The 229,548-nt window shown below is 61.1% G+C and carries 205 protein-coding genes, 2 tRNA genes and 1 pseudogene (1 of these 208 cut by a window edge); 127 read left to right on the top strand and 81 right to left on the bottom strand.

The genetic code is table 11. The annotated features are described in order from the left end of the window. The 12 genes from AT959_RS04150 to AT959_RS04090 form a co-directional block, all read left to right on the top strand. Window positions 1-1,549, top strand: partial view of a PrkA family serine protein kinase gene (locus AT959_RS04150; RefSeq protein WP_066880897.1) — the 3' portion only. Its footprint begins 374 nt before the window's first position; the window shows 1,549 of its 1,923 coding nt (coding positions 375-1,923); its start codon lies off the left edge, out of view; the stop codon is at window positions 1,547-1,549. 50 nt (window positions 1,550-1,599) lie between these two features. Next, window positions 1,600-2,871: a YeaH/YhbH family protein gene (locus tag AT959_RS04145; protein ID WP_066880895.1), complete on the top strand. Its 1,272-nt coding sequence runs from the start codon at window positions 1,600-1,602 to the stop codon at window positions 2,869-2,871. Then, window positions 2,868-4,394: a SpoVR family protein gene (locus tag AT959_RS04140; protein ID WP_066880894.1), complete on the top strand. Its 1,527-nt coding sequence runs from the start codon at window positions 2,868-2,870 to the stop codon at window positions 4,392-4,394. The genes AT959_RS04145 and AT959_RS04140 overlap by 4 nt, the downstream gene beginning before the upstream one ends. A gap of 76 nt (window positions 4,395-4,470) precedes the next feature. After that, complete coding sequence (locus tag AT959_RS04135; protein WP_066880892.1) at window positions 4,471-5,196, top strand: YEATS-associated helix-containing protein; 726 nt, start codon at window positions 4,471-4,473, stop codon at window positions 5,194-5,196. A 44-nt stretch (window positions 5,197-5,240) separates the two neighbouring features. Beyond that, window positions 5,241-6,599 carry a bifunctional UDP-N-acetylglucosamine diphosphorylase/glucosamine-1-phosphate N-acetyltransferase GlmU gene (gene glmU, locus AT959_RS04130; protein ID WP_066880890.1) on the top strand — a complete coding sequence of 453 codons (1,359 nt, stop codon included), beginning with the start codon at window positions 5,241-5,243 and terminating at the stop codon, window positions 6,597-6,599. Next, complete coding sequence (locus AT959_RS04125) at window positions 6,599-6,904, top strand: hypothetical protein (RefSeq protein WP_066880888.1); 306 nt, start codon at window positions 6,599-6,601, stop codon at window positions 6,902-6,904. Before glmU ends, AT959_RS04125 begins: the two co-directional genes overlap by 1 nt. Before the next feature lie 36 nt (window positions 6,905-6,940). Further along, a complete protein-coding gene (gene fusA / locus AT959_RS04120) occupies window positions 6,941-8,992 on the top strand; it encodes an elongation factor G (protein ID WP_066880886.1) in 2,052 nt (683 codons plus the stop codon). 101 nt (window positions 8,993-9,093) lie between these two features. Next, window positions 9,094-10,568, top strand: a protein-coding gene (locus AT959_RS04115; protein ID WP_240481704.1) for an IS1182 family transposase whose coding sequence is annotated in 2 segments (ribosomal slippage) — window positions 9,094-10,239 and window positions 10,242-10,568 — 1,473 coding nt in all. Because the reading frame shifts where the segments join, the coding sequence is not laid out codon by codon here. 186 nt (window positions 10,569-10,754) lie between these two features. Beyond that, window positions 10,755-11,846, top strand: coding sequence for an acyltransferase family protein (locus AT959_RS04105; RefSeq protein WP_066880879.1), 1,092 nt, complete (start codon window positions 10,755-10,757; stop codon window positions 11,844-11,846). Window positions 11,847-11,959: 113 nt separating this feature from the next. Continuing rightward, the gene (gene icd, locus AT959_RS04100; protein ID WP_066880876.1) at window positions 11,960-13,201 is read left to right on the top strand and encodes an NADP-dependent isocitrate dehydrogenase; all 1,242 of its coding nucleotides are present in this window, start codon (window positions 11,960-11,962) and stop codon (window positions 13,199-13,201) included. A 58-nt stretch (window positions 13,202-13,259) separates the two neighbouring features. After that, a complete protein-coding gene (murI, locus tag AT959_RS04095; protein WP_066880874.1) occupies window positions 13,260-14,051 on the top strand; it encodes a glutamate racemase in 792 nt (263 codons plus the stop codon). 1 nt (window position 14,052) lies between these two features. Beyond that, window positions 14,053-15,252 carry a CaiB/BaiF CoA transferase family protein gene (locus AT959_RS04090; protein WP_066880872.1) on the top strand — a complete coding sequence of 400 codons (1,200 nt, stop codon included), beginning with the start codon at window positions 14,053-14,055 and terminating at the stop codon, window positions 15,250-15,252. A 32-nt stretch (window positions 15,253-15,284) separates the two neighbouring features. Here the strand turns inward: AT959_RS04090 and AT959_RS04085 are convergent, their stop codons facing one another. Together AT959_RS04085 and AT959_RS04080 are read right to left on the bottom strand one after the other, a co-directional pair. Next, complete coding sequence (locus AT959_RS04085; protein WP_066880870.1) at window positions 15,285-16,919, bottom strand: methyl-accepting chemotaxis protein; 1,635 nt, start codon at window positions 16,917-16,919, stop codon at window positions 15,285-15,287. Window positions 16,920-17,042: 123 nt separating this feature from the next. After that, window positions 17,043-17,681 (bottom strand): energy transducer TonB, encoded by a 639-nt coding sequence (locus AT959_RS04080; RefSeq protein WP_157651205.1) that lies wholly within the window; start codon window positions 17,679-17,681, stop codon window positions 17,043-17,045. Between AT959_RS04080 and AT959_RS04075 the strand changes: the two genes are divergently transcribed. Next, window positions 17,659-18,645: an ankyrin repeat domain-containing protein gene (locus tag AT959_RS04075; protein ID WP_157651204.1), complete on the top strand. Its 987-nt coding sequence runs from the start codon at window positions 17,659-17,661 to the stop codon at window positions 18,643-18,645. The genes AT959_RS04080 and AT959_RS04075 overlap by 23 nt on opposite strands. On the opposite strand, the gene AT959_RS04070 is transcribed toward AT959_RS04075, so the two are convergent. Continuing rightward, entirely contained in the window at window positions 18,639-19,955 is a 1,317-nt protein-coding gene (locus AT959_RS04070; RefSeq protein WP_066880864.1) for an MFS transporter, read from the bottom strand. The genes AT959_RS04075 and AT959_RS04070 overlap by 7 nt on opposite strands. Before the next feature lie 122 nt (window positions 19,956-20,077). Between AT959_RS04070 and AT959_RS04065 the strand changes: the two genes are divergently transcribed. Next, window positions 20,078-20,410 carry a hypothetical protein gene (locus AT959_RS04065; RefSeq protein ID WP_153131360.1) on the top strand — a complete coding sequence of 111 codons (333 nt, stop codon included), beginning with the start codon at window positions 20,078-20,080 and terminating at the stop codon, window positions 20,408-20,410. A 15-nt stretch (window positions 20,411-20,425) separates the two neighbouring features. Here AT959_RS04065 and AT959_RS04060 read toward each other — a convergent pair whose 3' ends face one another. From AT959_RS04060 to AT959_RS03970, 18 genes are all read right to left on the bottom strand, one after another. Beyond that, window positions 20,426-21,232, bottom strand: coding sequence for a M48 family metallopeptidase (locus tag AT959_RS04060; RefSeq protein ID WP_066880860.1), 807 nt, complete (start codon window positions 21,230-21,232; stop codon window positions 20,426-20,428). A 5-nt stretch (window positions 21,233-21,237) separates the two neighbouring features. Continuing rightward, on the bottom strand, window positions 21,238-21,798 hold the full coding sequence (locus tag AT959_RS04055) for a response regulator transcription factor (RefSeq protein WP_420806640.1): 561 nt from the start codon (window positions 21,796-21,798) through the stop codon (window positions 21,238-21,240). A 40-nt stretch (window positions 21,799-21,838) separates the two neighbouring features. After that, window positions 21,839-24,190 (bottom strand): PAS domain S-box protein, encoded by a 2,352-nt coding sequence (locus AT959_RS04050; protein ID WP_066880856.1) that lies wholly within the window; start codon window positions 24,188-24,190, stop codon window positions 21,839-21,841. Between the two features lie 135 nt (window positions 24,191-24,325). Continuing rightward, window positions 24,326-25,051 carry an LrgB family protein gene (locus AT959_RS04045; protein ID WP_066880854.1) on the bottom strand — a complete coding sequence of 242 codons (726 nt, stop codon included), beginning with the start codon at window positions 25,049-25,051 and terminating at the stop codon, window positions 24,326-24,328. Further along, on the bottom strand, window positions 25,048-25,407 hold the full coding sequence (locus AT959_RS04040) for a CidA/LrgA family protein (protein ID WP_066880852.1): 360 nt from the start codon (window positions 25,405-25,407) through the stop codon (window positions 25,048-25,050). The genes AT959_RS04045 and AT959_RS04040 overlap by 4 nt, the downstream gene beginning before the upstream one ends. 146 nt (window positions 25,408-25,553) lie before the next feature. Then, on the bottom strand, window positions 25,554-25,757 hold the full coding sequence (locus tag AT959_RS04035) for a hypothetical protein (RefSeq protein WP_066880850.1): 204 nt from the start codon (window positions 25,755-25,757) through the stop codon (window positions 25,554-25,556). A gap of 89 nt (window positions 25,758-25,846) precedes the next feature. Continuing rightward, window positions 25,847-26,785, bottom strand: coding sequence for a nucleoside recognition domain-containing protein (locus tag AT959_RS04030; protein WP_066880848.1), 939 nt, complete (start codon window positions 26,783-26,785; stop codon window positions 25,847-25,849). Between the two features lie 187 nt (window positions 26,786-26,972). Continuing rightward, complete coding sequence (locus AT959_RS04025; protein ID WP_066880935.1) at window positions 26,973-28,835, bottom strand: diguanylate cyclase; 1,863 nt, start codon at window positions 28,833-28,835, stop codon at window positions 26,973-26,975. A 236-nt stretch (window positions 28,836-29,071) separates the two neighbouring features. Continuing rightward, window positions 29,072-29,755, bottom strand: coding sequence for a DUF3334 family protein (locus AT959_RS04020; RefSeq protein ID WP_066880846.1), 684 nt, complete (start codon window positions 29,753-29,755; stop codon window positions 29,072-29,074). Window positions 29,756-29,866: 111 nt separating this feature from the next. Beyond that, window positions 29,867-31,981 carry a 4Fe-4S binding protein gene (locus AT959_RS04015; protein WP_088178936.1) on the bottom strand — a complete coding sequence of 705 codons (2,115 nt, stop codon included), beginning with the start codon at window positions 31,979-31,981 and terminating at the stop codon, window positions 29,867-29,869. Window positions 31,982-32,199: 218 nt separating this feature from the next. Continuing rightward, window positions 32,200-33,141 carry a COG2958 family protein gene (locus AT959_RS04010; protein WP_066880842.1) on the bottom strand — a complete coding sequence of 314 codons (942 nt, stop codon included), beginning with the start codon at window positions 33,139-33,141 and terminating at the stop codon, window positions 32,200-32,202. A gap of 3 nt (window positions 33,142-33,144) precedes the next feature. Beyond that, window positions 33,145-34,152 (bottom strand): virulence RhuM family protein, encoded by a 1,008-nt coding sequence (locus AT959_RS04005; RefSeq protein WP_205629823.1) that lies wholly within the window; start codon window positions 34,150-34,152, stop codon window positions 33,145-33,147. A gap of 87 nt (window positions 34,153-34,239) precedes the next feature. Beyond that, complete coding sequence (locus tag AT959_RS04000; protein ID WP_157651203.1) at window positions 34,240-35,574, bottom strand: MFS transporter; 1,335 nt, start codon at window positions 35,572-35,574, stop codon at window positions 34,240-34,242. Beyond that, a complete protein-coding gene (locus AT959_RS20990) occupies window positions 35,543-36,712 on the bottom strand; it encodes a restriction endonuclease subunit S domain-containing protein (RefSeq protein WP_157651202.1) in 1,170 nt (389 codons plus the stop codon). The genes AT959_RS04000 and AT959_RS20990 overlap by 32 nt, the downstream gene beginning before the upstream one ends. Window positions 36,713-36,978: 266 nt before the next feature. Further along, the gene (locus AT959_RS03985) at window positions 36,979-38,985 is read right to left on the bottom strand and encodes a type I restriction-modification system subunit M (protein ID WP_066880832.1); all 2,007 of its coding nucleotides are present in this window, start codon (window positions 38,983-38,985) and stop codon (window positions 36,979-36,981) included. A gap of 130 nt (window positions 38,986-39,115) precedes the next feature. Next, window positions 39,116-40,216: an ATP-binding protein gene (locus AT959_RS03980; protein ID WP_240481703.1), complete on the bottom strand. Its 1,101-nt coding sequence runs from the start codon at window positions 40,214-40,216 to the stop codon at window positions 39,116-39,118. Window positions 40,217-40,502: 286 nt separating this feature from the next. Beyond that, the gene (gene aceB, locus AT959_RS03975; RefSeq protein ID WP_066880828.1) at window positions 40,503-42,101 is read right to left on the bottom strand and encodes a malate synthase A; all 1,599 of its coding nucleotides are present in this window, start codon (window positions 42,099-42,101) and stop codon (window positions 40,503-40,505) included. A gap of 22 nt (window positions 42,102-42,123) precedes the next feature. After that, window positions 42,124-42,906 carry a sulfite exporter TauE/SafE family protein gene (locus AT959_RS03970; RefSeq protein WP_066880826.1) on the bottom strand — a complete coding sequence of 261 codons (783 nt, stop codon included), beginning with the start codon at window positions 42,904-42,906 and terminating at the stop codon, window positions 42,124-42,126. A 112-nt stretch (window positions 42,907-43,018) separates the two neighbouring features. On the opposite strand from AT959_RS03970, the gene AT959_RS03965 reads away from it, so the two are divergent. Both AT959_RS03965 and AT959_RS03960 read left to right on the top strand, forming a co-directional pair. Then, a complete protein-coding gene (locus AT959_RS03965) occupies window positions 43,019-43,921 on the top strand; it encodes a LysR family transcriptional regulator (RefSeq protein WP_066880824.1) in 903 nt (300 codons plus the stop codon). A gap of 10 nt (window positions 43,922-43,931) precedes the next feature. Further along, the gene (locus AT959_RS03960; protein WP_066880822.1) at window positions 43,932-44,285 is read left to right on the top strand and encodes a YbaN family protein; all 354 of its coding nucleotides are present in this window, start codon (window positions 43,932-43,934) and stop codon (window positions 44,283-44,285) included. Window positions 44,286-44,348: 63 nt separating this feature from the next. Here the strand turns inward: AT959_RS03960 and AT959_RS03955 are convergent, their stop codons facing one another. Then, complete coding sequence (locus AT959_RS03955; protein WP_066880820.1) at window positions 44,349-47,402, bottom strand: EAL domain-containing protein; 3,054 nt, start codon at window positions 47,400-47,402, stop codon at window positions 44,349-44,351. A gap of 343 nt (window positions 47,403-47,745) precedes the next feature. On the opposite strand from AT959_RS03955, the gene AT959_RS03950 reads away from it, so the two are divergent. Next, complete coding sequence (locus AT959_RS03950) at window positions 47,746-48,054, top strand: STAS domain-containing protein (protein WP_066880818.1); 309 nt, start codon at window positions 47,746-47,748, stop codon at window positions 48,052-48,054. Between the two features lie 127 nt (window positions 48,055-48,181). Here AT959_RS03950 and aceA read toward each other — a convergent pair whose 3' ends face one another. After that, the gene (gene aceA, locus AT959_RS03945; RefSeq protein ID WP_066880816.1) at window positions 48,182-49,480 is read right to left on the bottom strand and encodes an isocitrate lyase; all 1,299 of its coding nucleotides are present in this window, start codon (window positions 49,478-49,480) and stop codon (window positions 48,182-48,184) included. Window positions 49,481-49,806: 326 nt separating this feature from the next. On the opposite strand from aceA, the gene AT959_RS03940 reads away from it, so the two are divergent. Further along, window positions 49,807-51,603 carry a methyl-accepting chemotaxis protein gene (locus AT959_RS03940; RefSeq protein WP_066880813.1) on the top strand — a complete coding sequence of 599 codons (1,797 nt, stop codon included), beginning with the start codon at window positions 49,807-49,809 and terminating at the stop codon, window positions 51,601-51,603. Window positions 51,604-51,640: 37 nt separating this feature from the next. On the opposite strand, the gene rraA is transcribed toward AT959_RS03940, so the two are convergent. The 3 genes from rraA to clpS all read right to left on the bottom strand — a co-directional run bounded on the left by rraA (window position 51,641) and on the right by clpS (window position 54,762). Beyond that, window positions 51,641-52,132 (bottom strand): ribonuclease E activity regulator RraA, encoded by a 492-nt coding sequence (gene rraA, locus AT959_RS03935; RefSeq protein WP_066880811.1) that lies wholly within the window; start codon window positions 52,130-52,132, stop codon window positions 51,641-51,643. 63 nt (window positions 52,133-52,195) lie between these two features. Next, complete coding sequence (gene clpA / locus AT959_RS03930) at window positions 52,196-54,454, bottom strand: ATP-dependent Clp protease ATP-binding subunit ClpA (protein ID WP_066880808.1); 2,259 nt, start codon at window positions 54,452-54,454, stop codon at window positions 52,196-52,198. Continuing rightward, entirely contained in the window at window positions 54,454-54,762 is a 309-nt protein-coding gene (gene clpS, locus AT959_RS03925) for an ATP-dependent Clp protease adapter ClpS (protein ID WP_066880806.1), read from the bottom strand. Before clpS ends, clpA begins: the two co-directional genes overlap by 1 nt. A 271-nt stretch (window positions 54,763-55,033) precedes the next feature. On the opposite strand from clpS, the gene AT959_RS03920 reads away from it, so the two are divergent. Then, on the top strand, window positions 55,034-55,237 hold the full coding sequence (locus tag AT959_RS03920; protein WP_066880803.1) for a cold-shock protein: 204 nt from the start codon (window positions 55,034-55,036) through the stop codon (window positions 55,235-55,237). Between the two features lie 78 nt (window positions 55,238-55,315). On the opposite strand, the gene soxZ is transcribed toward AT959_RS03920, so the two are convergent. Genes soxZ through moaC form a run of 3 tightly spaced genes read right to left on the bottom strand, consistent with a single transcriptional unit; the run spans window position 55,316 to window position 56,605 of the window. Next, window positions 55,316-55,627 carry a thiosulfate oxidation carrier complex protein SoxZ gene (gene soxZ / locus AT959_RS03915; protein ID WP_066880801.1) on the bottom strand — a complete coding sequence of 104 codons (312 nt, stop codon included), beginning with the start codon at window positions 55,625-55,627 and terminating at the stop codon, window positions 55,316-55,318. A gap of 3 nt (window positions 55,628-55,630) precedes the next feature. Further along, window positions 55,631-56,101 carry a thiosulfate oxidation carrier protein SoxY gene (gene soxY, locus AT959_RS03910; protein WP_066880799.1) on the bottom strand — a complete coding sequence of 157 codons (471 nt, stop codon included), beginning with the start codon at window positions 56,099-56,101 and terminating at the stop codon, window positions 55,631-55,633. A 21-nt stretch (window positions 56,102-56,122) separates the two neighbouring features. After that, on the bottom strand, window positions 56,123-56,605 hold the full coding sequence (gene moaC / locus AT959_RS03905) for a cyclic pyranopterin monophosphate synthase MoaC (RefSeq protein ID WP_066880795.1): 483 nt from the start codon (window positions 56,603-56,605) through the stop codon (window positions 56,123-56,125). Between the two features lie 65 nt (window positions 56,606-56,670). Between moaC and AT959_RS03900 the strand changes: the two genes are divergently transcribed. The 3 genes from AT959_RS03900 (at window position 56,671) to pabB (ending at window position 60,121) form a co-directional block, all read left to right on the top strand. After that, entirely contained in the window at window positions 56,671-58,119 is a 1,449-nt protein-coding gene (locus AT959_RS03900; protein ID WP_066880793.1) for a M48 family metalloprotease, read from the top strand. A gap of 38 nt (window positions 58,120-58,157) precedes the next feature. Beyond that, window positions 58,158-58,385, top strand: a complete 228-nt coding sequence (locus AT959_RS03895) for a sulfurtransferase TusA family protein (protein ID WP_066880791.1) — start codon at window positions 58,158-58,160, stop codon at window positions 58,383-58,385. A 158-nt stretch (window positions 58,386-58,543) separates the two neighbouring features. Further along, window positions 58,544-60,121 (top strand): aminodeoxychorismate synthase component I, encoded by a 1,578-nt coding sequence (gene pabB, locus AT959_RS03890; RefSeq protein ID WP_066880789.1) that lies wholly within the window; start codon window positions 58,544-58,546, stop codon window positions 60,119-60,121. Window positions 60,122-60,263: 142 nt separating this feature from the next. On the opposite strand, the gene AT959_RS03885 is transcribed toward pabB, so the two are convergent. The 5 genes from AT959_RS03885 to AT959_RS03865 all read right to left on the bottom strand — a co-directional run bounded on the left by AT959_RS03885 (window position 60,264) and on the right by AT959_RS03865 (window position 65,943). Beyond that, on the bottom strand, window positions 60,264-60,743 hold the full coding sequence (locus tag AT959_RS03885) for a hypothetical protein (RefSeq protein ID WP_066880787.1): 480 nt from the start codon (window positions 60,741-60,743) through the stop codon (window positions 60,264-60,266). 12 nt (window positions 60,744-60,755) lie between these two features. Then, a complete protein-coding gene (locus AT959_RS03880) occupies window positions 60,756-63,581 on the bottom strand; it encodes a valine--tRNA ligase (RefSeq protein WP_066880785.1) in 2,826 nt (941 codons plus the stop codon). Window positions 63,582-63,646: 65 nt separating this feature from the next. After that, window positions 63,647-64,018, bottom strand: coding sequence for a hypothetical protein (locus AT959_RS03875; RefSeq protein WP_066880783.1), 372 nt, complete (start codon window positions 64,016-64,018; stop codon window positions 63,647-63,649). 9 nt (window positions 64,019-64,027) lie between these two features. Continuing rightward, window positions 64,028-64,450, bottom strand: a complete 423-nt coding sequence (locus AT959_RS03870; protein WP_066880781.1) for a DNA polymerase III subunit chi — start codon at window positions 64,448-64,450, stop codon at window positions 64,028-64,030. Beyond that, window positions 64,447-65,943 (bottom strand): leucyl aminopeptidase, encoded by a 1,497-nt coding sequence (locus AT959_RS03865; RefSeq protein ID WP_066880780.1) that lies wholly within the window; start codon window positions 65,941-65,943, stop codon window positions 64,447-64,449. The genes AT959_RS03870 and AT959_RS03865 overlap by 4 nt, the downstream gene beginning before the upstream one ends. A 71-nt stretch (window positions 65,944-66,014) precedes the next feature. Between AT959_RS03865 and lptF the strand changes: the two genes are divergently transcribed. Then, window positions 66,015-67,097: an LPS export ABC transporter permease LptF gene (gene lptF, locus AT959_RS03860; RefSeq protein ID WP_066880778.1), complete on the top strand. Its 1,083-nt coding sequence runs from the start codon at window positions 66,015-66,017 to the stop codon at window positions 67,095-67,097. Then, the gene (lptG, locus tag AT959_RS03855) at window positions 67,097-68,182 is read left to right on the top strand and encodes an LPS export ABC transporter permease LptG (protein ID WP_066880776.1); all 1,086 of its coding nucleotides are present in this window, start codon (window positions 67,097-67,099) and stop codon (window positions 68,180-68,182) included. The genes lptF and lptG overlap by 1 nt, the downstream gene beginning before the upstream one ends. On the opposite strand, the gene AT959_RS03850 is transcribed toward lptG, so the two are convergent. From AT959_RS03850 to AT959_RS03835, 4 genes are read right to left on the bottom strand one after another with little or no spacing between them, the layout of a single operon-like run. Further along, entirely contained in the window at window positions 68,183-68,599 is a 417-nt protein-coding gene (locus tag AT959_RS03850; protein WP_066880774.1) for an RDD family protein, read from the bottom strand. Further along, the gene (locus tag AT959_RS20315) at window positions 68,599-69,138 is read right to left on the bottom strand and encodes a DUF3106 domain-containing protein (protein WP_083518204.1); all 540 of its coding nucleotides are present in this window, start codon (window positions 69,136-69,138) and stop codon (window positions 68,599-68,601) included. The genes AT959_RS03850 and AT959_RS20315 overlap by 1 nt, the downstream gene beginning before the upstream one ends. Further along, window positions 69,108-69,491 (bottom strand): DUF3619 family protein, encoded by a 384-nt coding sequence (locus AT959_RS03840; protein ID WP_066880772.1) that lies wholly within the window; start codon window positions 69,489-69,491, stop codon window positions 69,108-69,110. Before AT959_RS03840 ends, AT959_RS20315 begins: the two co-directional genes overlap by 31 nt. After that, window positions 69,488-70,051, bottom strand: coding sequence for an RNA polymerase sigma factor (locus tag AT959_RS03835; RefSeq protein ID WP_066880770.1), 564 nt, complete (start codon window positions 70,049-70,051; stop codon window positions 69,488-69,490). Before AT959_RS03835 ends, AT959_RS03840 begins: the two co-directional genes overlap by 4 nt. 119 nt (window positions 70,052-70,170) lie before the next feature. Between AT959_RS03835 and ilvB the strand changes: the two genes are divergently transcribed. From ilvB to AT959_RS03810, 5 genes are all read left to right on the top strand, one after another. Next, complete coding sequence (ilvB, locus tag AT959_RS03830; RefSeq protein ID WP_066880768.1) at window positions 70,171-71,871, top strand: biosynthetic-type acetolactate synthase large subunit; 1,701 nt, start codon at window positions 70,171-70,173, stop codon at window positions 71,869-71,871. A gap of 18 nt (window positions 71,872-71,889) precedes the next feature. Then, window positions 71,890-72,381: an acetolactate synthase small subunit gene (ilvN, locus tag AT959_RS03825; RefSeq protein WP_066880766.1), complete on the top strand. Its 492-nt coding sequence runs from the start codon at window positions 71,890-71,892 to the stop codon at window positions 72,379-72,381. Between the two features lie 24 nt (window positions 72,382-72,405). Continuing rightward, window positions 72,406-73,422, top strand: a complete 1,017-nt coding sequence (ilvC, locus tag AT959_RS03820; protein WP_066880764.1) for a ketol-acid reductoisomerase — start codon at window positions 72,406-72,408, stop codon at window positions 73,420-73,422. A gap of 145 nt (window positions 73,423-73,567) precedes the next feature. Then, window positions 73,568-74,320, top strand: coding sequence for a CDP-diacylglycerol--serine O-phosphatidyltransferase (pssA, locus tag AT959_RS03815; protein ID WP_066880762.1), 753 nt, complete (start codon window positions 73,568-73,570; stop codon window positions 74,318-74,320). A gap of 16 nt (window positions 74,321-74,336) precedes the next feature. Beyond that, window positions 74,337-75,878 carry a 2-isopropylmalate synthase gene (locus AT959_RS03810; RefSeq protein WP_066880760.1) on the top strand — a complete coding sequence of 514 codons (1,542 nt, stop codon included), beginning with the start codon at window positions 74,337-74,339 and terminating at the stop codon, window positions 75,876-75,878. Between the two features lie 36 nt (window positions 75,879-75,914). Here AT959_RS03810 and AT959_RS03805 read toward each other — a convergent pair whose 3' ends face one another. Both AT959_RS03805 and wrbA read right to left on the bottom strand, forming a co-directional pair. Further along, on the bottom strand, window positions 75,915-76,283 hold the full coding sequence (locus tag AT959_RS03805) for a DUF2069 domain-containing protein (RefSeq protein WP_066880758.1): 369 nt from the start codon (window positions 76,281-76,283) through the stop codon (window positions 75,915-75,917). After that, window positions 76,280-76,876, bottom strand: coding sequence for an NAD(P)H:quinone oxidoreductase (gene wrbA, locus AT959_RS03800; RefSeq protein ID WP_066880755.1), 597 nt, complete (start codon window positions 76,874-76,876; stop codon window positions 76,280-76,282). Before wrbA ends, AT959_RS03805 begins: the two co-directional genes overlap by 4 nt. A gap of 105 nt (window positions 76,877-76,981) precedes the next feature. On the opposite strand from wrbA, the gene AT959_RS03795 reads away from it, so the two are divergent. Beyond that, entirely contained in the window at window positions 76,982-77,731 is a 750-nt protein-coding gene (locus AT959_RS03795) for a YhjD/YihY/BrkB family envelope integrity protein (RefSeq protein ID WP_066880753.1), read from the top strand. Here AT959_RS03795 and AT959_RS03790 read toward each other — a convergent pair. After that, window positions 77,703-79,217 (bottom strand): hypothetical protein, encoded by a 1,515-nt coding sequence (locus AT959_RS03790; protein ID WP_066880750.1) that lies wholly within the window; start codon window positions 79,215-79,217, stop codon window positions 77,703-77,705. The two genes, AT959_RS03795 and AT959_RS03790, sit on opposite strands and share 29 nt — an antisense overlap. A gap of 169 nt (window positions 79,218-79,386) precedes the next feature. Between AT959_RS03790 and rpsP the strand changes: the two genes are divergently transcribed. From rpsP to rplS, 4 genes are read left to right on the top strand one after another with little or no spacing between them, the layout of a single operon-like run. Next, a complete protein-coding gene (gene rpsP / locus AT959_RS20310) occupies window positions 79,387-79,641 on the top strand; it encodes a 30S ribosomal protein S16 (RefSeq protein WP_083518189.1) in 255 nt (84 codons plus the stop codon). A gap of 12 nt (window positions 79,642-79,653) precedes the next feature. Then, window positions 79,654-80,166 carry a ribosome maturation factor RimM gene (gene rimM, locus AT959_RS03780; RefSeq protein WP_066880746.1) on the top strand — a complete coding sequence of 171 codons (513 nt, stop codon included), beginning with the start codon at window positions 79,654-79,656 and terminating at the stop codon, window positions 80,164-80,166. Then, a complete protein-coding gene (trmD, locus tag AT959_RS03775; protein ID WP_205629822.1) occupies window positions 80,163-80,927 on the top strand; it encodes a tRNA (guanosine(37)-N1)-methyltransferase TrmD in 765 nt (254 codons plus the stop codon). Before rimM ends, trmD begins: the two co-directional genes overlap by 4 nt. 25 nt (window positions 80,928-80,952) lie before the next feature. Beyond that, window positions 80,953-81,324 carry a 50S ribosomal protein L19 gene (rplS, locus tag AT959_RS03770; protein ID WP_066880744.1) on the top strand — a complete coding sequence of 124 codons (372 nt, stop codon included), beginning with the start codon at window positions 80,953-80,955 and terminating at the stop codon, window positions 81,322-81,324. 45 nt (window positions 81,325-81,369) lie between these two features. On the opposite strand, the gene AT959_RS03765 is transcribed toward rplS, so the two are convergent. From AT959_RS03765 to xseB, 5 genes are all read right to left on the bottom strand, one after another. Beyond that, window positions 81,370-81,750, bottom strand: a complete 381-nt coding sequence (locus AT959_RS03765) for a YkgJ family cysteine cluster protein (RefSeq protein WP_066880742.1) — start codon at window positions 81,748-81,750, stop codon at window positions 81,370-81,372. A 61-nt stretch (window positions 81,751-81,811) separates the two neighbouring features. Then, window positions 81,812-82,612 carry a GTP cyclohydrolase FolE2 gene (folE2, locus tag AT959_RS03760; protein WP_066880739.1) on the bottom strand — a complete coding sequence of 267 codons (801 nt, stop codon included), beginning with the start codon at window positions 82,610-82,612 and terminating at the stop codon, window positions 81,812-81,814. Between the two features lie 22 nt (window positions 82,613-82,634). Beyond that, window positions 82,635-84,491: a 1-deoxy-D-xylulose-5-phosphate synthase gene (gene dxs / locus AT959_RS03755; protein WP_066880737.1), complete on the bottom strand. Its 1,857-nt coding sequence runs from the start codon at window positions 84,489-84,491 to the stop codon at window positions 82,635-82,637. Then, window positions 84,491-85,384, bottom strand: coding sequence for a polyprenyl synthetase family protein (locus AT959_RS03750; protein WP_066880735.1), 894 nt, complete (start codon window positions 85,382-85,384; stop codon window positions 84,491-84,493). Before AT959_RS03750 ends, dxs begins: the two co-directional genes overlap by 1 nt. Further along, entirely contained in the window at window positions 85,381-85,620 is a 240-nt protein-coding gene (gene xseB / locus AT959_RS03745) for an exodeoxyribonuclease VII small subunit (RefSeq protein ID WP_066880733.1), read from the bottom strand. Before xseB ends, AT959_RS03750 begins: the two co-directional genes overlap by 4 nt. A 105-nt stretch (window positions 85,621-85,725) precedes the next feature. Here xseB and AT959_RS03740 point away from each other — a divergent pair, with 105 nt between their 5' ends. The 5 genes from AT959_RS03740 to AT959_RS20985 all read left to right on the top strand — a co-directional run bounded on the left by AT959_RS03740 (window position 85,726) and on the right by AT959_RS20985 (window position 89,281). Continuing rightward, a complete protein-coding gene (locus tag AT959_RS03740) occupies window positions 85,726-86,859 on the top strand; it encodes an aromatic ring-hydroxylating oxygenase subunit alpha (RefSeq protein WP_066880731.1) in 1,134 nt (377 codons plus the stop codon). An 83-nt stretch (window positions 86,860-86,942) separates the two neighbouring features. Next, a complete protein-coding gene (locus AT959_RS03735; protein ID WP_066880729.1) occupies window positions 86,943-87,794 on the top strand; it encodes a DMT family transporter in 852 nt (283 codons plus the stop codon). 39 nt (window positions 87,795-87,833) lie between these two features. Continuing rightward, the gene (locus tag AT959_RS03730) at window positions 87,834-88,181 is read left to right on the top strand and encodes a SpoIIAA family protein (protein ID WP_066880727.1); all 348 of its coding nucleotides are present in this window, start codon (window positions 87,834-87,836) and stop codon (window positions 88,179-88,181) included. Then, complete coding sequence (locus AT959_RS03725; RefSeq protein WP_066880725.1) at window positions 88,178-89,023, top strand: sulfurtransferase; 846 nt, start codon at window positions 88,178-88,180, stop codon at window positions 89,021-89,023. The genes AT959_RS03730 and AT959_RS03725 overlap by 4 nt, the downstream gene beginning before the upstream one ends. 48 nt (window positions 89,024-89,071) lie before the next feature. Beyond that, on the top strand, window positions 89,072-89,281 hold the full coding sequence (locus tag AT959_RS20985; RefSeq protein ID WP_157651201.1) for a hypothetical protein: 210 nt from the start codon (window positions 89,072-89,074) through the stop codon (window positions 89,279-89,281). Here the strand turns inward: AT959_RS20985 and queG are convergent. Further along, window positions 89,278-90,330: a tRNA epoxyqueuosine(34) reductase QueG gene (gene queG / locus AT959_RS03720; protein WP_066880932.1), complete on the bottom strand. Its 1,053-nt coding sequence runs from the start codon at window positions 90,328-90,330 to the stop codon at window positions 89,278-89,280. The two genes, AT959_RS20985 and queG, sit on opposite strands and share 4 nt — an antisense overlap. On the opposite strand from queG, the gene tsaE reads away from it, so the two are divergent. Both tsaE and AT959_RS03715 read left to right on the top strand, forming a co-directional pair. Then, the gene (gene tsaE / locus AT959_RS20305) at window positions 90,325-90,840 is read left to right on the top strand and encodes a tRNA (adenosine(37)-N6)-threonylcarbamoyltransferase complex ATPase subunit type 1 TsaE (protein WP_088178934.1); all 516 of its coding nucleotides are present in this window, start codon (window positions 90,325-90,327) and stop codon (window positions 90,838-90,840) included. The two genes, queG and tsaE, sit on opposite strands and share 6 nt — an antisense overlap. Further along, window positions 90,774-92,111 carry an N-acetylmuramoyl-L-alanine amidase gene (locus AT959_RS03715; RefSeq protein ID WP_066880723.1) on the top strand — a complete coding sequence of 446 codons (1,338 nt, stop codon included), beginning with the start codon at window positions 90,774-90,776 and terminating at the stop codon, window positions 92,109-92,111. The genes tsaE and AT959_RS03715 overlap by 67 nt, the downstream gene beginning before the upstream one ends. Before the next feature lie 6 nt (window positions 92,112-92,117). Here the strand turns inward: AT959_RS03715 and AT959_RS03710 are convergent, their stop codons facing one another. Beyond that, window positions 92,118-93,170: a GGDEF domain-containing protein gene (locus AT959_RS03710; RefSeq protein WP_066880721.1), complete on the bottom strand. Its 1,053-nt coding sequence runs from the start codon at window positions 93,168-93,170 to the stop codon at window positions 92,118-92,120. Window positions 93,171-93,328: 158 nt separating this feature from the next. Between AT959_RS03710 and AT959_RS03705 the strand changes: the two genes are divergently transcribed. Genes AT959_RS03705 through ispH form a run of 5 tightly spaced genes read left to right on the top strand, consistent with a single transcriptional unit; the run spans window position 93,329 to window position 98,914 of the window. Next, entirely contained in the window at window positions 93,329-94,249 is a 921-nt protein-coding gene (locus tag AT959_RS03705; RefSeq protein WP_066880719.1) for a bifunctional riboflavin kinase/FAD synthetase, read from the top strand. A gap of 9 nt (window positions 94,250-94,258) precedes the next feature. Further along, on the top strand, window positions 94,259-97,057 hold the full coding sequence (gene ileS, locus AT959_RS03700; RefSeq protein ID WP_066880717.1) for an isoleucine--tRNA ligase: 2,799 nt from the start codon (window positions 94,259-94,261) through the stop codon (window positions 97,055-97,057). Continuing rightward, a complete protein-coding gene (gene lspA, locus AT959_RS03695) occupies window positions 97,050-97,565 on the top strand; it encodes a signal peptidase II (protein WP_083518187.1) in 516 nt (171 codons plus the stop codon). Before ileS ends, lspA begins: the two co-directional genes overlap by 8 nt. Next, the gene (locus AT959_RS03690; protein ID WP_066880712.1) at window positions 97,562-97,990 is read left to right on the top strand and encodes an FKBP-type peptidyl-prolyl cis-trans isomerase; all 429 of its coding nucleotides are present in this window, start codon (window positions 97,562-97,564) and stop codon (window positions 97,988-97,990) included. Before lspA ends, AT959_RS03690 begins: the two co-directional genes overlap by 4 nt. Then, window positions 97,991-98,914, top strand: a complete 924-nt coding sequence (gene ispH, locus AT959_RS03685; RefSeq protein WP_066880710.1) for a 4-hydroxy-3-methylbut-2-enyl diphosphate reductase — start codon at window positions 97,991-97,993, stop codon at window positions 98,912-98,914. It begins immediately after the preceding gene. A gap of 73 nt (window positions 98,915-98,987) precedes the next feature. On the opposite strand, the gene AT959_RS20300 is transcribed toward ispH, so the two are convergent. The 6 genes from AT959_RS20300 to AT959_RS20285 are packed head-to-tail and all read right to left on the bottom strand — an operon-like array spanning window position 98,988 to window position 107,514. Then, window positions 98,988-104,306 carry a pilus assembly protein gene (locus AT959_RS20300; RefSeq protein ID WP_083518186.1) on the bottom strand — a complete coding sequence of 1,773 codons (5,319 nt, stop codon included), beginning with the start codon at window positions 104,304-104,306 and terminating at the stop codon, window positions 98,988-98,990. 60 nt (window positions 104,307-104,366) lie between these two features. After that, window positions 104,367-104,978 (bottom strand): pilus assembly PilX family protein, encoded by a 612-nt coding sequence (locus AT959_RS03670; RefSeq protein ID WP_066880704.1) that lies wholly within the window; start codon window positions 104,976-104,978, stop codon window positions 104,367-104,369. Then, a complete protein-coding gene (locus tag AT959_RS20295) occupies window positions 104,972-106,051 on the bottom strand; it encodes a PilW family protein (protein WP_169795443.1) in 1,080 nt (359 codons plus the stop codon). The genes AT959_RS03670 and AT959_RS20295 overlap by 7 nt, the downstream gene beginning before the upstream one ends. An 11-nt stretch (window positions 106,052-106,062) precedes the next feature. Next, window positions 106,063-106,497, bottom strand: coding sequence for a type IV pilus modification protein PilV (gene pilV / locus AT959_RS03660; RefSeq protein WP_066880930.1), 435 nt, complete (start codon window positions 106,495-106,497; stop codon window positions 106,063-106,065). Between the two features lies 1 nt (window position 106,498). Further along, window positions 106,499-107,059 (bottom strand): GspH/FimT family pseudopilin, encoded by a 561-nt coding sequence (locus AT959_RS20290; protein ID WP_169795442.1) that lies wholly within the window; start codon window positions 107,057-107,059, stop codon window positions 106,499-106,501. 8 nt (window positions 107,060-107,067) lie between these two features. Further along, a complete protein-coding gene (locus AT959_RS20285; protein WP_083518182.1) occupies window positions 107,068-107,514 on the bottom strand; it encodes a type IV pilin protein in 447 nt (148 codons plus the stop codon). A gap of 196 nt (window positions 107,515-107,710) precedes the next feature. Here AT959_RS20285 and AT959_RS03650 point away from each other — a divergent pair, with 196 nt between their 5' ends. Both AT959_RS03650 and rpsT read left to right on the top strand, forming a co-directional pair. Continuing rightward, window positions 107,711-108,385, top strand: coding sequence for an energy transducer TonB (locus AT959_RS03650; RefSeq protein WP_157651200.1), 675 nt, complete (start codon window positions 107,711-107,713; stop codon window positions 108,383-108,385). A 131-nt stretch (window positions 108,386-108,516) separates the two neighbouring features. After that, the gene (gene rpsT / locus AT959_RS03645; protein ID WP_066880696.1) at window positions 108,517-108,786 is read left to right on the top strand and encodes a 30S ribosomal protein S20; all 270 of its coding nucleotides are present in this window, start codon (window positions 108,517-108,519) and stop codon (window positions 108,784-108,786) included. A gap of 70 nt (window positions 108,787-108,856) precedes the next feature. Here rpsT and AT959_RS03640 read toward each other — a convergent pair whose 3' ends face one another. Both AT959_RS03640 and AT959_RS03635 read right to left on the bottom strand, forming a co-directional pair. Further along, entirely contained in the window at window positions 108,857-109,156 is a 300-nt protein-coding gene (locus AT959_RS03640) for a DUF3579 domain-containing protein (RefSeq protein WP_066880694.1), read from the bottom strand. A gap of 145 nt (window positions 109,157-109,301) precedes the next feature. Further along, on the bottom strand, window positions 109,302-110,063 hold the full coding sequence (locus AT959_RS03635; protein WP_066880692.1) for a ParA family protein: 762 nt from the start codon (window positions 110,061-110,063) through the stop codon (window positions 109,302-109,304). Between the two features lie 138 nt (window positions 110,064-110,201). On the opposite strand from AT959_RS03635, the gene AT959_RS03630 reads away from it, so the two are divergent. The 6 genes from AT959_RS03630 to AT959_RS03605 all read left to right on the top strand — a co-directional run bounded on the left by AT959_RS03630 (window position 110,202) and on the right by AT959_RS03605 (window position 114,728). Then, the gene (locus tag AT959_RS03630) at window positions 110,202-111,374 is read left to right on the top strand and encodes an aspartate aminotransferase family protein (protein WP_066880691.1); all 1,173 of its coding nucleotides are present in this window, start codon (window positions 110,202-110,204) and stop codon (window positions 111,372-111,374) included. Window positions 111,375-111,377: 3 nt separating this feature from the next. Further along, window positions 111,378-112,298, top strand: a complete 921-nt coding sequence (argF, locus tag AT959_RS03625) for an ornithine carbamoyltransferase (protein WP_066880690.1) — start codon at window positions 111,378-111,380, stop codon at window positions 112,296-112,298. Window positions 112,299-112,330: 32 nt separating this feature from the next. Further along, window positions 112,331-113,566 (top strand): argininosuccinate synthase, encoded by a 1,236-nt coding sequence (locus tag AT959_RS03620; protein ID WP_066880688.1) that lies wholly within the window; start codon window positions 112,331-112,333, stop codon window positions 113,564-113,566. Between the two features lie 3 nt (window positions 113,567-113,569). Then, window positions 113,570-113,794: a DUF2788 domain-containing protein gene (locus tag AT959_RS03615; RefSeq protein WP_066880686.1), complete on the top strand. Its 225-nt coding sequence runs from the start codon at window positions 113,570-113,572 to the stop codon at window positions 113,792-113,794. Beyond that, window positions 113,795-114,112 (top strand): pyrimidine/purine nucleoside phosphorylase, encoded by a 318-nt coding sequence (gene ppnP, locus AT959_RS03610; RefSeq protein WP_066880684.1) that lies wholly within the window; start codon window positions 113,795-113,797, stop codon window positions 114,110-114,112. It abuts the gene before it with no gap. 121 nt (window positions 114,113-114,233) lie between these two features. After that, a complete protein-coding gene (locus AT959_RS03605) occupies window positions 114,234-114,728 on the top strand; it encodes a YajQ family cyclic di-GMP-binding protein (protein WP_066880682.1) in 495 nt (164 codons plus the stop codon). 92 nt (window positions 114,729-114,820) lie between these two features. Here the strand turns inward: AT959_RS03605 and AT959_RS03600 are convergent, their stop codons facing one another. Next, window positions 114,821-115,534, bottom strand: a complete 714-nt coding sequence (locus tag AT959_RS03600) for a type 1 glutamine amidotransferase (protein WP_066880680.1) — start codon at window positions 115,532-115,534, stop codon at window positions 114,821-114,823. Between AT959_RS03600 and AT959_RS03595 the strand changes: the two genes are divergently transcribed. The 12 genes from AT959_RS03595 (at window position 115,518) to AT959_RS03540 (ending at window position 131,365) form a co-directional block, all read left to right on the top strand. Continuing rightward, on the top strand, window positions 115,518-116,192 hold the full coding sequence (locus AT959_RS03595) for a retropepsin-like aspartic protease family protein (RefSeq protein WP_240481701.1): 675 nt from the start codon (window positions 115,518-115,520) through the stop codon (window positions 116,190-116,192). The two genes, AT959_RS03600 and AT959_RS03595, sit on opposite strands and share 17 nt — an antisense overlap. Before the next feature lie 10 nt (window positions 116,193-116,202). Then, complete coding sequence (locus tag AT959_RS03590; RefSeq protein ID WP_066880676.1) at window positions 116,203-116,460, top strand: hypothetical protein; 258 nt, start codon at window positions 116,203-116,205, stop codon at window positions 116,458-116,460. Then, window positions 116,457-117,050: a CoA pyrophosphatase gene (locus AT959_RS03585; protein ID WP_066880674.1), complete on the top strand. Its 594-nt coding sequence runs from the start codon at window positions 116,457-116,459 to the stop codon at window positions 117,048-117,050. The genes AT959_RS03590 and AT959_RS03585 overlap by 4 nt, the downstream gene beginning before the upstream one ends. A 64-nt stretch (window positions 117,051-117,114) precedes the next feature. Continuing rightward, the gene (locus tag AT959_RS03580) at window positions 117,115-118,038 is read left to right on the top strand and encodes a CobD/CbiB family protein (protein ID WP_066880672.1); all 924 of its coding nucleotides are present in this window, start codon (window positions 117,115-117,117) and stop codon (window positions 118,036-118,038) included. Window positions 118,039-118,062: 24 nt separating this feature from the next. Beyond that, entirely contained in the window at window positions 118,063-119,244 is a 1,182-nt protein-coding gene (locus AT959_RS03575; protein ID WP_066880670.1) for an acetyl-CoA C-acyltransferase family protein, read from the top strand. A gap of 204 nt (window positions 119,245-119,448) precedes the next feature. After that, window positions 119,449-120,861, top strand: a complete 1,413-nt coding sequence (locus AT959_RS03570) for a circularly permuted type 2 ATP-grasp protein (protein WP_088178933.1) — start codon at window positions 119,449-119,451, stop codon at window positions 120,859-120,861. Between the two features lie 3 nt (window positions 120,862-120,864). Beyond that, entirely contained in the window at window positions 120,865-121,812 is a 948-nt protein-coding gene (locus tag AT959_RS03565; protein WP_066880668.1) for an alpha-E domain-containing protein, read from the top strand. A 114-nt stretch (window positions 121,813-121,926) separates the two neighbouring features. Continuing rightward, window positions 121,927-123,057: an aminotransferase class V-fold PLP-dependent enzyme gene (locus AT959_RS03560; RefSeq protein WP_066880666.1), complete on the top strand. Its 1,131-nt coding sequence runs from the start codon at window positions 121,927-121,929 to the stop codon at window positions 123,055-123,057. Between the two features lie 160 nt (window positions 123,058-123,217). Continuing rightward, window positions 123,218-126,580, top strand: coding sequence for a transglutaminase family protein (locus tag AT959_RS03555; RefSeq protein ID WP_066880664.1), 3,363 nt, complete (start codon window positions 123,218-123,220; stop codon window positions 126,578-126,580). An 80-nt stretch (window positions 126,581-126,660) separates the two neighbouring features. After that, complete coding sequence (locus AT959_RS03550) at window positions 126,661-129,180, top strand: circularly permuted type 2 ATP-grasp protein (protein ID WP_066880662.1); 2,520 nt, start codon at window positions 126,661-126,663, stop codon at window positions 129,178-129,180. 2 nt (window positions 129,181-129,182) lie between these two features. After that, window positions 129,183-130,148: a transglutaminase family protein gene (locus AT959_RS03545; RefSeq protein WP_066880660.1), complete on the top strand. Its 966-nt coding sequence runs from the start codon at window positions 129,183-129,185 to the stop codon at window positions 130,146-130,148. Next, a complete protein-coding gene (locus AT959_RS03540) occupies window positions 130,148-131,365 on the top strand; it encodes a TIGR03862 family flavoprotein (protein WP_066880658.1) in 1,218 nt (405 codons plus the stop codon). The genes AT959_RS03545 and AT959_RS03540 overlap by 1 nt, the downstream gene beginning before the upstream one ends. A gap of 9 nt (window positions 131,366-131,374) precedes the next feature. Here the strand turns inward: AT959_RS03540 and AT959_RS03535 are convergent, their stop codons facing one another. Then, window positions 131,375-132,217, bottom strand: coding sequence for a DNA-binding transcriptional regulator (locus tag AT959_RS03535; protein WP_066880656.1), 843 nt, complete (start codon window positions 132,215-132,217; stop codon window positions 131,375-131,377). Between the two features lie 296 nt (window positions 132,218-132,513). Between AT959_RS03535 and AT959_RS03530 the strand changes: the two genes are divergently transcribed. From AT959_RS03530 to AT959_RS03475, 13 genes and pseudogenes are all read left to right on the top strand, one after another. Then, window positions 132,514-133,455 carry a 3-carboxyethylcatechol 2,3-dioxygenase gene (locus AT959_RS03530; RefSeq protein ID WP_066880654.1) on the top strand — a complete coding sequence of 314 codons (942 nt, stop codon included), beginning with the start codon at window positions 132,514-132,516 and terminating at the stop codon, window positions 133,453-133,455. Window positions 133,456-133,488: 33 nt separating this feature from the next. Further along, entirely contained in the window at window positions 133,489-134,715 is a 1,227-nt protein-coding gene (locus tag AT959_RS03525) for an acyl-CoA dehydrogenase family protein (RefSeq protein ID WP_066880651.1), read from the top strand. A gap of 16 nt (window positions 134,716-134,731) precedes the next feature. After that, a complete protein-coding gene (locus AT959_RS03520) occupies window positions 134,732-135,283 on the top strand; it encodes a flavin reductase family protein (RefSeq protein WP_066880649.1) in 552 nt (183 codons plus the stop codon). Between the two features lie 45 nt (window positions 135,284-135,328). Next, window positions 135,329-136,462 (top strand): ABC transporter substrate-binding protein, encoded by a 1,134-nt coding sequence (locus AT959_RS03515; protein ID WP_066880647.1) that lies wholly within the window; start codon window positions 135,329-135,331, stop codon window positions 136,460-136,462. Then, window positions 136,462-137,253: a 2-keto-4-pentenoate hydratase gene (gene mhpD, locus AT959_RS03510; protein WP_066880645.1), complete on the top strand. Its 792-nt coding sequence runs from the start codon at window positions 136,462-136,464 to the stop codon at window positions 137,251-137,253. The genes AT959_RS03515 and mhpD overlap by 1 nt, the downstream gene beginning before the upstream one ends. Window positions 137,254-137,290: 37 nt before the next feature. Further along, window positions 137,291-138,202, top strand: a complete 912-nt coding sequence (locus tag AT959_RS03505) for an acetaldehyde dehydrogenase (acetylating) (RefSeq protein WP_066880926.1) — start codon at window positions 137,291-137,293, stop codon at window positions 138,200-138,202. Between the two features lie 10 nt (window positions 138,203-138,212). Next, on the top strand, window positions 138,213-139,244 hold the full coding sequence (gene dmpG / locus AT959_RS03500) for a 4-hydroxy-2-oxovalerate aldolase (RefSeq protein WP_066880643.1): 1,032 nt from the start codon (window positions 138,213-138,215) through the stop codon (window positions 139,242-139,244). Between the two features lie 84 nt (window positions 139,245-139,328). Next, window positions 139,329-140,357: pseudogene (locus tag AT959_RS21725) on the top strand (branched-chain amino acid ABC transporter permease); the annotation flags it as partial. Window positions 140,358-140,396: 39 nt separating this feature from the next. Continuing rightward, window positions 140,397-142,190, top strand: coding sequence for a branched-chain amino acid ABC transporter ATP-binding protein/permease (locus AT959_RS21720; protein WP_240481706.1), 1,794 nt, complete (start codon window positions 140,397-140,399; stop codon window positions 142,188-142,190). Further along, window positions 142,187-142,936 (top strand): ABC transporter ATP-binding protein, encoded by a 750-nt coding sequence (locus AT959_RS03490; protein WP_066880640.1) that lies wholly within the window; start codon window positions 142,187-142,189, stop codon window positions 142,934-142,936. The genes AT959_RS21720 and AT959_RS03490 overlap by 4 nt, the downstream gene beginning before the upstream one ends. A 19-nt stretch (window positions 142,937-142,955) precedes the next feature. Continuing rightward, window positions 142,956-143,540 carry a hemerythrin domain-containing protein gene (locus AT959_RS03485; protein ID WP_066880638.1) on the top strand — a complete coding sequence of 195 codons (585 nt, stop codon included), beginning with the start codon at window positions 142,956-142,958 and terminating at the stop codon, window positions 143,538-143,540. Window positions 143,541-143,573: 33 nt separating this feature from the next. Beyond that, window positions 143,574-144,437: an alpha/beta fold hydrolase gene (locus AT959_RS03480; RefSeq protein ID WP_066880636.1), complete on the top strand. Its 864-nt coding sequence runs from the start codon at window positions 143,574-143,576 to the stop codon at window positions 144,435-144,437. A gap of 235 nt (window positions 144,438-144,672) precedes the next feature. Beyond that, the gene (locus AT959_RS03475) at window positions 144,673-145,572 is read left to right on the top strand and encodes a response regulator (protein ID WP_066880635.1); all 900 of its coding nucleotides are present in this window, start codon (window positions 144,673-144,675) and stop codon (window positions 145,570-145,572) included. Window positions 145,573-145,602: 30 nt separating this feature from the next. Here AT959_RS03475 and AT959_RS03470 read toward each other — a convergent pair whose 3' ends face one another. The 6 genes from AT959_RS03470 to AT959_RS03445 all read right to left on the bottom strand — a co-directional run bounded on the left by AT959_RS03470 (window position 145,603) and on the right by AT959_RS03445 (window position 159,710). Next, complete coding sequence (locus AT959_RS03470; RefSeq protein WP_066880634.1) at window positions 145,603-148,890, bottom strand: ATP-binding protein; 3,288 nt, start codon at window positions 148,888-148,890, stop codon at window positions 145,603-145,605. After that, complete coding sequence (locus AT959_RS03465) at window positions 148,883-153,250, bottom strand: CBS domain-containing protein (protein WP_066880633.1); 4,368 nt, start codon at window positions 153,248-153,250, stop codon at window positions 148,883-148,885. Before AT959_RS03465 ends, AT959_RS03470 begins: the two co-directional genes overlap by 8 nt. After that, window positions 153,247-156,354 carry a PAS domain-containing hybrid sensor histidine kinase/response regulator gene (locus AT959_RS03460; RefSeq protein WP_066880631.1) on the bottom strand — a complete coding sequence of 1,036 codons (3,108 nt, stop codon included), beginning with the start codon at window positions 156,352-156,354 and terminating at the stop codon, window positions 153,247-153,249. The genes AT959_RS03465 and AT959_RS03460 overlap by 4 nt, the downstream gene beginning before the upstream one ends. A 34-nt stretch (window positions 156,355-156,388) precedes the next feature. Then, complete coding sequence (locus AT959_RS03455) at window positions 156,389-157,474, bottom strand: response regulator (protein ID WP_066880630.1); 1,086 nt, start codon at window positions 157,472-157,474, stop codon at window positions 156,389-156,391. A 110-nt stretch (window positions 157,475-157,584) separates the two neighbouring features. After that, on the bottom strand, window positions 157,585-158,451 hold the full coding sequence (rsgA, locus tag AT959_RS03450; RefSeq protein WP_066880628.1) for a ribosome small subunit-dependent GTPase A: 867 nt from the start codon (window positions 158,449-158,451) through the stop codon (window positions 157,585-157,587). Then, window positions 158,451-159,710: a M48 family metallopeptidase gene (locus tag AT959_RS03445; protein WP_240481700.1), complete on the bottom strand. Its 1,260-nt coding sequence runs from the start codon at window positions 159,708-159,710 to the stop codon at window positions 158,451-158,453. Before AT959_RS03445 ends, rsgA begins: the two co-directional genes overlap by 1 nt. A 41-nt stretch (window positions 159,711-159,751) precedes the next feature. Between AT959_RS03445 and orn the strand changes: the two genes are divergently transcribed. Continuing rightward, a complete protein-coding gene (gene orn, locus AT959_RS03440; protein WP_066880624.1) occupies window positions 159,752-160,297 on the top strand; it encodes an oligoribonuclease in 546 nt (181 codons plus the stop codon). Window positions 160,298-160,357: 60 nt separating this feature from the next. Here orn and AT959_RS03435 read toward each other — a convergent pair whose 3' ends face one another. The 6 genes from AT959_RS03435 to AT959_RS03410 all read right to left on the bottom strand — a co-directional run bounded on the left by AT959_RS03435 (window position 160,358) and on the right by AT959_RS03410 (window position 166,784). Next, the gene (locus tag AT959_RS03435) at window positions 160,358-161,980 is read right to left on the bottom strand and encodes an ArnT family glycosyltransferase (RefSeq protein WP_066880622.1); all 1,623 of its coding nucleotides are present in this window, start codon (window positions 161,978-161,980) and stop codon (window positions 160,358-160,360) included. 60 nt (window positions 161,981-162,040) lie between these two features. Further along, a complete protein-coding gene (gene rpmE / locus AT959_RS03430; RefSeq protein ID WP_066880620.1) occupies window positions 162,041-162,265 on the bottom strand; it encodes a 50S ribosomal protein L31 in 225 nt (74 codons plus the stop codon). 91 nt (window positions 162,266-162,356) lie between these two features. Further along, window positions 162,357-163,616, bottom strand: coding sequence for a transcription termination factor Rho (gene rho, locus AT959_RS03425; protein WP_066880618.1), 1,260 nt, complete (start codon window positions 163,614-163,616; stop codon window positions 162,357-162,359). A 158-nt stretch (window positions 163,617-163,774) separates the two neighbouring features. Continuing rightward, entirely contained in the window at window positions 163,775-164,101 is a 327-nt protein-coding gene (gene trxA / locus AT959_RS03420) for a thioredoxin TrxA (protein ID WP_066880616.1), read from the bottom strand. Window positions 164,102-164,208: 107 nt separating this feature from the next. Then, entirely contained in the window at window positions 164,209-164,811 is a 603-nt protein-coding gene (locus tag AT959_RS03415) for a response regulator transcription factor (RefSeq protein WP_066880615.1), read from the bottom strand. Next, window positions 164,808-166,784: a PAS domain S-box protein gene (locus AT959_RS03410; protein ID WP_420806639.1), complete on the bottom strand. Its 1,977-nt coding sequence runs from the start codon at window positions 166,782-166,784 to the stop codon at window positions 164,808-164,810. Before AT959_RS03410 ends, AT959_RS03415 begins: the two co-directional genes overlap by 4 nt. A 163-nt stretch (window positions 166,785-166,947) precedes the next feature. Here AT959_RS03410 and AT959_RS03405 point away from each other — a divergent pair, with 163 nt between their 5' ends. From AT959_RS03405 to AT959_RS03305, 21 genes are all read left to right on the top strand, one after another. Beyond that, the gene (locus AT959_RS03405) at window positions 166,948-168,297 is read left to right on the top strand and encodes a dicarboxylate/amino acid:cation symporter (protein ID WP_066880611.1); all 1,350 of its coding nucleotides are present in this window, start codon (window positions 166,948-166,950) and stop codon (window positions 168,295-168,297) included. Between the two features lie 184 nt (window positions 168,298-168,481). Beyond that, window positions 168,482-169,486, top strand: coding sequence for a TRAP transporter substrate-binding protein (locus AT959_RS03400; protein WP_066880609.1), 1,005 nt, complete (start codon window positions 168,482-168,484; stop codon window positions 169,484-169,486). Window positions 169,487-169,550: 64 nt separating this feature from the next. Then, window positions 169,551-170,327: a TRAP transporter small permease gene (locus AT959_RS03395; RefSeq protein WP_083518200.1), complete on the top strand. Its 777-nt coding sequence runs from the start codon at window positions 169,551-169,553 to the stop codon at window positions 170,325-170,327. Then, window positions 170,324-171,607: a TRAP transporter large permease gene (locus AT959_RS03390; protein WP_066880605.1), complete on the top strand. Its 1,284-nt coding sequence runs from the start codon at window positions 170,324-170,326 to the stop codon at window positions 171,605-171,607. Before AT959_RS03395 ends, AT959_RS03390 begins: the two co-directional genes overlap by 4 nt. A 111-nt stretch (window positions 171,608-171,718) precedes the next feature. Beyond that, window positions 171,719-172,405, top strand: coding sequence for a hypothetical protein (locus AT959_RS03385; protein WP_157651198.1), 687 nt, complete (start codon window positions 171,719-171,721; stop codon window positions 172,403-172,405). A gap of 72 nt (window positions 172,406-172,477) precedes the next feature. After that, window positions 172,478-172,906 (top strand): nucleoside-diphosphate kinase, encoded by a 429-nt coding sequence (gene ndk, locus AT959_RS03380; protein WP_066880602.1) that lies wholly within the window; start codon window positions 172,478-172,480, stop codon window positions 172,904-172,906. Window positions 172,907-172,990: 84 nt separating this feature from the next. Then, window positions 172,991-174,082 carry a dual-specificity RNA methyltransferase RlmN gene (rlmN, locus tag AT959_RS03375; RefSeq protein ID WP_066880924.1) on the top strand — a complete coding sequence of 364 codons (1,092 nt, stop codon included), beginning with the start codon at window positions 172,991-172,993 and terminating at the stop codon, window positions 174,080-174,082. Next, on the top strand, window positions 174,079-174,879 hold the full coding sequence (pilW, locus tag AT959_RS03370; protein WP_066880600.1) for a type IV pilus biogenesis/stability protein PilW: 801 nt from the start codon (window positions 174,079-174,081) through the stop codon (window positions 174,877-174,879). Before rlmN ends, pilW begins: the two co-directional genes overlap by 4 nt. Then, window positions 174,879-175,805, top strand: a complete 927-nt coding sequence (locus AT959_RS21555) for a RodZ domain-containing protein (protein WP_066880598.1) — start codon at window positions 174,879-174,881, stop codon at window positions 175,803-175,805. Before pilW ends, AT959_RS21555 begins: the two co-directional genes overlap by 1 nt. 3 nt (window positions 175,806-175,808) lie before the next feature. Beyond that, on the top strand, window positions 175,809-177,038 hold the full coding sequence (gene ispG / locus AT959_RS20280) for a flavodoxin-dependent (E)-4-hydroxy-3-methylbut-2-enyl-diphosphate synthase (RefSeq protein WP_066880596.1): 1,230 nt from the start codon (window positions 175,809-175,811) through the stop codon (window positions 177,036-177,038). Further along, window positions 177,035-178,333, top strand: a complete 1,299-nt coding sequence (gene hisS, locus AT959_RS03355; protein WP_066880594.1) for a histidine--tRNA ligase — start codon at window positions 177,035-177,037, stop codon at window positions 178,331-178,333. The genes ispG and hisS overlap by 4 nt, the downstream gene beginning before the upstream one ends. A gap of 4 nt (window positions 178,334-178,337) precedes the next feature. Further along, window positions 178,338-178,976, top strand: coding sequence for a YfgM family protein (locus AT959_RS03350; protein WP_066880592.1), 639 nt, complete (start codon window positions 178,338-178,340; stop codon window positions 178,974-178,976). Continuing rightward, a complete protein-coding gene (bamB, locus tag AT959_RS03345) occupies window positions 178,976-180,136 on the top strand; it encodes an outer membrane protein assembly factor BamB (protein ID WP_066880590.1) in 1,161 nt (386 codons plus the stop codon). The genes AT959_RS03350 and bamB overlap by 1 nt, the downstream gene beginning before the upstream one ends. Continuing rightward, entirely contained in the window at window positions 180,133-181,464 is a 1,332-nt protein-coding gene (der, locus tag AT959_RS03340) for a ribosome biogenesis GTPase Der (RefSeq protein WP_066880588.1), read from the top strand. Before bamB ends, der begins: the two co-directional genes overlap by 4 nt. Before the next feature lie 72 nt (window positions 181,465-181,536). After that, entirely contained in the window at window positions 181,537-181,773 is a 237-nt protein-coding gene (gene hfq / locus AT959_RS03335; RefSeq protein ID WP_011288708.1) for an RNA chaperone Hfq, read from the top strand. A gap of 60 nt (window positions 181,774-181,833) precedes the next feature. Then, window positions 181,834-182,988 carry a GTPase HflX gene (hflX, locus tag AT959_RS03330; RefSeq protein WP_066880586.1) on the top strand — a complete coding sequence of 385 codons (1,155 nt, stop codon included), beginning with the start codon at window positions 181,834-181,836 and terminating at the stop codon, window positions 182,986-182,988. A gap of 36 nt (window positions 182,989-183,024) precedes the next feature. Next, window positions 183,025-184,317: an FtsH protease activity modulator HflK gene (hflK, locus tag AT959_RS03325; protein WP_066880584.1), complete on the top strand. Its 1,293-nt coding sequence runs from the start codon at window positions 183,025-183,027 to the stop codon at window positions 184,315-184,317. Further along, a complete protein-coding gene (gene hflC, locus AT959_RS03320) occupies window positions 184,317-185,204 on the top strand; it encodes a protease modulator HflC (RefSeq protein ID WP_066880582.1) in 888 nt (295 codons plus the stop codon). The genes hflK and hflC overlap by 1 nt, the downstream gene beginning before the upstream one ends. Then, the gene (locus tag AT959_RS03315) at window positions 185,201-185,386 is read left to right on the top strand and encodes a DUF2065 domain-containing protein (RefSeq protein WP_066880580.1); all 186 of its coding nucleotides are present in this window, start codon (window positions 185,201-185,203) and stop codon (window positions 185,384-185,386) included. Before hflC ends, AT959_RS03315 begins: the two co-directional genes overlap by 4 nt. Continuing rightward, the gene (locus tag AT959_RS03310; RefSeq protein ID WP_066880578.1) at window positions 185,383-186,537 is read left to right on the top strand and encodes an ATP phosphoribosyltransferase regulatory subunit; all 1,155 of its coding nucleotides are present in this window, start codon (window positions 185,383-185,385) and stop codon (window positions 186,535-186,537) included. Before AT959_RS03315 ends, AT959_RS03310 begins: the two co-directional genes overlap by 4 nt. 3 nt (window positions 186,538-186,540) lie before the next feature. After that, complete coding sequence (locus tag AT959_RS03305; RefSeq protein ID WP_066880576.1) at window positions 186,541-187,848, top strand: adenylosuccinate synthase; 1,308 nt, start codon at window positions 186,541-186,543, stop codon at window positions 187,846-187,848. Window positions 187,849-187,898: 50 nt separating this feature from the next. On the opposite strand, the gene AT959_RS20275 is transcribed toward AT959_RS03305, so the two are convergent. From AT959_RS20275 to AT959_RS03295, 3 genes are all read right to left on the bottom strand, one after another. Next, complete coding sequence (locus tag AT959_RS20275; RefSeq protein WP_083518179.1) at window positions 187,899-188,279, bottom strand: hypothetical protein; 381 nt, start codon at window positions 188,277-188,279, stop codon at window positions 187,899-187,901. Between the two features lie 203 nt (window positions 188,280-188,482). Further along, window positions 188,483-188,567, bottom strand: a tRNA-Leu gene (locus AT959_RS03300). Between the two features lie 193 nt (window positions 188,568-188,760). Then, a tRNA-Leu gene (locus AT959_RS03295) sits at window positions 188,761-188,845 on the bottom strand. Window positions 188,846-188,885: 40 nt separating this feature from the next. Here AT959_RS03295 and rnr point away from each other — a divergent pair. Beyond that, on the top strand, window positions 188,886-191,360 hold the full coding sequence (gene rnr / locus AT959_RS03290; protein WP_083518178.1) for a ribonuclease R: 2,475 nt from the start codon (window positions 188,886-188,888) through the stop codon (window positions 191,358-191,360). Between the two features lie 34 nt (window positions 191,361-191,394). Here the strand turns inward: rnr and AT959_RS03285 are convergent, their stop codons facing one another. After that, window positions 191,395-192,261: an HDOD domain-containing protein gene (locus AT959_RS03285; RefSeq protein ID WP_157651197.1), complete on the bottom strand. Its 867-nt coding sequence runs from the start codon at window positions 192,259-192,261 to the stop codon at window positions 191,395-191,397. A 127-nt stretch (window positions 192,262-192,388) separates the two neighbouring features. On the opposite strand from AT959_RS03285, the gene AT959_RS03280 reads away from it, so the two are divergent. The 3 genes from AT959_RS03280 (at window position 192,389) to AT959_RS03270 (ending at window position 194,653) form a co-directional block, all read left to right on the top strand. Continuing rightward, window positions 192,389-192,967 carry a bacteriohemerythrin gene (locus AT959_RS03280; RefSeq protein WP_066880571.1) on the top strand — a complete coding sequence of 193 codons (579 nt, stop codon included), beginning with the start codon at window positions 192,389-192,391 and terminating at the stop codon, window positions 192,965-192,967. Window positions 192,968-193,032: 65 nt separating this feature from the next. After that, entirely contained in the window at window positions 193,033-193,764 is a 732-nt protein-coding gene (rlmB, locus tag AT959_RS03275) for a 23S rRNA (guanosine(2251)-2'-O)-methyltransferase RlmB (RefSeq protein WP_066880569.1), read from the top strand. A gap of 7 nt (window positions 193,765-193,771) precedes the next feature. Continuing rightward, complete coding sequence (locus AT959_RS03270; RefSeq protein ID WP_066880567.1) at window positions 193,772-194,653, top strand: DMT family transporter; 882 nt, start codon at window positions 193,772-193,774, stop codon at window positions 194,651-194,653. A gap of 18 nt (window positions 194,654-194,671) precedes the next feature. Here AT959_RS03270 and AT959_RS03265 read toward each other — a convergent pair whose 3' ends face one another. Then, window positions 194,672-196,015, bottom strand: coding sequence for a fused MFS/spermidine synthase (locus AT959_RS03265; RefSeq protein WP_066880565.1), 1,344 nt, complete (start codon window positions 196,013-196,015; stop codon window positions 194,672-194,674). Between the two features lie 148 nt (window positions 196,016-196,163). Between AT959_RS03265 and AT959_RS03260 the strand changes: the two genes are divergently transcribed. Continuing rightward, window positions 196,164-199,553 (top strand): bifunctional diguanylate cyclase/phosphodiesterase, encoded by a 3,390-nt coding sequence (locus AT959_RS03260; RefSeq protein WP_083518177.1) that lies wholly within the window; start codon window positions 196,164-196,166, stop codon window positions 199,551-199,553. A 3-nt stretch (window positions 199,554-199,556) separates the two neighbouring features. On the opposite strand, the gene rarD is transcribed toward AT959_RS03260, so the two are convergent. Further along, entirely contained in the window at window positions 199,557-200,441 is an 885-nt protein-coding gene (gene rarD / locus AT959_RS03255; protein ID WP_066880561.1) for an EamA family transporter RarD, read from the bottom strand. A 5-nt stretch (window positions 200,442-200,446) separates the two neighbouring features. After that, window positions 200,447-201,139: a DUF599 domain-containing protein gene (locus tag AT959_RS03250; protein WP_066880922.1), complete on the bottom strand. Its 693-nt coding sequence runs from the start codon at window positions 201,137-201,139 to the stop codon at window positions 200,447-200,449. Window positions 201,140-201,286: 147 nt separating this feature from the next. Between AT959_RS03250 and AT959_RS21965 the strand changes: the two genes are divergently transcribed. Further along, window positions 201,287-202,435: a diguanylate cyclase domain-containing protein gene (locus tag AT959_RS21965; RefSeq protein WP_088178931.1), complete on the top strand. Its 1,149-nt coding sequence runs from the start codon at window positions 201,287-201,289 to the stop codon at window positions 202,433-202,435. A 9-nt stretch (window positions 202,436-202,444) separates the two neighbouring features. On the opposite strand, the gene pbpC is transcribed toward AT959_RS21965, so the two are convergent. Next, window positions 202,445-204,661 carry a penicillin-binding protein 1C gene (gene pbpC, locus AT959_RS03240; RefSeq protein WP_240481696.1) on the bottom strand — a complete coding sequence of 739 codons (2,217 nt, stop codon included), beginning with the start codon at window positions 204,659-204,661 and terminating at the stop codon, window positions 202,445-202,447. A gap of 165 nt (window positions 204,662-204,826) precedes the next feature. Between pbpC and AT959_RS03235 the strand changes: the two genes are divergently transcribed. Together AT959_RS03235 and AT959_RS03230 are read left to right on the top strand one after the other, a co-directional pair. Beyond that, entirely contained in the window at window positions 204,827-205,558 is a 732-nt protein-coding gene (locus AT959_RS03235) for a S1 family peptidase (protein WP_066880555.1), read from the top strand. Window positions 205,559-205,662: 104 nt separating this feature from the next. After that, complete coding sequence (locus AT959_RS03230; RefSeq protein WP_066880553.1) at window positions 205,663-206,205, top strand: phasin family protein; 543 nt, start codon at window positions 205,663-205,665, stop codon at window positions 206,203-206,205. 118 nt (window positions 206,206-206,323) lie between these two features. Here AT959_RS03230 and AT959_RS03225 read toward each other — a convergent pair whose 3' ends face one another. Beyond that, window positions 206,324-207,853, bottom strand: coding sequence for a sigma-54-dependent transcriptional regulator (locus tag AT959_RS03225; protein WP_066880920.1), 1,530 nt, complete (start codon window positions 207,851-207,853; stop codon window positions 206,324-206,326). 162 nt (window positions 207,854-208,015) lie between these two features. Between AT959_RS03225 and AT959_RS03220 the strand changes: the two genes are divergently transcribed. The 5 genes from AT959_RS03220 to AT959_RS21960 all read left to right on the top strand — a co-directional run bounded on the left by AT959_RS03220 (window position 208,016) and on the right by AT959_RS21960 (window position 212,720). After that, window positions 208,016-209,362 carry a D-amino acid dehydrogenase gene (locus tag AT959_RS03220; protein ID WP_338032490.1) on the top strand — a complete coding sequence of 449 codons (1,347 nt, stop codon included), beginning with the start codon at window positions 208,016-208,018 and terminating at the stop codon, window positions 209,360-209,362. A 44-nt stretch (window positions 209,363-209,406) separates the two neighbouring features. After that, window positions 209,407-209,784, top strand: a complete 378-nt coding sequence (locus AT959_RS03215; RefSeq protein ID WP_066880549.1) for a RidA family protein — start codon at window positions 209,407-209,409, stop codon at window positions 209,782-209,784. A gap of 26 nt (window positions 209,785-209,810) precedes the next feature. Then, complete coding sequence (locus tag AT959_RS03210) at window positions 209,811-211,175, top strand: alanine/glycine:cation symporter family protein (RefSeq protein ID WP_066880547.1); 1,365 nt, start codon at window positions 209,811-209,813, stop codon at window positions 211,173-211,175. 76 nt (window positions 211,176-211,251) lie between these two features. Then, window positions 211,252-212,370 (top strand): alanine racemase, encoded by a 1,119-nt coding sequence (gene alr, locus AT959_RS03205; protein ID WP_066880545.1) that lies wholly within the window; start codon window positions 211,252-211,254, stop codon window positions 212,368-212,370. A gap of 224 nt (window positions 212,371-212,594) precedes the next feature. Continuing rightward, complete coding sequence (locus AT959_RS21960; RefSeq protein ID WP_276203660.1) at window positions 212,595-212,720, top strand: hypothetical protein; 126 nt, start codon at window positions 212,595-212,597, stop codon at window positions 212,718-212,720. Between the two features lie 112 nt (window positions 212,721-212,832). Here AT959_RS21960 and AT959_RS03200 read toward each other — a convergent pair whose 3' ends face one another. Continuing rightward, window positions 212,833-214,464 (bottom strand): NAD(P)/FAD-dependent oxidoreductase, encoded by a 1,632-nt coding sequence (locus AT959_RS03200; RefSeq protein WP_066880543.1) that lies wholly within the window; start codon window positions 214,462-214,464, stop codon window positions 212,833-212,835. A gap of 126 nt (window positions 214,465-214,590) precedes the next feature. Between AT959_RS03200 and AT959_RS03195 the strand changes: the two genes are divergently transcribed. Continuing rightward, window positions 214,591-215,805 carry an MFS transporter gene (locus AT959_RS03195; protein ID WP_066880541.1) on the top strand — a complete coding sequence of 405 codons (1,215 nt, stop codon included), beginning with the start codon at window positions 214,591-214,593 and terminating at the stop codon, window positions 215,803-215,805. A gap of 12 nt (window positions 215,806-215,817) precedes the next feature. Here the strand turns inward: AT959_RS03195 and AT959_RS03190 are convergent, their stop codons facing one another. Beyond that, the gene (locus AT959_RS03190) at window positions 215,818-216,582 is read right to left on the bottom strand and encodes a TSUP family transporter (protein WP_066880539.1); all 765 of its coding nucleotides are present in this window, start codon (window positions 216,580-216,582) and stop codon (window positions 215,818-215,820) included. Window positions 216,583-216,676: 94 nt separating this feature from the next. Between AT959_RS03190 and AT959_RS03185 the strand changes: the two genes are divergently transcribed. The 12 genes from AT959_RS03185 to AT959_RS03135 form a co-directional block, all read left to right on the top strand. Further along, complete coding sequence (locus tag AT959_RS03185) at window positions 216,677-217,570, top strand: LysR substrate-binding domain-containing protein (protein WP_066880537.1); 894 nt, start codon at window positions 216,677-216,679, stop codon at window positions 217,568-217,570. Between the two features lie 64 nt (window positions 217,571-217,634). Further along, a complete protein-coding gene (locus tag AT959_RS03180; protein WP_066880535.1) occupies window positions 217,635-218,516 on the top strand; it encodes a pirin family protein in 882 nt (293 codons plus the stop codon). Window positions 218,517-218,752: 236 nt separating this feature from the next. Further along, entirely contained in the window at window positions 218,753-219,244 is a 492-nt protein-coding gene (locus tag AT959_RS03175; protein ID WP_066880533.1) for a phasin family protein, read from the top strand. A gap of 527 nt (window positions 219,245-219,771) precedes the next feature. After that, window positions 219,772-219,864 (top strand): K(+)-transporting ATPase subunit F, encoded by a 93-nt coding sequence (gene kdpF, locus AT959_RS20975; RefSeq protein ID WP_157651195.1) that lies wholly within the window; start codon window positions 219,772-219,774, stop codon window positions 219,862-219,864. Beyond that, window positions 219,861-221,639, top strand: coding sequence for a potassium-transporting ATPase subunit KdpA (gene kdpA, locus AT959_RS03170; protein ID WP_066880531.1), 1,779 nt, complete (start codon window positions 219,861-219,863; stop codon window positions 221,637-221,639). Before kdpF ends, kdpA begins: the two co-directional genes overlap by 4 nt. 18 nt (window positions 221,640-221,657) lie before the next feature. After that, on the top strand, window positions 221,658-223,736 hold the full coding sequence (gene kdpB, locus AT959_RS03165; RefSeq protein ID WP_066880529.1) for a potassium-transporting ATPase subunit KdpB: 2,079 nt from the start codon (window positions 221,658-221,660) through the stop codon (window positions 223,734-223,736). Window positions 223,737-223,747: 11 nt separating this feature from the next. Beyond that, window positions 223,748-224,320: a potassium-transporting ATPase subunit KdpC gene (kdpC, locus tag AT959_RS03160; RefSeq protein ID WP_066880528.1), complete on the top strand. Its 573-nt coding sequence runs from the start codon at window positions 223,748-223,750 to the stop codon at window positions 224,318-224,320. A gap of 18 nt (window positions 224,321-224,338) precedes the next feature. Continuing rightward, window positions 224,339-225,199, top strand: coding sequence for a TorF family putative porin (locus AT959_RS03155; RefSeq protein WP_066880526.1), 861 nt, complete (start codon window positions 224,339-224,341; stop codon window positions 225,197-225,199). Between the two features lie 113 nt (window positions 225,200-225,312). Beyond that, window positions 225,313-225,774, top strand: a complete 462-nt coding sequence (locus tag AT959_RS03150; protein WP_240481694.1) for a PTS sugar transporter subunit IIA — start codon at window positions 225,313-225,315, stop codon at window positions 225,772-225,774. 208 nt (window positions 225,775-225,982) lie between these two features. Next, window positions 225,983-226,282, top strand: coding sequence for a hypothetical protein (locus AT959_RS03145; protein ID WP_157651194.1), 300 nt, complete (start codon window positions 225,983-225,985; stop codon window positions 226,280-226,282). A gap of 203 nt (window positions 226,283-226,485) precedes the next feature. Then, entirely contained in the window at window positions 226,486-227,451 is a 966-nt protein-coding gene (gene corA / locus AT959_RS03140) for a magnesium/cobalt transporter CorA (protein WP_066880520.1), read from the top strand. 10 nt (window positions 227,452-227,461) lie between these two features. Continuing rightward, window positions 227,462-229,548, top strand: a 2,087-nt coding sequence (locus tag AT959_RS03135) for a DUF4118 domain-containing protein (protein WP_066880918.1), incomplete at its 3' end; no start/stop codon positions are given.

Here is a 229,548-nt window from a genome sequence, read left to right as displayed (position 1 = left end):
CCTGATCGAGAAAGTGCCCTTCTATGCGATCAAGGGCTCGCCGGTTCACGAGTCGCCGCTCGGCCTTTTCAACCTGCATGAAGACGGGCCGATCCTCGAAGAGGATTACGGCATTCCGCGCCGTTATCTCGGCACCATCATGAGCCCTTGGGCGGTCAAGCGGCTGCGCGAATTCGGTGGCGACATCGCGCGCTTCCGGGTAGTCAAGCTGCACCCGTCGGTGCTGTCGCAGATTGCCGTGTCGAAGACCGAGCCAGGCGACGAGAACAACCAGGATATTTCCTCGCTGGTCGGCAAGATCGATATCCGCAAGCTGGAAACCTACTCGCAGAACGATCCCGATGCCTATTCCTACTCCGGCGGGCTGTGCCTGGCCAACCGCGGCGTGCTCGAATTCGTCGAAATGTTCAAGGCGCCGATCAAGGTCCTGCACCCGCTGCTGACCGCGACCCAGGAACAAAACTACAAGGGCACCGAAGGTTTCGGCGCCATCCCGTTCGACGGCATGGTGCTCGCCCACTCGAACGAGGCCGAGTGGCTGACTTTCAAGAACAACCGCAACAACGAGGCTTTCCTCGACCGCATCTACATCGTCAAGGTGCCGTACTGCCTGCGCGTCACCGACGAGATGCACATCTACGAAAAGCTGATGTTCAATTCGTCGCTCTCCAACTCGCCCTGCGCGCCCGACACTTTACGGATGATGGCCCAGTTCTCGGTGCTGTCGCGCCTCAAGGAGCCGGAAAACTCCAGCATCTACAGCAAGATGCGGGTCTATGACGGCGAAAACCTCAAGGATACCGACCCGAAGGCCAAGAGCTATCAGGAATACCGCGATTTCGCCGGGGTCGACGAGGGCATGAACGGCTTGTCCACCCGCTTCTCGTTCAAGATCCTGTCCAAGGTGTTCAACTTCGATCATCGCGAGGTGGCGGCCAACCCGGTGCACCTGATGTACGTGCTCGAACAGCAGATCGAGCAGGAACAGTTTCCGCCGGAAATCGAGGATCGTTACCTGCGCCACCTGAAGGAATTCCTCAGCCCGCGCTACGCCGAGTTCATCGGCAAGGAAATCCAAACCGCCTACCTGGAAAGCTATTCGGAGTATGGCCAGAATATTTTCGACCGCTACGTCACCTACGCCGATTTCTGGATCCAGGATCAGGAATTCCGCGATCCGAACACCGGCGAGATGCTCGATCGCAGCGCCCTGAACGATGAACTGGAAAAGATCGAAAAGCCGGCCGGCATAAGCAATCCGAAGGATTTCCGCAACGAGGTGGTGAACTTCGTGTTGCGGGCACGCGCCAAGCATGATGGCAAGAATCCGTCCTGGACGAGTTACGAGAAGCTGCGCGCGGTGATCGAGAAGAAGATGTTCTCCAATACCGAGGAACTGCTGCCGGTCATCTCGTTCAACACCAAGGCCAGTGCCGACGAGCAAAAGAAGCATCAGGACTTCGTCGACCGCATGATTACCAAGGGCTACACCGAAAAGCAGGTCCGCCTGCTCTGCGAATGGTATCTGCGGGTCCGCAAGTCATCTTGACAGGGTAGGGGGCGGAGAGCTTCTCTCTGCTTCCTCAAGGGAGCTTCAGCATGACGGTACGCATTGTCGACCGGCGGCAGGACAGCAGAAACAAGAGTTCCATCAACCGGAGCCGGTTCATCCGCCGCTTCAAGGGACAGATTCGCAAGGCGGTGGCCGACGCCATCACCAAACGCGGCATTCGCGATCTGGAGAATGGCGAGAAGATCGGCATCCCGAGCAAGGATATCTCCGAGCCGCAATTCCACCATGGCAAGGGGGGCGTGCGGGAATCGGTGCATCCGGGCAACGACCGCTTCCAGCAAGGCGACCAGATGGACCGGCCGCCGGCCGGCGGGCAAGGGCAGGGCAGCGGCCAGGCCAGTCCGGACGGCGAGGGGATCGACGACTTCGTCTTCACCCTGACCCGCGACGAATTTCTCGACATCTTCTTCGATGAACTGGCCCTGCCCAACCTGATCAAGCGGCAACTGGCGCGCATCGACGAATACAAGCGGGTGCGGGCCGGCTATACGCAGAGCGGCGTGCCGACCAACATCAATCTGGTGCGCACCATGCGCGGCGCCGCCGGGCGCCGGGTCGCCATCGGCGGGCCATACGCCGCCCGCTTGCGTGGCCTGCTCGCCGAGCTGGAGCAGGTGCTCGATGAAATGCCGGTCGACGAGGCAGAGGTTGAGCGCCTGCAGCGCGAAATCGCCTGCCTGCGGGCGCGCGCCGAGGCCATTCCCTTTATCGATCCGTTCGACCTGCGTTACAGTAATCGCATCCGCATCCCCGAACCGTCGACGCAGGCTGTGATGTTCTGTCTGATGGACGTTTCCGGTTCGATGGATGAAGCCAAGAAGCAGATGGCAAAGCGCTTCTTCATGCTGCTCTACCTTTTTCTCAATCGCAATTACGAGCACATCGAGGTTGTTTTTATCCGTCACCACACGGCGGCCGAAGAGGTCGACGAGGATGGCTTCTTCCACTCGCGCGAAACCGGCGGCACCATCGTTTCCAGCGCCCTGAAGCTGATGCAGCAGATCATCACCGAGCGCTATGCCAGCAGCACCTGGAACATCTACGGTGCCCAGGCTTCCGATGGCGACAACTGGAACGACGATTCGCCGCTCTGTCGCGAAATCCTGGCCGACTCGATCCTGCCCATGGTCCAGTACTTCGCCTATATCGAAATCACCGATGGCGAAGCGCAAAACCTCTGGCAGGAATACGAACAACTGGCCGTCACTCATGCCGGCGTTTTCGCGCTGCAGCGCATCGGCGCCGCCAGCGATATTTACCCGGTCTTCCGCGAATTGTTCAGAAAGCGTCTGGCATGACCAAAAAACGCTCCCGCCTGATTGCCGAAGGTTCGGACTGGACGCTGGAGTCGATTGCCCAGTACGACACCGAGATCGGCCGCCTCGCCCGCCAGTTCGGCCTCGATTGCTATCGTCACCAACTTGAGGTGATCACCGCCGAGCAGATGATGGATGCCTACGCAGCGATCGGCATGCCGGTCTATTACCACCACTGGTCCTTCGGTAAACACTTCCTGGAGACCGAAAACCGCTACAAGCGCGGGCAGATGGGGCTGGCCTACGAGATCGTCATCAACTCCGACCCCTGCATCGCCTACCTGATGGAGGAGAACACGCTGACCATGCAGGCGCTGGTCATTGCCCACGCCGCCTACGGCCACAACTCCTTCTTCAAGGGCAACCACATGTTCAAGCAATGGACCAGCGCCGACGCCATCGTCGACTACCTGGTCTTTGCCCGGAACTACATTGCCGAGTGCGAGGAGCGCCACGGCCTCGATGCCGTCGAGCAACTGATCGATGCCTGCCATGCCCTGTCCAATCTCGGCGTCGATCGCTACAAGCGCTCGCCGCCGCTGTCGCTGGAGAAGGAGAAATCGCGGCAGCGTGAACGCGAGGCCTACCTGCAGGCGCAGGTCAACGATCTGTGGCGGACGCTGCCGCGCCACGATGCGCCGTTTGCCGAGGCCGAGGAAAGGCGCTTCCCGGAGGAGCCGGAGGAAAACCTGCTCTATTTCGTCGAGAAGAACGCGCCGCTGCTCGAACCCTGGCAGCGTGAGATCGTTCGCATCATGCGCAAGATCGGCCAGTATTTCTATCCGCAGCGCCAGACCCAGGTCATGAACGAAGGCTGGGCCTGCTTCTGGCATTACACCCTGCTCAACACGCTGTACGACGAGGGGCGGGTGAACGACGGCTTCATGCTCGAATTCCTGCAGTCGCATACCAATGTCGTCTACCAGCCGCCCTACAGCAGCAAATGGTATTCCGGCATCAATCCCTACGCTCTCGGTTTTGCCATGTGGCAGGACATACGCCGCATCTGCGAGCGGCCGGACGATGAGGACCGCGAGTGGTTTCCCGATATCGCCGGCTCCAACTGGCGCGAAACCTTCGAATTCGCGATGCGCAACTTCAAGGACGAAAGCTTCATCGCCCAATACCTGTCTCCCCGGCTGATGCGCGAATTCCGGCTGTTTTCAGTGCTTGACGACGACAGCCAGGCCAAGCTGAAAGTCGATGCTATCCACAACGAACAAGGCTACCGTGCCTTGCGCCGGAATCTGGCCGAACAGTACAACCTGGGCAGCAGCGATCCGAACATCCAGGTCTGGAATGTAGACCTGCGCGGCGACCGTTCGCTGACCCTGCGCCATTTCGCCCACCAGCGTCGGCCGCTGTCCTCGGCCAGCCTGGTCGTTCTCGAACACCTGGCCACCCTGTGGGGCTTCACGGTCCGTCTCGAGCACCAGCAGGCCAACGGCGAATGGGCGCTGCTGGCCGAACGCAAGAGCGACCGGCGCAAGCAGGGCGGGGGCTGAATCAGGACATATTCCACCCGACTTCGACAGCCCGCGGCAATCGTGTGAGAATGGCGAAAAAACACGGGGGAACACAATGTCGGGCGAATTGCAAACAGCTTTTCAGGTCACCGCACCCAATAGCGGTATCGATACGCATATGCTGCTCATTCTGCTCATCATGCTGCTGGCCGGCATGCTGGGCGGCGCGGCCAACTACTTCCTGGCCGATCGCCAGGGCGAACCCGGGCGCCGGGACTGGATCAAGTATCCGGTTTTAGGGGTGGTGGCGGCGTTGACCGTACCGCTCTTCCTGAACATGATTTCCAGCACCCTGCTCGAAGGGGCGCGCACCAAACCCGTCGATTTCTACGCTTTCGCCGGCTTTTGCCTGATTTACGTGATCGCTTCGCGCCGCCTGCTCGAAAACGTCGCCCAGCGCCTGATGGGGCAACTCGATCAGGTCAAGCGCGAGGTCGGCCATCTCAAGCAGCGGCGGGACGAGCCGGTGATCGTGCCGGCCAAGGTCGAGAGCGAAAAGCCGGCCGAGCCGGAAGCGCGTGAAGTCCTCTCCTACAACGATGTCGAGATCCTGCGCGCGCTGGCCGAAGAGAGCTTTGTCTATGGCAATCTTGCCGCGATTTGCGAACGGACCGGCCTGGCCCGCGATTTCGTCAGCCATCGCCTGACGGTGATGAAATCGATGGGCGTCATCGAAACCCGCATCAATGACAAGAACGTTCTGCACTGGGGGGTTTCGGGGCGCGGCAAGGCCGTGCTCGGCGAAATCATGGCCGGTCAGGACGACAAGAAATCCGCATGAACCCGGCCGGCCCCGGGCCGGCCCCAGACTGAAACCCAGAAACCATGAATATCGTCATTCTCGCTGCTGGCCAAGGCAAGCGCATGCATTCCAATCTGCCAAAGGTGCTGCATCCGGTTGCCGGCAAGGCGCTGGCCCAGCACGTCATCGATACCGCGCGCACGCTGGCGCCGGAAAAGCTGATTGTTGTCTACGGCCATGGCGGTGACACCGTCCGCGCCACGCTGGCCGCCGCCGATGTCGCCTGGGCCGAGCAGGCGCAGCAACTGGGCACCGGCCACGCCGTCGCTCAGGCACTGCCCGAACTGGGGGCGGCGGCACAGACCCTGGTCCTCTACGGCGATGTGCCGCTGACCACGGCGGCGACCCTGAAGCGCCTGCTCCAAGCCGGCAAGGATGGCCTGTCCATCCTCACTGTCGATCTCGCCAATCCGTCCGGCTACGGCCGCATCGTGCGCGATGCCGCTGGCAGCGTGCAGTGCATCGTCGAGGAAAAGGATGCGACGGCCGAGCAAAAGGGTATCCGCGAAGTCAATACCGGCATCATGGCGATCCCGACCGCTCGCCTCGCCGAGTGGCTGGGCAAGCTGAAGAATGACAACGCCCAGGGCGAGTATTACCTGACCGACATCGTCGCTCTCGCCGTCGCCGAAGGCCTGCCGGTGCGCACCGCGCAGCCGGAAGGCGAATGGGAAGTGCTCGGCGTCAACAGCAAAGTCCAACTGGCCGAACTGGAGCGCCAGCACCAGCGCAACATCGCCGACCAGTTGCTGGTCGCCGGTGTCCGGCTGGCTGATCCAGCGCGCATCGATATCCGTGGCGAATTGACCTACGGCCGGGACGTTGCCATCGACGTCGGCTGCGTTTTCGAAGGCAAGGTCGAACTGGCTGATGCGGTCGAGGTCGGTCCGTATTGCGTGCTGAAGAACGTCAAGGTCGGCGCCGGTACGCGGATCGCCGCCTTCTGCCATTTCGAGGATGCGGTGATCGGCCCGGATGGCGTGCTCGGCCCCTACGCCCGGCTGCGTCCGGGGACCGAGCTCGGTCCGGAAGTACATATTGGCAACTTCGTCGAGGTCAAGAAGAGCACCATCGGCGCCCAGTCCAAGGCCAATCACCTGGCCTACATTGGCGATGCCGAGATCGGCCAGCGCGTCAATGTCGGGGCCGGCACCATCACCTGCAACTACGACGGCGCCAACAAGTTCAAGACCATCATCGAGGACGATGTCTTCATCGGCTCCGATACCCAGTTGGTGGCGCCGGTCACCGTCGGTCGCGGGGCTACGCTGGGGGCCGGGACGACGCTGACCAAAAATGCCCCGCCCGACGCCTTGACCGTGTCGCGTGCCAAGCAGATCACCTTGACCGGCTGGGAACGGCCGCAGAAGGTCAAGAAATAATGGATGCCGGATTCACCGCCTTCGTCTTTCTGATCGCCATCCTGGTCGCGGTCGGCGGTTCGCTGCTGCTGGTCGGTTACGTCGGCACCTTGCCGGCTTCCTTTACTTTCGGCTGGCGCAACTGGCTGCCGACCCTGCTGCTGCCGGTGGTCGGTCCGCTCTGGTTTGCCTGGCGGCACTGGAAGGATTTCTCGCGCCCGGGCAAGCAGCTGTTCGTCGGTCTGGCGTTGATCCTGCTCGCCATTCTGATCCTCTACAAAGGCGGTCCGTACATCGTCAACCGCATGGCGGCAGGCGTAATATGATTTAGCGGTAAACCCAATAAGTTCAGGGAGAACAAGATGTCCAAGTACAGCACCGAAACTCTTCGTTCCATCGCGCTGGTTGGTCACGGCGCCGCAGGCAAGACGACTCTGGCCGAAGCCCTGTTGTTCGCGACTGGCGTCATTACGGCCAAAGGCAGTGTCGAAAAAGGCAGCACCGTTTGCGATTTCGATAGCCAGGAAAAGGAAGCCGGCCACTCCCTGAACTCGGCCATCGTCAATTTTGGCTACGAAAACACCCATATTCACCTGATCGACACCCCGGGCTACCCGGATTTCGCCGGCCCGTCGATCGCCGCACTGGCCGGGGTCGATACCGCACTGGTTGTCGTCAACGCGCAGACCGGCGTCGAACTGATGACCGAGCGCATGATGCGCCACGCCGCCGAGCGCAAGCTTTGCCGGATGATCGTCATCAACAAGATCGATGCCGACAACCTCGATTTGCCGAGTCTGGTCGCCGATATCCGCGAGCGCTTTGGCAAACAGTGCATGCTGCTCGACCTACCGGCCCATGGCGCGGCGGAAGTTGTCCAAGTGCTTGAGCAGGCCTCTGGCGATGCTGACTTCGAGTCGGTCGCCGCCGCCCATCGCGCCCTGATCGACCAGATCGTCGAGGAAGACGAAGACCTGCTGGCGCAATATCTCGAAGACGGTGCCGATCCGAGTGTCGCCGATCTGCATGCGCCGTTCGAAAAGGCGCTGCGCGCCGGCAATTTGATACCCATCCTGTTCGTCTCGGCCAAGACCGGCGCCGGCATCAAGGAACTGCTGCATGTGCTGGCCTCGCTGGCACCCAACCCGGCCGAAGGCAACCCGCCGTCTTTCTACAAGGGCGAACCGGGCGGCGAAACTACCGCCTTCCAGGCCGAGCCGGTGGCCGACCAGCATGTGCTGGCCCACGTCTTCAAGGTGGTGGCCGACCCCTATATGGGTAAGATCGGCATCTTCCGCGTTCATCAGGGGACGCTGAAAAAGGACATGCAACTGTTCGTCGGCGACGGCAAGCGGCCGTTCAAGGTCGCCCATCTCTACCAGTTGCAGGGCAAGGACAGCGTCGAGGTCGACGAACTGCTGCCGGGTGATATCGGCGCCATCGCCAAGGTCGATGAAATCGACTTTGACTGTGTGCTGCACGACTCGCACGACGAAGATCATATCCACCTGGTACCGCTCGAATTTCCGCAGCCGATGGCCGGTCTGGCCGTCGAAACCCGCAAGAAGGGCGACGAGCAGCGGCTGTTCGATATTCTCGGCAAGCTGGCGATGGAAGATCCGACTTTCGTCGTCGAGCGCCATCCGAGCAGCAATGAAACGGTGATCCGCGGCCTCGGCGAAATCCATCTGAAGGCCAAGCTGGAAAAGATGGCCAGCCAGTACAAGCTGGAAGTCGATACCAAGCCGCCGCGCATTCCCTACCGCGAAACGATTACCGGCCCGGCCGAGGGCATGCATCGCCACAAGAAACAGAGCGGCGGTGCCGGCCAGTTTGGCGAAGTGCATCTGCGCATCGAGCCGAAGGAGCGCGGCGAGGGCTTCGAGTTCGTCGATGCCGTCAAGGGCGGCGTCATTCCCGGTGTCTTCATGGCGGCGGTCGAGAAGGGCATCCGGCAGGGGCTGGAAGGCGGCGTGGTTGCCGGTTATGCGGTCGACGACCTGAAAGTGACGGTTTTCGACGGCAAGACCCATGCCGTCGATGGCAAGGAAGTCGCCTTCGTGACGGCCGGCCGCAAGGCGGTCATCGAGGCGATCCGCGCGGCCCGGCCGATCGTGCTGGAGCCGATCGTCAATATCGAGATCGTCGTCCCGGAAACGGCGATCGGCGATCTGAGCGGCGATCTGTCCGGCCGCCGCGGCCACATCACCGGGACCGATGGCCGTGGCCACGGCATGGCGGCGATCAGTGGCGAAGTGCCGCTCGCCGAACTGAACGACTACCAGTCCCGCCTGAAGTCACTGACCGGCGGCCAGGGCAGCTATACCATCGAGTTCGCCCGTTACGCCGCAGTGCCGCCAACCATCCAGCAGCAACTGGCCAGCAAGTTCCAGTTGCACGACGAAGACGAATAAGGCAAAGGTGTTCGAGAGAAAAGGGGGCTGATTTTCAGCCCCCTCAGATTGCTGACAAAGCCTCCAATCGTTTGGGGGCTTTGTTTTTTTATAATGTTGGCATGCTCAAGCCTGCCTCCCCTGCCCAGACGGAACTGGAGATGGTGACGTTGGAGCAACTGGTCCCGAAAGACCACTTGCTCCGACTGCTCGACCAGCACATCCGGTTTGATTTCATCCGCGAAGCGACCCAGCACCTTTACTGCGAGAACAATGGCCGACCGGCCGTTGATCCGGTGGTGTTGTTCAAAATGCTATTCATCGGCTATCTGTTCGGGATTCGCTCCGAGCGGCGACTGGTCAAGGAAATCGAAGTCAATGTTGCCTACCGCTGGTTTCTCGGCTTTCGCCTGACGGACAAGGTCCCGGATGCCTCAACGCTGTCGCAGAACCGTCGTCGCCGGTTTGTCGGCACGGACATCGAGCAACGCATCTTCGACGGTATTGTCGAGCAAGCCATCGAGCACAAGCTGATTGGTGGGCGTGTGCTCTACACCGACAGCACCCACCTGAAGGCCAACGCCAACAAACGGCACTTTGAAATCCATCAGCTTGAACAAACCCCGGCGGCCTACCTGGCCGAACTCGATGCGGCGATCGAGGCTGATCGGGTCGCTGCCGGCAAGAAGCCGCTCAAGCGCGATGACGATGACTCGGCCCCGCCGACCAAGGAAATTAAGGTCAGTACGGTCGATCCCGACGCAGGCTTCATGGCCCGCGACAACAAGCCGACCGGCTTCTTCTATCTGGATCACCGCACCGTCGATGGCGTGCATGCCCTGATCGTCGATACCCATGTCACGCCGGGCAATGTCCACGACAGCCAACCGTACCTTGCCCGCCTGGATCGGGCCAAGGAACGCTTTGAGTTGGCTGTGGGTGCCGTCGGTCTGGATGCCGGGTATTTCACTCCCCAAGTCTGCAAGGGCATCCTTGACCGGGAACTGTTCGGGGTGATGGGCTACAAGCGACCGAGCCACCGCGATGGCTATTTCTACAAGCGGGACTATCTCTACGATGCGGTACAGGATTGCTACCGCTGCCCGACCGGTGAAGTCCTGCCGTACCGGACGACCAACCGGCTGGGCTATCGGGAATATGCCTCAAATCCCAAACATTGCGCCGATTGTGCCCAACGAGCGCAATGTACGCAGAGCAGGAGTCACCAGAAGCTCGTCACCCGGCATCTCTGGGAAGCGTGCAAGGAAGCGCGATCAACGCCAATCGCCTGACCGACCTGGGCAAACGGCTGTACGCCCGACGCAAGGAAACCGTGGAGCGCAGCTTTGCCGATGCCAAGGAGTTGCACGGCCACCGTTACGCCCGTTTCCGGGGGCTGGCCAAGGTGCAGGCGCAGTGCCTGCTCTCGGCTGCCTGTCAGAACATGAAGAAGATGGCCCTGTTGCTGGCCAGGAAGGCCGCCGCCTTACTGCTCAAAATCCTTGCCCGAACCCAGTTTTCCGCCCAATCCGCCCGCTATCGCTGGCAGGTCGGGTTTCTCCAGGCAAACTTCACAATCCGCCTCGTTTCGTCTTGAATCCGGAAATCAGCCTGATTTCCAAACAGAAAAACAAAACCCCCGAAAAATCGGGGGTTCGTCAGCAGTCTGAGGAGGTCTTCGGACCTCCTTTTTTTATGGTGAGTGGCCCGATAAGCCGATCGACGCCGCAATGGCGGGGTGGATATGCGAAAATGGCGGGTTTTGTTCGCTGGCTTCCCTGTCATGGCTTCTGCTGTTCGGCCTTCATTTATTCTGGCATTGCGCGCCTTTGCGGCACTGACCATCGTCTGGCATCACTTTGCCCTTTATGCCCCGTTGACCGACTGGGCGGCACCGCTTTTGGGTGGTTTCCTGGCTTGGCTGGCTCAATATGCCCGTGCAACACAAGTGTTCTTTGTGGTCAGCGGCTTTGTCGCTGCCCAGACAATCGGTACCCGGGTCTGGAGCGTTAATCAGCTAGGACGTTTTGCGATCCAGCGTTATTGCCGCCTGGGGCTGCCTTACCTGGCGATTGTCGTAGCCATCCTGCCTATTTACGAATTCGCCCGCGGCTGGGTGCCTGATGACGTGCTGGGGCAGCCGGTCTCGCTGGCCCAATTCCTGGCCCATCTGTTTTTTCTGCAGGATATTCTGGGCTACGAGGCCCTGTCGGCCGGCTTGTGGTTTGTTTGCATCAACTTCCAGCTTGGGTTTGGTTACGCCTTCGGGATGGTCCTGCAGCAGCGTTTCGGCCGAGGGAAGGAAGGCATCTTTACGCTGCTCGGCTGGGGCAGTTCGATCTACTCGCTGTTCCACTTCAATCTTGATCCGGGCGGAGAATGCTGGGCGATGTATTTCTTCCCCTATTTTTTCATGGGCGTCCTTGTACATAAGGCACTGGTACGCCGTTCGCCGATCGAGTTTGTTGCCTTTCTGGGCTTGATGGTCCTGGCCATCCTTTACGAATGGCGCTGGCGGCTGGTTATCGCGATGCTGTTCGGGATGATGCTGTTTGTTGCCGAACGTTCCGGCTTGGGCCAACGCTGGCCGCGCAGCCGGCTGATTGCGGCACTTGGCAAGATATCGTTCAGCCTGTTTTTGGTCCATTTCCCTGTTCTGGTGCTGGTTGGCGCGCTATGGGCGCGCATGGAATGGAACTCGCCAGAGGCCGCCGTGCTCGGGTTGCTGTTTGCATTTCTGCTTAGCCTGGCGAGTGCCTGGGCATTCCACCGCTGGGTGGAAACGCCATCCGCCTTGCTGTCGAAGCGCTTTCGTGCACCTGATCCGGTGGATGGCCAGGATGTTGCTGGGCGGCGGCTGCTTTTGGAGCGCTGACATCAGCGCTGATTTTGTTCCATAATTGGCGCTGGTTGCCCGTTGGAGGAGAGGCGGCTTCCCGAGAGTTCGCGACCGCTCGAGGCAACCCAATAACAACGCTAGGAGTGACTATGGCATCTCACATCAAGGTTCCGCCAGGTGGTCAGAAAATCGTTCCGGGCCAGGCGATTCCGGACAATCCGATCATTCCGTTCATCGAAGGCGACGGTATTGGCATCGACATCACCCCGGTCATGATCAAGGTGATCGATGCTGCGGTCGACAAGGCCTACGGCGGCAAAAAGAAGATCCACTGGATGGAGGTCTATGCCGGTGAGAAATCCACCCGCCTCTACGGCCCGGACGAGTGGTTCCCGAAGGAAACCTTCGATGCGCTGAAGGAATACTCGGTCTCCATCAAGGGGCCGATGACGACCCCGGTCGGCGGCGGTATCCGCTCGCTGAATGTCGCCCTGCGCCAGGAACTCGATCTTTACCAGTGCGTCCGTCCGGTGCAGTACTTCAAGGGCGTGCCGTCGCCGCTGAAGCATCCGGAACTGACCAACATGGTCATCTTCCGCGAGAACACCGAAGACATCTATGCCGGTATCGAATGGGCGGCCGAATCCGAAGGTGCGAAGAAAGTCATCGCGTTTCTGCAGCAGGAAATGGGTGTCAACAAGATCCGTTTTCCGCTGACTTCCGGCATCGGCATCAAGCCGATCTCCATCGAAGGTACGACCCGCCTGGTCCGTGCCGCGCTCAAGTACGTCATCGCCAACGACCGCAAGTCGCTGACTATCGTGCACAAGGGCAACATCATGAAGTTCACCGAAGGGCTGTTCCGCGACATCGCCTACAAGGTCGCTCAGGAAGAGTTCGGTGCCCAGTTGATCGACGGTGGCCCGTGGTGTCATTTCACCAACCCGAACACCGGCCGCGAAGTCACCGTCAAGGACTCCATTGCTGATGCCTTCCTGCAGCAGATCCTGTTGCGACCGGCCGAGTACGACACCATTGTCACCACCAACCTGAACGGCGACTACATTTCCGACGCGCTGGCCGCTCAGGTGGGCGGCATCGGTATCGCGCCGGGCGCCAACATCTCCGATAACTATGCCTGTTTCGAGGCGACGCACGGCACGGCGCCGAAGTATGCCGGGCTGGACAAGGTCAATCCGGGCTCGCTGATCCTTTCCGCCGAAATGATGCTGCGCCATCTCGGCTGGATCGAAGCGGCCAATCTGGTCATCAAGGCCATGGAGGCGGCCATTGGCGACAAACAGGTGACCTATGACTTCGCCCGCCTGATGGATGGGGCCGAAGAGTTGTCCTGCTCGGCCTTTGGCGACGCGATGATCGCCCGCATGTAATTCGGGCGCGATTGTGGTTGAATAAAGCCCCCGCCAGGGGGCTTCTTCTTTTCCGGGCATGCCATTGAACAACCAACCCATTGCCGTTTTCGACTCCGGCCTCGGCGGCCTGACTGTGTTGCGCGCCCTGCGGGACCGTCTGCCGCAGGAAGATTTCTTCTATTTTGCCGATACCCGCTTTTTGCCCTACGGCGACCGCCCGGAGACTTTCCTCAAGGAGCGCGGCGTCCTGATCGCCGAGGCACTCGCCCGGCGCGGCGCCAAGGCGCTGGTCATCGCCTGCAACACGGCGACGGCAGCGGCGGCAGAGGCTATCCGGGCGGCCAGCAGCTTGCCCATCGTCGCCCTGGAGCCCGGCGTCAAGCCGGCCGCCAGCCTGACCCGGAGCGGTGTGATCGGCGTCCTGGCGACGACCCGGACCTTGCAGAGCGAACGTTTCCAGCGCCTGGTCGGCAATCACGCCAATCATCTGCGTGTCGTCGCACAGGCCTGCCCGGGCTTGGCCGAGACGATCGAGGAGCAGGGGCCGCACAGTGCGCAGGTCCTGGCCCTGCTCGATGGTTTTGTCGCGCCACTGGCAGCAGCCGGGGCCGATGTCGTGGTGCTCGGTTGCACGCATTACCCGTGGGTGGCCGAGGCGATTGCGGCCCGGATGCCGGCCGGCGTCAGCCTGCTCGATACCGGCGAGCCGGTGGCCCGCCAACTCGAACGTTTGCTGGGGGTGCAGAATCTGCTCGGCGGCGGCCATGGCCATTTGCGCATTGCGACCAGCGGCGCCCCGGCCCGGGTGATTGCTACGGTCGACCGCCTGTGGGGGCAAAAAATGCCGGTTGAACACTGGGAACCCTGAGATGAGCGAAATACAAAAGCCGCTGGCCGGCCTGAAAGTGGTGGAACTGGGGACGCTGATCGCCGGTCCGTTCTGCACCCGCATCATGGCGGAATTCGGGGCCGAGGTGATCAAGGTCGAGGCGCCCGATGGCGGCGATCCGCTGCGTAAATGGCGCAAGCTGTACGAAGGCACCTCGTTGTGGTGGTACGTCCAGGCGCGCAACAAGAAGTCGGTGACCGCCAACCTAAAGCACCCGGAAGGCCGCGAGTTCGTCCGCAAGCTGATCGCCGAGGCCGATATCCTGGTCGAGAATTTCCGCCCCGGCGTGCTGGAAAAACTCGGCCTGGGCTGGGAGGTATTGAAGGAAGCCAATCCCGGCCTGGTCATGGTCCGTCTTTCCGGCTTTGGGCAGACCGGGCCGTACAAGGATCAGCCAGGCTTTGGCGCGGTCGGCGAGTCGATGGGCGGTTTGCGCTACATCACCGGCTTTCCGGATCGGCCGCCGGTCCGTACCGGCATTTCCATCGGTGATTCGATTGCCGCGCTGTGGGGCGCCATCGGTGCGCTGATGGCCCTGCGCCACAAGGAAGTCAATGGTGGGGCCGGGCAGGTGGTCGATGTTGCGCTCTACGAAGCGGTCTTCGCGATGATGGAATCGCTGGTGCCGGAATTCGATGTCTTCGGCTTCGTTCGCGAGCGGACCGGCAACATCATGCCGGGCATTACCCCGTCCAATACCCATACGACGCGCGATGGCAAGCACGTCACCATCGGTGCCAATGGCGACGCCATCTTCAAGCGCCTGATGCACGCCATGGAGCGCCGCGATCTGGCCGATGATCCCGGCCTGGCCGACAACGCTGGGCGCGATGCCCGTCGCGACGAGATTTATGCCCTGATCGACACCTGGTGCGGCGCGCGCGATGAGGCCGAGGTGCTGGCCATCCTGGCCGCGGCAGAAGTGCCATCGTCACGCGTCTATGCGGCGGTCGACATGTTTTCCGACCCCCAATTCATTGCTCGGCAAATGCTGGAGACGGCAAAGCTGCCCGATGGGCGGTCGTTCCGCATTCCCGGCATCGTGCCCAAGCTGTCGGCGACGCCGGGCAGTACCGAATGGCTCGGCCCCGAACTGGGGGCGCATACCGAGGAGGTCTTGTCGGCGTTGGGCTATTCGCCGGCGCAAATTGCTGCCCTGAAAGAAAACGGGGCGGTTTGAGGCCGCCCCGGAGTGTGCTTTGACTGAATCGGTCAGCCCGAGATTCTGAATTTTCCGATCTGCTGTTTCAGGTTGTTGGCAATATTTTCCAGCTCATGCGCGGTTGCCGCCGTGCCGCGGATGGTTTCGGTGGTTTCCTCGACCATGTTGGCAATCTGCTCGACGCGCTGGGCAATCGACGTGCTGGCCGAGCTTTGTTCCAGCGTTGCGTCGGCTACTTCGCCAACCCGTTCGAGCGTCCGGCGAGCCCCGTCCTCGATGGCCTGCAGTGACTCGGAGGCCGAGTTGGCCAGTTCGACGCCTTCCTGAACTTCGGGCAGGGCGGCGCTCATCGCCTCGACGGCACCGACCGTGTCGTTCTGGATGCCGCTGATCATCTGCTCGATTTCCAGTGTCGCCGAGGAGGTACGTTCGGCCAGCTTGCGCACCTCATCGGCAACCACGGCAAAACCGCGACCCTGTTCACCGGCACGGGCGGCCTCGATGGCGGCGTTCAGGGCCAGCAAATTGGTCTGCCCGGCAATGTCCTTGATCACGTTGGCAATCGAGGAAACCTGCTTGGCCCGTTCTTCCAGCGCGCGAATACGGCCGGAGGCGTCGGATACCGTGTCGGAAATCTTCTGGATGGCCTGCGAAGCCTGGTTGACCCGGCTGCTACCCTGGCCGGCCAGTTGGACTGCATCGGTGGTCTCGCGGGCCGTTTCCCGGGCGCTGTCGGAAATGTGGTTCGAGCTGACGGTCAGTTGCTCGATTGCGGCTGCCATCGCCGACGTCGAGTCAGCCTGATGTTCGGCCGCCTTGGCCACTTCATCCGAGGCGCGGGCGATATGCTCGGCATTGTTGACCAGCGTATTGGCATCGGTATGGATGACGCTGACCAGCTGCCGCAGCGAGGAAACCATGCCACCCAGCGCGTGCAGCAGGCTGCCGGCCGGGGCGTTGTCCAGTTTGGCCGTCAGGTCGCCATCGGCGACGCGTTGCATGATTTCCGTTGCCGTCTTCGGTTCGCCGCCCAATTGACGCAGGATGCTGGAACTGACCTGCCAGCCAACCAGGCTGAGCAGGGCGAGCAGGACGAACGAGATGCCGCCGAGCAGCAGGGTGCCTTCCTTGTATTGGCGATCGATATCGTCGATATAGATGCCGGTGCCGAGCACCCAGCCCCAGGGGGCAAACGGTGCGGCGTAGGAAAGTTTCGGTTCCGGCGTCTGTTGTCCGGCGCGTGGGAACCAATAATCGACAAAGCCGCCACCGCTCTGGCCGGCGCTGATCAGTTCCTTGATGATCAGCTTGCCGTTGGTGTCTTTCAGGTCGATCTTGTTTTGCCCTTCTGCCGCCGGGTTGCCGCCGTGCACGACATAGGTACCCGTCGTGTCGAAGGCGAAATAGTAGTCGTCCTTGTCGTAACGCAGGCCGCGCAGGCTGTCGCGGGCGGCTTTCTTGGCATCTTCGTCCGAGAGCTTGCCCTCGGTGACCAATTTTTGGTGGTGGGCAAGAATGCCGACGCCCACTTCGACCAGATTGCGGGTTTTCTGTTTGCGGTCGTCCAGCATGGTCGACTTGAGCTGGAACAAGGAGGTCAGGCAGAGCGCGAGCAGGCCGATCAGGGTCAGCCCAACCAGCAACTGCATGCGTGTCGAAACGCGTAGCGAACTCAGACTATTCATGGCAATTTCCCCTCAAAAAAACGACGGCCTCTAGCGGGCGGTTCAGCGATTGTTAATATTCTTTACCGATCATACACCGGTAAAAAATGTAAAAACTAGCAGACGTCTGTCGCTGCCAGAAAATTATTTCAGCCGGAAACGAATCGGCAACAGCGTTTCGCGCGGCGTGTCGGCCGGCAGGGCGCGTAGCGCCCGCGCCGCTTGCAACGCCCCGTCGTCGAGCAGGCGGGAGCCGCTGCTTTCCTCGACGCGCGCCCCAACGACCTGGCCATCTGGGTTGAGAACGATCAAGACCAAAACATCGCCTTCAAGGCCTTTGGCGATGGCTTCGGCGGGGTAGAAAATTCCCTGTTTCTGCTGCTTGAGAAATTGCCGCTGAATTTCCTGTGCCCACGATTTTATAACTTTTGTATTATTTTTGGGGCTTTGCGGCGGTGGTAGGGTTTTGGGCGCAGCGGCACTGGGTTCCGGCAAGCTCAGTGGCACCTGTGCCGGCATGGCCGGTGGCGCGCGCAGAGTGGCCTGCAAGGGCGGTGCTTGAGGGGGGGGCGCCGGCAGGGCGAGCAGTGCCTCGATAAAAGGCAGCAAATGCAACAGCAAGGAGACTGCCAGAGCCAGCAGTAGCCGGTAATTGGTCCGGGTCATGAGAAAATGCAGGCTGGCCTGAGGGATGAGAGCGTTGATGAAACCAGCAATGAAGCGGTCGGTCAGTAAGAAACTGGCCGCAATGATAATCGGGATGAGCCTGTTTTTACCGGTCATGGCTGAACCGGCCGTCAGTCTGCCGACGCCGGTCACCTTCGCCAACAACATGGAGCTGGGCGATCTCCGACAGGCCGAAGCCTGGCTCGATGCCGGCCTGCCGGTCGACTTCATGGGCAGCCGGATTGGTTCCGGCCTGATGATCGGTGCCTGGGAAGGTAACCTCGAGCTGATGCGCCTGTTCATTTCACGTGGTGCCGATATCAACCGGCTCAATGCCAACGGCGAGACGGCGATTGCGCTGGCCGCCTGGCGTGGCAATCAGGAAGCGGTCAAGTGGCTGCTCGAGCGCGGGGCGCGGATCAATGCGCCGGAACGGCAATGGTCGGCCCTGCATTACGCGGTCTTTGCCGGCCATGCCCAGGTGACGGATTACCTGATCGAACAGGGGGCCGATATCGACGCGCGCAGCACCAACGGCTCCAGCGTGCTAATGATGGCAATCTACGAGGGGCGGGAAGACCTTGCCCGCAAACTGATCGAAAAGGGCGCCGACCGGACGCCGCGCAACGACTGGGGCGATGGCGCCCTGGAATGGGCGATGCGCTACAACCATTTGAATATCGCCCGGATGGTCAGCAACCCGGAAGAATTCAATATTGCGGTCAGCCAACCCAAGGAAAAATGGGGCGAGCCGAAGCGTTCGATGCGCAGTTCGAAGGAACTGGAGAACCTGCTCGGCATGCGCGAGAAATTGACCGAGCGCGGCATGTCCACCGAAGCAATCGACAAGCGCATCGCCGCGGAGCGGGTCCGCATCGTGCGCAGTGAACTGGACCGCCAGGCACCGGTGCCGGCCCGGGCGGCGACGCTGGAAATCTCGGCCAGCCGCAAGAAACCCGAACAGCAGTCGGCCCAGATTATCTACGACAACAAGGGCAAGGCGGTCGGCTACAAGGCGCCGGCGGCGACCTATTTCGGGACGCCGAAAATGCCGCCCAAGGGCGCCGTCAAGAACTACTGATCGAGCGGCCGGTTACGTACTTCCGGCAGGAAAAAGACGCCGACCAGGCTGGCCACGATGAGCAGGCCGGTCGGATACCACAGGCCGGCCAGCGGGCTGCCATAATGTACGCCGAGCCAGGTGACCATCAATGGCGACATGCCGCCGATCCAGCCGGCCGAGAGGTTATGCGGCAGGGCGACGGCAGTGTAGCGGGTGCGGGCCGGAAACAGCTCGGGCAAGGTTGCCGTTTGCGGGCCGGTGATACAGGCTAGCGGGATGACCAGGATCAGGAGGAGCAGCGTGATCATCATCAGGTCGGGCGTCGGCAGCGTGCCGTAGTGGAGCAAGCCCTGGAAGACCGGAAAGATGGCGACAGTGCCGCTGATCAGGCCGGCGAGCAGGACCGGTCGACGGCCGATCCGGTCTGACAGCCAGCCGCAGAATAGCGTCGCCGGGAACAGCGCCAGCGTGGAAATCATGACCAGGCCACCAGCCTGGGCGGCCGGCAGCATGACCACGGTTTTCAGAAAGACGCTGGTATAGACCTGGGCCGAGAAGAAGAGCAGGGAGCCGCCGGCCGAAACACAGAAGAACAACAGGGCCATGCGGCCCAGCGTGTGGCGGTCGCGGAAGCAGTCGCGTAGCGGCGCCTTGGCCAGCGCGTTTTTCTGGCGCAGATGGCTGAAGACCGGTGATTCGTGCAGGTTCATCCGGCTCCGGATCGAAATGGCGAGCAGCAGGGCCGAGAGCAGGAAGGGGATGCGCCAGCCCCAGGCCTTGAAATCCGCATCGCTGAGCAGGTATTGCAGGGTCACGATCTGCAGCGTCGAGGCCATCATGCCGAGCGGCCCCATCAATTGCAGCACGCTGGTATAGAGGCCGCGTTTGCCCTCGGGGGCGTGTTCGGTCAGATAGACGGCGGCGCCGCCGATTTCGCCGCCGACCGACAAGCCTTGCAGCATGCGCAGTATGAGCAGCAGGGCCGGGGCAAGCAGGCCGACCTGCTCGTAAGTCGGCAGCAGGCCAACCAGGACGGTCGACACGCCCATCAGCACGATAGTGACCAGGAAAATGGTGCGCCGGCCGTGGCGGTCGCCGAGTGAGCCGAACAGCGCGGCGCCGAGCGGGCGGACGATCATGCCGACGCCGAAGGTGCCAAGGCTGGCCAGCAGCGCGGCGACCGGGTCGTCGGATGGGAAGAAAAGAATGCTGAAGTAGGTGGCCAGCGAGGCGAAGGTCAGGAAGTCGTACCACTCGAGAAAGGTGCCGAAACAGGCGGCGATGACCACTTTTTTCTGGATTGTCTTTTGTGCTTCTGGGGAATTCATGGGTGGTCGCCGGTCGGGTAAGGCACGAAAGGGCGCATTATCGCCTGCCTCGAACTTTGGTCCAATTGCCAAGCGGGCCTGCCTGATGCAGACTTGATGACAAACAATGATGAGGAATCGATATGCTTTACGTGGCCAGAGATAGTGCAGGTTGTATCCGCGAATTGCATCCGATGCCGCTGGGTAATGCCCAGGAAGCCTTGCCGGCTGATAATCCGGAAGTGCTGCAGTTCATTCACGAACGCTGGAGGCAGAACGAACTCAGTCAGCTCGACCGCGATTTCGTGCGCGTCATCGAAGACACCATCGAGTTGCTGATCAGCAAGGATCTGATTCTCTTTACCGATTTGCCGGCCAAGGTCCAGGAGAAGCTGTTGCGTCGCAAGGAGGTGCGCCAGCAAACTCACTACGCCGGAAATTTCGGCTCCGGCGGCGACGACATCATTCCGCTTTAAGGCCTTGCATTTGTTTCAGCGCTGCTTGCGCGCCGCTTCGTAAAGCGGCATCACCGCCGGCAGGTTGCGTTCGATTTCGGCGATGCGCGCCTCGCCTCCCGGGTGGGTCGACAGCCAGGCCGGCGGTGCCCCGTTGCCGGCGGCATCCATTTTTTGCCACAGGGTGATCCCGGCACGCGGGTCGTAACCGGCGCGTGCCGCGAGGTCGAGACCGACTAGATCGGCTTCGCTTTCATCGTCGCGCGAGAACTTCAGGGTCATCAGGTTGCCGCCGAGGCGGAACAGTTCGCCACCGCCGACCAGGGCGCCGAGGATGGCGGCACCGGTCTGCGTCAGCTTGTTCTTGGCCATCTGTTCGCGGGCGTGTTCGCGCAGGGCATGGGCGATTTCATGGCCCATGACGATGGCGATCTCGTCGTCGCTCAATGTCAGATTGTCGATGATGCCGCTATAGAAGGCGATCTTGCCGCCCGGCATGCAGAAGGCGTTCAGCTGCTTGGAAATGATCAGGTTCACTTCCCATTGCCAGTTCCTGGCCTCGGGATTGAAGCGTGCGGCATTGGGCAGGATGCGCTTGGCGATGCCACGCAGGCGAATGACCTGAGGATGGTTGTCCGGGGCCAGCAGATCCTTGTCGGCGGCGGCGCGTTTGAGCTGGCCGTATTGCAGCGAGGCCGCCTTTTCCAGTTCCGCGGCCGGGATCAGGGTACGCAGGGAGGAGGCTTCGCCGACGTCGACGCCATCGCCCTGGCGCTGCGGCGTGCCGGCACAGGCGGTGAGGAGCAGGGCGGCGGCGAGCGCCGCAAGGTATCCGGGGTGCATGCGGTTTACCTCAAAGTCATGACGGCCTTGACGAGTTCGGCCAGGGTGCGGACGCCCATCTTTTCCATGACCCGGGCGCGGTGGGCCTCGACGGTTTTCATGCTGATTTCGAGTTCGTCGGCGATCTGTTTGTTCAGCTTGCCGGCGACGACCAGTTGCATGACCTCGTGTTCGCGCTGGGTCAGTTGTCCTAGACGGTTGGAAATCGCGTTGTCGCGCTGGCGACGCTGGGCGATTTCGCTGTCCAGTTCGAGGGCGCGCTGGATGCGGTCGAGCAGGTCCTGGTTGTGGAAGGGCTTTTCGATGAAGTCGCAGGCGCCGCGTTGCAGGGCTGCCACAGCCATCGGTACGTCGCCATGGCCGGTAACGAAAATGATCGGTAACTGCGAGCCGAGGCTATCCAGTTTTTCGTGCAGTTCGAGACCGCTCATTTCCGGCATCCGGACATCGAGCACGATACAGCCGCGCATCTCGTCGCGGCGGGCACGGAGAAAGCTCTCGGCCGAATCGAAACAGGTCACCCGGTAGCCTTCGCCTTCGAGCAGCCAGCTCATCGAGTCGCGCATGGCCTCGTCGTCATCGACGACGTAAATGCTTGGCGTCACCTCACTCATCTTCTTCCTCTATCGGTACGGTGAAACGGAACACGGTACCGCCCTCGCGCCGGGGCTCGACCCACAGCCGGCCCTGGTGAAATTCGATGATCGAACGGCAGATGGCCAGGCCGATCCCCATGCCTTCCGGCTTGGTCGTGTAGAAGGGCGCGAAAATGCGTTCGACGTCCTCTTCGGCCAGGCCGTGACCCTGATCGGCGACGGCGACTTCAAGCATCCGTTCGTCGGTCTGCCGGGCCTGGATGAACAGGCGCCGACGGTCGAAAGGCACGCTGTTCATCGCCTCGATCCCGTTTTTCACCAGGTTGAGCAGCACCTGTTCGATCATGATGCGGTCGACAACGATTCGAGGCAAGTTTTCAGGCAGTTCGACAACGATCTGGGTGCCGGTGCGCTGCGCCTCGATATCGGCAAACGCCCGTGCTTCGTCGACCAGTTCGGCCAGCGAAATCGGTTCGCGCTTGGGGTCGCTCTTCTTCACCATGTCGCGCATGCGGCGGATGATCTTGCCGGCCCGCTCGGCCTGGTCGGCCGCTTTCTGCATGGCGGCTAGCAGGTCTTCGAAGCGGTAGTTGCCGGCCTGCATGCGCTTGATGCAGCCGGCGCAGTAGTTGGCGATCGCCGACAGCGGCTGGTTCAGTTCGTGGGCCAGCGAGGAGGCCATTTCGCCCATGGTGATCAGCCGCGAGGTTTGCTCGAGGCGCTTTTGCTGCTGCTGATTCACTTCGTCGATGTGCTTGCGGTCGGTGATGTCGGCAGCAATCTGGACGCGCACGGTGCGGCCGTCCACCCAGCGGATGGCACGCTCGTGCAGGTGGTACCAATGGCCGGACAGGGCGTGCTGGATTTCGCCGTCGAAGATTTCGCAGGGCAACTCTTCCGCCGAGAGTTCGGTCGGGTCGCAGAAGTAGGCTTCCTGGGCCGGTCGGCAGGCGGCGGTGACCATCGCCGAATCGCGACCGACGGTGTCGAAGCCGAAGATGTTCTGGAAGGCGCGGTTGGCGAACAGGATTTCGCCGGTCTGGACATCGGCGACGTGCACGGCGGTGTCGAGGCCGTCGATGACCGTGACGAAACGCTCGTGCGCCCGTTCCAGTTCGACGCGGATGCGTTTCGGTTCGGTGATGTCGTTCATCGAGGCCATCCAGCCGATCTGCTGGCCGTTGGTATCGATCAGCGGCGAGAAATAGAGGCGGACATCGAAGCGCTCGCCGCTCTTGCGCATGATGCGCATCTCGAAGCCGCTGGCCGGGGCCTGGCCGACCAGTGCGCTATCGATGTTGTGCTGCAGTTTGGTGAACTCTTCCGGCGGCCAGTACGGGTAGGGCGGGGCGACGCCGAGCAGTTCCGATTCGTCGAAACCGGTCATCCGGCAAAAGGCGGCATTGACGAAGGTGATGCGGCCAGAGGGATCGATGGCGCGCAGGCCGGTGACCATCGATTGCGCCATCGCCTGGCGGAAGGCGTAGGCATCGCGCAGCTTTTCCTCGGTCTCGGCCCGGTGCTGGGCATGGCGGCGCAACTGGACCAGCGTGCCGGTGGCGATCAGGGTCAGTGTGACGATCAGCATGGCCGGCACGAACGGCAGCCAGGCACCGCCGCCGCGATAGGCGACGATGTTCAGGCCGAGCTTGTTGTTCGGCAGGTCGAGGCTGATGGTGCCGGAGATCTGGCGGTCGGTCGGTTTGACCGAGGAGTTGGCGAACACTTCGCGGTTCTGTGCATCGATTACGCTCAGGCTGTAACGGGCCGTGAAGACTGCTGGCAGGGTCGCCCGCAGCAGGGTTTCCAGCGACTGCAGCGCGATAAAGGCGCCGAGGTCGCTGCTGCCGCGCTGCACCGGCAGGATCAGGTCGTGGGCGCGGCGTTGCGTCGGGTCGGCATAGTCGGGCGAGAACAAGGCACGGCGGATGCGCAGCGCCTCCTGCAGCGCAGCCAGTCGGATATCGGTCAGTTGTTCGCCGACAAAGGTGACGTTCGATTCGTTGGGTGAGACCCATTCGACCTTGCCGTCTGTGTCGACCCAGACGATGGCCGAGATTTCCGGATTGTCGCGGACATAGCGCGAGGCCTTGACCTGGAAGGACTCGTAGGTCAGTTGCTTGAATTCCTGCTCGCGGCCGAGTTCGGCCAGGAAATCCTGGTGCGTGTGCAGGCGGTTCTCGATGGTGCGCTCGGCCCAGTGCATGTCGCCTTCGAGAGCGGAGCGGGCGGTGTCCTGTTCGCGCCACTGGAGCAGCGCGGTAACGATCAGCATGGCCATGGCAAAAATGCCGATGGCCACGTAGGGGGCGAGCCAGAGCCAGGTTTGTTTGGGCTGGGTGGACGGGGTTTTGATGAACATTGGCTGATTTTCCCCGCTGGCGGAGCGGCGACCATTGGTACTTACCCTAGGTTGCCTTGTGGCCGCCTTTGAGCGGGGTGGGCAAGTCGCTCGAGCCCCGCGCCGCAGCGATCGGCGCGGGAATTAACCGGCATCTCAGCCGAAGTGCAGCCAGGCCACCATCAAGGGTAGCAGCAGGGCGGTCAGCGCGCCGTTCAGGCCCATCGCCAGGGCAGCGAAAGCGCCGCTCTGTTCATTGACCTGGAAGGCGCGGGCGGTGCCGATGCCGTGCGAGGCGACGCCGATTGCAAAGCCGCGGATCGCCGGGTCGCGCAGCTTCATCGCGTCGAACACGTAGCGGGCACCGACGGCACCGAGAATGCCGGTGACGATGACGAGCACGGCGGTCAGCGATGGAATGCCACCAATGCGCTCGGCGACGCCCATAGCGATCGGCGTCGTCACCGACTTGGGGGCCAGCGAGAGCTGGGTCGGCAGGCTGGCGCCGAACAGGCGGCCGATGGCGACGGCCGAGATGATCGCCGTCAGGCTGCCGGCGAAGAGGCCGACGATGACCGGCAGCAGCATGGCCCTGACCCGCTTGAACTGGGTGTACAGCGGAATGGCCAGGGCGACCGTGGCCGGGCCGAGCAGGAAGTGCACGAACTGGGCGCCAGCGAAGTAGGTTTCGTAACTGGTCCCGGTCACGGTCAGGAACAGGACCAGTACCGTGACCGCGATCAGCACCGGATTGGCCAGCGGGTGGCTGCCCGATTTGCGGAAGAGCCAGAAGGCGCCCTGGTAGGCGAGCAGCGTGACGGTCAGGCCGAGCAGTGGCGAGGCGGCCAGGTACACCCAGATTTCACTGATCCGTGGCGTCATGGCGTTTCTCCTTGCGGTGGTGTCGGGTGCTGGCAGAGCTTCATGGCCAGCGCGGTGACGACCAGCGTGGCGAAGGTGCTGACCAGCAGCGAGAGAAGCAGGGCGACCCACTCGTCGGCGACGCGGTGCAAATGCACCATGATGCCGGTGCCGGCCGGCACGAAGAGCAAGGAGAGGTGCTGCAGCAGATTCTGGCTGGTCGTTTGCAGTTCATGGCCGGGGCCGCCGCGTATGGCGAGGGCAAGAAAGAGCAGCAGCATGCCGAGTACCGGGCCGGGCAGCGGCAGGTTCAGGCCGCGGGCGATGACTTCGCCGGCGAGCTGGAAAATGAGCAGTTGGGTCAGGGCAGAGAGCATGGCGCAATCCGGAGTGAACGAGGATTGCAGTCTATTTGTTCTTTAATGGCTTTAATAGCCGGCGAATCGTCTATTGATTTGTGCGAAAAAGTATCGATTAGGCCGGTGCTACGCCCGTATGTACCACCGGCCGGTCACGGACGGCATCAGTGTGGTGTGTCGGACGGTTCATCCTTGGCCGCCGGCGGCGGGGCGGTTGGCGCGCCGACGGTGACGCCGATCAGCAAAAGCTGCATCAGGCCGAGGCTGATGGCGAATACCTCGAAGCTGTCGAGGCCGAAGCCGAGGGTAGCCGGCAGCACCAATAAACCGCAGGCCAGGAATTCGGTCAGTTTGGTCCAGATATCCATGATGTTCTCCTGTCGTATATCGAACATTCGGGGGCTTGCCCTTTGTGCGGTGCACAAACCATGCCGGCGAACGACAGGAGAACGCGCGATCAGCCGAGCAGGATGTGGCCGACGGTGCGCAGTGCGATGCCGACGCAGGCGCCGAGCGCGGCCGGCTTCCAGACGGCGGCAATACGCTTGCCGGCCGAGATCAGGACGGCCACACCAGGAATGTCAAAGGGTGAGATCAGGAAACCGGCACTGGCGTTCAGTAAATCGACACTGACCTGGCCGCTGCGCCGCATGTCGTCCATGACGCCCATCATCGCGGTGCCGCCGGCCAGGTATTTGGTCAGTGTCGGCAGGATCAGCACCGGGTCGATGGCAAGCAGGCGCAGGACCGGCGAAAGCAGTACGGTGAGCAGGTCGATGCCGCCGGAAACGCGCAGCGCGGTGACGACGACCAGCGACAGGACGAGCATCGGGATGGCGCCGACGGCGATCCGGAAGGCTTCCGCGCCGGCCCGGTTGATGACGTCGAGCACGCCTTTGGCGCTTTCGGCACTGGGATGGTGCAGGGTTTCGTCGACCACCGCCTCTTCGGCCGACAACTGGCGGCCGAAAAAGTAGTAAGTGGCCGCTGCTGCGGTCAACCCGCCTAAAAGCGAAAAAACCAGGGTGGTGCCAAAGTGCAGGCCCATGGTCATCATCGGGAAGGCGGCGTTGGCCTGCGACATGGCGAAGACCATGGCCAGCGTCGCGGCGATGTGGCGGTCGGAGGTGCCGCGCTGATCCATCATGCTCAGCGTTGCCATCGGTGCCGCGAAGCTGACGAAGTTGATCTGCAGCGCCGCGAAGACGCCGAGGCCGTTGAGGCCGAAGGGGCGGAGTAGCGGAGCGATCCGGGCAACCAGGCGATCGAGGATGCCGCGCGCTTCGAGCAGGCGCATCAGCGACAGCATGACCACCATCACCGGCAGCAGCACGAACAGCGAAAGCTCAACCGCCGAGCGGCCAGCCTTGAGAATGATGTCGATCAGAATGTCCATGGGGTCCCGGTTCTTGTCGTCAGGCGCGCATTATGCCGCGGTCAAGGCCGAGCTTGGCGCGAATGCCGAGCCCGGGCAATCATGGATTTCCCCAGTCCGGGCCGGCCTGGCTTTTTGCCCGGGGCGGGCGTCGACCGCCGGGGTCGGCACGCCCGCCGTCGGCCGGGCGCCAGTTAGCCGGCGTCGCTCAGTATTCCTTGGTGTCGGACCACATGTCCGGCGTGAAGCGGATGATCCGGTTGCGGCCGCGTTCCTTGGCCTGGTAGAGCGCGACGTCGGCGAACTTGACGGCCTGCCAGAAGGTTTCGCTGTCGGTCGGGAAGTCGGAAATACCGATCGAGATCGTCTTTTGCAGAACGATCCCGGCGACCTGCACCTTGAGGTTCTCGACGGCGACGCGGATGTTGTCGGCGACGCGCTCGGCCGCTTCGCCGACGGTGTCGATCAGGATGATCAGGAATTCCTCGCCGCCGTAGCGGATGACCAGGTCGGAGGCGCGCACCGATTGCTTGAGAACGGTGGACAGCGCCTTGAGTACGGCGTCGCCGGCGTCGTGGCCGTAGGTGTCGTTGACCATCTTGAAGTAGTCGAGGTCGAGCATCAGGATCGCGGCATGCGAGCGCTTGCGCTGGACGCTGGCGACCAGGGTTTCGACGTATTCCTCAAGGAAGCGGCGGTTGTTGAGGCCGGTCATCGGGTCGGTCAGCGTCGAGTCGCGCAGGCTTTCCATCTGGCGCTTGGTTTCGAGGACCGGTGCCGCTTCGCGCAGGTAAACATTGATGAAGGGAATGCGGCTTTCCAGCTTGTCCTGCTCGGCCGGGGTGACCAGCAACTGGACGACGCTGCCGACGGCACCGGACTGGATGACCGGGAAGCAGACATGGCGGCGTTCGCCGACTTCGGCCGGCGGCCGGAAGGAGTAGCAGATTTCCGGATGGCCGATGCCATCGACGATATGGCCGGTGCGCCGGACGCGGCAGGCTTCCGGCCGGACCAGGATCTGCGGATCGCACCAGCGGCAGGTGTCGGCGATTTCGCCATCGACGATGATGCCTTTCATCTGCTTCTTGTTATTGCTGATTTCATAGAGCGAGAACTCGGCCAGCTCGAATTCGTGTTGCAGCGTGCGCGACAGGCGCTGGTAAATCTCCGCCTTGGTCTCGTCTTCCTCGATCGCCTGTTTGAAGTGGGCGGCATTGGTCAGCCCTTCGACCATGTCGATGGTCGCCGTCAGCAGGTTTTCGCCGGGGGCCGGGGTGCGCTCGGTGAGGCGGGCGACATTGCTGCCGATCCGGTTCAGGCCATCGTCGAGGAAAGTCAGCAGGCGGTTCATGTCGCCGGCAATCTGGCCGATTTCGTCGGTCGTCCGTTGCTGGACCTGGGCCTTGAAGTCGCCGCGCAGCGCCCGTTGGACGGCCTCCTCGACGGCATTGGCGGTATCTGAAATCGGCCGCAGCAGGCGGCGCAGCAAAAGGATCAGCAGCACGGCGAAGAGCGTGACGACGCCGGCGATGCCGGCTACCGTGAACAAGGCCTTTTCCTTCAGCGCATCGATCGACATGCTCATGCTGACTGCGCCGAGCACCGTGCCTTCGGCCACCTGGTGGCACTGCAGGCAGTTCGGGCTGCCGCTGGATGTCGCGATATAGGGAATGGTGCCGCGGAAGACGGTTTCGTCGCCGACCGTCGTCAGTTCGAAATGCGCCTTGCCTTCGCTCAGCACGCGGCGCTCGATGTCGTCGGCTGCCGACTCGACGCTCAGGCCCTTGCCGAACTGCTTTTCAACGTCGGGCGAACGCATGACCCGGGCCGATTTGAGGCCTTGCACCTCCACCAGGCGCTGCAGGAAGCGTTCCCGTTTGTCGATGACGCCGTTGATCATCGATTCGGTCAGATGCACCCGGACGATTTCACTGGCCGTGCGGATGTGTTCGGTCGCCGAGGCGATCGAAAAGCTGCGAAAGGCGTAGAGGCTGATGGCGATCAGCACCGCCAGCAGGACGGCGGTGATGCTGACAAAAAAGAGGGTGACCTTGACATTCAGATTCACGGCGGCGCCTTCCGAAGACACTATTTGCAAAGTGGGTAATTATCACCACAGCCGCAATCTTGACCAAGTCAATACGACGAAAGTACGGGGTAATACGAAGACCTTTTGATTAGGGTCAACGTTTGCCGGTCGTCCGGGAATGTTGGGCAGCGCTTGCCGCGCCAGTTTTTGCTTTTTGCCTGTTTTGGGCCGTTGACCGGCGGCGGGCTAGCCGCCACCGGTACCGGGTACCGGGCTTACATGCCCAGCGACTTGAGCAGGTCGTCGTGCTCGTCCGAGTTGACGGCGGGCGGTGGCGTCACGGCTTGCGCATTGACCTGGGCCATCAGTTCGTCGGGGTCCGGCGCCTCGCCGTGCTCGAAGTCGTTGAGCTTGATGAACTCGGTCCGGTCCATCGCCAGTTCAAGATAGAAAATGTTGTTGCGGCCGGTAAAAAAGGTGACGCGGCGGGCTTCCGGCTTGTCGAGATTGGTATCGACGCTGAGCATGACCTGCTTGTTGAGAACCAGCATCTTCGGCTGATTCTGCGTGATGTGGGTTTGCAACTCGCGCGCCACCTTGCCGGTGAAGTCGCCGACGATCTGGTTCATCAACTCGCCCATCACGTTGCTGACTTCGTCGGCCGTATGGGAGCTGGCCAGTTCGTCCTTGGCCATGCCCATGCTCAGCATGTAGCTTTCATACAGTTCCATGGCCGCCTGGGCGGAAAAGTTGATGACGACCAGGCCGGAGAAACCACCGTCGAACAAGACGAAACAGCCGATATCCGGTTTCAGGCAGGTCTTGGTAATGCGCTGGACCATGCCGGAATAATGAATCTGGCTCTGGGTGGCAATGCTCAGGACCTTGGTCACTGAATTGCACAGGCTGCGCAGGATGTCTTCGGTGCCGAATACGGCGGGCGTTTCTTGCATATTCATGATTCCGTAACGGTTATGCCATAAATGAATGGCCGTATGTATAACATAGTCACGCATTGGGCATGGCTTTCGACCGGTTAAGGCACTAAAAATCGAAGCAAAAGTCCTGTTTCAATGCGCTTTATGCGTGCCATCTGCTCGCGGCAGCGGAAAATCCCGTCCTTTGCGGGCGTGGAAAATCAACGGGGCGCAGCGCTGCGCGTCGTGATAAATGCCGACACAGTCGAGGCACTGAAAGCAGCGGTCGTAGATGATGTGGCCGTCGCGGGCGATGGCGTCGTACTCGCAGCGCGACCTGCAGGTTTGGCAAGGTTGGCCGCATTCCTTGCGGCGGGGCAGCCAGTCCCAGCGGCGCAAACGGCCGCCGAGGGTGATGGCGGCGCCGAGCGGACAGATGAAGCGGCAGAAGAATTTGTAATAGAGCGCGCTGAGCAGCAGCAGAAATGCCGCCCAGGCGACGAACGGCCAACTACGCTCGAAACCCAGCGTAATGCTGGTCTTGAACGGTTCGACTTCGACCAGTGATTCGGCCACTTGCGGGGCAAAGGCGGCGGCTAGCAGCAGGACACCGAGTAGGAGGTAACGGCCGCGTTCCATGGCCACTTCAAGGCCGGGCGGCAGGTGTTTCACCTTGAGGTGCAGGCGCTGGGCAAGCAGGGCGAGAAATTCCTGCAGGGCGCCGAACGGGCACAGCCAGCCGCAGAAGGTGCCGCGCCCCCAGACAAAGAAACTGAGTAGCGTGAAGGCGATCAGCAGCAGGGAAACGGGGTCGTAGAGGAAACTGCCCAGGTTCTGGCCGGCGGACAGGGTTTTGACCGCGCCGGTGAGCTGGACGATGGAAAGTTGCCCCTGGGCGTGCCAGCCGATGAAGAGCAGCGTGAAGGCGAGGAAGCCGCGGCGGAAGATCGCCAGCCGGCGCGGGGCGATGGAAATCCAGCGCGGCCGGGCCAGTACGACGCTGAGCAGGACGAGGGCGAGGCCGATCGCCGCCAGTTCCGGCCAGCGCGCGCCCCAGGCGACCAGCCAGGCCGGTAGCGGCGTTGGTGGGTAGGTGAAATAGCGGCCTGGGGCGCGGTAGTCCAGCGTCAGTGTCTGGCGGATGCGGGTCGGATAGACCTGGCCTTTTTCGCGGACGATGTCGAGGCCGATGCTGATCGGTCGGCCGGGGTCGACTCCGGACAGCTCCGGGGTTTTCAGGATCAGGGCCGAGGCCAGGGCGGGGGCGCCGGCCGGTGACGCAAGTTCGAGATCGGCATCGCGGGCGGCCAGCGGCACCTGGTCCTGGCTCAGGGTCAGGCGGGCCGGAACGCTGCCCCGGACAAAATCCTCGTCATAGAGCAGCAGGCGCCCGGCCGTGGCGACCCAGTAGGCCGATTGGCCGGGGCTCAGGCGCTCCATCAGCTTTTGGTAACCAGCGTCGCCCAACAGCGCCCGGCCGATGGTCGGGGCATTGAGATAGGCGACATAGAGGTCGACAAAGCGGGCATCAGGTTCGCGCAAGGCAAGCGGGTCGAGCCCGCTGCCTTCGCTGCCCGAAAACAGCGCCTCGACCTCGGCGTTGCGCCATTGCCGATAGCCGATCTCGCCCGCCTTGAGCAGCGTTGCAAAATCCTTTTTCTCGAAGGTATCGGCCCGCACTTCGGCCGGGATGTGTTCGCCGGGTGTCGCCAGTCCCAGGCGAACCCGGGCTACCGCTAGCGCCGAGGCGAGCACGGTCTGATTGACGACGTGGATGGAAGCGGTGGCCTTGGTCACGCCATCCAGCACAACCTTACCGCTGTCGGTGTTGGCGCGATTGCGCTCGCCATAGACGTTGGCAATGGTGATCCGCTGTTTGAGGTTCTTGCCGGCATATTGCGCGACGAACTCATTGAGCGGACCAATACCCAGGCCGGACAGGAACACCGGTTCGTGCTGGCGCAGGACTTCGACCGACATGAAATTGCCCTGGGCGTCGATGGCGATCAGCAGATTGAACGGCGTGCCTTCAAAACCGGGAATGGGGGCGAGGTCGATCGACTCAAAAACATAGCCAACCGGCCCGCCGGCCGGCGTCAGTTCGCTGTTCAGCGGCCAGGCCGGCACCTCCGTCAGCTTCGCCGCAACCCGCAACGGGGGCGGAAAACGGCGGGCGATGTCGGCTTGCTCAAGATCACCGGCCTGGGCGCCGAGACTCAGTGTTAGCAGAATGCAAATCCACAGAGGCCAAGCCGGCCAGCCAAGCATGCTGCATTGCTTCATATCCTGCCCCCAGAAAACATGCTCTGCACCAATATGGCAAAGCTATATCGGCGTGCGTCAGTCGATAGCCTGAATGCGCTTTAAATTCCGAGCAGGCAGGTAGGAGGCAATGCGCATGCCATGGGGGGCAGACTGCCAGGGGGCGAGGGCCGCTTCAGTTTTTGCCATTTTCCGGGCGTCCACCGTAGCAATTGGCGGCGGAGCTAGTCGACTGCTTCCGGCAAGTCCCAGTTGCCCACCTTGGCGTTGTCCGTCTGGTGGAACTGGCGCACCCAACTAATGAAGTCACGGAAGTCGGCGTTCTCTATCGCCAGCCGGTTGCAGGCGTCCCAATCGATGTCTGGACGTTCGCGGGCCGGGATGAGAATTTCGCTTTCGCTCGGATCTTCGGTATTCAGTCGGATCAAGCCGATGCCATAGGAGGCGGCGAGCAGACGCAGTTCCTTCATGGCCGATTCCTGGATGTCGGCAGCGACCAGATAGCCGAAGTTAGCCCACGACGAATTGGACACCGCCTGGAACCAGACTTCCCGCACATTGGAGCGATTGACCAGCAACTTGACCTCGAAAGACCAGAGCCGGGCGCGCTGGGCGCCGGCCTGCTGGACGCAGGCGCGGATTTCTCGGTCCCACTCGGCACCGATGTCCTCCATGGCGACCAGATCTGGGTAGAGCCACTTGTTGCCATTCGGGCCGTGGCGGTTGGTCGAGCGTTTCTCGTCGATACGTTTCGGGTAGAGGCCTTGCTCGACATGGAGAAAGCGGCAGAGCAATGGATAGAGGTCATGCTCGCTCAGTGCGCTATCGGTTAACTTGCCCTGAACGATCGGTGCCAGCCCTTCCACTTTGGCTACTTCCGCCGCCTCGCTGGCGGTTGTCCAGTAATAACGACGGGGACGCGTTTCGGTTGTACGTACCTGCGGCCAGCGTTTCTGGATTTCAGGCCGGTTGGCTCCGATTTCGGCTACCAATTGCTGCAGCAGCGCCGCATCGTCGGAAAGATCCTGCTGGCTGTTACGTCGCTTCTCCTCACAAGCCTCGCGTAGATTTTCAAACATCCAGCAAGCCAGTTCGCGGGCGGTAAAGCGCTCCTCTGGGTTGATCTTGAGGAAATCGGTCACGGTTTGGCGGAGATTCAGCGCCATGGATCAGTCTCCAGTTTTCTTGTTCGGTCGCCCATCGCGGATTTCCTCCAGGGAGCGCAGGTCGTCACTATCGGCAATCAGCCGTGCAGCCTCCCGGCGCCCTGCATCGAATTCGCCATAACGCTCCAGCACCAGCTTTTCCGCCACTTCGGCGCGCAGTTTGCCGGCGTGGGTGAGCACTTCGCGCTCGTTGAAGCTGAGAAAGGCATCCAGCCGGTTGGCCCAGTCAGCCATGGTCATCGTCTTGCGGCGGCGTGCTTGATCCTCGGCGAACTCCAGGTACATCGTGACGATGCGGTTGAGTTCGTCCATCTCGTCTGGTCCAAGGTAATTCTTGGCGACAGTGACGTCCTTTTGCAGAACTCTGTTGCCGCTCCATGTGGTCAAGCCCATATTCGGGCGGGCGGCGTCGGCCCGTTCGGCAATCAGTTCTGCCGCTGTGTGGCCGGTGACTGCCCACAACATCTTGTTTTGCACCTTCTTGAAAAAAAGCTGCGCGGCATCGCTGTTGCCGTCGTAATCCACCGCAGTGGCGTAAATATCCCGAACCTTCTGGTAAAAGCGCTTTTCCGATGAACGAATGTCCCGGATGCGTTGCAGCAGTTCGTCGAAATAATCCCAACCGGCCGGGTCCTTCAGGCGGGCATCGTCCATGACGAAACCCTTGACCAGAAACTCGTTCAGGTGCCGGGTCGCCCACTGACGAAATTGCGTGCCTCGCGCCGAGCGCACCCGGTAGCCGACAGCCAGGATCAGTGGCAGGCTGTAGACCATGGTTTTGCGGCGAACGCTTCTGCTGCCTTCGTTTTGAACTGTCAAATATTCTTTGACAGTTGCCTCAGCCTGCTCGCCGTCGGCCAGAATGGCGCGCACATGGTGGCTGATGTTCTGCTTGCTCGAAGCGAAGAGTTCGGCCATTTCCTGCTGCGACAGCCAGACCGTACCGTCTTCGGCGCGTAGCTTGATGTTGGTCTGGCCGTCGTCGGAGGTGTAAAGGATTAGTTCGGGCATGGGCATCGGTACTGTGCGCGTTGGATTGAATTTAAAAATTGGCCAATTTTTCCGGTTGACCGTAGCGGTCATCAAAATGCCGGGTACTCATTGGACTTCCTTCGACGTAACCGCTGGCGGCATTGATACAGCCTCAACGGTCACGCAAGCCGGCAGCGTTGCCGGTGTTGACGGTAGCTCTTCCTTGCTTTGTGCCGAGTAGGAAATGCTGATGACTTCCGGTGAACGTAGCAGGAAGCGGGTTTCCTGCTGCTCTTTCTGGAACGCCAGCAAATGCTCTTCGCCAACGCGGGAGAGAATTTTTAGACCCTGGATACGGAAGACTGGGGTTTTTTCGCCATTTGACGATGCACAGCGCCCACAGCCGAGCGTGCCGGTGATGACTTGGCAACCGGCAGATGAAACCAGGAGCGTCGTGTTTTCGAGATTGCCAAGCTTGAGCGTTTTCATGACGGCATCGGAAACTTTAACAAGGCCGTCAAACAGAAAAATTAGAAGGAAAACACCGGCACCGAGGGATAGGGCTGCCGATTTCCAACTGTGGCGGATGGCTATGCCGATTGCTGCGCTTAGCGAAATGGCTAGACCAAAATTGATCAGGCTGATTAAGTCGCTCTCTTGCCTAAAGAAAGGAAAAATCTGTAGAAGGAAAGCACAGACCAAGACTTGGAGCAGCGTCAGGAACCCCAGAATCCAAAGGCCGTGGGTGTGACCACAATTTTTACGGAAGCGAATCCGGGCAAGTCGTTTAACCGGGCCTCCGTTGCGGTGTCGAATTACAAGTGCCGCGACGCAAAGCAAAAAAATGACGCTAATGCCGACAATAACTGATCCCACCGGCCAAGCGAAAAAGGTTTCTGTGGCGTCGAAGTAATAGGGGCCAAGGAGCAAAGAAAGCGCAATGGCGACGCTGGCGTAAATGTGAAGCAAGAAATTGACGCGGCCATTACCTTTGCGGTTTTTCCGCTCTTTGCTTCCTTGCTCCTTTTTCAGGTCTTCGGTTCCCGGATTGAGTACCTTGTAGTGCACGCATAACTGCATCAAGGCGCCGGGGATGCCAAGCAGAATCGCCACCGAGCCAATGGTCAGGGCGCCAGACATTGCTACGCCGAGCAGGATTCCCGTTGCTGATTTCAGATCGATGGTCGGCAGATATTTGATGTGGACGAAATGGGTCAGCATCAAAACTCCACCGACTGCAAAGGCCAGTGACAGAAGTGAGCTGCCCGGATGGTCGAGAAAACGTTGCTTTGCCCAGCGCCAAAGCGGATGGCTGTAGAGTTTTCCTCCCGTCTCTTTTCGTGGTGGCTGCCGATGCGGGTGGCGGGGCGAATAGCCCGCCCCAGCGCTGATCGATTGTGCTCGAAAAGAGGACTTGTCCCGCATTGCCTTAGTGCCCCCCCGCGCCTTGAATAATTTCATTCAGATAGTTCAGCGCGGCGGCTTCGGAATCCTCGATGGCGATTTCGACGGCGCGTTTGGCGGCTTCGAGGAGTTCGGCGGCGCGCTGGCGGCTGGCTTGGGAGGATTTGACGGCTGCGCAAATTGCGTCGCTGGTTGTTGCGTCGATCAGCGGCATGGGCAAAGACAACAAGTCCTGTTCTGAAATCGCCGGGTAAAGGCTGGCGCTGGTGTGTAAGTCCATCAATTCGCACACTACAGGCAGGCGAAGGTAGGTCAGCAGAACCTCCGGCGCTACATGCTTGGGTTGCAGCACGACAAAACCGGAGGAGCAGACAAAACCATCCTGTTCCGGGGCGATCAGTGCCGACAGGCGGCGAATGGGCCGCACGGTGGAGGTGATGACATCGCCCGAGTGAACGTGGCTTGTGGCACGGCTGGGGGCTTCCTTGTGAAGAACCGACTCGGCCTGAGCCGTGCCATCCATGCGCAAACCACCAATTTCCAGATACTCAAAGCTGCCGCTGCTGGCGGGGATGAAGCGTTCGCTACGGGCCGGGGCAAGGTCGCCGATGCTGTGTCCGTCGCCGCCGAGAATGGCGAGAAGCTCGTGGACTCGGGGGCGGAAATATTCGGCATCCAGCCGCCCGACGGCAAAGGCCTCCGTGCTGGGACGTGTGTAGGTTAAGGGTTTCGAGGGTAGCCAGTTTTCTACGCCAAGAGTGCGTAACAGGGATTGTTCAGCATTCGTCAAGTGCTCATTGGCAATTTCGAATGATTTGTATGCAGCCTTTATTAATTGCTCATTTGTGACCTGTAGGGCATGACTGAACACAGGCACCGAATACTGTCGGAGGTCAGGGAGATTCAGCCCAAGTTGAACTGATCCACGAGCGCAACGAAGGAGCAGAGATTTTCCTGGCTCTGAATTGAGATAAGAGACCAGATAATAAGGATTGACTTCCGGTTTTCGGATGATCGTGCTTTTACAGCTAAAAATGGCGGGCGTGTCGCTCTCAGTGACAATGCACGAGTTTCCCAGGGTTCCGACGACGGAGATCAGCACATCACCTACCTTGATGGAGTGATCACCTAAGCGGTTGAAATCTGACTCGGGCAAATAGACGTTGTCGTTGTTCTCAATGAAAAACGATTTCACGTCTTTTCCTCGGACGTAACGGTAGGGAGATTGCTCATCGTAGTTGTCGACGCAAAATTCTGAGCCGAATGGCCCTGCAACAAAGTGCGACTTTGCCCCCAGCGTTGTGTGAGGAAGCGCCTCAATTCTCCTCTGAAGGCTGATTAGAGCTGGACGGAAATACTCGGAATCGAACCGAGTTACATCCAACGCTTCACTGAGATTTACTTCGCTAGCTTCCAGCCCCTCCAACAAGCCCTGGTAACGGGCTTCATCGAAGGGGCGACTCAGAAAAAAACCAGCTTCTCCTTGGCGGCAAATTCTGTAAAGGCTTCGGCGATGCCGTCTGCGGTCAACCCGTCGTGATTGAATAAATCGTGCTGGATGACCCAGTGGCCATGGCTGTCACGCAGTAGCTTGCCGTCGGCGTCGGTGGCAATCAGTTTGTCGCCGCTGTTGTCCTTGGAGGCTTTTTGCTGGGTGGCGAAGAAAATCGGGTAATCATCGACCTTGGGGCAGTGGTAGCGCGGCTCGCTGGCGTCGTCGTTCCACTTTTGCACGAAGAGCACGCTGGTTTTGGTGCCGGTGTGCGGCTTGAAGGTATTGGGGTGCAGGCCGACGACGGCGAGGATACGGCAGCGTTCGGCAATGTATTCGCGCACGCGCTTGTCGCTGGCGTTGTTGAAACGGCCTTGCGGCAGCACGACGGCCATGCGCCCGCCGGGGCGGAGAAAATCAAGGTTGCGTTCGATGAAGAGCAGGTCGCGGCCGACCTTGCTTTCCAGCTTGCCGTTGTTTTTGTGGCCCAGTTCGTAGGGGCTGAGCATGTCGCTTTGCTTGATGTCACCGGCAAAGGGCGGGTTGGCCATGAGTACGTCGAACTGAAAGTTGCGGTTGTCGCTTTTTTGGGCGCGCAACTTTTTGAGTTTTGTCCAGCCGGGGCCGTAGGTTTCCTGCCAGTCCTCGTCGTCCTTGATGCGCTTGTCCCAGCGCGGGTAGTCGAGGGTGTTGAGGTGCAGCACGTTGGTCTGGCCGTCGCCGGCAATTAGGTTGAGGCAGCGGGCGACGCGCACCGATTTTTCATCGAAGTCGATGGCGAAGACTTTGTCGGCGACGTAATCCTTGCAGCGTTGCGGCTTGTCTTCCATGGTGAACAGGTGGGAAACCGGCAGTCCTTCGGCTTCGAGGATCTGCTTCCAGACGTGGAAGATGGCGTGCACGGTGAAGCCGGCCGAGCCACAGGCGGTGTCGATAACGGTTTCGGACTCTTGCGGGTTCATCATCTTGACGCACATGTCGATGACCCAGCGCGGCGTGAAGTATTGGCCTTTTTCGCCCTTTGAGGATTTGTTGACGAGGTATTCGAAGGCTTCGTCCACCACGTCCAGATTGGAGTTGAAGAGTTTCCATTCTTCGAGCGAGCCGACGCAGACTTGCAGGTGCTCGGGGCTGAGTTTGATCTTGTCGTCGTCCTGAAAGACGCCACCCCATTGTTTCTTGGCATCGTCGAATAGGTTCTGGATGTTGGCCTTGAGTTGGGCGGCGGTGTTGCTATTGCGGAAGCGCAGGTATTTGTGGCGACCCCGGAAGCAATACATCTCGTCGTAGAGCTTGGTGAAGATTAGCTTGAAGACTTCCTCAAAGGCGTCGACGCCAGCGTTGGCGAGGACTTCGTCTTCCATGTCCTCGATCAATTGCTTGAGGCTGCGCGCGCCTTTGCCTTCGGCCATGCGCTTGTTTTCGATGTCGATCAGGACGTCTACCGTCCACGGCTGGCCGGCGATGTCGTCAATGGTTTGCGTGACCTTGGGCAGGTCGGGGATTTCGACGAAGTAATTGGGGTTCTTGCGGTGCCAGATGACGGCCAGCGCGCCATTGCTCCACAGGGCGAGCGGCGCGCCTTTGGCGTGGGTGTAGGAGCGCAGTTGTTCCTTGCCATCCTTGAGCTTGGCGGCTTTGACCTCGACGATGATGTAGGGCGTGTCGGCGTGGTCTGCATCCATGACCACGATGTCGGCACGCTTGGAAGTGTCGCGGCCGAAGGTGATCGGGTATTCGATCTGGATGCGGCTGAGTGGGTAGCCGTAGGTTTCCGTAAGTTCGAGCAACCAAAGTTGACGGACGATCTCTTCGGGCTTCGCTAGTTTTTCCTTGCCGGTGACCAGGCACTTCAGCGCCGGCTTGCCGTTTTTGTCGAAGAGGCTGGTTTCCAGCCGGTCGAGATGGGCATCCGTAAATTGAATAAGGCTGTTACGGATGTTAGCGTCTTTGAAGATGGTGCTGAAGGTGGTCATTGAGTGCTTTTTATGTTTTACGGGTTATTTGCTGAAGGCGAGATTTTGGCACGGGCTGGCTTGATTGGAGTTTGGCTTTTTGTTGTGTTTTTCTGGTTGACCGCGGCACTCAAGCTGCGGGCTTTCATGGCTACAAAATAGCCGCCGGAAAGTCCCGCCAGCCAAAGATTTTCACGCCGCTGCGTTCGTGGCTTTCGTCGCCGCCATAGATCAACCAGGGGGTCAGCGCTTCGTCTTCGGCCATGCGGGTGGCCCGTTGTCCGGCGCGGATGGTGTCGCTGGTGATGGTTTGCCCGGACTTGATTTCGACCATTTGCAGGCGGTTGTCCTGCTCGAAAATCAGATCGGCTTCCAAACCATTGTTGTCGCGCCAGAAGTAGAGGTCGCTAGGCTGGCCCTGGTTGTAGCGAGCTTTAATGAATTCACTGACCACCCAATTTTCGAACAGTGCGCCGCGCAGCGGGTGCAGGGCGAGTACCTCTTCGCTGCGGATGCCGAGTAGCCAGCAGGCGAGGCCGGTGTCGAGAAAATACAGTTTCGGCATTTTGACCAGGCGCTTGCCGAAATTGCGGAAATACGGGGGCAACAGGTGGATGAGGTCGCTGGATTCGAGTACGGCGAGCCAGCTTTTTGCAGTGTGGGCTGTGATGCCGGCTTCGCTGGCGAGGGCGCTGATATTGAGGAGTTGTCCGGTACGACCGGCGCACAGGCGCAGGAAGCGCTGGAAAGTGGGCAGGCTCTGGACGTTCAGTACTTGCCGGACATCGCGCTCGACGTAGGTGGCAATGTAACTGGCGAACCAGTCGGCAGGTTCGACGGGCTGGGTATGCAGCGCCGGGTAGCCGCCCTTGAGCATCAGGCCATCGAGCGAGAGTTGGCGGTCGGCGACGGCCGGGATTTCTGAGGCGGCGAGCGGCAGCAGGCGGGTCATGCCGACCCGGCCGGCAAGCGACTGGGTGACCCCGGCGAGCAGGCCGAATTGTTGTGAGCCGGTGAGGATAAAGCGGCCGGGCCGGCGATCGGCATCGACCATACCTTGCAGGTGTGAGAAGAGATCTGGCCAACGCTGGGCTTCGTCGAAGACTGCGCCTTGGGTGAAGCGAGCCAGAAAACCACGCGGGTCTTCGTTGGCAAAGGCTCGCTCAATGGGGTCTTCCAGGCTGACATAAGGTTTGTCGGCAAACTGGTGGCGAGCTAAGGTGGTCTTGCCCGACTGTCGTGGCCCGGTCATTGCCAGTACCGGAAAGCTAGCAGCCAGACGTTGGAGCGTCGGGGTAATTGAGCGAGTTAGCATTTATACAAATTAATCAATTGATTGGTTGAATTGTATAAATTTTCCCGGCGAGGTGTAGATGTTTTTTCAAAGTCTGCTGGATTTTCAATTTGGGCCGAAAAATCCGGTTGACCGCAAAAGTTGGTAATTCCGAGCGGGGAACCTGCCCCTAGAGTTTCAGTGGTCAACAAAAAACGCCGGGTTGCCCCGGCGCTTCGGTCCCTCTCCGCTTCCTCTCCGGGAATCAGGCCATCGCTTCGTACAATGGCAGGGTCAGGAATTCCGGGTAATCCGGGGTCAGCGACATCTTGTCGAAGATGACGGCGGCCTGGTCGTAGGTGGCGGTGTCTTCGCCCTGGGCGGAAACGGTGACCTTAACCTTGGCCAGTTCCTCGGCGATCATCGGGCGGACCATCTCTTCGGTGACCTTGCGGCCGTCGTCGAGGATACCCTTCGGCGAAACCACCCACTGCCAGACTTGCGAGCGGGAAATTTCGGCGGTGGCCGCATCTTCCATCAGGTTGTGGATCGGCACGCAGCCGTTGCCGGCCAGCCAGGAGCCGAGGTAGTGGATGCCGACGTTGATGTTGTTGCGCAGGCCGGCTTCGGTGATCGGGGTTTCCGGCTTGAAGTCGAGCCACTGGGCCGGGCCGAAATTGCCATCGACCTGCTTCTCGAACTGGTTTTTCTTGTCGCCGAGAACCTTGACGAACTCTTCCATGGCGATCGGCACCAGGCCCGGGTGGGCCACCCAGCCGCCGTCGTAGCCGTCGTTGGCGTCGCGGGTCTTGTCGTGGCGGATGCCGGCCAGCGCCTTTTCATTGGCCACCGGGTCGTTCTTGATCGGGATCAGGGCCGACATGCCACCCATCGCCGGGGCGCCGCGCTTGTGACAGGCCTGGACCAGGGCCAGGGCGTAGGAGCGCATGAAGGGCACTTCCATGGTGATGGCGCTGCGCTGGGCCAGACAGAAGTTCTTGTTCTTCTTGAACTTCTTGATGCAGGAGAAGATGTAGTCCCAGCGCCCGGCGTTCAAGCCAGCGGAGTGGTTGCGCAGTTCGTAGAGGATTTCTTCCATCTCGAAGGTGGCGAGGATGGTTTCAACCAGCACGGTGGCCTTGATGGTGCCTTGCGGCAGGCCGATGTGGTCCTGGGCCATGACGAAGATGTCGTTCCACAGGCGGGCTTCGAGGTGGCTTTCCATCTTCGGCAGGTAGAAGAAGGGGCCGGCGCCGCGGGCAATCTGTTCCTTGGCGTTGTGGAAGAAGACGACGGCGAAGTCGAAAATGCCGCCGCCGACGCGCTGACCGTCGACCAGCACGTGCTTTTCGTCGAGGTGCCAGCCGCGCGGACGGATCTGCAGGGTGGCGATCTTGTCGTTCAGCTTGTATTCCTTGCCGTTCTCGCCCTTGAACGAGAGTTCGCGGCGGATCGCCTTGTACAGGTTGATCTGGCCCTGGATCTGGTTGTCCCAGTTCGGGGAATTGGAGTCCTCGAAGTCGGTCATGTAGGAATCGGCGCCCGAATTGAAGGCGTTGATGATCATCTTGGCTTCGACCGGCCCGGTGATTTCGACACGACGGCAGTGCAGGGCCGGCGGGATCGGTGCGACCTTCCAGTCGCCTTCGCGGATGTGCTTGGTTTCCGGCAGGAAGTCCGGCATTTCGCCGGCATCGATGCGGGCCTGGCGGACGACGCGGGCCTTGAGCAGTTCCTGGCGGCGGGCTTCGAAGGCGCGGTGCAGCTTGGCGACCAGTTCGAGCGCTTCGAAGGTGAGGACGGATTCGTAACCCGGCTTGATGTCGCCGGTGATTTGCACGCCTTGCGGAAGGTTGAGGCTCATGGAAAGCTCCTTAGGTTGAAGGTTAAGCGTAGGTCTTGATGAAATAGATGACGGTCAGGCTGGCGCCGACGGCGATCACCAGCCGCTTCAGCCAGATGGCGGGCAGGCGGCGGGCGACCGAGGCGCCGGCATAGCCGCCGGCCATCGCGGTGATCAGCATGACCGTGGTGTGCGGCCAGCTGACTGCACCGGCGATGATGAAGGTGGTCGATGAAACGAAATAGTTGATGCCGGAGGTCAGGTTCTTCAGCGCATTGATTTCCTGAATGTCCTCGAAGCCCTGGATGGACAGCGCGGCCAGCGTCAGGATGCCCATCCCGGCGCCGAAGAAGCCGCCATAGATGGCGACCACGAGCTGGAACAGGGCGCCGCCCGGGCCGCCCGGGTTGCGCACGCTGACGTCACCGCCCAGCCGGCCCTTGGCCCATTTGATCAGGCGCGAGAACTGGCCGCTGAAGGCGAACAGGGCGGTGGCGATCAGCAGCAGCCAGGGAATCAGGCGCGAGAAGGATTCGTTACTGGTGGCGAGCAGCAACAGGCCGCCGGCGATGCCGCCGAGTAGCGAGACGGCGACCAGCAGCAGGGCCCATTTGCCATGGCGCAAGGCTTCGCGACGATAGGCCCAGGCGCTGACCAGGCTGGCCGGACAGAGGCCGACGGTGTTGCTGGCGTTGGCCATGACCGGTGGTACGCCGGCGGCGAGCAGGGCGGGAAAGGAGAAAAAGGTACCGCCGCCGGCCATGGCGTTCATGCCGCCGGCGAGGAAAGCGCCGGCACCGACGAGGAGCATTTCGGTGGTTTGCATTGTGGATGGCCTGAAGGGCGTGGTTAGCGGATGAATTGGATTCTATTGTTACTTGAGAGATAAAATAAGCCGGCGTTTTGGCGAAGATTCTTTTACCTGAGGTATAAAGCGAATGTCCTCCTTCAAGCAGATCACGGCCTTTGTCAATGTCGCGACACGCGGCAGTCTGTCGGCCGCAGCCCGCCAGGAAGGGGTGACGCCGGCGATCATTGGCCGCCGGCTGGATGCCCTGGAGGCCAGGCTGGGCGTGCGCCTGATGGTGCGGACAACGCGCAAGCTGACGCTGACTTTCGAAGGCCAGGCCTTTCTCGAGGATTGCCAGAAAGTGCTCAACGATCTGGCCAATGCCGAGGCTGCCGTCTCGCTGGGCAGCGTGCGGGCCAGCGGCCAGTTGCGTATTTCGGCGCCCTCCGGCTTCGGTCGGCGGCACGTGGCACCGCTGGTCGGCGATTTCATGCTGGCCAACCCGGAGGTTCGGGTCAATCTGAACCTCAGCGATCGCCTGGTCGACCTGGTCAATGAAAACATCGACTGCGCCATCCGCATCGGCGAATTGACCGATTCCAGCCTGGTCAGCGTCCGCCTCGGCGAAATGCGCCGCATGGTGGTGGCCAGCCCGGCCTATCTGGTCGCCCATGGCGTGCCGCGCGAGCCGGCCGACCTCGCCGGCCACAACTGCCTGTCGCTCGGCCAGCAGCGCGGCTGGCTGTTTCGCAACCCGGTCAGCGGCGAGGTCGAAACGCTGAAGGTGAACGGGGCTTTCGAATGCAACGACGGCGCGGTGCTGCATGAATGGGCGCTGGCCGGGCGCGGCCTGGCCTGGCGTTCGCTGTGGGAGGTCGGGCAGGACCTGAAGGAGGGGCGGCTGACCTCGGTGCTCGATGCCTGGCAGGCGCCACCGCTCGGCATCTACGCCGTCTTCCCGCAACGCCGGCATCTGCCGCTGCGCGTCCGGCTGTTCATCGACCTGCTGAAGGAAACCTACGGCCGGCCGAGCTACTGGGAATTGCGCTAGGCTGCACCCGATGAAAACACCGGTCTATCGTGCTCTCGGTCTGCTGTCGGTCGCCCTGGGCGTGGTCGGCGCGGTGCTGCCACTCTTGCCGACGACACCTTTCCTGCTGCTCGCCGCCTATTTCTTCGCCCGTTCGCATCCGGAGTGGGAGGCCAGGTTGCTGGCGCACCCGACCGCCGGGCCGGCAATCCGCGCCTGGCGCGATCACCGGGCGATCCCGAAAGTGGCGAAATACGCTGCCAGCGGGATGCTGGCGATCAGTGCCGTGAGCGGCTGGTTCGGCTTGCCCGAGCCGTGGCGCTGGTTGCCCGGCGCGGTCGGTGCCGGCGTGCTGGCCTGGATGTGGACGCGGCCCTCGGTGTAGGGGCCGGCCGGCAAGCGGGCGCTGAAAATTGCCCTTTTCAGGCAGTCGACCGCCGGCCTTGCCTTAACGGCCGCTCTGGCCGACCGGGAATTCGGCGATCGGCCCCGGCCGGCCGAAGAGAAAGCCCTGGAAGGCATGGCAGCCGCGGGCCAGCAACGCTGCGCGTTGCTCATCGGTTTCGACGCCTTCGGCAATGACGCTGATCGCAAAGGAGCGGCCGAGGGCAATGACGGCTTCGGCAATTGCCGCATCGTTCGGGTTGCGGTCGATGTCGCTGACGAAACTGCGGTCGAGCTTGATCTGGTCGAGCGGCAGTTGCTTCAGATAGCTCAGCGACGAGTAGCCGGTGCCGAAGTCATCGAGCGACAGGCCGACGCCGAGTTCGCTTTTCAGGGTCTGCATGCGCGTGATGGTGCCGTCGATGTCTTCGAGCAGCAGCGATTCGGTGATCTCCAGCTTCAGCTGGCTGGCCGGCGCGCCGGCTTCGCCAATGGCGCGCGCCACGTCGTCGATGAAGGCGCTGTTGCGGAATTGCAGGGCGCTGACATTGATCGCCAGCGTCAGTGATGCGGTCGCGGCCTGGTTTTTCCAGCGGGCGAGCTGGCGGCAGGCTTCTTCGAGTACCCACTGGCCGATCGGCAGGATCAGGCCGGTTTCCTCGGCCACCTGGATGAACTCGGCCGGCGCAATCAGGCCGCGTTTCGGGTGCTGCCAGCGGATCAGCGCTTCGGCGCCGAGCACTTGGGCAAACTGATCGACCTGCGGCTGCAGGTAGAGGACGAATTGCTGTTCGAGCAGGGCCTGGCGCAAATCCCGTTCGAGGGCGGCGCGGGTTTCGACTTCGGTCTGCATCGCCGGATCGAAGAAGAACAGGCGATTCTTGCCGGCCGCCTTGGCCTTGTACATCGCCATGTCGGCCGACTTGAGCAGGCTTTCGATGGTTTCGCCGGCGTCCATGAAAGGAATCGCCCCGATGCTGGCCGTGCAATGGTGGGAGAACTCGCCGAACTTGTAGGGCCGGCCGAGCGCGTCCAGCATCTTCTGGGCGATGTGCTCGATCTGGGCCGTTGCCTCGTGGATCTTCGGGCTCAGTTCTTCGAGCAGGATGACGAACTCGTCGCCGCCGAGGCGGGCTACCGTATCGTTGCTGCGCACCGAGTCGCGCAGGCGCAGCGCGACCTGGCGCAGCAGCAGGTCGCCGATGTCGTGACCCATCGAGTCGTTGATCATCTTGAAATTGTCGAGATCGATGAACAGCAGCGCGGCATGGCGGCGCTGGCGGCCGCTGGCGGCCACCGCCTTGGCCAGGCGCTCGTTGAGCAGGCGACGGTTGGGCAGGTGGGTCAGCGGGTCGTAGAGGGCGAGGAACTGGATCTGCTCCTCGGCTTCCTTGCGTTGTGTGATGTCGAGGAAGGAGGAGACATAATGCGTCACGTCGCCCTGCGCGCCGCGAACGGCCGAGATGGTCAGCCATTCCGGGTAGATCTCGCCGTTTTTCCGGCGATTCCAGATCTCGCCGCGCCAGAAGCCCTGTTCCTTCAGCGTCGCCCACATCTCCTGGTAAAAACTGTCCTCGTGGTAGCCGGACTTGAGCAGCGCAGGCGTCTGGCCGATCGCTTCGGCCGGGCTGTAGCCGGTCACTTCGCTGAAAGCGCGGTTGACCCGCAGGATCTGGCTGCGGGCGTCGGTGACGACCATCGCCTCCTGCGTTTCAAAGGCGATGGCGGCGATGCGCATCAACTCGTCGGCCTTGCGGGCCTCTGAAATGTCGCGGAAGGTGATCACCGCACCGTCATGGCCGGCCTGCTCGGCGATCGGCGTCACCGAGTATTGCACCGGGAAGCCTTGGCCGTCCTTGCGGAAAAACCACTCTTCGCCCTGGCGCCGCTTGCCGTCGTGCAAGGTCTGGTACATCGGGCAGTCGGCATGCGGGTAAGGCGAGCCGTCCGGCTTGGAATGGTGAAACAGCCGGTGCTGGTCGAAGCCGATGATCTCCTCGCTCGTCCAGCCGAGCATTTCCAGCCCTTTCGGATTGATGAAGGTGCAGCGGCCGGCCGGATCGATGCCATAGACCCCTTCGCCGAGGCTGTCGAGCAGGCTGGCCCGTTCGCGCAACGCGATCCCGATCTGGCGCCGCGACCGGGTCAGCTTGAACAGGGCGAGCAGCGCCAGGCCGAGCAGGGCGCTCAAGCCGCCGGCAACCTGCAGCGAGTATTTTTCGACAATGTCGCGAGCATCGAAATGTTCCAGGCGATCCGGGTGGGCGCGCAAGGCCAGCATTACCGATTCGAGTCGGCTGTAGTCGGCGGGCGGCGAAAAGCCGTAGAACTTGCCGCTGACCGCGGTCGGGTGTTGCGGTGTGATCTTCAGCAGGGCCAGCGTCACTGCCTTGATCAGCGGTTCCGGCACATCGTGGGCGGCCGAGAACGGCCATTCCGGGAAAAGCTCGGTCGATAGCAGCAAAGGGAAGCCGCTGACCGTTTGCCGGTTCAGCACCTTGATCGCGGCCAGATCCAGCCGCCCTTCGTGCGCCATGGATTCGAGCAGGCCGCTGCGAATGAAACCGACATCGACTTGCCCGCGCAGCACCTGTTCGACCACCTGGTCCTGCGGTGCACCGGTAAAAACGACGTTTTTCAGATCGGCGGGGAGTCGCAGGCCGGCCTCCAGCAAGGTCCATTGCTGGATGCGATAGCTGCCGAACGAGTTCTGGTGGGTCGAGGCGACCGTCTTGCCCTTCACATCGCTCAGGCTGTTGATATCCGGACGCCCGGCCCGGGTGAAGATCACGCCGCCGAATTGCGCTACCGGCTGCTCGCCGACCATCGACATCAAGGTGGACACGGCCGCCAGGCCATGGCGGGCGCGCAACAACACGTAGTGCTCGGGCTGGGTCAGCACGAAGTCGACTTCGCCGGCGGCCACCGCCTGGCTGAGGTCATCGAGATACATCGGGACGACCGAGAACTGCTGCGCGCCAATCTCTTCGCTCAGGTAGCGTTCCAGGGCTGACCACTGCTGATGGGTCGACTGGATATCCCGAAAAGCCAGTATGCCGATGCGGACAACGCCATTTTCATGGGCGTGGGCGCCGGGCGACAGCCATAAGGTGGCCACAACACAAAGACGAACGAGTGTGACGAAAAAACCGGATGAAGCAGAGTTTGAACGCAAGAGGCTGTTCCCGCTGCTTGCCTGCTGGCGCTTTCCGCGCCACTGGCGAAGCTTTCTAGTTATCAATGTGTCAACATTTTAAGCGATGCACCGAGGCCTGTTCCGGCTATTTAGAAGAATATTATTAATCGCAAAAAAACTGAAATAGAGTACCGAATACAACAGGTTTTTGCTGTTTTTGCCGCCATTCATCGCCAGTTGCCAAGCGAAGCGTTTAATCATATTGCAACCCGCAATTGCTAGGCTTATCGTTCGGTCATAACAAGCAACAAGCAGGGAGAGAGAAATGGGCATTGAGTGGCGCAATTCGGCGCATGGAAAAAAAGTCCTGTACATAGTCGGTCCCTTCGGTTTTTCCTGCCACAGGGAATTCATGGGGCAGATCAAGCAGCATGCAGCAGATACCGGGGATCAACGCTTCGATGTTGATTTGTCCGGCGTGACCAGCCTGGATAGCGCCGCGCTGGGCATGCTGCTGATCCTGCACGATTCGCAGCAGGCCAAAGGCAAGCCGGTTGCATTGCGCAACTGCAGCAAGGCAGCGAAAGAAAACTTGTACCTGGCGAATCTCCAAAAGCACTTCAGCATCGATTGAGTGCTTGTTCCGGCGGCGAATTTTCGCTCCACCGGATGCTTGCCCAGCCAACGTGAAAAAGGCCGACACCTTATGAGTGCCGGCCTTTGTTGCTGCCCGGTAGGGCAGCAATTTCAAAAGCGGTTGCTTAGTGGAACTGTTCTTCTTCGGTCGAGCCGGTCAGCGCGGTAACGCTGGACTTGCCACCCTGGATCACGGTGGTGACGTCGTCGAAGTAACCGGTGCCGACTTCCTGCTGGTGCGAGACGAAGGTGTAGCCACGGTCGCGGGCAGCGAATTCCGGTTCCTGAACCTTCTCGACGTAGGCCGACATGCCGCGCTTGGCGTAGTCCTGGGCCAGATCGAACATGTTGTACCACATGGAGTGAATGCCAGCCAGGGTGATGAACTGGTACTTGTAGCCCATGGCGCCCAGTTCGCGCTGGAACTTGGCGATGGTGGCATCGTCCAGGTTCTTCTTCCAGTTGAAGGACGGCGAGCAGTTGTAGGCCAGCATCTTGCCCGGGTGCTTGGCATGTACGGCTTCGGCGAACTTGCGGGCAAATTCCAGATCCGGCGTACCGGTTTCGCACCACACTAGGTCGGCGTACTCGGCGTAAGCGACGGCGCGGGAGATGGCCTGCTCCAGACCCTTCTTGGTCTTGTAGAAGCCTTCGGCTGTACGCTCGCCGGTCAGGAACGGCTTGTCATTGTCGTCGTAGTCGGAGGTGATCAGGTCGGCCGCTTCAGCATCGGTACGGGCGATGACCAGGGTCGGCACACCATAGACGTCGGCCGCCATACGGGCAGCGATCAGCTTCTGCACGGCTTCGGTGGTCGGCACCAGCACCTTGCCACCCATGTGGCCGCACTTCTTGACGGAAGCCAGTTGGTCTTCCCAATGCACGCCGGCAGCGCCAGCGCGGATCATGGCCTTCATCAGTTCGTAGGCGTTCAGCACGCCGCCGAAACCGGCTTCGGCATCGGCCACGATCGGCAGATGGTATTCAACGTGACCAGCATCGCCGGCGTTGATGTTCTTCGACCACTGGATTTCGTCGGCGCGGTTGAAGGCATTGTTGATGCGCTCGACAACCTTCGGCACGGAGTCAACCGGGTACAGCGACTGGTCCGGGTACATGGCAGCGTATTCGTTGTTGTCGGCAGCAACTTGCCAGCCGGACAGGTAGATCGCCTTGATGCCGGCCTTGGCTTGCTGAACGGCTTGACCGCCGGTCAGGGCGCCCAGGCAGTTGACGTAGGGGGTGTTGTTGACCAGATCCCACAGCTTTTCGGCGCCGCGACGGGCCAGGGTGTGCTCGACCTGGAAAGAACCACGCAGGCGGACGACGTCAGCAGCGGAATAACCGCGCTTGATGCCTTTCCAGCGGGGGTTTTCAGCCCAGTCTTTTTCGAGGGCGGCGATTTGCTGTTCGCGAGTGCTCATGGTGAATTCCTCAAGAGATTTGGTTTTGGGGTACGGTCTGCAAGCGCTTGCTTGAGATGCAGTGCCGATGGATCAAAGTATAGTTATTTTTGCGCAGGGCAGCAATAGTCTTATATAAGACATAAGACAATTTATTTTTGTTATTAAACATTGGCTTATGTTCAATGTTTCACGATATGAAATGTTTTTTGAGTCTGTGAAATGCTTTCCGGTCCTTTTTTGCTGCATGGCCACCTGAGTTCGTCGTTATGTACTCCTTTTGCTGGCTTGACGGCGTCGAGGAAGGAGTATTGAATTCATCGAATTTTGAATTTCAGGTTACAAAAATGGAAACTTTGCGGCGATTATACGAATGGAATGAACGCACATTCTGGAATTCGCTGACCAAAAAGCTGATGAGCTTTTTGATCCTGTTCTTTGTCGATCTGGCTTATCTGGCGATCTACTTGCACCAGAAAGGGCTGGTCGCTGACGAGCTGGCCCGTGGCGGCGTCAATACAGAGGTGTTGCAGCGGATATCCGAGGGCATGGATAGCGGTCTGACGCTGATGATCGGGATGACCGTTTTTGCCCTGCTCTGGAATGTCCTGCAGATTCTCTATATCCGCCATTTGATCCTGCGGCCGATCAAGCTGATCTCAACGATTTTCGACGAGATCGCACGCGGCGAGGGGGATTTCTCGCGCAATTTGCCGACCATTACTCACGACGAATTGCGCGGACTGGCCGAGTCCTACAATCGCTTCGCCGACAAGATGCGGGAAATCATCAACGAAGTGCGCAAGATGAGCGTCAATATCGCTCGCGAGGCCGTGCTCGTGAAGAAAACGGTGGCCTCGACCGCGCAGCGGGCAACGCAACAGGGCGAAATTGCCAACGCGGTGTTCGGTGCTAGCACGGAAGCCATTCAGGCCATCCACGAGGTTTCTGCCTCCGCTGAGCTGATTTCCCAGTCGACGGAATCCAATCTTGAAACCGCACGCGCCTCGCTGGGCGAGATGTTTGACATCGTTAGCAAGGTCCAGACGGTCAGCGACAAGCTTTCTGCCTTCAACGATACGGTCGGCCATTTGGCGCAGCGCTCCGACAGCATCCGCAAGATCGCTGGCCTGATCAAGGAAATTGCCGATCAGACCAATCTGCTCGCCCTCAACGCCGCCATCGAGGCGGCCCGGGCCGGCGAAATGGGGCGGGGTTTCGCCGTGGTGGCCGACGAGGTACGCAAGCTGGCGGAGCGGGTCAATGTCGCGACGCAGGAAATCAATGACAACATCGGCGGCATGATCTCGCTGGTGCGTGAAACGCAGGATGAGAACGAGGTTATCAATACTGATATTCAGCAAACCAGGCAGGTGGTCGAGCGCTCATCCGCCGAGTTCAAGCGCATGGTCAGCAACTTCGAGCATACCGGCGATCAGTTGAACCAGATTGCCTCGGCCATGGAAGAGTTGACGGCGACCAATGGCCAGGTCCATGAGGCGGTGTCACAGGTCTATACCTTGTCGAACGAGGTTTCCGGCAGCATGCAGTCGTCCGAAACCTCGACCCAGACGCTGAGTCGGGCCACCGAGAGCGTTCAGGAACTGGTTTCGCGGTTCAAAATCGGGCGCGGCTCGTTCGACTTCAATGTCGATCAGGCCCGCAAGATGCTGCTGCGCCTGCAGGACACGATGCAGGAGATGTCGAAGCGCGGCATTGATATCTGGGATCAGCGTTATCGGCCGATCCCGAATACCAATCCGCAGAAGTTCGAAGTCAGTTATGCCGCTGCGTTCGAGCGCGAAATCCAGCCGCTGGCCGAAGAGGCGCTGGGCCAGTTGCGCGGCGGTGTGTACGCGCTGATGGTCGATACCCAGGGTTACGGGGCGATCCACAACCTGAAATATTCCAAGCCCTTGACCGGCGATTACCAGGCCGACCTGGTGGGCAACCGGACGCGACGGATCTGGGACGACCCGACCGGGCAGCGGGCAGCCAAAAATACGCGGCCGCTGCTGCTCCAGACCTACGCCCGTGATACCGGCGAAGTGCTGTCCGAGATCAATCTGCCGATCATCGTCGATGGCCGGCACTGGGGCGGTTTGCGGGTTGGCTGCGAGAGCAGTGTGCTGCTCGACAGCTGATTGAACGAGGGGGCTGCGGCCCCCTTTGTTTATTTGACTAGACGAGCGGCTTGGCGGAAACCAGTACGCCATCTTCATCGGCGTAGAGCCATTCGCCCGGTTTGAAAGTGACGCCGCCGAAGGTGACGGCGATGTTCTTGTCGCCGACACCTTTCTTGATACTTTTTTGCGGGTGGGTGTTCAGGGCGCGTACGCCGATTTCGATGCCGTTGATATCGCCGGAGTCACGGATGCAGCCATAAACGACGACGCCTTCCCAGCCGTTCTTTTGCGCCAGAATGGCCAGTTGGTCCCCGACCAGCGCGCAGCGCAGCGATCCGCCGCCATCGATCACCAGGACTTTGCCTTTACCGTTATCGGCAAAGGCTTCACGAACCAGCGAGTTGTCCTCGAAGAGCTTCAGCGTGACAATCTCGCCAGAGAAACTGTTGCGCCCGCCATAGCGCTGGAACATGGGGGCCACGACGCGCAGGCTGTCGCCCAGGTCTACTTCGAATTCATCGCATAGGTCGGGTGTTTTAAAACTCACGGTTGTCTCCCTGACAGAAAAAAAGCCATGCATCGCATGGCTTGTTGGAATGTGGTGTGACGCCTAGACGACGGCTTCGCTCTTTTCTTCTTCGAAATCGAGTTTGATTTTGCCCTCTTTGTCGAGGTCGACCGTGACCCGCCCGCCGCTGGCCAGGCGGCCGAACAGCAGTTCGTCGGCCAAGGCGGAGCGGATGGTGTCCTGAATCAGACGTGACATCGGGCGGGCGCCCATCAGCGGGTCGAAGCCTTTTTCGGCCAGCATTTCCTTCACGGCATCGCTGAAATGCGCTTCCACCTTCTTCTCGTGCAACTGTTCCTCAAGCTGCATCAGGAACTTGTCGACGACGCGCAGGATGACCTCGCGGTCGAGCGAAGCGAAGGAAATGGTGGCATCGAGGCGGTTGCGGAATTCCGGCGTGAACAGCCGCTTGATTTCGGCCATTTCGTCACCCGACTGCTTGGCAGCGGTGAAGCCCATGCTGGACTTTTGCAGGTCGGCCGCGCCGGCATTGGTCGTCATGATGATGACGACGTTGCGGAAATCGGCCTTGCGCCCGTTGTTGTCGGTCAGCGTGCCGTGATCCATGACCTGCAACAGGATATTGAAGATATCCGGATGCGCTTTCTCGATTTCGTCGAGCAGCAGAACGCAATACGGCTTCTTGGTCACCGCTTCGGTCAACAGGCCGCCCTGGTCGAAACCGACATAACCCGGTGGCGCGCCGATCAGGCGAGAGACGGCATGGCGTTCCATGTATTCGCTCATGTCGAAGCGGGTCAGTTCGATGCCGAGGCAGTAGGCCAGTTGCTTGGCAACTTCCGTTTTGCCGACGCCGGTCGGGCCGCTGAACAGGAAGGAGCCAATCGGCTTGCCCGGGTTGCCGAGTCCGGAACGGGCCATCTTGATCGCCTTGGCCAGTGCATCAATTGCCTTGTCTTGGCCGAAGACGACCGCCTTCAGGTCGCGGTCGAGGTTTTTCAGCGCGCCGCGATCGTCTAGCGTGACGTGCTGCGACGGGATGCGGGCAATCTTGGCGACGATTTCCTCGATATCGGTCTTGTTGATCACCTTCTTCTGCTTCGACTTGGGCAGAATGCGCTGCGCTGCGCCGGCCTCGTCGATGACGTCGATGGCCTTGTCCGGCAGGTGGCGGTCGGTGATGTAGCGCGCCGCCAGTTCGGCAGCCGACGAAATGGCTGTCGCCGAGTACTTGATGCCGTGGTGGGCCTCGAAGCGCGCCTTCAGGCCTTTCAGGATTTCAACGGTTTCGGCGACCGAGGGTTCGTTGACGTCGATCTTCTGGAAGCGGCGGGAGAGCGCGCTATCCTTTTCAAAGATGCCGCGATATTCGGTATAGGTCGTTGCGCCAATGCACTTCAACTGGCCTGACGAGAGGGCAGGCTTGAGCAGGTTGGAGGCGTCCAGCGTGCCACCCGAGGCCGAACCGGCCCCGATCAGGGTGTGGATTTCATCGATGAACAGGATGGCGTGCGGATTGTCCTGCAGGGCCTTCAGAACGCCTTTCAGGCGCTGTTCGAAATCACCGCGATACTTGGTGCCGGCCAGCAGTGAGCCCATATCAAGCGAATAGACATTGGCCTTGGCCAGAATCTCCGGCACGTCGCCTTCGACCACCCGGCGGGCCAGCCCTTCGGCAATCGCGGTCTTGCCGACACCTGCTTCGCCGACCAGCAAGGGGTTGTTCTTGCGCCGGCGGCAGAGCGTTTGAATGACGCGCTCCAGCTCCTTGTCACGCCCGATCAGTGGGTCGATCTTGCCCTGCAAGGCCAGTGCGTTCAGGTTGATCGTGTATTGCTCGAGCGGACCGGCCTGGCTCGGTTCGCTTTCGACTTCGGTCTCGCCTTCAGCGGCAGCCTTTTGCTGCGGCACCTTGCTGATACCGTGCGAGATGTAATTGACGACGTCCAGACGGGTGACGCCCTGCTTTTGCAGGAAATAGACGGCGTGCGAATCCTTTTCGCCATAGATGGCAACGAGAACATTGGCGCCATTGACCTCTTTCTTGCCGGACGACTGGACGTGCAGGATCGCGCGCTGGATGACGCGCTGGAAGCCGAGCGTTGGCTGCGTATCGATATCGTCCTCGCCGGATACGGTCGGCGTATGTTCGATGATGAAGTTGGTCAAATCCTTGCGCAACACGTCGGGCTTGGCGCCGCAGGCGCGCAAGGCATCGGCGGCCGACGGATTGTCGATCAGCGCGAGCAGGAGGTGTTCGACGGTAATGAACTCGTGGCGTTTTTGACGCGCCTCGACAAAAGCCATGTGCAGGCTGACTTCGAGTTCCTGGGCAATCATCAGTTTTCCTCCATGACGCAAGCAAGCGGGTGTTGGTGCTGGCGGGCAAAAGCGCTCACCTGTTCCACCTTGGTGGCTGCGATGTCGCGCGGAAAAACTCCGCAGACACCCCGGCCTTCATTGTGAACTTTGAGCATGATTCGCGTCGCTTGTTCAGTATCCAGAGAAAAAAATCGTTGCAGAACGGTAATGACGAATTCCATCGGCGTGAAGTCGTCGTTCAGCAACATTACCTTGTACATTTTTGGCGGCTGCAATTTGGCACGTTGTGCCTCCAGCAGTCCGTCTTCCTGATGCTTCGTAGCCATGATTTCGATTCTATACAGTCCACTTCATTGTGCAACAGAAATGGTGGTTCACATTTTCGTCTTGATGTCCTTGATCTGGCGCAATCCCTTGGTTTGACAATGCTGCAGAGCAGCATCGAAAAATCTTGACGCAATAATTCTAATGGCGTAGAAAGCAATCGTGTTTGGATTCAAGATGCATCAAGGTTGCCGCAAGCACCGGGTCGCTGAGCTCAAACAGGGAGTCGGGGAGACCCGTAATTTGTTAGTTTTTTGTAAGAAAGTTTCAGACATGGCAATTGGCACCGTCAAGTGGTTTAATGATTCCAAGGGTTTTGGCTTTATCACTCCTGATGATGGCAGCGAAGACCTTTTCGCTCACTTCTCCGCCATCAACATGAATGGTTTCAAGACTCTGAAGGAAGGTCAAAAAGTTTCCTTCGATGTCGTGCAAGGCCCCAAGGGTAAACAGGCTTCCAACATCCAGAGCACCTAAGTCTCGGATCGCAGAAAAGCAAAAGCCCGCCTGATTTAGGCGGGCTTTTTTCATGGCCTGACGCGGCGGTAACGCAACTCAGGCGATGGTGATTTCATCCTGACGCTTGTCGCCCAGGTTGTCCGTCCAGGCGACCGCCAATTTGTCGCCGGGCTTGACGCCGCGGGCCTTGAAGGCAAAGAGCGGGTTTTTCGAAATCGACGTATTCAGTTGGCCGTCGATCAACGGTTTGCCATTGAGACTGACCGTAAATGCCTGGATAAAGTGGATGGGCAGCGTCTGCCCCCGTTCGTCCTTGCGTTGTCCGGTTTCCATCGGGTGTTGCATCAATACCCGGATATCCGTGATTTCACCTTGAACCTGAGCGCGGATCTTGATCTGGTCGGCCATGGCTTAACCTCCGCAGCCACCGAGCGTGACCTTGACTTCGCGAAAGGCGATGTAGGTCTTGCCGTCGGCTGTTTTGGCGACAGCGCGAATCCGCGTCGTTTCGGCCAGTTTTAATTGCACGCGGACATAGGGCAGGGCGGCCCCTGAAAAATCGAGTGAGGCGCAGAGTGGCATTGGGTTCTTGTCGGCAAAAACGGCCAAGGTTCTGGTGTTGGGCAGGTTGCTGCTGATGTCGATCTCGACTTTTGCGCCATTTTCGGCAATTTCCGGGGCGCTGATCACGATATCGCGCGATTCGGCGGCGCCGCTGCCGGCATAGGCCTTCAGGGCGTCATTGATGGTGCGGGCGGTGAAGGCGTTGCGGTTCCATTCGGCCGCGAGCAGCGCGCTCGGCGTCAGCAGGCAGCTGCCGAGCAGGGGCGAGAGCAGCAGGGTGCTGCCACCCTTGAGTAGTTTGCGACGTAGTTCAAGCATGGGATCTATGTTGGCGTAGTGTTATTCGGCAAGCCAGTGCCCGGATTTGCCGCCGGATTTTTCGAGCAGGCGGATGTTGTCGATCCGCATGCCGCGGTCGACGGCCTTGGCCATGTCATAAATGGTCAGCAGGCCGACCGAGAGGGCGGTCAGTGCTTCCATTTCGACACCGGTCTTGCCGAAGCATTCGGCGGTGACTTCGCAATGCACGGCGTTTTGTGCTTCGTCGATGACGAAGTCGGCGGCAACGCGGGTCAGGGCGATTGGGTGGCAGAGCGGAATCAGTTCGCCGGTGCGTTTCGAGGCCTGAATGGCGGCGATGCGGGCAATGCCGATGACGTCGCCTTTCTTGGCGGAGCCGGAACGGATCAGCGCCAGCGTCGCCGGTTGCATGAAGATGCTGCCGGCAGCGCGGGCGACACGAGCCGTTTCGGCCTTGTGGCCGACGTCGACCATATGGGCTCGGCCGGTACTGTCAAAGTGGGTGAGGGTTTGGTTCGTCACGGGAAATTACAGAGGGTTACGTTGCACCAGGAAGGGGCGCAATCAGGCTGCGCTATCATAGCACCATGCATCTTGCCCAACGTTTCGTCACCGGATTGCTTGCTCTGGCGCTGGCCGTCCAGCCCTTGCGCGCCGATGATCTGCCGGAGTTGGGTGATGTTGCCAGCAATGCCTTGTCGTTGAGCACCGAGAAGAAAATTGGCCAGCAGATCATGCATGAAATCCGCTGGCGCGATACGGCCTATCTCGATGATCCCGATGTCGAGGCTTACCTGAACCAACTGGGCGGACGCCTGGCCGCGGTCAGCAACGATCCGGGCATGGGCTTCACCTTCTTTGCTGTCAATGATCGGAGCATCAATGCCTTTGCCATGCCCGGCGGTTATATCGGAGTCCATACCGGCTTGATTTTGTCGGCCGAGAGCGAATCGGAGCTGGCGGGCGTGCTCTCCCATGAAATTTCGCATGTTACGCAGCGCCATATTGCACGCCAGGTTTTCCAGTCGAAACAAGTGAGTATTGCTGCGATGGTGGCGATGGCGCTGGCCTTGCTGGCCGCCCGCTCGAACGGCCAACTGGCGGGGGCGGCGATCGCAACGACGCAGGCAGGGGCAATTTCCAACCAGCTGGCATTTTCCCGCGACTTCGAACGGGAATCCGACCGTTTCGGCTTCGAGATTATGCGCAAGTCAGGTTTTGACGTGCGCGGCATGTCGGCCTTCTTCCTGCGTCTGCAAAAAGCCGTACGTCTCTACGAAAACAACGCAACGGCTTATCTGCGCACCCATCCGTTGACCGGCGAGCGGCTGACCGATATGCAGAACCGGGAACAGTCGCTGCCTTACCGGCAGGTCCGGGATAGCAACGAATTCCTGCTGGTCCGGGCCAAGCTGCGGGCGATGCAAGGGGTACCGGCCGAGGCGGTCAAGGATTTCTCGACCTTGCTCAGCGAGAAAAAATATGGCTCCGAGGCGGCGGCCCACTATGGCTATGCCTATGCGTTGCTTCGCTCACGCGACTGGGCGGGGGCGGAGCGGGAAATCCTGGCGGCGCGCCAGCTGAAAATTTCGGCCGCCATGCTGGATCGCCTGTTGGCCGAGGCGCGCCTGGGGCAGGGCGATGTCGCTGGCGGCCTGGCAATCTATCGTGACGCTATGGTTCGCTTTCCGCTCAACATGGCCTTGATTTACGGTAACGGTAGCGCGTTGATTAACAGTCGGCACTTCGACGAAGCGCTGCGCTTTAGCGAACAACAGTTGCAGAATTACCCGGACGATGTGCGCTTGCACAAGATGCGGGCCGAAAGCTACGCCGGGTTGGGCCGGCGGGCGCAGCAGCACCAGGCGCTGGCCGAGGTCTTTGCGCTGCAGGGGCAAACGGCGGGGGCCATCGAGCAGTTGCAACTGGCCCAGCAGGCGGGTGACGCGAATTTTTACGAGCAGTCAGTGATCGACGCCCGGTTGCGCGAGATGAAAAAGCGCCAGCTTGAGGAAATCAAGGAAAAGCGCAATTAGGGTTAAAATCGCTCTCCTCACCAACTGGCCTATCGACCATGGACTTTGATCGCGATCTCGACGTACAGGGGCTGAATTGCCCGTTGCCCATCCTGCGGACCAAGAAGGCGCTGGCCGAGATGGAAACCGGCCAGATCCTGCGCGTGCTGGCGACCGACCCGGGGTCGCTGAAGGATTTTCCGGCGTTTGCCAAGCAGACCGGTAACGAACTGGTTGAGCAGAAAGAGGAAAATCGCGTCTTCGAGTTTTTCCTCAAGCGCAAATAACTCTCCCGTTTTTCGCATTTCTTGAAGACCGGCGGGCGCCTCCTGGCGAACCCGCCGCTTGGTGCTTCGATGGTCTGATCGATTGTCTGACCGCCCATGACGCGGCATCGCTCGGCGAACTGTTGGCCCGGCTCGACGCAGAGCCCGGATGGTCGGTGATGGCACTCGATTACGAACTGGGCTATGTGCTGGAGCCGAAAACGGCACCGCCGGATTGGGCGCCGGGGCCGGAGCGCCCGCTGGCCCGGGTCTGGCGCTTTGCCGATTGCCGGCGGCTGAGTCAGGCCGAGGCCGAGCAGTGGCTGGCGATTCAGCTTGCCGACCATCCGGCCGGGGTCGGCGCGCTGCAGCCGACGCTCGGCGAATATGACTACCTTGCTGCGGTCGACCGCATCAAAACGCTGATTTCCGATGGCGACTGCTATCAGGTCAATTTCACCTTTCCCTTGCACTTCGCGTGGTTTGGTTCGCCGCTGGCTCTCTATGCCCGCCTGCGCGAGCAGCAGCCGGTGCGCTACGGCGGCTTTGTCGGCGATGCGCGGCAGGGCATCGTTTCCCTGTCGCCCGAGCTATTCCTCGAGCGGCTCGGCGACCGTTTGCAGACCCGGCCGATGAAAGGCACCGCGCCGCGCAGCGTGCCGGCCGAAGTGCTGCGTGCCTCGACCAAGGACCGGGCCGAGAATCTGATGATCGTCGACCTCTTGCGCAACGATCTAGGACGGGTGGCAAGCAATGGCAGCGTCAAGGTCGACCGGCTGTTCGAGATCGAAGCCTACCCCAGCGTCTGGCAGATGGTTTCCGAGGTCTCGGCGACGGTGGCTGGGCGCAGTTTTGGCGAGATTCTCCACGCCCTATTTCCCTGCGGTTCGATCACTGGGGCGCCCAAGATCCGGGCAACGCAGATCGCCGCCGAACTGGAAAACTCCGCGCGCGGCCTGTACACCGGCGCGCTTGGCTGGCGGGCGCCGAATGGCGATTTCCGGCTCAATGTGGCGATCCGCACGCTGGAATTGGCGGCCGATGGCAGCGGCAAGCTGGGGATCGGCAGCGGCGTGGTGGCCGACTCGGTACCGGAGGCGGAATGGCGCGAATGCCTGCTGAAGGCGGATTTCCTGCGCAATTGCGATCCCGGTCTGCAACTGATTGAAACCCTGCGCCGGGAAAACGGCGCTTACCCCCGGCTGGCTGGCCATCTGGCCCGCTTGCGCCGTTCGGCAGCCTGGTTCGGTTTTCCGCTGGATGAAGCCCTGTTGCACGAGGTCTTGGCCAGCCAGCCGAGCGCAGGCACCTGGCGCGTCCGGCTTACGCTGGACAAGGCAGGCCAGTTGGCGGTGCAGTCCTTCCCGCTGGCCGAGGCGCCGGCGGCTCAACGTCTGGCTCGGCTGGCGCCACAAAGGATAGCGGCCAGCGACCCGCTGCGCCGCCACAAGACGACCGCCCGCGAGCTCTACGATGCCGCCTTGCGCGACTTGCCGGCGGACGATCCGGTGTTCGATCTGGTCTTTCTCAACGAGCGGGGCGAGGTGGCCGAGGGGGCGCGCAGCAATGTGTTCGTCGAACGCGATGGCGTCTGGCTGACGCCACCATTATCCAGTGGCGCACTGCCGGGGGTCTTGCGGGCCGAACTGCTGGCCAGCGGTCAGGCGCAGGAGGCGGTACTGGTGGCCGAAGATCTGGCGGCCGGCTTCTGGCTGGGCAATGCCTTGCGCGGCTTGATCCCGGTGCGCCTGATCTGAGGCACCATCTGGCGCCTTGAATATTGCCTGTTTTAGGCGGTCGACCGCAGGGGTTGGCCAATTCAGGCGGTGAGAGGGTATTTCTGAAGCAGAAAACTGACTGCCCGGCGTCTTTCGGATGCCGGGCAGTCTGGCTTGAGAGTTAGCGGCGGAACTTGCGCAGGTAGATGCCGAACAGGGAGAACAGCGCCGCGGCAATGCCGAAATAGAAGGCCTTGACGTTGACGTCCTGGTATTCGACGAGAATCGGCTGCTCGTCTTCCACCTTGTAGCGAATGATGGTCTGGAAGTGCCAGGACGAAGCCTTGGCCTCGATCAGGCCGCCGTCGATCTTCTTCCACTGCAGCCAGCCGTCCTTTTCCATCACGTCCCCGGCATTGTCCGGCAGGTTCAGAGTCTTGAGCAGCCCGCTGGTCCGGGCTGCGGCCAACTCGCCGTAGGCAACGCCACAGGTTTCATCCTTTTCGCAGACGGCGACCACGCGGAATTCCGGCTTCCAGATATCGCTCTTGTCCCACGGCCAGGCGACGATGAAGGCGACGGTCCAGATCCAGACCAGGCCGCAGAAAATCATCATGGCAAGAAATACCTGAGCGAAAAAACCGCGTTTGTCTTGGGTCATGCTTTTCCTTGGTTAGCCCAGTTTTGCCAACTGGGGCTTGAGTTGTTCCAGCGTCGCCGTGAAATCGGCGACCCGCTGCTTTTCCTGATCGATCACGGCGGCCGGGGCGCGGGCGACGAAACCTTCGTTGCTGAGCTTGCCTTGGGCGATCGAAATCTGCTTTTCCAGCTTTTCGATTTCCTTGGCCAGACGAATCTTTTCAGCAGCGACGTCGATCTCCACCTTCAGCATCAGGCGGGTTTCGCCGACCACGGCGACCGGGGCCATGGCATCGGCCGGCATGTCGTCGACGATTTGTACCTCGGACAGCTTACCCAGAGCTTGCAGGATGGCGGCGAACTCGCCAATTTCGGCGCCGCCACCGGCGACCAGCAGCGGCATGCGCAGAGCCGGCGAGACGTTCATCTCGCCGCGCAGGTTGCGGGTCGCGTAGGCCAGGGCCTTCAGGCGTTCGACCTTGGCTTCCGAAGCCGGGTCGATCTTGAACTCTTCGGCGCGCGGGTAGGCGGCAAGCATGATCGAGTCATGCGTCTTGCGGCCGGCGATCGGCGCGACGGTCTGCCACAGTTCTTCGGTGATGAACGGAATCAGCGGATGGGCCAGACGCAGCACGGCTTCCAGAGTGCGCACCAGAGTCCGACGGGCGCCGCGCTGCTGGGCATCGTTGCCGGTCTGGATCTCGACCTTGGCGATTTCCAGGTACCAGTCGCAGAACTCGTCCCAGACGAACTTGTAGATGGTCTGGGCGATCAGGTCGAAACGGTAGTCGGTGAAGTGGCGCTCGACTTCCTGCTCGACGCGTTGCAACTGGCTGACGATCCAGCGGTCGGCGAAGGAGAACTCGAGCGGGGCGGAACCACCGCAGGCCGGGCCGCCTTGCTGGTGTTCCAGCGCCAGATCGTGGCCTTCGACGTTCATCAGCACGAAGCGGGTGGCGTTCCACAGCTTGTTGCAGAAATTGCGGTAGCCGTCGCAGCGGCCGAGGTCGAACTTGATGTCGCGGCCGGGGCTGGCGAGACTGGCGAAAGTGAAGCGCAGCGCATCGGTACCGAAGGAGGCGATGCCTTCCGGGAATTCCTTCTTGGTCTTCTTGGCGATGCTTTCCGCCTGCTTCGGGTTCATCAGGCCGGTGGTGCGCTTTTCGATCAGCGCTTCGAGGCCGATGCCGTCGATCAGGTCGATCGGGTCGAGCACGTTGCCCTTCGACTTCGACATCTTCTGGCCTTCGCCGTCGCGGATCAGGCCGTGCACATAAACGTGCTTGAACGGGATTTGGCCGGTGATCTGCTTGGTCATCATGACCATGCGGGCGACCCAGAAGAAGATGATGTCGAAACCGGTGACCAGCACCGAGGAGGGCAAATATTGCTGCAACAGCGGGTTGACCGCGTCGATCGCTTCGTCGCCGGTCCAGTCCAACGTCGAGAACGGCCACAGGGCGGAAGAGAACCAGGTGTCGAGGACGTCGTCGTCACGCTTGAGCGGCCCGCTGTAGCCCTGCTTGGCGGCTGCGGCCTTGGCTTCTTCTTCGCTGTGGGCGACGAAAATCTGGCCATTGTCGCCGTACCAGGCCGGAATCTGGTGGCCCCACCACAGTTGGCGGGAGATACACCAGTCCTGGATGTTGTTCAGCCACTGGTTATAGGTATTGACCCAGTTTTCCGGGTAGAACTTGATTTCGCCGGAATGGACGACCTCAAGGGCCTTTTCCGTGATCGACTTGCCGTCCTCGCCCGGCTTCGACATGGCGACGAACCACTGGTCGGTCAGCATCGGCTCGATGACGACATTGGTCCGGTCGCCGCGTGGCACCTTGAGCTTGTGCTTGTCGGTCTTTTCCAGAATGCTGAGGGCTTCGAGGTCGGCGACGACGGCCTTGCGGGCGTCGAAGCGGTCGAGGCCGCGATATTTTTCCGGCGCGTTGTCGTTGATCTTGGCATCCAGCGTCAGGATCGAGATCAGCGGCAGGCCGTGGCGCTGGCCGACGGCATAGTCGTTGAAGTCGTGCGCCGGCGTGACCTTGACGCAGCCGGTACCGAATTCGAGATCGACGTAGGAGTCGGCGATGATCGGAATTTCGCGCTCGGTCAGTGGCAGTTTCACCATCTTGCCGATCATGTGCTTGTAGCGCTCGTCTTCCGGATGAACCATCACGGCGGTGTCGCCGAGCATGGTTTCCGGTCGGGTGGTGGCGACGACCAGGCTATCGCTGCCGTCAGCCAGCGGGTAGCGGATGTGCCACATGAAGCCGTCTTCTTCCTCCTGGACGACTTCGAGGTCGGAAACGGCGGTATTCAGCTTCGGGTCCCAGTTCACCAGGCGCTTGCCGCGGTAGATCAGGCCTTCGTTGAACAGGCGGACGAAAGTCTCGGTGACGACTTTGTTGAGGCCGGCATCCATCGTGAAGCGCTCGCGCTTCCAGTCCGGGCTGGTGCCCATCCGGCGCATCTGGCGGGTAATCGTGCCGCCGGAGTATTCCTTCCATTCCCAGACCTTTTCCAGGAACTTCTCGCGGCCGAGATCGTGGCGGCTGATGCCTTGCGCATCGAGTTGGCGCTCGACGACGATCTGCGTTGCGATGCCGGCGTGGTCGGTGCCCGGTTGCCACAGCGTGTTGTGGCCGCGCATCCGGTAGTAACGGGTGAGCGCGTCCATGATCGTCTGGTTGAAGCCGTGGCCCATGTGCAGCGTGCCGGTGACGTTGGGCGGCGGCAGCAGGATGCAGAAATTATCGGATTTGCTGCGGTCGACGCCGGCAGCGAAGTAATTTTGGGCTTCCCACTCGGGGTACCAGCGGCGTTCGATATCGGCTGGTTCAAAGGCTTTGGCGAGTTCCATGGGCTTGTCGGAAAAGGGGAAAACCCAAAATTATACCGGAGCGTAGCCCCTGCTTCGCCGCGATCTCAGTTGGGCGGTTGCAGTGTGTCGATCATTTCCTGCTCGGCCAGGAAATCGCGCAGGGTTGATTCGATGAGGCGCGGCAGTTCGGCAGCCAGGCGCTGTTCGACGCGGCGCGCCAGTTCGTGGGCCAGGGCATCACGCGCGGCAGTGTCAAAAGCCGGCGGCGGAAGTGCTTCTTCGGCGACCTCGCCGGCGGGTTCGGGCTCGGCCTCCGGTTCGACGACGGGGGCTGGTATTTCGGCATCGAGCAGCACCGGAATGTCGTCATCGTTATCCACCGTATCGGTGAGAACGGGGATTTCATCGAGTTCGCCACCGCCTTGGCGGCGGCGCTGCATCAAGGCATCGGCTCGGGCGAGGATGGGGCTGGGCACCGGCGTTTCCTAGCGATCGCTGAGGTCGAAATAACGCACCTCGTAACCGCGATCCTTGTAGAACTTGACGCGTTCGCGGGCCGCGTTGCGGTCGGCTTCTTCCTGGCCGACGACCTCGATCAGGTTCTGGAAGCGTGAGAAGCCCGGTGGAATCTCGCGGCTGAGATTCATCAGCCGTTCATCCTGCGCTACCGATTCCAGCGTGTCGGTGATCAGGATCGGCGTTTCGGCGGCCAGTGGCGAGTCGGCCGAGCAGTGCGGCACGAAGCTGAGGGCGGGGTGCGTCCAAAGCATGCGGTCGACACTGCTGGCGACCTCTTTTTCGGGGGCATAAACCAGCATCGCCTTGCCTTTGGCGTAAGCCCCGCCGAGCAAGGCGCAGGCTGCGGCTATGCGGTCCGAGGCGCCGTGGTAGAAGAAGACCTGGGTCAATTGAGCTTGCCGGCGCGTTGCAGCAGGTAGTGGGTGAGCAGCGGCACAGGGCGCCCGGTAGCGCCCTTGTCGGCCCCGGATTTCCAGGCGGTGCCGGCGATATCGAGGTGGGCCCACTCGAATTTCTTGGTGAAGCGCGACAGGAAGCAGGCGGCGGTAATCGAGCCGCCCCAGCGGCCACCGATATTGCCCATGTCGGCAAACGGACTTTTCAGCAGTTCCTGGTAATCGTCCCACAGCGGCATGTGCCAGGCGCGATCGTGGGCTTCGTCACCGGCATCGAGCAATTCGCGGGCAAGGGCATCCTTGTTGGCGAAGAGGCCGGTGGCAATGTTGCCCAGCGCGACGACGCAGGCGCCGGTCAGCGTCGCCACGTCAATGACGGTATCCGGCTCGAAGCGCTCGGCGTAGGTCAGCGCGTCGCAGAGGATCAGGCGACCTTCGGCATCGGTGTTGAGAATCTCGATGGTCTGACCGGACATCGAGGTGACGATGTCGCCCGGTCGGCTGGCGCTGCCGCCCGGCATGTTCTCGGTGGCCGGGACGACGACGGTCAGGTTGATCGGCAGCGCCATGCGGGCGACCGCCTGAATGGTGCCGAGTACACTGGCGGCGCCGCACATGTCGTATTTCATCTCGTCCATCTCGGCCGAGGGCTTCAGCGAAATGCCGCCGGTGTCGAAAGTGACGCCTTTGCCAACCAGGACAATCGGTTTGTCACCGGCCTTGCCGCCCTGGTAGCTGAGCACGATCAGTTTGGGCGGTTGATGCGAACCATGCGCAACGGCGAGCAGCGAATGCATGCCGAGCTTTTCCATGTCGGCTCGTTCGAGAATCTCACAGCCCAGCCCGAACTCGGCCGCCATCGCCTGCGCCTGCTCGGCGAGATAGCTGGGGTGGCAGATATTGGGCGGCAGGTTGCCGAGTGTCTTGGCCAGCGCCATGCCTTCGGCAATGGCGATGCCCTGGCTCAGCGCCTCTTCGGCCAGCCCCAATTCGTTGCGGCGCTCGACGCCCAGGGTCAGTTTGCGCAGTGGGCGGCGGACTTCGTCCTTCTTGCTCTTGAACTGGTCGAACTTGTAGGTTGCGTCCAGTGCGGCAATCGCCGTCTGGCGAACTCGCCAGGCGACACTGCGTTTCTTGACGGCGAGTTCAGTCAGGAAAATGGAGGCGTCGAAGGCACCGGTTTCGTTCAGCGTCTTGACCGCGGTGCGGACGGCATTGCCGAATTCCTTTTCGCGGAAGTCCTTTTCCTTGCCCAAGCCAACCAGCAGGACGCGATCGCATAATGTGCCGGGGACATTGTGCAGAAGCAGCGTGGTGCCTGCCTTGCCTTCCATGTCGCCGCGCCGAATGATGTCGGAAATATAGCCATTTGCTGCCTTGTCGAGCAATTCGGCCGGCAGGGTAAGCTTCCGCGAATCGAAAACCCCGGCGACCACGCAGGCGCTACGCTGCTTTTCCGGGCTACCGCTTTTTATGCTAAATTCCACAGGCTGCTCCTGATCAAGGAAATATCAGTATTTGAGGGATTATCCTCGCATTTTTTCGGTTTCGTCAAAGCATGATATTCGAGCGCGCCGCCCGGCGCGAGTTCGCTCAGGCAGCCGCCGGCATTAGTGTTGCCTTGCTGGCTATCCTGACTTCTACCCAGTTGATCCGACTGCTGAAAGATGCAGCGGGCGGCCGCGTCGCGCCTGAAGCGGTCGCCTCGCTGCTTGGCTTTGCGGCATTGAATTTCATGCCCATTCTGCTGTCGTTGACGCTTTTCGTGGCAATTCTGCTTAGTTTGTCGCGCGCCTATCGTGATTCTGAGATGGTTGTCTGGTTTTCCTGCGGCCAGCCACTGACGGCCTGGATGCGACCCGTTCTACGGTTTTCGCTGCCGATCGTCTTTGCCATTGCGGTGCTGGCCGGCTTTTTGTCGCCTTGGGCCAATTACAACACCGCCGAGTATCGGCAGAAACTGTCTGCTCGCAGCGATGTTTCGCAGGTCTCGCCGGGAACCTTTCGGGAGGCCAAGAAAGGTGAGCGGGTTTTCTTTGTCGAGGCGCTGGCCGAAGATGCCAGCCAGGTTGGCAATGTCTTCGTGGCTTCGGTCCAGGAGGGCAAGCTCGGGGTCGTGATGTCCAACTCCGGCTATCAGGAATTTGCCGAGAATGGAGACCGTTTCGTGGTACTTGAGCATGGGCGGCGCTACGAGGTGGAGCCCGGTACGCCGGAGTTCAAGGTGATGGAATTCGAGCGTTATCGGGTGCGCACCGAAGATGCAGAGGCCAGGCCGGCAGAGCGCTCGCCGAATCGTTTGCCAATCAACGAGTTGATTCTGGAAGATAGCTTGCAGGCTCGGGGCGAGTTGGTGTGGCGTATCGGGATGCCGGTTTCGGCGCTGATCCTGGCTTTTCTTGCCATTCCGCTATCTTTTGTCAATCCACGCGCCGGTCGTTCGGCAAATATGCTGATCGCGATCCTGATTTACGCCATTTACAGCAATCTGATTTCAGTTAGCCAGGCTTGGGTGGCCCAAGGGAAGCTTTCGTTCTGGATTGGCGTCTGGGCGGTACATGCGCTGATGCTGTTGCCGCTGCTGCTGCTTTTCTACAGGCGGATCGCCGTGCGGATGCCCTGGCAGCGGAGACAGTCCTGATGTTCCGTCTCAATCTCTACCAGCGCTATTTGATGCGCGAAACTTTTGCTGCCGTCTTTCTGGTCCTCGCCGCTTTCCTGGCGCTGTTCAGTTTTTTTGACTTGATCAATGAATTGCGCAGTGTTGGCAAGAACGGCTATCAACTGGGGCACGCCGTTGTCTTTGTGGCACTTAGCCTGCCGGGGTTGATCTACGAGTTGATCCCGATTGCAGCGCTGATCGGTACTTTGTATGCCCTCTCGACCTTGGCGCGCCATTCTGAAATTACGGTGCTGCGAGCGTCCGGTTTGGCAACGCGTGACCTGCTGATGACCTTGTTTCGGGTGGCCGGTCTGCTCGCCTTGCTGACCTTTGTGGTCGGAGAGGGACTCGTCCCGTTTTCCGAGCGCTTGGCGCAGGAGATTCGGGCCAAGGCGCTGAGTCGGGTGATCGCCCAGAGTGGATTCGATAGTGGTTTGTGGGTCAAGGATGGGCGTAGTTTTATCAATATTCGCAAGGCAACGCCGGATGCGCGCCTGCATGGAGTGCGCATTTACAAGTTTGACGCGACCAATGCTCTTGAGTCGGTGACTGATGTCGAGGAGGCGTTATTCCAGCCGCCGGAACGCTGGATATTGAAAGGCGTGGTCAGAACGATACTTGAAGGTGATACGTCGCGCGTGGAGCGGATGGATGCCGCCGAGTGGCAGTCTGCGGTCAACCCTGATTTACTGGCGGTTTTGATGGTGGCGCCAGAGCGTATGTCCTTGTTTGGCTTGTTGAATTACACGCAGCATTTGCTTGATAACCACCAAAAAACAGAGCGCTATGAAATTGCGATCTGGAAAAAACTGATCTATCCGTTGGCTGCGCTGGTGATGGTGGCGCTGGCTCTGCCTTTTGGCTATTCCCACAACCGGGTCGGTGGCGTCAGTTTGAAAATATTTGGCGGCGTTATGCTAGGCATTCTTTTTTATGCGCTGAATGGCTTGTTTTCCAACCTGGGCGTCATCAATGCCTGGCCGCCATTTGCTAGCGCAACGGTGCCCTCTGCCTTGTTCCTGATGGCGGCTGTCGGAATGCTATGGTGGGTCGAGCGGCGCTAATCAGGTGCTGGCCGTAACGATTTTCGTGCCGGCAATCCGGTCATGCAGGAATTGCCCATCCTTGTCGAACAGTGCCCAAAATATCCCACAACCGAAAAAGGCAATCCCTGGCCACGCTGCGAGGTAGCGCAATAGCGCTTGACCCGGGCGGATGGCGTGATCGTCGAGGCCGACCAAGCGTATTTTCCAAGTCTTCATTGGCAAGGTCTGCCCGCCATTCAGCCAGAACCAGACGAAATACAGCATCAGCAGAAGAAATACATGAACCCAAAGTAGCTTTGCGCTCATGACCATGCCAAAACCGGACAGCAGGATTTGTGGCAACAAGAAGCCGATCAGCAGAACGGCAAAGACCACCAAACTTTCATAAAGCATGCAGGCCAGACGGCGGCCGATGCCGGGGGAGTTCGCTGGCATCAGGGTTTTGCCGTTTCTGTAGGTGCTTCGCTTGAGCCATCGGCTGACTGGCTGACGGAGGGGGGGGCTGCCTCGGTGGGTGGTGCCGGTTGGAGTAGTTTCCCGGATTTCCCGCTTTCGCGAATGCGTTGTTTCTCGTCCGATGGCAGGTTTGAATAGGCCTCCCATTTCTGCTTTACAACGGCCTTTTGCTCAGGGGGCAATTGGTTGAAGTCCTTATAGGTGCCACGCACCTTGCTGCGTTGTTCTGGGGTCAGGCTTGCCCATTCGCGCATGCGCTGCTGAATGCGGCGCTGTTCATCGGGTTTCATGTTTGGATAGCGCTCGGCAATGCCCAGCCATTTCTTGCGTGGCAAATTCTCCATGCTGTTCCAGTCTGCAGCCAAGGGAGCCAGAATGGACTTCTGAGGTGGGCTGAGTGAATCCCAGCCAGGTTGCGGCAGCGTGCCAATAACCACTGTGGTGGGCGGTTCGGCTATGACGGAGCCAATCAGTGCCAGGGCGAGGATTACTCCTCCGATGAATCGTCTTTTAGCCATTCGAGAAAATCGTTATCCATGAAAGCTTCGGGTGGGATGTCATCGGCGAGCAGGGCGCTATCGACCTCTTCCAGTTCAGTGATGTATTGAGTGCTGTGCCAATAAAAAGAAATCCACATCCCGAGCAGTAGCGCCAGAATGGCGAGTATCTGTTTGACGTAGGGCGCGCTTGGCCCAAGGCGTAGCGATGTCGAGCCGTGTCCGGCAACGACCAGGCTTGGTGCGAGTTGCTTTTGCTTGGAAAGCGCCAGATGTCGCGCGGCTTCGAGGCGCCGCGAGGTGCTCGGAGAAAAGTCTTTCAATCCATGGTTCAGCGCTTGCCGAACGCGGTAGGCGTAACGTTCTTCATTCATAGCTTTATACCTTTTGCCGACAGGGCGGCTGCTAGCGCGTGCGTGGCGCGTGAGCAATGGGTTTTTACGCTGCCTTCTGAGCAGCCCATCGCAGCCGCGGTCTCGGCTACGTCCATGTCTTCCCAATAACGCATGAGGAAGGCTTCGCGTTGACGTGTCGGCAACTTTTTTATTTCGCCATCAATGATGTTCAGCGTTTGGGCTTGCAGCAGCTTGCTTTCCGGGGTTTTCGGGCCAGCATCGTCTTCGTCTGCCGCCAGTGTTTCCAGTGGGTCGTAGTCGTCATCGTCGTCGGAGGAGAATGCGGAGAGCAGGGTGGTCCACATCGAGCGGACCTTGCTGCGCCGGTAGTAATCCCGAATGGTGTTCTGCAGGATGCGTTGAAAGAGCATCGGAAACTCTTCCGATGGGCGGTCGCCGTATTTTTCGGCGAGCTTTAGCATGCTGTCTTGAACAATATCCAGCGCGGCATCCTCTTCGTGAACCGCAAACATGGCCTGTTTGAATGCTCGACGTTCGACGGATTCGAGAAAGCTCGATAGTTCGTGGGGTGAAGCCAGGGTCGTCTCTTCCAGTAAAAGCCTTGAGCATGATAAGGGAGTGGCAGCAAACCTTGACCGAAAAGAGGCGGTCGATTAAGGTTACGCCCTTTTAGGCAACAGCTTTTTTGGGCTCAAGAATGATGATCAGCGGTGCGGAAATTGTAATCAGGTGCCTGCAGGAAGAAAAGGTCGATTGTGTGTTCGGTTACCCAGGCGGGTCCGTTTTGCACATTTATGATGCACTTTTCAAGCAGGACGAGGTCAAGCACGTTCTGGTTCGCCACGAGCAGGCTGCTGTTCATGCGGCTGATGCCTACTCGCGCTCCTCGCAGCGCGTCGGTGTCGCACTGGTCACTTCCGGACCTGGGGTGACTAATACCGTTACCGGCATTGCTACTGCTTACATGGACTCCATTCCAATGGTTGTACTGTGTGGTCAGGTGCCGACCCAATACATTGGCCAGGATGCCTTCCAAGAATGTGATACGGTCGGGATTACCCGTCCGTGCGTCAAGCACAATTTCCTGGTCAAGGACGTCAAGGACTTGGCCGTGACGATCAAAAAGGCCTTCCATATCGCGTCAACCGGCCGGCCCGGTCCGGTGGTGGTTGATATCCCGAAGGACATCACCGCCCAGCTCTGCGAATTCGATTATCCGAAGACCATCCAGATGCGTTCCTACAACCCTGTGGTCAAGGGGCATCTGGGGCAGATAAAGAAGGCTGCGCAACTGCTGCAGGAGGCCAAGCGTCCGATCATCTACACCGGTGGCGGTGTAATTCTCTCCGACGCCGCGCAGAAGCTGACCGAGCTGGCCCGCAAGCTGAATTTTCCGGTCACCAATACGCTGATGGGGCTGGGTGGCTATCCGGCGACCGACCCCCAGTTTGTCGGCATGCTCGGCATGCATGGCACCTTTGAGGCGAATAATGCGATGCATTACGCCGATGTCATTCTGGCCATTGGTGCCCGTTTTGACGACCGCGTGATCGGCAATCCCGAACACTTCAGCGGTGAAAAGCGTCGCGTTATCCATATCGACATCGATCCGTCGTCGATTTCCAAGCGCGTCAAGGTTGATGTGCCGATCGTCGGTAATGTCGCAGACGTGCTTGATGAATTGCTCAAACTGATGGACGCTGGATTCAAAACGGATCCGGACGTGGCCGACTGGTGGAAGCAGATTGACGAGTGGCGCGGCCGTGACTCCCTGCGTTACAAGCTGGCTGAACACATCATGCCGCAGTACGTCATCGAGAAGCTTTATGAAGTGACCGGAGGTGACGCCTTTGTCACCTCCGATGTCGGCCAGCATCAGATGTTTGCCGCGCAATATTACAAGTTTGACAAGCCGCGTCGCTGGATCAATTCCGGTGGCCTGGGCACCATGGGTGTCGGCCTGCCCTACGGGATGGGGGTTCTGATGGCTAATCCGGAGGCGCAGGTCGCCTGTGTGACCGGCGAAGGCTCAATCCAGATGTGCATTCAGGAATTGTCGACCTGCAAGCAGTATGGCCTGCCGATCAAGATCATCAATCTGAACAACGGCATGCTCGGCATGGTGCGTCAGTGGCAGGAGATGTTCTACTCCAAGCGCTACTCGCAGTCCTACGTCACTTCATTGCCGGATTTCGTCAAACTGGCCGAGTCCTATGGTCACGTCGGCATGCGGATCGAAAAGCCGGAAGACGTCGAGCCGGCATTGCGCAAGGCATTTACCGAGCACAAAAATGATCTGGTCTTCATGGACTTTATTATCGATCCGGGTGCCAACGTCTTCCCGATGGTCGCTGCCGGCAAGGGGTTGACCGAAATGATCCTCGCTGAAGATCTGTAAGCGGGGAAGGAAAAGAATATGCGACACATCATTTCCATCCTGATCGAAAACGAATCAGGTGCGCTTTCCCGCGTGGCCGGGCTGTTCTCGGCACGTGGCTATAACATTGAATCGCTGACCGTGGCACCGACGGAAGATCCCTCGTTGTCCCGGATGACCATCCTGACCTGGGGCTCCGACGAGGTGCTCGAGCAGATCACCAAGCAGCTCAACAAGCTGGTTGATGTTGTCAAGGTGGTCGATCTCTCCGAAGCTGCGCACGTCGAGCGCGAACTGATGCTGATCAAGGTTCGCGCTACCGGCAAAGACCGCGAAGAGATGAAGCGGATGGCCGATATTTTCCGTGGCCGCATCATTGACGTCACGGAATCGACCTATGTGATCGAGTTGACCGGCGCAAGCTCCAAACTCGACTCCTTCATCGCCGCACTCGATGCCGGCCTGATTCTCGAAACCGTCCGTACCGGTGTCTGTGGCATCGGTCGCGGTGATCGTATTCTAAAAGTCTAACTATCTGTACATAAAGAGGATTTCATGAAAGTTTATTACGACAAGGACGCCGACCTCTCCCTGATCAAGGGCAAGAAGGTCACCATCGTTGGTTACGGTTCGCAAGGCCACGCCCACGCCCAGAATCTGAAGGATTCCGGCGTCAAGGTTACCGTTGGCCTGCGCAAGGATGGTGCTTCCTGGAAGAAGGCCGAAGCGGCCGGCTTGAAGGTTGAAGAGATCGCCAAGGCGGTCAAGGGTGCCGACGTCGTCATGATCCTGCTGCCGGACGAAAACATTCCGCAAGTCTACAACGAGGAAGTTGCTCCGAACCTGAAGAAGGGCGCCGCTCTGGCTTTCGCCCATGGCTTCAACGTCCATTACAATCAGGTTGTGCCGCGTGAAGACGTGGATGTCATCATGGTCGCCCCGAAGGGCCCCGGCCATACCGTGCGTTCCGAGTACCTGAAGGGTGGCGGTGTGCCCTCCCTGATCGCCGTTTACCAGGACAAGTCCGGCAAGGCCAAGGACATCGCCCTTTCCTATGCTGCTGCCAACGGCGGCACCAAGGGTGGCGTCATCGAAACCAACTTCCGCGAAGAGACCGAAACCGACCTGTTCGGTGAGCAGGCGGTTCTCTGCGGTGGTGCCGTCGAGCTGGTCAAGATGGGCTTCGAGACCCTGACTGAAGCTGGTTACGCGCCGGAAATGGCCTACTTCGAGTGCCTGCACGAGCTGAAGCTGATCGTCGACCTGATGTACGAAGGTGGTATCGCCAACATGAACTACTCCATCTCCAACAACGCGGAGTATGGCGAGTACGTGACTGGCCCTGAAGTTATCAACGAAGAATCCCGTGCCGCCATGCGCAATGCACTGAAGCGCATCCAGACCGGCGAATACGCCAAGATGTTCATCCAGGAAGGCCGCACCAACTATCCTTCGATGACGGCCCGTCGCCGTCTGAACGCGGTGCACCCGATTGAAACCGTCGGTGGCCAACTGCGCGACATGATGCCGTGGATCAAGAAGAACAAGCTGGTCGACCAAACCAAGAACTAAGTTTGCTCTGTGCCCGGTAGGGCAGCCTTGCCCTGCCTTCGCTCTCGGGCGGTGTGGAATCTCGCACCGCCCTTGTCGTTTCTGGAATTTGATGTGGGCAAGGGTGTATCCTTGCAAGCCCCATCTGGCCAAATTGTCGTGATCGATGACTGAACTCAAGCCACGTAAAGCACTGTTTAATCCGGAACTCAAGCGGCGCGGCATTTATGTCCTGCCCAACCTGTTCACCACGGCGGCACTCTTCGCCGGTTTCTTTGCCATCGTGCAGGCCATGCAGGGCGATTTCGAGCGGGCGGCGATGGCTATCTTCATCGCCATGGTGCTTGATGGTCTGGATGGCCGTGTGGCCCGCCTGACCCATACCCAGTCTGCCTTCGGTGCGGAATATGACTCGCTGTCGGATATGGTGAGTTTTGGCGCAGCGCCCGCCCTGGTAATGTACGAATGGGCGCTACGCGACATGGGGCGCCTGGGCTGGATCGCCGCCTTTATCTATTGTGCCGGTGCGGCTTTGCGTTTGGCCCGCTTCAACACGACGCTGGAGGTGGTGGACAAGCGTTTCTTCCAGGGCTTGCCGTCGCCGGCTGCTGCTGCCTTGGTTGCCGGGTTGGTCTGGGTAATGATCGTTTCCGGCGTGCCTGGCAGCGATGTTCGTTGGCTGGGCTGTGGACTGACTCTGGTTGCTGGCGTCACCATGGTTTCCAATATTCGCTATTACAGTTTCAAGGACATCAATCTGCGCAAGAGCGTGCCATTTTTCGTGATAGCCGCCATCGCCCTGGGCTTCGCCCTAGTTTCGATCAGTCCGGAAATGACCTTGTTCGGCTTCTTTGTCCTTTATGGGTTGTCCGGCTATGTGCTGGCCGCAATTGGATTGTTCAAACGCAAGGTCGCATGACATTTCGGAGCAGAGCATGAAACAACATCTGGTGATTTTCGATACCACCCTCCGCGATGGGGAGCAGAGTCCTGGTGCATCGATGACCCGCGAGGAGAAGATCCGCGTGGCTCGTCAGCTGGAGAAGATGCGGGTCGATGTTATTGAGGCTGGTTTTGCCGCAGCTTCACCCGGTGACTTCGATTCGATTCAGGCAATCTCGCACGCTATCAAAGACTCCACGATTTGTTCGCTGGCACGTGCCAACGAAAATGATATTCGGCGGGCTGGCGAGGCGATTAGGCCGGCCAAATCGGGGCGTATTCATACCTTTATTGCAACTTCTCCCATTCATATGGAGAAGAAATTGCGGATGACGCCTGATCAGGTGGTCGAGCAGGCAATCCGGTCGATTGGCTGGGCGCGTGAATACACGGCTGATGTTGAGTTTTCAGCGGAAGATGCCGGGCGTTCGGAGCTGGATTTCCTCTGTCGGATCTTTGAAGAGGTCATCAAGGCGGGAGCCACCACCATCAATGTACCGGATACCGTTGGCTACAACATTCCCTCGCAGTACGCCGAGACGCTGCGGCAGTTGATTGAACGCGTGCCGAATTCAGACAAGGTGGTTTGGTCGGTACATTGCCACAACGATCTCGGTCTGGCTGTCGCCAACTCGCTGGCGGCGGTGATGGCCGGTGCTCGCCAGGTCGAGTGCACCATCAATGGTCTGGGTGAGCGGGCCGGTAATGCCTCACTGGAAGAAGTGGTGATGGCGGTGCGGACGCGGGCCGATGTCTTTCCGGTCGAGACGCGCATCGATACCACGCAGATTGTGCCGGCCTCCAAGCTGGTGTCGCAGATTACCGGTTACCCGGTGCAGCCGAACAAGGCAGTGGTCGGTGCCAATGCCTTTGCCCACGAGTCTGGTATTCACCAGGACGGCGTGCTCAAGCATCGCGAAACCTACGAGATCATGCGGGCCCAGGATGTCGGTTGGGCGCAGAACAAACTCGTGCTGGGCAAGCATTCCGGCCGCAATGCCTTCAAGAGTCGCTTGCAGGAGTTGGGGATTGAACTGGAAAGCGATGAGGCATTGAATGCTGCGTTCGCACGCTTCAAGGATCTGGCTGATCGCAAGCACGAAATATTCGATGAAGATTTGCACGCTCTGGTTTCAGATGAGGTGGTCACGCCCGAGCAGGACCATTACAAACTTGTCTATTCGCATGTTTGTTCGGAAACCGGGGAAATGCCTCATGCCAAAGTGATCCTCAATGTCGGTGGTGTCGAGCAAAAAGGCGAAGCAGAGGGTGGTGGCCCGGTGGATGCGACCTTCAAGGCTATAGAGAGCATCGTTGGTAGCGGGGCCGAGTTGCTGCTCTATTCGGTGAACGCGATCACGACTGGCACGGATGCACAGGGCGAGGTAACTACCCGTCTTGGCAAGGAGGGGCGAATCGTCAATGGCAATGGTGCCGATACCGATATCGTGATTGCCTCGGCGCGCTCATACTTGAATGCGCTCAACAAGCTGTATTACAGTCTCGACAAGGTCAAGGCGCAGGGCGACGTCTAACTACGTTTGCTACGCTGCTTTAACGGAAAGGCCGCATCAGCTTGACTGGGCGGCCTTTTCCTCTTTTGGGGAGCGAGTGGCGCGAATGAACAGTATTGTCGTTGCGAAGAGCAGGGTGGCCAGTATTGTTTCGCCGATGGCCAGCCATTGCGACAAGCCATGCTCGCTGGTCGACCGGGTCAGTCCCTCCAGCAAGTAGAACTGGATGAAAAGAGATAACCATTTGTAGGTGTATCGTTTGCCGCGCAGGATGCCAAAGAGCGGGGCGAGCAGAAAAATGCCTTTGAGGATCAGCCAAGAACCGCCCGGCTTGAGCGGCGCGAGCCAGCCTTCCCAGGACAGGCAGAGAAAAATCAGTGCAATCAGGCTGATGCTCGAAATGATTTGGTAGCGATGGGCTGTCACGGTTGACCTAGTTTTTTTGCCAGATTTGCCAGGCGCATGCCCTGGATAAAGGCAAGCCGGCTTTCTGTATCGGAAAGTTGGGAGTTGCCACTGCTGCCGGCAACGTGGCTTGCCCCGTAGGGACTGCCGCCGGTTGTGGTGTTGGCCAGTTCAGCTTCGGTAAAAGGCAGCCCCATGATCAGCATGCCGTGATGCAGAAGCGGTAGCATCATTGAAACCAGCGTGCTTTCATTGCCACCATGCTGGCTGGCGCTCGAGGTGAATACTGCGGCGGGTTTGCCGGCCAGGGTGCCGTTTTGCCATTCGGCAATGGTGCCATCCCAGAAATATTTCATTGGCGCAGCCATGTTGCCGAAACGAACCGGGCTGCCAAGGGCCAGGGCGGTGCATTCGTGCAGGTCAATGGTTTCGACATAGGGGGCGCCGCTGTCGGGAATCGTTGGCTCGCTGGCTTCGCAGACGGTGGAAACCCTAGGTACGGTTCTCAGGCGAGCCTGAAAGCCGGGAACCGATTCTATGCCGCGGGCGATCCGCTCGGCCAGGGCGCGAACCGAGCCGCGGTGGCTGTAATAGAGGACGAGGATATCTTGCATGGTCGGCTATTATACGGCCCCATGCAAATGCATTCCCGTCAGCGAAAAACACGCTCGCACTCGAACCAGGTGACCGGCATTGTGCACCGCTTTCGGAGCGAACACATGATGCAGACCAGTGCGGCGCTGGCCTTTACGACGCTCATGGCGCTTGTGCCCTTGGTGACGGTCGTTTTGGCGGTGGCTGGGGCTATTCCCTATTTTGACCTATTGACCAAACGCCTCGATTTGTTGGTGCAGGAGACCCTGTTGCCGACCGGGGCCGCCGGGGTTATCGCCGGGAATATTGGCAAGTTTTCGCACAAGGCACAGCAGTTGACCGTGGCTGGTCTGGCGGTGCTGAGTGTGACGGCCTTTTTGTTGATGAATACCATCGAGCGGACGTTCAACCATTTGTGGCGGGTTAAGCCGCGGCCGATCCTGGCACGGCTGCGTCTATATGCGTTCGTAATGGCGGTCTGGCCCTTTATTCTCGGTGCCGTCGCCTTGGCGATCTCCTTTGCGGTGACCACTTCGCTGGGGTTGTTTGACGAGCCGGTATGGATTCGCCGCTTTTTGTTGAAGGCCGTGTCGATGGGCTTGCTTGGCCTGTTCTTCTCGTTTCTTTACTACGCGGTACCGAATGCCGATGTTTCGCGGCGGGCAGCCTTGGCCGGTGGGGTTTTTGCGATGCTCGCTTTTTCTGCGATGCAGAAGATTTTCGAGTTGTATCTGGCCAGTTCAGCCATGCTGAAAAGTATCTATGGTGCGTTCGCTGCCTTCCCCGTGTTTCTGGTCTGGCTTCACCTGTCCTGGGCGGTCGTGCTGATTGGTGGCCTGATCGCAGCTACGCTGACTCATCCGAAGAGACGCTGAATACCTCGATGCTGCTTGTCTGTTCCTCAAGGCTGGTCGGGCGCAGCTCGCGGATCTCCAGGTTTTCTTTTTCCAGCAGGACGATGATCTTGCGATTGGTGTCCTTGATGGCGCCGGTCCGGACGATAAGTGACTGGGTGTGCCGTAATGGTGGCGTCTCGGGGAGAATCAGGGCGGCCACTTTGCCCGATTCGAATTCGAGCGGTTGGGCAATTTCAGCTGCTTGCGCACGCGATGCGAGGAGTTGCAGGCCCAGTTCGATGTGCTCGGGGTTTTCCGAAAGCGCCCAGCGCACGATACAGATGTGCCACAGCGGCACCGCCTCCGTGCGGTCGCCGATTGCCTGCAGAGCGGTGATGTCGCCGACTCGCAACTGGTGGGTCTGGCCTGTCATGTGCATCAATGCATAGCCATCCGGGCTTTCGTTGGTGACCATCCATTCGCTCAATTCCACCTCGGCTTCCGGTGATTTGATCAGTCGCCAGAGGTTGTCGAAGCCGGTGCACAGGTGAACGCGGTAGGATTGGCGGCGGCGGGGAAATTTACGTTTCCCTGGTTGTCCCCACAAGCTCTGCAGTCTGCGGAGCACGCCCTTGCCGGCGCGCGTTTCGGCAAATGCAGGCAGGCCCATGCTGGCTGCGCTGGCGCCTTGTTCCAACTGGTTCAGGTGTTCATGGGCAGAGCGTGAAATATTGTCGCAGCAAAAATAGAGAATCTGCATATCGGCCGATGGAATGCGCCGAATCAGCGCGTGAGCGGGGCTGTCCTTGTCCAGGTCGATCCAGAAAATCGCGTTGCTATCGAGGGGCGGCTCATCGAATAGTTCCACTGCTTCAGTTCTGTGCTCGATGTATTGGCAGATGAAGTCCTGTTCGCTCGAACAAAATGAGGCGGGTTGGGCAATGGCCGAAAGTAGCGTGCTGGTGTAAATCTGGTGGATCGATCGCGTGCCGCGCGGCCCTGGGGTGTCGGCCAGGCCTAGGCGGCGGGCGCTGCGGAAGGCCGAGTGCATCTGTTGCCAGAGGCCGATGCCGCAGGGCGAGGCGACGAGTTGGCTGATGCGGATCTGCCAGGCAACGCAGTGCATCACACGGCGCAGCGTAGTCTGCGGTGAGTGATCGAGTTCGCTACCCAGTGGGTCAAACAAGACAGCAAGCGAGTTGAAATAGTCTTGGGTCAGGGTGGCCAGAAGATCGAGAACGGTGCGCACGCGCTGGCGCAGTTTTCGCGAAACGGGCAGCGATATTTCGTGAAGGGCAGGCAACTCGGCGTTAACGATCCGCTCGGCCTGGCCGTAGAGCAGGTCGAGCAGTTTGATACGTTGTGCAGTCGGAACCGCAGCTTCGCGCAACAGGATTATTTGGCGATGCAGTTGATCGGCATCTTCACTGTCGTTGCGACCATGAGCAAGAGCCAGCCATTCGAGAATGCTCTTGATGTGGGCGTCGCCCTGTTGTCGTGCGTGGGTTTCGGGTAGGTTGTTCATGGCCGGGCGAGGATAAACAAAAATTTACATTTCGGCTATCGCCGGCCTGATCGCCGGTATCTTTTGAATGCTGAAAGGTGCAGGGATATTCGGGCTGCTAAGTGGTTTGTTTTTCCATGATTAAGCGCTATAATCACCGGTCTTTTTTCCAGCTTACGAAAGTAATCTCATGGTTGTTATCCGTCTTGCCCGTGGTGGCGCCAAGAAGCGCCCGTTCTACAACATGGTTGTTACCGATTCCCGTAACCGTCGTGATGGCCGTTTCGTCGAGCGTATCGGTTTCTACAACCCGGTTGCCTCCGGTAATGCCGAGTCCCTGCGCGTCTCCGTGGATCGCCTGACCTACTGGCAACAGAATGGTGCCCAGCTTTCCCCGACCGTTGCTCGTCTGGTCAAGCAACACGCTGCTCAACAAGCTGCTTAAGTTGTTTTTGCTTTGACTGGCAACGATATCGTCGTTCTGGGGCGGCTCGCCGACCCTTACGGGATTCGTGGCTGGCTGAAGTTGCATGCTTTCGGTGACGACCCGCTGGACTGGGCGCAAATGCCCGTCTGGTGGATCAGCAGGGATGGCGAGCAGTGGCGTGAGTGCGGGCTGAAAAGCCTGAAAGTGCACGGTAATGGCTTGGTTGTCCTGCTTGATGGTGTCGATGACCGAACTGCTGCTGAGGCCTTGAAAGGCGTGTTGGTTGGCGCACCTCAGGCAGCCCTGCCGGCGACCGAGGAAGATGAGTTCTACTGGGGTGATTTGATCGGCCTGGAAGTCATCAATACGGCTGACGAGCGACTCGGTAAAGTGGTTGGCTTGCTTGAAACCGGTGCCAATGCTGTTTTGCGGGTGCTTGGTGACGACGATGTCGAACACCTGGTTCCTTTCGTTGCGGCAGTTGTGCTGGCGGTCGACAAAGAAGCGGGACGAATCCGGGTGGAGTGGGGCAGCGACTGGTGATCCGGTTTGACTGCATAACCATCTTCCCGGAGATGTTCGTTGCTGTAACGCAGAGTGGTATTACCCGGCGGGCGCTGGAAGAGCAGCGCTGGCAGTGGCAAGGCTGGAATCCGCGCGATTTCGCCGAGAATGCCTGGCGGCGGGTCGATGACCGCCCCTTTGGCGGCGGACCGGGCATGCTGATGCAGCCGGGGCCGCTGGAGAAGGCGATCGCCGCGGCGAAAGCAGCGCAGCGTCAGGCAGGTCGGGCGAAGAGCCGGGTGATCTACCTGTCGCCACAGGGTGCGTCGCTGACCCATGAGCGGGTGATGCAGCTGGCAACCGGTGATGAAGGATTGATCCTTCTTTGCGGTCGCTATGAAGGAATTGACGAGCGTTTGATCGAGCGCTGTGTCGATGAAGAAATTTCGATCGGAGATTTTGTGCTTTCCGGCGGCGAGTTGCCGGCGATGGTGCTGATTGATGCCGTCGTCCGCCAGTTGCCGGGCGTACTGGGAGATGCCGCTTCGGCGGTGGAAGACTCCTTTGTTGGTGGTTTGCTGGATTGTCCGCATTACACCCGCCCAGAAATTTACGAGGGCGAGGCAGTGCCGGAGGTCTTGCTGTCCGGCGACCACAAAAGAATTCGTCGCTGGCGGCTGAAACAGTCGCTGGCCCGGACCCGGAAGCGCCGGCCGGATTTACTGGCGCACCGCGTGTTGAGCGCGGAGGAAACGCAACTCCTCACGGAAATCGTCGGAGAGGAGCAATGCGGTGAGTAAGTGTTTATAAATTAAAGGATCTCACATGAACCTGATTCAACAACTCGAGCAAGAAGAAATTGCCCGTCTAGGCAAGACCATCCCTGACTTCGCACCGGGCGACACCGTTGTCGTGCAAGTGAAGGTCAAGGAAGGTAACCGCGAGCGTCTGCAGGCTTACGAAGGCGTTGTTATCGCCAAGCGTAACCGCGGCCTGAACTCCGCTTTCACCGTTCGCAAGATTTCTTCTGGCGAAGGTGTCGAGCGTACTTTCCAGTCCTACTCCCCGCTGGTTGCTTCCATTGAAGTGAAGCGTCGCGGTGATGTGCGTCGCGCCAAGCTGTACTACCTGCGCGAGCGTTCTGGCAAGTCTGCCCGTATCAAGGAAAAGCTGGTCCGCAAGACGACTGCTGCTTAAGCAGTTTTCTGAGGTTCAAAAAAGGGGCGCTTCGGCGCCCCTTTTCTATTTCCGTAACGGCAAGCCGTAGATTTTTCGCAGGCGGTTGCATTCCGGGTTGGCGTCGCCATCGGTTGTGTAGGCGGGAAACTCGCGGCAGGTTGAAGGGCGTCGGGCATAGATGCTGCACTGGCCGTTGTCTTGCAGTGCGATGCAGCGGCTGTGACCGTTCTCGGTGCCGCGCATGCAGGCTAGGAAGGGTGTAACCGGACTGGTGAGGTCGGCCGGGACGAAGCCGCCAGGCTGACTGTCGAGTTCGCCGTGGTAGAAGGAAACGCGGTAATGGTAGCAACAGGCCCCGCAGGCAAAGCAGGGATTGTCGGCCACAGCCATGTCGTAGAAGACGCGGCCGTCTTCCGTCTTGATGCTGGTTTGTGCCTTGCTCATGCAGGGGCCGGCCCGGATTGGCCGGCTTGAAAAAAAGCCGAGCCAACCCTTGGGGTGTGTATCAGGCGGTGGTCTTGTCGCGTTCGATCAGTGCGTAGGCCGAATGATTGTGGATCGATTCGAAGTTTTCCGATTCCACGGTGTAGGCGTCAATACGGCCTTCGGCATTGAGGCGGGCGGCGACGTCGCGCACCATGTCTTCGACGAATTTCGGGTTGTCGTAGGCGCGTTCGGTGACGTATTTCTCGTCCGGGCGCTTGAGCAGGCCGAATAGCTCGCAGGAGGCTTCGGCTTCGACCAGCTGGACCAGTTCCTCAATCCACACGAAGTCGTTGGTGCGGGCGGTGACGGTAACGTGCGAGCGCTGGTTGTGGGCGCCGTATTCGGAGATTTTCTTCGAGCACGGGCAGAGGCTGGTGACCGGGACGACGACCTTGACCGAGGTGGTGATCTGGCCGTTGCAGATATCGCCGATGAAGGTGACGTCGTAATCCATCAGGCTCTGGACGCCGGAGATCGGGGCGGTCTTGTTGATGAAGTAGGGGAAATTCATCTCGATGTGACCGGTTTCGGCTTCCAGTTTGACAATCATGTCGCCGAGCATGACCGGGAAGCTCTCGACCGAGATTTCGCGTTCGTGGCTGTTCAGAATCTCCACGAAGCGCGACATGTGGGTGCCTTTGAAGTTGTGCGGCAGGCCGACGTACATGTTGAACATGGCGATGGTGTGCTGGATGCCGGCGGATTTGTCCTGGACCCTGATCGGGTGGCGGATCGATTTGATGCCGACCTTGTTGATGGCGATCTGGCGCGTATCGGCGGAGTTCTGGACGTCGGGGATGTTGGGGGTTGGGGTGCTCATGAGCTGTTCTTTAACTAACGAATTATTGTTGGGTGGTATGGGAGCGCACGGCGCGCACGATGCCATCCTTGTCGAGGCCAAGTTCGGCCAGCAACTGGCCTTGTTCGCCGTGGTCGATGAAGCGGTCAGGCAGACCAAGGCGCAGTACCGGCACGGTCAGCCCGCGTTCGGCCAGCACCCGCTCGACTTCCGAGCCGGCGCCACCGATTACGGCATTCTCTTCGATGCTGACCAGCAGGGAATGGTTCCCGGCCAGTTCGACAATCAGCTCGGCGTCGATCGGTTTGACGAAGCGCATGTTGGCAACGGTGGCGTCAAGCTCGACGCCGGCCGCCACTGCGGCGGGAACCAGGCTGCCGAAGGCGAGCAGGGCAACATCTTTACCGCGGCGGCGGATTTCACCCTTGCCGACGGGTAGCGTATCGAGGTTCATTTCCGGGACGACGCCGGTGCCGCCGCCCCGCGGATAGCGAATCATGCTCGGGCAGTCCAGCGCGTAGGCCGTGGACAGCATCTTGCGGCATTCGCCTTCGTCGGCCGGGGTCATCACCACCATGTTCGGGATGCAGGTGACAAAGGAGAGGTCGAAGGTGCCGTGATGGGTCGGGCCATCGGCGCCAACCAGACCGCCGCGGTCGACCGCGAAAATGACCGGTAAATTCTGCAGCGCGACATCGTGTACCAGTTGATCGTAGCCGCGTTGCAGGAAAGTTGAGTAAATGGCGACGACCGGCTTGAGGCCTTCGCAGGCCAAGCCGGCAGCAAAGGTTACGGCATGCTGCTCGGCGATGCCGACATCGTAGTAGCGGTCGGCATGCTCGGCCGAGAAGCGCACCATGCCCGAGCCTTCGCGCATGGCCGGGGTGATGCCGACGAGGCGCGAATCGGCCTTGGCCATGTCGCACAGCCAGTCGCCGAAAACCTGGGTGTAGGTCAGCTTGGCCGGGCCCTTGGCCGACTGGATGCCGTCGCAGGCGGCGAATTTGCCGACACCGTGATAAAGAATCGGGTCGTTCTCGGCCAGCTTGTAGCCCTGGCCCTTCTTGGTGATGACGTGGAGGAACTTCGGGCCCTTAAGCTTCTTCAGGTTTTCCAGCGTCGGGATCAGGGCGTCGAGGTCATGGCCATCGATCGGGCCGTAATAATGGAAGCCGAATTCCTCGAACAGCGTGCCGGGGGCGATCATGCCCTTGACGTGCTCTTCGGCACGGCGCGCCAGTTCGAGCAGCGGCGGGGCGAAGCCGAGCATGTGGCGGCCGGCTTCGCGGGCGACGTTGTAGGTCTTGCTGGAGGTCAGGCGGGTCAGGATGTTGTTCAGGGCGCCGACCGGCGGCGAGATCGACATCTCGTTGTCGTTGAGGATGACCAGCATGTCGGCATCGGCGACGCCGGCATTGTTCAGTGCCTCGAAGGCCATGCCGGCCGACATCGCGCCGTCGCCGATGATGGCGATCGATTTGCGGTCCTCGCCCTTGTGCTTGGCGGCGAGCGCCATGCCCAGCGCGGCGGAGATCGAGGTCGACGAGTGGCCGACGCCGAAGGTGTCGTACTGGCTTTCGCAGCGTTTTGGAAAGCCAGAAATACCGCCGTGCATGCGCAGGCCGCTCATGCCTTCGCGGCGGCCGGTCAGTACCTTGTGGGCGTAGCACTGGTGGCCGACGTCCCAGACCAGCCGGTCGTCCGGGGTGTTGAACACGGCGTGCAGAGCGATGGTCAGTTCGACCGTGCCGAGGTTGGACGACAGGTGGCCGCCCGTTTTCGAGACGGAGTCGATCAGGAAGGCGCGCAATTCGGTTGCCAGTTGCGGCAACTGCTTGCGGTCCAGGCGGCGCAGGTCGGCCGGGCTGTTGATGTTTTCGAGCAGGCGGGAGGCGGTCATCAGAATTGCCGGTGGCAGATGAAATCGGCCAGTTGGGTCAGGCGCGCAGCGCGTTCGTCGAAGATGGCGAGGGCGTCGAGTGCATCGGCGCGCAGTTCGTCGGCGTATTGGCGGGCGGCGTCGAGGCCGAGCAGGCTGACATAGGTCGGCTTGGCGGCCGCTTCGTCCTTGCCGGCGGTTTTGCCGAGGGTGGCCGTGCTGGCCGTGCAGTCGAGAATGTCGTCGACGACCTGGAAGAGCAGGCCGGCGCGTTTGGCGAAGCGGTCGAGATTGCTGCGTTCTGCCGCTGAGAGCGGCTGGCCGGCCAGTGCGCCGAGCAGTACGGCGGCACGGATCAGGGCGCCGGTCTTCAGCGCGTGCATCAATTCCAGTTCCGGCTGGTTGAGCGCCTTGCCGACCGAGCCGAGATCGATGGCCTGGCCGCCGGCCATGCCGCGCGAACCGCTGGCGTGGGCGAGCAGGGTGATCATTTCGAGTTGGCCGGCCGGGTTGCCGAGCGGCTGGCTGGCCAGCAGTTCGAAGGCCAGCGTCTGCAGGCTGTCGCCGACGAGCAGGGCGGTCGGTTCGTCGAATTCGACGTGGCAGGTCGGTCGGCCGCGGCGCAGCACGTCGTCGTCCATGCACGGCAGGTCGTCATGGACCAGCGAATAGGCATGGATCAGTTCGACGGCGCAGGCCACGATATCAAGCTGTTCGGCGGCGGCGCCGGTCAGTTCGCCAGCGGCGAAGGCGAGCAATGGGCGAACGCGTTTGCCGCCGCCCAGCGTGGCGTAGCGCATGGCGTCGTGCAGGCGGGCGGGAATGCAGTCGTTGCCCGGCAGGTGCCGGGCGAGGGCGGTTTCGACGCGGGCCTGGGTGGCGGCCATCCAGTCGGCAAACGGGCTGACGCTCATGGGGCCTCCAGAGTCTTGCGGTCGACGTCCTTGAACTCGCCATTTTCAAGAATGCGGATCTGCGCTTCAGCATCGGCCAGTTGCGTCTGGCAGTGCTGCATCAGTTCCATGCCTCGGCGATAAGCAGCGATCGAAGCTTCGAGTTCGAGCTTGCCGCCTTCCATGCTGGAGACGATGTTTTCGAGCTCGCCGAGGGCGGTCTCGAATTTCATGTCGGCGATGGGGGATTGATCCATGTCAACGGGCTTCGGGGAAACACGCGAAAATACTCTATCCGGGGGCTTCTGGTCAAATTGCAGGGAGGGTAAAATCCTGTTTTTTCAACCCGCTGGAGGCATGGAATGTCCGACGTGGCGACTTTGTCCCGTTTGGCCCCAGCAGTTTCCCAACTGCCGGTGGACTGGTATTTCGACGAAAAGATTTTTGAGCTGGAGAAGAAGCTCATCTTCGATGCCGGTCCGGGCTATGTTGGCCACCAGTTGATGGTGCCCGAGGCCGGGGATTTTCGTTCGCTGGAGTGGAAGGACCATGGCCAGATGCTGCTCAACGGCGGCAACGAGGGCGAGCACGCCGGTATCTGGCAGATGTCCAACGTCTGCCGCCACCGCCAGGCGATCATGCTGCAGGGTTCCGGCAAGGTGCCGGGCAACATCGTCTGCCCGATTCATCGCTGGACGTACGACACCGGCGGTCAACTGATCGGCGCCCCGCATTTTCCGCAGAATCCCTGTCTCAATCTGAACAAGGCCAAGCTGGAAAACTGGAATGGCCTGCTCTTCAAGGGGCCGCGTTCGGCCGGAGGCGACCTGGCTGGCATGAATGTGGCGAGTCAGCTCGATTTCACCGGCTACAAGCTCGATCATGTCGAGATGCACGAGTGTAATTACAACTGGAAGACTTTCATCGAGGTCTATCTGGAGGATTATCACGTCGCGCCGTATCACCCGGGCCTGGGTAATTTCGTCACCTGCGACGACCTAACCTGGCAGTTCGGTGACTGGTATTCGGTGCAGCGGGTTGGCATTACCTCGCTGCAGAAGTCCGGTTCCAAGGCGTATGAGCGCTGGCAGAAGGCGGTACTCGATGTCTATGGTAGCGCCGGCAAGACGCCTGAGCATGGTGCCATCTGGCTGACTTACTTCCCGAACATCATGGTCGAGTGGTATCCGCACGTGCTGGTCGTGTCGACGCTGATTCCGCAGGCGGTGGACAAAACGCTGAACGTCGTCGAGTTCTACTACCCCGAGGAAATCGTCGATTTTGAGCGTGCTTTCATCGAGGCCGAACGGGCTGCCTACATGGAAACGGCGATCGAGGACGACGATATCGGCGAGCGCATGGACCGTGGCCGTTATGCGCTGATGAAGGAAGGGCGCAACGAAGTCGGGCCTTATCAGAGCCCGATGGAAGACGGCATGCAGCACTTCCACGAGTTCTATCGGCGGATCATGCAGGAACGGATCGCCTCCCGCTGATACGAATCAGCGGTCAGTAAGGTCGGTCAATAATCGGCGTCGGGGTAAAATCCGGCGCCTTTTTCTTATTTGAGTATTCACCAATGCAATCCCTCTGGATGCTGGTTGCCAGCCTGTTGTTCGCCTGCATGGGGGTTTGCGTCAAGTTCGTTGCGGCAACCCATTCCGCCGTCGAGATCACCTTCTATCGCAGCTTCATTTCGCTGATCCTGATGTTCGGGCTGGTCCGCCTGCAGGGCGTCAAGCTGGCGACGCCGCATTGGCGCTGGCATGTCAGCCGCGGCGTGGTCGGCTTCTCCGCCCTGTTCGCCTATTTCTACGCGATCACCTTGCTGCCGCTGGCGACGGCGGTGACGCTGAACTACACCTCGGCCATCTTTCTGGCCATCTACCTGGCGCTCTCCGGCATGCGTCTGCGTCCTGGCATCCTCGGCGCCCTGGTTGTTGGCCTGCTCGGCGTCGTACTGCTGCTCCGGCCGACGCTGCATGCCGAGCAACTGGTTGGCGGCCTGATCGGCCTCGGTTCCGGCGTGCTGGCCGGGATGGCCTACTTCAGCGTGCGCGAATTGGGCGAGCGCGGCGAACCGGAGACGCGCACGGTCTTCTATTTCTCGCTGGTCTCGTCGGTTTGTGGCGGCGTCTGGCTATTGTTTTCCGAATGGCATGCGGTCGACCTGCGCAGCGGCCTGCTTTTGCTCGGCGTCGCCTGTTTCGCCACGGTCGCCCAGCTGGCCATGACGCGGGCCTACACGCGCGGCAAGACGCTGATGTCGGCCGCCCTGGCCTACAGCACGGTAATTTTTTCCAGCCTGTTCGGCGCCCTGTTCTGGGGCGAGGTGATGGATGGCGCGGCCTGGTTCGCCATTGGCCTGATCATCCTTTCCGGCATTGCGGCGACGCATTTTTCCCGCGCCAGCCCGGTGGAACAGGATTAAACGGCGTTAAACTGAAACAAACAACAACGGAGTCAAATCATGATCGTCATCGACCATCAACCCAGCCGTGTCAGCGTGTCCGTCTTCGGCGAATTCACCTTGGGCGACTACAAGGAATTCGAAGAGGTCGTTAACTTCAAGGTCAAGTTCGAAGGTCCGGTCGATCTCTATTTCGACCTGAGCCAGATGGCCGATCTGACCATTGACGTCGCTTGGGAAGAAATCAAGTTTTCGCGGGCTCATGCCAACGATTTCAAGCGTGTTGCCGTGGTCACCGAGAGCCAATGGGTGACGTGGAGTGCCTGGTTGTCGCAGACCTTCGTCAATGCCGATGTCGAGGTGTTCACCAATGCCGACGAAGCGAAGGCCTGGCTGGACTCTGAATGAGCTTCACGACGCTGGTTGACGTCCCGACGCTGCGGGCGCATCTCGACGACCCGAACTGGCTGGTGATCGATGTCCGTCACCAGTTGGCCGACACTTCCTACGGCGAGCGGGTTTATGGCGACAGTCATATCCCGGGCGCCGTTTTTCTGCACTGCGACCGCGATCTTTCGGGGCCGATGAACGGGAGCAATGGTCGGCATCCGCTGCCGGACCGGCAAAAACTGGCGGCCCGGCTTGCCGGGATCGGCATCGGGCGGCAAACCCAGGTCGTGGTTTATGACGACGCGCAAGGCATGATCGCCGGCCGTTTGTGGTGGCTGTTGCGCTGGCTGGGGCACGACAAGGTGGCCTTGCTGGATGGCGGTTGGCAGGCCTGGCTGGCCAGCGGGGGCATGGTGACGGATGTGCTACCGACCTTGGTGGCGACGACGTTTGCTGCAACCGAGGGCATTGGCCCGGTCGACGCGGCCTACGTGCAGGAAAGACTGGAAACCCCGCATATGCACCTGATCGACGCGCGCAGTCCCGATCGCTATCGGGGTGAAAACGAAACCATCGATCCGGTTGGTGGACATATACCCGGCGCGGTGAACCGCTTTTTTCGCGACAATCTGCAAGCCGACGGCCGCTTCAAGCCGGCGGCGGAGCTGCGCGCCGAATGGCTGGCCGTGCTGGCCGGCAATACGCCGACGGCGGTGGTGCACCAGTGTGGTTCCGGGGTTTCCGCGTGCCACAACCTGCTGGCCATGGAGATTGCCGATTTGCCTGGTTCCCGACTCTACGCCGGGTCGTGGAGCGAATGGTGTGCCGATCGCGGGCGACCGGTGGCGCGCGGCGAGTGAGCCGCCGTTGACTGGCTGCTCGTCGACGGTCGCGGGTAAGGAGTGAGCATGGAAAGTCCGAGAACGGGGATCGCCATACTGGCCTTGCTGGCGGCGGCGACTGGGCTCGGGGCGGCTCTGGGCTGGCAGTTGCGTTCGCCGCAGCATATTCCCGAGGCAAAACTGGCGCCGCCGGTCGGGGTGCCGCCGGATGTTCGGCCGGGCTCTGACGGCTCAGAATATCCCGGAGCGACGAACGCAATCCAGCCAGTGCGCTAGCTTTTGGCCTGCAACTGTTGCAGCGCCCAGGCTACATGCTCACGCACCAGCGGGTCGGGATGTTCGGCCCTGCTTTTCAGGGCGTTTGCGGCGTCGACCGCAGGACTGCCGTTGCCCATGGCGACGGCGATATTCCGCAACCAGCGCGCATGGCCAATGCGGCGGATCGGGTTGCCGGCCAGCCGGTCGTTGAATTCAGTCTCTGTCCAGGCGAAGAGGTCTATCAGTTGTGCCGCATCCAGCCCGTGACGCGGTGAAAACTCGGGGTCGCCGAGTTGCGCGAAACGATTCCACGGGCAGCACAGTTGGCAGTCGTCGCAGCCATAGATGCGGTTGCCGATCAGCGGGCGGAACTCTTCCGGGATCGGGCCATCAAGCTCGATGGTCAGGTAGCTGATGCAGCGCCGGGCATCGACCTGATAGGGGGCAACGATGGCCTGGGTCGGGCAGGCGCTGAGGCAGGCGCTGCAGGTGCCGCAATGTTCTTCGATCGGCGCGTCGGGGACGAGCGGCAGGTCGGTGTAGATCTCGCCGAGAAAGCGCCAGGAGCCCTGTTTCGAGAGCAGCAGTGTGTGCTTGCCGCGCCAGCCGAGGCCGGCCTGGCGGGCAAATTCCACTTCCATGACCGGTGCCGAATCGGAAAAGACGCGATAGCCGAACGGCCCGATCAGCGCCGCAATGGCATCGGCCAGTTTCTGCAGGCGGCTGCGGATCACCTTGTGATAGTCGCGGCCCTGGGCGTAGCGTGAAATGGCTGCTTGCTCCGGCTGATCGGCGATTTTGGCGTGCGGCAGGTAGTCGACCGCAGCGCTGATCACGGTGATCGTGCCCGGGTGCAATTGCGGCGGATGGGCGCGTAATTCGGCATGCCGGGCCATATAATCCATCTCGCCGTGGCAACCCGCCGCCAGCCAGGCGCGCAAATGTTCGACGGCCGGCCCGGGCTCGGCCCGCGCTACGCCAACGGCGGCAAAGCCGAGTTCCTGGCCGGCCTCGCGGATTTTTTCCTTGAGTGCCGCGTAATCCACTGTGGAGTCCTGATCGTGCATAGCCCCGATGTTACCGCCGTTTTCGATTTGCCTGACGAGGCCGCCACCCAGCGCCTGGGCGAAGTGCTGGCCCCTGCGCTGCAGCCGGGGCTGGTGATTTTTCTCGAAGGCGACCTTGGCGCCGGCAAAACAACGCTGGTCCGCGCCCTGATTCGGGCACTCGGCCACCAGGGGCCGGTCAAAAGTCCTACCTATTCATTGGTTGAAGTTTACGTAATTTCGAGCTTATACTTATATCACTTTGATTTTTATCGTTTCGAGTCACCAGAGGAGTTTCTCGATGCGGGCTTTGACGAATACTTTAACGACACTGCAGTCTGTCTGGTCGAATGGCCGGAACGTGCTCAAGGCTGCGTTCCGTCGCCAGACCTGCGGCTGCGCCTTCATCATGCAGGTCTCGGGCGTATCGTCGAAGCCGTGGCAGATACACCGGAAGGGACGCAATGTATAAAGGCACTCGCCTCAGCCTGGGGCGACGGCAACTTCTCCGCTACGCCGGCGCCTCACTGATTCTTTCGGTGTCGCCGCTGGCCGGCGCCGCCACCAAGCTGCCGTCGGTGCTGGCGGTGCGTATCTGGCCTGCCGCTGATTACACCCGCGTCACCCTCGAGCACGACGCCCCGCTCAAATACAGCCATTTCATCGTCGAGAATCCCGACCGTCTGGTGGTCGATATCGAAGGCGTCGAATTCAACAGCGTCCTTGACAGTCTGGCGCGCAAGGTGGCGACCGATGATCCTTACATCAAGCTGCTGCGGGCCGGTCGCTTCAAGCCGGGGGTCGTCCGCTTGGTGATGGAACTGAAGACCAAGGCGACACCGCAAGTCTTCGAACTGAAGCCGGTCGGCGAATATGGCCACCGGCTGGTTCTCGATGTGTATCCGGTCAATCCGCCGGATCCGATGATGGCCTTGCTGGAAGGGCGCAAGGATGCCGTCGAGCCGCTGAAGATGGAGCAGGATTTCCAGATCGCCGAGAAAAAGCCGGAAGAGCCGGCGCCCAGGAAGCCGCTTGAGGCGCCGGAGGTGCAGACCAGCAAGAAATCCGGCAAACCGATTGTCGACCGTCTGGTCACTATCACCCTCGACCCCGGTCATGGCGGTGAAGACCCGGGGGCGATCGGCAAGGGCGGTTCCTACGAAAAAAATGTGACGCTGGAAGTGGCGAAGCGCTTGAAGGCGCGGATCGATGCCGAGCCGAACATGCGGGCGGTGCTGACGCGCGATTCCGACTTTTTCGTGCCGTTGCAGATGCGGGTGCAAAAGGCGCGCCGCGTGCAGTCCGATCTCTTCCTGTCGATCCATGCCGATGCCTGGATCAAGCCCGACGCCCGCGGCTCATCCGTTTTCGTCCTCTCCGAAAAAGGGGCGTCCAGTACGCAGGCCCGCCTGCTCGCCCAGCGCGAGAACGAGGCGGATCTGGTCGGTGGCGTCAATCTGGGTGCCAAGGATCTGTTCCTGGCGCGCACCCTGCTCGATTTGTCGCAGACGGCGACGATCAACGACAGCCTGAAGCTCGGCAAATACCTGCTTGGTGAGTTGGGGGCGGTCAATACCCTGCACAAGAACAACGTCGAACAGGCCAGCTTTGCCGTACTGAAGGCGCCGGATATTCCCTCGGCGCTGATCGAAACCGCTTTCATCTCCAATCCGGAGGAGGAGCGTCGGCTCAATGACGATGCCTATCAGGAAAAGCTGGCCGAGGCCATCGTGCGCGGCATTCGGCAGTATTTCATCAGGAATCCACCTGGCCCGAAAGCCCGGTTGGCAGCGCTCGGTTAAGTCGGCTTAAAACAGTTCGACTTCGCCTTTGGCGACTTGTCGGGCGACGAGTCGGCCGTCGGCGATCAGCGATTCGTAGCCGCAGACCTGGTTGCGTCCCTGGCGTTTGACGTAATAGAGCGCTTCGTCGGCGCGGTCGATAACGTCGGTGGGCGTATCGTTCGGCATCAGGCGGCTGAAGCCGATGCTGACGGTAACGTGGCCGATCCGGCTGAAAATCTGCTGCTCGACTGCGTTCCTGAAGCGCTCCAGGGTGGCCGCGGCGCTGGTCTGATCGGTCGGCTGCAGCAGGGCGATGAATTCTTCGCCGCCGAAACGGAAGAGTTGATCGTCGAAACGGAATGTCTGGCGCATGACCTGGGCCAGCATGATCAGTACCTCATCGCCGATCAGGTGGCCGAAATTGTCGTTTACACGTTTGAAGTGGTCGATGTCGCAGACGGCCAGCCAATGGCTTTCCTGGCCGGAGGTACCGCGCCGGCGCATGGGGTGCGCCTTGACGGACTGCTCTGGGGCTTCGTCGACGGCGGGTTTGCCGAGCAGTTCGAAGAGATGCTTGTCGAAAGTCTTGCGGCTGGCCAGGCCGGTCAGGGTGTCCGATTCGCCGTATTCGAGCAGTGCGATGTGGTTGTCGAAGTATTCGATCAGCCCCATCAGCGAGATGCGCAAGTCGGCCGCAAATTCTTCGGTGAGCGACAGGTCGAGCAGGTAAATCGGTTCGTTCAGCCGGTTGACCGGAAAGACAATCCGGTGGGAGCCATCGGCAAGCGGTTCGAAGACGGCGGAGCGCTCCTTGCGGCAGCGCTGGAGCAGCGGGTCGCGCTCGATCGGCTGGCAATATTGCTGGTCCGGCAGGTAGGCGTTATGGACGAAGCGGCTGTTTGCTCGCCAGCCGGCGCAAGCGAAGACAACCGTCTTGCCTTTGCTCGCGTAGCAGCGGTAAATGGTCAGCGCCTGCGGATGGAAGAGATTGACCATCGCATCAACCACGGCCGCATTGATCTCGGTGCGGTCCCGGCACGACGAGATTTTGACGATATGGCTGATCAGATCGAGCATTAAGCGGGATGTGCCTGAGGCGGATGGGGAACTGCCGATTATAGCGAAACGGGGGCGAGATCCCGGCGCTGAACCGGCGGCGCTTGCCTAATTGATCTTTGATGGTTGGCGGCGGGTGTAGGCCGTTATAATTCAACGTTTTCCTCGCCAGATAGCCCATGCGCGTCTTCCGCGGTCATTCGCGTCCCGTTCCTGCTTCGGTTGTGCTTGCCATTGGCAATTTCGATGGCGTACACCTTGGTCATGCCGCGCTCGTCAAACAGCTAGCCGAGGCGGCTGCACGCCTGCAGTTGGCGCCGACGGTGCTGACTTTCGAGCCGCATCCGCGCGAGTTTTTCGCGCCTGAATCGGCCCCGGCGCGCCTGTCGACCCTGCGCGAGAAGCTGGAGCTGCTCACCGACTGCGGCGTCAGCCAAGTCATGATCAGTCCGTTCAATGCGGCTTTTGCCGCGCTGACCGCCGACCAATTCATCGAGCAGGTGCTGGTGCGCGGTTTGCGCGTCCGGCATTTGATCATTGGCGACGACTTCCGTTTCGGCCGTGGCCGGACTGGCGATTTTGCGCTGTTGCAGGCAGCCGGGCAGCGTCTCGGCTTTACCGTCGAAGCGATGGGCAGCGTGATGCTTGATGGCGAACGAGTGTCGAGTTCCGGCGTGCGCCGGGCGCTGGCGGCGGGCGACATGGCCCACGCGGCGCGTCTGCTTGGCCGTCCTTACATCATGGATGGCCAGGTCACGCATGGTGACAAGATCGGTCGCCAGCTCGGCTTCGCGACGGCCAATCTGCGCATCAAGCACAACCCCTTGCCGATGAGCGGCGTCTTTGCCGTTGAAGTCGGCGGCTTGGGCGACAGTCCGCTACCCGGCGTCGCCAATCTCGGTATTCGCCCGACGGTGGGCGGCACGCGCCCGCTGCTGGAAGTGCATCTCTTCGATTTCGACCGCGATATTTACGGGGCGCACATCTCGGTGCGCTTCGTGCATAAATTGCGTGCCGAACAACGCTTTCCCAATTTCGATGCCCTCAAGGCGCAGATCGCGGCAGATGCCGTGGCGGCCCGGGCATTCTTCAAGCTGTGAGCACGCAAAATGGCTGATTACAAAGATACCCTGAACCTGACCGACACCGCTTTCCCGATGCGCGGCGACTTGCCGAAGCGCGAGCCGCAATGGGTCGCCCAATGGCAGGAGAAAAAACTCTACCAGCGTATCCGTGAAGCCTGCGCCGGCCGGCCGCGCTTCGTGCTGCACGATGGCCCGCCTTATGCCAACGGTGATATCCACATCGGTCATGCGGTCAACAAGATCCTCAAGGACATTATCGTCCGCTCGAAGACGCTGTCCGGCTTCGACGCGCCCTACGTGCCGGGCTGGGACTGCCACGGCCTGCCGATCGAGCACCAGATCGAAAAACTGCATGGCAAGAACATCCCGGCCGACAAGGTTCGCGAACTGTGCCGTACCTATGCCGCCGAGCAGGTCGAGCGCCAGAAGAAGGATTTCATTCGCCTGGGCGTGCTCGGCGACTGGGGCAATCCGTATCTGACGATGAACTACTCGGCCGAGGCCGGTGAAATCCGTGCCCTGGGCAAGATTCTCGAACAGGGTTATCTCTATCAGGGCCTGAAGCCGGTGAACTGGTGTCTCGACTGCGGTTCGGCACTGGCCGAGGCCGAGGTCGAGTACGAAGACAAGCATTCGCCGGCGATCGATGTTGCCTTCGAGGTGCATGCCAATCACGCCGAAAAACTGGCCACGGCCTTCGGCCTAACCCATTTGCGCGGCCCGGCCTTTGCCGTGATCTGGACGACGACGCCGTGGACCCTGCCGGCCAACGAAGCGGTCAGCGTTCATCCGGAACTGACCTACGACCTGATCGAAACCGAGAAGGGCGCCCTGATTCTGGTTCGCGAACTGGCCGAAGCCGCGCTCAAGCGCTACGGCCTGGAAGGCAACACCATTGCCTCCTGCACTGGCGACAAGCTCGACCAGATTCTGCTCAAGCACCCGTTCCAGCCGCGCGACGTGGCCATCATCTGCGGCACGCACGTCACCACCGAGGCGGGTACCGGCCTGGTGCACACGGCACCGGCGCATGGTGTGGACGACTACAACATCGGCAAGAAATACGGCCTGCCAGTCAATAACCCGGTCGGTAACGACGGCCGCTTCATCAGTACGACGCCGGCGCTGTCGGTTGGTGACCTGGCCGGCAAGACGGTTTGGGAGGCCAACCCGCTGGTCCTGCAGGAACTTGAGTCCTGCGGTCGACTGCTCAAAAACGAGAAAATCCAGCACAGCTACCCGCACTGCTGGCGCCACAAGACGCCGATCATCTTCCGCGCCACGACGCAGTGGTTTATCGGCATGGAACACAAGCAGGACGAGAACGCGTCGACCCTGCGCTGGATCGCCGAGCGTGCCGTCGATGAAACGCAGTTTTTCCCGGCCTGGGGCCGTGCCCGTCTCGAAGGCATGATGAAGACCCGGCCGGACTGGTGCGTCTCTCGCCAGCGCAACTGGGGCGTGCCGATTCCCTTCTTCCTGCACAAGGAAACCGGGTTGCCGCATCCGCGTACCGCCGAACTGATCGAACTGGTCGCCCAGCGCGTCGAAAAGGCCGGCATCGAAGCCTGGTTCAGTCTGGATGCCGCCGAATTGCTCGGCGCCGAAGCCGAGCATTACGTCAAGATGAAGGACACGCTGGACGTCTGGTTCGATTCCGGCACAACGCACTGGCACGTGCTGCGTGGTTCGCATGCTGCCGAGTCGACCTATCCGGCTGATCTCTACCTCGAAGGCTCCGACCAGCATCGCGGCTGGTTCCAGTCCTCGCTGCTCTCCGGTTGCGCCATCGATGGCCGCGCCCCGTACAAGGCGCTGCTGACGCACGGCTTCGTGGTCGACGGCAAGGGCCACAAGATGTCGAAGTCGAAGGGCAACGTCATCGCACCGCAGCAGGTTTCCGACAAGATGGGCGCCGACATCCTGCGCCTGTGGACGGCGTCGACCGATTACTCCGGTGAACTGTCGATTTCCGACGAAATTCTCAAGCGCGTCGTCGAAGGCTACCGCCGCATCCGCAACACGCTGCGTTTCCTGCTGGCCAATCTCTCCGATTTCGATGTCACCAAGGACATGCTGCCGGTCGAGCAATGGCTGGAAATCGATCGCTATGCGCTGGCCCTGACCCGCGAACTGCAAACGGATTGCCAGGCCGACTACGAGCGCTACGAGTTCCATCGGGTCGTCCAGGCCCTGCAGACCTTCTGCTCCGAAGATCTGGGCGGTTTCTACCTCGATATCCTGAAGGACCGTCTGTACACGACGGCACCGAATTCGGCGAGCCGCCGTTCGGCGCAGTCGGCTCTGTGGCACATCCTGCAGGCCTTCACCAAGCTGATGGCGCCGATCCTCTCCTTCACCGCCGAGGAGGTCTGGCAGATCCTGACCGGCGATGCCGAGCAGTCGGTCATGCTGCACACCTGGCACGACCTGCCGAAGCCGGCAGGCGAGGGCGAACTGCTGGCCAAATGGGCGCAGGTGCGTACCGTGCGAGCCGATGTCACCAAGGCGCTCGAAGCCTTGCGCGAAGCCGGCCAGATCGGCTCTTCGCTGCAGGCCGAGGTCGAATTGCATTGCGCTGGCGAGAAATTCGATTTGCTGAACTCCTTGGGCGATGACCTCAAGTTCGTGCTGATTTGCTCCAAGGCTGCTGTCGTCAAGGCTGATGAAGAAAAACTGGTGGCGCAGTCGTCGACGCATGGCAAATGCGAGCGTTGCTGGCACGTGCGCGAGGATGTCGGGGCCAATGCCGAGCATCCGACCCTGTGCGGCCGCTGCGTCAGCAACCTGCATGGTGAAGGCGAGGTCCGCACGCATGCCTAAGGCGGCGCACTGGTATGCGCTGGCCGGATTGATCGTCGTGCTGGACCAACTGAGCAAATGGATCGTCCTCGAGAACATCCGGCTCGGCGAGGTGCTCTACGTTGCGCCCTTCTTCAACTGGGTGCTGACCTTCAATCCGGGGGCGGCCTTCAGCTTTCTCGCCGACCAGCCGGGCTGGCAGCGCTGGTTCTTTTCCGCGCTGGCCGTCGGGATTTCCGGCTGGATCGCCGTCATGCTGCGTCAGCATCCTCAGCAGAAATTGCTGTCGCTGGCCCTGGCGCTGGTCATGGGGGGCGCGCTCGGCAACGTCATCGACCGCATCCGCTTCGGCGCGGTGGTCGATTTCATTCAATGGCATGTGGCCGGCTACTACTGGCCGGCCTTCAATATCGCCGATTCCGCCATTACGGTCGGCGCGGTTTTGCTTGTTTTTGAGCAGTTGACCGCGACCGGGAGGAAGTCCCCTGGCGGGACAGCAGGCAAGAAAACCGAGGAGAAAAACCAATGACAGCGGTGCGTTCGGATAGTTACCTGACCCTGCATTACCGCATCACCACGCTCGATGGCGAGGAGTTCCTGTCCACCTTCGACATGAGCCCGGCCACCTTGCAAATGGGTAGCGGCCAGTTGGCCGAGAATCTGGAGTCGGTGTTGATCGGCTTGCCGGCGCACGAGCGCTTTGTTTTCCAGTTGGAGCCGGCGCAGGCCTTCGGCATGCACAATGAACGCCTGGTCGAACGCATCGCCCGCAGCGGCCTGCCGGCCGAGATGGAACTCAAGGAGAATTCCGTCGTCGAATTCACCGCCCCCAACGGCGGCACCTTCGCGGGCTTCCTGCGCGAGCTGGACCCGACGCACGCCCTGTTCGACTTCAATCACCCGATGGCCGGAAAAACGATCCGCTTCGAGGTGGAAATTATCGGAATCATGTAAATGCAAGTCATCCTCGCTAACCCTCGCGGCTTCTGTGCCGGCGTCGAACGGGCCATCGCCATCGTTGAACGCGCCCTGGAAAAATTCGGCGCCCCGATCTATGTCCGCCACGAAGTCGTGCACAACAAATTCGTCTGCGACGACCTGCGTGCCAAAGGGGCAGTCTTCATCGAGGAGTTGAGCGAAGTGCCGGCCGGCAGCACGGTAATCTTTAGTGCGCATGGCGTTTCCAAGGCTGTCCGTGAGGAAGCGGATGCGCGCGGTCTGAAAGTCTTCGATGCAACCTGTCCGCTGGTCACCAAGGTTCATGTCGAGGTCGGCAAGATGCGCAACCAGGCACGGGAAGTGGTGATGATCGGCCACAAGGGCCACCCGGAGGTTGAGGGGACGATGGGGCAGAGTGGTGATGGGATGTATCTGGTGGAAACCACCGATGATGTTCAGCAGTTAAAGGTGAACTCGCCTGAACAACTTTCCTTTGTAACCCAGACGACGCTATCGGTTGATGATGCTTCAAAAGTCATTGATGCTCTTAAGTCCCGCTTTCCTGAGATTCAGGGGCCAAAAAAAGATGATATTTGCTACGCCACTCAAAATCGCCAGGATTCGGTCAAAACGCTAACGGAGCAATGTGATCTGGTGCTGGTTGTCGGTAGCCCGAATAGCTCCAACTCCCGTCGCTTGCGAGAGGTGGCAATAGCGCGTGGCGTCGATGCATATTTGATCGATGGTCCTGATGAAATTGATGCTGGCTGGTTTGATGGGAAGAAGCGCGTCGGTGTGACAGCTGGTGCTTCGGCACCTGAGGTTCTGGTTTTGCGTGTGCTTGACCGGATTAAAGAACTGGCTGATGCGACGGTTGTACAAGCAAATGGTGTTGTTGAGGGGGTTTCCTTCCCATTGCCACGGGAATTGCTCAGCTAGAAACGCACAATTTTTGAACGATAAAAAGGCCGGTTCGAAGAACCGGCCTTTTTTGTTAGTGCCGAGCTATGTATCAGTTGTTGCTGATCTCTCTCCATGATACTCGGCGGGCTGAGCCACCAGACGGGTTGACTGGAGGCTTCTTGACCAAGGTGGTGCCATCGTCCTTGGTGCCTGGGTAGTATCCACTAGGCGCACTGCCCGTCCCACCTGAGCCAGAACCACCAGAACTGCCCGAACCGCCGGAGGTCCGGATCAGGGCCAGCACAGTGCCATCCGGCAGGCGAACCAGGACGGGGCGAGTAGCAATCACATTGCCCAGGCTGCTGCAAGCTACCCCCTCGGCATTGCTGACTGGGCCACCGCTCAGGTAGTCGACGCTGCATAGCCAGCTCGACGATCCGTCTGCCGATGCATTACCACAAGGTTCAACACTGGCATTGTTCGGTGTATTGGTCGTGAAGACGAGACTGCCCAGTGCCAGCGCCGGGTCAGTATTTGCCCGTTCTCCTGCTGTCAGGAGGTCTAGATACCAACCGTTGTGGGTTGACCAATTGACGCTTGCAGGGTTGCTGATTTTCCGGATGCTTTCACCGGCCGTGCAAGAGGCTTCTGTTGTGCAAGTCGCTGCCACCAATGTCTGACCTACGAAATTGCTGCTGGCCAGCCGTGGGTTGCTGTACGTTGTTGCGCTAAGATTGTCTTTGACTGCGTACATGGTTTGCGATTGAGTATTGGTGACATCGCTGATACCAAGGTAGCTACCGGTTCCAACGAAAATGACGGGCTTGCCATTGATCGTACTGACGACCGGTTTGGCTGTGATCGGTTGCCTAACGCCCAGGGCGTCGACAAAAGTAACCAGCAGCTGAGCGTCATAACCAGCGGCGCCGATGTCGTTATTGATATCAAAACGCCACAGGTTGCCCAACATATCGCCGCCATAAGCGGCTGTGCTGGTGTTGTTTGTATCTGCCGTTGTTGAGTGGGCGCTGATCTTGGCTAGACCGCTCGGAGTCCCGGCGCTACCTGTGTTGGTGCTGATGGTTCTAATCAGGCTTCCGGTATATGCGTCAAGCACGTAAAGCCGCCCGATTCCGTCTGCATTGTTGTAGCCAGAGCTCAGCAAGACAACCCATTGGCCGGTCCGCAACTTGGTGATTCGTGGGTTGCCATAGGAGTAGCCCATGTTGGCATCGGTAAACTCCCACAGCAATGCAGGATTGGCGGGGTCGGTGATGTCAAGCGCGAAATATCCTTTACCACCCCGGTTCAGTCCACCGACAATGATGGTTTTCCACTGGCTGCCAGAGCACGCAGTCGTTGGCGTGGTCGGACAAATATCACCAGTTTCCGGGGTGCCATCGACAAAATACTGGTGCTGTTGGCTGTAGTTTTTATCAGCTAGGCGATACAACTCGGGAAGAACCATTGCCGGGATATAAGCCCAGAGTTCCTTACCAGTTTCCGCGTCAAAAGAATGCAACATGCCGTCATTGCTTGCCGCGTAGACTGCACCGTTTCGCGAAGCCTTGAGTGTCTTGAAGTCGCTGTATCCGGGGTCGGTGTAATTGAATAGTGAGGATTTGACGTAGCGTGCCTCGGAGGAAACGATATCGCCCAGGACATGCTTACGTTCCCGGAAGAATGTACCCTCGTTGGTCCGCTCGCCGCGGAGGTAGTTGACCAAGGCTTCTCCGGCCGCACCGTTGGTCGCAACAGTCGTGTTGTCTTGTGCTGTGCTGCTCAGGCAACTACTGCCGGCCGGGGTGCAAAATTGGGAAAGTCCGGTCGATGGGGCCGTTGCAACATAGGTGAGATGGGGCTTGGTGAAATAAGCTTGCTGCCCCGAGCTTAAATTGTCCCAGGTGAAGCTGATCAGCCCGCTGCTGCCTTTGGTGTAGATGGTGCGTGAGGTCGGTGCTCCGGCAACATATGCCGAATTCGTATTTTGTGTATCCGTCGCGCTGAAAGAACTCGTCGACATGTAAGCGGTGATGACGTAGTAACAAACGCCTGCCCTGGAGTACACACTACCGACTGAGTAGTTGGTGTTAGCCGCCCAGGCCGTTGTGCAGGTGCTGGGTGCATGGCTCACGATGGCTGTCTTGGCGGTGTCGGTCGTGCCGAACGTGGTGTCTGAAACATAGTCGGTGTGGACTCGGTAGCAGATGTCACCATTCCGATAAGCATTGCCCGCAACATATGACTTAGAGGCTCCCCATTCCGTCGTGGCGCAATCCAGAAGAGTCATTGCCGACCAGTCTACCGAGGGAGTCAGATTCTGCGTCGTGATGTCAAAGCGTTGGCGATAGAGTTCGCCATACCAGTCAACGGACTTGTAATAGGAACTGAATACATAGTTGTCTCCGGCGCTGATGTTCGGATTGCTGCTGGCGGCAGCTGCCGAGGTGCCAGGGCGTGGCGTGTCGACAATGGTTGCCAGGGTGCTGGCTAGGCCACTGGACAGCGAACTCGGGTCGGTCGCACTGAAATAGGAGCCGCGGCCATTGACAGCTGCGTGCCACAAGTCGTCGATATTGGCCGGGCTATCGGATGATGGATTAGGCCAGACACAGCGGTTCCCGGATGTCAGCCAGGAGCAAATGCCGTTGGTTGGGTCAGATGTCGTTCCTGTCTTTACCGAGAAAAAGTCACCATAAGTGTCCGACCAATAGCTTGGCGAGAAGAGCATCTTGCCTTGTGCGCCAAGCCCGAGGGTAAAGGTCGTCATGTGCTGAGTGGCAGCTACGTCCCGACCGTTGGCCGCTACGTTGTTGGTGCAAAGATTGTTTGCCGTGGTTGCTGGCGCAATGGTGGGCCCGTCACAGGTACCGGTGCCATCGCTGGCAGTCGGGCTGCGCAGGTCGGTGTTGTAGTAATAGGCAGCAACGTCGGCCAGCGTGTTGGAGTTGCCCCCGCTGAGGGTGATCGTCTGGCATTCCTTGGCAGTCTCTACCGAGTAGTCGGGGCTACTCGATTTATTGACGGGAGTGCAGGCGGTCACCGTGGTCCATGCCGACCAAGCCGTGTATTGACATGCTGTGCGTGTCCCAGAAACGCTCCAGCCCGTCTCTGAGCATGTTGTTGCGTTAGACCAAGTCCCATTTGATGTTGCGCAATTATCATAAACAATCGCGTTCGAAAAGTTGTTGGCTACATAACTGGGGGAGCAAGTTTGGGTTGTGGCAGCGGCATCCCAACGATATCTACATTGAGTGAAATATCCATTGTTGTCTGGGGTGGAAACACTGCATGTTGAATTGTCTGCCCAAGTACTGGGGGGGGAAGTTGAACATTGTTGAGCTGTTGACACACTCCAGTTCGTCGTGTCTTGCGCAACTGCTGTACAAGAAGCAACGCCAATTGCAGAACTCCAGGCCGAGTATCGGCAGGCATTTGTCGCGCTCGGAGTGCAGGTTGCTGTATTAGCCCAGCTTCCCGTGAAATATCCACACTGTGTGCGGTTACTGCCACTGTTGTCGGCGGTGCACGATGAAACTTCGCTCCAGTTGCTCCAAGTATTCCCTGAGTTTGAGCTGGTTCTTCTGGCAATTATGCCGGTGTTTGTCGCGGTAACTGTGCGGTTCTGGAGCGTTGATGTGCTTGCCATCAATTGGGCTGTTCCAGACTGCAGTGTCCCTTTTTTAGCGGTTTGCGTTTCTGTTCTTGACTGTAATTGACTTGTTCTTTCTTGCGTTGCCGCAACGCCACCGTCGTTATATGGGGCGGCCATCGAACCGTCCTGATTGCCTATTGCCGTCGTTCCGTCAAGTTTGAAACCCGCTGCCCCATTCCAGAAGCCGTCCGTCGACAAAATGGTAAAGTTTTGTTGGCATGAAAACTGAAGCGGGTCGGTGACCGTTACGCCATTCAGTGTAGAACCGTTGTACTTGCCTGCGTAGAGGCGCCCTGCCTTGGAAAGAGCTTGGCGCAACGGGGTGCCCGAGTTGGGGTTGGCAGCAAAGAGTTTCGTGTACCAGGCATTTTTTTGCGAGGTCTTGAATTCGTCCAGATTCAGGAAGTCGCTGCCGGTATTGTTGTTCAGGCTCATGTAGCCGACGCGGAAGCGGGAAACGTTGTTGGCGATGTCCGTGGTCGAGTCTATTCCGGCAAACGCACGGCTGGCAGCTGTTTTAAGTAATTGCATCCGGGTCCGGTAATAGGCGTACCAATTTGCGTAGTTGGTCATTTCCTCGGCATAGGTGCACGTAGTTCCAGAACAATCCGTGCGGCCAATTGCCTTGCTTGTCGTCCCCGGATAGGGATAGCTGGTGATGTAGGGGGTAATGGTGTGACGCAGGTTCTCGCCGGGAATGGTGCTCGAGCTTTGATTGGGCGTTACGCTAGTATCCCGCCAGTTAGCCAACGGAATATTGTCCCGGGCGAATGCGGTTGCGGAAATAGTCATCGAGCCGGTTTTGTCGATGCTCGGCGTGTCAGAGGTGCTGCTGGGCGCATAAATGGTCACGGTGGAGCCACTGACTGTCGCTATGTAGCCAACGGTCGTACAGTTGCCGGTTTGGACGTTTGTGCAATTGTTGATTGCCGTTCTAATGCGCGTTGCAACGTCGGAGCTGGCGGTGGAACCGCTGGTTGCGGCTGACATGATCTGCAGGCCGCCGACGGTGATGCCGTTTACGACGGTTGAGTTGCTACCGGATACCGTGATTGTTGAAATACGTGGCGCCGGCATGCGTGGATACATGTTCGACGAATCCCAGGTCGCGCGGCATGTGGTCAGGTTGGCGGTTGAACACCAGCGCATGGAGGCGGGGTACGGGTAGCTGGTGCTCGTCGCGCTTGCCGTAGTGCAACTTCTCAAGTCGGGCTTGTCGCAGTATTCGCCCGGAATGGTGACATAGGCATAGGCCGCATTGCCGAGGTTTGTGGTGCTGGTGCTCTGGACACCGTAGCCATCCACCTTAACTGCGTTCCAGTTCGGGGAGGTGCTGGAGGCCGATGAATCCCCACCCGTTGCCGTTGAAACCCCGGTCATTGACGGATAGGTCGTGGTATTCAGCGTACCGTTCGCGTCATACATGATGGGCGGTTGGTAGCGAACGGCGGGGTTGTAAGCCACGCCGTTGAATGCGCTGTTGTAGCGCATATAGGGGGGCATGCCGCTATTGACTGTACTGTTGTAGTTTGTCGGTCGGTAATCGGCGTTGTAGGCTTCATACCAGGTAGCCTGATCAGGCATGCCATCCCAGTCCATACTGCCGGAGTCATCAAGGACGAACAAAATATTCGGCTTGACGTCTACAGATGACGGTGCGAAGTAGGTGCTTAACGGTATTGTCGATAGGTCGGTCTGTGCTGCCTGGCCACTTAGTGTCAGAGCTAGGGCGGCAAGCAGGAGGCTGCTCTTGAAGGGCGAGGTAATGTTCATGGCAATCTCCTGGTCAGGCTGCACATATCTGAGTTGTCGCTAACGAGAAATCAAACGGGGTCATATTGTCACCATTGCCTGCACGAAGCTGACCGTGTTTCGCGGACCGGCGATTCGTACTGTAATTCGGTAATAGGTTGCCGAAGGGGCGGTGAGAGCGATTTCCCCTCCTTCTTCCGCTGCGCCTCCCGCCACCGAGGCCACTACGGAGGCCGAGCAGTTTGCCCCGCCGGTTGTGGCGCCAGCATTTGCGCACATACGGTCGATGATGAATGAAACTGTATTGCCGGAAGCGTCGGTTGCGAGCGTGCGGATTCTTGATGCGGGCAAACTATTCCAGTAGGCATCCCAGGTTTGTCCTGCGGCCGGACTGCGGCTGGGATTATTGCCGTTGGCGGAATAGCCGGCGTTGGCTACGTCGTTGGTTAACAGACCGCTGTTGGCTTGCAGCCAGGCGAATGCCGTTTCGATACCGGTATCGCCTGAGTGCGTCGCTGCCTGCCTGAAGGCGAGATTGCCCGCGATGATGTTGGTGAGATCGGTCGAACGAATAAGTGCGATGCCGCCTAATGTCATGACGACAAGTACGATCAAGGCAATAAACAGAACTACGCCTTTTTGCGCATGAGGAGGTGCGACAGATTGTTCTCGAAGGTTTGATTTGGTTAGCATCCTGAGACTGCTCCCATCCAGGCAACATTTCTAATCGGTGCGGTCGTTTCAAAGACCCGATAACGGTATTGCTGCCATTCAGTTTGAACTGTGAGCGTGTTCACCGATAAGTCGATTGGGGTTGCTGCACTATTAGTGCCGAGCGGATTGTTGGCGTTTGTTCCAGCCCACGTCGGGGCTGCTGCGGTCACTGCTGTTTTCTCGAATTGAGGACTGCGAGCGACCAGTGCAAACCGTATGGCCGAAGCTCGTGCCCAAAGGCAAGCAGTGGTTGGGGTTGTCTGGTTGTAGGTGTCGACGACTCCATCCATGACCGCGGTGGTGTCGAGCCCATACTGCGCCCGAAGACTGACCACATTACTGACAATTGGTCGCCAGACTGCTTGATCTGATGTTCTGCTTGCATCACCACAATTGCTGGTCATGTAGTCGCAGACGGTCAGATTTCCTGAACGAACGGCATATGCCAGAAATCTGGGGGCGTTGCCCAAGTTGTAAAGAGCCGTTCCGGCTTGCGAGTTTGATAGTTGAATGACCGATGCGGCAACAGATTGGACTGTTGCAAGAACCAACGTGGTTGCGCCGCAGGTGGCTGGTGATGCAATTGCCCGGTCATTCTGCTTCAACATCCCTGTTCCGGTAATCGTGTAGGTGGAACCGCTCTGGTTGTTGACGCTGTAACCATCAGGTTGATCATCGCCGTTGCCATAAGACACCAAGAGTGTGTCTGTATTGGTGTCACCGGCGGGGATTACTGTTGCAGCAGGATTGATGATTACCGGCGCGAATGGGATGGGGGAGCCATTTGGCAGTTGTAGATTGCAGCCCATCAGGCGAACGTTTGCGAATCCATGACCGCTTCGGGAAATATCGCGCTGGATCGTATCAAGGGCGATCACTGCATTGTTTTGTGCATCGCTACCCGCGGTTGTCGTGCGTTTGCGTTCTTCAGAAAGTGCATAAACCTGCATCATCACCACAATGCCCAGCATTCCGATCACCAGGCCAACCATGATTTCGATCAGGCTGAAACCTGAGTGGCGGTGCAAATCAATTCGGTTTTTTGTTTTCACGTCCAATTCCTTCACCTGATCTGGGCGATTGTCACAAAGTTATGAGGTGTGGTCCCGGCAGGCTCATTGGGCGCCCTCCAGAAAAGTGTGACCGTTGCTATGCCCTGTCCGTCAATGGCAATTGTCGGAGCTGTCGCGGAATTGGCAGCAACACCAGGTAAGGTACTTATAACTCTGGCTAGCCAGGTGTTATAAGCGGTGCCGCCGGTGTTGAAATTGGCTTGTAGTGTTGCTGTCGTCCTGTTACTGACCCACATCTGGCTGATGACGTCATTGGCTAACAGGGATGCCTCGGAGCGGTATCGCGCATCTGTTGACTGCTTTATCGCCGTGGCTTGGAGGCCTACTAGGGCGAGAACGCCGAGCGAAAAAACAAGAATCGCCAGTAGCGCCTCTAGAAGGACAATGCCTGACTGCTGCGTGAGCGGATGGTTTTGACTGGTCATTTCAACATCCCTGAGGATCAGTATTTGCACGGGCCGGGTCGCACATGCGAATCTGGCCGCCGGTTGAGACGGTAACGCGCAGGCATCTCATTTCGTTGGCTGAACAGTTGCCGCCCGACGGGTTGGTGATGTCGATGCTGGCCGCGGTATTTGATTGCCCAGTACCATTGAAAGTGATCAAGAAAATCCCGTTCGCGTTGATCACTGCATTTGGCGACCCTTCTCCAGAGCTCCTTGTTTGGATGATGCGCGGTGCAACGCTATCTGAAGGTGCGCTATCACATGAGCCGGTTGGGTCGTTGAGGCTGATGATCCAGTTTCTGCCGGCATCAGATAGTGCGCACGCATTAGTCACCGAGGAAACCAGTTGAAAACGCACGTTGGTGTTGCGTCGAACGGCCTCAGCTCTAGCCAGTGTCAGACCATTCTGAATTGCTTCAGCAGAATTGCGGATCTGGCTGCTTTGAATCCAGCGGGAGAAACTGGGGACTCCCATAGCCATCAGTATTCCGAATAGCGCCAGGCCAATCAGTATTTCTACCAGCGTAATGCCAGTTTCCAATCGGTGTCTCATGAGCAGCTACCATCCCGCCTCACCGCCCAGCAGTTGTTTGGGTTCGGGTTCGACCATCCACTACGGGTGATGTTTGAAGTTTTTACGTTTGATTGGTCTACTGTAAAAGTGAATCCATCCATGGGGCCACCGGCATTACCAACGGCTTGCAGTGTATAGGTCGTCGCGGTTGGGGTGGCTGAGCAGGAAAAAGTGAAAAACCGACTTGTTGTCGCATCATTGCTGCAGGGGTTGCTACCCAGTTCGCTATCTACATAGCTTCGGCGGTCCTGAAAATATTGTTCCAATTGCACCCGCTTTGCAGCCAAGGCGGATGTCGCGTCCGGAATACGGCCGCGGATCAGGTAGTCTGTATAGGATGGATAAGCAATTGCAGACAGGATGCCAATGATCGCTACGACGATCATTAGTTCGATTAGTGTGAAGCCTGATTGTGTTTTCATTAGATTCCTCTTGGGCGCCTATGCTTTGATTAAGAGTGCCAGAGCAGCGTGCTCCATATTCATTAGTGAATGATAGCCGGCTAAGAAAAGCTCATTTCCATTTCCGACGACCGGTTAATGCTTGGGTTCAAGTGGTTGTCTGATGGTGGGGGCGAGAGAGCAGAATAGGCAACGATGCCTAGCTGGATTCTTTTTCTTGTTTGATTTGCGTTTTTTTTCAAGCCTCACTGCTTGTCTGTGGGCTACAGAGGTCCGACGCCTGGCGATCGCTTTCGGTCTGTCGGCCCTTTGTCATTTGCTGCTTGTGATTGTCGCTCCGAGCAAGTACGTCGTGACAGCAGGGGATGGACAGATGATTTCTGCGCAACTAGTCACACATGATGAGGTTGCAGTCTCCGTGGAACGGGGGCGGGTTGACCGTGCTGTTCAAATGAAGAAGAAGCCTCGGCGAGTTGCGGCTGATGGTCATCAAATAAAAACGGTATCGGGGCTTGAGCCGATTGATGAATCCCTTTCTGGGCAAGGGGGGGAGGGGGCATCATTGGGAGTGCGCGTGGCTGAGGAGGACTATTTTTCTAGTGAATTGCTTACGGTGCGGCCTTACCCGCTAACTATCCTGGACGAGATGCTGGGAGACGTGAATCCTGCCGAGATGTTTGGTAAGGCCGTGCTGAAGATTTGGATCAATGCTACCGGAGAGATTGCCGGGATAGAGACGGAGTTCGCGGACATGTCAGAGGCGTTTCATAGTGGGCTGCTTGCCGCCTTTGAGCGTATGCGTTTCATGCCGGGGCAGGTTGATGGAAAACCAGTCGGTAGCATTTTAAAAATCGAAATTGGTGCTGAGGATTTTCGTTTGCCTGTGCAGTAGCCATGGACAAGGGGCTTGCGAGCTTGTGCCTTCTTGTTCTCGGGATGGAGGATTTATCTTTCAGCTTCCATTGTTGAATTGGATGATGCTTGCTATAATCAAGGATTGTTTTAATTGATTTGGAAATTCTAATGGCCAATAGCGCACAAGCCCGCAAGCGCGCTCGTCAAGCTGACAAGCAACGCTCCCACAACGCCAGCCTGCGTTCGACCCTGCGTACCGCGATCAAGCGTGTGCGCCAGGCAATCGATGCCGGCGACAAGGCAGCCGCTCAAGGTGTTTTCCAGCAATCTGTTGCTGTTCTTGACCGTATTGCTGACAAGAAGATTGTTCACAAGAACAAGGCTTCCCGCACCAAGAGCCGTCTGTCTGCTCAGATCAAGGCGCTTGCTGCTGCCTGAGCTGGACCGATGCTCCAATAAAAATGGCGCCTTTGGGCGCCTTTTTTTTATTTCTGGTGTTTGCTGTTGCTTATTTCTTTTCTTCCAGCGAGCAGACGCCATCAATGATCTGCAGGTCGTTGTCCTGGGCAAAGTTGAGCATGAAGCGGTAGGCCATCGGCTCGATTTCGCCGAGGCGGCCGTCGACAAAAACGGCTTTTTCACCGTTGTAGTCACCGGGGCCAACGTAAGGGGAGTACTTCATCTTGCGTTCGGCACCAAATGCCGACATGACGCCGCAGAGGCGTTCGGCCCAGTCGCTGGGGCGAAATTTACGTCCTTGTTTGGTGAGGCCAACAATGATGAAGGTGGTCGATTCTGATGTTGTCATTGTTCTACTCTGCGTTAGCTGGTGTTGCGACCTTTGGTGGTGGGCATTCTAGCAGAAGCGCCTTGGCTTGCCATAATTATGGGGTGTGCTGCCAGTGGGGCGGGGCGGCTGATTCCTCCGGTCGACTGGCCCGGCGGGCAGAAAATTACAGGTCGCCGCGTTCGCTTAGTTCGTTAAGCAGGTTCTTGTGGTCGTGGGCACCTGGGCTGCATGGGTTGTGCTGGAATACATCGCGGTTTAGTGACGGGCTTTCCGCGACGGCGACATTTTCGGAGATGACCGTGTCCAGAACGTCGTCACCGTAGCGCTCGCGCAGTTTGTTGCGGACATCGTCGCTCATGCGGCGGCGGCGATCAAAGCGCGTCAGCAGGTAGCGGCGTTCAATCTTGCGTTTGAGTACCGGTTCGAGGACTTGCAGGGTGCGTGTGATGTGGTCGGCGGCTTGTAGCGAGAGATAGTCCGTTGAGACGGGGATGATCAGTCGGTCGCAGGCAAAGATGGCGTTGAGGGCGAGGACGCCGATGTAGGGGCAGCAGTCGATCAGGACCGGTCGGCTGGCTGGCGCGGCTTGTTGGGCTTCCAGGCCAAGGCGCAGCTTGTTCAGGATGGCCGGACCCTTGCCGAAGATGGAGTCGACCTTGATCAGTTGCTGATGGGCGGGTAAAAGATGGCCGATATCATCCCAGGCGACTTCAAGGGCGCTAAGCGGGCTGAGGTCCTGGTAAAAGGCGAAGAGGCTTTTGTTGGCTTCGGATGGGGCGTTGCCATGAATGCTTGAAAGATGCCCCTGCGGGTCGAGATCCAGGAGGAGGGGAGGCCTGCCGGCGCGCTTGAGGGCGGCGCCAAGGTTGAGAGCAGTTGTCGTTTTTCCGACACCGCCTTTCTGGTTGAAAATGGCAATGCGCATGGTTTTCGCGTTCTATACAAGGCTCTATTTTTCACTTAACATTCTGTTTTCTGCAACTCTTTCGGGTTATTGCGGCCTTCTGGAGTGGCGGTCGTTCCGGCGGCAATAGCCGCCGTTTTCGTTTTTTGGGGTTGTCTCATGTCGCATGTCATGAATACCTATGCCCGATTGCCGGTGACTTTCAGTCACGGTCAGGGTAGCCGGATTACCGATACCGAGGGCAAGGAATACCTGGATGCATTGTCCGGTATTGCCGTTTCAACGCTCGGTCATGCCCATCCCAAGCTGGTGGCGGCCATCGCTGCCCAGGCCGGGCGCATGTTGCACACCTCCAATCTATACCGCATTCGCGAGCAGGAATTGCTGGCCGACAAGCTGGCCGAAATTTCCGGCATGCAGGAGATTTTCTTCTCCAATAGCGGGGCCGAGGCCAACGAAGCGGCGATCAAGCTGGCCCGTTTTTACGGTCACAAGAAAGGCATTGAAACGCCGACCATCATCGTCATGGAAAAGGCTTTTCACGGCCGGACCATGGCGACTCTCTCGGCTACCGGCAATCGCAAGGCACAAGCCGGTTTTGAGCCGCTGGTCTCCGGTTTTGTTCGTGTCCCCTACGATGATCTGGATGCAATCAAGTCGGTCGCCGAGCACAACAAAAATGTCGTTGCCGTCATGCTGGAGATGATTCAAGGCGAGGGCGGCATCCATCTTGCGTCGATCGAATATCAGAAGGGCCTGCGCCAGTTCTGTGACGAGCAGGGATGGTTGCTGATCTGTGACGAAGTGCAGTGCGGCATGGGACGGACCGGCAAATGGTTCGGTTTTGAGCATGCCGGCGTGCAGCCGGATATTGTTACTTTGGCCAAGGGGCTGGGTTCAGGGGTGCCGATTGGTGCCTGTCTGGCGCGCGGTCCTGCTGCCGGCTTGTTCGGTCCGGGCAATCATGGCTCGACCTTTGGTGGCAATCCGCTGGTAGCCACAGCTGCCTTGACCACCCTTGAAACGATCGAGCAAGATGGCCTGCTGGCCAACGCGGAGCGTATCGGCGCCCTGATCCGCCAGTTGTTTGCAGAGTCGCTGGCTGGTGAGCGGGGCGTGCTCGACATTCGCGGTCATGGCCTGATGATCGGCCTGGAACTGGATCGTCCCTGTGGTGAACTGGTTGGCCAGGCTTTGGCGGCTGGCCTGTTGATCAATGTGACGGCTGACCAGGTGGTGCGTTTCCTGCCGCCGCTGATTTTCAGTGAAAATGAGGCCAAGGAACTGGTCGACCGCGTCACTCCCCTTATCAAGGATTTTTTGGCGGCCTAAATCATGGCGATCAAACACTTTCTCCAATTCAAGGATTTCACGCGTCCCGAGCTCGAATATGTTTTCGAGCGGACACGCTGGATCAAGAACCAGTTCAAGTCCTACCAGAAGTACTGGCCGCTTTCCGACCGGACGCTGGTGATGATTTTCGAGAAGGCCAGCACGCGGACGCGGCTCTCCTTCGAAGCGGGCATGCAGCAACTGGGCGGTTCGGCGATTTACCTGAACACCCGTGATTCCCAGTTGGGGCGCGGCGAGCCGGTCGAGGATGCGGCGCAGGTTATTTCCCGGATGAGCGACATCGTGATGATCCGCACTTTCGAGCAGGAAATCATCGAGCGTTTTGCCGCCAATTCCCGCGTGCCGGTGATCAATGGCCTGACCAACGAATACCACCCGTGCCAGATCCTGGCCGATATCTACACCTATATCGAGCATCGCGGCTGCATTCAGGGCAAGACGGTGGCCTGGGTCGGTGATGCCAACAATATGTGCAATACCTGGCTGCAGGCAGCCCAAGTGCTGGACTTCAAGGTGCATGTGTCGACGCCGCCGGGCTACGAGTTGCAGCCGGAACTGATCGCCGGGGTTGATGCCGGCCATTTCCAGGTCTTTGCCGACCCGATGGAGGCCTGTCGCGGGGCCGATCTGGTCACTACCGATGTCTGGACCTCGATGGGCTTCGAGGCCGAGAACGAAGCGCGGATCAAGGCTTTCGCCGACTGGTGCGTCGATGGCGAGATGATGCAGGCTGCCAACGACGGGGCACTGTTCATGCATTGCCTGCCGGCCCACCGGGGCGAGGAAGTGACTGCCGAGGTGATCGACGGGCCGCAGTCGGTGGTTTGGGATGAGGCCGAGAATCGCCTGCATGTGCAGAAGGCGTTGATGGAATATTTGCTGTTGGGCCATATTCAGGGCTGAACGGCAGGATTAAACGAAACAAGGGAACAGAAATGAGCGACGTTAAAAAAGTAGTGCTGGCCTATTCCGGCGGTCTCGATACCTCCGTGATCCTCAAGTGGCTGCAGGACACCTATCAGTGCGAAGTGGTGACCTTCACCGCCGACCTCGGCCAGGGTGAAGAGCTTGAGCCGGCGCGCGCCAAGGCGCTGCAATTCGGCATCAAGCCGGAAAACATCTTCATCGACGACCTGCGCGAAGAGTTCGTGCGCGACTTCGTCTTCCCGATGTTCCGCTGCAACACCGTCTATGAAGGCGAATACCTGCTCGGTACCTCGATTGCCCGTCCGCTGATCGCCAAGCGTCTGATCGATATCACCAACCAGACCGGCGCCGATGCCATTTCTCACGGTGCGACCGGCAAGGGCAACGACCAGGTTCGTTTCGAGCTCGGTGCCTACGCGCTGAAGCCGGGTGTCAAGGTCATTGCGCCGTGGCGTGAGTGGGATCTGCTGTCCCGCGAAAAGCTGCTGGCTTATGCCGAAAAGCATGGCATCCCGGTCGAGATGAAGCACAAGCAGGGCGGTTCGCCGTACTCGATGGACGCCAATCTGTTGCACATCTCCTACGAAGGTCGCCATCTCGAAAACCCGGCCGCCGAGGCCGAAGAGTCGATGTGGCGGTGGACGGTTTCCCCGGAAGCTGCACCGGACCAGGCCGAGTACCTGGATATCGAATACGAGAAGGGGGACATTGTTGCCCTCAACGGCCAGCGCATGTCGCCGGCGACGGTCCTGTCCACGCTGAACCAACTCGGTGGCAAGCACGGCATCGGCCGTCTCGACCTGGTTGAAAACCGTTATGTCGGCATGAAGTCGCGCGGTTGCTACGAAACCCCGGGCGGTACGATCATGCTGCGCGCCCACCGGGCCATCGAATCCATCTGCCTGGACCGTGAAGTCGCTCACCTCAAGGACGACCTGATGCCGCGCTACGCCAGCCTGGTGTACAACGGTTACTGGTGGAGCCCGGAGCGCATCGCGCTGCAGACGCTGATCGACCACACCCAGGGCTGCGTGAACGGTTCCGTGCGCCTCAAGCTGTACAAGGGCAACGTCATCGTCGTCGGCCGCGACTCGAAGACGGATTCGCTGTTCGATTCGACCATCGCCACCTTCGAGGACGATGCTGGTGCCTACGACCAGAAGGATGCGGCTGGCTTTATCAAGCTGAACGCATTGCGCATGCGCATCGCGGCCAATCTGCGCGCCAAGAAGGGGCAGGCTTAAGCGATGGATGGCGGCACCATTTTCGGTTTCAACGAAGAACAGATCGCGGACTTTTTCTCGACCTGGGGTGTCGCGGCTTTCATCATCTTCATGCTTTTCATCATTGGCGAGATCGCCTGGAAGTCGAAAGCCGGCAAGACGGGCACCTTCGTGCTCTTCTTCGTGCTGGCTTTCGGCATGGTCGGCTTCATCGCCAAATCAGTCATTCAGAAAATCTGGGGTATTTAAATGTCGCAATACGACAACGTTTCCGTGGTCAAGAAGGCCAATGTTTACTTCGATGGCAAGTGCGTCAGCCACACCGTGGTCCTGGCTGACGGCACCAAGAAGACGGTCGGCGTGATCCTGCCATCCAGCCTGACCTTCAATACCGGTGCGCCGGAAATCATGGAAGGCGTCGGCGGTTCCTGCCGCGTCAAGCTGAAGGGCGAGGCCGAATGGACGACCTGGGGCGAAGGCCAGTCCTTCAACGTGCCGGGCAATTCCTCCTTCGAGATTTCGGTCGCCGAAGGCGAGGCCTATCACTACGTCTGCCATTTCGGCTGACCAGTAAAAGCCCGGCGCTTAGCCGGGCTGCGTTGCTGGCGCTCGCCGTACTTTTTCGTACTGCCTTTGCGCCAGCGCCTTGCCCGGCCTGCGCGTCGGGCCTTTAATCAAGGAGTTTTCCATGCCGAGCTTTGACTTCACCTCCGAAGCGGACATGGTGGCGTTGAAGAACGCCATCGACGTCACCGCACGCCAGATCGACAACCGTTACGACTTCAAAGGCACGACGGCCAAGGTCGAATTGAACGAGAAGGACAAGGTCATCACCCTGTGGGGCGATTCAGACTTCCAGCTCGACCAGATCAAGGATCTTCTTTTTCCCGCCATGGAGAAGAAGGAGAAGGAGAGCGTCAAGCGCCTTGATCACCAGAAGGTGATCAGCGTCTCCGGCAACAAGGTCAAGCAGGAAATGAAGATCAAGGATGGCATCGACAGCGATCTGGCGAAGAAAATCGTCAAGCTGGTCAAGGATGGCAAGCTCAAGGTGCAGGCTTCGATCCAGGGCGACACCGTGCGCATCCAGGGTGCCAAGCGTGACGATCTACAGGCATGTATCAGTTTGATTACCAAGTCGATTACCGATTTCCCCGTCAAGTACGGGAATTTCCGCGATTAAGGCAATTGCTGCGGTCGACGACCGAAAACAGGCAAAAATCGGGCAGAGTTTCTGCCCGATTTTTTCGTTGACGGGATGCCTTGCTGGCCGGCTTAGTGCCGCAGCCCTTTGATCCAGGCGGCGTAAAGCTGCTCGGATAACTGACGCATGGTCGGCAGGCGCTCGCCAATCTGGGTCAGCATGAGCTCCGGGGTTTGCACGCTGGCCTGATCCGCCACGGCAATGGCTTCATCGGCCCATTGCTCACACCAGGTGGCGATCATTTCCGGGGTCATTTCAACATGACATTGCATGCCGAGATGCGGGCCGAGCGCAAACATCTGGTTGGCGCAATGCACATTGCCAAAGAGACGCTGGGCACCTGGCGGGATGCTGAAGGTTTCGCCGTGCCACTGGAACACCGTACCCGGCCGCCCGGCGAACGAACCCAGCCAGTGACGGGCCGTTGCATTCTCTTCGCCGCTGGCTTCGCCCCAGCCAATTTCCTTGACCGGATTTCTGGTGACTGTACCGCCTAGCGCCTTGCTCATTAACTGGCCGCCCAGGCAGTGGCCGATGACCGGGATGTCTTTCTCGACGGCATCGCGGATCAGGGCGCATACCGGTTCGATCCAAGGCAACGGGTCGTTCACGCTCATTGGGCCGCCCATGAAACAGAGGCCGGAGAACTGCTCGCTTGAAGCGGGAACCGCTGCTCCCTCGTCAAGGGCGAGCAGTATCCAGCTGATCCCGTGCTGTTCGAGGAATGTGGCAAAATAGCCTGGACCTTCAGTCGGAGAGTGGCGAAAAATGGCAACAGGGCGCATGGTGTTTGGAGTGTCCGCAAGAATGACGTCGAATTCTACGATGCTCTGTGGGCTGTGCCTATTCGCCAGCCTGGCGGTGGCTCAGGATGTCGGGCTGGCCGGTGTCATGGGCAGCAAGGCCATGTTGATGATCAACGGTGGCGAGCCGCAGGCGGTTGCTGTCGGTCAGAGCCTTGATGGTGTGCGTGTTGTCTCGGTCACTGGCGAGCAGGCTGTTATCGAGATCGGCGGCAAGAAACGCCCGTTGCGCGTTGGCCAGCATGCGGTTGGTGCTCCGGCAGCCGACGGTTCCGGCAAGATCGTGATGACGGCGGATACGCAGGGGCACTTTTACACGACCGGCAATATCAATGGCACCTCGGTACGTTTTATCGTGGATACCGGAGCTTCGATGATATCGTTGGGCGCTGCCGATGCCCGCCGGATCGGCCTCGATTTCAACCGTGGGCAGAAGGCGGTCAGCCAGACCGCCAACGGCCAGGCGGTGGTCAGCAAGATACAGCTTGATACGGTCCGGATTGGTGATATCACCTTGCACAATGTTGATGCGCTGATTCATCAGAATGACATGCCCATGGCTTTGCTCGGCATGAGCTTTCTCAACCGGATGGAAATGCAGCGTGACGGCAGCGCCATGACACTTAAAAAGCGATTCTAGGAGAGAGAAAATGCCCCAACGTGACCAGGAAATAGCGCTACTGCGCGGAGAGCTCGAGATGTTGATGAACGAACGGCAATCGATATTGCGCGTGGTCGGTGCCTCCGCCGCGCTGATCGCCTCGCTCGATAGCAAACGACTGCCGGTCGGTGCCGTCGAGGCGGCCGATATGGTGGCCACCTCGATCAACTGTCTTTCCGAAGAAACCTTGCAGGATGCCCTATCTGCGGTGAATGCCGAGATCGAGGAGGATTTGCCGGCGGCATGACTCTAGATATCGAACGCCTGCGGGCGAGTCTTTTGCGCGAGCCATCAGCGGGGCACTTCGTGCAGGAAGATGGTCTCGAAGATCAACCGTTAACCCCTGCCGCCGTGCTCTTCCCGATCGTTTTGCGCGAAGAGGGGCAGACCGTTTTGCTGACCCAGCGGACGGCGCATTTACGGGACCATGCCGGGCAGATCAGTTTTCCCGGGGGGCGGGTCGAGGCCGATGATCCGTCGCCGATCCACACAGCCTTGCGGGAGACGGAAGAGGAGATCGGCCTGTCGCGCGAGCGCATCGATGTCCTTGGCTTCCTGCCGGAATATCGCACCGGTACCGGTTTTCGCGTGACGCCGGTGGTCGCCTTGGTACGGCCGCCATTCGAACTGGCTATCGATCCCTTCGAAGTGGCTGAGGCATTTGAAGTGCCGCTGGCCTTCCTGCTCGACCCGCTTAATCACAAACGTCACTCACTGCATTACCGTGGTGCCTTGCGCCATTTTTTTGCCATGCCCTATGGTGACTACTTTATCTGGGGGGCGACGGCTGGCATGATTCGCTCGCTGAGCGAGCGCCTTGGCCTCCATGCCGCTTGAGCTTGTGGTATGGTGACGTTTTAGTACAAGAATATAAGCCGAATCCGGCAATTCTCGGCCCCCCATGAGTCTTCTCTCGCTGATTGCGGTTTTCCTCATCGAGCAGCTGCAACCCCTGCATTACCGCCGCATTGTGGCGGAGCCGCTTTCCGCCTGGGCGGATTTCATCGAATCCCGCCTGAATGCCGGTGAATATCGGCACGGTGTCATTGCCTGGTGTGTCGCGGCGTTGCTACCGGTCTTGTTGCTGGCCGGGCTCTATGCCTTTCTTTATTCGCTGAATCCCTTGCTCGGCTGGGCGTTGAACGTTGGCGCGCTCTACCTAACGATGGGTTTTCGGCAGTTCAGTCATCATTACACCGAAATTCAGCTTGCCCTGCGCTTGGGCGACTTGCCGCGAGCCCGGGCTTTACTCAGTGAGTGGCAGGGGCGTTCGGCTGAAGGACTGGGCTCCCAGGATATCGCACGCTTGTCGATCGAGCAGGCGCTGGCTGCGTCGCACCGCCACGTCTTTGCCGTGCTGCTCTGGTTTGTTTTGTTGCCCGGGCCCTGTGGCGCCGTGCTCTATCGCATTTCAGCGGTGGTTTATGAACGCTGGCGGACTCGTGATGCGGCGGAGCAGAATAATTTCTCCGCATTTTCTCGCCATATTTTCGGTATGATCGATTGGCTGCCTCTTCGCGTAACCGCCTCGGCCTTTGCCATCGTTGGCGATTTCGAGGATGCGGTCTATTGCTGGCGGACCCAGGCCGACCAGTGGCCGGATCGCGATCTTGGCATCGTTCTGGCCAGTGGGGCTGGTGCGCTTGGCGTACAACTGGGCATGCCGCTGGTCGATGGTGTCGAAGTGACCGATCGTGCGGCCTTGGGGCTGGGTGATCCAGCAGATGTCGATTTCATGCAGAGTGCCGTCGGACTCGTCTGGCGAGCCACGGTGCTGTGGATGGTGTTGCTGTTTTTGTTGGGGCTCGCCAGTCTGGTGGGCTGAACAATACTTATCAGGAGGTTTCACATGAGCAGAGATGTTGTCGTTCTGAGCGCAGTCCGTTCCCCGATTGGTTCTTTTGGTGGTTCCCTCGCCGATTTCGAGTCCACTGAACTGGCCGGCATCGTCATGAAAGAGGCCATCGCCCGCTCCGGTGTCGATCCCCAGGCCATCAACTACGTCACCGTCGGCACCACCATGCCGACCGACTCCCGCTACGCCTACGTTTCCCGCGTTGCTTCCATTCAGGCAGGCCTGTCGATGGATTCCGTCGCCATGCAAGTTAGCCGTCTGTGCGCCTCCGGCCTGCAGGGCATCGTCACCACCGCCCAGAACATCATGCTGAACGATGCCGACTACGGTATCGGCGGTGGTGTCGAAGTCATGTCCAAGGCAGCCTACCTGCTGCCGGCGCTGCGTTCCGGCGCCCGCATGGGTGACACCAAGGCCGTCGACTCCATGGTTGCCGTGCTGACCGACCCGTTCGGCGTTGGCCACATGGGCATCACCGCTGAAAACCTGGCCGCCAAGCACGGTATTACCCGTGAAGCCCAGGATGCCTTCGCCGTTGAATCCCAGCGTCGTGCGGCGGCCGCCATCGAAGCCGGTCACTTCAAGTCGCAGATCGTCCCGATCGTCAAGCAGACCCGCAAGGGCGAAGTGGTGTTCGACACCGACGAATACGTCAAGGCTGGTACCACGCTGGAATCCCTGGCCAAGATGAAGCCGGCTTTCAAGAAGGACGGTACCGTCACCGCCGGTAACGCTTCAGGCATCAACGACGGCGCCGCCTTCTTCGTGCTGGCGGCGGCCGATGTTGCAGCCAAGGCCGGTCACAAGGCCCGTGCCCGCATTGCCGGTTATGCCGTTGCCGGCGTGCCGAACGATGTCATGGGTGAAGGCCCGGTACCGGCCACCAAGCTGGCGCTGAAGAAGGCCGGTCTGACTCTGGACCAGATGGATGTCATCGAATCCAATGAAGCCTTCGCGGCCCAGGCCCTGTCCGTTTCCAAGCTGCTCGGCCTGGATCCGGCCAAGACCAACCCGAACGGTGGCGCCATTGCCCTCGGTCACCCGGTTGGTTGCTCCGGTGCCTTCATCGCCACCAAGGCTCTGTACGAACTTGAGCGCATCGGCGGCAAGTACGCCCTCGTCACCATGTGTATCGGTGGCGGCCAGGGTATTGCCGTGATTCTCGAACGCGCCTGATCGTTCAGCCCTTCAGTTGCACTGAAAGCCCACCGGAGCGATCCGGTGGGCTTTTTTATTTGCACCACATTGACCGATTCTGCACTGATATGGTGCGACCTTGTTTGGTGCAAGGTTTCAATCCACTGATTTATCATGTGTTTTGCCGGTGGCATGGAAACTGCTGAAATCCAGGTGAGAGCATCCCTCAGCGACGAGTCCACTATGAACTTCTATAACGAAATGATGGACGCCAACGGCGGCGTCCGCGCTCACTACCAGCGTTACGATGACTGGCTAAAATCGACGCCTCCCGAGCGCATTGCGCGCAAGCGGGCGGAGGCGGATCTGGCCTTTCACCGGGTGGGTATCACCTTTGCGGTCTATGGCGAAGAGGCGGGCAAGGAGCGCTTGATCCCGTTCGATATCGTTCCGCGCATCATTCCCTCGGCTGAGTGGAAGGCGTTGCAATCGGGCCTGCGCCAGCGCGTCAAGGCGCTGAACATGTTCCTGCACGACATCTATCACGATCAGGAAATTCTCAAGGCGGGAATAATTCCGGCCGAGCAGGTACTCAATAACGCCCAGTACCGTCCTGTGATGAAAGGTGTCGATGTGCCGGGCGGGATCTATGCGCATATTGCCGGGGTCGACGTGGTGCGGGCCGGGGAGGGCGAGTTCTATGTCCTGGAGGACAATCTGCGGGTTCCGTCCGGCGTTTCCTACATGCTGGAAGACCGCAAGATGATGATGCGGCTGTTCCCCGAGTTGTTCGCCAAGCACAAGGTGGCGCCGGTTCAGCATTACCCGGACCTGTTGCTGGAAAAGTTGCGCGCCGTGGCGCCGAAGGGGGTCAGCAATCCGACTGTGGTCGTCCTGACGCCGGGGGCCTACAACAGCGCCTATTTCGAACATACCTTCCTGGCCCAGCAGATGGGCGTGGAACTGGTCGAAGGCCGCGATCTCTTCGTCAAGAATGAAGTCGTTTACATGCAGACGACGCAGGGGTCGCAGCGGGTGGATGTGATCTATCGCCGGATCGACGACGATTTTCTCGATCCGCAGGCTTTCCGTCCGGATTCGGCGCTCGGCGTGCCGGGCATCCTGAAAGCCTACCAGGCGGGCAATGTGACGCTGGCCAATGCCATCGGCACCGGCGTCGCCGACGACAAGTCGATCTACCCCTACGTACCTGAGATGATCCGTTTCTACCTGGGCGAAGAGCCGAAACTGAACAATGTGCCGACCTACATGTGTCGCAAGAAGGATGACCTCGACTATGTGCTGGCCCATTTGCCGGAACTGGTCGTCAAGGAGGTGCATGGTGCCGGTGGCTACGGCATGCTGGTCGGGCCGGCGGCGACCAAGGAGCAGATCGAGCATTTCCGCCAGTTGCTGCTCGCCAAGCCGGATGGCTATATCGCCCAGCCGACGCTGGCGCTGTCGAATTGCCCAACCTTCGTCGAAGAGGGCATCGCGCCGCGCCACCTCGACCTGCGGCCCTTCGTCCTGTCGTCGGGCGATTGCGTCAATATGGTACCGGGGGGCCTGACTCGGGTGGCCTTGACCAAAGGCTCGCTGGTCGTCAATTCGTCGCAGGGCGGCGGTACCAAAGATACTTGGGTTCTGGAGGATTAAGAGATGCTTTCGCGTACAGCCGACCACCTGTTCTGGATGTCCCGCTATATCGAGCGGGCTGAAAACCTTGCCCGCCTGCTCGATGTGACCTGGCAGATGTCGATGGTGCCGCAGTCGGAAGATGCGGCCAACCAGAACTGGCATGCCATCATTACCCTGAACAGCCTAGATGAAGCGTTTGCCGCCAAGTATCCTGCGGTCAACGCCGAAAATGTGCTGCGTTTCATGGTCAGTGATGCCGACAACTATTCCTCGATCTATAGCTGCCTGCGCCTGGCCCGTGAAAATGCCCACGCCGTGCGTGGCACGATCACCACGGAAATGTGGGAGACGCTGAACTTCACCTGGCTGGAAGCGCGGGACAAGAGCTTCGAGCAGATCCTGAATGCCGGTATCGGCGAGTTCTTCGAGTGGGTCAAGATGCGCTCCTCGCTGTCGCGCGGCACGACGCTCGGTACGCTGCTGCAGGATGAGTCCTATCACTTCATCCGGCTCGGTACCTTGCTCGAACGGGCCGACAACACGGCGCGCATTCTCGACGTCAAATACCACGTGCTGCGTCCGCATGGCGATGAAGGGGCGACCGACTTCTACCAGTGGGGGGCCTTGCTCCGTTCGGTCTCGGCCTTCGAGGTGTATCGCAAGGCCTATCGCGACGTCATCACGCCGGAGCGGGTCGCCGAGTTGCTGATCCTGCGCAACGACATGCCGCGTTCGCTGCATTTCTGCATGAATGGTGTGGTCAAGAATCTCGATCTGATCGCCAACCGCCATTCCGGTGAAACCCAACGCCAGGCCGGGCTGCTGCATGCCCAGCTGCATTACGCCCGGGTCGAGGATATCCTGGCGCAAGGCCTGCACGAATGGCTGACCGATTTCATGGATCGCATCTACATTCTCGGCGACGGCATCAGCAAGGATTTTCTGGTGCCGCTGGCCGAAGCGGCCTGAGTTTTCCCCCGGCCGCCCGGCGTGGCCGGGTGGTGCCGGTAAGGGTTGGATCGTCCTGGGCTTGGCGGTATGCTGCACGGGTTCGCAACGCCTCAACCTTTTCCGGAGCCGCCCATGTCCCGTCTGTTGCCTGCTGTCGATCCCGAAGGTCTGCTTGAATATTCGGTGGTGTACACCGACCGCGCCCTGAATCACATGTCGCAGTCCTTTCAGGGCGTGATGCGCGACATTTCACGCATCCTGAAACAGGTTTATCACGCCGAGGCGGCGATCATCGTGCCGGGTAGCGGCACTTTCGGCATGGAGGCGGTGGCGCGTCAGTTCGCCACCGACCGCAAATGCCTGGTGATCCGCAACGGCTGGTTCAGCTTCCGCTGGACGCAGATTTTCGAAATGGGGCGGATTCCTGCCGAATGCATCGTCCTCAAGGCGCGCCGCCTGGGCGATGGCAAGCAGGCGCCCTTCGCGCCGCCGCAGGTCGACGAGGTGGTGGCGACCATTTTGCGCGAGAAGCCGGCGGTGGTTTTCGCCCCCCATGTCGAGACGGCTTCCGGCATGATCCTGCCCGAAAGCTATCTGCGCGCCGTTGGCGAGGCGGTACGGGCGGTCGACGGCCTGTTCGTGCTCGATTGCATCGCCTCGGGGGCGATTTGGGTGGATATGCAGGCAGCCGGCGTCGATGTCCTGATCAGCGCCCCCCAGAAGGGCTGGAGCGCTTCACCGTGCGGCGCCCTGGTCATGCTCGGCGAGCGGGCGCTGGCGCGTATCGAGACAACGACCAGCAGCAGCTTTGCCTGCGACCTGCGCAAATGGCTGCAGATCATGCAGGCCTATGAAAATGGCGGTCACGCCTACCATGCCACGATGCCTACCGACGCCTTGGCCCGCTTGCGCGACACGATGCTGGAAATGGAAGCCTATGGCTTCTCGAAAATTCGGGACGAACAGCAGGCCTTGGGCGATCAGGTGCGGGCGTTGCTCGCCAGCCGGGGCTATCCCAGCGTAGCGGCGGTGGGTTTCGAGGCGCCGGGCGTGGTGGTCAGTTACACCGAAGACCCGGAAATCCACTCGAGCAAGAAATTCATTGGCCTCGGTCTGCAAACGGCGGCTGGTGTGCCGCTGCAATGCGATGAGCCGGCCGATTTCCGTAGCTTCCGGATCGGCCTGTTCGGGCTGGATAAATTGCACAACCGCGAACGGACAGTCGAGCATTTGGCGACGGCGCTGGCCAGTCTGAACGATTAGTTTCCGGCTGGGCACCGTTCTGGTGCAAGCCTTTCCGGGGCGGGCGATTTACTGGTGCGTCATGTCAGTGTAATCGCCCGCATCCGCACCAAATGGTGCTTTTTCGGGCTGGTTCGCGTCTTGCTTTGATCCTTGCAGTCCATTTGTCCGGAGCCGACCCGTGTCCATCCATGTTGCCCTGAACCATGTTACGCATTACAGCTATGACCGCCTGATCAATCTCGGGCCGCAGCTCATTCGTCTGCGTCCCTGCCCGCATTCGCGGACGCGCATCCTGTCCTATTCGCTCAAGGTCGGGCCGGAAAAGCATTTCATCAACTGGCAGCAGGACCCGCAAGGCAATTACCTGGCCCGTCTGGTCTTCCCGGAAAAAACCCGCGAATTCCGCGTCGAGGTCGACCTGGTGGCCGAGATGTCGGTCATCAACCCGTTCGACTTCTTCCTCGAGCCGCATGCCGAGAAGATTCCTTTCGCCTACGAGGCCGGCGAGCGCCACGAACTGGCGCCTTATCTCTACAAGGTGAATTACGGTCCGGTATTCGATGTGTATGTCGCCAGTATTTCCCGCGAACCGGTGCGCAGCGTCGATTTCCTGGTCGCGATCAATGCCCAGGTGCAGCGCGACATCGGCTACACCATCCGCATGGAACCGGGCGTCCAGACACCGGAAGAAACGCTGACCAAGCGCTCCGGCTCCTGCCGCGACTCCGCCTGGCTGCTGGTGCAGGTGCTGCGCCATCTTGGCCTGGCGGCGCGGTTCGTTTCCGGCTATCTGATCCAGTTGACCGCCGACGTCAAATCGCTCGATGGCCCGTCCGGCCCGGAAAAGGATTTCACCGACCTGCACGCCTGGACCGAAGTCTATCTGCCGGGCGCCGGCTGGATCGGTCTCGATCCGACCTCCGGCCTCTTTGCCGGCGAAGGCCACATCCCGCTGGCCTGCACGCCTGAACCCTCGTCGGCCGCGCCGATCAGCGGCGGCATCGACGAATGCGAAACCGAATTCAGCCATCACATGGGCGTTTCGCGGATCTGGGAAGCGCCGCGCGTCACCAAGCCCTATACCGACGCGCAGTGGCTGGAAATCGAAAACCTCGGCCACCAGATCGACGGCACCTTGCAGAAACTCGATGTCCTCCTGACCCAGGGCGGCGAGCCGACCTTCGTTGCGGTCGACGATCCGGATGGGGCGGAATGGAATACTGCCGCCCTCGGCCCGACAAAACGACTGTTTGCCGCCGATCTCTTTCATCGCTTGCGCGAGAAATATGCCGCAAACGGTCTGATGCATTTCGGCCAGGGCAAGTGGTATCCCGGCGAGCAACTCCCGCGCTGGTCGCTGAACTGCTTCTGGCGCAAGGATGGCGAACCGATCTGGAATTCGCCGGCGCTGTACGCCAATGAAAGCCTTGATTACGGCGCCACCGCCGAGCAGGCCGGCCATTTTCTGCGCCGCGTCGCCGAGCGCCTCGGCGTCACCGGTGAGCACGTCTTCCCGGCCTTCGAAGACGTCTATTACTACATGTGGCGCGAGCGCCGCCTGCCGGGCAACGTCGATCCCTTCGATTCGCGTGTCGACGACGCACTGGAGCGCGAACGCCTGATGAAGGTGTTTACCCAGGGCTTGACGCACACCATCGGCTACACGCTGCCGATCATGAAGAACCTGGCCGACCAGTGGCAGACCGGGCCGTGGTTCCTGCGTGCCGAGCGCTGCTACCTGTTCCCCGGCGATTCGGCCATGGGTTATCGCCTGCCGATCGACTCGCAGCCGTGGACGGCGCAGAGCGACTATCCCTACGTCAATGTGCCGGATGCCGAAATGGCGACCGATCCGCTGGCGACGCACGCCGAGCTGCGCGAGCGCGTCAATGCGGCGCGTGCTGCGCGCGGGCCGCAGATGCAGGACCGGCGTAGCAGTTCCGCTGCCGGCTTTGCCGAAGTTCATGGCAAGGGCCGCGCCTGGGAAAAGCCGAGCGACACCCGTCCCGGCTTCAAGGAATCCGCCGCCTGGATCACGCGTCTCGCGATGTGCGCCGAGCCGCGCGACGGCAAGCTCTACATCTTCATGCCGCCGACCGAGAAGCTCGACGATTACCTGGAAATCGTTGCTGCCGTCGAGTCGACCGCCGAGGAAATGAACCTGCCGGTGATCATGGAAGGCTACGAGCCGCCATCCGATCCGCGCCTGACACATTTCCGCGTGACGCCCGACCCTGGTGTGATCGAAGTCAATATCCACCCGGCCAAAAGCTGGGATCAGCTGGTCGAGCAGACCACCCATCTTTACGATGCGGCCCACCTGACCCGCCTGACCTCCGAGAAATTCATGGTCGACGGCCGTCACACCGGCACCGGCGGCGGCAACCACTTCGTCCTTGGCGGTGCAACGCCGAACGATTCGCCCTTCCTGCGTCGGCCGGACCTGTTGAAGAGCCTGATCGCCTACTGGCACAATCACCCGAGCCTGTCCTACCTGTTCTCCGGCCTGTTCATCGGCCCGACCAGCCAGGCACCGCGCGTCGATGAAGCGCGCAACGATTCGCTGTACGAGCTGGAAATCGCCTTCAAGCAGATTCCGCCGCCGGGCGGAAATGTGCCGCCCTGGCTGGTCGACCGCATCCTGCGCAATCTGCTCACCGATGTCACCGGCAACACGCACCGTTCCGAGTTCTGCATCGACAAGCTCTATTCGCCGGACGGCCCGACCGGCCGCCTCGGCCTGCTCGAACTGCGCGCCTTCGAAATGCCGCCGCATGCCCGGATGTCGCTCGCCCAGCAGTTACTGCTCCGGGCCCTGATAGCCCGTTTCTGGGAAGAGCCCTACGAGCCGGCCCGCCTGGCGCGCTGGGGCACCGAGCTGCACGACCGCTTCATGCTGCCTTTCTACGCCGAGCAGGATTTCAAGGACGTCATGGACGAAATGACGGCAGCCGGTTTCGCCTTCAAGGCCGAATGGTTCGCGCCGCACTTCGAATTCCGCTTCCCGAAATATGGCGATTTCGCCGTCAAAGGCATCGAGTTCGAACTGCGTCACGCCCTCGAACCCTGGCACGTCATGGGCGAGGAGGGCGGGGCCGGGACCACGGTGCGCTATGTCGACTCCTCGGTCGAGCGCGTCCAGGTCAAGGTCAAGGGCATGGCGCCGGATCGCTACGTGCTGACCTGCAATGGCGTGCCGGTGCCGCTGCAGAACACCGGCACCAACGGCGAGTTCGTCGCCGGCGTCCGCTATCGCGCCTGGCAGCCGGCTTCCTGTCTGCATCCGACGATCGGCGTCCATGCACCGCTGGTCTTCGACCTGGTCGATACCTGGATGCAGCGTTCGCTGGGCGGTTGCCAGTACCACGTCGCGCACCCGGGCGGGCGCAGTTTCGACACCTTCCCGGTCAATGCCTTCGAGGCCGAAAGCCGTCGTCTGGCCCGCTTCTTCCGCTTCGGCCATACGCCGGGCAAGATGCAGGTCCAGGCAGCGCAAATCAGCGCGGAACACCCGTTTACGCTAGACTTGCGGCGTTTCTAACCCCTTCTGACGTGGGTTGCGGCCTTCGGGCCGCAGGAAAAGGGCCGGAAACGGCCCGCCCGCGCTCTCTGACTGGCTGAATGGCCCGCACACTCCTCGCAATTTACCCCCATAGCGCGCGTCGCTACGATGAAATGCTGACTGCCGATGGCGCCGTGCGCCCGCACTGGCGGCAGTTTTTCATCCATCTCGATTCGATCGCGCCTGAAGAAATGCATCGCCGCCTCGATTTCGTCGATCGGCGGATTCAGGAAAACGGGGTGACCTACAACGTCTACGCCGATCCCAGCGGTTCGGATCGGCCGTGGGCGCTCGATCCGCTGCCGCTGATCATTCCGCCCGAGGAGTGGGCCGAGGTCTCGGCTGCCGTCGCCCAGCGTGCGACGCTGCTCAACGCCATCCTGGCCGACCTCTACGGCGAGCAGACCCTGCTCGCCGAAGGCTTGCTGCCACCGGCCCTGGTCTTCGGCCAGCACGGTTACCTGTGGCCTTGCCATGGCATCAAGCCGGCCGGCGGCACCTGGCTGCACCAGTACGCCGTTGATCTGGCCCGTTCGCCGGATGGGCGTTGGTGGGTCATCGCCGACCGCACGCAGGCGCCTTCCGGGGCCGGCTACGCGCTGGAAAACCGGCTGATCGTTTCGCGCGTCTTCCCGGAAATGTTCCGCGATCTGCACGTCCAGCATCTGGCCGACTTCTTCCGCGACCAGCAGGACGGCCTCAACGCGCTGGCCCCGGTCGACGGCGACGAACAGCCGCATATCGTGCTGCTGACCCCCGGGCCGTACAACGAAACCTATTTCGAACATGCCTATCTGGCGCGTTACCTCGGTTTCCCGCTGGTCGAGGGGCAAGACCTGACGGTGCGCGGCGATACGCTGTTCCTGAAAACCCTGCGCGGCCTGAAGCGGGTGCATGTCGTGCTGCGCCGGCAGGATGACGGCTATTGCGACCCGCTCGAACTGCGCGGCGAGTCGGCGCTCGGCATTCCCGGTCTGCTCAATGTGGCGCGGGCCGGCCGCGTCGTCATCGCCAATGCGCTGGGCAGCGGCCTGCTCGCCTCCGGGGCGCTGATGGGCTTCCTGCCGGCGATCTGTCGCAAGCTGCTCGGCGAGGAACTGGCGATGCCCTCGGTCGGTACCTGGTGGTGCGGCGAAAAGCCGGCGCTCGACTACGTTCGCGAAAACTTCGACGATCTGGTCATCAAGCCGGCCTACCCGACGCAGCGCATGGACCCGGTGTTCGGTTACGAGCTGAAAGGCGAGGCGCGGGCCGAGATGCTGCACCGGATCGAGGCGCGGCCGCACGCCTATGTCGCCCAGGAGATGGTCAATCTGTCGCAGGGGCCGACCTGGAGCCGCTCGCACGAGCGCCGCCTGCTGGCTCGGCCGGTCGGCCTGCGCGCCTATGCCGTCGCCTCGCCGGATGGCTACTCGGTGATGCCGGGCGGCCTGGCCCGTGTCGCGACCGGCGCCAACGCCCGCATCATTTCGATGCAGCGCGGTGGCGCCTCGAAGGATGCCTGGGTGTTGACCGATGGTCCGGTCAGCGAATTCACCATGCTCAAGCCCTCGGTCGGGGTTCGCGACCTGGTCCGGGCCGGCGCCAATCTGACTTCGCGGGTCGTTGAAAACCTGTTCTGGCTCGGCCGCTACTCGGAACGTTTCGACGACAGCGCCCGCATGCTGCGGGTGGCGCTGAGCCGCGTCGTCGAGGCGAGCGGCGGCAAGACGCCGGCGGTCGCTTCGGCGATGGAAATGGCGACGATTCTCGGCATTTTGCCGACCCCGGAAGAGGATAACGAGGTCAAGGAGGGCAGCGAGCACGTGTTGCTCGAAGCGATCTACGATCCGAACCAGCCGGGCAGCCTGGCCGGCAATATCCGCAATCTGATGTGGTCGGCGACGCATGTCCGCGAACGGCTGTCGCTCGACCACTGGCATTCGCTGAACCGCCTGCAGCGCGAGCAGCAGGCGGCGCTGAAGATACATCCGACGCTGACCGAGGCGATTGCCTTCCTCGACCGCGTGCTCGGTGTTTCCTCTTCCTTGACCGGCTTTGCGATGGACAACATGACGCGCGACGATGGCTGGCGTTTCCTGATCATCGGCCGCCGGCTGGAGCGCTTGTCCTTCCTCGCCAATACCATCGCCAATTTCCTGAAGATGCCGTCCACGCGCGGCCCGGGCAGTCTCGAATGGCTGCTCGAACTGACCGATTCGATCATCACCTATCGCTCGCGCTATTCGCGCCTGCCGGAACTGTTGCCGGTACTCGACCTGCTGGTCTTCGACGACAGCAACCCGCACGGCCTGATCTTCCAGGCCAGTGTGCTGGCCCGCTATCTCGACCGCATGGCGCGCGAGCTGGATGAGCACAGTGCGAGCAATTTGCCGGAAGTCCTGCATCGCCTGCAGGGCTTCGACCTGGAACGTTTCGAGCAGACGCAGTTCAGCCCGGAGCGGAATTGCCCGGTCTGCGACGACCTGGCGGCACTGCTCCGCGAACTCGATAGCGCCGCCGTGCAGCTCTCCGACTGGCTCGGTATGCGCTATTTCACGCACGTCGGCGATGTCAGCCGGCAGACGATGGCCCTGTGATCATGGAAAAAACGCCCGTCCGTTACCACGTGCTGCACGAAACGACCTACGACTACGGCAGCCCTGTTTCGCTATCGCAGCAGCAGTTGCACCTGTCGCCGCGCATTCTCGCCTGGCAGCAGATCGAGGAGCAGCATATCGCCGTCACGCCGTCACCGACCTGGCGGCGCGATGGCCAGGATGCTTTCGGCAACCCGGTGACCTGGATCGCCTTCCATGCGCCGCACGACAGCCTGCGCATCAGTTCGGCAATGAGCATCGCCGTGACGCCGCACCTGCCGGAAAAGCTGGAAAGCTCGCTGCCCTGGGAAAAGGTCCGCGACCGTCTGGCCTACGATGCCTCCGACTCGCGGCCGGCCGACCTCGATGCGACGCGCTTCCTGTTCGAAAGCGCCCATGTCCGCATCAAGCACGAACTGGCCGATTACGCGGCCGACTGCTTCCCGCCCGGGCGACCGGTGCTGCTCGGCGCCGAGGCGCTGATGGCGAAGATTTTCAAGGAATTCAAGTTCGATCCGGAGGCGACCACCGTGTCGACGCCGGTTATGGAAGTGCTCGAAAAGAAGCGCGGCGTCTGCCAGGACTTCGCCCACCTGATGATCGCCTGCCTGCGTGCCCTCGGTCTGTCGGCCCGCTATGTCAGTGGCTACCTGCTGACCCGGCCGCCGCCGGGCAAGCCGCGCCTGATCGGGGCCGATGCATCGCATGCCTGGGTTTCGGTCTATGCCCCGGACTTCGACAACGACTGGGTCGATTTCGACCCGACCAACAACCTGTTGCCCGATACCGAGCACATCACCGTCGCTTTCGGCCGCGATTTCGGCGATATCTCGCCCTTGCGCGGCATCATTCTCGGCGGCGGTGGCGCCGAGCCGGAGGTCGCCGTCACCGTCACCCCGCTCGACGAAGAGGAATTGCTGCCGGCCCTTTCCGGCGCCATTGCCGCCGCCGAGCGGCCGGAGCGCTGATGCCCCGTATCGCCATCATTGGCGGTGGCCCGGCCGGGCTGATGGCGGCCGAGCAGATTGCCGCGGTCGACGGCCTCGAAGTGGCGGTTTTCGATGCCATGCTGTCGCTCGGCCGCAAGTTCCTGATGGCCGGCCGGGGCGGCATGAACATCACGCACAGCGAGCCGCTGCCGGCTTTCGTCGGTCGCTACGGCACGCGTCAGGCGCAGATCGCACCGCTGCTCGACGCTTTCGGGCCGGATGCTGTGCGTAGCTGGATCCACGGCCTCGGCATCGATACCTTCGTCGGCACTTCGGGCCGCGTTTTTCCGACCGAAATGAAAGCCGCCCCCTTGCTGCGCGCCTGGCTGCACCGGCTGCGCGACAGCGGCGTGCATTTCCATGTCCGCCATCGCTGGCTGGGCTGGACGGCCGCTGGCGCCTTGCGCTTCGCGACGCCGGACGGCGAAAGCTGCGTCCACGCCGATGCGGTGATTCTGGCGTTGGGCGGCGGCAGTTGGCGCAAGCTGGGTTCGGATGGGGCCTGGGTGCCGCTGCTCAGCGAACGTGGCGTGCCGGTCGCACCGTTACGGCCGGCTAATTGCGGTTTCGACGTGGCGTGGAGCGCTTATTTTCGCGAGCGCTTCGCTGGCCAGCCGGTCAAGCCAGTGGTGGCCAGCATCGGCCAATCCCGGCAGCAGGGCGAATTCAATATCACCGCCGACGGTATCGAGGGCGGCCTGGTCTATGCCGTGTCGGCACCGTTGCGCGATGCGCTGGAACGCGATGGCAAAGCAGTTTTGACCCTCGATCTGGCGCCCGGCCGTTCGCTGGACCGGCTGGTCGCCGATCTGTCCTATCCGCGCGGCCGCGATTCGCTAAGCAACCATCTGCGCCGCCGGGCCGGCATCGAGGGTGTCAAGGCCGGCTTGCTGCGCGAATTTTGCCCGCCCGAGCAGTTGACCGCAGCAGTCCCGCTGGCCGCCGCGATCAAGGCGCTGCCGCTGCCGGTGCAGGCCACGCGGCCGCTCGACGAGGCGATCAGCACGGCCGGCGGGGTGGTTTTCGAGGCACTCGACGAGCAGTTGATGCTGCGCCGGATGCCCGGCATTTTCTGCGCCGGCGAGATGCTCGATTGGGAAGCGCCGACCGGCGGTTATCTTCTGACCGCCTGTCTGGCCAGCGGCCGGGCGGCCGGGCAGGGCGCCCGGAGATGGTTGACGGAAAGCCGTCCTTAACCAGCGGCTTCAGCTTTCCTGAATAGAGATGCCCGGTGTGCCCTGGGGCAGTGCCGTATCCATTTCGCTGAGGCGGGCCTGGATTTTCCCGACCGCTGAGTTCAACTCCGGCAGATAACGCTCGACCGCCTCGGCGAGGCTCATCGCTTTCTTCAGGAAGACGACGTTGATCGAGGCCAGTACATGGCCGTTATGGCGGATCGGTACGGCGATCGCGGCAATCTTGATCTGCTGGTTCCATTCGCCGTCGTTGGTCGCGTAGCCCTGGCGGCGGACTTTTTCCAGCATCTGCTCGACCAGCACGCGGTTGCGGGCGAAATTGGCCTGTTCGTCGTTGCCGGCGACCAGCAACTGGAGGATCTGCTGTCTTTCCTCGGCGCTGCACCAAGCCAGATAGGCCCGGCCGGCCGAGGTGTGCAGCACCGGCATGCGCTGGCGGATCATTGCCCGGTGGAAGGAGAGCGGGCTGAAACGGTGCGTCGTTTCGCGGACCAGCATGCTGTCGCCGTCGAGGGTGCACAGATCGGACGGCCAGACGACTTTCTGCAGCAATTCGCCGAGCACCGGATTGGCCACTTCGGAGATCCATTCATCGTCGGTAAAGCCATCGCTCAACTGGCGGATTTTCTGGTTCAGGCGGTAGCTGTCATCCGAAACGCTGCGCCGGACATAGCCTTCGGCCTGCAGCGTTTCGAGCAGGCGGCGCACCGTCGTCCGATGCAGGCCGGTCGTCGCGCTCAATTCGGCGATGCTCGCCCAACCGTTGGCCGACAGATTGATCGCGTGCAGGATGGACAAGCCGCGGCTGAGGCCCTGCACGTGGCGGTAGGTGGCTCCACTCGATGGACGCATGATTATTCCCGATTTGCAATTTAAATCATTGTAAAAACAATGTTGTGCATATTGTGCACATTCGCGAGATAAATTTTTCCCGCCGCTTGCATCTCCCTAGAATGGCTTCACCAAATAAAACAACGTGGAGACAAAAATGATCGATCGCCAACTGGACACCGGCCAGCGCCCGGCTCGACAGCGCTAAGCCCCCGCGCTCCTGCGCCACCCACCCCAACAATTCGGCCCTTGCCTTCGGGTGCCCGCTGGCTCCTGACGGGAGCGGCTTGCCTGAATCCCCAGATCAAGGAGCATGCATGAGCATCAAACTGAAATGCCTGTCGCACACCCCGCTGCGCGGCCTGAACGATCCCGGTGCCGACGTCGTCCGGGAAGTCGATGCCATTCTCGCCAGGTCGCGGGCCGAGGTCGAGGCTTTCGATCCCGAGCTGATCGTCGTCTTCGCGCCGGATCACTACAACGGCCTGTTCTACGACCTGATGCCGCCCTTCGTCATCGCCACCGCCGCCGACTCGGTCGCCGACTACCAGACGTTGCCCGGTCCGCTGTCGGTGGACAAGGAACTGGCCATGGAAATGGCCAAGTTCATCCTCGACAGCGACATCGATATCGCCATTTCGCACCGCCTGCAGGTCGACCACGGCTGCACGCAAACGCTGGAAGAGCTGACCGGCAGCCTGACCCGTTACCCGGTGATCCCCATCATCATCAACTCGGTGGCGCCGCCCTTCGGGCCCTATCGCCGCATTCGCAAACTCGGCGAAGCGGTCGGCCAGTTCATCGCCCGGCTCAACAAACGCGTGCTGATCCTCGGTACCGGCGGCCTGTCGCACGAACCACCGGTGCCGCTGCTGGCCGATGCACCGGAAGAGGTCGCCAATTTCCTGATCGCCGGGCGCAACCCGACACCGGAAGCGCGGGCTGCCCGCCAGGCCCGCACTTTGGCCACCGGCAAGATTTTCGGCACACCGGAATGCCCGCTGACGCCGCTCAATACCGAGTGGGATCTAGCCTTCATGGATCTGTTGATCGAAGGTCGCCTGGCTGAAATCGACAACTTCAAGATCGAGGAAATTTCCCGCGCTGCGGGCCGCTCGACGCACGAAATCCGGACCTGGGTCGCCGCCTTCTCGGCGCTGGCGGCAGCCGGTTCCTATCAGGCTCGCCAGGACTACTACCGTCCGATCAACGAGTGGATTGCCGGCTATGGCGTGATCAGCGCCGACGTCACGGCTTAAGCAAACAGTTTTTCAAAATTGAGGAGTCCCAACATGAGCAAGATCGAAAAATTCGCCATTGAAATTCCGACCGAAGACGAAATCGTCCAGCGCGCCCGCGACATGATCCCGTTGCTGCGCGCCCGGGCCGAGCTCTGCGAAAAGGAGCGCATGGTGCCGAAGGAAACCATCCAGGCCTTCAAGGATGCCGGCTTCTTCAAGATTCTGCAGCCGAAGCGCTGGGGCGGTTATGAAATGAACCCGAACGTGCTCAACAAGGTGCTGATGGAGCTGGCTCGCGGCTGCCCGTCCAGCGCCTGGAACGTCATGGTGCTCGGCGTCCATCCCTTCGAAGTCGGCCTGCTGCCGAGCCAGTGCGGCGACGAATTGTGGAGCGAGGACAACAGCGTGCTGGTTTCCTCGTCCTACGCCCCGTTCGGCACTGTCACGGCGACCGAAGGCGGCTATCTGCTGAATGGCGAGTGGCTGACTTCCAGCGGTTGCGACCACGCCGCCGGCGGTGCTTTCCTCGGCGGCCGCGTCAGCCTGGCCAACGGCGAACAGGTCTTCCGCTCCTTCTGGGTCCAGCGCAAGGATTTCGACATCGTCGACGACTGGTTCGTCGTCGGCTTGGCCGGCACCGGTAGCAAGAAGCTGATCGTCAAGAACGTCTTCGTGCCCGAGTATCGCAGCCACGTCATCGGCGCCTACGACGACGACTCGCACGGCCACGTGAACGACCTCTACAAAATGCCCTTCTTCTACGTTTTCTACGCCGCGGTGTCGTCGGTGATCATCGGTATGGCGCGCGGCATGGTCGATCTCTACATCGAACACATGGTGCCGCGCCAGAACATCAACCAGGCGGTCGGCGCCGCCGTCCAGGACCCGTTCATCAAGGGCAAGCTGGGCGAGGCCTACGCCAAGATCGTCGGCGCCACCGCTCGTGTCGTGCAGAACACCGAGGAGGCCTGGGGCTACGCCTCGCAGGGCAAGCTGGTGCCGCTCGACATCCGCGTTCGCCACTTCGCGACCAACCAGTTTACCGGCGGCGAATGCTTCGAGGCGGCCCACATGATCTTCAAGAAGACTTCGACCCGCGGCGTCTGGCTGAACAGCCCGATGCAGCGCCAGATGCGCGACATCCTGGTCGGCGCCAATCACATCACGCAGAACCAGGACAACATCGGCGACCTGCTCGGCGGCCAGTTGCTCGGCAATCCGCTACCGGCGGCCAACCCGTTCGGCGTCAAGCCGCCGGTTGCGGCCGTCGCCCAGTAAACGGAGCGCCCACGCCATGTACAAGGACATCAATCAACTGCTCGACTGGACGCCGAACACCCGGCTGGCCGCGATGCCGACCGTGACGTCGGAAGACCACCGCTACGGCATGCGCCATTTCGCGGTCGGCGTCTCGATCATCACCGCGCGCCATGGCGAAAGCCGGGCCGGCCTGACCGCCACCGCCGTCTGCTCGGTGACCGCCGACCCGCCGCGGCTGGTCGTCTTCGTCAACAAGAACGTCGCGGCCAGCGAAGTCATCCTGAACAGCGGCGCACTCTGCGTCAATGTCCTGGCCGGCGATCAGGAGGAGGTCGCCAAGGCCTTCGCCGGCATGATCGACGGCGTGCATGGCGACGCCCGCTTCGAGCATGGCCGCTGGCGCGAGTTGACCACCGGGGCGCCGGCCCTGGATGGCTCGCTGGCCAATTTCGACTGCCGCGTCATCAAGGTTTTCGACGAAAGCACGCACAACGCCTTCCTCTGCGAAGTCCTCGCCACCTGCGAGCGCAACGACGGCGAAGCGCTGATCTACCTGAACGGCGGCTTCCGCCGCATTCCGCAATAAGCCGCACTGTCGATCTATCCGTTACCCCAACGAGGAGACAAGAAAATGAAACCGAACCAACTGTTTGCCCTGACCATCGCCGCTCTGGCCGCCGCCCCGGCCTTTGCCGACATCAACGTCGGCGTCATCGCCTCGCTGACCGGCCCGGCCGCCGCCCTCGGCGCCGAGACCAAGAAGGCCATCGCCCTCTTTCCAAGTACGGTCGGCGGCGAGAAGGTCAATTTCATCCTGCTCGACGACGGCACCGACCCGACCAGCGCCGTCAAGAATGTGCGCAAGCTGATCTCCGAAGACAAGGTCGATGCCATCCTCGGTCCCAACCTGATCAGCACGGCCGTTGCCATGGCCGATGTCGCCAATGCCGAGAAGACGCCGATGGTTTCCGTCGCACCGCTCGACGTGTCCGGCGACAAGCGCGGCTATGTTTTCCGCAGCGAGCCCTCGGCCGACCTGATGGTGCAGCGCATCGTCACCGACATGCTGGAGAACGGTGCCAAGACCGTCGGCTTCATCGGCTTCTCCGATTCCTGGGGCGAACTGCTGTTGAAGGCGCTGACCAAGGCCGCCGACGGCAAGCTCAACATCGTCGCCAGCGAGCGCTATGGCCGGGCTGATCCCAGCGTCCAGGCCCAGGTGTTGAAGGTGATGGCGGCCAAGCCCGATGTTGTCTTCGTCGGCGCCTCCGGCACGCCGGCCGCGATGCCGCAGATCACGCTGCGCGAGCGCGGCTACAAGGGCCGGATCTACCAGTCGCACGGCGTGACCAGCAAGGAATTCCTCCGGGTCGGCGGCAAGGCCGTCGAAGGGGCGCTGATCCCGGTCGGTCCGGTGCTGGTTGCCGAGCAGTTGCCGGACAGCCATCCGGCCAAGAAGAACGGCGTCGCCTTCGTCAAGGAGCTGGAAGCGAAGAACGGTCCGGATTCCCGTTCGACCTTCGCCGGTGCCTCGTGGGACGCCTGGCTGCTCCTGCAGAACGCCATCGTCGGCGCCCAGAAGGGCAAGGCCAAGGCCGGCACGCCGGAATTCCGCGCCGCACTGCGCGACGGCATCGAGAAGACCAGCAAGCTGGTTGGTACCAACGGCGTCTACACCATGGCCGCCGCCGATCATGCCGGCTATGACGCCAGTTCGATCGTCCTGATCAAGGTCGAGAACAATCACTGGAAGCTGGTGAAGTGATGAGCCACGACGCCATTCTCACCACCGAAGCCGCCGCCGGCCTGCTCAAGGCGGCGGTCGCCAGCGGCCAAACCATCGCCCCGCTGCGCGACCGCCTGGCGCTGAACAGCCCGGATGCCGCCTACGCCGTCCAGGAGGTCAACACCCGAGCCTGGCTGGCCGAAGGTCGCCGCCTGGTCGGCCGCAAGATCGGCCTGACTTCGCTCGCCGTGCAGGCCCAGCTTGGCGTCGATCAGCCCGATTTCGGCATGCTCTTTGCCGACATGGCGGTCGGCGACGGCGAGCCGGTGGCGCTGTCGCGCCTGATCCAGCCCAAGGTCGAAGCCGAGATCGCGCTGGTCATCGGCCGCGATCTAACGCAGGAGCGCCATACCTACGCCGACATCTTCGGCGCCACCGAGTACGCACTGCCAGCCATCGAGATCGTCGATAGCCGGATCGAGCAGTGGAACATCCGCTTCGTCGATACCGTGGCCGACAACGCCTCGAGCGGCTTGTTCGTGCTCGGCGGTCGACCGCGCCAATTGGGTGAATTCGACATCACGGCCTGTGCCATGGAAATGCGGCGCGGCGACGAAGTCGTCTCGCTCGGCAACGGCCGGGCCTGCCTGGGCAGCCCGCTGAATGCCGCGATCTGGCTGGCCGACACCATGGTCCGCTGCGGACGGCCGCTGCTGGCCGGCGACATCGTGCTGACCGGCGCCCTGGGGCCGATGGTCGCCGTCACCGAGCCGGGCCGCTTCGACGTCAATATCGACGGGCTGGGCACGGTCAGCGCGCTGTTTGCCTGAGTCGTCCTGCCTCCCCAATCCCCACGGAGAAATGAACATGAAAAAAATCAAATGTGCGCTGATCGGCCCCGGCAACATCGGCACCGATCTGCTCTACAAACTGCAGCGCAGCCCGGTGCTGGAGCCGGCCTGGATGGTCGGCATCGATCCGGAATCGGAAGGCCTGAAGCGGGCCGCCGAACTGGGCCTGAAAGTCACCGCCGGCGGCGTCGACGGTCTGCTGCCGCACGTGCTGGAAGATGGCGTGCAGATCGCCTTCGATGCGACGTCCGCCTACGTCCATGCCGAGAACAGCCGCAAGCTCAACGAACTCGGCGTGCTGATGATCGACCTGACGCCGGCCGCCATCGGCCCCTTCTGCGTGCCGCCGGTCAATCTGAAGACCCTGGTCGGCCAGGGCGAGATGAACGTCAATATGGTGACCTGCGGCGGGCAGGCGACGATTCCCATGGTCGCCGCCATCTCCCGCGTCCAGAAGGTCAAGTATGGCGAGATCGTCGCCACCATCAGTTCGAAGAGCGCCGGTCCCGGCACCCGCAAGAACATCGACGAATTCACCCGCACCACCTCGGGCGCCATCGAGCAGGTCGGCGGCGCCGAAAAGGGCAAGGCGATCATCATCATCAACCCGGCCGAACCGCCGCTGATCATGCGCGACACCGTGCATTGCCTGACCGAAGGCACGCCGGATCAGGCGCGGATCACCGACTCGATCCTGACCATGATCGCCGAAGTGCAGAAGTACGTGCCCGGCTACCGCCTGGTCAATGGCCCGGTCTTCGACGGCAACCGCGTCTCGGTCTTCCTCGAAGTGCAGGGCCTCGGCGACTTCCTGCCGACCTATGCCGGCAACCTCGACATCATGACCGCCGCGGCGGCCCGTACGGCGGAAATGTTCGCCGAAGAAATCATCAAAGGCGCGCTCAAGCTTGAGCCGGTCGCCGGGTAAGGAGAAGACCATGACTTTGCGCGGCAAGAACGTTACCGTCCACGACATGACCCTGCGGGATGGCATGCATCCCAAGCGGCACCTGATGAGCCTCGACCAGATGGTCAGCATCGCCACCGGCCTCGACCAGGCCGGTATCCCGCTGATCGAGGTCACCCACGGCGACGGCCTGGGCGGCTCCTCGGTCAACTACGGCTTCCCGGCCCATACCGACGAGGAATACCTCGGCGCGGTGATTCCGAAAATGCAGCAGGCCAAGGTTTCGGCGCTGCTGCTGCCGGGCATCGGCACCGTCGATCACCTGAAGATGGCGCGCGACCTGGGCGTCCATACCATCCGCGTCGCCACCCACTGCACCGAGGCCGACGTCTCGGAACAGCACATCAAGATGGCCAGGAAGCTCGACATGGATACCGTCGGTTTCCTGATGATGAGCCACATGAACAGCCCGGAAGGCCTAGTCAAGCAGGCCAAACTGATGGAAGGCTACGGTGCCAACTGCATCTACGTCACCGACTCGGCCGGCCACCTGCTGCCGGATACCGTCAAGGCCCGCCTCGGTGCCGTGCGTGACGCGCTGAAGCCGGAAACCGAACTCGGCTTCCACGGCCACCACAACCTGGCCATGGGCGTTGCCAACAGCATTGCCGCGATCGAAGTCGGTGCCAACCGCATCGACGCGGCTGCCGCCGGCCTCGGCGCCGGCGCCGGCAACACGCCGATGGAAGTGCTGATCGCCGTCTGCGACCTGATGGGTATCGCAACCGGGGTCGATGTCTTCAAGATCCAGGACGTCGCCGAAGACCTGGTGGTGCCGATCATGGACTTCCCGATCCGCATCGACCGCGATGCGCTGACCCTCGGCTATGCCGGTGTCTATGGCTCCTTCCTGCTCTTCGCCAAGCGCGCCGAGAAGAAGTACGGCGTTCCGGCCCGCGACATTCTGGTCGAGATGGGCCGGCGCGGCATGGTCGGCGGCCAGGAGGACATGATCGAGGACACCGCGCTGACCCTGGCCCGCCAACGCGGCCTGGCCGTCTGACGATGCCGGGCCGGGCGCTTGCCGCGCGGCCCGGTTTTTGCCCTGTTTTGATCGTCGACCGCAGCGGTCGACCTGGAGTCCTTCATGGATGCTGAAATCTTCGCCCTGCTTGCTCAGGACGGCGTCACCAACGGCGCCATCTATGCCTTGCTGGCACTGGCGCTGGTCCTGGTCTTTGCCGTCACCCGGATCATTTTTATCCCGCAGGGCGAATTCCTCGCCTGGGGCGCACTGACCATGGCGGCACTGGAGGCCGGCCACTACCCGGGCACCGTCTGGTTGCTGCTCGGCGCCGGCGGCCTTGCCTTCGGGGCCGACATCGTCGCCGCGCAACCCGGGCGCCGCCGGCTCGGCAAGTCGCTGCTCTGGAATATCGCCTATCCGCTGGCCGTCGCCGGCCTGCTCTGGTTCCTGCCGCTCGCCGAGTTGCCGCACGCGGTCAAGGCCGGACTGGCGCTGGCCATCGTCGTGCCGATGGGGCCGATGCTCTACCGCGTCGCCTTCCAGCCGGTGGCCGAAGCGCCGGTGCTTATCCTGCTCATCATCTCGGTTGCCCTGCACCTGCTGATGGTCGGTCTCGGCCTGCTCATCTTCGGGCCGGAAGGTTCGCGCACCGCACCGTTCAGCCAGGCGCAGATCGAAGTCGGTACGCTGCTGGTCGGCGGCCATACGCTGGTCGTGCTCGCCGCCTCACTGGCGCTGATCGTCGGCCTCTACCTGTATTTCGACCGCACGCTGGCCGGCAAGGCCTTGCGCGCCACCGCCATCAACCGCAATGGCGCCCGCCTGATGGGCATCTCGCCGGCCCTGGCCGGTCGCCAGACCTTCTTCTTCGCGGCGCTGATCGGCACGCTGTCCGGCCTTTTGGTGGCGCCGCTGACCACGGTCTATTACGACAGCGGCTTCCTGATCGGCCTCAAGGGCTTCGTTGCCGCCATCATCGGCGGCCTGGCCAGCTACCCGCTGGCCGCCGGCGGGGCGATCATCGTCGGCCTGCTCGAATCCTTCTCCTCCTTCTGGGCCAGCGCCTTCAAGGATGTGCTGGTGTTCACGCTGATCATCCCGGTGCTGATCTGGCTTTCCTGGAAGACCCATCATGTCGAGGAAGAGGAAACGGCGCATGTCGTGACGACGGCGCGGCGCGACGGCTGGATCAGCCCACGCCTGGCGCTCGGCGTCTTCCTCGGCGTGCTGCTGCTGGCGCCGCTGGTGCTGCCCGAGTTCTACGTCACGCTGCTCAACTACGTCGGCCTGTCGGCCCTGGTTGCCCTTGGCCTGGTGCTGCTGACCGGGGTCGGCGGTCTGACCTCGTTCGGCCAGGCGGCTTTCGTCGGCCTTGGCGCCTACACCACGGCCTGGCTGACCAGTTCCAGCGAGTTACCCACCTGGCTCGGTTTTGCTGCCGGCTCGCCGTGGATGGCGCTGGCCCTCGGCCTGCTGCTGACGGCAACGGTGGCGGTGATCCTCGGTTCGGTGACCCTCAAGCTGTCCGGCCATTACCTGCCGCTCGGCACCATGGCCTGGGGCATCAGCCTGTTCTTCCTGTTCGGCAACATGGAATTCCTCGGCGGCCATGCCGGCCTCTCCAACCTGCCGCCGATCAGCATTTTCGGGCTGGATCTGCTCGACAACCGCCATTACTACTACCTGGTCTGGGCCTTCGTGCTGGCCGCGCTGTTCACCACCAAGAACCTGCTCGATTCCCGCGAAGGCCGGGCCATCCGGGCCCTGAAGGGCGGCATGGTGATGGCCGAGGCGATGGGCGTCGATACCTCGCGGGCGCGCATGGTGATCTTCGTCATTGCCGCACTGCACGCCTGCGCCGCCGGCTGGCTCTATGCCCACCTGCAGCGCTTCGTCAATCCGACCCCGTTCGGCCTGCACATCGGCATCGAGTACCTGTTCATGGCCGTCGTCGGCGGCGCCGGGCAGGTCTGGGGCGCCCTGGTCGGGGCCGGCGTGATCACCGTGCTCAAGCAGTGGCTGCAGGACATCCTGCCCAAGCTGTTCGGCTCGGCCGGGCATTTCGAGGTCATCGTCTTCGGCCTGCTGATGATCGTCGTCCTGCACCGGGCCCGCGACGGCCTGTGGCCGCTGCTCGCCCGGCTGATGCCGGTGCGCCAAGAGCCGAAGCTGATCGATGCGACGGCCGAACCCCTGGCGAAGAAGGCGCAGCCGCCGCATGGCGAGGTCATTCTCGAGGCCAAAGCGGTGACCCGCAAGTTCGGTGGCCTGGTTGCCAACAACAACATGAACCTGCATGTCCAGGCCGGCGAAATCCTCGCCCTGATCGGCCCGAACGGTGCGGGAAAAAGCACCATGTTCAACCAGCTCTCCGGCGTCGATACGCCGACCTCCGGTGAAATCCTCTTCCGCGGCCAGCCGGTGGCCGGCCACAGCTCGCGCGAAATCGCCGCCCTCGGCATGAGCCGGACCTTCCAGCATGTCCGCCTGCTGCCCAACATGAGCGTCTTGGAGAACGTCGCCATCGGTGCCCATCGGCGCGGCAGCAAAGGCGTGCTGGCGGCGGCCTGGCGCCTCGACCGGGCCGAAGAGGCCCGTGTGCTGCGCGAAGCGGCGCTCCAGGTCGAACGGGTCGGGCTCGGCGAGTTCATGCATGTCGAGGCCGGCAGCCTGGCCCTCGGCCAGCAGCGCATCCTCGAAATCGCCCGCGCGCTGTGTTCCGACCCCTGCCTGCTGCTGCTCGACGAACCGGCAGCCGGCCTGCGCCTGAAGGAAAAACAGGCGCTGTCCGACCTGCTCAAACGCCTGAAGTCGGAAGGTATGGCGGTGCTGATCGTCGAACACGACATGGATTTCGTGATGAGCCTGGTCGACCGCGTCGTGGTCATGGAATTCGGCGAAGAAATCGCCACCGGGCTGCCGGAGGAAGTGCAGTGCGATCCGGCGGTGCTGGAAGCGTATTTAGGGGGTGTCGCGGCATGAGTCGTAACGTACTGGAAGTCAAAGACCTCTCGGTCGCCTACGGCAAGGTCGAGGCGGTCAGCAAGATCAGCCTGGAAGTGGGCGAGGGCAAGATCGTTACGGTGATCGGCCCGAACGGCGCCGGCAAGACGACGACGCTGTCGGCGATCATGGGCCTGCTGCCATCCTCGGGCGAGGTCGCTTTCGACGGCAGCATCGAACAGGTGCCGGAAGTCGAGCGCATGGTGGTGCGCGGCATGAACCTGGTGCCGGAAAAGCGCGAGCTGTTCGGCACCATGACGATCGAGGACAACCTGCTGCTCGGCGCCTTTCAGCGCAATCGGCACGGCCATCGCGACCATGCGCAGACGATGGAGGAGGTCTATGCGCTCTTCCCGCGCCTCAAGGAGCGCCGCCAACAGCAGGCCGGCACGATGTCGGGCGGCGAGCGCCAGATGCTGGCCGTCGGCCGGGCGCTGATGGCCAAGCCCAAGCTGCTGATGCTCGACGAACCCAGTCTTGGTCTTGCACCACTGATCGTCCGCGAAATCTTCCGCATCATTGCCGAACTGCGCCGGCGCGGCGTCTCCATCCTGCTTGTCGAGCAGAATGCCCGCGCCGCGCTGCAGGTCGCCGACTACGCCTATGTGCTGGAAAACGGCGCGGTCAAGATGCAGGGCGAGGCCGAGATGCTGCGCAACGATCCGCGCGTCATCGAAAGCTACCTCGGCCTGGCCAGCAAGCACCAGGAACTGCTGTCGACCTGACAGCGATTGGAGAACAGACATGCAAGCACTTCACATCATCGGCGAGGAGCATCAATCCCTGGCGGGCATCCTGCATGCCATCCGCTTCATGCTCAAGGAGGTTGCGGCCGGCAAGCTCGAACCCGACCTCAAGCTGTTCCAGGCGATGGTGCATTACCTCGACGCCTATGCCGAGAAGCGCCATCATCCGAAGGAAGACCTTCTGTTCCGCCACCTGCCGCTGCGGACGGCGGAAGGTGCCGAAGCCCTGGCCGAGCTCGCGGCCCAGCATGCCGCGGCGCCGCAGCGCATGGCGGCCCTCGAACAGGCGCTGGCCGGCTTCGTCGCCGACCCCGGCCGTTTCGACGATTTCGTCAGGGCCTTCGAGCGCTATGCCGAGTTCTACCGTGAGCACATGATGCTCGAGGAGGAGATCGTGCTGCCGCTGCTGCGCCGCTATTTGACGGAAGCCGACTGGCTTGCGGTGAACCGCGATTTTCTCGCCGAAATGGCGGCCAATTCCGGGCAGGATGGGGCAACGGAAAATTTCTCGGCGCTCTTCTCGCGCCTGGTCGATTGCGCACCGGCGCCGATTGGTTTCGGCCCGCGGCCGTTCTGCAACTAAAAACAAGCACTTATTTTTGAAAGGAAACACCCCATGAGCACAACACCCCTCAGCGAAGCCGCGACCAGCAAGTTCGTCCGCATCCAGGAAGGCGACCTCGATCTGCAACTGCATTACAACGACTGCGGCAGCGGCGCCGAAACGGTGGTCATGCTGCACGGTTCCGGCCCCGGCGCCAGTGGCTGGGCCAACTTCAACCGCAACGTCGAGCCGCTGGTCGCGGCCGGCTACCGGGTGATCCTGATGGACTGCCCGGGTTGGAGCAAGAGCGACCCGATCGTGTGTACCGGTTCTCGCTCCGAACTCAACGGCCGCGCCCTGAAGGGCCTGCTCGATGCCCTCGATCTCGAGCGTGTCCATATCATCGGCAACTCGATGGGCGGCCACAGTGCCGTCGCCTTCGCGCTGGCCAATCCGACCCGCGTCGGCAAGCTGGTGCTGATGGGCGGCGGCACCGGCGGCCCGAGCCAGTTCGTGCCGATGCCGACCGAAGGCATCAAGCTGCTGCAAGGCCTGTATCGCGAGCCGAGCATCGACAACCTGAAGAAGATGATGGCCGTCTTCGTCTTCGATTCGAGCAGCCTGACCGAAGAGCTCTACCAGGCCCGCCTCGACAACATGATGGCGCGCCGCGACCACCTGGAAAACTTCGTCAAGAGCCTGGCCGCCAATCCGAAGCAGTTCACCGACTACGGCCCGCGCCTCGGCGAAGTGACGGCGCCGGCGCTGGTCATCTGGGGCCGCGACGACCGCTTCGTGCCGATGGATGTCGGCCTGCGCCTGCTCTGGGGCATGCCGAACGCCGAACTGCACATCTTCAACCGCTGCGGCCACTGGGCGCAATGGGAGCATGCCGACAAGTTCAACCGCATGGTGCTCGATTTCCTGGCGCACTGAACGCCGCCTTTTCCCAATGCTGCATCGGCCGCCTCGAGCGGCCGTTTTTATTGCGGACCTTGAAAGCTGCTTGGCGCGGCCCCTTCCCGGGCGCGCTCAACGCCGGCAATTCGTGGCAGACTAAAGTCCTTGCGTCAATTCGTGCTTTATCCCTATCGTTTTGCAGAGAAATATGGATAATTCCACGCTAATAAATTTAGCAGTTTTAAAATATTGAGCGGCTGGAGAAATAGATTTGGAGAAAACCTGCGTTCTGGTGGTCGATGACGAGCCGATTGGTCGCGAGACGCTGGCCGAGAATCTGAGCGAAGAGGGTTATCAGGTCATCGAAGCCGAATCCGGCGAGGCTGCCTGGCGGCTGATCGACGCCATGCCGGAGCGCTTCGACGCCATCCTGCTCGATCGCATGATGCCGGACATGGATGGCATCGAAATTCTCCGCCGGGTCAAGATGCGACCGGACATGATGCATGTGCCGGTCATCATGCAGACCGGCATGACGGCCGATAGCGACGTCCTCGAGGGCCTTCGGGCCGGTGCCTACTATTACCTGACCAAGCCGTTCTCGGCCGATACGCTGCTCGCCATCGTCGCCGCCGCCACCCGCGACTATCGCGGCCACAAGGAGCTGGCCGAGGAGGTGCAGCGGCAGAGCCGGACGCTGTCCTGCCTGGTCCAGGCGCGCTTTCTGTTCCGGACGCCGGACGACGCCCGCAATCTGGCGGCCCTGGCCGCCAACGCGGCCCCCGAGCCGGGCCGGGTGGTGCTCGGTCTTTCCGAACTGATGCTGAACGCCGTCGAGCATGGCAACCTGGCCATCGGCTACGACGAAAAAACCCGCCTGATCGAAGAGGGCGCCTTGCACGACCAGATCGCGCAGCGCCTGGCTACGGCGGAGCTCGGCGCCCGCCAGGCCGAGCTGGCCATCGAGCGGGCCGGCGATGAACTGGTGTTCGTGATCCGCGATCAGGGGGCCGGTTTCGATTGGCGGGCTTATCTCGAAATGAGCCCGGACCGCGCCTTCGATACCCACGGTCGCGGCATCGCCATGTCGCGGATGATCAGCTTCGACAGCCTCGAATATTGCGGTTGCGGCAACGAGGTCAAGGCCGCCATCAAGCTGCCGGCCGCCTGAGTCAGGCGGCACCCGGCGGCGGGTAACCGTTCAAGCCGGCTTGAGGCTGGCCAGCGCCGGGTCGAGCTGTTGCAGCGCCAGCGGAAAATCGTAATTGTTCAGGGCGCGACCGAAGGCCGGATAGGCGTCGCCCAGCGTCTGCTTCAATACCTCGGCCAATTGCCGGCTCATTTCCTGCGATTGCAGATCGTCTTCGGCGAGCAGTCGGCGCAACTGCAGCAGTTGTTGGCGTGCCTTTTCCGGATCGACCGGCGCCACCGTGACGACCAGCGCCGCCAGTTCATGCTGCAGCGTGGCGCAGGTTTGCTGATGCACCTTTTCCAGTTCGCCAGCCAGGGCGCTGATCTGCTCGGCGGCCTGTTCCTCGCGCAGGGCGCGGTCGAGCGCGGCCGCCGCATGCTGCACGCCACTCAGGCCCAGCATGCCGGCCGTGCCTTTTTGCGTGTGGGCGAGGCGGCGCGCCGTGCCGAGCTCGCCGTCGTCCAGGCAGCGGCGGATATCGGCCGGCGCCTTGCCGTGGTGGTCGAGGTATTTTTGCAGCAGTTCGAGATAGCGGCTGGTTTTGCCGTTGAGCGAGGCGAGGCCGCTGGCGGTGTCGAAACCAGGCTGCTGGCGCAGGCGTTCGAGAATGGCGAGCGCGGCGGCAGCCGGCTGCGGGGCGCTGGGCAAGGCCACCGGCTGGGCCAACCTGGCGCTGGCCGGTAGCCAGTTGATCAGGGTTTGGTAAAGAACGTCCGGGCTGACCGGCTTGGCAATGTGGCCGACCATGCCCGCCGCCAGGCAGGCGGCGCGGTCTTCGTCGAAGGCATTGGCGGTCATCGCCAGAATCGGCACGGTCGACCGGCCGGGTAGCGCCAGAATGCGCCGGCTGGCTTCCAGGCCGTCCATCACCGGCATCTGCATGTCCATCAGGATCAGGTCGTAGGCGGTGTTGCGGGCCATCTCGACCGCCTGCTCGCCATTGCCGGCGAGTTCGACGGTCAGGCCGGCATGGCGCAGCAGTTCGCTGGCCACTTCCTGGTTGACCGGGTCGTCCTCGGCGAGCAGGACGCGCTGGCCGCTGTGCAGGCGGCTGATTTTTGCCTCGAAATCGAGGTCGACCGCCGGACTCGCCGTCAGCGTCGGCTGCGGGGCGACCAGGCGCAAGCGGGCGGTCATCCAGAAGGTGCTGCCTTGCCCGGGCGTGCTCTGCATGCCGGTATCGCCGCCCATCATCCGCGCCAGTTGGCGGCTGATGGCGAGACCGAGGCCGGTGCCGCCGAAGCGGCGGGTGGTCGAGTCGTCGGCCTGTTCGAAGGGACGGAACAGACGGGCCTGAATCGCCGGTTCGATGCCGATGCCGCTGTCCTCGACTTCGCAGCGCAGCAGCACCTGCTCACCCTGTTGTTCAGCCAGACCGACCCGCAGGTGGATCTGCCCGTGCTCGGTGAACTTGATGGCATTGGAGAGGAAGTTGAGCAATATCTGCTGCAGGCGTTTGGGGTCGCCATGGACGGTGGCCGGCAGGGCGGGATCGATCACGGCATTGAGTCCTAGCCCCTTGTCGCGGGCCCGGTAGTCGATCATGGTCAGGGTGTCGGCGATCAGCTTGGCCGGCTGGAAGTCGCATTCTTCAAGCTGCAGCTTTTCGGCCTCGATTTTGGAGATGTCGAGAATGTCGTTGATCACTGCCAGCAGATGCTGGGCGGAGTCGGAAACGCGGCCGAGGCGCTCCTTCTGGGCGGCATCGCCGGCATCACGGCGGAGCAGGTGGGTCAGTCCGATCACGGCATTGAGCGGGGTCCGGATTTCGTGGCTCATGTTGGCCAGGAAGGCGCTCTTGGCGCGGCTGGCTCGCTCGGCCTGTTCCTTGGCGGCGGCCAGTTCGTGGGTGCGGGCTTCGACCATCGCCTCCAGCCGGCGCCGGTACTCGACCAGCTCGGTTTCGGCCTGGCGTCGTTCGGTGACATCGGAGGTGAAGCCGAGGATGTGCGGCGCGCCGTCGATATCGATCAGGGCGGCCGACATTTCGACATTGCGCAGCTTGCCGTAGCGATCCCGCCAGAGGCCTGGCTGGTTGAGCAGGGTGCCGTGCTGCATCAGTTTCTCGACCCACTGGTGACGGGCTTCCGGATTGGGCCAGATGCCGATTTCGAGCGCGGTCTTGCCGAGCATTTCGGCCCGTTGCCAGCCGAAGAAGTCCAGGTAGTTATCGTTGACGTCGACAAAGCGGCCGTCGTCGGCGCGGACGATCGAGGCGGCCAGCGGGCTGGCGTTGAAGGCGATGCGGAAACGCTCCTGCTCGGCCCGGGTGGCGGTTTCCACTGCCAGCAACTGGCGATAGCGCTGCGCCCCGAGGCGCTGGTGGATGAAGCCGAAGACGCCGGCGGCAGCGAGCAGCAGGCCGCCGATCAGGGCGAGAATCAGGCGCGAGGCGCTCGCCCAACCGGAAAGCGCCTCCGCCCGGGCCACCTTGGCGATGATGTACCACGGCGAGTCGGCGATGGCCTGGACCGAGGCGATGACCGGCACGCCGGCATAATCATGGCCTTCGACGATCCCGGTCTTGCCGCCGAAGACGGCCTGGATCGATGGCACGTCGCGCTGGGTATTCGGCACGCGCAGTTGTAGCGGGGCATTGGCCCGGTTGCGCAGTTGGTTGAGAAAAATGACCTGGTCCTCGTCACGGCGGACGAGCAGGGTTTCCGCGGTCTGGCTGGGCAGCGGCCAGGATTGCAGCACCGGGTAGATAAAGGTGCGCGGATCGAGTTGCAGGATGATCGCCCCGATCCGGCGCGTCTGCTGGCCGTCGACAATGCTCAGCGGGGCCACGACATCGGCGTGAATCAGGCCGTTTTCCGGGTCCGGGTGAAAATCGTTCAAGGCGGCCCGGCGCTGGCTGGCGGCCATCTCGAGGGCCAGGAAGAGGCCGTCTTGCAAGCGGCCGCGGCGGTCGCTCGAGCTGATCCGGACATTGCCGTCGTTGTCGAGGAGCAGCACGTCGAAATACTGATAGTTCTGTTTCAGGGAAGCGAGCTGGCTGCGCAGGCGTTTTTCCAGACGCGGGCTGCCCTCGGCAAACCATTGTTCGACCTGTTCGGCGAGCAAGGTGTTGTCGACCAGGATCTGGCCGTCGGCAATCCGTTCGCGTCGCCATTCGATGATCTGCTGCGATTTCAGTTCGCTGACAGCCCGCAATTGATCGCCGGCCAGGGTGATCTGGTGCTGCCGCTCGGTCAGATAGAAAGCGGTGCCGCCGGCGGCAAGCAGCAGCAGGACCAGGCCCAGGGCCGGAAAGTACCAGCGCGGCGTCCGGTGCTCCGCGGCTTGATCAGCCATGATCGGCGGCCAGCAGGCCGAGCGCGGCTTCGAAATCGAAGGCGTTGACGGCCGCCATGAAGGCCGGGAAGCGGTTGCCCAGCTCATGCTTGAGCAGGGCCTTGTTCTGCGCGACGATGGCTTGGCAGCCCAGTTCGCCTTCCTTGAGCTGGCTGCCCAGGTCGCTCAGTACGGCGAGGCGGGTCGCTTCATCGGGCAAGGCGGCCGAACTGTCAGCGGGGCCGGCGTTTTCGGCCGGCAGCACGCAATGCAGGGCGGCGCAGAGTTCGGTGTAACGGGCCGCACAATCGGCGATCAGCGTGTCGATGACAACGGCCGGCTGTTGGTTGCGGATCGCGGTTTCGAGGCTGGCCGCCGCCTGCTGGACGGCGGTGGCGCCCAGGGTACCGGCGGCCCCCTTCAGCGAGTGGGCGAGACGGCGTGCTTCGCTGTGCTGGCTGGCGCGCAGTTGCTGATGGATGTTGGCGAAGTCCTCGCCGTGGCTGCTGGAAAACTTGCCGAGCAGACGACAGTAGCTGGGCAGACGGTCGCGCACGGCTTGCAGGCCAAAGCGGGCATCCAGCCCGGGAATGTTGGCCAGCGCGCCGCGCAGGGCCTGGTCGTCGGCCGGTGGGGGCGCCCCGGGCTTGCTTGCCGCGCCCGGCGCAATCGAGCCCGGCGCCAGCCAGCGGGCCAGCGTGGTGAACAGCACCTCGGGGTCGACCGGCTTGGCGACGTGGTCGTTCATGCCGGCTGCCAGACAGGTGGCGCGGTCCTCGTCGAAAGCGTTGGCGGTCATCGCCAGGATCGGCACGCTCGCCCAGCCGGGTAGGGCGCGAATCCGCCGGGTCGCTTCGAGGCCGTCCATGACCGGCATCTGCATGTCCATCAGGATCAACTGGTAGCTTTGCTGGCGGGCCTTGGCCAGCGCTTCGGCGCCGTCACGGGCGATATCGACGCGCAGGCCGACGCTGCGCAGCAGGTCGCTGGCGACTTCCTCGTTGATCGCGTTGTCTTCGACGAGCAGGATGCGGGCGCCGGCATGGCGGCTGCTGATCGCGTTTTCGCTGAGTAGGCGGTCGCTTTGGCCGATGCCCTGATCCGGCGTAGCCGGCAACGGCTGCAGGCGGGCCGTGAACCAGAAGGTACTGCCCTTGCCCGGCGTGCTGTTGACGCCGACGGCGCCATCCATCGCTTCGGCCAGCCGGCTGCTGATGGCGAGGCCGAGGCCGGTGCCGCCGAAGCGGCGGGTGGTCGAGCTGTCGGCCTGTTCAAAGGGAATGAACAGCCGGGACTGGGTGTCGGCGGAAATGCCGATGCCGGTATCGCGCACTTCGCAGCGGACCAGCAGGCCATCCTCGTTCTCGTGAATGAGGCGGGCGGCCAGCGTGATCTGGCCCTGCTCGGTGAATTTGACGGCGTTGGACAGGAAATTGAGCAGAATCTGTTGCAGGCGCAGCGGGTCGCCGAGCAGCATTTCGGGCAGATCCGGATCGATCTCGCAAAATACCGGCAGGTGTTTGGCTTCGGCCCGTTCGGCGATCAGCGCCCGGGTACCCATGAAGACCTCGGGCAGCGAGAAGCCGGCTTTTTCCAACGTCAGCTTGCCAGCCTCGATTTTCGAGAAATCGAGCACGTCGTTGATGATCGACAGCAGGTGTTGCGCCGCATCGGCCACTTTGTTGAGGCGGGCGCGCTGTTCCGGGTCGGTGCTGTCGCGCTGGGCGAGGTGGGTGAGACCCATGATGGCGTTCATCGGGGTGCGGATTTCGTGGCTGATATTGGCCAGGAAGGCGCTCTTGGCCCGGCTGGCCGATTCGGCGGCGTTCTTGGCGGCGATCAGCTCGGTGGTCCGTTCGCCGACCAGTGCTTCGAGATGCAGGTGATAGCGATCGAGTTCGGCGGCCAGCCGCTTTTTCTCGGTGATGTCTTCCTTGATCGCCAGGTAATGACTGATTTGGCCGTCCGGTTGGCGCACCGGCGAAATGATGGCGAATTCCTCGTACACCTCGCCATTCTTGCGCTGGTTGACGAATTCGCCACGCCAGGTTTCGCCCCGTTCAAGGACGGACCACAAATCGACGAAGGTGGCGGCCGGTGTCCGGCCGGAATGCAGGACTTTCGGGTTGGCGCCGATCACTTCGTCGCGCTCGTAGCCGGTGACGCGCAGGAAGGCGTCATTGACATATTCGATTTCAGCCCGCGTGTTGGTGATGACGATGCTGTGCGGGCTCTGCTCAATGGCCAGCGAGTGCTGGCGCAACTGGTCTTCCGCCTGGCGGCGCTGGGTGATGTCCTGGATGGTGCCGAACATCTGGTCCACCCGTCCGTCGTCGCCGAGCCTGATCTCGCCGATGCCGTGCACGTAGCGGACGGCGCCGTCGTTGCGGCGGACGATGCGGTACTCGATGTCGAAATGCGGGTTGCCGGCGCGGACCAGGGCGCGGTTGTAGGCGGTCAGCATCGGACGATCGTCGGGGTGCACGATCTCCAGCCAACTGCTTCTCGAGCGGACGAAACCGGTATCGATGCCGAATATTTCGTCGAGCATCGCCGAACTGCTCCAGTGGTCGAGCCGCGGGTCAAACTGGAAATGGCCGAGGCGGGCCATCCGTTCGGCCTGCCGCAGATTGGCTTCGCGGCGGAGGAGAGCGGCCCGCGAGCGGTGCATCGAGAGGCCGACGCCGAGTTCGCTGGCCAGATCGCAGAGCAGGGGAATTTCGTCGTCGGAAAAGGCGTCAACCTCGCTCGAGTAGAGATTGAAGGCGCCGATCACCTGGCCGTCGATGCGCAGCGGCAGCGAGGCGGACGAGCGTACGCCGGCGCGCTGGGCAAAGCCGCGCCAGCGTTCGTAGCTCGGATCGCTCAGCGTGTCGTGGGTGATTGCCGGCACCCCGGTGCGGATGGCGCGGCCGGTCGGCCCCTGGCCGCTTGGTACATCGGCCCAGCTGATCTCCAGTTGGCTCACCGTGCCGGGTGGAAAGCCCGATTCGGCGAGCGGGATGACCCGCTTTTCGCTATCGTGCATGGCCTGGGCGATCCAGGCCCGATCGTAGCCGCCGATGTCGACGGCCAGACTGCAAATTTCTTCCAGCATCGCCGTTTCATCGTCGTGCCGGATCAGGGCCTGGGCGGCACCGCTCAGCAGGCGCATGGCCCGGTTATGCCGATCCTGCCGTTCGCTGGCCCGGCGTCGTTCGCCGATATCGGTCAGGATGCCGGCGGTCAGTTGCGGCTGGCCGTCCGCCCCGCGTTCGATGACGCAGCCCCGGTCTTCGAGCCAGACCCAACTGCCGTCATCGCGCGCCATGCGGTATTCGGCGACGAAATGGGTGGTTTTGCCGTAATTTACGGTGTCGACCGCAGCATTCAGGGCGGGCCGGTCGTCCGGGTGGATACGGGCGGTCCAGTCGGCCAGCGTGCGCGGAGCGCTGGCTTTGCTGCTGCCGATCAGGCGCAGGGTGCCTTCGCTGAAAATGTAGCGGTCGGATTCGTGGTCGTATTCCCAATTGCCGGCCCCGGCTGCATCAAGTGCCATCTGCATATGGGCTTCGAGGCGCAGGCGGTCGCGTTCCTGGTTGATCTTCTCCAGCGCTTCGTCGAGATGGCGGGCGGCGAGATGATCGAACAGCCGGCGCTGGCTGACGACGCCGGCGACATTGCCGTCACTATCGAAAACCACCATGTGGCGCAGATGGTGGGCGCTCATCTTTTCCAGCGCTTCGGCCACCGGCTCCTCGATGGCGATGCCGATCACCGGCTGGCTCATCACCTGGCCGATCGAGATGCCGTCAAACTTCTGCTTGTCGCGCAGTAGCCTGGGAATGTCGCGTTCGGTCAGGATGCCGAGGGCGTGCCCGTTGTCGCTGACAATGACGTAGTCGGCGCCGCTGTCGACCATGCGGGCAATAGCGGCACTGAGCGGCGTTTCCGGCGCCAGGCGCGGCACATCGTGTTCCATCAGGCTGCTCAACGTCCGCAGGTGCTGGAAGATGTCGATGCCGATATGGAGGCGAAAGTCGGTGTCGCTGACCAGGCCCAGCGTCCGGCCGTTGTCGTCGACGATGACCAGGTGGTGGATGTGTTGCTGCATCGCCAGGTGCCGTGCGGCATACAGGTTCATGCTCGCTTCGGCGGTGATCAGCGGGCGCGACATGATCTGTTCGACCGGCGTCGTGAGCGGACGCAGTTCGTTGAGGCTGCGCACGATATCGGTTTCGGTGACGATGCCGACCGGCTTGTCTTCGATCTCGACGAGCAGGCTGGAGACACGCACTTCGGCCATCCGCCGGGCTGCTTCGTGCAGGGTCTGGCCGGGGGGCACGCCGTGCACGCGGCGGGACATGACGTCGGCGAGAGTCGTGAAAGCGTTTTTTTTCATTGTGACCTGGCCGGGAGCGGGGCGGCGACATCGGTCAACGCGCTGGAAATGGCTGGAATGATGCGTTGCTGCTCGTCGTCGAGGGCGGTGCGCAGGGCTTCGATTTCGTCGGTCGGCAGGTCGGCCCGCAGGCTTGCTTCGAGCTGCGCGGCCGCGCGCTGGATGGCGGTGATGCCGAGCGTCCCGGCCGCGCCTTTCAGCGTATGGGCAGCGCGGATGGCCTCGGCCTGGAGGCCGGCATCGAGCAACTGGGCGATGATCGCCGGGTCGTCGGCATGGGTCTGGGTAAAAATGCCGAGCAGCCGGATGTAGCTATGCAGACGGCCGCGCACCGAGTTCAGGCCGAATTCGGGATCGAGACCATCGATTTGGGCCAGCGCCTGGCGCAGATCGGTCATGGCGGCTGGAGGGTTGTCCGGACTTGGTCGGCTGCTGCTGTTGCCGGCCCGCTTGCCGGAGGGCGCCTGGCCGTCGGCCGGCAGCCATTTGATCAGCGCGCTGTAGAGATGTTGCGGGTCGACCGGCTTGCCGATGTGCTCGTTCATGCCGGCTTCCAGGCAGCGCTGGCGGTCTTCGCTGAAGGCGTTGGCGGTCATCGCCAGGATCGGAACCTGTCGGCCGCTGCCAGCCTCGGCCTGACGGATGGCGCGGGTGGCGGCGAAGCCGTCCATGATCGGCATCTGCAGATCCATCAGGATCAGGTCGTAGTTCGTTTGAGCGGCCATTTCAACGGCTTTTTTGCCGTTCACCGCGACATCGGTTTCCAGGCCAACGGCCTGCAGCAACTCGATGGCCACTTCCTGATTGATCAGGTTGTCTTCGACGACCAGAATGCGGCGCTGGTGAAAGCGTTCGGCCAGCCAGCGCTCGCTGTTTTCGGGCAGCATCGGCACCGGGTCTTCGGCCCGGTTGGCTTGGCCGGGCCGCAGGCGGGCGGTGAACCAGAATGTGCTGCCTTGGCCGGGGTCGCTGCTCAAGCCGGTTTCGCCACCCATCATGACGGCCAGCCGGCGGGCGATGGCGAGGCCGAGCCCGGTGCCGCCAAAGCGCCGGGTGGTCGAGGTGTCGGCCTGTTCGAAGACCTCGAAGATACGGGCCTGCTGTTCGTGCGGGATGCCGATACCGGTATCGCTGACGGCAAAGCGGACGAGCAGGCCGGCCGCTGTTTCTTCCTGCAGCGTGACGTTGATGCCGATCGTGCCGCGCTCGGTGAACTTGACCGCATTGGAGAGAAAATTGAGCAGGATCTGGCCAATACGCAGTGGGTCGCCGACCAGCACCGGCGGCAAGGCCGGGTCGATCGCGCTGTGAAAGCGCAGGCCGCGCGAGCGGATGCGGTCGACGAGCAGGGCGTTGGTATTTTCAAGCAGGCGGGCCAGATCGAAGTCGCTGGGCACCAATTCCAGTTTGCCGGCCTCGATTTTCGAGATGTCGAGAATCTGGTTGATGATGGCCAGCAGGTGCTGCGCGGCGTTGGCGACCTTGCCCAGCCGTTCGAGCTGGAGGCGGTCTTCGGTGTTGCGCTCGGCGAGATGGGTGAGGCCGATGATGGCATTCATCGGTGTCCGGATTTCATGGCTCATGTTGGCCAGGAAGGTACTCTTGGCGCGGCTGGCCGCTTCGGCTGCTTCCTTGGCGGCAGCCAGTTCGGCGGTGCGGGCGTTGACCAGTTCTTCCAGGTGGTGGCGATGCTTTTCCAGTTCGATGCTCGCCTGGCGCTGCTCGGTGATGTCGTCGATAAAGGTGACGAGATGCGCGATGCCGTCCATCTGGACGACTTCCGATGAAATGCTGATCGTCAGCCGGCGGCCATCGTGGGTCACACCGACGGTTTCGAAGTCGGCAATGCGGCCATCGCGGCGGATGATGTCAACCATTCTGATGCGATCGACTTCGCTGCCCCAGAGGCCGGCTTCGAGTGTGGTCTTGCCGATCAGGTCGGCTCGCGGCCAGCCGTATTCGCGGAGCAGGCGTTCGTTGGCATCGACCAGCTTGCCGTCGCTCATCCGGGTGATGCAGGCGGCGACCGGCGCCGCCCGGAACGCGGTGGCCAGGCGTTCCTGCAACTGGCGAACCTCGTCTTCGGCTCGCTTGCGTTCGGAAATGTCGAGAATGAAGGCGAGGACGTAGGGCTGACCGCCGAGCGCGATCATTTCGGCGGAGACACTGACCGAGAGCGGCTGGCCATCGCGCTTCAGCCAGGTGGTCTGGTAGTCGCGCAGATGACCGCTGGTTTCGAGTTCCCGGCGCCAGGTTTCACGGGCCTCTTCGTCTGGCCAGAGGCCGATGTCGAGTGAGCTGCGGCCGAGCAGGTCGCTGCTTTCCCAGCCCAGCATCCGGGCATAGCCGGGATTGACGTCGAGGTAGATGCCGCGATCCGCCGTGCTCAGCGAAATTGCCGCCGGGCTGGCGTTGAAGGCGACCTCGAAGCGTTCCTGCAGTTCATGCAGTTGCGAAATATCGCGGCCGATGCCGATGACGCCGATCAGTGCGCCATGCGAGTCGCGCAGCGGCGCCTTGATGGTGTTGAGCAGTTCGCGATGGCCGTCGCTGGCGAAAGTGACCCATTCTTCGTTGCTGCGGGGGGCACCGGCGGTGAGTGCGGCCTGATCGTTGGCGCGGAAGAACTCGGCGAGTTCGCGGTCGACGAAGTCGAAATCCGTTTTGCCGCAAATCTCTTCCGCCGTGGCACCGAAAAACTGGGTAAAACGTTTGTTGCAGTTGAGGTAGACGCCCTCGGTATCTTTCAGCCAGATGAGGTCGGGAATGGTATCGATCAGGGTGCGCAACTGGGCGCTTTCCTCTTTGACCTGGCGGGCGGCGAGGAGCGCTGCCTGCCGGGCCTGGCGCTCCAGTTCCTGGCGTTCATTGATGCGCTTGATCAGCGAATGGAGCAGCACGGTGAGCAGAACGGCGGTGACGGCGACGAAAAACCAGCCCTTGATCATGCTGGCGATGGCCAGTTGGGCCGGATCGGGCCATAGATAGGCCGCCAGGTGATCGGAAAGCAGTATCCACAGTGCGGCGACCGTGACATAGGGCACGACGACCAGTGCGATCGCTCGGGTCGTGCTTTCTGTAATGTTGTCGTTATCTTGGGTCATGCGCGCTGCCGTCTCCGTGGCATGGGGTCGCCGCTCAGTCGGAATAGGCGTCGGCAATGGCCTTGAAGGTCGGGAACTGATTGATGAAGGCGGCCACGACATCCGGATCGAAATGTGTGCCGTTACCTTCAAGGATCATCGCCTTGGCCTGCTCGTAGGGAATCGCCGGCTTGTAGACGCGCTTGCAGATCAGGGCATCGAAGACATCGGCCAAGGCCATCAGGCGAGCGGCAATCGGGATGGCATCGCCGCGGCGTCCTTCCGGATAGCCGCTGCCATCCCATTTTTCGTGGTGGAAGTGGGCGATTTCCTTGGCGATGGCGAGAAATTCCACCGGTTTTTCGGCATCCTGCTCGGCCAGCTCAATGGCATCGCTGCCCAGCTTGGCGTGGGTTTTCATGATCTCCCACTCTTCCGGGGTCAGCTTGCCCGGCTTGAGCAGGATGTGGTCGGGCACGCCGACCTTGCCGATGTCGTGCAGCGGTGCCGACTGGGCGAGAACATTGATGGTGCGGATATCGAGAAAATGGGAAAAGCGCGGGTGATCCTTGAGACCGAGGGCCAGCGTCCGGACATATTCCTGCGTTCGCCGCAGATGGTTGCCGGTTTCCGGGTCGCGGGTCTCGGCCAGGCGGGCCAGGGCGTGAATGCTGACCCGTTGGATCAACTGGTTTTCGCCCATCCGGCGGGCGACTTCGCCTTCCAGGAAGCTGTTCTGGTCGCGCAGGAAGTCGCGGGCCCGTTTCAGTTCAAGCTGGGTGCGAACCCGGGCGAGCACGATGGCCGGACGCAAGGGCTTGGTGATGTAGTCGACGGCGCCGCAATCCAAGCCGTGTTCCTCATCTTCCGTCGCATCCATGGCGGTGACGAAAATGACCGGGATACCCTGCGTGATCGGGTCGGCCTGCAGTTCGGCCAGCACGGCGTAGCCGTCCATCTCGGGCATCATCACGTCGAGCAGGATGAGATCGGGCGTCGGGTGGCCGTGCGCGATCTGCAAGGCGCGCCGGCCACCGTTGGCGGCGCGGACCCGGTAAGCGGGTTGTAGCAGTTCGCCAAGAACGCTGAGATTCTCGGGGGTGTCATCAACGATCAGGATGGTTGGCTGGCCCTGTGCCATGGTGTCTCCCCTCTAGCCTCTGACGGACGCTGCTTTTTCGGATTATGGGCTTGTGCCGGGAATATTGCTATCGCGGAAAACCCTCTGCCAGGCGGCGCCGCCGGTAATTGTCAAGCGCCGCGCTGGGTGCCGACGATGCGGTGGTAAGCGGCGAAACGCCTTTCGTCGATTTTTCCGGCGTTCACCGCAGCGGTCAATGCGCAGTCCGGTTCGCGGTTGTGCCGGCAATCGCGGAAGCGGCACTGGCCGAGATAGGGACGGAATTCGCGGAAGGCGTATTCAATTTCCTGGCGGTCGAGATGGCCGAGGCCGAATTCCTGCAGCCCCGGCGAGTCGATCAACTGGCTGTCGGCATCGAGATGGTAGAGCGTCGCGTGCGTTGTCGTGTGCTTGCCGGAATCGAGCGCCTGCGAGATTTCGCGGGTGGCGGCATTGGCCTCGGGAACCAGGGCATTGACCAGCGTCGATTTGCCCATGCCCGACTGGCCGACCAGCACGCTGGTCACGCCATGCAGTTCCGGGCGCAGGTCTTCGGCATGCTTGAGGGCCGACAGTTCGACGATGCGGTAGCCGAGGTCGGCGAGTACCTTGAGGCGCTCGCGCGCGGCCGGCACGCGCTCGCTGAGGTCGCACTTGTTGAGGACGATTAGCGGCTCGATCTCCTCGCTCTCGGCGGCGAGCAGGGCGCGGGTGACCAGTTCGTCGGAGAAGGCCGGTTCGGTGGCGACGACGATAACCAGTTGATCGACATTGGCGGCAATCAGCTTCTGCTTGATTTCGTTGGAGCGGTAGAGCAGGCTGGTGCGCGGCTGGATGGCTTCGATGACGCCCTGGTCGTCCGAGGTTTGCTGGATATCGACACGGTCGCCGCAGGCGACATCGCTCTTCTTGCCGCGCGGAAAGCACGGCAGCAGCTTGCCGTCGGTCGTTTCGACCAGGTATTGGCGCCCGTGCGCGGCGACGACGCGGCCTTCCATCAGCGGGCCACCGTCTGTAGGCGGGCGATGCGCTGCGCCGCCGGCGGGTGGGAATCGTAGAACAGCGAATGCAGCGGGTCCGGCGTCAGCGTCGAGGCATTGTCCTCGTAGAGCTTGACCAGCGCCCGGACCAGGTCGCCGGCCGCGGCATGTTCGGCGGCATAGGCGTCGGCCTCGAACTCGTTGCGGCGCGACAGGTAGCTGCTCAGCGGATTGAGCGGGAAGGTGAAGACCGGAATGACGAGGAAGAACAGGATCAGCGCCAGCGCGGTGTTTTCAGCCGGTACGCCAAGGCCGTTGTAGAACCAGGGAGCGTCGATCAGCTGGCCGAGCAGCCAGAGAAAAGCGAGCGAGGCGGCGAACATCAGCACGATGCGCTGCACGATGTGGTGGCGGCGGAAATGGCCGAGTTCGTGGGCGAGCACGGCTTCGATCTCGCTCGGCGCGAGGCGGGAGAGCAGGGTGTCGAAGAAGACGATGCGCTTGTTGTTGCCGAAACCGGTGAAGTAGGCGTTGCCATGGCTGGAACGCTTCGAGCCATCCATCACGAATAAGCCGCTGGAGCGGAAGCCGCAGCGGGCGAGCAGGGCTTCGATGCGGGTCTTCATCTCGCCTTCCTCGAGCGGGGCGAATTTATTGAAGAGCGGGGCGATCCAGGTCGGGTAGACGAACATGATCAGCAGGTTGAAGGCGCTCCAGAACAGCCAGACGTACAGCCACCAGTAGTCGCCCATGGCACCCATCAGCCAGAGCACGGCGAGGATGACCGGGGCGCCGATCAGTACGCCGATCAGCGCGTGCTTGAAGAGGTCGGCGAAGAACAGGCCGAGGCTCATCCGGTTGAAGCCGTGGCGGGCCTCGATGACGAACTGGCGGTAGAGGGAGAAGGGCAGGTCGACGAGGGCGGAGATCAGCATCACGCTGAATATCATCGCCAGGCCGTAGCCGAGGCCGTCGAGGCGGGGCGACCAGAAAGCGTGCAGGGCGGCAATACCGCCCCCCAGTGTCAGGGCTAGCAGCAGGGCGCTGTCGGCCAGACTGCCGAGGATGCCGAACTTGCTGCGGTCGACCGTGTAATTGGCCGCTTTTTGGTGGGCGGCCAGCGAAATGCGCTCGGCAAAGTCGGTGGGCACCCGGTCGCGGTGGGCAATGACGTGGCGGATGTGGCGGCTGGTCAGCCACAGGCGTGCAGCCAGCGTCAGGATGACGGCGGCAATAAAGAGGAGGCTGAAGTTGGAGGTCACTAAACTGGGTGGCAAGCTGTGAGAAAATCCGGGTTTTCAAGAATTTGGGCAATTATATGGCAGGCAACGCAAACAACCTCGTCTGGCTGGACATGGAAATGACCGGTTTGAACCCGGATGGCGATCGCATCATCGAAATGGCGATGGTGGTGACCAATTCGGAACTGGAGATGGTTGCCGAGTCACCGTCCTGGGTGGTCCATCAAAGCGACGAAATTCTGGCCGGCATGGACGATTGGAACCAGAAAACGCATGGCCGTTCCGGCCTGATCGACAAGGTCAAGGCGTCGACCTTTGATGAGGCGACCGTCGAGGCGGCGGCCCTGGAGTTCCTGAAGAAATATTCCTCCAAGGGCCATTCGCCGATGTGCGGCAACTCGATCGGCCAGGACCGCCGTTTCATGGCGCGCTACATGCCGACCCTGGAAAGCTTTTTCCATTACCGCAATCTCGATGTCAGCACCCTGAAGGAGTTGTGCAAGCGCTGGCAGCCGGAGATCTACAAGGGCTTCAAGAAGAAGAGCAAGCACACGGCGCTGGCTGACATCTACGAATCGATCGATGAAATGAAGTATTACCGCGAGCATTTCCTGAAGGGCTGAGCGCACTTCGTAGTGTTTGCCAAAGGGGCCGCCGGCCCCTTTTTTTCGCCTAGCCGGCGGTCAACGCTTGAAAAGGCGCATTTTTTCCTTGCGCTCACTCGGCCGGCTGCCTTCCCAGACCTTGTTCCAGCTGCCATCCGGGGCGGCCAGTTCCTGACGGTTGGTGCCGCTGACCAGCAGCCAGTTGCATTTTTGTCCGGCCGATGTCTCGAGCAGGAGCGGCTCGATTTCAACGAAGTAGGCGAGCGAGGCGCGCTGGGTGTCGCTCAGGCCGCGCTCGGCAACGCAGCCGTGCTTGTCCGGCAAGCTGCGGGCGATGGCCTGGGCGACCGGGCGGTAGCTCTTGCCGTAGTCGAACCAAGGCAGGATCAGGGTCGTCGCGAGCAGCCAGAGGGCGGTAAAACCCATCGTCCAGTGCGTTAGGCTGCGGTAGGGCGAGCGTGGCGCGGTGACGATCAGCCAGATCCACCACAGCGTTGCGGCCAGGCCGACGAGCAGGGCGAGGATTTCGAAGTGGCCGACGAAACCGGGGCGCAGGATGACCACCCGTTTGGCCAGTTTCTCCGGCCAGCCGAGCGCCATCGCCGACCAGCAGAGCCAGACCAGGGCGACGAAGACGCTGAAAGTCATCATCGCGAACCAGTCGAAGGCATTGGCGGCGCCGCGACGCAGGGTCAGCGCGCCCGGGGTGGCGAGCAGGGCTAGTGGCGGCAGCAGCAGCAGGGCCGGAATTTCGCGCGGCCGATAGGCCAGTGCCAGCATCAGCAGCGTGATGAAGAAAAGGGCAAGCGGCAGCAACTGCGGCTTGGCGCCCAGGCTGGCGCGTCGGGTCCACAGGGTCCAGCCGGCCAGTGGAATGGCGGGAAAGGCAAACCAGGGCAGCATCGAAAGGAAGCGGCCGGCGCCGGAAAAGGAGAAAGGCGTCTTCAGCGGGGCCAGTTCGGTGGCCAGCCAGCCATGAAAACGTGCTGGCTCCAGGGCCAGCAGCAGGGCGGGCCAGGGCAGGCTGAGCAGGGCGGCGATGGCAAGCGCGATGCCCAGGGTCTGCAGCGCCTTCGGGCGATCCGGCGCCAGCCACCAGGCCAGTGGCAGGATGGCCAGGAGCGGCAGGACAGGGGCGAGGCCGGCGCCGAGCAGGCAGCCGGCGAGCGACAGCCCGTAGAAAATACCGCTCAGGCGGGGCCGGCGTTCCATCGCGGCCAGGGCGCCGATGCTGCCGCCGTAAGCGGCCAGGGCAACCAGCATGGGCTGGGCGTCGTGGGCATGAAAAAGCAGACCGGCACTGCCGGCTAGCAACAAGGGGCTGGCCGCGGCGCTTTCCTGGCCGTACAGTTCGCGGCCGGCGTAGTAGAGCCCCATCAAGGCCAGGGTAAGCCACAGGCCACTGGCCAGACGCATCGCTTCGTGCATCGGCAGCAGCCAGCCGAAGACTTTGCCAGTCAGCGCAGCGCTCCAGTAATAGAGCGGCGGCTCATGGAAGGGGCGGCCGGCCAGATCGGGCGACAGCCAGTCGGCGTAGGACAGCATGTGCCAGGCGGCGCCGATATGGATGGCGTCCTCGCCCTTCCAGGGGTCGCGTCCGAACAGGCCGGCCAACACGTAGAAGGCAAGCATGGCGGCGAGCACCCAGCCGGCTGGAGGCAGGCGGATGCCGCGACGAATCAGGGCGAGGAAATCAGGCATCGGTTCCAGAAACGAAAAAGGCAGCCATGAGGCTGCCTTTGATCGCGCAAATCCAGTGGATCAGGCAGCAGCCTTGCCGCGCATGGCGCCGAATTTCTGGTTGAACTTTTCAACGCGACCGGCGGTGTCGACGATCTTCTGCTTGCCGGTGTAGAACGGGTGGCAGAGCGAGCAGACTTCAACGTGGAAGGCTTGCTTGTTCATGGTCGAACGGGTCGTGAAAGTGCTGCCGCAGGAGCAGGTGACTTGCACTTCGTTGTAATTCGGGTGGATATCGGCTTTCATCTTTTGTCCTTTAAACGAGCGACCGGCGGATGTGGCCGATCTGGGAAGCCCGTGATTATCCTCGATAAATCACGGGCCTGCAATATTTTTATCAGCCGCGGCGCATGGCGTCAAAAAACTCCTGGTTGCCCTTGGTCGATTTGACCTTGTCGAGCAGGAATTCCATCGCTTCGAGATCGTCCATCGGGTAACAGAGCTTGCGCAGGACCCACATTTTCTGCAGTACGTCCGGCTTGAGCAGGAGTTCTTCGCGGCGGGTGCCGGAGCGATTGACGTTGACCGCCGGGTACATCCGCTTCTCGGCCATGCGACGGTCGAGGTGGATTTCGGAGTTGCCGGTTCCCTTGAATTCTTCGTAGATCACTTCGTCCATTCGCGAACCGGTGTCGATCAGCGCCGTGGCGAGGATGGTCAGCGAGCCGCCTTCCTCGATGTTGCGCGCCGCGCCGAAGAAGCGCTTCGGCTTCTGCAGGGCATTGGCGTCGACGCCGCCGGTCAGTACCTTGCCGGAGGCCGGTTGCACGGTGTTGTAGGCACGGGCGAGACGGGTGATCGAGTCGAGCAGGATGACCACATCCTTCTTGTGTTCAACCAGGCGCTTGGCCTTCTCGATGACCATTTCGGCGACCGCGACGTGGCGCGAGGCCGGTTCGTCGAAGGTCGAGGCAACGACCTCGCCCTTGACGGTACGGGTCATTTCGGTGACTTCTTCCGGGCGCTCGTCAATGAGCAGCACGATGAGAATCACTTCCGGGTGGTTGGCCGTGATGGCGTGGGCGATATTCTGCAGCATCACCGTCTTGCCAGTCTTCGGCGGGGCGACCAACAGGCCGCGCTGACCGCAGCCGATCGGGGCGATCATGTCGATGACGCGGCTGGTGATGTTTTCTTCGGACTTGATTTCGCGTTCGAGTTTCAGATGACGCGTCGGGTGCAGCGGCGTCAGGTTCTCGAACATGATCTTGTTCTTGTTGGCTTCCGGCGAGAAGCCGTTGATGCGGTCCAGCTTGGTCAGCGCAACGTAGCGCTCGCCATCCTTCGGGGTGCGGATCTCGCCTTCAACGGTGTCGCCGGTGCGCAGATTGAAGCGGCGGATCTGCGAGGGCGAGACGTAGATGTCATCCGGGTTGGCCAGGTAGGAGGTGTCCGACGAGCGCAGGAAGCCGAAGCCATCCGGCAGGACTTCCAGCGTGCCGTCGCCATAGATGGTGTCGCCGTTCTTGGCCTTCGCCTTCAGGATGGCGTAAATCAACTCCATCTTGCGCATGCGGTTGGCGTTTTCGATGACCAGTTCGGTCGCCATGTCCAGCAGTTTACTGACGTGTAATGTCTTGAGTTCGGAGAGTTGCATGAATGTGGGAGTGTATGGCGCCGAAAGGGAACGGACGACTGCCCGGAGGCCGGGGCGCAGATGCTAAGAGCAGAGGGAGGGGAGTGACGCGGGGCTGGGTGCCGCTTGCGTCAGCCTGAGGACGCAGAACGCGAACTCAGGCTGGGAGACTACGGAGATTACAGGTTGCTGTCAATGAAGGCGGCGAGTTGGCCCTTGGAGAGGGCGCCAACCTTGGTCGCTTCGACGTTGCCGTTCTTGAAGATCATTAGGGTCGGGATGCCGCGGATGCCGAACTTGGCCGGGGTGGCCTGGTTGTCATCGATATTGACCTTGGCGACTTTCAGCTTACCGGCGTATTCGCTGGCGATTTCGTCGAGGATGGGGGCGATCATCTTGCAGGGGCCGCACCATTCTGCCCAGTAATCGACGAGAACCGGCTGCTGCGCTTGCAGCACTTCGGCTTCAAAGGTGTCGTCGGTGACGTAATGGATGTGCTCGCTCATGAAATGCCTCGTGAATGGAGTGAACCGGAGTAATAGGGGAATGTACGCCGTGAATGGCGAAGGGATTTGCGCGAGATGCTAACGAAAAAAGGTGGCTTAGGGAAGGGTTAGCGCCCGGGTTTCAGCAAGTTGGCCAACTCGACGGCGGTTTTGACTTGCATCTTGTCGAAAAGGTTCGCCCGATGCACCTCGACGGTGCGCATGCTGATATTCAATTCATCGGCGATAACCTTGTTGAACTTGCCGGCCAGCACCAGTTCCATGATCTGTTTTTCGCGCGTGGTCAGGCTGGAAATCCGGGCATTCAGCGAGTCGACCGTAGCATTGGCGGCACGCTGGCGGGCATCAAGTTCCATCGCTTCCTGAATGCGGGTCGCCAACTCATTATCGTTGAGCGGTTTCTCGAAAAAATCGAACGCACCTTTTTTTAGCGTGCCTACGGCCAGTGGGACGTCACCATGCCCGGTCAGAAAGATTACCGGGAGGCTGGAGGCCAGTTCGCGCAGTTTGTCAAAACAATCCAATCCGCTCATCCCGGACATCCGCATGTCGAGGACGATACAGCCGGCCAGATTGGCATTCCAGCTGCTGAGAAAGGCTTCGGCGCTGTCGTAGGTGGTGCACGGGATGCCGCGTGACTGGAGCAGCCAGGAAAGCGCATCGCGGATGGCTTCGTCGTCGTCGACCAGGTGGGCTTGCGGCGTACTCATGCGCTTTCCAGGGGGAGGGTGAAGGTGAATATCGTACCGTTTCCGGTTGGTGAATGGGGGTTGTCTTCGGCCCATAGCCGGCCGCGGTGAAACTCAATGATCGAGCGGCAGATGGAAAGCCCGACCCCCATGCCTTCCGGTTTGGTGGTGAAAAAGGCGGTAAACAGCTTGTCACGGATATCTGGCGGGATGCCGCAGCCATGATCGGCGACGCTCACTTTCAGTTCCGTTTCTTCGCGGCTGACCCGGATCTTCAACTTGCGATGCCCCTCCGGTGTCTGGGCCATCGCCTCGATGCCGTTGCGGATCAGGTTGAGCAGCACTTGTTCCAGCATCAGCCGGTCGGCGGGAATCGGTGGCATTTCCGGGGTGTCGCATTCAATGCGGACATGGTATTTGCGGGCGTCGGCCTCGATGAAGCCAAGGCAGTCTTCGATGACTTCGGCCAGTTGGCAGGGGGCGCGTTTCGGTTCGCTCTTGCGGACAAAGTCATGTACCCGGCGAATGATCTTGCCTGCCCGCTGGGCTTGCACGGCGACTTTCTGCAGGGCAGGCCGGATCTCGTGGGCCTGGCAATCGGTGCGTTCGAGCAGATTCAGGCAGCCGGTGTTGTAACTGGCGATTGCCGCCAGCGGCTGATTCAGTTCGTGGGCCAGCGTCGAGGCCATTTCGCCCATGGTTACCAGGCGTGAGGTGAACTGAAGTTGCTCCTGCTGTTGCCGGGCCAGTTCCTCAGCCCGTTTGCGCTCGGTGATATCGAGTACCGAGGCCATCCAGCCGGTATGCTGGCCATTGCCGTCAATCAGCTTGGCTTCATAGACCAGGGCATGGAAGCGTTCGCCATTCTTGCGCATGAAGATCATCTCGAAGCCGTCGACTGGCGCTTCGCCAGCCAGAACGGCCTGGTGCATGGCGTAGGACTCATCAATCTGCTCCGGCGCCCAGTAGGCCATCGGTGGCGTACTGTTGACCAGTTCATCGCTGCTGAAGCCGGTCATTTTGCAGAACGCTGGATTGACGTAGACGACCTTGCCCTTCAGGTCGCGGGCCCGCATGCCGACGGTTAGCGAATTCTCCATCGCGGTACGGAAGGCGTGTTCGGCGCGCAGCGCTTCTTCAGCCTGCGAGCGCTTTTTCATCAGGTCGCGAACCATCCACAGACTCCAGAAGACGCCGGCGGCCAGCGCGACGATGGCAATGGTGAGCAGGCGTTGTAGTGGATTGGTGCTGCTTTGGTAACTGACGATACGCAGTTTCAGGCCATAGCCGGGCGGGTCGAAGGGGATTTCGTAAGTCTGGTTGCCGAGTCCTTCGATATGGGTTTTTGCGGCGTACTGGATTTCGTTGTCATCGATGATGACGACCTTGTATTTCTCCGTGAACCACCAGGGGACCAGGTTGTCGAGCAGGGTGTCGAGCGGCAGTACTGAAACCAGCATGCCGTTGAATTCCCTTTCCCGGTAGATCGGAACGAACAGCTCGACAAAGGCACGGTTGCCTTCGAGAAAAAAAGGTTCGCTGTAGACCTGTTTGCCAAGCCGGCGTGCCATTTCAAAGGCTTTTTCGGTGACGACCGGGCCAAATGACTCGATTTCGTGTTCTGGCAGCGTCGTGCCGGGCAGGGCGTCGATCAGCTTGCGCTGTGGGTCGAACCAGAGAATTTGCGTTATTTCAGGGTTGTTTTTCAGCAGGTGGCCGGCGCGCAGGCGAAAGATCCGCTTTTCGTCGGCCAGGGTTGCCATGTCTACCGCCAGTTGCTGGAGCTGTTCTTCGTTGCCGTTCAGGTGAAAGCGGAGGTTTTGCTCAAGCCAGAGGACATCCTTGATCAGGCTGGTGCGCTCTTCGTCAACTTCGTTGAGGTGGAGCAGCCAGAGCAGCGAGAGCAGGGCCGCGATCAGGAGCACGATGCCCAGTTTGGGTAAGGCGAGCAGCCAGCGCAAATGGAGGGCGGACGAACTCCGCAATTTAGGCATCCGGGTCATGGCGACAAATGTTACCTCACGTTATTTCGCGGCTGACCATTGTGGGTATCCACAATTCGGATATCCACAATGGCGAAGGCGTGGTGACAAAACGATACTTCCGGCCGTTTTATCAATTAGTTTTCAATAAATCATCACCAAAGGAGCCGGTTTTATGGCCAAAAGAGGGTTGTTCAAGAGCCTGTACGTGCAGGTGCTGCTGGCGATTGCCATCGGCGTGTCGCTCGGGCATTTCTATCCGGAAACCGGTGCGGCCATGAAGCCGCTGGGCGATGGTTTCATCAAGCTGATCAAGATGATCATCGCCCCGATCATTTTCTGCACCATCGTCGTCGGCATCGCCGGCATGGAAGACATGAAGAAGGTCGGTAAGACCGGCGGTCTGGCTGTTCTGTATTTTGAAGTGGTCAGTACCATCGCGCTGATTATCGGTTTGATCGTGGTTAACGTCTGGGCGCCAGGGGTTGGCATGAACGTCGATCCGGCTTCGCTCGACACCAAGGGTATCGCCAAGTATGCCCAACCCGGTCAGATGCAGTCGACCGCCGACTTCCTGATGAACATTATTCCGACCAGCGTCGTCGATGCCTTTGCCAAGGGTGACATGCTGCAGGTGCTGTTCTTCTCGATCCTCTTCGGTTATTCGATGCATGCCTTCGGCGAGCGCGGCAAGCCGGTCTTCGAATTGATCGAAAAGCTGTCGCACGTGCTGTTCGGTATCGTTGGCGTGATCATGAAGGTTGCTCCGATCGGTGCTTTCGGTGCCATGGCCTACACCATCGGCAAGCATGGTGTCGGCAGCCTGACGCAGTTGGCAAGCCTGATGGGTGCCTTCTATCTGACCTGTGTGATCTTCATTTTTGCCGTGCTGGGCAGCATTGCTGCGGTACACGGCTTCTCGATCTGGAAATTGATCAAGTACATCAAGGAAGAGCTGTTCCTGGTGCTCGGTACTTCCTCTTCGGAATCTGCCCTGCCGCGCCTGATGGCCAAGATGGAAAATGCCGGGGCCGAGAAGTCGGTCGTCGGTCTGGTCGTGCCGACCGGTTACTCCTTCAATCTTGACGGCACCTCGATCTATCTGACGATGGCGGCAGTCTTCATCGCCCAGGCCACCAATACCCCGCTCGATCTGCAACATCAGATCACGCTGCTGGTGATCCTGCTGCTGACGTCGAAAGGTGCGGCCGGTGTGACCGGTAGCGGCTTTATCGTACTGGCGGCGACGCTCTCCGCGGTCGGTACGGTGCCGGTGGCCGGTCTGGCGCTGATCCTGGGGATCGACCGCTTCATGTCGGAAGCCCGAGCGCTGACCAACTTCATCGGCAACAGCGTTGCAACCTTGGTCGTTGCCAAGTGGTGCAAGGCGCTCGATACCGAGAAGCTGAAGGCTGTGTTGAACAACGAGACCCAGGACGAAGCCGATTTTCCCGAGTTGGTGCTGGATGATGCGCAGGAGCCACCGATCCCGCATAGCCCGCGCCCGATTCTCGAGCATCACTAAGCGCAAGCAGTTTGCCCATTGAAAACCGCCGGCTGGTCCGGCGGTTTTTCTTTTTGGGGCGGCGTAAAGGATCAAATCGGATTTGTACTGTGGTTAACCACAATACGCGGCAGTTACGTCTTTCGTAATAATTTCATCCAGCCGTAAAAGAAATTTTGATGGCTCAATTTCCGGAGGAGAAAAAATGAAAGTTTCCAAGCTTTTGGTTGGTTTGCTGGTCGGTGCGCTGTCGTTGACTGCTTATGCTCAGCAGCCGATTGTGATCAAGTTCAGCCATGTCGTGGCCGCCGATACGCCCAAGGGCAAGGCCGCCGAAATGTTTGCCAAGAAGGCAGCCGAGTTGACCGGTGGCAAGGTCAAGGTCGAGGTGTACGCCAACTCGACGCTGTACAAGGACAAGGAAGAAATGGAAGCGCTGCAGTTGGGCGCCGTCCAGATGCTTGCTCCGTCGCTGGCCAAGTTCGGCCCGCTCGGCGTCAAGGAATTCGAGGTCTTCGACCTGCCATTTATCTTCGGCAGCTACGACGATCTGCGCAAGGTGACCAACGGGCCGGTCGGCAAGCAGTTGCTCAGCAAGCTGGAGCCGAAGGGCATTCGTGGCCTGGCTTACTGGGATAACGGCTTCAAGTCCTTCTCGTTGAATTCCCCGATCAAGTCGCCGGCCGACCTCAAGGGCAAGAAGCTGCGCATCCAGTCCTCCAAGGTACTGGAAGAAGAAGTGCGCGCGCTCGGCGGCCTGCCGCAGGTAATGGCATTCTCCGAGGTCTACCAGGCGCTGCAGACCGGGGTGGTCGACGGTACCGAAAACCCGATTTCCAACCTCTACACGCAGAAGATGCACGAAGTGCAGAAGCATCTGACGCTGACCGAGCATGGTTACCTGGGTTATGCCGTGATCGTGAACAAGAAGTTCTGGGATGGCCTGCCGGCCGATATCCGCACCCAGTTGGGTGATGCGATGGAGCAGGCGACCCGTTACGCCAACCAGATCGCCAAGGTCGAGAACGAAAGCTCCCTGGAAGCCGTGAAGAAGAGCGGCAAGACCACGGTTTATGTGCCGACCAAGGAAGAGCGCCTGGCCTTCAAGAAGGCGCTGGTGCCGGTGCATCAGAAAATGGAAAGTCGTGTTGGCAAGGAAGTGATCCAGGCGGTCTACAAGGATATCGGCTTCAAGCCGGATAGCCTGTAATTCGCAGCAGCAACAATAACTCGGGGGTTGCGGCCCCCGAGGTACACCGGGGGAACTCATCATGATCAACAAAGCGTTGAATCACCTAGAAGAGTTGCTGGTCACCTTCCTGATGGGAGCGGCCACGCTGATTATCTTCGTTTCCGTCGTGCACCGTTATATGGCCGGGGTGGATATTCCCGGGCTGCAGGACTGGTTGCTGACGCTCAATTTCGGCTGGGCTCAAGAGCTCTGCATCATCATGTTCGTCTGGATGGCCAAGTTCGGTGCTGCCTATGGCGTGCGGACCGGCATCCACGTTGGCGTCGATGTGCTGATCAATCGTCTCGATGACGGCATGCGCGGCAAGTTCATCGTTTTCGGCTTGCTGGCTGGCGCCTTGTTTACCGGTGTCGTCGCTTCGCTGGGGGCGCATTTCGTCTGGGAAAACGGGGCGCATTACGCCATTTTCCAGATGCTTGGCATCGATACGGGCGATAACTACGAAGGACCGACGACGCCTGACCTCGAGTGGCCGACCTGGATGGTCTATAGCGCCATTCCGCTTGGTTCCTCGCTGATGTGCTTCCGCTTCCTGCAGGTGACTTGGGGCTTTTTGAAAACGGGCGAGCTGCCGCACCACGACCATGGTCATGTTGATGGTCTGGAAGATGAAAAGCCGCCGGTCGATGTCAATCTTTATGGCATGGACGACAACCTGCACATGCATGACCTGAAGCACCCGATGGTTGGCGATCGGCGTAGTGGTGACGATCGTCGTCATGGCGACGCCCAGGCTCAGGAAAACGAGCGTCGGCAGAATGAACGTCGCGACAATGACAAGAATGGGGGCCAGCAATGAACGCCATGGTGATTTTCGGCCTGCTGGCCATCCTCATGCTGACCGGCATGCCGATCTCGATTTCGCTCGGCCTGACGGTGCTGACCTTCCTGTTCACGATGACCCAGGTGCCGCTCGAATCGGTCGCACTCAAGCTGTTTACGGGGATCGAGAAGTTCGAGATCATGGCCATTCCGTTCTTCATCCTGGCCGGCAATTTCCTGACCCATGGCGGGGTGGCGAAACGGATGATCAATTTCGCCACGTCGATGGTCGGTCACTGGTATGGCGGCCTCGGTCTGGCCGGGGTGCTGGCCTGTGCGCTGTTCGCCGCAGTTTCCGGCTCCAGCCCGGCGACCGTCGTTGCGATCGGTTCCATCCTGCTGCCAGCCATGGTCAAGGCGGGCTTCCCGAACAAGTTCGGGGCCGGGGTGATTGCTACTTCGGGGGCGCTCGGCATTCTGATTCCGCCGTCCATCGTCATGGTGATGTACTCGGTGGCGACCAATACCTCGGTCGGTGCGCTGTTCATGGCCGGGGTGATTCCGGGTCTGGCGTTGGCGGCAACGCTGGGTGGGGTGACCTGGTATCGCGCCAAGAAATTTGATTACCCGCGGCAGCCGAAGGCGACCTGGGGTGAGCGCTGGAAATCCTTCCGTGCCTCGGTCTGGGGGCTGCTGCTGATCGTCGTGGTGATGGGCGGGATCTATACCGGCATCTTCACGCCGACTGAAGCGGCGGCAATGTCTGCGGTGTACGCCTTTATTTGTGCAGTTTTCATTTACCGCGACCTGGGCCTGAAGGATGTGCCGAAGGTGCTGCTCAACTCGGCCAACATGTCGGCGATGCTGCTCTACATCATCACCAATGCCGTGCTGTTCTCGTTCATCATGACCAATGAGAACATCCCGCAGGCGCTAGCCGACTGGATGCTGGGCAACGGGCTGGGCATGATTACCTTCCTGCTGGCGGTGAACGTCATTCTGCTGCTGGCCGGCAACTTCATGGAGCCGTCGTCGATCGTGCTGATCTTCGCACCCATCCTGTTCCCGGTTGCCGTGGCCTTGGGTATCCATCCGGTGCACTTCGGTATCCTGATGGTGGTAAATATGGAAGTCGGCATGTGTCACCCGCCGGTTGGCCTGAATCTCTATGTCGCCTCCGGGATCACCAAGATGGGCATTACCGAGCTGACCGTCGCCGTCTGGCCATGGTTGCTGTCGATGCTCGGCTTCCTGGTCGTGGTTACCTACTGGCCGGGCCTCTCGCTCTGGCTGCCGCAGCAGTTGGGCATGCTGTAAATACGGCGATTGCCGATTGGGGCCGCGCTCCGGGTAACCGGGCGCGGCTTTTTCCTTTCATGGAGGAGGGCTGTGGCACAATCGGCCGCCTCCCTGAATGCTGACCCCGCCATGAAATTCGCCCTATACCTGATTGCCTTTGTCCTTGTTGCCTTGATCGTGCCGTTTCTTTTGCCGGCCACCGGCAAGCAGGAAGGGGTTGATCCGAACAGCAATCTGCCTTGGCAAATCGCGCTGGATGGGCAGGGGGGGAGTACTGTGTTCGGACTGCAACCGGGGGTGAGTACGCTGGGCGAGGTGCGCCAGCGCCTGGGGTCTGAAATCGAGGTCGCCATCATCGCCGAGCCGAATGAGGTCGGCACGCTGGAAGGGTATTACGCCCAGGTGCCACTCGGCTTTGTGCTGGCCAAGGTGATTGTTACGGTCGACATCACGAAAGAGGCTGTTTCCGAGATGCGCGAACGGGCGCTCAAGGCCAAGCATATGGAAAGCATGACGCGCAAGATCACCTTGCATCCGGATGATCTGGCGCTGGCCGAGCAGATGCCGGTCAGGGCAATCAGCGTCATTCCGACGGTCAATCTTGATGAAGCGACGGTGGTCCAGCGATTCGGTCAGCCTGGCGAACGCCTGGTCGTTTCGGAAAAGCGGACCCATCTGCTCTACCCGCAGCAGGGGCTGGATATCGTGGTCGATGGCGATGGCAAGGAGTTGTTGCAATATGTGGCGCCGAGAAATTTTGCCAGCTTGCGCGAGCCTTTGCTGGCGGTGGAAAGTGCCAAAACTGCCAGCCAGTGAGCCGGGTTTTTCCGCTGCTTATCTGCTAAAATTGCCCGTTTTTCAACTGACTAGCTTTTGCGGAGCAATTAAATGGCTATCGAACGCACCCTCTCCATCATCAAACCTGACGCTGTTGCCAAGAACGTTATCGGCAAGATCTACTCCCGTTTCGAATCCAATGGCCTGAAGGTCGTTGCCTCCAAGATGGCTTGGTTGTCCGAGCAGGAAGCTGGCCAGTTCTACGCTGTGCACAAGGCACGCCCCTTCTTCAAGGATCTGGTTTCCTTCATGATCTCCGGCCCGGTGATGATCCAGGTGCTCGAAGGTGAAAACGCCATCGCCAAGAACCGCGAACTGATGGGCGCCACCAACCCGAAGGAAGCTGCCGCTGGCACCATTCGCGCCGACTTCGCCGAATCGATCGACGCCAACGCCGTGCACGGCTCTGACGCCCCGGAAACCGCTGCTGTTGAAATCGGCTTCTTCTTCCCGGGCATGAACGTTTTCTCCGGTCGTTGATTCAAATATCCGTTGCTCCCGCTGTGACGGGAGCCCAGTTTTTCTGGATTCCCGCTTCGGCGGGAATGACGGACTAGGATGCTGATGCAAAATCTTCTTGATCTTGATGCCGACAGTCTGACTGCCTGGTTTGCCACGCAAGGCGAAAAGCCTTTCCGGGCCCGCCAGGTGTTGCGCTGGATTCATCGATCCGGTGTGGCCGATTTCGACGCCATGACCGATATCGCCAAGAGCCTGCGTGAAAAGCTCAAGGCAAGGGCCGTTGTCTCGCCGCCCGCGGTAGTCTCCGACAAGCTGTCGGATGACGGTACGCGCAAGTTTCTGATCGACGTCGGGAATGGCAATGCCGTCGAAACGGTGTTCATTCCCGAAGATGATCGTGGCACGCTCTGCGTGTCCACTCAGGCCGGTTGCGCGCTCGATTGCGCCTTCTGCTCGACCGGCAAGCAGGGTTTCAACCGCAACCTGACGGTGGCGGAAATCATCGGCCAGCTCTGGCTGGCCAATAACGCATTGGGCGCGGTGCACGGCGACCAGCGGGTCATTTCCAATGTCGTGTTGATGGGCATGGGTGAGCCGCTCGCCAATTTTGAAAACTCCGTCGCCGCCCTCAAATTGATGCTGGACGACCACGCCTACGGCCTGTCGCGTCGCCGCGTCACGGTCTCGACCTCCGGTCTGGTGCCGGTCATGGACCGCTTGCGCGACGAGTGCCCGGTGGCCCTGGCCGTCTCGCTGCATGCGCCCAACGACAAGCTACGCGACGAACTGGTGCCGATCAACCAGAAATATCCGCTCAAGGAGTTGATGGCGGCCTGCCAGCGCTACCTTGAGAAAGCGCCACGCGACTTCATTACCTTCGAATACGTCATGCTCGACGGCATCAACGACAGCGATGCCCATGCCCGCGAACTGCTGGCCTTGGTCAAGAACGTGCCGTGCAAATTCAACCTGATTCCCTTCAACCCATTCCCGGGTTCGCCATTCAAGCGCTCCCCGGCCGAACGGGTGCGCCGTTTCGCCGATATCCTGATGCAGGCGGGCATCGTGACCACGACGCGCAAGACACGCGGTGACGATATCGATGCGGCCTGCGGTCAGTTGGCGGGGCAGGTCAAGGATAAAACCAAGCGTACGTCCGGACGAGTAATCCCCCTCAAGGAGGCAAGGCCGTGAACAGTTTTTCGGTTAAGCAGCGGCTCGTCGGTATTTGCCTGAGTGCTTTGTGTGTTTTCCCGGCCTTGGCGCAATTCAACAGCGATATGCCGGTCAATAACACCCGGAATCAGGCCTCCACCGATCCGAAGAACCGGGCCCGGATACACACCGAACTCGGTGCCATGTACTTTCAGAATGGGCACATGTCGGCTGCACTCGACGAGCTCGGCATCGCTCTCAGTGCCGACTCCAGCTATGTTCAGGCCTACAGCGTGCGGGGTCTGGTCTATGCCAACTTGAAGGAATATGGCAAGGCGGAAAATGACTTTCAGCGGGCCTTGAGCCTGTCGCCTACCGATCCGGAAGTCAATAACAACTACGGCTGGTATCTCTGTGATACCGGCAAGGAACGGCAGTCGATCGCCTATTTCCTGCAAGCCCTGAAAAATCCGCTCTACGAAACGCCGGATCGCGCCTATACCAATGCCGGCACCTGTGCCATGAAGGCGGGTGATCTCGATGGGGCGCAAAACTACCTGCTTAATGCCTTGCGCCTGGCGCGGGATGGTGCGCCGACGGCGCGCCTACAACTTGCCAAGCTGTTTTTTCAGCGCGGGATCTACGAAGAGGCTCGGGTCTATCTGAACGATGTCCTGAAAATGATGGAGCGGCCTTCGGCCGAAGCCTTGTGGCTTGCTATTCGCATCGAGCGAAAGCTTGGCAACCGCTCAGCCGAAGGTGCTTTTGCAGCACAATTGCGAAGTCGATACCCGACCTCGGTCGAGTATCAGGAATTCCTCAAGGGTAACTTTTAATGAGTGATCAGATGAGCGGCGTCGAAGACTTGGTCGATCAGACCGTTTCCGAAGCCGTGCCGAATGTGGGTGCCCAGTTGCGGGCAGCCCGGGAAGAGCGTGGCATCCAGTTGCCGGAAGTGGCTGCCACCCTGAAGCTTGGGGCGAAGCAGGTGGAAGCGCTGGAAAACGGCGATTGGCAGGCTTTGCCCGGTCATACCTTCATTCGCGGATTTGTCCGCAACTATGCCCGTCTGGTCCAGATCGACCCGTTGCCGCTGATGGCCCAGCTCGATCTGACGCTGCAGAAGCCCGTCACCAGGCTTGGTGATGTCGATTCGCGTCCGGCCACCATGCCGCAGAGCAGTGGGCCTATTTCCCGCCGGGATCGGGCGGTCGTGACGACGGGAGCGGTCCTGGTGGCGCTGGCTGGCCTGGTTTATTTCCTGCTGCCGAACGATTTGTCGGCCTGGCGTGAAAGTACCCAGAACCTGATCAGTTCATTCTCGCAAAAAGATGCCCAGGAGCAGCCTCAGGCTGCTCTCGCCGAGCCTGCGGCCGAACCGGTTTTCCCGCCGGGCACGACGCCGCAGCAGGTGATGAATCCGCAGGCAGATCCGGTAGCTGTTCCGGCCGAGCCGGTGAACGCGCCGGCCGTTGCGGTGTCGCCGGCTTTGACGGCGGCAGCCCCAAGTGCGGAAGCCCTGGTCAAGGCGCCTTTGCGTTTCGTCTTCGAGAAAGAGTCCTGGGTCGAAGTCAAGGATCGCGACAGCAAAGTGATTTTCTCCCAGCGGGGCACGGCCGGGCTTGACCAGGCGGTCTTGGGCAATGGCCCGTTTTCGCTGGTCATCGGTTTTGCGCCGGGGGTCAAACTATTCTGGCGTGGTCAGGCGGTTGATCTGGTGCCGCATACCCGGGGCGACGTTGCCCGTCTGGTTCTGGAGTAAGTTGTGACGGCAGTTAGCAAGCGCCTGACGCGCACCACCTCGATTGGCCACGTGATTGTCGGCGGCAGTGCGCCGGTTGTCGTGCAGTCGATGACCAATACCGATACCGCCGATTATCTGGCAACTGCCTTGCAAACTGCCGAACTGGCCCGTGCCGGTTCGGAACTGGTGCGTATCACGGTCAACTCGCCGGAAGCGGCGGCTGCGGTACCGAAGATCCGCGAGCATCTCGACCGGATGAACTGCAACGTGCCGCTGATCGGGGATTTTCACTACAACGGCCACCGCCTGCTGACCGAGCATCCGGCTTGTGCCGAAGCCCTGGCCAAATACCGGATCAACCCGGGTAACGTCGGCTTTGGCAAGAAGAAGGACGAGCAGTTTGCCCAGATGGTCGAACTGGCCTGCAAGTACGACAAGCCGGTCCGCATCGGCGTCAATTGGGGCAGTCTCGATCAGGAATTGCTGGCCCGTATCATGGACGAGAATAGTCGCCAGGCCGTCCCGCTCGACGCGACCGAAATGATGCGTCATGCGATGGTGACGTCGGCGCTGGAGTCGGCCGCCAAGGCCGAGGAGGTCGGCTTGGCCGGTGAGAGGATCATCCTTTCCTGCAAGGTTTCCAGCGTGCAGGATCTGATCGCCATTTATCGCGAGCTGTCGAAGCGGGCTAACTATGCCTTGCATCTCGGCTTGACCGAGGCGGGCATGGGATCGAAGGGAATTGTCGCGTCGACCGCCGCCCTCTCGGTATTACTGCAGGAAGGCATTGGCGATACCATCCGTGTTTCGTTGACGCCGGAACCTGGCGGTTCGCGCAGCCAGGAAGTCATTGTTGCCCAGGAAATCCTGCAAACCATGGGTTTGCGGGCCTTTACGCCGATGGTGGCGGCTTGCCCGGGCTGTGGTCGGACGACCAGTACGCTTTTCCAGGAACTGGCTGGCGAGGTGCAGGATTTTGTCCGCGCCAAGATGCCGGAATGGAAGTTGCATTACGATGGTGCCGAAAACATGACGCTGGCCGTGATGGGCTGTATCGTCAACGGACCGGGCGAATCGAAGCATGCCAATATCGGCATTTCGCTGCCGGGAACGGGTGAAGCGCCATCGGCCCCGGTTTACGAGGACGGTGAAAAAACCGTCACCCTCAAGGGCGACAATATCGCCAATGAGTTCAAACAAATCATCGAGCGCTATGTCGAGCGCACCTATACCAAGAAATTGAAAGCATGAGTCAAACGCTGCAAGCCGTGCGCGGGATGAACGATGTTCTCCCCGACGAAGCCGAATTCTGGGAACTGTTCGAGGACACTATCCGTGCGTGGCTGAAAGGCTACGGCTATCGCCCGATTCGCATGCCGATCGTCGAGCCGACACCGCTTTTCAAGCGGGCGATCGGCGAAGTGACCGACATCGTCGAGAAGGAAATGTATTCCTTCATTGATGGTCTGAACGGTGAGGCGCTGACCTTGCGCCCGGAAGGCACGGCTGGTTGCGTGCGTGCCGTCATCGAGCACAACCTGGCGGCCCGCCAGAACCAGCGCCTGTATTACATCGGCCAGATGTTCCGCCACGAACGGCCGCAAAAGGGCCGTTATCGCCAGTTTCATCAGGTTGGCGTCGAGTCCTTCGGCATGGCCGGTCCGGATATCGATGCCGAAATGATCCTGATGGGGGCTCGCCTGTGGGGTGACCTCGGTCTGGACGGTATCGAACTGCAGATCAACAGCCTCGGCCAGCCGGAAGAACGTGCCCAGCACCGGGCGGCGCTGATTACCTATTTCGAGGAAAACGCCGAATTGCTGGACGAAGACGCGAAGCGTCGTCTGCATACCAATCCGCTGCGTATTCTCGATACCAAGAACCCCGCCATGCAGGCACTGTGTGCCGCGGCGCCCAAGCTGATCGACTATCTCGGCGCCGAATCGCTGGCTCATTTCGAAGGCGTCCAGCGCGTCCTGCGCGATGCCGGTCAGCCGTACACGATCAACCCGCGCCTGGTGCGTGGCCTCGATTACTACAACCTGACCGTTTTCGAGTGGGTTACCGACAAGCTGGGGGCCCAAGGCACGGTTTGCGCCGGTGGTCGTTACGATGGTCTGGTTGTTCAGCTGGGCGGCAAGGCAACAGCGGCCTGCGGTTTTGCCATGGGCGTCGAACGCCTGATCGCCTTGATCAAGGAATCCGGCGGTGAGCCGGCGGCGCCGGCACCGGACGTTTACCTGGTGCATCAGGGCGACGAGGCTTTGCGCCTGGCTTTCCGCGTTGCCGAAGGTCTGCGCGACCAGGGCATCAACGTACTGATGCATTGTGGCGGCGGCAGCTTCAAGTCGCAGATGAAGAAGGCCGATGGCAGCGGAGCGGCGTTTGCCGTCATTATTGGCGATGACGAGGCGTCGACCGGCGAAGCCCAGCTCAAATCCTTGCGCGCTGAAGGTTCGGCGCAGCAGAAACTGAAAGTCGATGATCTGGCGGAAGCCATCATCGGACAACTGATCGATTCAGACGAAGATAGCGAAGAGGAATAAGCAGATGGCGCATTACGACCTCGAAGAACAGGAACAGATCGATACGCTGAAAACCTGGTGGAAGATGTACGGCAATCTCGTCACCGGTGTGGTGGTTGCCGCCTCGATCGGCGTGATTGGCTGGCAGGGCTGGAATTGGCATCAGCGCAGCCAGTCGGCGCAAGCGGCAGCAATCTATGGTGTGCTTGAACAGGCTGTAGCAACGAGCGATGCGCAGAAGGTCAAAGCGGCCGCAGGTGAACTGGCTGAAAAATTCGGGCGCACCAATTACGCTTCACTGGGGGCGCTGGTTGCGGCCAAGCAGTCCTTCGAGGCCGGTGATTTGAAGACAGCCAAGGCGCAACTGGCCTGGGCTGCCGAGAATGCCAAGGATGAACTGAAGGATCTCGCCCGGCTCCGTCTGGCCGCGGTCCAACTCGACGAAAAAGCCTACGACGAAGCACTGAAGCAGCTTGATGCCGCTCATGCACCGGCTTTCGATGTCCGCTTTCTCGAACTGAAGGGTGATGTTTTGAGCGCTCAGGGCAAGAAGCCGGAAGCGCGTGCCGCCTACAAGGGGGCGCTAGAGAAGGGTGAGGGCAAGCCCGGGCCTTCCCGTGAGTTGTTGCAGCAGAAGCTCGATGGCCTGGGTGAGGCCGCCTGATGTCGCGCCGTCTGCTTGCTCTGTTTGCCGCGGCCGGTCTGCTTACGGCGGGCTGTGCGACGATTTCCGACTCGATTGACTCGATCAATCCCTTTGTCAGTGCCGGGCCGAAGATGGCTGTTCTGGCACCAATCACCAATTCGACCGATGTCCGTACGCAATGGTCGGTCGGGGTCGGCAAGGCGGCCGGATACGTGTTTACGCCGGCCGTTGTCGGCAATGCTATTTATGTTGCCAGCGCCGATGGTACGGTCAACAAGCTGGAAGGCGGCAAAACGGTCTGGAAGATCAAGGCCGGACAGTCGCTGTCGGCCGGTGTCGGGGCGAATGGCCGGATGGTCGTGGTTGGCACCCCGAAGGGTGAGGTGCTGGCCTACTCGGCAGAAGATGGACAGCCGCTTTGGCAGGCCAGGGTATCCAGCGAGGTGCTGGCTGCCCCGACCATTGGCGATGACGGTGTGGCCGTGAAGAGCGGCGACAATCGCGTTTTCCTGCTCGACGCCGGTGACGGTGGGCGCAAATGGGTCTATCAGCGTTCAACACCCTCGTTGTCGGTGCGTAGCGTTGCTTCGCCGGTATTTGCCGATCGCTATGTTTTCGTTGGTTTTCCGGGCGGCAAGCTGGTCGCCCTCTCCATTCAGAATGGCGCGCCCGTCTGGGAGGGGGCCGTCGCCCTGCCGAAAGGGGCGACCGAGCTTGACCGGGTGGCCGACGTGGTCGCCGCACCGGTTATCGAAGGTCGGCAGGTTTGTGCCGTTGCCTTCCAGGGCCGCGTCGCCTGCTTTGACCTGGGCCAGAGCGGCGCCATGATCTGGTCGCGGGATATTTCGTCGGCCGCAGGGCTGGCGCTGGATGGCCGTTACCTGTTCGTGACCGATGACAAGGGGGCGGTGCATGCGCTCGACCGCCTTTCCGGTAGCAGCCTGTGGAAGCAGGACAAACTGCTCAATCGCCGGGTCAGCGGGCCGGTGGTCCGTCGCGGCCTGGTCGCCGTGGCCGATGCCGAGGGAATCGTACACTTCCTCTCCCGTGAAGACGGCAGTTTTGCTGCGCGTCAGAAAACCGATGGCACGCCTGTGCGTACACCGGTACAACTGCTCGGTTCCGACTTTCTGGTGCAAACCAGCGGCGGTAACGTGAGCGCAATCGAGGCTCAATGAAACCTACGCTCGTTCTGGTCGGCCGACCCAATGTCGGCAAATCCACCCTGTTTAACCGCCTGACGCGTTCGCGCGATGCCATCGTCGCCGATATGCCGGGCCTGACCCGCGACCGTCACTATGGCCATGGCAAGCTGGGTCGCAAGCCCTATCTGGTCGTCGATACCGGCGGCTTCGAGCCGCTCGTCAAGGATGGCATCCTGCATGAAATGGCGCGCCAGACCGAACAGGCGATCGCCGAAGCCGACGCGGTCATTTTTGTCGTCGACGGTCGCAGCGGCCTGACGCCGCATGACAAGGAAATCGCCAATAAACTGCGGCGCCTGGAGCGCCCGGTATTTGTTGCGGTCAACAAGGCGGAAGGCATGAATTCCGGCATGGTCGAGGCGGATTTCCACGAACTCGGTCTCGGTGAGCCCAATGCCATTTCTGCAGCGCATGGCGAAGGCGTGCGCGGGCTGGTTGATCTGGCGCTGGAATCCTTCCCCGAGCCGGAAGAAGAAGAGGAGAAATCCTCGGCAGTTCGTGTCGCCATCGTTGGCCGGCCGAACGTCGGTAAATCGACGATGATCAACACGTTGCTCGGTGAAGAGCGGGTCATTGCCTTCGATGCACCGGGCACCACGCGCGATTCGATCGAGATCGATTTCGAGCGTAACGGCCGCCAATACGTGCTCGTCGATACCGCGGGCATGCGCAAGCGCGGCAAGGTCTTCGAGTCCATCGAGAAGTTCTCGGTCGTCAAAACACTGAAGGCGATTGAGGATGCCAACGTGGTGATCCTGATGGTCGACGCGCAGGCCGACGTTTCCGATCAGGATGCGCATATCGCCGATTTCATCGTGCAGTCTGGTCGTGCTCTGGTGGTTGCGGTCAACAAGTGGGATGGCCTCGATACCTATGTCCGTGAGCAGACCCGGCAAACCTTGCAGCGCAAGCTGAAGTTCCTAGATTTTGCCAAGTTCCACTTTGTCTCCGCCCGGGAAAATATCGGTCTTGAGGCGCTGTTCCGCTCGGTCGACTCCGCTTATGCCGCAGCCATGACCAAGCTGTCGACGCCTCGCCTGGCGCGGGTGTTGGCCGATGCCGTCGCCAAGCAGGCGCCAGCCAAGCATGGTCTTTTCCGCCCGAAACCACGTTATGCCCACCAGGGGGGCTCCAACCCGCCGATTATTGTTGTGCACGGCAATGCGGTCGATCAGATTACCGATAGCTATCGTCGCTACCTGGAACATACCTTCCGGGAGGCATTCAAGTTGCAGGGAACACCGTTGCGCATTCAGTTCGTGACCAGCAAGAATCCGTTTGCGGATCGTGACAAAAAGTAAATAACTTAGCGCCACGCCTCAATTTTGGGTACATTAGGTACCTCATATAACAACACACATGGAGTCCACACCATGAGCAACAAAGGGCAACTCTTACAAGACCCCTTCCTCAACGCTCTTCGCCGGGAACATGTTCCCGTTTCGATTTACCTGGTTAACGGGATCAAATTGCAGGGCCAGGTTGAATCGTTTGATCAGTACGTGGTTCTGCTCAAGAACACGGTAACCCAGATGGTGTATAAGCACGCCATCTCGACGGTGGTGCCGGCTCGTCCGGTAAACCTCCAGCAGGAACAGGCGGCGGAATAATCGCCTCCCGTGCTTTGGCCCGTCGGCATGACGGGCCTTTTCTCTCCCCCGAATCCACCCATGAATGAACGACCAGCCGCCGGTGAACGTGCGGTGATCGTTCAGCTCGACTTCGGTCAACCTGATCTTGGGGATCAGTTGGAGGAAATACGCCTGCTGGCCGAGTCGGCGGGCGGCGTCGTCGCCGCCGAGGTTTGTGGCAAAAGACAGAGTCCGGATCCGAAGACTTTTGCGGGCAAAGGCAAGGTGCAGGAAATTGCAGCGATGCTCGCAGCAGCCGAGGCCGATCTGGTGATTTTTAACCATGAATTGTCACCGGCTCAGCAACGTAACCTTGAGCGCGAACTTAAATGCCGGGTTATTGACCGCACCAGTCTGATTCTCGATATCTTTGCCTTGCGTGCTTCCAGCGCCGAAGGCAAGTTGCAGGTCGAACTGGCACAACTTGAGCATTTGTCGACCCGCCTGGTTCGAGGCTGGACCCACCTGGAACGGCAGCGCGGCGGGATCGGGATGCGTGGTCCCGGTGAAACCCAGCTTGAGACGGACCGCCGTTTGCTTGGCAAGCGCGTCAAATTGTTGAAGGAACGCCTGGAGAAACTTTCCCGCCAGCGTGGTGTTCAAAGAAGAGCGCGCTTGCGTGGGGATGTGCTCAGTGTTTCGCTGGTCGGTTACACCAACGCAGGCAAGTCGACACTGTTCAACGCATTGACTCACGCCGGGGTCTTCGCGGCCGACCAGTTGTTTGCCACGCTGGATACCACGTCACGCAAATTGTGGATCGAAGGTGCCGGGAATATTGTCATTTCGGATACAGTGGGTTTCATCCGCGATTTGCCCCACTCGCTGGTCGATGCCTTTCATGCCACACTGGAGGCGGCTATCGATGCCGACGTCTTGCTGCATGTGGTCGATAGCGCCAGCCATGCCCGTGACGAACAGATGTATGAAGTAAATAAAGTCCTCGACGAAATTGGTGCCCGGGATTTGCGGCAGGTGATCGTTTGGAACAAGATCGATCTGACCCAGGCCTCGCCGGGAGTCGAACTGGACGAGTATGCTAAAATCGCGCGCGTTCGTGTCAGTGCGCGTTCCGGAGAAGGGCTTGATCTGCTGCGCGAAGCGCTGGCTGACTTCGCCCGGAACAAGGCCGAAGCCCGTAAAAAGGCATTTGCCGATGCCGAACGCGAAGCCCAAAACGATTACATAAACTGAACTCCGACATTCATGATCCCGACCTTAGGTATATTCATGTCGCTCAACGACCCGCAGTGGGGCAATCGTGGCGGCAACGATGGTGACAAGCCCGGCGGCGGACCGCGTCGCCCGAACGATGGGCCGCCCGATCTCGAGGAGTTGTGGCGAGATTTCAATCGCAAGCTGTCCAGTATGCTCGGCAAGAAGGGGGGCGGTGGCGGCAATAATGGCGGTGATGGGCCGCGCATGCCGCAGATCGATTTCAACCCGAAATTTCTCGGCGGCGGCATCAGCCTGATTGCCGGCCTGGTTGCCGTTGTTTGGCTGGCGTCGGGTTTCTATATTGTAGATGCTTCGCAGCGGGGGATCGTCCTCCAGTTCGGTAGCTATAAAGAGGCGACCGAGCCCGGTTTGCGCTGGCGTTTTCCTTACCCGATCCAGTCGCACGAACTGGTCAACCTGACTGGTGTGCGGACGATCGAAATCGGTTATCGCGGCAGTGAGCGCAACAAGGTGCTCAAGGAAGCGCTGATGCTTACCGATGATGAAAATATCGTAAACATCCAGTTTGCCGTCCAGTACGTCCTGAAGGATCCGGTTGAGTATCTGTTCAATAACCGCCACACCGATGAAGCGGTGATGGGGGCTGCCGAGACCGCCGTTCGCGAAATCGTTGGCAAGAGCAAGATGGACTTCGTGCTCTACGAGGGGCGCGAGCAGATCGCCACCCAGGCCTCCAAGCTGATGCAGGATATTCTTGATCGCTACAAGAGCGGCATCATGATCTCCAAGGTCACGATGCAGAATGCACAGCCTCCCGAACAGGTCCAGTCGGCTTTTGATGATGCGGTAAAGGCCGGTCAGGACCGCGAGCGTCAGAAGAATGAAGGTCAGGCCTATGCCAATGACGTTATTCCGAAGGCCAAGGGCACTGCGGCACGTTTGATGGAGGAGGCCAATGGTCACCGGCAGCGCGTGATTGCAACGGCTGAGGGTGATTCCTCCCGTTTCAAGCAGGTGCAGACCGAATATGCCAAGGCTCCCGAAGTGACGCGTCAGCGCATGTATCTGGATACGATGCAGCAGGTTTATTCCAACACCAGCAAGGTTCTGGTGGACGCCAAGGGGCAGGGCAATCTGCTCTATTTGCCGCTCGACAAGCTGATGCAGGCAGCCGGTACGGTAACGGCCGCGCAGGTTGCAGGGGCTGATGTTCCCGCTCCCGCTGCTGTACCCAGGGCGCAAACACCGCTCTCCTCGGAAGCGCCGCCGCAACTCGATAATTCCTTGAACAACCCCAGCCGGCGCGAACCCTCACTGCGTTCGCGTGATCGGGAGAGCCGTTGATGAGCCCGCGTATTAACCTGATCGGCGCACTGTTCGCCACCGTGCTGGTGGTGTTCGCCATGTCGATCTTTACTGTTGATCAGCGTCAGTTTGCGCTGGTTTTCCAGCTGGGTGAGGTCAAACAGGTCATCACCGAACCTGGTATGAGCTTCAAGATTCCGATGATCCAGAATGTGCGCTATTTCGAAAAGCGCATCATCACGCTCGATAACGCCGAGCCGGAACGTTTCATTACTTCCGAGAAGAAAAACGTGCTGGTTGATTCGTATATCAAGTGGCGCATCGTCGACCCGAAGCTTTATTACATTTCAGTCGGCGGTGACGAGTCGCGTGCCAAGACGCGTCTGAATCAGACGGTCAACGCCGGTTTGCGTGAGGAATTCGGCAAGCGTACCGTGCATGATGTGGTCTCGGGTGAGCGTGACCGGATCATGGAGCAGATGCGCGAAAAGGCCGATACCGATGCGCGCAAGATTGGCGTCCAGATTGTCGACGTTCGTCTGAAGCGTGTCGAATTGCCGACTGAAGTCAGCGAGGCGGTTTATCGCCGGATGGAAGCAGAGCGTAAGCGGGTAGCCAACGAGTTGCGTTCGGAAGGTTCGGCGGAAGCCGAGAAAATCCGGGCTGATGCGGACCGTCAGCGCGAAGTGATCATTGCCGACGCCTATCGCGATGCCCAGAAAATCAAGGGTGAGGGCGATGCCAAGGCTTCTGCCATTTACGCTCAGGCTTTTGGGCAGAATCCAGAGTTCTATGCGTTTTACCGTAGCCTTGAAGCCTATCGCGGCAGCTTCAAGAACAAGAACGATGTGCTGGTAGTTGAGCCTAACTCGGATTTCTTCAAGTATATGAAGAGCATCGGGCGTGGAAACGACAAGGGCAAATGACTTCGACGCTGTTGCTGGCCTTCGCGCTGATGCTGGTGCTCGAAGGCGTGATGCCTTTTATTGCCCCGGCGGCATGGCGTGAAACCTTTCGCCGCCTTATTCAATTTTCGGATGGACAGATCCGCTTTGTCGGCTTGACGTCGATGATTATCGGTTTGGTCCTGCTCATGGTTTTTGCATGAATTGGCTGTTACCTGAATATATTGCCGACGCTTTGCCGGCAGAAGCTGCGCGCATCGAACAGTTGCGTCGCGTTGTGCTTGATCACTTTCGTGCCCGCGGTTTCGAGTTTGTCATGCCGCCGATGCTGGAGTTTCTGGAGTCGCTGCTGACTGGCGCTGGCCAGGATCTACATTTGCGGACCTTCAAGCTGGTTGATCAGCTTTCCGGGCGGACCATGGGAGTGCGCGCCGATATCACGCCGCAGGCGGCGCGGATCGATGCGCACCTGCTCAATCATCAGGGCGTGACCCGTCTGAGCTATTGTGGCAGTGTGCTGCATACGTTGCCGGCCAGTATTTCGGCCAGTCGCGAGCCTGTTCAGGTTGGTGCTGAGCTCTACGGTTATGCCGGCATTGGTGCCGATCTCGATATCATTCGTCTGATGGCGGGCGCGTTTGACAAGATCAAGCTGCCGGTTAGCCGGATCGACCTCGGTCATGTCGGTATTTTTCGCGCCCTGGCTGAAGCGGCCGGCTTGCCGCAGGCGGCTGAGGAAAACGTGCTCAATCTGTTGCAGGCCAAGGATGTGCCTGGCTTGATCGAGGCCTGTGTCGATGTGCCGTCGCCCTATCGCGAAGCGCTGCAAATTTTGCCGCAACTCTATGGTGGTGCCGAAGTGCTGCAGCGGGCAGCCCGGGAATTGCCTGCCTTGCCGGCAATTGGCGAGGCGCTGGATGGTTTGCGGCATTTGATTGAGGGTGCTCCAGAATTGCCGTTCTCGATCGACCTCTCGGACCTGCGTGGCTACCACTACCATAACGGGGTTGTTTTTGCCGCCTACTGTCCGGGATACCCGGCAGCCATTGCGCTGGGCGGGCGCTATGACGGTGCGGGCAAGGCCTTCGGGCGTGCTAGGCCGGCGACGGGTTTCTCGATGGACTTGCGTGAGGTGGCGCGGCTGGCGCCGGCCGGCAAGCCATCCTCGGCAATTCTGGCGCCCAATGCCGGGCATGACGAGATTTTGGCGGCACACATCGCGGCACTGCGCGAGCAGGGTGAGGTCGTGGTTGAACTGCTGCCGGGCGAAACTGCCTGCGAAGGCCCGCTTTGCGACCGAAAACTGGCGCTGGTTGGCGAACACTGGATTATTGAAGCAATACAAGAGGATTAAAAAATGGCAAAGAATGTCATCGTGGTGGGTACCCAGTGGGGCGACGAGGGCAAGGGCAAGATCGTCGACTGGTTGACCGATCACGCGCAAGGCGTGGTGCGTTTCCAGGGGGGGCACAATGCCGGTCATACCCTGGTGGTTGGCGAGCGGGTCTATAAGCTGAATCTGGTACCGTCCGGCATCGTTCGCGATGGCGTGCAGTGCTATATCGGCAACGGCGTGGTCCTCGATATCCATCATCTGCTGGCGGAAATTGCCGAGCTGGAAAAGGGCGGTATCGATGTTCGTTCCCGCCTGAAGGTCAGTCCGGGTTGCCCGCTGATTCTGCCGTATCACTCCGCCATCGATAAGGCGCGCGAGGAAGCGAAGGCCAGCGACAAGAAAATCGGTACGACCGGCAAGGGGATCGGCCCGACCTACGAAGACAAGGTCTCCCGTCGTGGCTTGCGGGTCTACGATCTGTTCAATCCGGAGCGTTTTGCTGAGAAGCTGAAAGAGGTTCTTGAGTATCACAACTTTGTGCTGACCCAGTATTTCAAGGCGCCGGCCGTCGATTTCCAGGCAGTGTACGATCAGGCAATGGCTGATGCCGAGCAGATCAAGCCGCTGGTTGCCGACGTGTCGGCAGCGCTCTATGCGGCCAATCAGGCGGGGCAGAACCTGCTGTTCGAAGGGGCGCAGGGGACGCTGCTCGATATCGACCACGGTACCTATCCGTTTGTCACTTCGTCGAACTGCGTTTCCGGTCAGGCAGCGGCTGGCTCGGGCGTTGGTCCGGGCATGTTGCATTACGTGCTGGGTATCACCAAGGCTTACTGCACGCGTGTTGGCGGCGGTCCTTTCCCGAGCGAACTGGATATCGAGACCAATGGCTGCCCGGGTTATCAGATGTCGCAGGTTGGTCGTGAATTTGGCACGGTGACCGGGCGCAAGCGCCGCTGTGGCTGGTTCGATGCCGCTGCATTGCGCCGCTCGGGTCGGATCAACGGTTTGACCGGCTTGTGCATCACCAAGCTGGACGTTCTGGATGGTTTAACGGAGCTGAATATCTGTACCGGCTACAAGCTGGATGGCAAGGTCATTGACCTGCTGCCGATCGGTGCGGATGAAGTGGCCCGTTGCGAACCGATCTACGAAACGATGCCGGGCTGGAGCGAGACAACTTTTGGCGTCAAGCGCTGGGAAGACTTGCCGCTCAACGCCCGGAACTATCTGGATCGCCTCGAGCAACTCTGCCAAGTGCCGATCGCCATCGTCTCGACCGGTCCGGAGCGTGATGAAACCATTCTGAAGCAGCATCCGTTCAAATAATCATTGGCGAAGTGCTACGGTAAACGGGCCCTTGCGGCCCGTTTTCATTTTTAGCGCGGGGGCATCACGGCTTGCCAACCTTCCGGGCAGTGGCGGACGTACGGGTAGTATTGGGCCGATGAGTCGCAGTAGTACCAATTGCCCGATTCGGGCTGAATCTGTACCGGCAGTGGTGGCGGAACGTAAGCCGGGGCGGTATAGACTTGAGCCGGGGCGGCATGGCTGTAGGCGGCGGCACCGATAGCTAGGCCTGTAATGGCGAGCAGTGCGGCCGGACCAACCCAGCCGGGACCGCCGCGGTGACCGTGATGGTGGCGATGCTCATACGATGGTCCGCGGTGTCCGCCGTGGCGTTCCCAGTCGGCCTGGGCGGTTCCTGCTGCGCCCAGAGTGAGACTGAGGGCCAGGCAAAGGGCGGTGGTCTTTTTCATGATCGACTCTGCATGTTGGTTGCTATGAGCCAAATAACGAACCGCTTGGCTTGCCGATGACCTGTGCTGTGTACGGAAGTGTGTGTAATTGTTACGGTTACTTCCGGCGTGGCGGAGGTTTTGATTCTGGCGGAAGTAAGAGCAAGGCTGGAACTCAGAAAAGAAAAACGCCTTGTTTTGACAAGGCCTTCAATCTAAATCGCTGGTGCTCAGGAAGGGATTCGAACCCCCACGGAGTTACCCGCTAGTACCTGAAACTAGTGGGGCTATCAATTCCTCCACCTGGGCGCGGGTGCGAAGAGGGCGCGTTGTATAGACTTTTTGCGGGATGGACTGGTTGCTTTTTGGTATTGTCGGTACGTTCTGGGTGCATTTCGCGACGACGCCTGGTGTGGGCTGTGAGACAATGCGGTCTGTTCTGCAGGCAGCGGCCAGAAAAGAAAAAAGGCCTTGTTTTGACAAGGCCTTCAATCAAAATCGCTGGTGCCCAGGAAGGGACTCGAACCCCCACGGAGTTACCCGCTAGTACCTGAAACTAGTGCGTCTACCAATTCCGCCACCTGGGCACAGGTGCGAAGAGCAAGGATTATAGAGGATATGAACTTAATGTCAAGAAAAAAACTTACAAAAATCCGCAGGGCTGACCCCTTCTTTGAGCGCGAATCGACGCGCTACGAATTTCCGTTGCCGTCCCGCGAGTTCATCATTCAGATCATGACCGATCAGGGGCGCCCGTTGGTGCTGCAGGAACTGATCGAGTTGCTGGATATCACGACGGCCGAGCGCGACATGTTCCAGCGTCGGCTGGGGGCGATGGAGCGTGAAGGGCAACTGATGCGCAATCGCAAGGGAGCCTACATTCTCCCCGAGCGGGCCAGCCTGACGGCAGGGCGCATTCAGGGGCACCAGGATGGCTATGGCTTTCTGATTCCCGATGATGGCAGTACCGACATCTTTCTCGATCAGCACCAGATGGGCAAGGTACTGCATGGCGACCGGGCGCTGGTCAGGGTGCTCGGCCTCGACCGGCGCGGTCGGCCGGAGGGCAGCATTGTCGAGGTGACCGAACGGGCCAACACACGCGTCGTCGGCCGGGTCTTCGTCGAGCATGGTGTGGTTTTCGTGGTGCCCGAGAACAAGCGGATTGCCCAGGATATTCTGGTGCCACCCGAGAAGAAGGCGAAGATCAAGCCGCAATCCGGCCAGGTGGTGATGGTCGATATCATCGAGCAACCGAGCAAGTTCTCGCAGCCGATCGGGCGTATCAGCGAGGTGCTGGGCAACTATGCCGATCCAGGCATGGAGATCGAAATTGCCTTGCGCAAGCACGATCTGCCTTTCGAGTTTTCGCCGGCGGCTCTGGCTGAAAACAAGGCATTGCCGGACAAGGTCAAGAAGGCTGATCTGAAGGAACGCGAGGATTTGCGCGATTTGCCGCTGGTGACCATCGACGGCGAAACGGCTCGCGATTTCGACGATGCGGTTTTCTGCGAAAAGAAGGGGCGCGGCTGGCGCCTGGTGGTGGCAATTGCCGATGTCTCGCATTACGTGAAGCCGGGCATGACGCTCGACAAGGAGGCGATGGAGCGCGGCAACTCGGTCTATTTCCCGCGCCGGGTGATTCCGATGCTGCCGGAGAAGCTGTCGAACGGTATTTGCTCGCTGAATCCGGATGTCGAGCGGATGGCCATGGTTTGCGACATGGCGATCAGCAGCAGCGGCAAGATCGGCAAGTACCGCTTTTATCCAGCGGTTTTCCGTTCGCAAGCCCGGCTGACCTATAACCAGGTCTGGTCCTGGCTGTCCGGCGAAGCGAAGCCCGAGTCCGAGATTCATATCGCGCTGCAGCCGCACGTAAAAAACCTCTACAAGCTGTTCCAGGCCTTGCACAAGGCGCGCGGGCAGCGCGGGGCGATAGATTTCGAGACGACCGAAACGCAGATGCTGTTCAACGAACAGGGCAAGATCGAGAATATCGTGCCGGTCGTTCGCAACGATGCGCATCGGGTCATCGAGGAGTGCATGCTGGCGGCCAACGTCTGTGCCTCGGATTTCCTGGCTCAGCACAAGCAACCCTGCCTGTATCGCATCCATGAGGCGCCGGGCGACGAGAAACTGAAGAACCTGCGCAGCTTCCTCGGCGAATTCGGTCTCGCCCTTGGTGGGGGAGATGATCCGACGGCCAAGGATTACGGTGTCCTACTCGAACAGGTCAAGCAGCGGCCGGACTTCCAGCTGCTGCAGACGGTGATGCTGCGCTCGCTGAAGCAGGCGATGTACAGCCCGGACAATGTCGGCCACTTCGGCCTCGCCTACGAGCATTACACCCACTTCACCTCGCCGATCCGCCGTTATCCCGATTTGCTGGTACATCGCGCGATCAAGGCCGTACTGGCCAAGGAAAAATACACGCCGGTCGGCAGTTGGGAAGACATCGGCCTGCACTGTTCGGGTACCGAACGGCGGGCCGACGAGGCGACCCGCGACGTCGAGAACTGGCTGAAGTGCTTCTTCATGAAAGAGCGCGTCGGCGAGGTATTCGATGGCACCATCTCGTCGGTGACGGCCTTCGGTATTTTCGTCGCTCTCGATCAGGTCTATGTCGAAGGCCTGGTCCATGTTTCCGAGTTGGGTGAGGACTACTTCCAGTTCGACAACGTCAAGCATCAGATGCTCGGCGAGCGGACCGGCCAGCGCTTCCGTCTGGGTGACCGGGTCCGGGTCAAGCTGGTGCGGGCCGATCTGGAAACCAACAAGATCGACTTCGTGCTGGTCCGGACCGAAAAGGCGCCGGCTGGACGAACCAATTCACCGCCGCGGGAGGCCGCCAAATCAGCCCGGAAACCGGCGCGGGCGGTTGCCCAGAAGTTTGCGGCGCAGCCAGTGGCGGCAACGCCGGCAAGCGAGAAGCCGGTGCCCAGGAGCAAGTCAAAGGCGGCGGAAAAGGGTGCTACCAAGGCTTCGCCGAAGGCGGGCAGTAAAAAGCCGCTGTCGAAGGCGCCAGCCAAAGCTCCGGCCAAGCGTGCAGGCAAGGCGGTGGCCGCCAAGCCGGCGGCAAAAAAGCCGGCGCGCAAGCGTTGACCGCAGCCATCGGCCGCTGGCCGGGCGCTGCTGTCTAGGAGTGGCTGGGTTCGAGCAGGTCGGTCGCCTTCTGAACGATGGCGGCCGCTTGCTCCGGTTCCAGGCCGGGCAGTTGCTCGCTGAGCCATTCCAGCGAGGCGCCGGGAATCAGGTGTCCGGCTTCGGCGATATCCGAAGGCAGGGCCGGGTCATTCGGGCCGCCGGTCGATAGATGGTGAATGGTGTCCACGCAAAGCCGGGAAAGATTGGCGCGGTGGTTGTCGACGCCGCGGATCAGTTGCGTCAGCAGTGGCGGAAGATGCCAGATGGCGGCACATTTGAGGGTCAGGTCCTTGAAACGAAAGCCCCAGATATCGACCTGGGCATCTGCGGAGCGAGGGAATTTCCCGGCCCGTACCAAGGCTTCGGTGGTTTGCGGCAATTCCGGCGCGAAGGACCAGAGCAGCAGTTCCCCGAGTTCCGAGAGGAGGGCGGCCATCGCGATTTCGTCCGGTGACATGTCGGAGCGGGCGCTCGCCCAGCAAAGCGCCAATTGGCTGGCGAGATGGGCGCGGGTTTCGCAGGCGGCCAAGCCGCTGCGCGATTGGTCGGTTTCCGGGCTGTCGCGCAGCAACTTGTGGAAAGTGTTGGTGCCGAGTTGCATGACGGCGCCGAGCGGGGTGGTCGTCTCATGGCCGAGGCGCTGCACCCGTTGTTTTTCTGCCTGGCGTAGCAGGCGGAGGCAGAGGAAAGGATCAGCCGCGGCGATGTCGGCCAGTTCGCGGGCTGCCAAGCGTTCGCCGCGACTTTCCTCAAGTTCCTTCAACGCGGTCTTCGAGCGCGGCATGCACGGCAGTTCCCGGCTGCTCAGGAAGGCTGCCCACTGATCGACACCCCAGCGCCGCTGGTGCTCATTCAACACGCCAGTTCCTTTCTCAGGGGGGCTTTTCAGGATTATCGGCTGATCTATCGATAACTGAAGTGAGTAAGCGGATTTATTACTTTCATCGTAAAATATCAGGCTTGACCGAGGGGGCACAAGTTCAGTTATGGCTGATGGAATCAAGAATGTGATGCTTATCGAGGTGGCCGATTCACCGTTGACAGCATCCGGCGAGTCCATGCCATGGTTGCCGGGCGGCCCGTTGCCGGCTGCGCTGGTCACCGGCCACAAGGCGATTGATTTCGAACACCGTCAGTTACTGGCCTGCATGACCGCGGCCCGCGCGGTCTGCATGGATTTTCGCAGCTTCACGGATTGCGGCAGTTGCATTGAGGCGCGTCGTGCGCTCTGTGACAACGAATTGGTACGCCTGCTCGGCGATCTGCTTTCCTTCATTCTTGAGCACTTCAAGACCGAGGAAGAAATCATGCGCGATTCGCTGCTGATGATGGTGGATCGCGATGTCTGCGAGGCGCACATGGAGGATCACGCCGCCATTTCGGCGAAGATCCAGCAGATCGTGGCCGGCCTCGATTCGATGCGTACCGTCGGCCTGCTGCGCGATCTCGACAATCTGCTCGGTCAGTGGATCAACAATCACATCATGATGCACGACCTGATCCTGGCGCGCTGGGTGTCGCGCGAGGATTCGGTGGTCAGCCTGGCCCGCCTGTCGGGCGTTTGAGCGCTCGCTGCGGTGCAGCGCCCGGGGCACGGTAAAATCGTGCCTTCAACTCACTGAAAGTAGCCATGTCTTCCCGTCTGATCTACGGCTTTCATGCCGTGACCGCCAAGTTGCGCCACGACCCGGGTGCGGTCAAGGAAATCCTGATTGATGCGACGCGTCAGGATGCGCGCGCCCGCGACCTGCTGCAGCATGCCGAGTTGCAGGGCGTCAAGGTGGTGGCCAGCGACGGCAAGCGGATGGACGGCATGGCCCCGGGCGCCAAGCACCAGGGGGTGATCGCCCGCATCGAGGGTGGCCGCAAGGTGGCGCATCTCGACGATGTGCTCGATACGCTGGAGGAGCCGGCTTTCCTGCTCGTCCTCGACGGCATTACCGACCCGCGCAACCTCGGCGCCTGCCTGCGCGTCGCCGATGCGGCCGGCGTCCATGCCGTGATTGCGCCGAAGGATCGCGCTGTCGGCCTGACCGATGTCGCTGCCAAGACGGCCTGCGGTGCCGCCGAAACGGTGCCTTACGTGATGGTGACCAACCTGGCGCGGACGCTGCGCGAATTGCAGGAGCGCGAAATCTGGGTCATCGGTACCGCCGGCGAAGCGGAAAGCGATCTCTACGCCGCCGAGTGGCCGCAGGCGACGGCCTGGGTGATGGGGGCCGAAGGCGAGGGCATGCGTCGCCTGACCCGCGAGAATTGCGACCAACTGGTCAAGATTCCGATGCATGGCACCGTCGATAGCCTGAATGTTTCCGTCGCGGCCGGGGTCTGCCTGTTCGAGGCGCGCCGCCGCCGTTCCTGAGCCGGCCATGACGCACCGCCAGGCGGTCGCGCTGATGGTGCTGGTGACGTTGTTGTGGAGCATCGCCGGCGTCGTTACTCGGCAGCTTGAGGCGGCCGGCAGTTTCGAACTGACTTTCTGGCGCAGTTTCTTCAACGCGCTGGCCCTCTGCCTGATTCTCGGTGTCATGCGTGGCGCGGCCTTGTGGCGGAGCCTGCGTCATGGCGGGCGCTGGCTCTGGCTGTCCGGCCTGTGCTGGGCGGTGATGTTCACCGCCTTCATGGTCGCCCTGACGCTGACCAGCGTCGCCAATGTGCTGGTGACGATGGCGCTCGGACCTCTGGTCACCGCCCTTTTTGCCCGCCTGTTCCTGCGCCACGCCTTGCCGCGACGCACCTGGCTGGCCATATTTGGGGCCGGGCTGGGCATTGCCTGGATGTTCGGTGGCGAAGCCGGCGACGGCCTGTCGCTGGCCGGCACGCTGGTCGCCAGCGCCGTGCCGCTGGCCGGGGCGATCAACTGGACGGTGTTGCAGCGTGTCGATGGCGATGGGGTTGCCGCTCAGGACATGTTGCCGGCAGTCTTGATCGGCGCCGTGCTCTCGGCTTTGGTTTGCTTGCCCCTGGCTTGGCCGCTGCAGGCTTCGCCGCATGACCTTGGCCTGCTCGCCGTGCTCGGCGGCGTGCAACTGGCGCTGCCTTGTCTGCTGGTGGTGCGCCTGAGTCGCGAATTGCCGGCCCCGGAAATTGCGCTGCTCGCTTTGCTGGAAGTGGTGTTTGGCGTCGCCTGGGCCTGGTTGTGGGCCGGCGAGCAGCCATCGCCCAGCGTGTTGACCGGTGGCTTGCTGGTGTTGCTGGCGCTGGTTGCCAACGAGGTGGCGGCCTTGCGTCGCGTACCGGGGCAAGCCTGAATACCGTTCTGCTCGCTGCTAGCGCGAACGGGCCAGATCGAGATCGGCCCGGTTTTTTTCATCGACGTAGATGCCCACGGCTTTCGGCTGGCTGCTGGCGAAACAGCTGACTTCGACATTGGCCAGGCTTTTGGCCTTGTGCAGCACGTCGACCGCACAGCGTCCAAAAACACTTTCGATGGTTGCCAGCAGGTTGCGGGCATAGGGCGTTTCCAGCTTGCCATCGAGGATCAGGTTGGCGAGCAGCACGCCGTCCGGTTTCAGCACGCGGCGGCTGTCGGCCCAGAATTCGCGGGTCACCAGATGGCTGGGAATCGAGGTATGCGAGCTATAGACATCGACCACCACGGCATCGAAGCGGCGGTCGCTGGTCGCCACGAAGCGGCGGGCGTCGTCGGCGATGAACTCGCCGCGGGCTGCTTCGCGCAGGAAGTGCTGTTCGGCGATGCGGCGGATTTGCGGGTCGATATCGACGTAGGTGTAGCGGTTGAGCGGCTCGCGGTGGGACAGCGTAAAGCCGCCGGCGCCGAGCACCAGGATCTCCTTGTCCTTGAAACCGAGGTCGTCGAGCAGGATCTGGCGGAGATGCCTGATATAGCGGGTGTAGTTCGGCGGCGTGCTGTCGTCGAGCAGCGAAGCGGTCGATTTGTTCACCCAGAAGGCGCGCGGATTCTGCTGGCCGGCCAGGTCGACCGGACCGACGATGTACTCGGCGTAGGCGGTGTCGGTGGTCTGCGTGGCTGGCAGATTGAAGCCGGCGGCAATGCCTGCGGTCGACAGGGCAAAAACGGCAATTTTCAACTGCCGTCCGGCGAGCAATAAAACGCCGATCAGCAAGCCGCCGGCGCAGGCCAGGACGGCCGCCGCGACGCCCAGCCATTGCATGACCAGTAGCGACAGCGAGATCGAGCCGAGGAAGGAGCCGAGCGTGGACCAGTACAGTGCGGTGCCGCTCGCTTCGCCGGTCCGCTGGTGCTGGAACAGATTGCTCAGGATCGGCACGGTCTGGCCGAGCAGCCAGGCCAGCGGGCAAAGGACGCCGCCGATGAAGAAGAGGTAGGCGACGAGTGCCGGCTGCAGATGGGCGAACAGCCAGTCCACGCTGAGGCCGGCCAGGCCGATGCCGGCCAGTGCGGCAGAAACCAGGAAATTGCGGGCGACGACCTGGCGGTAACCGGTAGCGACCCTGGCCCCCGACGCGTAGCCGAGGGCCAGGGCGAGCAGAAAGAAGCCGATGGTCGGCGCCGTGACAACGATCGAGCTGCCGATATGCGGCAGTAGCCGGCGCAGCGCGATGACTTCGGCGCCGAGCGAGCAGAAGCCTTCGATGAAAACGATGCTGTAGAGCAGGCTGGGGGACATCCGGCGATTATCGCCCAAAGCCGGCCGGATCCCGGCATTCCGGCGGTTTGTCTAGGGTCTCCGGTAGAATAGACTTGGCGCAAGTGGGGGCTTTTCGACGAGATGGCCAGTATCACGCAGATCGCATCAACATGGCTCGGGTAGATCAATGGCAGGAACGATGGACAAGGCGCAGGAAATCAGTGGCGGGCTGAAAAAGCACGCGGGCGGCTACCTGCTGCCCGGCGCCATTTTCGTCCTGGGCCTCGGTCTGGCCATCACTGTCGGGCAACTTGATGCCGAGCGCCAGCAAAGCGAACTGCGCAGTGCGACGGCCAGCGAACTGGGGCGCCACGGCGCCCGCCTGGAGGCCCAACTTCGTTCCACATTCGCGGTGACCGAGGGCATAGCCCAATTGCTGATCCTCGATGGCAGCATTGCCCCGGAGCGTTTCGCCGGCATGGCCAGCCTGGCGATCGAGAGTGTGCCGGCGATCCGGAACATTGCCGTGGCCCCTGACGACATCATCCGGGATATCTACCCGCGCTCGGCCAACGAGAAGGCGCTCGGTGTCGATTACCGGACCCTGCCGGCCCAGTACCCGCTGATTGCCCGGGCGCAGGAACTCCGCCGGCCGCTGCTGGCCGGGCCGGTTCAGTTGGTGCAAGGCGGCAGCGGCCTGATTTACCGGCGGCCGGTCTTTGTCGATGTTGGCTTGGACAGCGCCCGTTACTGGGGGGTCACCTCGATCGTCGCCGATCTCGACGCCCTGCTGGCGCTGGGCGGCATCAAGTCGGTGTCTGCGCTGCAACTGGCGGTGCGCGGTCGGGATGGGCGCGGCGCCGACGGTGAGATGATCTGGGGCGAGCCCGCCGTCTTCGCGCAGCAGCCGGTGACGATGCTGATCGAAGTGCCGGGCGGCCAGTGGCAACTGGCGGCATTGCCGGAGGGCGGCTGGCAGGCTCCGTCGCCGCTGAGCCGGCCGCTGTTTCTGTTCGCCCTGGCGGCAACGCTGCTTTCGAGTTTTTTCGTTGCCCGGTTGCAGCACATGCATCGCTTGAGTCGCCAGCGCAATCGGGTCCTCTTCCGCGAAATCGAGGAACGCCAGCAACTGGAGACTTCGCTGCTGCAGAGCGAAGCCCGGTTCCGCACGCTGTTCGAGCGTTCGCCGGACCCCTGCTGGATCGTCCGCTTGAATGGCGAGTGTGTCGACGTCAACCACGCGGCAATGACGGTGTTCGGCTTCCAGGACATGGCCGAGTTCCGGAACGTGACGCCGGCCGACATCTCGCCAACCCTGCAGCCCGATGGCCAGACATCGGCCGACAAGGTCTCGGCGATGTTGCAGATTGCCCTGGAGAAAGGCCTGCACCGCTTTGAGTGGCTGCACCGGCGCAAGGACGGCGAACTGTTCCCGGCCGAGGTGACGCTGTGCCCGATGAGCCTGAACGGCGAGCAACTGCTCTATGCGGTGATCCGCGACATCTCGGTGCGCAAGCAGGCACAGGAGGCCTTGGCCCAGCAACAGGCGCTGAACCAGGCCATTCTCGACAACGTGCCGTCGCTGATCTACATGTTCGATCCCGAGGGCCGGCTGCAGTTTTGCAACCGAGCCTTCGAGCAGGTTTTTGCCGGTTCCCGGGCCTCGCTCGTCGGTTTGTCGCGCAGCCAGTTCATGGCGGCGGAAGATGCACTGTTGCGGCAAGCCGAGGACGCCCAGGTCATGGCGCAGGGCAGTGCGATCACGTTCGAGGGCAAGATCGGCAAGGTCGATGCGTCGCATATTTATCTGACGACCAAGTGCCCGCTGCTTGGCCCGAATGGCGAATTGCGCGGTGTCCTCGGCATGTCGACCGATGTCACCGAAATGAAGGCCTATTCCGAGCAACTGCGGCTGGCTGGCGTGGTCATGGAAAATACCGCCGAAGGTGTGATGATCACCGATGCCGCCGGCGTTATCGTTTCGGTCAACAGGGCGTTTACCGAAATTACCGAGTTCAGCCCGGCCGACGCCATCGGTCAGCGGCCGAGCATCCTGCAGTCGCAGCGCCAGAAGGCCGAGTTCTATCGCGAGATGTGGGCGACGCTGCAAAGTACCGGCGTCTGGCGCGGCGAGATCTGGAACCGGCGCAAGAGCGGCGCCCTCTATCCCGAGTGGCTGACGATCAACGCCGTGCGCAATCCAGAGGGCGAGGCGGTCAATTACGTCGCCGTCTTTTCCGATATTTCGGCCATCAAGCACTCGCAGGCGGCGCTGGAAAAGATGGCCCACTTCGACGCGCTGACCGGGTTGCCCAACCGGGCGCTGTTCCAGGATCGCCTACAGCACGCGCTCGACCGCTCGCAGCGTTACGGCCAGCCGATTGCCGTGCTGCTGCTCGACCTCGACGGTTTCAAGACGGTCAACGACAGCCTCGGCCACCCGGTCGGCGACCAGTTGCTGATGGAGGCGGCCGAGCGCTTCCGGAAATGCGTCCGGGTCGAGGATACGGTCTCCCGGCTGGGGGGCGACGAGTTCGCCTTCATCCTGAACAACCTGGCGCAGGGCACCGATGCCATCGCCGTCGTCAAGAAACTGCTGCAGTCGCTGCAGGAACCGTTCGACCTGAACGGCACGGCGGCGCTGGTCACCGGCAGCATTGGCGTTGCCGTCGGGCCGCAGGATGGAGAAACGCCGGCCGAGCTGCTGCGCCATGCCGACACCGCGATGTACGGCGCCAAGGAAGGCGGGCGCAACGACTACCGTTTCTACCAGGCCGAGATGACCCGCCGTTCGCAGGAGCGTCTGCTGCTCGAACGCGCCCTGCGGCGGGCGGTCGAGCAACAGGAGTTCGAGGTCTGGTACCAGCCGAAACTCGATCTGGCCAGCGGTCGCGTCGATGGCGCCGAGGCCCTGTTGCGCTGGCGCGATCCTGAGCGCGGCCTGATCTCGCCGGCCGATTTCATCCCGGTCGCCGAGCGGACCGGGCTGATCATCCCGATCGGCGAGCAGGTGCTCGACACGGTCTGTCGCCAGCAGCGCAGCTGGCGCGCCAGCGGCTTGCTCAGCGGGCGGGTGGCGATCAACGTCGCGGCGCCGCAGATCGAGCGCAGCGATTATGTCGAAGCCCTGCGCCAGGCGCTGCACCGCCATGAACTGCCGGCCGAGGCGATCGAAGTCGAGGTCACCGAGAGCCTGCTGATGGAAAATCCGGAACAGGCGCGCGACGTGCTGTGCGCCATCCAGGAAATGGGCGTGACGACGGCAGTCGACGATTTCGGCACCGGCTATTCCTCGCTGGCCTATCTGAAGGTGCTGCCGATCAACAATCTGAAGGTCGACCGCGCCTTCGTCTCCGACCTGCCGCACGACAGCAACGATGTCGCGATCACTCAGGCCATCATCGCCCTCGGCCATTCACTCGGCTTCAAGATCACCGCCGAAGGCATCGAAACCGTCGAGCAGCTCGATTTCCTGCGCAGCATTGGCTGCGACCAGGGGCAGGGCTTTTTCTTCAGCCGGCCGCTGCCGGCGGCACAGTTCGAAAGCTGGCTACGCGAACAGGCGGTCCACGCCTGAGGTCTAGGAGCGGCGCAGCTTCTGCCACATGCTCCAGCTAAAGACAAAGAGGCCGAGCCAGATCAAGCCGAAGCTGAGCAGGCGGGCAGGCTGCATCGGCTCGCCGAAAATCCAGACCGCAGTGACGAACTGCATGGTCGGGTTGATGTACATCAGCATGCCGACGGTGGCCAGATCGAGGCGCTGGGTGGCAGCGGCGAAGGCGATCAGCGGCAGTGCGGTCAGCACGCCGGCGCCGATCAACAGTCCGGCGGTCAACCCGTCCTGGGCGGCAAAAACCATGTGCCCGGCTTGCGCCTGCCATAGCGCGTAGAGGCCGCACACCGGCAGCATGGCGAGGGTTTCCAGCCAGAGGCCGGACAACGCATCGACCGGGACCTGCTTGCGGACCAGGCCGTAGGTGCCGAAGGTGGCGGCGAGAAACAGCGAGACCCAGGGCAGGCTGCCGAGGGCGATCACTTCATTGGCGATGGCGGCGACGGCGAGGCCGACCGAAATCCATTCCAGCCGGTTCAGGCGCTCTTTCAGCACGAGCAGGCCGAGCAGCACATTGACCAGCGGCGTCAGGAAGTAGCCGAGGCTGGAAGCGACCACCTGCTGATGGCCGACCGCCCACAGGAACATCAGCCAGTTGCTGCCGACCAGCAGCGCGGCCAGGGCGAGCATGGCGAACTGCCGTGGCCTTTTGAAGATGGCCAGAACCTTGCCCCAGCGCCGGCCGATAGTGAGCAGGATGCCGACGAAGAGGCAGGCCCAGACGGCGCGGTTGGACAGCACGTCCATCGGCGAGACGTGATTGAGCTGGTGGAAGAACAGGGGAAAGAAGCCCCAGATGCCATAGGCGAGCAGGCCGAAGCCGATGCCGGCCAGTTGGGATTGACGATTCATGGGCCTCAGGTTTTTTTGCTGACGACGGCCAGGGCCGCCGAGCGGTAGTCGCGCCGGTAGAGGACGACCAGCACGCTGACGGCGAGGGCGGCGAGGACGAGCGGGCTGAGCAGCCAGCCGGAGGCGGCGAGGCCGAAATAATAGGCGCGGATGCCGCGATTGAAATCGTCGCCGGCCAGGCTGTTGGCCGCAGCCACCCGTTGTGCGTAATCATCGATGCCCGGCTCGCCGGTCTTGCCCTGCGGTGCGGCGCCAACCAGGATGGAGAGCAGGTTGAACTGGCGCAGCGACCAGGTGAATTTGAAATAGGCGAAGACGAAGCTGGCAAGGACCAGCATCAGCTTGATCTCAAGCAGTTCACGGTTGCCGGCGCCGCCAAAGGGCAGTTCGGCGGTGACGCTGATCAGCTTGTCGGCCGCGCCGAGCGCGGCGACCAGGCCGGCGATGATGTAGATGGTGGTGTTGGCGTAGAAGGAGACGCTGGTCATCAGGTTGCCGATCAGCGTCGAGTCGGTCACCCGCACCTCGCGCTCCAGCATGCGGTAGGCCCAGTCCAGCCGGTAGGCCTGGCTGGTCCGGATCAGGCCGCCGGCGCCCCAGTGGCTGTGTTCGGAAAACCAGGCATAACCGGCCCAGCAGCTAAAGAAGGCGGCCAGCGCTAGCCAGTCGATCGCGGAGAGGTGGGGCAGGGCGTGCATGCCGGCATCTTGCCACAGGCGGCGCTGGCCGGGCACTGGGGAAAACCTCTTGCCGCGCCGGCCAAGATATCCTTTACTGTGGCTGTCGTCCGTTTGCCCTTCATTTTCGCTCGCCGAGGATTTTTCGGCCAAGGTGCTCCGCCCCGCATGTCTTCGATGAATCGCCTGCATCCCCTGACCCTCAGTTTCCGCGACCCGGCAACCGAGCAGGCTTTCGTCCGCCATCTGCTGCCACGCTTGCGCCTGCAGGGGCGGGCGGCGATTGCGGTCGGCACCGTCGTCTACTTTCTTTATGGCGCGCTGGATCATCTGTTCGTGCCGCCCGAACTGTGGCAAACGGTGTGGAGCATTCGCCTGCTGGCGCTGGGTGTGCCGGTTGCCGTGCTCGCCCTCAGTTTTTCGCCGTGGTTCGAAAAGACCAGCCAGTTGCCGCTTGCCCTGGTCGGCCTCGCCGCCGGGCTCGGCCTGATCGCCATGCTCTGGCATCTGCCGGTCGACAGCAGCGCCTACTACTATCCGGGCCTGATGCTCGCCACCTTCTATACCTACAACCTGCTCGGCGCCCGTTTCATCCAGGCGCTGGCGGTCAGCATCCTGCTCCTGCTGCTCTACAACCTGCTGTTCGGCCATCTGCGGCAATACCCGGCGCCGCTGCTGCTCAGCCACAATTTCTTCCTGATTTCGGCCAACCTGATCGGTGGGGCCGCCGGCTATCTGGTCGAATACCAGCGCCGCCAGCTTTTCCTGCGCGAAATGCAGCTCGATCACGAACGCCGCCAGCATCTCGAACGTTCGTTGCACGACCGCCTGACCGGCTTGCCGAACCGCGACCTGCTGATCGACCGGATCAACCAGGCGCTGGCCCTGGCCCGCCGCGATGCCGAGCGGCATGCCGGCTATTTTGTCGATCTCGATGGCTTCAAGGCGGTCAACGACCGGCTCGGCCATGCTGCCGGCGACATCGCCCTGTGCGAAATCGCCCGCCGGCTGAGTACGGCGATGCGCGAAACCGATACCGTGTCGCGTCTCGGCGGCGACGAGTTTTTCGTGCTCGCCCAGGACATCGGCTCCTGCGACGGCGCCGCACATCTCGCCGGCAAGCTGATTTCGCTGATCGAATCGCCGATTCCCGGCCTGCCGCCCGGCTACTCGCTGAGCGCCAGCATCGGCATCTGCCTGTTCCCGAATGTTGGCCCGGCCAGCACGCCGGACGGCATCATCCGCCTCGCTGATCTGGCGATGTATCGGGCCAAGGAGGCCGGCAAGCGGCGCTATCTCTTTGCCGAAAGCGACTGAACGCCGCCCTTAGCGACTGGCCGCGGCGCGCCGCCCCTTCAGGGCACGGACTTCGAAATTGACCGTATCCATCGTTTCGCCACGGCTGTTTTCCAGGTGCAACCGGTGTTTGCCCGGCTGCGGCAGCCAGAGCAGCCGGCTGTCGGCCGGGCCGAGTACTTGCTGGTCGAGTCGCCAGCGCCAGCCGGCTTCGGCCGTTGCCGACAGGCGGAGCGGGACGCGTTGTCGCTGCGGCGGAATATCCGGATCGAGGGCGATGATGCTGCCCTCGGCCGGGTAGGCAATGCGCGCCAGCGCACTGGCCGAGGCGGCGCGGACGAGGGGCGTTTCGCTGCCGGCGAGGAACCATTCGTCGCGGCTAGGCTCACGGGCCGGCTCGAAGCGGATGCGCGTCCTGACCAGGCCGGCCGGGGCGGCCGGCGGCCGGCTGGCGAGCCGGGGGCGGCCCTGCCCGGGGTCGCCGCGGTGCAACCAGTCCATCACCTCGCGCCAGACCGGCGCTGCGCCGGAAATGCCGGAAACGTCGTGCATCGGGCTGCCGCCGGCGTTGCCGACCCAGACGGCGACGGTATAGCGGCGCGACCAGCCGGCACACCAGTTGTCGCGCATGTCCTTGCTGGTGCCGGTCTTGGCGGCGCTCCAGTAGGGCGTGGCGAGCCAGGATTCGAGGCCGAAGGTGGCAGCGCGGGCGTTGCGGTCGGCCAGGATGTCGCCGACCAAAAAGGCACTGGCCGGCGTGTTGACCGCCCGGCTCGGGCCGGCGAAGACGCCGGCGCAGCCGTCGCGCTGGCAGGGAATGGGGCCGGCGCCCTGGCCCGGCACGACGCGCAGTGCCGACCACTGGCCGGCATTGGCCAGGGTGCGGTAGGCATTGGCCAGCATCAGCAGTGAAATGTCGGCCGAGCCGAGGGCCAGGCTGTAGCCGTACCACTCGCCGCTTTGCTGCAGGCTGCTGAAGCCGGTCTGCCGCAGGCGCTGGTGGAAAGCCTCGGGGCCGAGGCGGACCAGCGTCTTGACGGCCGGCACGTTGAGCGAGCCGGCCAGCGCCATGCGCGCCGAGACCCAGCCGCGGTAGTGCGGCTCGTAGTTTTGCGGCGCATAGAGGCCGTTGCCGGTATCTAGCGTCAGTGGCGCATCCTCGATCAGCGCCGCCGGGGTCAGCTGGCGGCGTTCGAAGGCCAGCGCATAGAGAAAGGGTTTCAGCGTCGAGCCGGCCTGGCGCAGCGCCGTCGCGCCATCGACTTCGGCGGCGCCGGAGAGATCGCCGCTCGAGCCGACCCAGGCCAGAATCTCGCCGCTGGCATTGTCGATAACGAGCAGCGCGCCATCCTCGACATTCTGCTGGCGCAGGGCCGACAACTGGCGGCGCAAGGCCTGGTTGGCAAAGCGCTGGAGATCGGCGTCGAGGCTGGAGCGCAGTTGCTGGCCCGGCGCGACGAGTAGCTTGCGGGCCAGGTGCGGGGCCAGTTGCTCGCCGGGGGCGGTCGCCGTTTCCGCCTGCGCGCCGCTCAGGGTCCGGCTGGCAAAGCCCTCCAGCCCCGCGCATTCGGCAGCACGCTGCATTTCCTTGAGCAGGTTGCAGGCCCGTTTGGCGACCAGGGCCGGGCTGGCATTCGGTGAGCGGAGCAGGGCGGCGGCCAGCGCCGCTTCGCGTTCGTCGAGGCCGTGCGGCCATTTACCGAACAGTTGCCGGCTCATCGCGCCGACGCCGACCAGTTCGCCGCGGAAACTGACCAGGTTGAGGTAGGCCTCGATGATCTGGCGCTTGCTCCAGAAGCCCTCCAGGCGCAGTGCTGCGGTCGACTGCGAAATTTTGGCAAAAATGGAGCGGCGGCCGCGCCGCTGGCCGTCGTCGTCGATCAAGCCGGCCAGTTGCATGCTCAGCGTGCTGGCGCCGCGTGTCCGGCCGCCCCAGAAATTGCTCCAGGCAGCCTTGCCGGCAGCCGGCCAGTCCACGCCGTCGTGTTCCATGAAGCGCCGGTCTTCGGAAACGATCACCGCCCCGATCAGGGCCGGCGAAATCTCGGCGAGCGGTGTCCACGGCGAACGGCGGACCTGCATGTCAAGCCGCAGGCTGTGTAGCGGCCTGCCGTCGCGGGCAAGCAACGTCGCTTCGGACGGCACATGGGCGGCGCGCACTTCGCCATAGCTGGGCAAGGCCACTGCCGGCAGCGGCAGGGCGAGGAGCAGGGCGAACAGGTGGGGGCGGAGTTCCGGCAGAAACACGGGGCGATGACGAGAGGGACTGATGGCTGGCATATAACGGGATTGGCCGGCCCGATGCAAGCCCGTTCTGGCATCGGTGCTATGCTGACTTCAATATGCTACCGGGCAACCCGCACCAGCTCATGCGCCGGCTGCTAGCCGGCCTCACCAAAAGGCGACTCGCCGATGATCGAAACAGTCCTGCTCTCTGCTGCCCGCATCTTTACCTTCAATCGGCAGCAAAACCTGACCAATGCCAGCGGCTTCTTCTTCGAGCGCGACAGCCGGCTCTTTCTGGTTACCAGTCGGCATGTGCTGTTCGACAAACCGAGCAAGCATTTTCCCAACCGCATCGAGATCGAACTGCACATCAACGCCGACGACATCGCCAAATCCACCGGCTTCTCGATGCCGCTCTACCGTGACGGCAAGAGCCTGTGGCGGCAGGGGTCGGATACGGCCGGCGAGATTGACGTCGCCGTCCTCGAAATCGATCGGGAGGCCTTCCCGAAAAGCGCACTCTATCGGGCCTTCACGCCGCAGCATCTGCTTGGCCGTTTCGATCAGGTCGAAGTCGGCAGTTCATTGCTCGTCGTCGGTTTTCCGCTCGGCTTTCACGATACGCTGCACCACATGCCGGTTGTCCGCCAGGCGATCATCGCCTCGTCCTTCGGGCTGCGTTTTCAGGGGCAGGGCTATTTCCTGACCGATGCCCGCACCCACCGCGGCACCAGCGGCGCCCCGGTCGTCATGCGGGTGCCAGGGCCGGTGGCGGAGCTGGGTGATCTGCCGTGGATGCTGCTCGGCGTCCATTCGGCCCGCCTCGACGTCGGCTCGCGCGACCTCAAGCTCGATGAAGCCCTCGGCCTGAACTGCGCTTGGTACGCCGACATCCTGCTGACCCTTACGGCGAAGTAGTAATCAGTAATTACAGTTATGAAAATAAAATTGCTGCGGTGCACCATTTTTGAATTTGTTAGGCTATACTGCACCTCGAACAAACCGACAAACTAATTCAGGAGATGTCCATGACCATCAATACCGAACAATTCGCCGCTGCCAACAAAGCCACCGTTGACTCGCTGCTGTCCGTCGCCAACACCGCCCTGGCTTCCGCCGAGCGCATCGCCGCCCTCAACCTGAACACCGCCCGCGCCGCTCTGGAAGATGGCGTTTCCGGTGTCAAGGCCGTGCTCGGCGCCAAGGATCCGAAGGAAGCCCTGGCCGTTCAATCTTCCCTGGCCCAACCGGCTGTCGAGAAGGCTGTTGCCTACACCCGCTCGGTCTACGAAATCACCAGCCAGACCCAGCAGGAGCTGGCCAAGATGGTTGAAGCCCAATTCGGCGACTTCCAGAAGTCGATGACCGGCATGCTCGAAATGGCCGCCAAGTCCGCTCCGGCTGGTTCGGAAAGCGCCGTTGCCGCCATCCAGAACGCCATTGCCGCCGCCACCTCGGCTTTCGGCAACATGAACTCCGTTGCCAAGCAGTTCGCTGATGCTGCCCAAGCCAACGTTTCGGCCGTGACCAAGGTCGCTACCGACGCTGCCAAGAAGGCCAAGTAAGTCTTTCAGACTTTCTGAAAAGCAAAGCCCCGCGAATTTCGCGGGGCTTTTTCGTTGACGCTGAAATAACTCAGCCACCATTCGGCGACGAGGGGTTTGGCGAAGGATTTCGCTCTGACTAGGAAATCCCGTATCGCCGCAAGCGATTGGCGATCGCCGAATGCGAAGTGCCGAGACGCTTGGCCAAACGTCGGCTTGAGGGAAACTCCCGGTAAAGGCGCTGCAGCAGGCTTTTTTCGAACTCGGCAACGGCCTGCTCTAGGCTGGCGACGTCGCTAGTCTCTCCGGGCAGGGCGGGGGTGGCTTCCTGGGCCAGTTCGAGATCCTCGACATTGATGACGTTACGCTCGGTCATCGTCACTGCCCGAAATATCACGTTCTGCAACTGGCGGATATTGCCGATCCAGGGATTGCCCAGCATCGCCGCACAGGCCGCCTGGGAAAGGCGTATCGGCGGCCGGGAGGCCTGGGCGCAGGCACGACTGAGGAAAAACTGGGCGAGCGGCAGGATGTCGCCGGGGCGTTCACGGAGCGGCGGTACGTGCAGATTTAGCACGTTCAGGCGGAACAGGAGGTCCTGACGGAAGTGGCCGCTGGTCACCATGTTTTCCAGTGCCCGATGCGTCGCACTGATGATGCGCACGTTCATGCGCAGTTCCCGGTCGCCGCCAACCCGCCGAAAACTGCCATCGTTGAGAAAGCGCAGCAGCTTGGCCTGCAGATAGGGTGACATTTCGCCAATCTCGTCAAGAAACACCGTGCCGCCATCGGCCAGTTCGAGCAGGCCGGGCTTGCCACCGCGCAGGGCGCCGGTGAAAGCGCCGGCGGTGTAGCCGAAGAGCTCGCTCTCGGCGAGGTTTTCCGGCAATGCGGCGCAATTCAGTGCAAAGAAAGGCTGGCCGCTGCGGCCGCTGCCGGCATGACAGGCATGGGCGAGCAGTTCCTTGCCGGTACCGGTTTCGCCGGTGATCAACAGCGGCGCATCGACGATCGCCATGCGTGCGGCGCGCTGCTTGAGCTGTACGATCTCCGGCGAACTGCCGAGGATGGCTTCGAAGCCGCCGGCATCGTAGTTCTGCAGCGCGCTCATGCGTTCGCCCATGCGGCTCGGGGCATGAAGGGTCATCACCGCGCCGGCGACGCGGCCACCGAATTCGTGCAGCGGCATGGTTTCCAGCATGTAAGACTCGCCGTTGATGACGATTTCGCAAACCGGCAGGTGATAGCCGCCATCGACCAATTCGCGGAGCAGTTCCGGGTTGCCGATCAGGTCCTGCACAGGGCAGCCAATCAGGTTGCCTTCAGCCAGGCCGCTGGCCGCAACGGCGGCACCATTGGCGACGACGACATGGCCCGCTTCATCGACTGCGAAGATCGGGTCGGGTTGCGAGGCGAGCAGGGCATCGAGGTAGAGGCGGCGTTGCGCACCCGGCAGCATGCCGACCGGTTCGACGGTGCGCACGCCGCTGACTTGCATCAACTGGTCGCGCAATGCGTCGAGGCCGCCCTGATCGAGGGCTGGTGCCTCGATGAAGATGTGGGGGGGATCGACCTCGACCGCCGTCACGTTGAGGCTGCGCCGGGCCAGTTCGGCGAGGACTTCCTGGGCGATGCCGACCCGGTCGGAAAAGAAGACGTCAATGCGCATGTTGTTCGCCGTCATGAATTCATTACATCGTATTAAAATCGATACGTCGCCGGCAAGCAACTGAAAATAATTGGAAATTCGATATTTCCGGCGATTGATCGGAGCTTTGTGTATTGAATTCGTTACGAACGGGCGTTCGTTTTTCTTGAAATTTTATTTACGTTGTTGTTTTTAAACGATTTTATTTTGCTGGCACGAGGATCGCTATACAGACTTCATGTAAAGAAACAACCCGTTTCCTCAAGGAGAAATCACATGCATGTCCTCGTTCTCGGCAGTGGCGTCATCGGCACCAGCATCGCCTACTATCTGGCCAAGGCCGGCCATCAGGTCACCGTGGTCGACCGCCAGCCCGGCCCGGCGCTGGAAACCAGCTTTGCCAACGCCGGCGAAGTCTCGCCCGGCTATTCGGCCCCCTGGGCCGGCCCCGGCGTACCGGTCAAGGCGATCAAGTGGATGCTTATGCACCACAGTCCACTGGTCATCAAGCCCATGCTCGACCCGGCGATGTGGCGCTGGGGGGCGGCCATGCTACGCAACTGCACGGAGGCCGCCTATCAGGTCAACAAGAGCCGCATGGTGCGGGTTGCCGAATACAGCCGCGACTGCCTCAAGCAATTGCGTGCCGATACTGGTATCGCCTACGACGAGCGCAGCCAGGGCACGCTGCAACTATTCCGCACCCAGAAGCAGTTGGACGGTATCGGCAAGGATATTGAAATTCTCAAGGAATCCGGTGTCCCCTTCCAGGTGCTCGACCGGGCTGGCTATATCGAATACGAGCCGGCCCTGGCCGAGGTCCAGGAGAAGTTCGTCGGCGCCCTGCGTCTGCCCGGCGACGAGACCGGCGACTGCTTCAAGTTCACGCAAAGCCTCGCCAAGATGGCTGAAGGACTGGGTGTCGAGTTTCGCTTTGGTACGGCAATCGACGGCATCGAGCACGATGGGCGCCGCATCACCGGTATCCGCACCGATGCCGGCACCCTGACCGCCGACCAGTACGTGCTGGCCCTTGGCAGCTATTCGACGCAACTGCTGAAGCCGCTCGGCATCAATATCCCGGTTTATCCGGTCAAGGGCTTCTCGATCACTGTGCCGATCACCGATCCCGCCATGGCGCCCGAGTCGACCATCATGGACGAGACCCACAAGGTCGCCGTGACCCGCTTGGGTGACCGTATCCGTGTCGGCGGCACGGCTCAGCTATCAGGTTTCGACCTCGGGCTGGAAGCGGGGCGGCGCAAGACCCTGGAATTCGTCGTCACCGATCTCTTCCCGAAGGGCGGCGATGTCGCCAGAGCAGAGTTCTGGACCGGTTTGCGCCCGATGACCCCGGACGGCACGCCGATTATCGGCAAGACGCGTTACGACAACCTGACGCTCAGTACCGGCCACGGAACCCTGGGCTGGACCATGGCTGCCGGCACTGGTCGCGTCGTCGCCGACATGCTCAGCGGCCGCCAGCCCGAGATCGCCGTCAACGACCTCAGCATTGCCCGCTACGCCTGATTTTCCATACCAAGACACGTACCAACAACAAAGGAGACAATTCCATGCACGCCATCGCAACATCCGAGGCTCCGGCCGCCATTGGTCCCTATGCCCAGGCCATCGTCGCCGACGGCTGGGTTTTTACCTCGGGACAGATCCCGCTTACCGCTGCCGGTCAACTGGCCGGCAGCGATATCGAAAGCCAGACGGAACAGGTTTTCGACAACCTTTCCTTCGTTCTCTCAGCCGCCGGCGCATCACTTGCCCAAGTCGTCAAGAGTACCGTTTTCGTCCAGGACCTCAACGACTTCGTGCGCCTGAATGCGGTGTATGAGCGGCGATTCGGCAGCCACAAGCCGGCGCGCTCGACCGTTCAGGTGGCGCGCCTGCCGCGCGACGTCCTGGTCGAGATCGAGGTTGTTGCCCGCATTGCTGTTTGAATACCCCACCGAACGGAGAACAAATCATGGAAGCATTGACGCAATTCATCACCGCGATCAACGACATCGTCTGGGGGCCGCCCATGCTGGTGGCTATTCTCGGCACCGGCCTGTACCTGCAACTGCGGCTGAAGTTCATGCCGATCACCAAGATCTTCGCCGGTTTCGCGATGGTCTGGCGTGGCCGCAAGGCGGCCCCCGATGCGCCGGGTGAAATTACCCCCTACGCCGCGCTGATGACGGCGCTGGCGGCAACCGTCGGTACCGGCAATATCGCCGGCGTGGCCACAGCTATTGCCGTCGGCGGGCCGGGAGCGATGTTCTGGATGTGGATGACGGCACTCGTCGGGATGGCCACCAAATATTCCGAAGTGCTGCTCGCCGTGCATTACCGCGAGACGGACGACCATGGCGAGCAGATCGGCGGGCCGATGTACGCCATCAAGAACGGCCTTGGCAAGCACTGGCGCTGGCTGGGCACCGCCTTCGCCATTTTCGGCGGCCTGGCTGGCTTCGGCATCGGCAACATGGTCCAGTCGAACAGCATCGCCGGCGCGCTGCATGCCGCATTCGGCATCAACCACTGGGTGTCCGGCATCGTCATGGCGGTCTTTACCGGCTTCGTGCTGCTGGGCGGCGTCAAGCGCATCGGCGCGGTGGCGGAAAAACTCGTTCCTTTCATGTGCATCGGCTATATCGTCGCCTCGTTGATCGTCCTTGGCATTTACGTCGAGCAGCTTCCCGCTGCCTTCGCGCTGATCTTCGAGAGCGCCTTCAATCCGGTCGCCGCGACCGGCGGCTTTGCCGGCGCCGCGGTGATGATGGCCATGCGCTACGGTGTCGCCCGCGGCATCTTCTCCAACGAAGCCGGCCTCGGCACCGCGGGTATCGCCCAGGCTGCCGGCCAGACGAAGAATGCGGTCGAATCCGGTCTGGTCGGCATGATGGGCACTTTCATCGACACCATCATCGTGTGCACGATGACCGGCCTGGTGCTGATCGTCACCGGTGTCTGGAGCAGTGGGCTGAAGGGCGCGGCGCTCAGCGCTGCCGGTTTCGATGCCGCATTCAACGGCTACGGCGGACAGTTCCTGGCCATCGCGATTGCGGTCTTCGCCTTCACGACCATTCTCGGTTGGGCCTACTACGGTGAGAAATGTTGGGAATACCTGGTCGGCACCTCGGTGGAAGTGCCATATCGCGTGGTCTGGACCATCTTCGTGCTGGTTGGTGCCGTTACCCAGCTCGACTTCGTCTGGCTGGTTTCGGACACCCTCAACGCCTTCATGGCCCTGCCCAATCTGATCTCCCTGCTCCTTCTCTCGCCGGTGGTCGCCCGATTGACACGGGAATACTGGGCCAGACGTGAGCTGCGTTTGAAGGCTGCCTGACACAGAGGGCCGGCCGGTTGCGGCGGAGTTGCCGCAGCTGGCCATTTTTCCGATATCTACAATCGACGAGAAACGCATGTCCCATGACTCACTTTCCCCCTTTGGCGCTTTGCTCAGCATCGATCTTGATGCCCTGTGCGCCAACTGGCGTAGCCTCCAGGCCAAACTAGCCACCGCCGCGTGTGCCGCCGTCGTCAAGGCCGATGCCTATGGCCTCGGTGCGACGCAAGTTGCCCCGGCCCTCTATCGCGCCGGCTGCCGGCACTTCTTCGTCGCTCATCTCAACGAGGGCATCGTGTTGCGCCCGACGCTTCCTGACGACGCGATGCTCTATGTCCTGCATGGCGCCCATCCCGGGGCCGAAGGCGAGTTTGTGCGACATGGTTTGGTACCCGTCCTCAACAGCATGCCGCAAGTGGAGGCCTGGCAGGCCTTGGCCTGCCGGATCGACCATGTCCTGCCCGCCATCCTCCAGGTCGATACCGGTATGGCCCGCCTCGGCCTGGCGCCCGATGAGTTTGCCCGTTTGGCGGCGGCTTCCGGGCAGTTGAAGGGCATCGACCTGAAATACGTGATGAGCCACTTGGTCAGTGCCGAAGACCAGGAGAGTCCGGTCAATCGCCTGCAACTGGAAGGATTTCGTGCTGCGCTGGCCAAAATGCCTGGTGTCAGGGGCAGTCTGGCCAATTCGTCGGGCATTTTCCTTGGTGACGACTATCATTTCGACCTGGTGCGTCCGGGGGCTGCGCTCTACGGCGTTGCGCCGGTAGCGGCGCAAGCCAACCCGATGCGTCCAGTCGTCCGCCTGCAGGGCAAGGTACTGCAGACGCGCACTATTGCCGCTGGAACTTCAGTCGGCTATTCGCACACCTGGACAGCGTCGCGTTCCTCGCGCATCGCGACGGTGGCCGTTGGCTATGCGGACGGTTACCTGCGCAGCCTGAGCAACCGCGGCGTGGCCTGTTGCGATGGCATCAGTCTGCCGCTGATCGGCAACGTTTCTATGGATACGATCATCGTCGATATCAGCGAGCTGCCCGAAGGGCGAATTGTCGAGGGTGGACTGCTGGATCTCGCCAACCCGACCATCGGCGTTGATGCCATCGCGGCACGGGCCGGTACCATCGGCTATGAAGTGCTGACCAGCCTCGGGCAGCGCTATGCGCGGCACTATCTTGGGGCTGTCGCGGGTTAAGCTCGAGCTCTTTCTGTAAAAATATGTTGCACTGCAGCATGATTCTTGGCATACTGAAGTCTGTCTCCTCCATCTCCTCCAAGAAATGGATTTAAGCCCACCTCGTGTGGGCTTTTTTTTGTTCACGGACTGTCGGTGGCTATATTTTTCGCGCGCCGGTTGCAAGCCGTGGATCGGCCTATACTGAATTGGCACGGGTATTCGTGCCGATCAGGAGCAGTGCCATGAACAAGACAGTCAAAAGCAACAAGGAAACCAAGAAACAGGCGCTACTGACGCCGAAGGAAAAAAAGTCGGCCAAGCTGGCGAAAAAGCACGCGGCGGAAGTGGTTCCCTTCATTCATCGTTGAGTCCCGGACAGTCGTCCGGTTTGCCAACGAAAAGCCCGGCAACTGCCGGGCTTTTGTCATGTAGCGCTACGGTTTTTTGCCTTTTCGGGCAGTCGACCGCCGGCATCGGCGCTTAGCTGCCGGTCTTGACCATGCTCAGCGCCACCTGTTCGGCAACCTTGATGCCATCGACGGCGGCCGACAGGATACCGCCGGCGTAACCGGCGCCTTCGCCGGCCGGGTAGAGGCCGCGCGTATTCAGGCTCTGGCATTCGGCATTGCGCGTGATGCGGATCGGCGACGAAGTGCGTGTCTCGACGCCGGTCAGCACCGCATCGGCCATCGCGAAGCCGCGAATCTGCTTGTCGAAGGCGGGGATCGCCTCGCGCAGCGCTTCGATAACGTAGGGCGGTACGCAACTCGCCAGGTCGGTCAGGTGCACGCCCGGTTGGTAGGAGGGATCGACTTCGCCGAGCGCGGTCGACGGTCGGCCGGCCAGGAAATCGCCGATGCGCTGGGCCGGCGCCTCGTAGGTGCCGCCGCCGGCGACGAAGGCGGCCGATTCCCACTGCCGCTGGAAGTCGATGCCGGCGAGCGGGTTGGTCTTGTAGTCGCCGGGGAAGTCTTCCGGATTGACGTTGACCACCAGCGCCGCGTTGGCGTTGCGCTCGGCGCGCGAGTACTGGCTCATGCCGTTGGTGACGACGCGGCCTTCTTCCGAGGTCGCGGCGACCACCTGGCCGCCCGGGCACATGCAGAAACTGTAGGCCGAGCGGCCGTTGGCGCAGTGATGGACCAGCTTGTAGTCGGCGGCGCCGAGCAGTTCGTTGCCGGCGTTCGGCCCGAAACGTGCCTTGTCGATCAGGGTCTGCGGGTGTTCGACGCGGAAGCCGATCGAGAAGGGCTTGGCTTCGATATAGACGCCCTGGTCGTGCAGCATCTGGAAGGTGTCGCGGGCGCTGTGGCCGATGGCGAGCACGACATGATCGGCGGCAATCGTCTCGCCGCCGGCCAGTTCGACGCCGCGCACCTGCCCATCTTCAATAATGACGCGGTCGACCTTGCTGCCGAAGCGGATTTCACCACCGAGTTCGGTAATCGTCGCGCGCATGTTCTCGACCATCTTGACCAGCCGGAAGGTGCCGATGTGCGGCTTGCTGACGTAAATGATCTCTTCCGGCGCGCCGGCCTTGACGAATTCTTCCAGCACCTTGCGGCCGTGGTGCTGCGGGTCCTTGATCTGGCTGTACAGCTTGCCGTCCGAGAAGGTGCCGGCGCCGCCTTCGCCGAACTGGACGTTCGATTCCGGATTCAGCTTGTTGTTGCGCCACAGGCCCCAGGTGTCCTTGGTTCGCTCGCGCACCGCCTTGCCGCGTTCGAGGATGATTGGCCGGAAGCCCATCTGGGCCAGGATCAGGCCGGCAAGCAGGCCGCAGGGGCCGGTGCCGATGACGACCGGCCGGCTCTTCAGATCGGCCGGGGCCTGGGCGACGAACTTGTAGCGGGTGTCCGGCGTCGGGCCGATATGGGCGTCGTTGTTGGCCGCCTTCAGGCGCTTGACGACGGCGGCTTCGTCCTGCAGTTCGACGTCGAGCGTGAACACGAAGAGGATGTTGCTGCGCTTGCGGGCGTCGTAGCCGCGGCGGAAAACCGTGAAGCCGAGCAGTTCGCCGGGGGCGATGGCGAGGCGTTCGACGATGGCGGCGGCCAGGTCGTCGTCGGTGTAGGGGCGGAGGGGGAGCTTGATCTCGGTCAGGCGCAGCATGGTGTCTATCCGTGGGGGCGCGTCAGGGGCGCGTATTTTAACGCAGCCCCGTCGGCGCGTCTGTCGGTGGCCGGAAATGTCGAGCCTGCTTTAATGCCGCGCCGTCAAGTTTGCTAAGCTCGGCCCATGACTCAAGCAACGCTCTCCGCACTGTTGGCCGAACGGCCGTTCATCCGTTTCTGGCTGGCCCGTCTGGCCGCCGTCCTGGCCCAGCAGATGCTGATGGTGGCCGTCGCCTGGCAGATGTACGACCTCACCGGCAGCGCCTGGGATCTCGGCCTGGTCGGCCTCTTCCAGTTCGTGCCGGCCTTGCTGCTGACCTTGCCGGCCGGCCATCTGGTCGACAAGCTGCGGCGCGGCCGGATCTTTGCACTGTGCATGCTGGTCCAGAGCGGCGTCGCCCTGTTGCTGGTATTGGCGACCGAAGGCGCCTTCATTTCGCGCGAACTGATCCTCGGCCTGTCGATCCTGCTCGGCGCGGCGCGTGCTTTCCAGATGCCGAGCCAGCAGGCGCTGCTGCCGATGCTGGTGCCGACGCACCTGCTCGAGCGCGCCGTGACGCTCGGTTCGACCGGCATGCAGGCCGGGGTGATTTGCGGCCCGGCGCTCGGCGGCCTGATCTACGCCGCTGGGCCGGCCTGGGTTTATGGCGTCGCCGGCGGCCTGCTGCTGATCGCCTTTGGCCTGATGCTCAGCGTCCATGACCCGTTCCTGCCATCAACCGAACCGACGACGCTGGCCAGCGTGCTGGCCGGTGTCCAGTTCGTCTGGCAGAACAAGCTGCTGCTCGGCGCCACCTCGCTCGACCTGTTCGCCGTACTGCTCGGCGGCGCCACCGCCCTGTTGCCGATCTACGCCCGCGACATCCTGCATGTCGGCCCGGCCGGCCTTGGTCTGCTGCGTGGCGCACCGGCCGCCGGGGCGCTGCTGATGTCGCTGCTCATGTTGCGCTGGCCGATCCAGCGCCAGGTCGGCCGGTGGCTGCTGGGCTCGGTCGGCGTTTTCGGCCTGGCGACGGTGGTCTTCGGGCTGTCTGAACATTTCGGGTTGTCCTTGCTGGCGCTGGCGATTACCGGCGCCTTCGACAACATCAGCGTCGTCATGCGCATGACGCTGGTCCAGCTCGAAACGCCGAACGAAATTCGCGGCCGGGTCTCGGCCGTCAATTCGATCTTCATCGGCGCTTCGAACCAACTCGGCGAGTTCGAATCCGGGGCGACGGCCGCCCTGTTCGGTGCCGTCGGCTCGGTGGTCCTCGGCGGGGTCGGCACGCTGGCGGTCGCTGCCGGTTGGTTCAGGCTGTTTCCGGCCCTCGCCCGGCGCGACCGGATGTTGCCCTGAGGCGCTCGCCGCTTAGCTGGCGAAACGGACGATCAGGCTCAGGCCGCAGGCCAGCAGCAGGCCGTTGAGCAGCAGGAACAACTGTTCCCGGCTGATCCGCAAGTCGATGCGGTGGCCGAGGTAGACGCCGAGCCCCATGAGCGGCGCGCAGGCGAGCGCCTGGAGCAACAGGTCGAGGTCGAGCAGGCCGGCGACCAGGCAGAGGACGATGCGCCAGGCGGTCGACAGCGCAATCAGCACGGCCTGGGTTGCCCGGAAGGCGTTGCGGTCGGCCAGCCGGCGTTCCAGGTAAGCGGCGTAGATAAAGCCGCCGCTGCCGAACAGGCCGCCGAGGACTCCGCCGAAGATGCCGTAGCCGAACGGATGGCCGCTGGTGGCGCCGGGCGCCGTCTTCTTTCCGAGCAGGCCGCGCAAGCCTTGAATGGCGACGAACAGACCGAGCGAAATCGCCATCAGGGCCGGCGATAGGCGGGCGAGGACGGCCACCCCGAGCAACTGACCGAGCAGCATGCCGGGAAAAAGCCGGCGGAATTCCGGCCAGGCCACCGCCTGGCGCGCTTGCCAGCCGCGCAGCGCGGCACCGCCACAGTCGAGCATGGCGAGCAGCGGCACGATGCGGGCGACCGGCATGACCAGGGCGAGTGGCGCGCCGGCGAGCAGCGCCGAGCCGAAACCGACCAGCGTAAAAATGGCATAGGCGACGACGAGCGCGGCGATGGCGAGCAGCAGATGGCTGAGCTGGATGGAGGCGGGGAGCAAAGCGAGCAAATCGTTCATGGCAACGGGCTTTCGAAATTGAACGATTCAATTCTGGGAGTCGATGCGGTATAAAACAAATATCAAATAACTTCATGTGGCATTCCAAAAAAGCATGGCTAGCCTGAAGCAGATTCGTTATTTCCTGACCGTGGCCGATCTCGGCGGCTTTACGCCGGCCGCCGCCAGCCTGTTCGTCGCCCAGCCGGCCTTGAGCAGGCAGATTGCGCTGCTCGAGGCGGAACTGGGTTTCCCGTTGTTTCTTCGCGAAGCGCGCGGCGTCCGCCTGACGCCGGCCGGCGCGCTCTATCGCGACCGGGTGCTTGGCATCGAGCAGATGCTGGCCGCGGCGGCGGAAGAGGGCGGGCAATTGGCCAGTGGCGAGGCCGGCGTGCTCCGCCTGCTGCACTCCAGTTCGATACCGGCTGTCAGCCTGCTGCCGGCGATCCAGCAGTTTCTCGCCGCTTCGCCGAAGGCACGCATCGACCTCGATCGCATCGCCTCCGAAACCCAAATCAGCGAAGTGGCCAGCGGCAAGGCCGATCTCGGCATCGTCCGTTTGCCGGTGCTGCGCCGCGACCCGGCGGTCCGGCTGCTCGACATGCCGGCCGAGCGGCTCTGGCTGGCGCTGCCGGCAACCCATCCACTGGCCGGGCGCACCTCGCTGGCGCTGGCCGAACTGGCGAGCGAAGCCTTTGTTTCGGCCGTGCATCGCGAACGCGGCGGCCTCGCCCGGCGGGTCACCGAGCTGTGCCTGCAGCGCGGTTTCGTGCCGAAAATGGCGCGCGTCATTTCGCGCAAGACCTCGATGCTCGATCTGGTCGCCGCCGGCCTCGGCCTCGCCGTCGTCCCCGAACGGATGACCCGCCTCGGCGCGGCAGGGCTGACTTACCGGCCGCTAGCCGACGCCGATGCCGTGGCGCACAGCGCGGTGATCCTGCCCGTCCAGGCCACCCCGCTGGCCGAGCGTTTCGCACAGATTCTCGCTGTCGATTCGCCTCCTGGCTGAGCCGGTGCTAATGTGAAAATCGTATCCCGCGCCTGGCCGGCCTGAGCAACCTGGAGGAAATACGATGAACCCCATCCAACGCATTGGCGGGCGCCCGTCCGACATCGGTGACGGCATGATGGTGCTGCGCGCCTTGCCCAGCCGCCAGCGGCGCATGGTGGGTGCCTGGTGCTTTGTCGATCATCTCGGGCCGGTGCAGTTTGGACCGGGCAAAGGGATGCACGTCGGTGCCCACCCGCATATCGGTTTGCAAACTTTTACCTGGCTGATCGAAGGCGAGGTGCTGCACCGCGACAGTCTGGGCAACGAACAGATCATCCGCCCGGGCGAGGTCAACCTGATGACGGCCGGTCACGGCGTGGTGCATACCGAGGACTCGCTGCACGACGGGCTGCGCCTCCATGCCGCGCAGTTGTGGATTGCCCTGCCGGATACAGCGACCCACTGCGCGCCGGGTTTCGCGCACTACGCCGACCTGCCACGCTGGACTGAGGCCGGCTGCAGCTTCACGCTGCTGGCCGGCAGCTTTGCCGGGCGAACGATGGTGGGCGAATTCCATTCGCCGCTGCTCGGGCTCGATGCCTGCAGCAGTTTGGCGGCCAGGATCAGCTTGCCGCTGATGCCGGGGTTCGAATACGGAATCCTGCTGCTCGAAGGCGAAATCGGGATCGCCGGCGAGCGTTTTGCGACGGATGAGTTTGCCTACCTGGGCATGGGGGCGGACAGCCTCGAACTGGAAATGGCTGCCGGCACGCGGATTCTCGTGCTCGGCGGCGAGCCGTTTGGCGAACCGGTACTGATGTGGTGGAACTTTGTCGGCTTCAGCAAGGCACAGATTGCCGAAGCCCAACGTGAATGGGAAGGTGGCGGCGAGCGTTTTGGTCGCGTTGCCGGCGATGAAGGGCGGCGCCTGATCGCGCCAGCCTTGCCGTGGTCCGGCTATTGAAGATTTTTCTTGCGGCGACCAGCGCTCCGGCCAGGGATGGCGGGCCTTGGCGAGCCGAAGCGTGCGCTGCCCGACATAGGGTTACACAACTTACATGGATTCTCTGGTGCAAGCGGGGATACTCAATCGATTGCTGCGTCGCAGCAGTCTCCCGCCAACAGCGGCCACCGTGATGCAGCACCCAGGGTGATTCTTCCCTTGCATCACTTTACTCAGAGTTCCGAAAAGGAAAAATCATGAGTACCAAAATCCATACCCCCAGCTTCGCCGGCATTGCCGACAGCTTCAATGTCCTGCCGGGCCTGGCCCAAATTTATCTGAGCAGCTCGGTCCGCCTCGGCGAGCTGACTGTGCAGGCAGCAAACAAGACGGTGGAAGACTACGTTTCGGTCACCAACGCCGCCACGCACATGAGCGATAGTCCGGGGCCATTCGCCTGTCAATCGGTCCTCGGTCAGCCGGTCTTCGAAAGAACGCTCGCCTACTTCCGCGAGAGTTGTGAAATCCTGACCCAGGCGCAGGCCGAGGCCGCGCAGCTCTGTGGCCAAGCCCTCGCCATGCCGACCGATCAGTTATCAGCCGCCCAGAACTGGGGCTCGCTGATGAGTGCCTGCGCTGGCGGCATGAAGAAGCTTTCGGCAATCACCGAAGCCAATGTCGCCGCCGCCACTGGTGCCAGAGACAGGTTCGTTGCGGCGACCGGCTCGCATCAGAAACAGGCTGCCTGAAGAGCAGAACGGCCTAACAAGAAGTCCTGACAAGGTGATGCCGTTCAGTAAAGACTGAGCGGCATTTTTATTGTCCGGCCGGGAGTGGATTGCTGCGGTCGACCTGCCTAGCTGGGCAAAAACGGGCGGCGGTGTGCTCAGTATCCCGGCTTCATCGCGTCAATTTCATCGCGCTCAGTATCGACCATGCGCTGACCGAGCGTCTGATGCTGATCGGCATACCGCCCAGGCAGACGATATGCCGCTTTTGGCCATCAGGCTGACTGGACATGGCTCGGCCGGAGCAGCCTGCATGAGTGCCTATTTCCTGTGCATTTGAAGCACTTGCTGCCCCCGGTTTTTACCGTTTTTTTATATACCGACCCCCAGGTTTTTCGAAAACTTTAATAGCGATTTTCCTAGTATGAACCTGTCGCAATATCTACATGGGGAGTACTTATGGATCTCGTCTATCTTGCCGGCATCGGGCTGTTCTTTGCCCTGATGCTCGGCCTCGCCGCCGGCTGTGCCCGGCTGGGAGGTGCCAAATGACTTGGCTTTTCATTCTTAGCGGTACTGTCGCCGCCGGCCTGTTGGTTTATCTGGTCGCCGCGCTGCTCAATCCGGAGAAATTTTCATGAGTACTCATGCCTGGATTTTGCTCGGACTGTTTCTTGCCGTCCTGTTGCTGACCGTCAAACCCTTGGGGACTTACATCGCCAATGTAATGGACGGTCGCTTCCGTCTGGCTGGCAAGATCGAAAGTCCACTCTATCGTCTGTGCGGCATCCGCCCCGACGAAGAAATGGGCTGGCTGAAATACGCCTTTGCCATCCTGCTTTTCAATGCGCTCGGTGCACTGACGGTCTATGCCCTGCAGCGCCTGCAGGCCGATCTGCCATTCAACCCGCAGGCTTTCCCCGGCGTCAGCCCGGATTCCGCCTTCAACACGGCGATCAGCTTTGCTACCAATACCAACTGGCAGGGCTATGGCGGCGAATCCACCATGAGCTACCTGACGCAGATGCTGGCGCTGGCCGTGCAGAATTTCCTGTCGGCCGCCACCGGTATCGTTGTCGTCATCGCGCTGATCCGCGGTTTTGCCCGCCATACGGCGAAGACAATCGGTAATGCCTGGGTCGATCTGAGCCGCGTCACGCTCTACGTGCTGCTGCCAATTTCCATTGTGTGCGCGGTCTTCCTGACCAGCCAGGGGGTCATTCAGAATTTCGACGCTTACCAGGAAGTGACGACGCTGGAAGTGACCAGTTTCGATAATCCCAAAGTCGACGAGGCCGGCCAGCCTGTGAAGGACGACAACGGGGCAGTCGTCACCGAGCCGGCGCAGACGCAAACCCAGACGCTGGCCATGGGGCCGGTCGCCTCGCAGGAAGCGATCAAGATGCTGGGCACCAACGGCGGCGGCTTCATGAACGCCAATTCGGCGCACCCCTATGAAAATCCGACGCCGCTGACCAACTTTATCCAGATGCTGTCGATTTTCCTGATTCCGGCGGCGCTGTGCTTCACCTTCGGCCGCATGGTCGGCGACACCCGCCAGGGCTGGGCCGTCCTCGCCGCGATGAGCATCATGTTCGTCACCCTGGCCTACGCCGCGATGCATTTCGAACAACAAGCTAATCCGCTGCTCACCCAACTAGGTGTCGATTCGGCCGCCGGCAGCATGGAAGGCAAGGAAACCCGTTTCGGCATTGCCGACTCCGGGCTGTTCGCCACCATCACGACGCTCGCCTCGTGCGGCGCGGTCAACGCCATGCACGACTCGTTTACGCCGCTCGGTGGCCTGGTGCCGCTGCTCGACATGCAGCTTGGCGAAGTCGTCTTCGGCGGCGTCGGTACCGGTCTCTACGGCATGCTGGTCTTCGCCATCATGGCCGTCTTCATCGCCGGCCTGATGATTGGCCGGACGCCGGAATACCTGGGCAAAAAGATCGAGGCCTTCGAGATGAAGATAGTGTCCATCGCCATCCTGGTCACCCCGCTGCTCGTGCTGGTCGGCACCGCCATCGCGGTGATGGTCGCCGACGGCCGGGCCGGCATCGCCAACCCGGGCGCCCATGGCTTCTCGGAAATTCTCTATGCCTTCACTTCGGCCGCCAACAACAACGGCAGCGCCTTCGCTGGCTTGTCCGCCAACACGCCGTTCTTCAACGTGATGCTGGGTATTGCCATGTGGTTCGGCCGCTTCGGCGTGATCGTGCCGGTGCTCGCCATCGCCGGTTCGCTGGCCGCCAAGAAGCGCATTGCCGTCGGTGCCGGCACCTTGCCGACGCATGGCCCGCTGTTCGTCACGCTGCTGATCTGCACCGTGCTGCTGGTCGGTTTGTTGAATTACGTCCCGGCGCTGGCTCTTGGTCCCGTCATCGAGCACCTGGTGCTCTGGGCCGCTCAATAAGCTGGGGGAGAGAAAATAATGACCCGCAAGACTTTTACCCTGTTCGATCCGACGCTGGCCCTGCCAGCCATCGCCGATGCCTTCCGGAAACTGAATCCGGCGGTGCAATGGCGTAATCCGGTGATGTTCGTCGTCTACGTCGGCAGCATCCTGACCACCATCCTCTGGCTGCAAGCCCTCGGTGGCCAAGGCGAAGCGCCGGCCGGTTTCATCCTGATGATCACCATCTGGCTGTGGTTTACGGTTCTGTTCGCCAATTTCGCCGAGGCGCTGGCCGAAGGGCGCAGCAAGGCACAAGCGGCTTCGCTGCGCGGCCTGAAGAAAGAAACCTGGGCCAAGAAGCTGCTCGAACCGCAGCATGGGGCCAAGTGGAATCTCGTTCCCGCTACCGACCTGCGCAAGGGCGATGTGATCTTCGTCCAGGCCCAGGAAACCATTCCGGCCGACGGCGAAGTCATCGAAGGCGTTGCCTCGGTCGATGAGTCGGCCATCACCGGCGAATCGGCCCCGGTCATCCGCGAATCCGGCGGCGACTTCTCGGCCGTCACCGGCGGTACCCGCGTGTTGTCCGACTGGATCATCGTCCGCGTCACGGTAAATCCGGGTGAAACCTTCGTCGACCGCATGATCGCCATGGTCGAAAATGCCAAGCGCCAGAAAACGCCGAACGAAATCGCCCTGACCATCCTGCTGGTGGCGCTGACCATCGTCTTCCTCGGTGTTGTGGTGACCCTGCTGCCGTTCTCGATGTTCAGCGTCGAAGTCGCCGGCGCCGGTACGCCGATCAGCATTACGGTGCTGATTGCGCTGCTCGTCTGCCTGATCCCGACCACCATTGCCGGGCTGCTGTCGGCGATCGGCGTCGCCGGCATGAGCCGCATGATGCAGGCCAACGTTATCGCCACCTCCGGGCGTGCCGTCGAAGCGGCCGGCGACGTCGATGTGTTGCTGATGGACAAGACCGGCACGATCACGCTCGGCAACCGTCAAGCCTCGATCTTCCTGCCAGCCGATGGCGTCAGCGAAGCCGAACTGGCCGATGCTGCCCAACTGGCCTCGCTGGCCGATGAAACGCCGGAAGGCCGCAGCATCGTGGTGCTCGCCAAGCAGCGCTTTCAGCTACGTGAGCGCGACATTCACGCGCTGGATGCCCATTTTGTGCACTTTTCGGCCCATACCCGGATGAGCGGGGTAGACATGGCCGGTCGCCAGGTCCGCAAGGGCGCCGCCGATGCCATCAAGAAACACGTTGAAGCCTTGGGCGGCAAATTCCCGCCGTCGGTAGCGGGCAAGGTGGAAGAAGTCGCCCGCCGCGGCAGCACGCCGCTGGTGGTGGCCGATGTGGTCAACGGAAAAGCGCGCGTCATGGGCGTCATCGAGCTCAAGGACATTGTCAAGGGCGGCATCAAGGAACGCTTCGCCGAGTTGCGCAAGATGGGCATCAAGACCGTCATGGTGACTGGTGACAACCGCATCACGGCCGCCGCCATCGCCGCCGAGGCCGGGGTTGACGACTTCCTGCCGGAAGCGACGCCGGAAGCCAAGCTGGCGCTGATTCGCGAATACCAGTCCGAAGGCCGGCTGGTGGCGATGACCGGCGACGGCACCAACGACGCCCCTGCGCTGGCCCAGGCCGACGTCGCGGTGGCCATGAATACCGGTACGCAGGCGGCCAAGGAGGCTGGCAACATGGTCGATCTCGATTCCAACCCGACCAAGCTGATCGAAGTCGTCGAGACCGGCAAGCAGATGCTGATGACGCGCGGTTCGCTGACGACGTTTTCCATCGCCAACGACATCGCCAAGTACTTCGCGATCATCCCGGCCGCCTTCGTGACGACTTACCCGCAACTCGCCGCGCTCAACGTCATGGGGCTGGCCAGTCCGGCCTCGGCCATCCTGTCGGCGGTGATCTTCAACGCCCTGATCATTGTCTTCCTGATTCCGCTGGCGCTGAAAGGCGTCAAGTACCGGCCACTCGGCGCGGCGACCCTGCTGCGCCAGAACCTGGCGATCTACGGCCTGGGCGGCGTCATCGTTCCCTTTATCGGCATCAAGCTGATCGACCTGGCGATTGCCGCCGTCGGCCTGGCCTGAGGAGAAAACTCATGAAAACCCTGTTACGCCCCGCCGTCAGCCTCTTCGTGCTGCTCACCGCCGTCACCGGTATCGTCTATCCGCTCGCCGTCACCGGCATCGCCAAGGTCGCTTTTCCCGAAGCCGCCGCCGGTAGCCTGATCGTCAAGGATGGCAAGGCGGTCGGTTCCCGCCTGATCGGCCAGAACTTCACCGATCCCAAGTACTTCTGGGGCCGTCCCTCGGCCACCGGGCCGATGCCCTATAACGCCTCGGCCTCCAGCGGCTCCAACCAGGGGCCGCTCAATCCGGCACTGGTTGACGCGGTCAAGGGGCGGATCGAAGCCCTGAAGGCAGCCGATCCCGACAACAAACTGCCGATTCCGGCCGACCTGGTCAATGCCTCGGCCAGCGGCCTCGATCCGCATATCAGCCCGGAAGCCGCGGCCTACCAGGTGGCCCGCGTCGCCGGCCAGCGCCATCTGCTGGCCGCCGATGTCAAGGCGCTGGTCAGCCAGCACACCGAAGGCCGCCAGTTGGGGGTCTTTGGCGAAGCACGGGTCAATGTGCTGCAACTCAATATCGCACTTGATGCACTCCGTTAAACAAACTGAAAGACTTGTATGAAAAAGAATGCCACTTCCGTCCGTTCCATTGTTGCCCTTGCCCTGGTCGCCTGTTTTTCGGCACCGCTGTTCGCCGACGAGGCACCAACGCCCGAGCACACGCTGACCGGCAACCTCGGCCTGTTCTCCAGCTACCGCTTCCGCGGTATCGACCAGACTTTCGGCAAGCCTGCCCTGCAAGGCGGTTTCGATTACTCGCACGCCAGCGGTATCTATCTTGGTAACTGGAACTCCAATGTTTCCTCCGGTGCGGGTTATCCGGAAGGCAACCTGGAAATGGATTTTTACGGTGGCTACAAGACCACGTTCGGCGATTTCGGTATCGATCTCGGCGCCCTCTATTACTACTATCCGGGCTCCAAGTACTCGGGGGCAGCGCTCAACGGCAAGTACCCGGGCAAGACGGCGGATGGCACAGTGTCCAACGGTGAAGTCTATGTTGGCGCGTCGTGGAAATTCCTCTCCCTGAAATATTCCTATGCCGTGACCGACTATTTCAGCGTTCCCGAAACCGACGGAACCAGCTATCTCGACCTTGCTGCCAACTACGACCTGGGGGACGGCTGGGGCGTCAATGCTCACGTTGGCCATCTGTTCATGAAGGATCTTCGCTATACCAACGCTGACGGCAGCACCGACAACGGTTCCTATACGGACTGGAAGCTGGGCGTGACCAAGGATATCAGCGGCTGGGTGCTCAGTGCTGCCTACATCGGCACCGATGCGCAGGGCAAGTGTGCCAATGGCGAGTTCTATTGCTTCAGCAACAGCCTGGGTAGCAACGGCGTACAGAACGGTTCGAAGACCAAGGATGCCGGTCGCGGCACTGCCGTTCTATCGGTGTCCAGGACTTTCTGATCGTAGGCATGCCCGCGTTCAAGATTGAGAAAGGGGGAGCGGGCGCTCTCCCTCCCTTTCACCGCCAATGGATCGAACGATGGCGGGTGCATCATCCTGTGGAGGAACTCCAATTGAATACCATCGCCGATCTACTTCGCACCGAAGACATCATCTTCGACTTGGAAGTAGCAAACAAACGCCAGCTTTTTGAAGAAATTGGCCGGCATATGGAGAGAAAACATGGCATGCCGCAAGCTTGGGTCGTCCTTAGCCTGTCCCGTCGGGAAGAGGTCGGGGCAACGGGCCTGGGCGATGGCGTTGCCGTGCCCCATGCCCGGATCAAGGATCTCGACCGGATACAGATTGCCTACATCCGCCTGCGTTCGCCCATTCCTTTCGATGCGCCCGATGACCAGCCGGTCTCCGATATTCTTGTCCTGCTGGTGCCGAAACAGGCCACGGAAGAGCACCTCCGAATTCTGGCCGAGGCGACGCAAATGTTCTCCGATCAGGCCTTCCGCGAGCGCTTGTGGCGGTGCGGACAAGCCGCTGAGGCCAAAAAACAGTTCGATGCCTGGCCGCTCATCGCCTGATTGCAGACGGGCCGATCTTTACATTCTTTTTATGCCGGACGCCCGATATTTTGCAAAATCTTGAAATCGATTTGCCTAGCATTGTTCGTGTGCCCAAACCGTTGAAACGAGAAAACATGGATGTCGTCAATTTTCTGTTGGCCATCGCGGCCATCCTTGTTCCCTTGGGCCTGGCCTGGCTATTCATCAATCGAAAGTGAAGGACAACATGAACTCGGACTTATGCATCGGCATCGCCTCGACGAAGGATTCTCTTGAAATCGCTGCCCTGGAGCCCGGCAAGCCTGCCGTGGTGATGAAATTTCCGGCAACGGGCATGGGGATTGAAGGGATCAGGGTCTTTCTGTCCGGCTACGGGGAACCCGTACGGATGGCGGTGGCCGGGGTCGCGGCGCTCAGTCTGGCGCTCAACCTCGGGAATGCATGTGGCCGGGAGACTTTCATCGTTTCGTCGGTGATCGCCGATCAGGCAGTCGCCCTGGCGCGTTATGCCGAACATGCGGCATAAGCTGCCATGGCATTCCATACCTGTCCGGTTTGCGGTGGCCGGCATGAAGTGCATCCGGTCCTCGATCGTTTGGCCTATGGCCAGCAATTGACCTGTTCCCCTCGCTGCAAGACGGTTTTCCCCGGCCTGGTCCGGGCCAGAGTACTCGCCGAAATCGCCAAAGCCGTGCAGGATGGAGGCTCTCGAAAAGCGGGGAGTAAAACATGCTGATCAATTGTGTCGCCTACGAAAACGGCTCGCGTCTGGCAGACCTTTCAGTCGAGGAAATCAGCGACTATCTGGCCAAGCCGGATTGCTTCGTCTGGGTAGCGCTGCGCGATGCAACGCCGCAGGAACTCGATCAGATGAAGGAAGAGTTCGCCCTGCACGATCTGGCGGTGGAGGATGCCCGGCACGGCCACCAGCGGCCGAAGATCGAGGAATACGGCGATTCGGTATTCGCCGTCATGCACCTGCTGGAGCAGGACAAAGGCGAGTTCAATGTCGGTGAAGTGAACGTCTTTGTTGGCCGGAACTACATCCTGTCAGTCAGGAACCGCAGCCAGCAGCATTTTCTCGGGGTGCGCGAACGCTGCGAACGGGAACCGCATCTGCTTCGCCAGGGGGCCGGCTTTGTGCTTTATGCCCTGATGGACGCGGTCGTGGACCGCTATTTCCCGATCATGGACCGGCTGGAGTCGGAACTGGAAAAGATCGAAGAGCAAATCTTCGCCAAAGGCGCGGCGCGCAGCAATATCGAACGGCTTTACGACCTGAAGTCCAAGATCACTTTCCTCAAGCATGCGGTCGCGCCGATGATGGAGGCCACCGGCAAGCTTTCGGGCGGCCGGGGGCCGGCAGTCTGCGCCAATAGCCGCGACTACTTCCGCGATGTCTATGATCACCTCGCCCGGATCAATGCCTCGCTCGACACCATCCGGGACACCATCGGCACGGCGATCCAGGTCAACCTTTCGATGGTGACCATTGAAGAAAGTGAAGTGAACAAGAAACTTGCGGCCTGGGCCGGCATCTTCGCCGTCGCCACCGCCTTTGCCGGCATCTGGGGAATGAATTTCAAGGCTATGCCGGAATTGCAATGGGAGTATGGCTACCCCATGGCGCTGCTCGCCATCGGTACCGCCTGTGTCGCGCTCTACGTTCATTTCCGACGAGTCGGATGGTTGTAAAAGGATAAAAATGACTGACCAGCGCCCCGATCCCGACCAGTTGCTGAATCGCCTGAATGAAGAAGAGGCAAAAGCCCGGCGCGGCAAGCTGAAAATCTTTTTCGGCGCCTCGGCCGGGGTCGGCAAGACCTACGCTATGCTGGGCGCAGCCCGGCAGCAACTGCTGGCCGGGGTGGATGTGGTGATCGGCGTCGTCGAAACCCATGGCCGGATGGAAACCGAGGTCATGGCCGACGGTCTCGAACATCTGCCGTTGCGTGACATTCCCTATCGGGACCGCATCCTCCGGGAGTTTGACCTGGATACCGCGCTGGCTCGCAAGCCAACGCTGATCCTGATGGACGAGCTGGCCCATTCGAATGTCGCCGGTTCGCGCCATGCCAAGCGCTGGCAGGACATCGACGAATTGCTGGCGGCCGGCATCGACGTCTATTCGACGGTCAACGTCCAGCACCTGGAAAGCCTCAACGATGTGGTCAGCGGCATTACCGGCATCCGGGTCTGGGAAACGGTGCCGGACAAGGTCTTCGACGCCGCCGACGAGGTGGTGCTGGTCGACTTGCCGCCCGATGAACTTCTGCAGCGCCTGAAGGCGGGCAAGGTCTATCTGGCCAATCAGGCCGAGCGGGCGATCCGTAATTTTTTTCGCAAGGGCAACCTGATTGCCCTGCGCGAACTGGCTCTGCGCCGGACGGCCGATCGAGTCGATGACCAGATGCTGCAATACCGGCGCGATCAGTCGGTCTCGCCTATCTGGCAGACCCGGGATTCCTTGCTGGCCTGCATCGGCACCGGTGCGGCGGCCGAAAAGGTGGTCCGTACCACCGCTCGCGTGGCTAGCCGGCTGGAAGCCCCGTGGCATGCCATCTATATCGAAACCCCTGCCTTGCAGCGCCTCTCCGAGGAGAGCCGCCATCGCGTCCTGCGCAACCTCAAGCTGGCCGAGGAGTTGGGCGCCCAGACGGCGACACTGTCCGGTAGCGACGTCGAGGAACTGGTCGTCAAATATGCCCGCGATCACAATCTGTCGAAGATTCTTGTCGGTCGAGATCACCCGCGTCCCTGGCGCCCCTGGTATCGTTCCTTTGCCGACCGCATTGGCCAGCGCGCACCCGATCTCGATGTCCTGCAGGTGGCGCGCTCCGATCCCGACCGGGAACCCGGAAAAGGAGGCCAGGAGCGGATTGGCGACAGCCTTTTCGACCAGTGGCCAGCCTACGCCAAGGCTGCCGCGGGTTGTGCGCTGGCCGGACTCGCCGCTGCCTTGCTCTTCCCGATTGTCGACCTGCCCAACATCGTCATGGTCTTTCTGCTGGCAGTGGTGCTGGTCAGCCTACGCTACGGGCGCGGCCCGGGGGTGCTGGCCTCTTTCCTGTCGGTCGCCATCTTCGACTTTTTCTACGTCCCGCCCCGTTTTTCCTTTGCCGTCACCGATGTCCAGTATCTGATGACATTTGCCGTCATGCTCGTGGTCGGTCTGATCACCGGCCAACTGACTGCCGGTTCGAAATACCAGGCCAAGGTCGCGACACGCCGGGAGCAGCGGGTGCGTTCCCTTTATGAAATGTCACGCGATCTTTCGGCCGCCCTGATGCCCGAGCAGATCGCCGAAATCGGCGAGCGCTTCATCGTTGCCGAACTGGGGGCCAAGGCCGCTTTCCTGCTGACCGATGATAACGACCGCCTGCAACCGGCACTGCCTTCGGTCAACGGTCTGCCTGCCGTTGATATGGGGATTGCCCAGTGGGCCTTCGATCACGCCGAAGCGGCCGGGCTGGGCACGAACACGCTGGCTGCCAGCCCGATCCTGTATTTGCCGCTGAAGGCGCCGATGCGCCAGCGGGGGGTACTGGCCCTGGAGATCCGCCATTCAGACCGCCTGCTGATCCCGGAACAAAGACGATTGCTCGATACCTTTGCCTCGCTGATCGCCATTGCGCTGGAACGGGTCCATTACGTCGAAGTTGCCCAGAATACGACCGTGCAAATGGAATCCGAGCGTTTGCGCAATTCGGTGCTGTCAGCGATTTCCCACGACTTGCGAACGCCGATGAGCGTTCTGGTCGGTCTGGCCGACTCGATGTTCCTGACCCAGCC

The organism is Dechloromonas denitrificans, assembly GCF_001551835.1.
Lineage (GTDB): Bacteria > Pseudomonadota > Gammaproteobacteria > Burkholderiales > Rhodocyclaceae > Azonexus > Azonexus denitrificans.
The sequence above is the reverse complement of the archived record's forward strand: the minus strand, read 5'-3'. Positions and strand labels throughout refer to the sequence as shown.

Excerpts from the sequence above, each read along its gene's own strand:
- AT959_RS04145 (WP_066880895.1), top strand. The coding sequence starts at position 1,600 with ATGACGGTACGCATTGTCGACCGGCGGCAGGACAGCAGAAACAAGAGT.
- AT959_RS04140 (WP_066880894.1), top strand. The coding sequence starts at position 2,868 with ATGACCAAAAAACGCTCCCGCCTGATTGCCGAAGGTTCGGACTGGACG.
- AT959_RS04135 (WP_066880892.1), top strand. The coding sequence starts at position 4,471 with ATGTCGGGCGAATTGCAAACAGCTTTTCAGGTCACCGCACCCAATAGC.
- glmU (WP_066880890.1), top strand. The coding sequence starts at position 5,241 with ATGAATATCGTCATTCTCGCTGCTGGCCAAGGCAAGCGCATGCATTCC.
- AT959_RS04125 (WP_066880888.1), top strand. The coding sequence starts at position 6,599 with ATGGATGCCGGATTCACCGCCTTCGTCTTTCTGATCGCCATCCTGGTC.
- fusA (WP_066880886.1), top strand. The coding sequence starts at position 6,941 with ATGTCCAAGTACAGCACCGAAACTCTTCGTTCCATCGCGCTGGTTGGT.
- AT959_RS04105 (WP_066880879.1), top strand. The coding sequence starts at position 10,755 with ATGGCTTCTGCTGTTCGGCCTTCATTTATTCTGGCATTGCGCGCCTTT.
- icd (WP_066880876.1), top strand. The coding sequence starts at position 11,960 with ATGGCATCTCACATCAAGGTTCCGCCAGGTGGTCAGAAAATCGTTCCG.
- murI (WP_066880874.1), top strand. The coding sequence starts at position 13,260 with ATGCCATTGAACAACCAACCCATTGCCGTTTTCGACTCCGGCCTCGGC.
- AT959_RS04090 (WP_066880872.1), top strand. The coding sequence starts at position 14,053 with ATGAGCGAAATACAAAAGCCGCTGGCCGGCCTGAAAGTGGTGGAACTG.
- AT959_RS04085 (WP_066880870.1), bottom strand. The coding sequence starts at position 16,919 with ATGAATAGTCTGAGTTCGCTACGCGTTTCGACACGCATGCAGTTGCTG.
- AT959_RS04075 (WP_157651204.1), top strand. The coding sequence starts at position 17,659 with ATGAGCCTGTTTTTACCGGTCATGGCTGAACCGGCCGTCAGTCTGCCG.
- AT959_RS04080 (WP_157651205.1), bottom strand. The coding sequence starts at position 17,681 with ATGACCGGTAAAAACAGGCTCATCCCGATTATCATTGCGGCCAGTTTC.
- AT959_RS04070 (WP_066880864.1), bottom strand. The coding sequence starts at position 19,955 with ATGAATTCCCCAGAAGCACAAAAGACAATCCAGAAAAAAGTGGTCATC.
- AT959_RS04065 (WP_153131360.1), top strand. The coding sequence starts at position 20,078 with ATGCTTTACGTGGCCAGAGATAGTGCAGGTTGTATCCGCGAATTGCAT.
- AT959_RS04060 (WP_066880860.1), bottom strand. The coding sequence starts at position 21,232 with ATGCACCCCGGATACCTTGCGGCGCTCGCCGCCGCCCTGCTCCTCACC.
- AT959_RS04055 (WP_420806640.1), bottom strand. The coding sequence starts at position 21,798 with ATGCGCGACTCGATGAGCTGGCTGCTCGAAGGCGAAGGCTACCGGGTG.
- AT959_RS04050 (WP_066880856.1), bottom strand. The coding sequence starts at position 24,190 with ATGTTCATCAAAACCCCGTCCACCCAGCCCAAACAAACCTGGCTCTGG.
- AT959_RS04045 (WP_066880854.1), bottom strand. The coding sequence starts at position 25,051 with ATGACGCCACGGATCAGTGAAATCTGGGTGTACCTGGCCGCCTCGCCA.
- AT959_RS04040 (WP_066880852.1), bottom strand. The coding sequence starts at position 25,407 with ATGCTCTCTGCCCTGACCCAACTGCTCATTTTCCAGCTCGCCGGCGAA.
- AT959_RS04035 (WP_066880850.1), bottom strand. The coding sequence starts at position 25,757 with ATGGATATCTGGACCAAACTGACCGAATTCCTGGCCTGCGGTTTATTG.
- AT959_RS04030 (WP_066880848.1), bottom strand. The coding sequence starts at position 26,785 with ATGGACATTCTGATCGACATCATTCTCAAGGCTGGCCGCTCGGCGGTT.
- AT959_RS04020 (WP_066880846.1), bottom strand. The coding sequence starts at position 29,755 with ATGAATATGCAAGAAACGCCCGCCGTATTCGGCACCGAAGACATCCTG.
- AT959_RS04015 (WP_088178936.1), bottom strand. The coding sequence starts at position 31,981 with ATGCTTGGCTGGCCGGCTTGGCCTCTGTGGATTTGCATTCTGCTAACA.
- AT959_RS04010 (WP_066880842.1), bottom strand. The coding sequence starts at position 33,141 with ATGGCGCTGAATCTCCGCCAAACCGTGACCGATTTCCTCAAGATCAAC.
- AT959_RS04005 (WP_205629823.1), bottom strand. The coding sequence starts at position 34,152 with ATGCCCGAACTAATCCTTTACACCTCCGACGACGGCCAGACCAACATC.
- AT959_RS04000 (WP_157651203.1), bottom strand. The coding sequence starts at position 35,574 with ATGAAATTATTCAAGGCGCGGGGGGGCACTAAGGCAATGCGGGACAAG.
- AT959_RS03985 (WP_066880832.1), bottom strand. The coding sequence starts at position 38,985 with ATGACCACCTTCAGCACCATCTTCAAAGACGCTAACATCCGTAACAGC.
- AT959_RS03980 (WP_240481703.1), bottom strand. The coding sequence starts at position 40,216 with ATGACCGGGCCACGACAGTCGGGCAAGACCACCTTAGCTCGCCACCAG.
- aceB (WP_066880828.1), bottom strand. The coding sequence starts at position 42,101 with ATGAGCCTCAACCTTCCGCAAGGCGTGCAAATCACCGGCGACATCAAG.
- AT959_RS03970 (WP_066880826.1), bottom strand. The coding sequence starts at position 42,906 with ATGCAAACCACCGAAATGCTCCTCGTCGGTGCCGGCGCTTTCCTCGCC.
- AT959_RS03965 (WP_066880824.1), top strand. The coding sequence starts at position 43,019 with ATGTCCTCCTTCAAGCAGATCACGGCCTTTGTCAATGTCGCGACACGC.
- AT959_RS03960 (WP_066880822.1), top strand. The coding sequence starts at position 43,932 with ATGAAAACACCGGTCTATCGTGCTCTCGGTCTGCTGTCGGTCGCCCTG.
- AT959_RS03950 (WP_066880818.1), top strand. The coding sequence starts at position 47,746 with ATGGGCATTGAGTGGCGCAATTCGGCGCATGGAAAAAAAGTCCTGTAC.
- aceA (WP_066880816.1), bottom strand. The coding sequence starts at position 49,480 with ATGAGCACTCGCGAACAGCAAATCGCCGCCCTCGAAAAAGACTGGGCT.
- AT959_RS03940 (WP_066880813.1), top strand. The coding sequence starts at position 49,807 with ATGGAAACTTTGCGGCGATTATACGAATGGAATGAACGCACATTCTGG.
- clpA (WP_066880808.1), bottom strand. The coding sequence starts at position 54,454 with ATGATTGCCCAGGAACTCGAAGTCAGCCTGCACATGGCTTTTGTCGAG.
- clpS (WP_066880806.1), bottom strand. The coding sequence starts at position 54,762 with ATGGCTACGAAGCATCAGGAAGACGGACTGCTGGAGGCACAACGTGCC.
- AT959_RS03920 (WP_066880803.1), top strand. The coding sequence starts at position 55,034 with ATGGCAATTGGCACCGTCAAGTGGTTTAATGATTCCAAGGGTTTTGGC.
- soxZ (WP_066880801.1), bottom strand. The coding sequence starts at position 55,627 with ATGGCCGACCAGATCAAGATCCGCGCTCAGGTTCAAGGTGAAATCACG.
- soxY (WP_066880799.1), bottom strand. The coding sequence starts at position 56,101 with ATGCTTGAACTACGTCGCAAACTACTCAAGGGTGGCAGCACCCTGCTG.
- AT959_RS03900 (WP_066880793.1), top strand. The coding sequence starts at position 56,671 with ATGCATCTTGCCCAACGTTTCGTCACCGGATTGCTTGCTCTGGCGCTG.
- AT959_RS03895 (WP_066880791.1), top strand. The coding sequence starts at position 58,158 with ATGGACTTTGATCGCGATCTCGACGTACAGGGGCTGAATTGCCCGTTG.
- pabB (WP_066880789.1), top strand. The coding sequence starts at position 58,544 with ATGGCACTCGATTACGAACTGGGCTATGTGCTGGAGCCGAAAACGGCA.
- AT959_RS03885 (WP_066880787.1), bottom strand. The coding sequence starts at position 60,743 with ATGACCCAAGACAAACGCGGTTTTTTCGCTCAGGTATTTCTTGCCATG.
- AT959_RS03880 (WP_066880785.1), bottom strand. The coding sequence starts at position 63,581 with ATGGAACTCGCCAAAGCCTTTGAACCAGCCGATATCGAACGCCGCTGG.
- lptF (WP_066880778.1), top strand. The coding sequence starts at position 66,015 with ATGATATTCGAGCGCGCCGCCCGGCGCGAGTTCGCTCAGGCAGCCGCC.
- lptG (WP_066880776.1), top strand. The coding sequence starts at position 67,097 with ATGTTCCGTCTCAATCTCTACCAGCGCTATTTGATGCGCGAAACTTTT.
- AT959_RS03850 (WP_066880774.1), bottom strand. The coding sequence starts at position 68,599 with ATGCCAGCGAACTCCCCCGGCATCGGCCGCCGTCTGGCCTGCATGCTT.
- AT959_RS20315 (WP_083518204.1), bottom strand. The coding sequence starts at position 69,138 with ATGGCTAAAAGACGATTCATCGGAGGAGTAATCCTCGCCCTGGCACTG.
- AT959_RS03840 (WP_066880772.1), bottom strand. The coding sequence starts at position 69,491 with ATGAATGAAGAACGTTACGCCTACCGCGTTCGGCAAGCGCTGAACCAT.
- ilvB (WP_066880768.1), top strand. The coding sequence starts at position 70,171 with ATGATGATCAGCGGTGCGGAAATTGTAATCAGGTGCCTGCAGGAAGAA.
- ilvN (WP_066880766.1), top strand. The coding sequence starts at position 71,890 with ATGCGACACATCATTTCCATCCTGATCGAAAACGAATCAGGTGCGCTT.
- ilvC (WP_066880764.1), top strand. The coding sequence starts at position 72,406 with ATGAAAGTTTATTACGACAAGGACGCCGACCTCTCCCTGATCAAGGGC.
- pssA (WP_066880762.1), top strand. The coding sequence starts at position 73,568 with ATGACTGAACTCAAGCCACGTAAAGCACTGTTTAATCCGGAACTCAAG.
- AT959_RS03810 (WP_066880760.1), top strand. The coding sequence starts at position 74,337 with ATGAAACAACATCTGGTGATTTTCGATACCACCCTCCGCGATGGGGAG.
- wrbA (WP_066880755.1), bottom strand. The coding sequence starts at position 76,876 with ATGCAAGATATCCTCGTCCTCTATTACAGCCACCGCGGCTCGGTTCGC.
- AT959_RS03795 (WP_066880753.1), top strand. The coding sequence starts at position 76,982 with ATGATGCAGACCAGTGCGGCGCTGGCCTTTACGACGCTCATGGCGCTT.
- AT959_RS03790 (WP_066880750.1), bottom strand. The coding sequence starts at position 79,217 with ATGAACAACCTACCCGAAACCCACGCACGACAACAGGGCGACGCCCAC.
- rpsP (WP_083518189.1), top strand. The coding sequence starts at position 79,387 with ATGGTTGTTATCCGTCTTGCCCGTGGTGGCGCCAAGAAGCGCCCGTTC.
- rplS (WP_066880744.1), top strand. The coding sequence starts at position 80,953 with ATGAACCTGATTCAACAACTCGAGCAAGAAGAAATTGCCCGTCTAGGC.
- AT959_RS03765 (WP_066880742.1), bottom strand. The coding sequence starts at position 81,750 with ATGAGCAAGGCACAAACCAGCATCAAGACGGAAGACGGCCGCGTCTTC.
- folE2 (WP_066880739.1), bottom strand. The coding sequence starts at position 82,612 with ATGAGCACCCCAACCCCCAACATCCCCGACGTCCAGAACTCCGCCGAT.
- dxs (WP_066880737.1), bottom strand. The coding sequence starts at position 84,491 with ATGACCGCCTCCCGCCTGCTCGAAAACATCAACAGCCCGGCCGACCTG.
- AT959_RS03750 (WP_066880735.1), bottom strand. The coding sequence starts at position 85,384 with ATGAGCGTCAGCCCGTTTGCCGACTGGATGGCCGCCACCCAGGCCCGC.
- xseB (WP_066880733.1), bottom strand. The coding sequence starts at position 85,620 with ATGGATCAATCCCCCATCGCCGACATGAAATTCGAGACCGCCCTCGGC.
- AT959_RS03740 (WP_066880731.1), top strand. The coding sequence starts at position 85,726 with ATGTCCGACGTGGCGACTTTGTCCCGTTTGGCCCCAGCAGTTTCCCAA.
- AT959_RS03735 (WP_066880729.1), top strand. The coding sequence starts at position 86,943 with ATGCAATCCCTCTGGATGCTGGTTGCCAGCCTGTTGTTCGCCTGCATG.
- AT959_RS03730 (WP_066880727.1), top strand. The coding sequence starts at position 87,834 with ATGATCGTCATCGACCATCAACCCAGCCGTGTCAGCGTGTCCGTCTTC.
- AT959_RS03725 (WP_066880725.1), top strand. The coding sequence starts at position 88,178 with ATGAGCTTCACGACGCTGGTTGACGTCCCGACGCTGCGGGCGCATCTC.
- AT959_RS20985 (WP_157651201.1), top strand. The coding sequence starts at position 89,072 with ATGGAAAGTCCGAGAACGGGGATCGCCATACTGGCCTTGCTGGCGGCG.
- queG (WP_066880932.1), bottom strand. The coding sequence starts at position 90,330 with ATGCACGATCAGGACTCCACAGTGGATTACGCGGCACTCAAGGAAAAA.
- AT959_RS03715 (WP_066880723.1), top strand. The coding sequence starts at position 90,774 with ATGTATAAAGGCACTCGCCTCAGCCTGGGGCGACGGCAACTTCTCCGC.
- AT959_RS03710 (WP_066880721.1), bottom strand. The coding sequence starts at position 93,170 with ATGCTCGATCTGATCAGCCATATCGTCAAAATCTCGTCGTGCCGGGAC.
- AT959_RS03705 (WP_066880719.1), top strand. The coding sequence starts at position 93,329 with ATGCGCGTCTTCCGCGGTCATTCGCGTCCCGTTCCTGCTTCGGTTGTG.
- ileS (WP_066880717.1), top strand. The coding sequence starts at position 94,259 with ATGGCTGATTACAAAGATACCCTGAACCTGACCGACACCGCTTTCCCG.
- lspA (WP_083518187.1), top strand. The coding sequence starts at position 97,050 with ATGCCTAAGGCGGCGCACTGGTATGCGCTGGCCGGATTGATCGTCGTG.
- AT959_RS03690 (WP_066880712.1), top strand. The coding sequence starts at position 97,562 with ATGACAGCGGTGCGTTCGGATAGTTACCTGACCCTGCATTACCGCATC.
- ispH (WP_066880710.1), top strand. The coding sequence starts at position 97,991 with ATGCAAGTCATCCTCGCTAACCCTCGCGGCTTCTGTGCCGGCGTCGAA.
- AT959_RS20300 (WP_083518186.1), bottom strand. The coding sequence starts at position 104,306 with ATGAACATTACCTCGCCCTTCAAGAGCAGCCTCCTGCTTGCCGCCCTA.
- AT959_RS03670 (WP_066880704.1), bottom strand. The coding sequence starts at position 104,978 with ATGCTAACCAAATCAAACCTTCGAGAACAATCTGTCGCACCTCCTCAT.
- pilV (WP_066880930.1), bottom strand. The coding sequence starts at position 106,497 with ATGACCAGTCAAAACCATCCGCTCACGCAGCAGTCAGGCATTGTCCTT.
- AT959_RS20285 (WP_083518182.1), bottom strand. The coding sequence starts at position 107,514 with ATGAAAACACAATCAGGCTTCACACTAATCGAACTAATGATCGTCGTA.
- rpsT (WP_066880696.1), top strand. The coding sequence starts at position 108,517 with ATGGCCAATAGCGCACAAGCCCGCAAGCGCGCTCGTCAAGCTGACAAG.
- AT959_RS03640 (WP_066880694.1), bottom strand. The coding sequence starts at position 109,156 with ATGACAACATCAGAATCGACCACCTTCATCATTGTTGGCCTCACCAAA.
- AT959_RS03635 (WP_066880692.1), bottom strand. The coding sequence starts at position 110,063 with ATGCGCATTGCCATTTTCAACCAGAAAGGCGGTGTCGGAAAAACGACA.
- AT959_RS03630 (WP_066880691.1), top strand. The coding sequence starts at position 110,202 with ATGTCGCATGTCATGAATACCTATGCCCGATTGCCGGTGACTTTCAGT.
- argF (WP_066880690.1), top strand. The coding sequence starts at position 111,378 with ATGGCGATCAAACACTTTCTCCAATTCAAGGATTTCACGCGTCCCGAG.
- AT959_RS03620 (WP_066880688.1), top strand. The coding sequence starts at position 112,331 with ATGAGCGACGTTAAAAAAGTAGTGCTGGCCTATTCCGGCGGTCTCGAT.
- AT959_RS03615 (WP_066880686.1), top strand. The coding sequence starts at position 113,570 with ATGGATGGCGGCACCATTTTCGGTTTCAACGAAGAACAGATCGCGGAC.
- ppnP (WP_066880684.1), top strand. The coding sequence starts at position 113,795 with ATGTCGCAATACGACAACGTTTCCGTGGTCAAGAAGGCCAATGTTTAC.
- AT959_RS03605 (WP_066880682.1), top strand. The coding sequence starts at position 114,234 with ATGCCGAGCTTTGACTTCACCTCCGAAGCGGACATGGTGGCGTTGAAG.
- AT959_RS03595 (WP_240481701.1), top strand. The coding sequence starts at position 115,518 with ATGGCAACAGGGCGCATGGTGTTTGGAGTGTCCGCAAGAATGACGTCG.
- AT959_RS03600 (WP_066880680.1), bottom strand. The coding sequence starts at position 115,534 with ATGCGCCCTGTTGCCATTTTTCGCCACTCTCCGACTGAAGGTCCAGGC.
- AT959_RS03590 (WP_066880676.1), top strand. The coding sequence starts at position 116,203 with ATGCCCCAACGTGACCAGGAAATAGCGCTACTGCGCGGAGAGCTCGAG.
- AT959_RS03585 (WP_066880674.1), top strand. The coding sequence starts at position 116,457 with ATGACTCTAGATATCGAACGCCTGCGGGCGAGTCTTTTGCGCGAGCCA.
- AT959_RS03580 (WP_066880672.1), top strand. The coding sequence starts at position 117,115 with ATGAGTCTTCTCTCGCTGATTGCGGTTTTCCTCATCGAGCAGCTGCAA.
- AT959_RS03575 (WP_066880670.1), top strand. The coding sequence starts at position 118,063 with ATGAGCAGAGATGTTGTCGTTCTGAGCGCAGTCCGTTCCCCGATTGGT.
- AT959_RS03570 (WP_088178933.1), top strand. The coding sequence starts at position 119,449 with ATGAACTTCTATAACGAAATGATGGACGCCAACGGCGGCGTCCGCGCT.
- AT959_RS03565 (WP_066880668.1), top strand. The coding sequence starts at position 120,865 with ATGCTTTCGCGTACAGCCGACCACCTGTTCTGGATGTCCCGCTATATC.
- AT959_RS03560 (WP_066880666.1), top strand. The coding sequence starts at position 121,927 with ATGTCCCGTCTGTTGCCTGCTGTCGATCCCGAAGGTCTGCTTGAATAT.
- AT959_RS03550 (WP_066880662.1), top strand. The coding sequence starts at position 126,661 with ATGGCCCGCACACTCCTCGCAATTTACCCCCATAGCGCGCGTCGCTAC.
- AT959_RS03545 (WP_066880660.1), top strand. The coding sequence starts at position 129,183 with ATGGAAAAAACGCCCGTCCGTTACCACGTGCTGCACGAAACGACCTAC.
- AT959_RS03540 (WP_066880658.1), top strand. The coding sequence starts at position 130,148 with ATGCCCCGTATCGCCATCATTGGCGGTGGCCCGGCCGGGCTGATGGCG.
- AT959_RS03535 (WP_066880656.1), bottom strand. The coding sequence starts at position 132,217 with ATGCGTCCATCGAGTGGAGCCACCTACCGCCACGTGCAGGGCCTCAGC.
- AT959_RS03530 (WP_066880654.1), top strand. The coding sequence starts at position 132,514 with ATGAGCATCAAACTGAAATGCCTGTCGCACACCCCGCTGCGCGGCCTG.
- AT959_RS03525 (WP_066880651.1), top strand. The coding sequence starts at position 133,489 with ATGAGCAAGATCGAAAAATTCGCCATTGAAATTCCGACCGAAGACGAA.
- AT959_RS03520 (WP_066880649.1), top strand. The coding sequence starts at position 134,732 with ATGTACAAGGACATCAATCAACTGCTCGACTGGACGCCGAACACCCGG.
- AT959_RS03515 (WP_066880647.1), top strand. The coding sequence starts at position 135,329 with ATGAAACCGAACCAACTGTTTGCCCTGACCATCGCCGCTCTGGCCGCC.
- mhpD (WP_066880645.1), top strand. The coding sequence starts at position 136,462 with ATGAGCCACGACGCCATTCTCACCACCGAAGCCGCCGCCGGCCTGCTC.
- AT959_RS03505 (WP_066880926.1), top strand. The coding sequence starts at position 137,291 with ATGAAAAAAATCAAATGTGCGCTGATCGGCCCCGGCAACATCGGCACC.
- dmpG (WP_066880643.1), top strand. The coding sequence starts at position 138,213 with ATGACTTTGCGCGGCAAGAACGTTACCGTCCACGACATGACCCTGCGG.
- AT959_RS03490 (WP_066880640.1), top strand. The coding sequence starts at position 142,187 with ATGAGTCGTAACGTACTGGAAGTCAAAGACCTCTCGGTCGCCTACGGC.
- AT959_RS03485 (WP_066880638.1), top strand. The coding sequence starts at position 142,956 with ATGCAAGCACTTCACATCATCGGCGAGGAGCATCAATCCCTGGCGGGC.
- AT959_RS03480 (WP_066880636.1), top strand. The coding sequence starts at position 143,574 with ATGAGCACAACACCCCTCAGCGAAGCCGCGACCAGCAAGTTCGTCCGC.
- AT959_RS03470 (WP_066880634.1), bottom strand. The coding sequence starts at position 148,890 with ATGGCTGATCAAGCCGCGGAGCACCGGACGCCGCGCTGGTACTTTCCG.
- AT959_RS03465 (WP_066880633.1), bottom strand. The coding sequence starts at position 153,250 with ATGAAAAAAAACGCTTTCACGACTCTCGCCGACGTCATGTCCCGCCGC.
- AT959_RS03460 (WP_066880631.1), bottom strand. The coding sequence starts at position 156,354 with ATGACCCAAGATAACGACAACATTACAGAAAGCACGACCCGAGCGATC.
- AT959_RS03455 (WP_066880630.1), bottom strand. The coding sequence starts at position 157,474 with ATGGCACAGGGCCAGCCAACCATCCTGATCGTTGATGACACCCCCGAG.
- rsgA (WP_066880628.1), bottom strand. The coding sequence starts at position 158,451 with ATGGAAGGCCGCGTCGTCGCCGCGCACGGGCGCCAATACCTGGTCGAA.
- orn (WP_066880624.1), top strand. The coding sequence starts at position 159,752 with ATGGCAGGCAACGCAAACAACCTCGTCTGGCTGGACATGGAAATGACC.
- AT959_RS03435 (WP_066880622.1), bottom strand. The coding sequence starts at position 161,980 with ATGCCTGATTTCCTCGCCCTGATTCGTCGCGGCATCCGCCTGCCTCCA.
- rpmE (WP_066880620.1), bottom strand. The coding sequence starts at position 162,265 with ATGAAAGCCGATATCCACCCGAATTACAACGAAGTGCAAGTCACCTGC.
- rho (WP_066880618.1), bottom strand. The coding sequence starts at position 163,616 with ATGCAACTCTCCGAACTCAAGACATTACACGTCAGTAAACTGCTGGAC.
- trxA (WP_066880616.1), bottom strand. The coding sequence starts at position 164,101 with ATGAGCGAGCACATCCATTACGTCACCGACGACACCTTTGAAGCCGAA.
- AT959_RS03415 (WP_066880615.1), bottom strand. The coding sequence starts at position 164,811 with ATGAGTACGCCGCAAGCCCACCTGGTCGACGACGACGAAGCCATCCGC.
- AT959_RS03410 (WP_420806639.1), bottom strand. The coding sequence starts at position 166,784 with ATGCCTAAATTGCGGAGTTCGTCCGCCCTCCATTTGCGCTGGCTGCTC.
- AT959_RS03405 (WP_066880611.1), top strand. The coding sequence starts at position 166,948 with ATGGCCAAAAGAGGGTTGTTCAAGAGCCTGTACGTGCAGGTGCTGCTG.
- AT959_RS03400 (WP_066880609.1), top strand. The coding sequence starts at position 168,482 with ATGAAAGTTTCCAAGCTTTTGGTTGGTTTGCTGGTCGGTGCGCTGTCG.
- AT959_RS03390 (WP_066880605.1), top strand. The coding sequence starts at position 170,324 with ATGAACGCCATGGTGATTTTCGGCCTGCTGGCCATCCTCATGCTGACC.
- AT959_RS03385 (WP_157651198.1), top strand. The coding sequence starts at position 171,719 with ATGAAATTCGCCCTATACCTGATTGCCTTTGTCCTTGTTGCCTTGATC.
- ndk (WP_066880602.1), top strand. The coding sequence starts at position 172,478 with ATGGCTATCGAACGCACCCTCTCCATCATCAAACCTGACGCTGTTGCC.
- rlmN (WP_066880924.1), top strand. The coding sequence starts at position 172,991 with ATGCAAAATCTTCTTGATCTTGATGCCGACAGTCTGACTGCCTGGTTT.
- AT959_RS21555 (WP_066880598.1), top strand. The coding sequence starts at position 174,879 with ATGAGTGATCAGATGAGCGGCGTCGAAGACTTGGTCGATCAGACCGTT.
- hisS (WP_066880594.1), top strand. The coding sequence starts at position 177,035 with ATGAGTCAAACGCTGCAAGCCGTGCGCGGGATGAACGATGTTCTCCCC.
- AT959_RS03350 (WP_066880592.1), top strand. The coding sequence starts at position 178,338 with ATGGCGCATTACGACCTCGAAGAACAGGAACAGATCGATACGCTGAAA.
- bamB (WP_066880590.1), top strand. The coding sequence starts at position 178,976 with ATGTCGCGCCGTCTGCTTGCTCTGTTTGCCGCGGCCGGTCTGCTTACG.
- der (WP_066880588.1), top strand. The coding sequence starts at position 180,133 with ATGAAACCTACGCTCGTTCTGGTCGGCCGACCCAATGTCGGCAAATCC.
- hfq (WP_011288708.1), top strand. The coding sequence starts at position 181,537 with ATGAGCAACAAAGGGCAACTCTTACAAGACCCCTTCCTCAACGCTCTT.
- hflX (WP_066880586.1), top strand. The coding sequence starts at position 181,834 with ATGAATGAACGACCAGCCGCCGGTGAACGTGCGGTGATCGTTCAGCTC.
- hflK (WP_066880584.1), top strand. The coding sequence starts at position 183,025 with ATGTCGCTCAACGACCCGCAGTGGGGCAATCGTGGCGGCAACGATGGT.
- hflC (WP_066880582.1), top strand. The coding sequence starts at position 184,317 with ATGAGCCCGCGTATTAACCTGATCGGCGCACTGTTCGCCACCGTGCTG.
- AT959_RS03315 (WP_066880580.1), top strand. The coding sequence starts at position 185,201 with ATGACTTCGACGCTGTTGCTGGCCTTCGCGCTGATGCTGGTGCTCGAA.
- AT959_RS03310 (WP_066880578.1), top strand. The coding sequence starts at position 185,383 with ATGAATTGGCTGTTACCTGAATATATTGCCGACGCTTTGCCGGCAGAA.
- AT959_RS03305 (WP_066880576.1), top strand. The coding sequence starts at position 186,541 with ATGGCAAAGAATGTCATCGTGGTGGGTACCCAGTGGGGCGACGAGGGC.
- AT959_RS20275 (WP_083518179.1), bottom strand. The coding sequence starts at position 188,279 with ATGAAAAAGACCACCGCCCTTTGCCTGGCCCTCAGTCTCACTCTGGGC.
- rnr (WP_083518178.1), top strand. The coding sequence starts at position 188,886 with ATGTCAAGAAAAAAACTTACAAAAATCCGCAGGGCTGACCCCTTCTTT.
- AT959_RS03280 (WP_066880571.1), top strand. The coding sequence starts at position 192,389 with ATGGCTGATGGAATCAAGAATGTGATGCTTATCGAGGTGGCCGATTCA.
- rlmB (WP_066880569.1), top strand. The coding sequence starts at position 193,033 with ATGTCTTCCCGTCTGATCTACGGCTTTCATGCCGTGACCGCCAAGTTG.
- AT959_RS03270 (WP_066880567.1), top strand. The coding sequence starts at position 193,772 with ATGACGCACCGCCAGGCGGTCGCGCTGATGGTGCTGGTGACGTTGTTG.
- AT959_RS03265 (WP_066880565.1), bottom strand. The coding sequence starts at position 196,015 with ATGTCCCCCAGCCTGCTCTACAGCATCGTTTTCATCGAAGGCTTCTGC.
- AT959_RS03260 (WP_083518177.1), top strand. The coding sequence starts at position 196,164 with ATGGCAGGAACGATGGACAAGGCGCAGGAAATCAGTGGCGGGCTGAAA.
- rarD (WP_066880561.1), bottom strand. The coding sequence starts at position 200,441 with ATGAATCGTCAATCCCAACTGGCCGGCATCGGCTTCGGCCTGCTCGCC.
- AT959_RS03250 (WP_066880922.1), bottom strand. The coding sequence starts at position 201,139 with ATGCACGCCCTGCCCCACCTCTCCGCGATCGACTGGCTAGCGCTGGCC.
- AT959_RS21965 (WP_088178931.1), top strand. The coding sequence starts at position 201,287 with ATGTCTTCGATGAATCGCCTGCATCCCCTGACCCTCAGTTTCCGCGAC.
- AT959_RS03235 (WP_066880555.1), top strand. The coding sequence starts at position 204,827 with ATGATCGAAACAGTCCTGCTCTCTGCTGCCCGCATCTTTACCTTCAAT.
- AT959_RS03230 (WP_066880553.1), top strand. The coding sequence starts at position 205,663 with ATGTCCATGACCATCAATACCGAACAATTCGCCGCTGCCAACAAAGCC.
- AT959_RS03225 (WP_066880920.1), bottom strand. The coding sequence starts at position 207,853 with ATGCGCATTGACGTCTTCTTTTCCGACCGGGTCGGCATCGCCCAGGAA.
- AT959_RS03215 (WP_066880549.1), top strand. The coding sequence starts at position 209,407 with ATGCACGCCATCGCAACATCCGAGGCTCCGGCCGCCATTGGTCCCTAT.
- AT959_RS03210 (WP_066880547.1), top strand. The coding sequence starts at position 209,811 with ATGGAAGCATTGACGCAATTCATCACCGCGATCAACGACATCGTCTGG.
- alr (WP_066880545.1), top strand. The coding sequence starts at position 211,252 with ATGTCCCATGACTCACTTTCCCCCTTTGGCGCTTTGCTCAGCATCGAT.
- AT959_RS21960 (WP_276203660.1), top strand. The coding sequence starts at position 212,595 with ATGAACAAGACAGTCAAAAGCAACAAGGAAACCAAGAAACAGGCGCTA.
- AT959_RS03200 (WP_066880543.1), bottom strand. The coding sequence starts at position 214,464 with ATGCTGCGCCTGACCGAGATCAAGCTCCCCCTCCGCCCCTACACCGAC.
- AT959_RS03195 (WP_066880541.1), top strand. The coding sequence starts at position 214,591 with ATGACTCAAGCAACGCTCTCCGCACTGTTGGCCGAACGGCCGTTCATC.
- AT959_RS03190 (WP_066880539.1), bottom strand. The coding sequence starts at position 216,582 with ATGAACGATTTGCTCGCTTTGCTCCCCGCCTCCATCCAGCTCAGCCAT.
- AT959_RS03185 (WP_066880537.1), top strand. The coding sequence starts at position 216,677 with ATGGCTAGCCTGAAGCAGATTCGTTATTTCCTGACCGTGGCCGATCTC.
- AT959_RS03180 (WP_066880535.1), top strand. The coding sequence starts at position 217,635 with ATGAACCCCATCCAACGCATTGGCGGGCGCCCGTCCGACATCGGTGAC.
- AT959_RS03175 (WP_066880533.1), top strand. The coding sequence starts at position 218,753 with ATGAGTACCAAAATCCATACCCCCAGCTTCGCCGGCATTGCCGACAGC.
- kdpF (WP_157651195.1), top strand. The coding sequence starts at position 219,772 with ATGACTTGGCTTTTCATTCTTAGCGGTACTGTCGCCGCCGGCCTGTTG.
- kdpA (WP_066880531.1), top strand. The coding sequence starts at position 219,861 with ATGAGTACTCATGCCTGGATTTTGCTCGGACTGTTTCTTGCCGTCCTG.
- kdpB (WP_066880529.1), top strand. The coding sequence starts at position 221,658 with ATGACCCGCAAGACTTTTACCCTGTTCGATCCGACGCTGGCCCTGCCA.
- kdpC (WP_066880528.1), top strand. The coding sequence starts at position 223,748 with ATGAAAACCCTGTTACGCCCCGCCGTCAGCCTCTTCGTGCTGCTCACC.
- AT959_RS03155 (WP_066880526.1), top strand. The coding sequence starts at position 224,339 with ATGAAAAAGAATGCCACTTCCGTCCGTTCCATTGTTGCCCTTGCCCTG.
- AT959_RS03145 (WP_157651194.1), top strand. The coding sequence starts at position 225,983 with ATGAACTCGGACTTATGCATCGGCATCGCCTCGACGAAGGATTCTCTT.
- corA (WP_066880520.1), top strand. The coding sequence starts at position 226,486 with ATGCTGATCAATTGTGTCGCCTACGAAAACGGCTCGCGTCTGGCAGAC.